Genomic DNA, 230686 nt, shown 5'->3' on the forward strand with positions numbered 1-230686 from the left:
GCCGGGCTTGTCCCGGCCATCCACGTTTTGTCTTCGAGCCGCACAAAAAGACGTGGATGCCCGGGACAAGCCCGGGCATGACGGAGATGAGTCGCGTCAGATCTCCGCGTACACCTCCAGCAGGTTTCCGTCGGGATCCCTGAAGAACAGCGTGCGATGGCCGAAAGGCTGGTTGGTCGGCGGCTCAAGCAGATCGACGCCGTGCCGCACCAGCTCGTCGGCGCAGCGATCGACGTCATCAACCGCGACCTTGAAGGCGAGTTGCAGCGAAGCGCTGCCGGCAGGCGTCGGCGCATCCTTCGCCGTCCGGCCCGGCCGTGCCAAAGCGAGCGTGTTGCCGCCGATCTGATATTCGATCCATCCCGCCGACAGCTCGCGCGTCAGCGGAAAGCGGAGGATCTCTTCGTAGAAGCGGCGCATCGCCGCCATGTCGCGCACGAGGATAATGGTGTAGTCGACGGCGCGGATGGACTGGAAGGGTGAAGTGGAAGGGGGATTCGCGTTGCGCTCCCGCACGATTGCTTCCTTGTTCTCGGTCGTTACGGCTCAAGCCACGGATTGAGCACTGGCACCCGCGCCTTTCGATAATCGCTGACGTCGCGCGAGACAACAGTCAGCCCGTGATCAAGCGCCGTGGCCGCTATGATGAGATCCGGTTGCGAGAATGTGTGGCGCGCCTTACGTCCATGCTCGACCAGAAGACGCCATTTGAACATGACATCTTCCGATATCGCGAGCACGCGCTGCTCAAACAGCGGGCGCACCTTATGGGCAAGCCAGTCACTGAGTTCGGCGCGGCGGCCCGCGTCGGCGACACTTTCGATACCGAATCTGATTTCAGCGAAGGTCACAATGCTGACATACAGGTTTTCGAGTGGCTGAGCTGCGATGAAGGCAAGGACCCTGCGTTCCGGTCTGCGACGCCGCAGTTCGGAGAGGACATTGGTATCGAGCAGCCAGTTCGTCACATTGAGACCTTGCGGACGGGCATTGGCGTCCGTGCCGGCTCGATATCGATATCGATATCGATATCGCGATACGGTGACGCCTGCATCGCGGCAATAAGGGCCTCGCCGGTGAGATCGCCCTTGAGGCGGCGGAATTCCTCGGCTGAGATCACCACGACTTCGTCGCGGCCGTGAACGGTCACCCGCTGCGGTCCCTCGCTGCGGACACGTCGCACCAGTTCACTGAAGCGTGCCTTCGCGTCTTGCAAAAGCCACTTACCTGTCTTGGCCTTTGGGCGGCGAGAGGTCACGGAAGCGGATTCTCGAATTCTGGTCATACTGACTAGAATACCATACTATCCCACGAATTCAAGTATAACCCGAGCAATGCGGGGAACGGAATAACTAGGTCCCGAATGTCGCCCACGTTCATCCGGGCCACGTTTGCTGCAAACCGAACCAAACTAATGCAAGAAAAAATGCACTTGCGAGCGCAACAAATACTTTACGGCTCCGACACCGTTCCGAGAGCGAATGTGAGTACATTGCTAGAGTTGAAAATAGCAGCCGTGCGGGCGCGTCCAGATGAGGCGCACGACCTTTCCGTTCCCGGTGGAAAACCATCTGTTGATAGAAGCCCACCAAAAAGATTGAAACGGCTGCAAAAAATACCGCGTTTGAGAGAACGGAAAGCTTGATCAATTCAATCTCCTTTGCGCTCAAGCCTCACTGTCTCGCCCCAGACCTTCTCCTCTGTCCACCCAAGCTCCTCAAACTCCGTAGCCCGTAACGGCGCTTCACCTGCCGAGAAAAACTCGTCGAGTTGTGGCGGGCTCACCGACGTACCGCTGAGCATGCTGTGGGCTTGGCCGCGATGGTGCACCTGGTGCTGGAACAGATGCAGCAGCAAACGGTCCATTCGTTCACGCTGGATGGAGGTGCCGCGATGCACGGAGACGATGCGCTGCAGGCCGGCGCCGTCGAGCGCTTCGACGACGTTGAGCAAGCGCCGGTCGACTGCGGCTTGGGCTTCCTTCAGCGCGGCAACGGTTGCGCAAGGCTCCTGATCCGTCCAGGCATCAGGCCCGAGCGTGCCGCCTTCCATCGCATCGACGTAAAAATGATCGATGATCAGGATGTGGTTGAGCGTGGCGCGCAGGCTCGGAAAGAAGCCGGTTCGTTTCGCGGTGAATTCTTCCGGCGATAGCCGCGCGCAGGCGGTGAGCAGCCGGTGGTTTGCCCAGGCGTTGTTGTACGCCATGGAGCGGTAGGGAAGCACGTCGCTCATTTGCGTTGCCGGCCAATAGGCCCGCATGAACGCAGCGATATGCGGGGACGACAATGAAGGTCCCGGATATCGCTTCGCTCATCCGGGCTACGCTTGTTGACAAACATCGCTCCGATCCACGATCGAGGTCTCTTCAAGAGATTTGTTCGCGCAACATAGCAGTATTTTAAGCGAGCACAACTAAACGTAGCGTCCCATACTTCAAGGAGCTTGCCGTGGAGTCGCTTCCCCTTCTCGGGTTCATTTTGATGATGGCCATCACTCCATGGGGCATCGCGGTGTTGTTTTTCGCATTTTTGATCTCGTGCCTCAGCCGTGTCTTTTTGCGCAGCGCCCTGCTCAAGAATCTCTACATGATCCTCTCGTTCGGCCCCTTGCTTTACCTCTTAGTCCTCAGCATCGCGTTCAGCAGCCCTGCGATTGCACCAACCGGCGACAGTGGGCTCCTAGTGATGTTTGTTTCAATGTTCCTCGGTGTGCCATTCAGTGTGGGCTGGTTACTTGGCTGGCCGATTGCGGTCCTCGTGCAAGTAGCGGCGCAAGGACCGAACAGTTCGACCCCGGAACAACCCTGAATCAAACTGGCATATGAAGGTACGGGATATCGCTTCGCTCATCCGGGCGACGCATGCTTAGGAATGCCCCGCCTTAGCCGATCTCCATCGTCATTGCGAGGAGCGCTAGCGACGAAGCAATCCTTTCCATGCGGCGACATGGATTGCTTCGCTTCGCTCGCAATGACGATGTGGTGAGATACCCGTCGAACTCCCTACTCCGCGGCCTCTCGCGTCGGCGCTTCCAGCACTTCCAGCACCTTCGGCGGCGACATCGGCAGGGCGTAGAAACGTTTTCCGAGCGCGTTGTAGATGGCGTTGGCGACCGCGGCCATCACTGGCACCAGCGGCACTTCGCCGACGCCCTTGACGCCTTGCGGGTGTTTCGGGTTCGGGATTTCGACCATGATGCAGTCGATCATCGGCAGGTCCGAGCAGACCGGCATGCGATAGTCGAGGAAGCCCGGATTATCGACCTTGCCTTCCCGCGTGTAGATGTATTCCTCGTTCAGCGCCCAGCCGATGCCTTGGGCCACGCCGCCCTGGAGCTGGCCCTCGACATAGCCGGGGTGAATGGCACGGCCGACATCCTGCACGGCGGTGTAGCGGATGACGCGTGCGATGCCGAGATCGGTATCGACCTCGACGTCGCAGACATGCGTGCCGAAGCCGCCGTCGGCGCCCGTGGTGTTGAGCTGCACGCCGGCGCCGATCGGGCCGCCCATCGCGGGCGCCTTCTCGGCGAGTTGTTCCAGCGTCAGCGGCTCGAACTGGCCGGCGTTCGGGCTCACCGGATGCGCGGCGCCGTTCTCCCACTTCACCGCTTCGGGATCGATCTCCCAGATTTTTGCCGCGCGCTCGCGCAGCGTCTGGATGATCTTTTCGGTCGACTGCGTCACCACCATCGAGGAAGCGAACAGCACGCGGCTGCCGCCGGTGAGGTTGGAGAAACCGACCGTCTGCGTGTCGCCGATGATGACGGAGACGCGGCGGTAATCGATGCCAAGCAGTTCGGCGCAGATGTTGGCGATGCCCGCGCGCGATCCGCCAATGTCAGGGTGCCCGGTAGTGACGACGACGTTGCCGTCTTCGGTGATGTTGACCTGGGCTGAGGATTCGCCGCCGGCGTTGAACCAGAAGCCGGAAGCGACGCCCCTGCCCCTGAGCTTGCCGTGTCCGTCGCCGAGCGGCGCGGCATAATGCGGCGAAGCCTTGGCCGCTTCCACCGTCTCGATATAGCCGATGCGCGGAAACACCGGACCATGCGCCGCCTTGGTGCCTTGCTTCGCGGCGTTCTTCAGGCGGAAGTCGAGCGGATCCATCTTCAGCGCTTCTGCGACTTCATCCATCACGCATTCCACCGCATAGGCGCCGATCGGCGCGCCCGGCGCGCGATAGGCCGCGACCTTCGAGCGGTTGGAGCAGACGTCAAAACCCTCCGACAACAGGTTCGGAATGTCGTAGGGCGTGAAGCTGCAGCCCGCGGCGCCGCGGATCGGCGAGCCCGGGAAGGCGCCGGCCTGCAGATAGAAAGTGCCGTGCGCGGCGACGATCTTGCCGTCCCTGGTCGCGCCGATTTTCACCGTGCTCTTCGAGCCTGAGGTGGGGCCGGTGGCGCGCATCACTTCCTCGCGCGTCATCACCATCTTCACCGGGCGGCCGGATTTTTTCGCAAGCAAGGTCGCGAGCGGTTCGAGATAGACGATGGTCTTGCCGCCAAAGCCGCCGCCGATCTCGGCGGGGATGGCGCGGATGTCGCTCTGCGGGATGCCGGTGAGATAGGCCGTCATCGCGCGCACCATGAACTGGCCCTGGCTGGAGCTCCAGATCGTGGTCTTGCCATCAGGCGCCACCGAGATCAGGCAGGCATGCGGCTCGATATAACCCTGATGAACGGGGCGCGTGTTGAAGGTGCGCTCGATGACGATGTCGGCCTTCTTGAAACCTTCCGCGATGTCGCCCTTCTTGTGCTCGAGGCGGCCGGCGATGTTGGAGGGCTTGCCGTCGAACTTGTTGAACTCGTGCAGGATGGGCGCGTCGCTCTTGATCGCGTCGTCGATCTCGATCGACCACGGCAGCACCTCGTAATCGACCTCGATCAGCTTGCAGGCTTCCGCCGCGATCGCTTCCGTGGTCGCAGCCACGGCCGCGATGGGGTGGCCGGGGAACAGCGCCTTGTCGCGCGCCATCACGTTGCGGCACATCCAGCGCATGTCCTGGATGCCCAGCATGACCGCGCCCTTCTCGATCGGGAAATCAACGATGTCGCGCGAGGTGACGACGGCTTTTACGCCCGGCAGTTTTTCGGCCTTCGAGGTGTCTATGCCCCTGATGCGCGCATGCGGATGCGGGCTACGCAAAACCTTGCCCCAGATCATGCCTGGCATGGTGGTGTCGGCGGCGAACTGGGCGCGGCCGGTGACCTTGTCCATGCCGTCGGGACGGATGGTGCGCTGGCCGATCCATTTGTTGTTGGTGACGAGGTTCATTGGGCTGTCTCCCGCAATTATTGCGCGCGCATTTCGGCAGCGGTTTCCATCACCGCGCGGACGATCTTGTCATAGCCGGTGCACCGGCAGAGGTTGCCGGCGAGCCAGAAGCGGACTTCCTCCTCGCTCGGCTCCGGATTCTTCTTGAGCAGCGCGTCGGAGGCGACCAGCATGCCTGATGTGCAGATGCCGCACTGTAGCGCGGCCATCTCCAGGAATTTCTGCTGCAGCGGATGCAGTTTCTCCCCGTTCGCCATGCCCTCGATGGTCCTGACCTCGTGGCCTTCGGATTCAACCGCGAGCATCAGGCAGGAGCAGACCAGCCGATCGTCGAGCGTGATCGAGCAGGCGCCGCAATCGCCAGAGGCGCAACCTTCCTTGGAGCCGGTCAGCGCCAGCGGACCGCGCAGCGCGTCGAGCATGGTGTCTGATGGCTCGCAGAGGAATTCCATCGGCTCGCCGTTGATCGTGGTGGTGACGTGAACTTTGGCCATGAACTACTTTCCGATTCTAATTCTTCTGGGTCGCGCGTTGGGCTGCGATCGCGGCGGTGCGCTTGAGCAACACGCCGGCCACCCTGGTGCGATAGGCGATGGTGCCGCGCTTGTCGTCGATCGGACGGCAGGCGGCGGAACAGGCGGCGGCGGCTTTCGCCAGTGCCGCATCGTCGAGCTTTGAGCCGATCAGCGCTTTCGCGGCGTCTTCGACCAGCAGCACGGTCGGCGCCACCGCACCGAGACCGACGCGAGCTGATGTGACCGTGCCGTCCTTGATCGTGAGACTGACGCCGACGCCGACGACGGCAATGTCCATTTCGGTGCGCGGGATCATGCGCAGATAAGCATCGCTGGAGCCGGGCGGACGCGGCGGCAAGGTAAAACTCACTAGGATCTCGCCGGGTTTTAAGTTGGTGCGGCCGGGACCGGCGGGCACCTCCTCTACCTTCATTTCGCGGCAGCCGTCCGGGCCCTGCACGGTGACGATGGCGCCGGCGGCGACCATCGCGGGCACGCTGTCGCCGGCGGGCGAGCCGTTGCAGAGATTGCCGCCGGCGGAGGCGCGGCCCTGCACCTGCTTGGAACCGATCAGGTTGACGGCCTCCAGCACGCCGGGCCAGACCTTGCCGAAATTCCTGTGTTCCGCGAGCGCCATGCCGGAGACCGCGGCGCCGATGCAAAAGCCGCCATCGGCGGTCTGCTCGATTGCGGTCATTTCGGGGATTTTCTTGATGTCGACGATCACGCCGGGCTTGAGCACGCCGGATCGCATCTGCACCAGCAGATCCGTTCCGCCGGCCAGGATGCGCGCGGCGCTGCCGGCTTTCGCAAATGCGCCGACCGCTTCGTCAAGCGTGCCAGGCGCCAGATATCGGAGTTCCGTCATGGATTCCGCAATCTCCCTTTTTGTCTGCCCGCCCCATATGGGCGACGGCCTTATGCCGGCCCGGCAGTGCGGGCCTGAGCCTACACGGGGATCAACAGTTGGAACAGCCTGCGAGATCAGGTCGATACGGCAGGCTCCTATGCGCGTGGCGGGGCTTGCGGGCCGGATTGCTCCGAGGCCCGGCCGTTGGCTAATCCAGCCCGCCGGTCTAGAACTTGGCCTTCGGATTCACGATTGCCCCCGGTGACATTGATGCCGCATCTCAGATTCCTGCTTGCTGCCGCGGCTTCGCTTCTCCTTTCCTCACCCGCAATCGCCCAATCAGCCCCCGCTCCTATCAGACCAGCGCCGGCCCGGCCGGCCGCGGTCGCACCGGTACCGGGGCAGCAGCCAGCCGCCGTTGCGCGCTCGCCCCGCGCGGCGGCCTGTCACAACGGCATGCCGTTCGACCGTTTTCTCGCGGATTTGAAACAGCAGGCGCTGGCGGAGGGCGTGTCACAGCGCGCGCTCGCCGACGCCGCGCCGTACCTCGTCTACGACCAAAGCATCGTCAACCGCGACCGTGGTCAGCGCGTGTTCGGCCAGGTGTTCACCGAATTCGCGCGGAACAGGGCGTCCGACGGCGCGGCAAAAAATGCGCAGGCGCGAATCCGGATGCATGCGGCGGCGTTCGCGCGCGCCGAGAAGGAATATGGCGTACCATCAGCGGTGATCGCCGCGTTCTGGGGGCTGGAGAGCAGTTTTGGCGCCGAGTTGGGCAAGCTGCATACGCTGCCGTCGCTGGTGTCGCTGGCCTACGACTGCCGCCGCTCGGAGATGTTCAGCAAGGAAACCATCGCCGCCTTGAAGATCATCGACCGCGGCGATCTCACGCCGTCGGAGATGATCGGCTCATGGGCCGGCGAGCTCGGCCAGACGCAATTTTTGCCGACGCATTACTTCAACTATGCGGTGGACTATGACGGCGACGGCCACCGTAATTTGCTGCGCAGCGCGCCCGACGTGATCGGCTCGACCGCGAACTATATCGCCACCGGAATGAAATGGCGGCGCGGCGAGCCGTGGCTGCAGGAAGTCCGCGCGCCGCAAAATTTTCCGTGGGACCAGGCCGACCTCACCATCAAATTGTCGCGTGCAAAGTTCGCGCAGCTCGGCGTCACCTATCCCGACGGGCGACCGCTGCCGAACGACGACATGCCGGCGTCGCTGCTGCTGCCGATGGGCCGCACCGGACCGGCGTTTCTCGCTTACGCGAATTTCGCCGCCTACACCGAGTGGAACAATTCGCTGATCTATTCGACCACCGCTGGCTATCTCGCGAGCCGCATCGCCGGCGCCCCGCCGATGCGGCAGCCATCCGCGCCGGTCGCGCAACTGCCGTTGAATGAGCTGAAGGAATTGCAGCAGCTTTTGGTGCGCGCGGGCTTCAATGTCGGCAAGGTCGACGGCGTGATGGGACAGTTGAGCCGCACGGCGGTGAAGGCGATGCAGATCAAGCACGGCCTGCCGGCGGATTCCTGGCCGACGGCGGAGCTGTTGGCGCGGATGCGCGGGCCCGGCGTCCAGGCGCAGCCAGCCGCCATCGTGATGCCCGCGGCGCGGTAGCCACCGCTCTGTCATTCCCCGCGAAGGCGGGGAATCCAGTACGCCGCAGCCTATCTGCTAAATCGCACCTGCTCTGGAATACTGGATCGCCCGCCTTCGCGGGCGATGACAGCCGGAGAATAATTGACTGTGATCAGCAGACGGCAAGCGTTGTATTTTCCCTGCCGCCTCCCCATCTCGCAAAACACCTCATTCTCCCGAGGCGTTATTCCACATCACGAAAAGAGCATCGCATGTCTTTCCACGACTTAACTGTGCCGGCTTTCCTGCAGATTCTCGGCAGCCTTTCCGGGCTGCTCACCAAGGCGGAGGCGCATTGCAAGGCGAAGAACATCCAGCCCGAAGTGCTGCTCAATGCCAGGCTCTATCCGGACATGTATCCGCTGACGCGGCAGGTACAGACAACTTGCGATTTCGCCGCAAAAACCTGCGCGCGGCTCACCGGCAGCGAGGTGCCACAGACGCCGGACACGGAAAAGAGTTTTGAGGAGCTGCAGCAGCGGATCGCGAAAGCGATCGACTATGTGAAGTCGTTCAAGCCGGCGCAGTTCGACGGCGGCGACACGCGCGAGGTGACCTTCCCGATCGGCCCGAGCAACACCATGACGATGAAGGGCCAGCAATATCTCGTCAACTTCGCCTTCCCGAACTTCTATTTCCACGCCGCCACCGCCCACGGCATTTTACGGCACAACGGCGTCGAGATCGGGAAGCGGGATTTTCTCGGGGTGAGGTAATCGTCGCCGCCGCGGCGGGCGCACCGCTTGCCGCGGCGCGATCAGCGCAACGAAGCCAGTTCGCGCGCAAGGTTTTCGCGAGCCTGCCGGTCATATCTCGCGGCAAAGGCCGCTTCGGGAAAGATGACCGGCCGCGTAGCGAACTGGCTGAGCACTTTGGCGCGGCCGGCGCGATAGTCGCGCTCCGGCACATGGATGAACTCCTGCCGGATCGCCGCGGCGTAGGCGTCGTATCGCGCGGGCTCCGCGCCCAAAATGCTGAGGTCGATCGAGATCAGGATCGCGCCCAGCCGATCATCGGGCTGCACATCATGCGTCTTTGTCAGGCGGATCAGGCGGCCGACCTCCTGGCGAATATCCTCGCGGACGTGCTGTTCGGCCAGCTGCGCGCTGAACTCTTCATTGTCCGCACGAGTCGCATCGTAGACGACATCGTGCCACCAGATCGCCGCGGACAGAATTTCGCGATCGAGCGCCGAAAGATTTTCCACGCGCGCGAGCGCGCCGAGACAGTCTTCGATGTGCGTGAGGTTGTGATAGTGGCGGCCAGGTGTCGTATAGGCGGCGACCAATTGTTCGCGGTTCATCGCCAGGTGTCTACCAAGTTGATCCGGCGCCGTAGGGAGGGCAGAGCGCAAGCCCACCATTCCGCGCGGAGTGCTGGATGGTGGGCACGGCGCTTCGCGCATTTGCCCACCCTACGAAACTCTACCGCATCGTGATCGCCAAACCGCTGAGATCCGCGTTCGCCATCAAGCCGACCTGGTGGCCGGTCAATTCCAGCACCGCGCCCTTCTGGTTGGTCAGCACGATGGCGCGCGCGCCGCGGCCCACCGCAAGCCCCGCGCCGGCCGCGCCGTAGACACCGGCGACATCGGAGGGGCGATAAATGTTGCTGACGCGGCCGCGCAGCACCGTCTTCGAGCCGCCGAACACCAGGCCGTAGTCGAGACCGCCGGTCGACAGCGGATAACGCCGCCCGTGGAAGTTCAGCACGCCGCTGCCGCCGGAGCCACCGATAATCCATCCCGCCTTGTAGATCGTGAGCTGCACAAAGCCCTCGTCGGCATGCGCGGCGGAGGACAGCGTGACGCCGGTCAGGGCCGCAAACGCAAGCACGGTAGCGCGAATGACGGATGGCATTTTCATGGATGGTATCTCCGGAGGTCTTGCAAATCGAAAAGTGTCGGGCAGGCTTTGCGGCGCAGATTGAGTCGCAACTATCGGATTGTAACCGATCGGCGCAAGGGGCAAAGTGTATTCGGCGCCTTATGCGCTGCACGGCGCACGGCATCCCGCGCCGTGCATCCGACATAATTTCATCACGATTGCACGAACAAAAAGAGCCGACCTGTGAACTGCATTACTTCAACGGGGCGCGTCTCGCGCTATTTCGTGTCTGGCGAATTGGACTGACGGGCGGGACCTTCACACCTATCGGCGGGTCGCAAGCGCCGCGCCGCTGCCTTTCCAGCGAGGCAGCGGCGCGTTAGAGCGTTTTCCAGCGAAGTGGAGACCGGTTCGCGTCAAGAAAACGCGTCAAATCAGAAATCTAGAGCCCCGTTCCGATTTCATCGGAACGGAATAGGCTCTAGGCTCAAAGCACCGACCCGTTCATGAAGGTGTCCCATGGCCCCGATCCAGCATTTCGCGCCGCCCGCCGGCATCAAGTCCCCGCCGCTCTCGTTCGCCGCGCGCACCGGCGACCTTCTGTTCATCTCCGGCATTCCGGGCTTTGACGACAAGGGCGCGCTGGCGGATGGTTTCGAGGCGCAGTTCGGCTTCGTCGTCGCCAACATCAAGCGCGTGCTCGACGAGGCCGGCGCGACGTTTCGCGATCTCGTCAAGGTCAACGTGCTGCTGACGCGCGCCTCCGACGTCGCCACGATGAACGTATTGTATGCCTCGGCGTTCGGACCCGCACCCTACCCCGCCCGCACCACCTGCGTGGTGCAGGCGCTGCCGGATCCGAAGATGCTGATCGAGATCGAAGCTGTTGCGTCACTGGCGAAAGCGTAGGCGAAGACGTAGGGCGGATTACCTCACGGCTTGGGCATCGTTTCCCTCAATTGATCGCCGACGAAATTGGCGGCATGGCGATAGGCGGCATCGTTGTCGCCGCGGAATGTCACCGTTCGCCGCATCAACAATTTCTCGGCTTCGAGATCGAGCAGCTGGATCTCGCCCCATTGCACCAGCGTGCTCATCTTGCGGATGCCGCCATAGACCACCAGCCGGGCGCCGGCCCGGCGGGCGGCTGCGATGAAAACATCCTGCGACATGCTGGTGGCGGTGCAGGGATGATCGGGGCATTCGATCGGCACCACGCGATAATCGCCCTGGGCCGCCAGATTATCGCGCAGCAACGCGGCAAATGACGCCACGCGCGCGCGATGCTCCGCGCTCTGGTCCGCGACCTCTCCGGAAGTGTCGAAATAGTCGAAATCCGCCACCGCTACAGCGATCGGCGCGGCCGCCGGCGATCCGCCCGATTGAAACGACAATGCGGCTACCGCGCACAGCAGGGTCAGCACCGCGCTTGCGCGGCTGCGCAGGCTTGACGCGCGCCGTGGGGTTGCTGCTTGCATCATGCTTCGTCTCCTTCAACCACGACGTTGGCATCGCCCGCTGCCGGGCCTGAATCATAGCAGCGCGCGGGGATTTCGCTAAGCCATTCCATCTCGCTTTGCGCCTTTGAACCTTCTCGCCTTGCCCGCTACTCACTCGGGTAACCGGGCTAACGCGCCGCGTTCTACCAATCGATGGGTTTCGCTTCGCTCCCATCCTACGGACCTACCATCTTGTACTAACGGGTACGCTTGCTATCCTCCGCCAAAACCAAAAGCAGAGGAAACGCCGCATGCCCCTTCTCCAAAATCACATCGCCGTCATCACCGGCGCAGGCTCCGGCATCGGCCGCGCGATCGCGATCGGCTACGCCCGCGAGGGCGCGCGCATCGTGCTGCTCGACAGGGACGAGAAGGCGGCGGCGGAAGCCGCGAAGGAAATCCGCGACGCCGGCGGAAGTGCCGAAAGCTTTGCGCTCGACGTTGCCAGACGCGAGGACTGCGTCGCGATGGCGCGGCAGATCGCCGACAAGGTCGGGCAGGTCTCGATTCTCGTCAACAATGCCGGCATCGTCCGCCGCAACGGCATGCTGGGCGCGGCGGAGGCCGTGATCAACGACTGGGAAGACATCATCGCGATCAACCTCACGGGTGTTTTTAACGTGACGCATGCCTTCCTCGCACCGTTGCGCGCCAGCAAGGGACGCATCGTCAATATCGGCTCGATCCAGTCCTTCGTGCATGTGCGCACGCCGAGCTCGCCGGCCTATACCGCCTCCAAGCACGGCGTGCTCGGCTTCACCAAGGCGCTCGCCGCCGAACTCGGCAAGGAAGGTGTGCGCGTCAACGCGATCGGCCCGGGCTTCATCGCAACGCCCTTGAACGCCAACGCCCGCGCCAACAATCCAGACCTGGTGAAGACATTCATGGATCACACCCCGCTGGGGCGCGCCGGCACCGCGGAAGACATCGTCGGCCCCGCGATCTTCCTCGCCTCCGATCTGTCGGCCTACGTTTCCGGATCGATCGTGATGGTCGATGGCGGTTACCGAGCTGTGTGAGCACATCATGTCCAACGCCCCGCATTTCGACATCGACGTCCCCTCCTTCTGGGCCGATCCCTATCCCGCGCTCGCGAAGATGCGGAAGGAGGCGCCGATCGCGTTCGTGCCGCAGCTCGGCTCCACCGTGTTCACCCGCCGCGGCGACATCTTCACCCAGGAGAAGCGCATCGACGTGTTCTCCTCGCACCAGCCGAACGGGCTGATGAATGTGCTGATGGGCCATAACATGATGCGCAAGGACGGCGACGCGCACATGACGGAGCGGCAGGCAATGTTTCCCGCCGTCTCGCCACGCACGGTGCGCGACACCTGGGTCCGGCAGTTTCAGGCCCACGCCGACCGCATCCTCGACGAGCTGGTGCCGCAGGGCGCAGCCGATCTCTGTAAAGCGCTCGCGCTGCCGCTGTCGGCCGAATGCCTGAAGGATGTCACCGGGCTGACCAACATGCGCTACCAGGACATGGACGCGTGGTCGCAGGCGATGATCGACGGCATCGCCAATTACACTGGCAACAAGGAGGTGGAGGCGCGCTGCCACGCGGCGACCGCTGGCATCGACGCCGCGATCGACGACATGATTCCGGTGGTGAAGAAACACCCGAACACCTCGATCCTCAGCGTGCTGCTGGCTTCCGGCCAGAACATGGAAAGCATCCGCGCCAACATCAAGCTTGCGATCTCGGGCGGCCAGAACGAGCCGCGCGATGCAATTGCCGGCGCGATCTGGGCGCTGCTGACGCATCCCGAGCAGCTCGCGCTGATTCAGGACGGCAAGGCAAAGTGGCTCGACGCGTTCGAGGAGTATGCGCGCTGGATCGCGCCGATCCAGATGTCGCCGCGCCGGGTGGCAAAGCCATGGTCATATGGCGGCATCGACTTCGAGCCGGAAGACCGCGTGTTCTTCATGTTCGGCTCGGCCAATCGCGACGAGGCCTGCTTTGCCGAGCCTGATAGCTTCGACATCACCCGCGACACCCAGAAGAGCATCGCCTTCGGCGCCGGTCCGCATTATTGCGCCGGCGCGTTCGCCTCCCGCGCCATGGTGGCCGACGTCGCACTGCCGAGCGCCTTCGCGCGACTGAAGAACCTGCGGCTGGATGAGCGCGAGCCGGTGCGGATCGGCGGCTGGGCGTTTCGCGGGTTGCTCAATCTGCCGGTGAAGTGGGACGCGGGCTGATCGTTGCAGTGAGCTTCTACTGGCGCGGGCATTCCCTGTAGCCGAACGTGTCGATGATCTATGTGGCGGCAAAGGACGCCGACGAGGTCAGGACGAATACGAGAACGGCGAGAGATCGCATGGCCAACCTGCCCGGTTTCATCATGTATGAGGGAAAATAGCCGCAATCGACGAAGGCGTCATCGGCCGATCACATGACCCGGCAACGAAAACAGCTCAACGAGGTGATGACCTGCGAATCCGCGCAGCGACCATGTCTGGGAAGGCCACGTCACGGCGACGAACAGCCCCGAAAGCATCCCGTGCCAGTTATCAGCCGAAAGCAGCGGGTCGACCATACCGCGCAGCCATGCGGCCCGTGAACAGCATCAGCAGCGCCCAGCCGAACACGCGCGTCATCACGGCGTCTCGCTGCCGGCGCCGTGATCGCCGTTCGGCGAAAGCAGGCACATGTGCTGAAACACCCAGCGCATGGCGAGGTACCAGAGAAAGCCTCCGAGGGCTCCGCAAACGCCAAGAAGGATGATGTAGGCGGGATGATACTCGCCGCTCCACCACAGCATCCCGCCGATCCAGAAGATGGTGAAGAAAATCGCGCCGAGCTTCAATCGCCTTGCCTGATCCATGACATCGCTCCGATGGCTGACATCCGATGCCATCATGGAAGCCACTGCCGCGCCGCACCGTGAGGCGCATCACGCCGCGCCGGAACCGGGCAGCTAGGGCGTGAGGTCCGAAAAGTGCCACTTCCGGACATCGTGCCCAGTCGCGTGTGGTCTGAGCTACTTGCGCCCTCGAAAGGTGTCGAGCTCCTCCTTGGACAAGACGTCATCCCGATCTGTATCGACCAGTCGGAAGATGCGCTCAATGGCTCTATCGAACTCTTCGCGCGTAACTGACCCATCACGATCTTCATCCATGGAAAGGATCGTGCTCATAATCGATCCGCCGACGCTGTTAGGTGGGACCGGCGTTTGACGGGCGAATGCCAGCATCTCGTCCCATTCGATCCGGCCGTCGCCATTGCGATCGGCCCGCGCAAGTCGCACGACATCTTGCTCGATGCGCTGCTTTAAAGATTCCTCGGAATCCCCCCCGCTCGGAAAAATATAGGCATGGCGCCGAATACGCCGGCTCACGCCCATAAGGATCTCGTCACGAGTGACTATGCCATCAAAGTCGAGATCATAACGCGCCAACTCCTCAAGCACCGGGCGCCAGACGCCCGTCGGCCACGTCTCGTCCTGAATGCGAGCGTCGGCTTGGCTAACAGTACCGTCCATGTCGATGTCGGAGCCGCGGAACTGCTGGCGCGCGTGATTGATGAATACCTGTAAGTGCGTGCCCGGAGCTACCCCCGAGATGAAATAGGCTGCCGGATCGAGCGGCGCCTGCTGCGCGACTGCGGCAACCAACGGCGCTGCGAGGGACCAGGCAACCACTGCAATGCAGAAACGAGAAAAGGAACGGTTTGTTCTACCCGGTGACATCTGCATTCCTTACCGCTCGGCATGACGCAATGCTAATTCTGGCGAGCCCAAAGGTCGGATGTCCGCTCCGGTCAAAAACGGCTCCAGTCAAATCTCCACAGGGCAGCGAATTACAAAGCCACTTGGTTGTATAGAAGAGATGTGTCAACCGAAATCGGGCCGAATGCTCAATTTTGGATGAAGCGGGTGCAATGTCCGATGTGGGTCATTCGCGTCGCATTGACGGTGTACTGATCACTTCCGGTCTGCCCCGATCAACGGACATCTTCAGAACCGGTCGGCATGTCTCAACGTGCCCCAGCAGCAGTCATGGCGCGCATCCCGAGTAGGAAGCGACGGTCGCAGAGGAGAGCGCCACCGACGTTGTGTGAGCGCGGTGATAACCCCTCAAAATGAAGCTCGAAGTGAACTGAGGCGGGAGGGCCGGTCGCCATAAGTTGACCGGGTCACAAAAGGAAAGGCGTTGATCAATTTCGCCGCCAGCAATCTGCGCCGTCAGCGCGAGAACTGTGGTCCGGCGGGAGGCGGCGGGCGAGGCACCGACGATGACTGTATGGCCGATGATTGCGCCTTGGGTTGCGGAGGTTTGGGCTGCGGGATCGAGGCCGTCTGCTGGGCCGGGGCCGGAGGCATGGATGACATCTTTTGTCTGATGTCCTCCTCAACAGCCTTTAGTGCCGCAATGTTCTGGGCCATCTGTTCTTGCCTGGCAGCGAGTTGTTCCACGCTTCGCCGCACGACATCGAGATTGGACGCCAAGGGCGCAAGCTGCTGCATCGGGTCAGTGGAAGTTGCGGCCACGACTGGCGACTTCGTCGTCGAAACGGATAGCACCCAGGCCAGCATCGGAGCCCGGGCTATCAGCATCTCCTTTGCTGCATCACCGTAGGACTGCCAGCCAAGCGTGGCGCCGACACCGATGAGAACCGCAATAGAGAACCGGGCAAGGGTGCGGAATATTCGCCTGCCAATCGACGGCCGGCCGCTCGCCAGCGGCCCCTCCCCGAAGCGGTAGTGATGGGGATCGATCGACGGCTTCATGCGCCGTCTACCAATGCGATGATCGGATCGGGCGTCCGGATCGCGCGCAAGCCCGCCGGACGAAGGTTCTTCGGCCGTCAGTGGTGGGCTTTGCGAGTATAACATTGGTACCTCCACCGACGGTTCTTCCAAATTCTTGAGGGAAGAGGCGATGCTGGTTTGACGGAAGGGAGGCAGGAGCGCAGCGGCCCCGGGGCGTTTGTGAGATCGTCGCACGATAGAATCGACTTGTTTGAAGGTCGGTCAAGGCCGGCTCATTGCGCAACCCGTGCGTGTCGACTACGGGAAGGTCACGGTAACGTGCTTGATCGGCGTCCGGTCACGCCGCGACAGTGACCTTCAAACTAATCAACGCCCCTAGCCGAACCTCGCCCGCGAGCGCTCCCTCACCTTCTCGGCCTCGACCTCGCGGTCGCGCGGCGCCGCATTGGTCTGCAGCGAAGCCAGCAGGCGGCGTGCGCTGTCTGACACTTCGGAAACCGCGCGGTTGAACGCCTCGGCGTTGGCCTGCGACGGCGAATTGAAGCCGGAGAGTTTTCGCACGAATTGCAGCGCGGAAGCATGGATTTCGGCGTGCGTGGCCGGGGGCTCGAAATTGAACAGGGTCTTGATGTTGCGGCACATGATTTCTCTCCTCTGCACCAGCCGTCGGTCAAGGACGAACGGCCGGTGCAAAATCCGACGGCGTGGCCTATTCTGTCATGGATCACGCGGCGCGTTCACCCCCGTCGGCACCTGCAACCAGCGAGTTCCCGATGACCCATGTGACCTACAAGATCGTCGAGCATGACGGCGGCTGGGCCTACACCGTCAACGGCGTGTTTTCCGAGCCGTTTCCGAACCGCGCCACGGCGCTGGCAGCCGCCCGGCGCGTGGCGGCCGAGCAGCGGGTGCCGGGCCGCACGGAGGTGATCGAATACGAAACCCCGGATGGGCGATGGCACTCGGAGACCGCCGCCGGCAATGACCGGCCAGAAACCGAGGTGGAGGGCTAGGCGGCTCGCATTATCGCCGATCTGGTGACGGAAATAGCCGGTGTGATAAGGTTGCCCGCAAGCGGCGCACAAGACAGCCGCGCCCTTGGGGAGACCATCATGAATTTTCCGTACGCTGCCTTGTCGGCCGCCCTTGCCTTGACCTCCGTCACCGCTTTCGCCGCGGACTATCCGGCGCCCAGACAGGGCGAGTGGATCGCCAGGGATTTCAAATTCCACACCGGCGAGACGATGCCGGAACTGCGGCTGCACTACACCACCATTGGCGAGCCGACCGGACAGCCGGTCCTGGTGCTGCACGGCTCGGGCGGCTCAGCCGCCAGCATGCTGACGCCGGGTTTTGGCGGCGAGCTGTTCGGTCCCGGCCAGCCGCTGGATGCCGCCAAATACTACATCATCATTCCGGATGGCGTCGGCCACGGCAAATCGTCAAAGCCCTCCGACGGCATGAAGACCGCATTTCCCAAATACAATTACGAGGACATGGTCGACGCGCAGTATCGCCTGGTCAAGGAAGGGCTCGGCGTCAAACATCTGCGGCTCGTGATCGGCAATTCGATGGGCGGCATGCACACCTGGATCTGGGGCGGCAAGTATCCGCAATTCATGGACGCGCTGGTGCCGATGGCGTCGCAGCCGACCGAGATGGCGGCGCGCAACTGGATGCTGCGGCGGATGATGCTGGAGACCATCAGGAACGATCCCGACTACAATGGCGGCAATTACACCGCCCAGCCGCGCATGATGAAATACGCCATCAACGCCTATGGCATCGCGACCGGCGGCGGCACGCTGGCCTATCAGGCGCTGGCGCCGACGGCGGCGAAGGCCGACAAGATGGTCGACGACCGGCTGGCAACGGCCATCACCGCCGACGCCAACGACTTCGTCTACCAGTGGGAAGCCTCGCACGATTACAATCCGGCGCCGTCGCTGGAGAAGATCGAAGCCACGCTGCTCTTGATCAATGCCGCCGACGACGAGCGCAATCCGCCGGAAACCGGCGTCACCGATGCGGCGCTGAAACGCGTCAAGAACGGCCGCCTGTTCCTGATATCAGCCTCCACCGAGACGCGCGGCCATCTCACGACGGGAAATGCGAAGTTCTACAAGAAGGAACTGCAGGAATTGCTGCAGACCGCGCCGCAGCGGGCGATGTAAGCTGACCAAATGTTGAAACGAGTGCGCGATGTCGTCGAACCATTTTCGCCGTGTGGCGCTCGCTCTCCCGGGAGCTGTCGAAGGATCGCATCAAGGCCATGCCGATTTCCGCGTCGGAAAACGCATCTTCGCAACGCTCGGCTATCCCGATGATAAATGGGGCGTGGTCAAGCTAACGCCCGAACAGCAATCGGTGCTGGTCGAGGCCGAGCCGGAAATCTTCCGTCCGGTGCCGGGCGGATGGGGCAAGCACGGCAATACCAATGTGCGGCTGGCCAAGGCCGATGCAGCGACGCTGAGGAGCGCACTCGGCATGGCCTGGAACAACGTCGCGCCGAAGGCTTCCACCAAACGGCGCGCGACAAAGCAGCATTGATTTCGCGCCGCATCAACCTGCGATCCTGCAGTTTGCGTTGCTATCCATTTCTCAATCCGATCATCCGTTGTGAAGGGATCATCGAAACTCGGGGCAGCTACCCCATGGGACGTTGCGCGCGCGATTTTTGTCGGGGCTACCTTTCAGGCCAGCATGCAGAACGTTCACTGCCTGCAACTCGTAACGGTCGGTGGCAAGTTCACGCGAAAAGATCACGTCGAGGGTCGTGTACGACCATATCAGGCAAAGAACACACACAGGCGCGAAACGAACCTGAGGCAAGTAGTATGTGAAACGGACGCGCGAACCGGCGCGATCCCGGCGGATGTCCGGCACTTCCAGAGTTTGGACGTATTCAGCGCCCATGCTGCGCATCACGGCATGGGCCGAGGCCAGTTGGCGATCAACGGACGGATCGGATCCGGCCAGCTCTCTGATGTGCGAGAGCAGCCGATCATTTAGATTGCTGTTGAAAGATTCCGTCGGACCGCGAAAGCCCCTGTCCGATGGCCAGAACACCCCATTCGACAGGCCAGGCCACACCGTCCAGCTTTGTGCGCCGGCCCGCGACAATAGGTTCTGGTATTCAGCACCGCTAATCGAACCGATGCTGCATTTCTCCAGCCCGAAGCGTTCGGTAAAGCTGAAGGCCCAGAGCAAGACGGGGAGCGCAAACAGCAGTCCCACGGGTGAAAGCAAGCCTATCGCTATCTTCGTGTTCGTGCCCAACGCGTTTCCAATCGTGATGATGACCGTGGAGCGGCTGTGCTGGCTCGGCCAGCTCGCCACGAATCCTCACGCGAGATCGATAGCACGTTCGTGCTGCCCCTATTAGAGGCAGCCATCAGTTCGGTGCGTGTTGAGCCAGCCGCGGCGCGCATCAAAACCGTGTACCGGACGACCGGCCGGAAGTTCCGATTTCGCAACGCATCAATTCGGGAACGGTCTCATCGCATATTATTTGAGCGCGCATCCCCAACCGGAGTCCGGTTGAATTGCCCTCGATGCGATTCGTGGGTCGCATGCTCGCGAGGACAAGGGCAACACAGCGGAGGATCGGATGCGGAGGCTCGCGCAATTCGTTTTGATCGCCCTTATGCCGGTGCTGGCCAGCGCGGCGCTCGCCGTCGACAGGGGCCAGTTCGATCATGTGCCGCCTGATATCCGCGCCTGGTTCAAGAGCGTTATCGCGCCGAACGGCGTGCCCTGTTGCGATGTTTCAGACGGGCATCGCACCACCTACGACGTTCGCGCCGGCGCCTATTGGGTTCCGATCGAGGGCCAATGGATGCAGGTGCCCGAGCGCGCGATCATTCGCGATCAGGGCAACCCGATCGGCGAAGCCGTGGTTTGGTACGTGCATCATCGCGGCGGCATCATCATCAGCTGCTTTGTGCCGGCGGATGCGGCCTAGATTCTCTCAAGATGACGCCCGTGCCGCGAGATGATAACCTTTGCGCGAAACCTGAGGAGCCGCCCTTGTCCGATCTTGCCGCCGACGACCTCGCCACGATCTATCCCGCGCCCTCGCCGCGCGTCATCGCAAAGGCGCGGCCGGAGATCGACGTCCATGCGAAGAAATTCATCGGCATGTCGCCGTTCTGCGTGCTGGCGACGTCAGGCACGGACGGCAGCGTCGATGCTTCGCCGCGCGGCGGCAATCCCGGCTTCATCCATGTCGCGGGACCGAACGTGCTCTTGATGCCGGATCGCTCGGGCAACAACCGCATCGACAGTTTTCGCAACATCGTCGAAGGAAGTGGCTTCGTGCAGCTGATCTTCTTCGTGCCGGGGATCGACGAGACGCTGCGCGTCGGCGGCAAGGGCAAAGTGTCTGTCGATCCGGAGCTGATGGCGTCGATGGTGGAGTTCGGCAAGCCGCCGCGCGCGGTGCTGCGCATCGACGTCAGGGAAGCCTATTTCCACTGCGGCAAGGCGCTGATGCGCTCGAAATTGTGGGGAGGTGAGCGGGTCGAGCGCTCGGTGATGCCCAGCATCGGCGAAGTGATCCACGACCAGACCGGCCTCGGCGAGCGCGAAAGCCAGGACGTGATCTACGAGCGCTACAAGACGCAGTTGTAGTAACCGCCCAGCAATTCGCGCAGCTCTCTCGCCGTCATGCCCGGGCTTGACCCGGGCATCCACGACTTAACAGTTTCGCGGCGACGAAGACGTGGATGGCCGGGACAAGCCCGGCCATGACGAATTGGATGGAGTTGCGCCCTAAATACTAAATTGAGAGCATGGACTCAGTCCCCGTTCTCCAATCCGCCAACATGCTTCTGCGTGTAGAGCTCGAGGCCGATGCGCTGGATCAAATCAAGCTGGGTTTCGAGGAAATCGATGTGATGTTCCTCGTCCTTCATCAGCTGTTCGAACAGGTCGCGTGAGACGTAGTCCTTGACGCTATGGCAGTGGGTTGCGGCTTCCTGGTAGAGCGTGCGCGCTGATATCTCGGAGGCCAGATCGCATTCGATGATTTCCTTGACGTTCTGGCCGATGCGCAGGGGATCGAGCACCTGCATGTTGGGAAAGCCGTCGAGGAACAGGATCCGGTCGGTGAACTTGTCGGCGTGCTCCATCTCCTCGATGGATTCCTTGCGCCAGACCTTGGCAAATTCCAAAAGGCCCCAATTGTTCAGGAGCCGGTAATGCAGCCAGTACTGGTTGATCGCGGTGAGCTCGCTGCGCAGGCCCTTGTTGAGATAGTCGATGACTTTGGGATCGCCCTGCATGGTCCACTCCAATTTCCTCAGGCCAAACGTGGCCTGACACTACATTTAGAATGCTTCTAAATCAGTTTGGAGCCGAGAGCAACCGCCGCGCAAAAAAAGCGGTGGAAGCGGCGGAAATCAGGGGGATTCGAAGGGGTTTTCAGCAGGCCGCGAGCGCGAACGCCGGAGCAGTATCCTGCGCGGGCTCGTCATTGGCCGCGTGGCGGCTGTGCGGGCAACCGGAGCAGCATTCCTTGGCGCAGGCGCCGAGGGCTTCGTCGATGATGGTCTTGATCGTGCGCGCGCACCGGCCGCATTCGGCGCTGCAGCCGAGGCAACCGTAAATCTGTTTCGGATTTCGCGGCAGGTCCGAGGATGCACTTACGGCATTACGGACATCGTGGTCGCTCAAAACGTTGCAGGAACAGACGATCATGAAATGGAAAGAACCCTAGTGTGATGCGACCCCATCGATATTTAAGAGCGCGCCAGGATGCAAAAGGAAAAGCCGCATTTTCAAGCAATTCCAAACTGATGCCGGAGAAATACTGGAATGAATCTAAAAAGGTGACATTGCGCTAGATCACACTGGCACTGAATTACCGGCAGGTTTTCGGCGTCAATCGCCGCCACCGCCGCCACCGCCGCCATCGCCGCCGCCTCCCCCGCCATCCCCGCTGGAATCGCTGGACGATGTGGAGCTATCCGACGAGGAACTGTCGCTGCCGAACCAGGAAAACAGGTTCCAGCCGTCGCCACTGGAACTGCCGCTGGAGCCGCTGCTGGAAGCGTCGCTGCCTGCGCTCTCGCGCTGCGTCTTGCGGTTTTGCACCCGGTTCATCAGCAGGTAGCAAATCAGCGAGGTCCCGCCGACCGCCACCATGAATGCCGCCATTCCGATCATCGGGGATTCCTTCGTTCAGCGTTCAGGACTTTAGGTATCTTTGCACCGCAACCTGTTGGTCCTTCCTGTTTTGGTCGGCCAGGAGCCGCAGCCGTTCATTGATCATTCAAGTGAAATGTGGAACTTTTTCCCGGACAAAACTTAACGTCCTCTGCTCCCCACGAGAAAGGTGAGGCCATGAAGAAAACATTGATGGCGCTTGGCGCCGCCGCCGCATTGACCGTTTCGGCCGTGGCTATTCCCGCCCCCGCCCATGCGCAGCGCGGTGTTGCAGCAGGCGTCGCCGCCGGATTGATCGGCGGCGCCATCGTCGGCGGCGCGATTGCTTCGCAGAACGGCTATTATTACGGCCCAGGCTATTATGCGCCCGGCTATGGCGGCCCGGCCTACGTGGTCGATCCCGGCTACGGCGAATCCTGCATCTGGCAGCGGCAGCGATTCTGGGATGGTTACGGCTGGCGGGTCCGCAACGTAAGAGTTTGCGACTAGCAGCCCGTTCATCTTCATTAAATTGCAGCCAGCATCCCGGAACTGCGCGGCTTTTCCGGGATGCATGTCGTTTCCGGCCCGAAAAAGACCGCTTTTTCCGGCCACGCTCTGGGAACGTTTACTTTCGATTGACCCATGTGCGCTTTTTTAGCGAAGCGGCAGTTCGAAAACGGCGTGTGAGTCATCCCTAAACCCGGCGCCCGAAGGCGTCACTCCAGGAGAGCCCAGGACATGAAGAAGACATTTGCTGCCTTCGTCGCGATCGCAACGATTGCCGGTTCGCTTACCGCGACGCCCGCAAGCGCACAGCGTGGCGTTGCCGCAGGCGTGGCGGCCGGCCTGATCGGCGGCGCGATCGTCGGTGGCGCAATCGCCTCCAGCCGCCCGGCCTACGGCGGTCCGGTGTATGTGGAAGAAGCGCCCTACCCGGCGTGCCGCATGGTGCGCGAGCGCTTCTGGGACGGCTACGAGTGGCGTTTCCGCCGCGTCGAGGTCTGCAACTGATTTGATCTGTTGGCGCGCGACCCGCGCGTCCTGATCCAGGCCCGGCCGAATTTTCGGCCGGGCTTTTTTCTTGTCTCCACTCGCCGTCAGCGCTTCGCTCGAAAACGCTATTGATCAGCGCGCCCCACTCATAGAGCGCAGCACCGCTTCGCTCGGCCAGCAATCGACCTTGAGGCCGGCGGATTTCTGATACGCGCCCAATGCCGCACGCGTCTGCATGCCCGCTTTGCCGTCGAGCTTGTCCTTGTAGAGGCCGATGCGCGTCAAATGACGCTGCATGGCTTCGACATCCGCGGAACGCAACTGCGTCGAAGCCGACCACGGGGTGGCGAACGGCTGCGGGCTTACCATGCGGTCGGCGAGATGGCCGACGAACAGCACATACAGGTCGGAGAAATTGTATTCCTTGATGACGAAGTAGTTCTTCGTGGTCAGGAACGCCGGGCCGTAGATGCCCTCGACCTGCAGCAGCGAGGCCGGCTGCGCCTGCTCGGCTGCGCTCAATCTCTGCCCGCGCACCGGCACGAAGCCCGCGCGCAGCCACTCGCCGATCGGCTTCGTCACCTCGGGCACGCCCATGGTGCAGTCGGCATTGGCGGGCGCCTTCACCTCGTAGGCCCAGCGCACGCCGCCCTGCCAGCCCTTGTTGACGAGCTGCTGCGCGGCCGAGGCCAGCGCATCCGGGACCGAATGCCAGATGTCGACGCGGCCGTCGCCGTCGAGATCGATGCCGTGCTTGTAATATTCGGACGGCAGGAATTGGGTGTAGCCGGTGGCGCCGGCCCAGGACGAGCGGAAATCGTTGCGCGCCACCGCGCCCTCACCCAGAATCTTCAGCGCCAGAATGAATTCGCCGCGGTACTGGTCCTTGCGCCGGCCGACATAGGCCTGCGTCGCCACCACGCGCAGCGTGTCGTACGGCAGGCGGTAGCGGCCATAGTCCGTCTCGCGGCCCCAGATCGCCAGCACGACGCTTGAAGGAACGCCGAAGCGCTTCTCGATCTCGCTGAGCGCTGCGCGATGCTTCTGCATCAGCTTCTGCCCTTCGGCGGCCAGCCGCGCGATCGAAGCCTCCTTCACGTAATCCGCCGGCACCTGCACGAACTCGGCCTGCGACGGCGCGCCGGTGGGGGGCCGGCCGGGCAGCAAGAGATCGGGCAATTTGTAATCGGGCTCGAGCCCCTTCGTCTCGGCATCGAACGTCGCGCGCGATACGCCGGCCGCCTGCGCCTCCGGCCACAGCGAGGCAATGAACTGGGTGAAGGCGGCGTCGGCGGCGCGAGCCGGGCGCGCCGCGCCCGGCGTCATCGCTGCCAGTATCAGAACCGCGGCTATCAACCTCTGTCGCAAACCGGAATCCTGTCGATCGACACGTCTCGCATCAATGCGAGACGGCGTGTTTGGCATGTTCGGTGGAAACATTCGACAACTTGTCGACATAGGCAATGCCAATCGCCGACAGAATGAAAACCGTGTGGATGATGGTCTGCCACATCACGCCGGTTTCGGTGTAGCCGCTCTTGCCCGAGGTCAATCCTCCGGCCTCGATGAAGGTGCGCAACAGATGGATCGACGAGATGCCGATGATGGCCATCGCGAGCTTGATCTTGAGCACGCTGGCGTTGACGTGGCTGAGCCATTCCGGCTGATCGGGATGTCCTTCCAGATTGAGACGGGAGACGAACGTCTCGTAGCCGCCGACGATCACCATCACCAGCAGGTTGGAAATCATCACCACGTCGATCAGGCCCAACACCGCCAGCATGATCTGCTGCTCGCTGAAATCGAAGGAATGGGCGAACAGGTGCCACAACTCCTTCAGAAACAGCACCACGTAGACGCCCTGCGCGACGATCAGGCCAATATAAAGCGGCAGCTGCAGCCAGCGGGAGCTGAAGATCAGCAGCGGGATCGGACGCAATGCCTTCCTCTGAGCTTTGGGCGGCAAGGGTGTTTCGGGAGTGAGGGACATTCAGGAGGGCTCGCTTGCGGGGGATTCGGATTGCGGAAGGAGGCCTATATCTACGCAATCTGACCGCGCTGTGAAGCGACAACTGGCCGCAGCGCGTATTACCGGATCGTCACGTTAGCCGGAGGTTCAAGGCAAAATAGCGATATTGCACACCCCGCGTGAAAGCTTTTCCCAGGCCTGATCTCGCGATCGAGACGCACGCGCTGCCAGCACGGCGAGAGCAACGATCGGCGTCTACCCGGCCCATCCGTTCCGGGCTACGTTCAGCGCGAAGCAGGCTAAATGCAGGCAGTTTATCAACAGGGTCGTCCCTGCGAACGCAGGGACCCATACCGCGTGATCTATCGAGAAAGCGCGGGTCGCAGACGCTCTGCGCTGACCGACGCGCGCTGTCGCTTGCTGAAGCAAAGCCATCTCCCGCTTGTGCCCATTCCGCCGGCCGCGGCGTATGGGCCCCTGCTTTCGCAAGGGCGACAAGTTGATGGGTTCTTTCCCCGCGTTCGCAGGGACGACACTTGTTACGCCACCGCAGCCCGAGCGCATCGGCCAATGCCTGAACTCACCGCGTCAGCTTCTTGTATTTCACGCGGTGCGGAATGATGCTGTCCTGGCCGAGGCGGCGCATCTTGTCCTTTTCATAGTCCTGGAAGTTGCCTTCGAACCATTCGACATGGCTGTCGCCTTCGAAGGACAGGATGTGGGTGGCGATGCGGTCGAGGAACCAGCGATCATGGCTGATGATGACGGCGCAGCCGGCAAAGTCCTCCAGCGCCTCTTCCAGCGCGCGCAGCGTATCGACGTCGAGGTCGTTGGTCGGTTCGTCGAGCAGCAGCACGTTGGCGCCGGACTTGAGCATCTTGGCCAGATGCACGCGGTTGCGCTCGCCGCCTGACAGCGCGCCGACCTTCTTCTGCTGGTCGGCGCCCTTGAAGTTGAACGAGGAGCAATAGCCGCGCGAGTTCACCTCCCGCTTGCCGAGCAGGATCAGTTCGTTGCCGCCGGAAATCTCTTCCCAAACGGATTTCTTGCCGTCGAGATCGTCGCGCGACTGATCGACGTAACCGAGGTGCACGCTTTCGCCGACGGTGATCGTACCCTGGTCCGGCTTCTCCTGCCCGGTGATCATCCGGAACAGCGTAGTCTTGCCGGCGCCGTTGGGGCCGATCACGCCGACGATGCCGCCCGGCGGCAGCTTGAAGGTGAGATCATCGATCAGCATGCGGTCGCCGAAGGCCTTGTTCAGCCCTTCGAAGTCGACGACGTTCTGGCCGAGGCGCTCGGCGACGGGAATGGTGATCTGCGCGGTCGTGGTCTGCTTCTCGCTGGCCTGTTTCAACAGATCTTCATAGCGCTGGTAGCGCGCCTTGGACTTGGCCTGACGCGCTTTCGGCGAGGACGCAATCCACTCCTGCTCGCGGGCCAACGTCTTCTGATGCGCGACATCCTCGCGGCCTTCCTGCTCGAGGCGCTTCTGCTTCTGCACCAGCCAGGACGAGTAATTGCCCTCGTAGGGAATGCCCTTGCCGCGGTCGAGCTCGAGGATCCAGCCCGTGACGTTGTCGAGGAAGTAGCGGTCGTGGGTCACGATCAGGATCGCGCCGGGATAATTGCGCAGATGGCCTTCCAGCCACGACACCGACTCGGCGTCGAGATGGTTGGTCGGTTCGTCCAGCAGCAAGAGCTCCGGCTGGTCAAGCAAAAGCTTGCAGAGCGCGACGCGGCGGCGCTCGCCGCCCGACAGCTTTGTCACGTCGGCATCGTCGGGCGGGCAGCGCAACGCGTCCATCGCCTGATCGACCTTGCTGTCGAGATCCCAGAGACCGGCGGCCTCGATCTCGTCCTGCAGCCTGGTCATCTCGTCGGCGGTCTCTTCGGAATAGTTCATCGCCAGTTCGTTGTAGCGATCGAGGATCGCCTTCTTCTTGGCGACGCCCTCCATGACGTTCTCGCGAACCGACTTGGAAGGATCGAGGTGCGGCTCCTGCTCGAGGTAGCCGACGCGGGCGCCCTCGGCGACCCAAGCCTCGCCATTATACTCCTTGTCGAGGCCGGCCATGATCCTGAGCAGGGTCGACTTGCCAGAGCCGTTGACGCCGAGCACGCCGATCTTGGCGTCGGGGTAGAACGACAGGTGGACGTTATCGAGCACCTTCCGGGTCGGGTAGCTCTTGGTCAAACCCTGCATGAAATAGACGAACTGACGCGCCATCGAGAGCCCTTAGAATCGTTGGATTTTGCGGAAATTTGCTGCCGCTGATGTAGCGGCGTGGCCCCGAAAGGGCAACCGCGGGAACCCGTTTTCCATCCGTTCACCACGGCTGAATACGGGATGGACACCATGTGGGCCGAGATCCCGACAATTGAAACTATCTTTTAATAAATCAGGCGAAAACTCGTCTTCAGGCGCCGAATAAGGCGTTTTGAAAACAAGGGCCCGCGTCATGGCTACGATCGGTTCGGCATCCCTTTCCGCCCCGGTGCATGCAAGCGCCGGACTGGCAAAACCGCTGGCAGAACTCCGCACCTTCTGGCGCCAGTTCATCGCCAAGGCATTCAACCCCTACCGCCCGGAACTGCATTATATGCGCGGCCCGGGACCAGCCTGGCGCGCCAAACACCTCGGCCGTTCGCGCTGAGCTTCGCGTTTTTTTGAGGCAGCCTCTCGTTTAAGTCCGCTTGCGCCATCCCCGATTGCGCGCAACCATGGCGACATCCCCGACGGCCGTTTCCGGCCGTCATCCTCGCCACCAACGGACCTCCCATGACGCGGCTGCGCTGTGCAATCCTCGACGACTATCTCAACGTGGCGCTCTCGGTCGCCGACTGGTCCAAAGTCTCCGACCGGGTCGACGTCACCGTGTTCAACCAGCCGTTTGCGACCGCGGAAGCCGCCGCCGGCGCGCTCAGGGATTTCGAGATCATCTGCGCGATGCGCGAACGCACCCCGTTCCCACGCGCCATGTTTGCAGGCCTGCCCAACCTGAAACTCCTGATCACATCGGGCATGCGCAATGCCGCCATCGATATGGAAGCCGCCAAGGACCACAAGGTGACGCTGTGCGGCACGCAATGGGGCCGCGACCCGACCGCGCCCTTGACCATGGGCCTGATCCTGGAACTGACCCGCAATATCGGCCGCGAAAACGCGCGCATGCATGCCGGTGAGCCCCTGCAGAAATTCGTCGGCATGGAGATCGAGGGCCGGACGCTCGGGGTGATCGGCCTCGGCAAGCTCGGCACCAAGGTATCGAAGCTGGCGCAGGCCTTCGGCATGAACGTGATCGCGTGGAGCCCGAATTTGACGCCGGAGAAGTGCAAGGAAGTCGGCGTTACCTACGCCAGCAAGGAAGAGCTGTTCTCGACCGCCGACATCGTCACCATCCATGTGGTGCTGAGCCAGCGCTCGCGCGGGCTGGTCGGCGCTGCGGATCTGGCGCGGATGAAGCCGACCGCCTACCTCGTCAACACCGCGCGCGGGCCGATCGTCGACGAAGGCGCGCTATTGGAAGCGCTGACGCAAAAGAAGATCGCGGGCGCCGGCGTCGACGTGTTCTCGGTCGAGCCGCTGCCGGTCGACCATCCCTTCCGCAAGCTCGACAACATGGTGCTGACACCGCATCTCGGCTACGTCACCGGGGACAGCTTTCGCAACCACTATCAGCAGATGGTCGAGGGCATCGACGCCTGGTTCAGGGGCGAGCCAAAGCAGCGGCTGGCCTAGAGCTTCGGCTCTGATGAAATCAGAACCGAAACTCTAGGTTCTTGTTTTGACGCGTTTTCTTCACGCGAACCGGTATCCACTTCGCTCGAAAACGCTATGGCCAAGCTCAGGCCGCATGCTGCGTGGTGGCCCGGCTTGCGACCTCCGCGAAGCCCTGGCGCCATGACGGATGCGCCGGCCGCCAGCCGAGCTCGCGCCTGGCCTTGGCGTTGGAGCCTGCCCGCACCTCGGTCATCATCGAAACCAGGTGCTCGCCGGCGAACAACCGGCCAAGCCAGGCCGGCACGCGAATCGGCGACCTGGCTCCGAGCAAGGTGGCAAGGGCGGGCAGCCATTCGCTGACTTCTGCCGGTTCATCGTCGACGATGTTGTAGATATTGCCGGGCCTGCCGCGCTCGACGGCCGCAACGGTAGCGGCAGCCGCATCAGCGACGTGAATGAACGACCACCGTCCGCCGCCGCCGCCGATCAGCGGCACGCGGCGGCCGCGCACCTGATCGATCATCGCGCGCGAGAGCATTCCAGTGTCCGGGCCGTAGAATGATCCATATCGCAGGACAATCCCTTCAGGGTTTGTGGAGCCGGTGACGGCGCCTTCCAGATACTTGATCGCTTCCAGCGTGGGGCGCAGCTCCTCTGGCGGATCGGGATCGAGTGCATCAGCCTCCGTCTTGATCGATGCGCCGCCGCGGCCGTAATTCCAGCCGCAGTAGCTCTGGGCGATGAAACGTTTCACCCCGGCTTCGCGTGCGGCCGCCGACAGGAAATCGGTTCCTTCCGTGCGCAGGCGGTTGGTGGTGGCGAAGGCACGATCGAAATGCCTGAGATCGGTGACATCAGCGAGATCGGTCATCTGGTCGATGATGATGTCGGGCTTCGCCGCGATCACGGTGTCGCGAATGGCCGGCTCGTCGAGTCCATTGGCGATCGCAGGTTCCGCGCCCATCCGTTTGATGATCGCGGCCTTCGCCGGTGTTCGCGTCGTGCCGACGACAGAATGACCGGCTGCAATCAGCTGCGGAACGAGCTGAAGGCCGACCGCGCCCGTGGCGCCCGCAACAAGAATTCGCATGGCATGATCCTCATATTCGTTGCGACCGAACGGCAGGTAGTCGGAGCGAATGTGAAATCAAGCGTGCGAATGTGGCGGCGGAAACCTGTGTGGCGCGGAACCCAGATCAGTCCGGGGCCGACGGCACCCGATAATCCAACAAACATGCCCCAACAAAAAAGGCGCGCCCTCGGCGCGCCTCAGATGCTTGTCCTACAACATGCCGTTCAGCGGATCGTAACCGGTGCGGGCAGCGGCGGCACCACCGTCGGCTGGGCGCCGGGAACGGGCGCCAGCTGGGCCTGTGAAGCCTGTCCCGGGGCTGCTGCGGCAGCCGGACCAGCAGACGGCGGCGGGGCGGCCGACGCGCTTGCGGTGTTGGCGGGCGGCGCCCCACCGGGCAGGACGACGACGCGGGTGCCGACCTTGGTGCGCTCGAACAGGTCGGAGACATCCTCGTTCAGCATGCCGATGCAGCCCGAGGAGACGAACTTGCCGATCGTCGAAGGCTGGTTGGTGCCGTGGATGCGGTAGACGGTCGAACCGAGATACATCGCCCGCGCGCCGAGCGGGTTGCCGGGGCCGCCGGCCATGAAGCGCGGCAGATAGGGCTGGCGCTCGATCATCTCGGTCGGCGGGTGCCAGTCCGGCCACTCGGCCTTGCGGCTGATCTTCTGCACGCCGTTCCAGGTGAAGCCGTCGCGGCCGACGCGGACGCCGTAGCGGATCGCGCGGCCGCCGCCGAGTATGTAGTACAGGTGGGTATTGGCGGTATCGACGACGATGGTGCCGGCGGGCTCCTTGGTCGCAAAGGACACTTCCTGGCGGCGCAGATGCGCCGGAAGCTGCGCAGGGCCCACTTCCGGCTGCTCTTCCGGCGGCAGTGCGGCGAGTTGCACCGGCTTGCCATCGGCGCCGACGGCGGGTTGCTGCGGCTGCTGGAGCGCACCGGTAGCGGGCGCAGGCGCATCGCCGATCGCCCCCGGCGGGCGCAGGCCAGCGCGGTCGTCGTTCGGATAGACGATGCCGGCGCCCGGAATGCGGCTGTCGCCGCGATCCGAATAGGCGGGCTGTTGCTGACCGGGCGGACGGTCCGCATAGATCACCGGCGGCGGACCGGCCGGGCGGCCGTAACGCGGATCGTCGGGCGAAAGGATCGGGCCCGTGGGCGTCGGGGCGCCGCGGTCCGAATAAACCGGGGCGGCGGCCGGGCGGCCATAGCGGGGATCGCTGGGCGATAGCACCGGGCCGGGCGGCGGCAATGCGGCCGCGTTCTGACCGTTCGGCGCGTCATCGTCGTCCAGTGCGTCGAAATCGGGTTCGCCGGGGCCGCGGCGTTCATCAGTCGCATAGCCACCGGGAACATACGGTCCCGGAGCCGTCGAATAGACCTGACCTTGGGCCGGATAACCCTGCTGCGCATGGGCGAGCGAAGTTCCCGCCATGCCAACGGCAATGGCAGCACAAATCGTCAGAATGCGGTTATTCATCATCGCCTTTGTATAGACCCCAAGCCCCACCGGACGGTTAACGGCAGATGACGGAAGATAGCGGCACATTCAAGACAAGTCCGCGAAATTCGGCCCGCACCGGTCATTTGTGATCGCCGCCCGGCTGCGGCAAAGATGCCTCAGAGCGCCGGAAATCGCATTGGTCTGACTTGAGCGACGTCAGACCGCAGATTTTGTAACAAAAAGCCGCCCGGCGTTGAGATACTCTCAAATCGGCCTGATTCGCGCACGCACGCGCGCCTTACGAATCGCGCCGCACAGTGGTCACCGCGTTCCCATGGCAATCAATAACCCTCCAGCGATCAAGGAGGGTGGAACTCGAGTCCATGCTTCCCGGCTTTCGTTTCCTGTTCACCGCGATCGTCCTGTCGATGTCGGTCCTGGTTTTTGGGCTTGGCGCCGCCGCCCTGTTGCGTGCCGCGCATGAGGAATTTGCCAATCTTCCGTCGCGACGGGCGACGCCCGAGCCGATGTTTGCCCGCCTGAATGACGGCCCGCCGCCGACGCTTGCGCTGCTGCGCGTCGATCCGCCGGTCACGGAGAAGCCGGCGGAGAATGTCCCCGCCGCAGTTCCGGCAGCAGCCCCGGACATCCCGGCGCCGGCCGGGCAGGCTCCGGACGCCCCTCCGGCGGAGCCCGAGAAACTGGCAGCCGTGAGTCCGGCAGAGCCGATGCAGGTTGAGGCGGCAAAGCCGGAAGGCCCGGCGAAGGAGGCCAGCGCGGAGACGACACCGGCCCCTCCAGCGACAGCCGAAGCGCCGGTCAACGCGGAAGCGAAGCTCGCCGCCATACCGGACACCCCGGAGCCGGCCGCCGCCACCCCGCCTCCACTGGCACCGGATATTTATTCATTCGAAGGCAACGCCGCCGCCACCCGGATCGCGACGCTCGGTGGTCCCGCCGTCGTCATCGACGAAAAGACAGTGGCCAAGACCACGGAAGCCACGACGACGGAAGCGAAGCCTGACCAGAGCGCCGTCAAGAAGCGGACTGTGCAGCGGGCTCAGGAACGGCGACGAATTGCTGCGCGGCGGCAGCGCCTGGCGCGAGAGGCGGCGCTGGCTCAACAGCAGCAACTGGCCAATCCGTTCGGGCTGGCCCCGGTGGCGCGCGCGACGAGGTAGTGCCTGGATTGCGTTCAGGCCGGACCGGTCGCGACCGGCGGGCCGTCGGCTGCGCCCCACTCCGTCCATGAGCCGTCATACAGCGCCGGGTTCTCGACGCCGAGGCGATAGAGCGCCAGCGTCAGCACGGCGGCGCTGACGCCGGAGCCGCAGCTCGTCACGATCGGCGCATCGAATTTCACGCCGGCGCCCGAGAACGCCGCCCGCAACTCGTCCAGCGATTTCATGGCGCCGGTCGCGGCATCGAACAGGTTGTTGTAGGGCAGGCTGAGACTGCCCGGGATATGCCCGGAACGAAGGCCCGCCCGCGGCTCGGCCACCTTGCCCTGATAGCGCTCGTTGGCGCGCGCATCGATCACCTGCTCGGCGCGGCTGGCGAGATTGGCGACCAGCTGCTGCATGCTGCGCGTGCGCCGCGCATCGAATGTCGCCTTGAACGTCACAGGCTTCGGCGTCACCTGACCCTTCTCGACCTTGCGGCCCTCGGCGACCCACTTCTTCAGGCCGCCATTGAGTATGCGCACGTCCTTGCCGAACGACAGGAACATCCACCACACCCGGGGTGCGGCGACCCAGCCGCCGGAATCGTAGAGCACGACGGTGTCATCATTGCCGATCCCGAGCCCGCCGACGTCGCGGCCGAATTGTTCGGCTGATGGGAACATGTGCGGCAGCGGGTTGGAATGGTCGGACACCGCGTCGACGTCGAAGAAGACAGCGCCGGGAATATGCGCGGCGAGATAATCGTCCTTCGGCAGCGGCAGCACGCCCGGCATCTTGAACGAAGCGTCGATCACCCTGACGTCGGGATCGTTCAGGTGCGCGGCGAGCCATTCGGTGGAGACGAGCGGATCATTGGTGGCGGTCATGGTGCAGATTCCCGGTTGTCATTCCGGGATGCGCCGTCAGGCGCAGACTCGGAATCTGGAGATTGTTTGCAGGAGATTCCGGGTTCGCGCTTCGCGCGCCCCGGAATGACAGGGGTTTCTACCCCTTCTTCTTCGGCTCCCACTTTTCGACCGGGCCGCCGGCGTCGCGCCAGGCGGCGAAACCGCCGCCCATATGCGCGACCGGCTTCAGGCCCATGTCCTGCGCGGTCTTGGCGGCGAGCGCCGAACGAAGCCCGCCGGCGCAGTGGAAGATGAACTTCTTGTCTTCCTGGAAGATCGGCTTGGCGTAGGGGCTTTGCGGATCGATCCAGAACTCAAGCATGCCGCGGGTGCAGGAGAAGGCGCCGGGGATCTTGCCCTCGCGTTCGATCTCGCGCGGGTCGCGGATATCGACGATCACGACATTGGGGTCCTGCGCGGCCTTGATGGCGTCAGCGGCGCTGACGGTCTCGATCGCGGCGTTGGCTTCGTCGATCAGGGATTTGATGCCGCGGTGGATGGTCTGGGGCATTGTGTTACCTCTTTGTGCAAGCCGTTTCCCTTCGCGTGTCCCGGACGCGGTGCAGCGCGACAGCGCTGCTCCGCAGAGCCGGGACCCACATCGCGGCCCGATGGGCCCCGGCTCAGCAGCGCATCACTCCGTGCTGCGCTGCGTCCGGGGCACGCAATACCGCTACCGCACCAGTTCCTTCATCGCACCTTCGAGGCCTTCGATCGTGATCGGGTACATGCGCTCCGAAAGCAGCCGGCGGATGATGGTGGTGGATTCCGAATAGTCCCAGTGCTTCTGCGCCACCGGATTGAGCCACACCGTATGCGGATAGGTGCGCGTGATGCGCTCGAGCCAGACCGAACCGGCCTCCTCGTTGACGTGTTCGACCGAGCCGCCGGGCACCATGATCTCGTACGGCGACATCGAGGCGTCGCCGACGAACACCACTTTGTAGTCGTGCGGATACTTATGCAGCACGTCCCAGGTCGGCGTACGGTCGGTGAAGCGGCGCTTGTTCTGCTTCCAGACGCCTTCATAGAGGCAGTTGTGGAAGTAGAAATATTCCATGTGCTTGAATTCGGTCTTGGCCGCCGAGAACAGCTCCTCGACCTGCTCGATATGCGAGTCCATCGAGCCGCCGATATCGAAGAACACCAAAACCTTCACCGCGTTGCGGCGCTCGGGGCGCATGTGGACGTCGAGATAGCCGTGGTTGGCGGTCTCCCTGATCGTGGTGTCGAGATCGAGTTCGTCCGGCGCGCCGGTGCGGGCGAACTTGCGCAGGCGGCGCAGCGCGATCTTGATGTTGCGGATGCCGAGCTCGACATTGCCGTCGAGATCCTTGAACTCGCGCTTGTCCCACACCTTCACGGCGCGGTTGTTGCGGTTCTTCTCCTGCCCGATTCTTACGCCCTCGGGATTGTAGCCATGGGCGCCGAACGGCGAGGTGCCGGCGGTGCCGATCCACTTGTTGCCACCCTGGTGGCGGCCCTTCTGTTCTTCGAGCCGCTTGCGAAGCGTTTCCATGAGCTTGTCCCAGCCCATCGCCTCGATCTGCTTCTTCTCTTCCTCGGTGAGGTATTTTTCGGCGAGCTTCTTCAGCCATTCGGCGGGAATGTCCGCCTTCTCCATGGCGTCCAGCAGGCTTTCCAGCCCCTTGAACACGGTGCCGAAGACGCGGTCGAACTTGTCGAGGTTGCGCTCGTCCTTCACCAAAGCGGCGCGGGAGAGATAGTAGAAGTTCTCGACCGTCTGATCGGCGAGGTCGGCGTCGAGCGCCTCCATCAGCGTCAGGTATTCGCGCAGGGTCACCGGGACCTGCGCGTCGCGCAGCGATATGAAGAATTGCAGGAACATGGGATACAGATTGCCCGCCGGACCGCGCTCGTCAAGGGCCAGCGCATGCCAAAGGCCAGCGCATAGCTGTCAGGCCTAGACCGGGAAGCTTTTTCAATTACAATTGAACCGTAAAGGGCTTATTCCGGCAGGGGAAATTCAATGGGCATCATTGCGGCGCTGATCATTGGCGGTATCGCGGGCTGGCTTGCCGGGCTGATCGTGCGCGGTGCAGGGTTCGGGCTGATCGGCAATATCGTGGTCGGCATCATCGGCGCGCTGCTGGCGAGCTGGCTGTTGCCGCAACTCGGCGTCAGCCTCGGCTATGGCTGGATCCGCGATATCATCAACGCCACCATCGGCGGCGTGATCATCCTGGTGATCCTGTCGCTGATCAGACGCTGAGGACAGGCACATCAACTGCAATCGCGACCGCCGGACCGGCGGTCGTTTTACTGTTCAGGCCGAAAGCGGCCCAGGAACGAGCAACAAGGCACGAGCAACAAGGCAAACGGATAGATGAAATTTACCGGCACCAAGGACTATGTCGCCACCGACGACCTCAAGGTCGCCGTCAACGCCTCGATCGTGCTCGAGCGCCCGCTGCTGATCAAGGGCGAGCCCGGCACCGGCAAGACCGTGCTGGCGGAGGAAGTCTCCAAAGCGCTCGGCGCGCCGCTGCTGACCTGGCACATCAAGTCGACCACCAAGGCGCAGCAGGGCCTGTACGAATACGACGCGGTGTCCCGCCTGCGCGATAGCCAGCTCGGCGACCCCCGCGTCTCCGACATCTCCAACTACATCAAGCGCGGCAAATTGTGGGACGCCTTCACCCACGACAAGCGCCCGGTGCTCTTGATCGACGAGATCGACAAGGCCGATATCGAATTTCCCAACGACCTGTTGCTCGAACTCGATCGCATGGAGTTCTTCGTCTACGAGACCGGCGAGAACATCAAGGCGAGCCTGCGCCCGATCGTGATGATCACCTCGAACAACGAGAAAGAACTGCCGGACGCCTTCCTGCGCCGCTGCTTCTTCCACTACATCAAGTTCCCCGATGCCGACACCATGGGCCGGATCGTCGACGTGCACTTCCCGGGCATCAAGAAGCGGCTGGTGGAAGAGGCGCTGCGCATCTTCTTCGAGGTGCGCGACGTGCCCGGCCTGAAGAAGAAGCCCTCGACGTCCGAACTGCTCGACTGGCTCAAGCTGCTCCTGAACGAGGACATCACCCCGGAAATGCTGAGGGAGCGCGACCCGCGCAAGCTGATCCCGCCACTGCATGGCGCCCTGCTCAAGAACGAACAGGACGTGCACCTGTTCGAGCGGCTGGCGTTCCTCAGCCGCCGCGAAGTGTAATTCGCCGACGACTTCGCCAGAACCCAAGGTTCTGGCGTTTTGCTTTTCAGAACGACAAACGAAAAAAGAACAGGGAAGATGAACGTTCAAACCCAGATCGACAGGGCTTCGCCCCGCACATCAGAGCATTTCGACGTCCTGATCGCCGGCGCCGGCATTTCGGGCGTTGGCGCCGCCTATCACCTCACCACGCAATGCCCGGGAACGAGCTTCGTTGCGCTGGAAGCCCAGAAGACGTTTGGCGGCACCTGGACCACCCACCGCTATCCGGGTATTCGCTCCGACAGCGACCTGCACACCTTCGGCTACCGCTTCAAGCCGTGGACGACAGCGCCGATCGCGAGCGCCGCCGAAATCCTGAAATACATGGGCGAGGTGATCGAGGAGAACGATCTCGCGCCTCACATCCGCTATCAGCACACCATCACCTCGGCGAAATGGTCGAGTGAGGAAAACCTCTGGACCATCGAAGCCACCCGCACCGACACCGGCGAAAAACTTCGCTTCACCACAAACTTCTTCTGGATGTGCCAGGGCTACTACCGCCACACCGAGGGCTATACGCCGGAGTGGAAGGACATGGCCAGGTTCAAGGGCCCGATCGTCCATCCGCAGAAATGGCCTGACGATCTCGACTACAAGAACAAGCGCGTCGTCGTGATCGGCTCGGGAGCTACGGCGGCGACGCTGATCCCGGCGATGGCCAACGATTGCGCGCATGTCACCATGCTGCAGCGTTCTCCGACCTATTTCCGTACCGGGCGCAACGCGATCGAGATCGCCGAGGAGCTGCGGAAACTGCAGGTCGACGAGACCTGGATCCACGAAATCACGCGGCGGAAAATCCTGTTCGACCAGGATACCTTTACCCGCAAGACGTTTGAGGAGCCGGAAGCGGCCAAGAAAGATTTGCTGTCGGCGGTCGAAGCCTATCTCGGCAAGGACTACGACATCGCGACGCATTTTACGCCAAGGTACCGGCCGTGGCGGCAGCGCATCGCCTTCATCCCGGACGGCGATCTGTTCCAGGGTATCAAGTCCGGCAAGGCCTCCGTCGTCACCGACGAGATCGACCGCTTCACGGAAAAGGGCATCCTGCTGAAGTCAGGCAAGGAGCTGGAGGCCGACATCATCGTCACCGCGACCGGCTTCAACCTCTGCGCCAATGGCGAGATCGAGTTCGCCATGGACGGCAAGCCGCTCGATTTCGCCGATACCGTGACCTATCGCGGCATGATGTTCACCGGCGTGCCGAACCTTGTCTGGGTGTTTGGCTATTTCCGCGCCAGCTGGACGCTGCGCGTCGACCTCGTCGCCGACTTCGTCTGCCGGCTGCTCACGCACATGAAAGCGACCGGCGCGAAAAAGGTGACGCCGCAGTTGCGGCCCGAAGACCACAACATGCCGCTGTTGCCCTGGATCGATCCGGAAAATTTCAACCCCGGCTACATGATGCGCGGCATGCATCTGCTGCCCAAGCGCGGCGAGAAGCCGGAATGGCAGCACAACCAGGACTATTGGGCCGAGAAGGATGAGTTCCCGGCGATCGACCTCAAGGACAAGGCGTTCGTTTACGGCTGAAGCTTGATGGTGAACGCCGAGTGACCCGGTCACTCGGCAGGCCTCAACGAGGACGCGCCTCGATCACGTTGAAGCGGCCGGCCAAATAAGTCGTGACCAGATCGAAGCCGCTCTGGTTGAGTAATTCACGATACTGCTGCTCGGTGCGCTCGAGCCCTCCGGGCCCGCGAAGCATGTTCAGATCGCTCAACGCCTGCTCCCTGTCCTCATCCGCCATGGTTGGCGTCTCCGGCATCAGCCGTTCCACCAGAAGCAGCTTGCCGCCGCCCGGGAGCGCCTTGCGACAGTTTTGCAGGATCGTGATGCTGCGCGTATCGTCCCAGTCGTGAATAATGCTCTTGAGGATGATCGCATCTGCAATCGCCGGCACGGCCTTGAAGAAATCGCCCGCGACGAATTCCACGCGGTCGCCGACACCGATCTGTCTGAGATGCTTGTTCGCCGTTTCGGCACACCGCGGCAGGTCGAAAACGGTTCCGCGCAGTTTCCGGTTTTGCTGCGCGATGGCGCCGAGCAACTCGCCCGCCCCGCCGCCGACGTCCATCAGGTGAGATATCCCGCTGAAGTCGTAGGATTGAAGCACATTCGGTGTGACAAGACGGGTAAGCTCCGCCATCGCCGCGTTGAACTTGTCCACAAGCTCCGGCGTCCGGCCCATCAGTTCGAAGCTGTCTTCGACGCCTTGCAGTTGCGCGCCGGTCTTGCCGGTCATGATGGATTCAAGCATTCCGCTCCAGGATTTTGAAATCAGTTCGGCCTCCAGGAAAGCCCAGCCCTTGAACGAATGCTCGGCGGCGCCATCGAGGCAGGCGCCCACCTCCGTCAACGCATAGCGATCTTCGCCGCTGCGCGAACAGATGCCGATGGTGGAGAGCGCGGTGAGCAAACGTCCCAGCGCCCGTTCGTCTGCGCCGGTTGCCTTGGCGAGCTTGCCAGGCGTCTGCGGTCCGTCGCGCAGCAACTCGGCGAGCCCGAGTCTGGCGGCGACATAGATCGCCGCCGTCACGCGGTGCGACTGGATCAAATCGAAAAGCCTGAGGGCCGATACTTGCGATGACATCGTGCCTCCTGTTGTTGTGGCTGTTGCGAATTCCGAATGTGATCTCCCTGCGGGCTTGCCGAAGCGCTGCCCGAAACGGGATTGGCGCTGCGGCTTTCGCCGGCCATTTGCCGGTGTGAGGCGGCAGTTATTCGCTCCGATGACGCCTGCAAGCATGTCCATTGGAGTTGCGCGCCTCGACCCGCGATCAAGGGTGACGGCTGACCGGAGTTGGCGAAATGATATAGTTCACAGAACTTCTGTATACTTCAACGGTATTTAGATACTTACAATTCGACTTATTTGCCAACCATCTGCAACATATGTATACATATGGCACTCATAAAGGAGTGCAGCCATGCCGTCCTCGTTCCCGCTCAACGCCTGGTACGCCGCCGCCTGGGATGTCGATCTCAAGCACGCGCTGTTTCCGCGCACGATCTGCGGCAAGCATGTCGTGATGTACCGCCAGTCCGACGGCAAAGTGTGCGCGCTCGAAGATGCCTGCTGGCACCGGCTGGTGCCGCTGTCGAAGGGACGGCTCGACGGTGACACCGTCGTCTGCGGCTATCACGGGCTGAAATTCAACGCGCAGGGCCGCTGCACCTACATGCCCTCGCAGGACACCATCAACCCCTCGGCCTGCGTGCGGTCCTATCCGGTGGTCGAACGCCATCGTTTCATCTGGCTGTGGATGGGCGATCCGGCGCTGGCCGATCCCGCACTGGTGCCCGACATGCACTGGAACAACGATCCGGCCTGGGCCGGCGACGGCAAGACCATTCATGTGAAGTGCGACTACCGCCTGGTGGTCGACAATCTGATGGACCTGACCCACGAGGCTTTCGTGCATGGCTCCAGCATCGGCAACGACCACGTCGCCGAAGCCCCGTTCGACGTTACCCATGGCGACAAGACCGTGACCGTGACGCGCTGGATGAAGGGCATCGACGCGCCGCCGTTCTGGGCGGCGCAACTGCAGAAGCCGGGGCCGGTCGACCGCTGGCAGATCATAAATTTCCAGGCGCCCGGCACCGTCAATATTGACGTCGGCGTGGCGCCCGCCGGCACCGGCGCGCCGGAAGGCGACCGCTCGCAGGGCGTCAACGGCTTTGTGCTCAACACCATGACGCCGGAGACCGACACGACGTGTCACTATTTCTGGGCCTTCGTCCGCAATTACCGGACCACCGAGCAGAAGCTGACCACCGAAATCCGTGACGGCGTTGCCGGCATCTTCCACGAGGATGAAATCATCCTCGAAGCGCAGCAGCGCGCGATGAACGAAAATCCGGACCGCACCTTCTACAACCTCAACATCGACGCGGGCGCGATGTGGGCGCGGCGCGTGATCGACCGCATGGTCGCGCGCGAGACCGCGCCGCAGACAGTTCAGGCCGCGGAGTGAGGCCATGAGCCAAGCGGGGTAAGAACATGAGCGAACGCGACGCCGAGCGCTCCGTCTCGCAAACCGTGCGCGCGCAACTCGCGCTGCGCGACATGATCCTGTCCGGGCGGCTGCGCCCGGGCGAGCGCATCTCCGAGCTGCAGGCGGTCGACATCACGGGCGTCTCGCGGACGCCGGTGCGGCTGGCGCTGGTGCGGCTGGAGGACGAGGGTCTGCTGCAGGCGATCCCCTCAGGCGGCTTCATGGTAAAGGCGTTCACCGAACGCGACATCCTGGATTCGATCGAACTGCGCGGCACGCTGGAAGGCCTCGCCGCCCGCTTTGCGGCCGAGCGCGGCGTCAACGCGCGCAGCCTCGAGCCATTGAAGGAATGTCTCGCCGACCTCGACCAACTGGTCCGCCAGGATCCGATTTCGGTCGAAGCCTTTTCCGCCTATGTGACCATGAACGCGCGCTTCCATGCCTTGCTGAACGAACTTTCCGCCAGCGCGCCGCTGATCCGCGAAATCGATCGCGTTTCCGCGCTGCCGTTCGCTTCGCCAAGCGCTTTCGTGATGGCGCAGTCGGCGTTGCCGGAAGCGCATCAGATCCTGCTGATCGGGCAGGATCATCATCGTATCGTGGTCGACGCCATCGAAAACCGCGAAGGCGCGCGGGCCGAGGCCGTGATGCGCGAGCATTCGCGCCTCGCCGCGCGCAACCTGCGGCTCGCGATCCGCAATCGCACGCATCTCGAGCTGATGCCTGCGCTCGCCTTGCTCAAATCGTCAGCCGAATAGGAAAGCGTCCATGCGTTTTGCCGAGCAATGGAGCTGGTGCACCGTCGAATCCATCTGCGACGTGACGCCCACGATCCGCGAAATTCGCCTGCGCCCCGAGAATGGCCGCGTGGCGCCCTACCCCGCCGGCAGCCATATCGGCGTCACCGTGCTGATCGACGGACAGCCCGCGCGGCGCTCCTATTCGCTGGTGGAGAACGGCGATGCCGGCACGTATCGGATCGCCGTACGGCTGGCGCCGGACAGCCGCGGCGGCTCGCGCGGCATGTGGAGCTTGACGCCGGGCGCGCGGATCGAGACGTCAAATCCGGCGTCGCTGCTCGAAATCGACTGGACGAGGAAGAGCTATTGCCTGATTGCGGGGGGCATCGGCATCACGCCGATCACAGGGATCGCAGCCGCCCTGCGCCGCAGGAATATCGACGCCCCCCTGCACTACGCCGTCAAATCGCGTGGCGATGCCGCCTTCCTCGACGAGCTCTCGGCGCTGCTCGGCGACCGCCTGATTGTGCACGCCTCCGGTGAAGGCACGCGGCTCGACCTCGAAGCCACCTTCCGCGCTTTACCGGACGATGCCATCGCCATCATGTGCGGGCCGATGCGGATGCTGGAATCGGCGCGGCGCGCCTGGAACGGTGCGGGACGCGCGCCGGCTGATCTGCGCTACGAGACCTTCGGCTCCAGCGGCCTGAAGCCGACGGCGGAATTCCGCGTGCGACTGAAGGGTACCGACACCGAACTCGTCGTGCCGCAGAACAGCTCGATGCTGGACGCCCTGAACGGCGCCGGTTTCGAGGTGATATCGGATTGCCAGCGCGGCGAATGCGGCGTCTGCGCCGTCGACGTCGTTGCCGTCGAGGGCGAGATCGATCATCGCGACGTCTTCTTCAGCGATCAGCAGAAGCACGACAACCGCAAGATCTGCCCCTGCGTGTCGCGCGCGATCGGTGTCCTTACGATAGATACGCTGTACCGGCCGGAAGCGGCTTAGCATAAGACGCATTTTCCGAAATGGCCCACCGCCCGTCATGGCCGGGCTTGTCCCGGCCATCCACGTCTTTCTTACTGGGTTGAAGCAAAGACGTGGATGCCCGGCACAAGGGGCCGGGCATGACGAGTTTCTATGAGGGCTTACTTCACACGCCAGCCGGCACCGGAAACCTCACCGCCTCCAGCGCGGTCTTGCCGCGGATCATGTCGGAGGCCTTGTCGGCAATCATCAAAGTCGAGGCGTTGAGATTGGCCGAGATCATCCGCGGCATGATCGAGGCGTCGACCACGCGCAGTCCCTGCAGCCCGTGCACGCGCAACTGATCGTCGACCACGGCCCACTTGGCATCCGCCGGTCCCATGCGGCAGGTGCAGCCGGGATGGAACGTGGTGGTGCCGCGCTCGGTGGCGGCGGCGAGGAACTCATCGTCGCTCTGCACCTTGGGTCCGGGGAAATCCTCATAGGCGTAATACGGCGCGAGCGGCTTGGATGCGAGCAGCCGGCGCGCCAGCTTCATGCCGGCGACGACGACGCGGCGGTCGATCTCCTCGACCAGATAGTTGGTCTGGATGATCGGCGGCGCGAACGGATCGGCCGAGCGGATGCGGACATAGCCGCGGCTCTCGGGGCGCTGTTGCCATGAGGCAACCGTCATGCCCGGCTCGTCCTCGAGCTGGCCCTGCACGCCTTCCTTGTAGCTCGCCGGCGTAAAGGTGAGCTGCAGGTCGGAGCTTTCGGTGGTCTCGCCGGAGTGCCAGAAGCAATAAACCATCGTCGGCGACAGCGAGAGCAGGCCGCGCCGTGTCGTCGCCCATTTCAGCGCCTCGACCCAGAGGCTCAGGCCCCGCCGCAGTTCATTGATGGTCCGGATGTTCTTGACGCGCGCGACCGAACGCGGTGCGTAGTGGTCCTGCAGGCCCTCGCCCACGCCGGGCAACGCGTGACGGACCTCGATGCCGTGCGATTGCAACAATTCCGGCGAACCGACGCCGGACAATTGCAGCACCTGCGGCGAGTTGTAGGTGCCGCCGGAAAGAATGACTTCCTTGTTGGCGCGCACCTCGATCGGTGTGCCGCCCTTGCCGCCCCGGAGATAACGCACGCCGACCGCGCGCTTGCCCTCGAAGATGAGGTTGGTGACATGCGCATGCGTGCGCACATCGACATTCCCCCGCTTGCGCGCCGGATGCAGGAACGCCTTCGCGGCGCTGATGCGCAGGCCCTTCTCGATGGTGCGCTGGCAGTAGGACACGCCTTCCTGGATCGCGCCGTTGTAGTCGGGGTTGCGCGGAATGCCGAGGCTCATGGCGCCCTCCATGAAGGCCTCGCAGAGCGGATCCTGCCAGTCCATGGTCGTTACGGTCAGGCTGCCGTCACGGCCGCGATAGGTTTCGTCGCCTTCCCCGACCCGCCGCTCCAGCCGCTTGAAATAGGGCAGGATGTCCGGGTAGCCCCAGCCGCGGTTGCCGAGTTGCGCCCAGGTGTCGAAATCCTGGCGCTGGCCGCGGTTGTAGATATGGCCGTTGATCGACGACGATCCGCCCAGCGTCTTGCCGCGCGGCGCATAGATGCTGCGGCCGCCGGTCCAAGGGCCCGGCTCTTGGCTGTAGCCCCAGTTGACGCTCTTCATGTGGAACGTCTTGATGAAGCCGGCCGGCAGATGAATGTAGGGGTGCCAGTCCGTCGGCCCCGCTTCCAGCACGCAGATGCGGGCCGTCAAATCTTCACTGAGCCGGTTGGCGAGCACGCTGCCTGCGGAGCCCGCGCCGATAATCACGTAATCGAACGTTTCCATTGTCTCGCTTCTGGCGCGGCTTGGTTACCGCGGCTTGTCGTTGAGTTGATAAGTGAGATGCGCCTTTACCGTCGGCCATTCGCTGGCGATGATGCTGTAAACCACGGTGTCGCGCAACGTGCCGTTCGGTGCGATCTGGTGGCTTCTCAGGATACCGTCCTGCTTGGCGCCCAGACGCTCGATGCCGCGCCGGCTCTGGTGATTGAAGAAATGCGTGCGGAACTCTACCGCAATGCAATTGAGCTGCTCGAAAGCGTGCGTCAGCAGCAGCAATTTGCATTGCGTATTGAGCGCGCTGCGCTGCACGCGCTTGGCGTACCAGGTAGAGCCGATTTCGACGCGGCGGTTGGCGGCATCGACGTTCATATAGGTCGACATGCCCGCGACCTTGCCCTTGGCATCAAACACCGTGAACGGCAGCATCGTGCCGGCCGCGAACAGGCCGAGACGGCGGTCGATTTCCTTTTTCATGTTTTCGGCGGTCGGGATGGCGGTGTACCAGAGCTTCCACAGCTCGCCGTCCTTCACGGCTTCCACGAGTCCGTCGATGTGATCGTACGACAGCGGCTCCAACCGCGCGTACTCGCCGCGAAGGGTAATTGGTTCAAGAAAGGCCATTCAGTCCACTCCTCTTCTCCATCGTCGTTGCGAGGAGCGATAGCGATCTATCCTCTGTCATTCCGGGATGGTGCGCTAGCACCAGACCACAGGTGCGCAATTTGCGCACCGGGGAATCTCGAGATCCTCAGATGCGCAACTGCGCATCATAGTTCGATGCTTCGCATCGCCCCGGAATGACGATTGCGTTCTCGCAATCGTCACTTGTTCAAAAAATTCAGCGCCAGCCCCGGCCGCGCCCAGTCCATCGCGATCAGTTCGCCCTTGCCCGACAGCGTGATGTAGGCGGTTTTCAGTTCAGGCCCGCCGAAGGCGATGTTGGTGGTGACGCGGTCGCCGGTCGGCACCTGCTCCACCAGCGTGCCGTCGGGCGCGATCACGGAGATACAGCCCGACACCAGCGTTGCGACGCAGACATTGCCGTTGGCTTCCACGGCAAGCGAATCGAACATCTGGTAGCCGCCCAGCCCCGCGATCGGCTTGCCGCGCTCGCCGCGATAGATCACGTCGCGCGGCTTGATGGTGCCGGGCTCGGCGATTTCGTAGGCCCACAGCCTCGCCGTCGGCGTCTCCGCGATGTAGACCGTTTTCTCGTCCGGCGACAGGCCGATGCCGTTGGCGGGCAGCACGCCATGCACGGCCTCGACGATCTCCTTCATGCCGGGCTTGAGATAATAGAACGCACCGACATCCATCTCGCGGGCGCGGCGCTTGCCGAGATCGGAGAACCAGAGCCCGCCATGCTTGTCGAATACCAGATCGTTCGGCCCGCGCAGCGCATGCTCGCCGCATTTGTCGACGACGGTCTCGACCTTGCCGCTTTGCATATCCACGCGCTGGATCGAGCCGCCCAGATAATCATCCGGCTGCTGCCCCGGCATGATCATCTTGCCCGTCGGAATCCAGCTGAAGCCGCCATTGTTGCAGATGTACATCTTGCCGTCGGGCCCGAGGGCTGCGCCGTTGGGGCCGCCGGGAATTTGCGCGACCACATCTTTCCGCCCGTCGGGATAAATCCGCGTCAGCCGCTTGCCCCGGATTTCGACCAGCACCACCGAGCCGTCCGGCATGACGACCGGGCCTTCCGGAAACTCCAGATCGGTGGCGAGAACGCGGATATCGGCCATGAATCCTCCCGGCTTGCTTTTGGCTGCAGGCGGATTTTGGCTCGACCCCGCACGCGCAACAATTGGTTACGCCATGTTATGGCAAAGTCGATATCGCTTGCCAAGCAACCGCGGGCAATCCCGCGGCGCAGGGCAGCATTGCGGTGATGCTATTCACTCACCGGAATCCAGATCTCCAGCCCGCCATTGCCGGTGGCCGGATCGAAGTTTTCGTCGTAGCGCTCAAAACTCGGCGCGTCGGCCGCTTTCATGCCTGATACCGGCAGCCAGTGATTCCAGATCGTGTTGATGGTGCGGCGAATGGTCGAGATGTGCTGTCCGCATCCAGCGCAAGGCTGAGAATGTCGGGGGCGCCTGCCGCGAGCGCCTGCGCGGCCTTGCTGAGCCGGCGGGCACGCACATAGCGCATCACCGAAAACCCGGTGGCGGCGGCAAACGCCCGCACCAGATGGAAGCGCGAGACGCCGGCAGCGCCGGCGAAGTCATCGAGCGTCAGCGGTTCGGCGAGATGGCTTTCGATGTACCAGAGCGCATTCTGGGCCGGATTCATGACTGACAGCTTTCCTACGAAGCGATCCGATTATGATCGCTCGCGTCGCGCTTCATTTGACAATCCTTGCTCTCCGTTCCTGCCGCTGACAATGTATCGGAGCGCGATTGGAGGGAACCATGCTGATCACCAACGTCCGGGCGCACCATATCCGCATTCCCTATGACGCCGGGGTGGCGAGCTTCAAGCAAGGCGCATCTGCAATCTCGGCGCTGGAAATCGTGATGATCGAGGTTTCCACCGACGCCGGCATCACCGGCTGGGGCGATGCCTTTGCGTATGTCTGCCCACGAACAACATACACTGCCATCGAGGAAATGATTGCGCCGCAGGCACAGGGCCTCGAGGTTCCCGACGCCGCAGGCATTCCCGCCTTCATGGAACATATCCAGCGCAACCTGCATCTGTTCGGCCGCTATGGCATCACCATGTTCGCGATATCGGCGCTCGATATCGCGCTGTGGGACCTTGCCGCAAAGGCGAAGGACGTGCCGTTGCATCGGCTGATCGGCGAGGTCAGGCGCGCGCGGATTCCCGCCTATGCGAGCCTGCTGCGGATCGGCAAACCCGAGCTGATTGCAAGCGAGTGCGAAACGGTGCTGCGGCGAGGTTACAAGGCGATCAAATTGCATGAGACCACAACGCCCGCGGTATTTGCCGCGCGGCAGGCGATCGGTCCTGGCATTCCGTTGATGGTCGACCTGAACTGCCCACTGGATGGTCCCGCCGCGATTGTATTCGCGCATTCCTGCCGGGACGCTGCGCCGATGTTCCTCGAAGAGCCGGTCTGGCCGCCGGAGGATTTTGCAACGCTCGCCGAAGTGCGGGCCAAGGGCGGGCTCAACGTTGCGGCCGGCGAGAATGCGTGCACGGTTCATCAATTCAGAGAGATGATGAAGGCGGGCGCGGTAAGCCACGCGCAACCCTCCGTCATCAAGGTCGGCGGCATCACCGAATATCTGAAGGTCGCAGCACTGGCCGACGAATTCGGCATCAGGCTTGCGCCGCATTCGCCCTATTTCGGGCCGGGCTTGCTGGCGACGCTGCAGTTGATGTCGCTGCGCGACGACGCAAGTTTCGTCGAGGTGTTTTATATGAAGCGCGCCGCATGCCTGTGGCGTGGCCGCATCGATGTCGATGCCAATGGCGATGTCGAGGTGCCCCAGGGGCCCGGCCTTGGGCTTGAACCGGACAAGGCCGTCATGGAGCAATACCGGATATCGTGACTGCCGCTACTTTGTGCCGTCCTTTGCCGGCGCTGCATCCTTCGCAGCAGGCGCTGCATCCTTCGCCACGGGCGCTGCGGCCTTCTTCGCGTCTTCCGCCGCCTTTTGCGCCGACTGCAATTCAGTGACCACCTTCTGCAGGCCAATGACCGCGCCCTTCAGCGCCTCGATCTGCCGGTTGGAGGCGTCGATCTTCTGCTGATGATCCGTGGTGAGTTTTGTGATGGACTTCTGCAGGAAGTCGACATTGCTCTGCAGGCAAGAGGTGCGGCGCTCCATCGTCTTTTCGACGGTGCAGATCTCGATGCCGGGAACGTCCTGCGCGTGAACGGTCACCGGCAGTGACGCCGTCAGCAGCGCGAAAGCGGCGAAGGTGTTCCTGGCCATCGGAGCAATCATCCAAATCCTCGTTTCAAGTGCATCTGGCACGGGGAACGTCCATCACGGCAATTTGCACGAAGCAGACCCCCGACCCCGGTGATACCATACTGATACCTCATTCAGGCGCTGTGCTTCATCCTGTTAACGATGGATGGATTTTGCCGCGCGCCTCAAACGGCCGCGGCAATGGAGATTGATTGTATGGCAACGCGTGAAAAGCGGCTGGCGCAGTTCGACGGGAACGGGGCTCCGCCGACGGACCAACCGGTGGAAGTTCTTTGCGAGGATCACAGCGGAACCTATCAACTGCCCTTTGCCTGCCGCTGGATCGATGGCCAATGGCGCAATGACAGGACCGGCGGCATGGTCGAGGCCACGGTGGTCGGCTGGCGGCTGCCGCGCTCCAGCGCGATGTGAGCATTCGCGCAACCGAAACAGGCCCCTCGCATTGTGCCAGAATGCGACGGAACCGCGCGTGATCTTTACGTTCGGAACGGCGATGGAACGAATCGCGCCCGAATCACTGATCTAGCGCCGTACTCCGTTGTTCACGGCTAGATGTCGTCCGCAATCCGAAGCGGCGCACCACATCCAGCACCACAACAATCGGCCGCAGCCAGCGGCCGACGACAAAGGTTAATTCCTCAGGCGACGACATGGCGGTCACTTCCAGGGGGTCGGCTGCGGCACCTTGTCGACGGCCGGCGGCACGTCGACGGTCTTGAAATCGGCCGGGCTGACGATCTCAAGGTACTCCATGTCTTCCGAGTAGTCGTAGAGGTAGTGCGTGATGCCGGGCCGTTGGTGGACGACGTCGCCGGCCTGCACCAGGGTCGACTTGTCCTCATACATGAAGCGCGCCCAGCCCTTGGTCATGATCACGATCTGAAATTCGCATTCGTGCTTGTGCCAGCCGGTGCCCTCCTTGGGCGGCAGATCGGGGTTGGCCTTGACCAGATGGCAGATCACCTGCCCTCCGGTGGCATCGGCAATGCCGAGATCGCGATACAGGAAGAAGTCGCGCAGACCCCCGCCCTTGAATTCGGTATCGCCGGGTTTGACGTGAGAGAATTTGCTGACGACAGCCTGCTGGTTCATTGAAGCCTCCACGGTTCTTGTTCGCGAGATCGCGATCAGGCGAAGAGCGTCCAAATTTTCGGCAGCGTCGCATCGTCGCGTTCACGGCTGCATGCTGCTATGCGAAATCCGCGCCAGTCGCGCTGCAATGCAGCGATCGCCGGCGAAGCATTTGGCGGGAGACTGGAATCCGCCATCAGCGCGGTTGGCCATGGCCGCGGGACAAGAGGCGCGCCAACCGAAGCTGGCTGCGGCGTGACCTATCCTGCCCGAAGCTTGAGCCCTTCAATCGGGCAAGGCGGCGCGCGGCCTGCCTAATATTCGACCTCGAGCTCTTCGATATCGGCGGGCTCGGCCCTGGCGGCCTCGATCCATTCCTGCATCTCCGGCATCGCCATGATGGTACTGGCGTAGGCCGCAAGGCCGGGTTCGAGTTTCACGTCATAGGTCATGAAACGGGTGACGACGGGCGCGTACATCGCATCCGCCATAGTGCGTTCGCCGAACAGGAACGGGCCGCCGGACTCGGCGAGGCATTCGCGCCAGATGGTGCAGACCCGGTCGATATCGGCCTGTGCGCGCGACCAGATCTTGAAGCCGGGGAAATGGCCCTTCAAATTGACCGGCAGCGAGGCGCGCAGCGTGGTGAAGCCCGAATGGATTTCGCCGCAGATCGAGCGGCAATGCGCGCGCCGGATACGGTCCGCCGGCAACAGGCCGGCGTCCGGCATGACCTCGTTGAGATATTCCCCGATCGCCAGCGTATCCCAGATGGTCGCGCCCTCATGGCGCAGGCACGGCACCAGGATCGACGACGACAGCAGCAGGATTTCGGCCCGCGCCGACGCATCGTCGGGGGCGGTCACGACCTCCTCGAACTCGAGCCCTGAGAATTTCGCCAGCAGCCAGCCGCGCAGCGACCAGGACGAGTAATTCTTGCTGCTGATGGTCAGTGTGGTCTTCGCCATATGGCCTTCCCTCGAACCCCCAAAACGCCTCCGCGCAGGCATGGGCAGCCAGCCGCGCCGCCGCCCATCGCCTGTGCGTCGGGCATTTGCGGAGCAAGCCACATGCCAGTTTTGGAGGCGGCCAGGCCGCTCTGGCGTCGATATTGCATGGCCCCCGGGACAGGGGCGGACGTGAATGATGTCAATGATGTACCAGGCCTATCAGAACCACATGGACCTGACGTCGCCATGGCGGACCGGGGCCGCAGCGGGGCTGAAATATCTCAACCTGGTGCCGCAAGGCGTCTCCGACAGATTGTTCGGCCGGCTCGCCGCGTCGCTCGAACTGATCTCGCGCTCCTCCCTCACCTATCACCGGCCTGCCTACGGCATCGACAGCGTCCTGGTCGGCAACCGGGAGCTGGAGGTGACCGAGGAGGTTACCTTCGCCACCCCGTTCGGCTCGCTGCTCCACTTCAAGAAGGAAAACGCGCCGGAGCAACCGCGGCTGTTGCTGGTGGCGCCGATGTCCGGCCATTTCGCCACCCTGCTGCGCGGCACCGTGAAGACGCTGCTGCAGGACCACGACGTCTACATCACCGACTGGCACAATCCGCGCGACATTCCGCTTCATGCCGGCCGCTTCGGGCTGGAGGATTACACCGACCACCTCATCACGTTTCTCGACAAGATCGGCCCGCGCGCGCACATGGTGGCGATCTGCCAGCCGTCGGTCTCGGCGCTGGCCGCCGCCGCCGTGATGTCGGAAGACAACCATCCGGCCCGCCCGGCGACACTGACCCTGATGGCCGGGCCGATCGACACGCGGATCCAGCCGACCAAGGTCAACGCGTTCGCCAAGAGCAAGCCGATCAACTGGTTCGAAAAAAACCTGATCAATTACGTGCCGGTGCAGTGCAAAGGCGCGTTCCGCAAGGTCTATCCTGGCTTCGTGCAGCTCACCGCCTTCGTGTCGATGAATCTCGAGCGCCACATCAAGCAGCACATCGACCTCGCCAATCATTTGGCGAAGGGCGAGAAGGAGAAGGCGGAAATCATCAAGAGCTTCTACGACGAATATTTCGCCGTAATGGACCTGCCCGCGGAATTCTACATCGAGACCGTGCGCGACGTGTTTCAGGAGCATCTGTTACCGCAGGGCAAACTGATGCATCGCGGCCGGCCGGTGAACCCGGCCTCGATCAGGCGCATAGGCCTGATGACGGTGGAAGGCGAAAAGGACGACATCTGCTCGATCGGCCAGACGCTGGCGGCGCAGGACCTCTGCACCGGCGTGCGCGCCTATCGCAAGGTGCACCACATGCAGGCCGGCGTCGGCCATTACGGCGTGTTTTCCGGCAAGCGTTGGAACAACGAGATCTATCCGCTGCTGCGGGATTTCGTGCATGTGAATTCGTGAAACTTATCCGTCATTCCGGGATGGTCCGAAGGACCAGACCCGGAATCTCGAGATTCCCCGATGCGCAATTGCGCATCTGAGGTTCACATCTTCGATGCGCCCCGGAATGACGTCAGAACTAGCCGCCTTCCCGTTCACACGCTAACATCCTCCCAAGGCCGACCGTTCAAGAGTCGTCCGGGGAGGAACATCATGCGTCTTTCGATCCATTTCCGCGCCGTCGCGCTCGCCATTCTCGGCGTATTCCTGCTGACCGTCACGGCCTCCGCCGCCGAGGTGCGGGTGATGATCTCGGGCGGGCTGACGGCGGCCTACAAGGCGCTGGTTCCCGAATTCGAGCGCGCGACCGGCCACAAGGTGCTGACCGCCTATGGGCCGTCGATGGGCACGACGACCAACGCCATTCCGGTGCGGCTGGAGCGCGGCGAGCCTGCCGATGTCCTGATCATGGTCGGCTATGCGCTCGACGATCTCGCCAAGAAGGGAAAGGCTGTCGCCGACAGCAAGGTCGATCTCGTCAAATCGCCGATCGCGGTCGCCGTGAAATCGGGCACGCCGAAGCCGGACATCTCTACGCCCGATGCGCTCAAGCGCGCGCTGCTGGCGGTGAAGACCGTCGCCTACTCCGACAGCGCCAGCGGCGTCTATGTCTCGACCGAGATGTTCGCCAAGCTAGGCATCGCCGACGAAATGAAGGACAAGGCGCGGAAGATTCCGGCCACGCCCGTCGGCGAGATCGTTGCGCGCGGCGACGCCGAGATCGGCTTTCAGCAGATGAGCGAATTGAAGCCGGTGGAAGGCATCGACATCGTCGGCCCGCTGCCGGACGAACTGCAGAAGATCACAGTGTTTTCCGCAGGCATCGCCGCCGTCTCCAAGGAGCCGGACGCCGGCAAGGCGCTGATCAAGTTCCTCGCCTCGCCCGCCGCCCGCGGCGAGATCGTCAAGAGCGGCATGGACCCGATTCCGGCGGGCGCGACCAACTAAAGCACCGAAGGGCCTGCACATAAAATCGTGAAAACAACCCCATGCAAAGTAGGCTTGCGCCCCGGCCCGCAGCACTCGTGCCGCCCTGCGCCCCGGCACGAGAAGAAAAAAGCTCGCTCATCGTCCATACTTAGCGTTACACCAGCAACCCAGATCACAGAGCTTTCCGCCCGCGTCTAAAGGCTTTCCAAACCGCCTGACCCGAATGGTATACCAGCTTTCGCCTGCGTCTGATTGAACCATCGAGATATCGTAATCGAGGCCTGCCTTGATATAGCGGTACTTGTTCCTGTCTTTCGGTGCTATGTCGTTCGGCCCATCTCTTGTATAGGCATCCATCATGACCCCGTTCGGATCGGAGCCGACGTAGCGGCAATAGTTGATATCGCGCTCGGCTACACACTGTTTTAACAGGTCCACGGCTTGATCGGCGACAGCGACAAACTGCTCAACGGTCACGCCGGCGGGCAGTTCGCTGCCTAGTTCGCGCCCACGGTCACGGACAACACGGCGTATCCTCGGCCGGACCTCTTCAACAAAATCGGTAGTCCACATGAATCCCTTCGAAGGGCAGACGTTCGCGCCGAAATGCGGCTGCGTCCACCACACAGCCATCAACGCCACCAAGCCAAACAACCACGCAAGCCGGCGTCGCCATCTCCTTCGAGGTTTCGCCGCGACGACTTCTGTACCGATTGTCATGCGATGTATCCCGCAGTCATCGACCTTCAACCTTCAATACAAACGCACGACTGTTGTCGCGGCGATTAGGCGGTGATGCCAGCCAGCGAAACAAATCCTCGGTAGTCGGGCTCTGTGCGTTTTTTGTTCGAAATTCCGCAGCTACCCCGAGATAGACCACGACACCCGGCACGGGTTTCAATTTGGGCAAGTGGTCCAGGCGACCATAAACAACACGGAGCCGTTCGTCCGGGTTGGGCAAATCGGCGGTGATGTGCAACATCGAAACACCAGCGCCAGGCGAGATGGTCGGCGGAGGTCCTTTTTTGCTCGACCACAACGTCATTAATGGAGGGGCGCGATCAAGGTTGAGTGCGTGGACCACGCCCGGGCACTCCACTTGATGAAGTTCGGGAACAAAAACTTCTATCTCGCCCAAAAAATACGGCCGTACCCAACGGGTCGGCATGTAAAGATTTGTCGGGCCGACTTTTACTATTCTCACATCTGCAATCGACCCGTCCGCCAGGACCAGGTTTTTACGCTCGGGCAGATCAGGGCAGTTCGGGGGCTTTGGCGGAGAACTCTCGGCAGATGTCGCGACAGTGTTTACGGCACCTGCCATGAACATTACCCCGAATAGAACTCCCAATGATAAGACTCGTCGATTCACTCGGGCCTCCCTCCGTCCCTTTTTGATCGGGAACTAAACGCCTTGAAAGCTCAGTACCCGCGTAAGGCGAGTTCTCTTTAACCCGTAATCTCGCATGGAGCAGCGGGCTAAAGAGAATCCGCCCTACGCAGATCAATCGCAGGTTAAGTGCACTGGCGCGGTCCGACGTTGACTCGTGATAGAAGGCCTCTCCCTTATGTCCATGCAGGGTCACATGGCGCGCGATTGAGGCGGCAAGCTCACCGCAGAGCCGACCTTCGACATCAACTGTCTCTATCATGTCGCCACCCCCCTTCATGCGGGATGTACGCCCGATTCGTCACCGGAAAATAAAGCTAGACGTCGCACCTACGGGTTGCAAACGAGCATCAGGAGCGAGCCCTAACGTTTCATGAAGGGAGGAGAGTGATCTGCTGCGGTTGGGCTCTCGAGCCATAAAGGCAAACGCCGGATTGTCGCGCTCGCCCGATCTCGCATTCGTCGGGTAAAGTGCCGTTAAGGATTTTTGAAAGAGTATCGGTGTCAGCCTTGGCTGGAAGAAACAAAATGATCGAATGGGGCGGCAGGCAAATCCACTTCAATACCGACATGCATCCGATCGCATCGAGTGCAACGAACTAGCGCGACGTATTCAGTCCCTCCCCGTCATCCTGAGGAGCGCGGTCTTGCGCGCGTCTCGAAGGACGACGGCCATCGGCGGGCAGCACATCCTTCGAGGCTCGCCCAGCGGTGCAAGTGCACCGCAAGGCTCGCACCTCCAGCGACAACGGCGAAGCCGTTGCGCAGGGAACGACGTTCGAGTGCTACCGATGCATCCCGTGCTGGATCGCCAGCAGCACGATCACGGCCAGCGCCAGCACCACGGTGGTGCTTTTCCAGAACAGCAGCGGGTTGCGCTCGATCAGCGGCGTCGATGACGTCGAGAGATAGTTCGCGTTGGGATGACGCAGGTCGAACAGGAATTCCGAAAAACTGTCGTAGCGCTTGTATGGATTGGGGTGCACGGCCTTCTCGAGCGTGCCGTCGATCCATTGCGGCACCTCGCGGTCGCTATGCGACGCCGGACGGTAGACCAGCCTGTTGAACTGCGATCGCGTCCGTGCGTTCGCGATCTGAGAACCGTAAGGCAATTTTCCCGTCAGCATCTGATAGGTGATGACGCCAAGTGAGAACAGGTCGGAGCGCGACGTGGCCGGATCACCGATAAAGTATTCCGGTGCAGTGTATTGCTGCGTACCCAAAATGTCGTTGCGGTTGCCGGAGGGCGCGGCCTCGACGACGCCGGTGATTTTGGTCGAACCGAAATCGATGATCTTCACCGTGCCGGTGGCGTCGATCATGATGTTGTCGGGCCTGATGTCCTGATGCAGCATCTCCTTGCGATGGAAGGCGCGCAGCCCCTTGGCGATCTGCTCGACGATGCCGCGCACGGTTTCCAGGCTCGGCTTCGGATTGTCGATCATCCATTGCGTCAGCGTCTGCCCGTCGATGTATTCGGTCGCGACGTACAGGAAATTGCGCTTGCGCTGCAGCAGGCAGGGTTTTAGCACATGCGGGCTGTCGATCCGCCGCGCCACCCACTCCTCCATCATGAACCGCTTCAAATAGGCGGGATCGTCGCGCAGATCGATCGACGGAATCTTGATGGTGACCACGGCGTCGGTTTCGATGTCGACGGCGAGATAGATGTGGCTGCGGCTGGAGCCGTGCAGCTCCCGGACGATCCGGTAGCCGTCGAACACCGCCCGCGCCACCAGCAGCGGCGGCAGCGGCAGTTCATGCGGCTGCGCGAACACTTCGCTTGCGGCGCCGTCGGGCACCTCATCGACGCGGACGATCTGTACGGTGAGATTGTCCTTGCTGCCCAGCTCATAGGCCATTTCCACGATCGTCTTTGCCGCCTGGTCCAGATCGGACGAACCGTCCTTGATGGCTCTTGCGATATGGCGGTCGCCGACATGCTCGTAGATGCCGTCCGTCACGAGGACGAAGGTATCGCCCTTCTCGACCTTGAACGTCAGGTAATCGATTTCGATCTGCGGGTTTACCCCGAGCGCGCGGCCGAGATAGCTCTGCTCGGATGAAATGACGACGCGATGGTCGTTGGTCAACTGTTCGAGCGAGTTGCCGGACAGCCGATAAATCCTGCTGTCGCCGACGTGAAAGATGTGCCCGGTAGTCGACTTGATGACCAGGGCGCTCAGCGTGCAGACGTATCCGCGGTCCTTGTCATAGGAGTATTGGCTGCGCCGCGTCTGGGAATGCAGCCAGGAATTGGTCGCCTCCAGCACGCGCTGCGCGGAGGTCCGCACCGACCAGGATTCCGACGTGCAGTAATAGTCGGTGAGAAATCCCTTGACCGCCGATTCACTCGCGACCCGGCTGACATTGCTGGTACTGATCCCGTCGGCCAGCACGATGGCGATGCCCTTCAGACTCAAGAGCGGCTCGGCGGGAATCAGAACGCCGTGAAAATCCTGATTGGTCTCCTTGCGACCTTTGTCAGAATGTTGGCCAACCGATATTTTCAGTTCGCGCGGCATGTTCACGACCAATGAGCAGGGCCTCGACTAGAGCCCGGTTCTGATTAAATCAGAACCGGGCCCTAGATTCTTCTTTTGACGCGTTTTCTACCGCAGATAAGTCTACGCAATCTGCGTAACCTTGATTGCTATGCGAACCGGTATCCACTTCGCTCGAAAACGCTATTGAAGATCGAGGCCCTCTCAAGTCAATCGCCGATCAGATGGCGGCGCGCTTCGGCGCGGTCTTGACGTGCGTGGCGTACAGCGTCAGGCCGGTGAAGGCGAGACCGCCGACGAGGTTGCCGACCACGGTCGGGATCTCGTTCCAGATCAGGTAATCCATGATCGTGAACTTGCCGCCCAGCAGCAGACCAGACGGGAACAGGAACATGTTCACGATCGAATGCTCGAAGGTCATGAAGAAGAACAGCATGATCGGCATCCACATCGCGATCACCTTGCCGCTGACGGTGGTCGAAATCATCGCACCGACGACGCCGGCCGAAACCATCCAGTTGCAGAGCATGCCGCGGACGAATAGCGTCAGCATGCCGCCCGCGCCATGCGCCGCGTAACCGACGGTGCGTCCCTCGCCGATCGTGCCGATCACCTGGCCGACCTTGTCGGGCGGTGAGGTGAAACCGAAGGTGAAAACGATCGCCATCATCACGGCGACCGTGAAGGCGCCGGCGAAGTTGCCGATGAACACCAGCGTCCAGTTGCGCAGCACGCCGCCCAGCGTCACGCCGGGGCGCTTGTCGATCAGGGCGAGCGGACACAGCACGAACACACCGGTCAGGAGGTCGAAGCCGAACAGATACAGCATGCAGAAGCCGACCGGAAACAGCGCCGCACCGACGATCGGAACGCCGGTCGACACGTTGATGCTAACGGAGAAGGCGGCGGCGAGCGCGAGGATGGCTCCCGCCATATAGGCGCGGATCACCGTGTCGCGCGTCGACATGAAGATTTTGGATTCTCCGGCATCGACCATCTTGGTCACGAATTCCGAAGGCACGAGATAGGCCATTACAGTTCCCCTTGTTCGCAAAAGCGGTTCAATCCAGCCCCGGCAACCACAGCCGCGCCGATGTAAAGTGAGCCAGGCCGCCCTCACGCGCGTGCCGGATGCCGCCTTCAGCAGAACCAAACAGGTCTGCCCCGGCACGGCCGATGACACGGTCACGCTCGATCAGAAACAGAGATGCACAAGCTTTCGTGGGAAATGGTCCCGATGACTGCTCCAACGCGCCTCGGTGAGGTCGCTTGATCCCTGTGCCTTCGCCAACGCTGGCTTTGGCAGTCCGTAGGACGGCAGTCGTCATTGACTGAGAAACAATTAAGCAATCGATGTGCCAACCCCGATTTTCGGGCATTGGCTCGAAATACCTCGTGATTCTACGGGTTTATTCCACCGTTTGCACGCGTCCGGCACAGGTGGATGCCTTGTATTTGTGCAGTTGCACAGATGTTGGCGCCTACCGCCGTCAAACCGGGGCGCGCGTAGCGCGAGCCCGGAATCCATTTCAGCACCTGCTTCGAAGCTCGATGGATTCCGGGTTCGATGCTTCGCGTCGCCCCGGAATGACGTGAGAATAGATCTCCGTCAGACGACCCTCACCTATTTCGTCTGCGTCCGCACCGGCCGATCCTTCAGGCCGTTATTGTCATAGGCTTTACGCAGCGTGCCGTTGGCGATCGCTTCGTTCAGAAACTTGACCGCAAACGCCAACGAGAGCGGATGGTTGGGCGGCACCGCGACCGCCGTTACCGTCTGCTTGAACGTTTCCTCCAGCACGCGGGTGCCCGGGATCTGTTTTGCCATGGCGTTGAGCTGATCGCGCGACAGCGCGAACGCGTCGATCTTGCCGCCTTTGAGCAGGCCGAAGATTTCGTCGTAGGTCTGGTAGCCGGTGACCTCAGCATTCTTCAGATGCGCGATCGCGCCACGCATCGTGGTTGTGTTGTTGACCGCGGCGACCTTGATCCCAGGCTGATCGAGTGTTGCAAAATTCGTGATCTGAGAACCTGGCTTGACGATGTAGGTCGCGTCCGCAACCTCATAGATCGGCCCGAACGACATCCTGCCCTCACGTTCCGGATCTTTCGGCAGGAAGGTGATGTCCCAGGTGCCCTTCGACGCCGCATCGACGATCTGCCCGGAATTGTTGTGCGCGACATATTCGACGGGGACGCCGAGTTGTGCCGCCATCTCACGGCCGAGATCAACGGGCACGCCGGCATAACCGGTTTCGGTTTTGGTCGACCAGAACGCGCCGCCGGCCGGACTGATCGCAATCGCCACCCGCAGCTTGCCGGTCGGCGCGATCTCGTCCTTCAAGGCATCGGCGGCGGCGGGCGTCATCATCATTGTTAATCCCAGCAAGAGACCGGCCATTTTTGGCGAGGCTTGATCGAACATCGGGTGCTCCTTCCTCAGCCGGCGGCTGGCGTCGCTCTCACCCCGTGCACGGGGCAATCAGCGCTTCTTTTTCTTTGCCGCAGCGGGGCCTTTGGGTGCCGCCGCTGCCGGCGTTGCCGGTTCGGCCGTTTCAAACTTGCCGATCGCAATGATCTGGACGCGCGCATTGGCAGGCGCCGCCGGGCGATTGACGTCCTGCAACTGTTCCTCGCCGAGACCAAGCGCCTGAAGCCGTTTCGGCGACACCTTGAAGGTGTTCACCAGGACGTCCCGGATCGATTCGGCGCGCCGCTGGCTCAGGATCAGATTGTGGTCGCGCCTTCCGGCGGATTCGACATGATCGACGATCAGATAGCGGTAGGGCCGCAATTTCGGATCGGTCAATGCGTCGGCGATGCTGCCGATCGTCTGGTAGGAGGCCGGCCGGATCAGGGAAGAGTCCTGGTCGAACACGACGTCGAAACGGATTTGCGGCAGTTTCGTCAGTTGGGGCGCGAGCGGCGGCCGCTTTTGCGGCTGGGCATCCGCTCTCGCCTTGATGCGGTCGGCAGCCTGCTGTTTCAGGGCGGCCAGATCGATATCCGACTCGGCCTCGACGGCAAGCTTCTCAATGATGTCGCCGCTCGACACGGCCGTTTGCGCCCGCCCCGCCGTGACCGGCAAGGCAAACATGGCCAAGGCGCTCAGCAACGGGGCGATGTCGCGCAGCTGATTCCCCCAGATCATCAGCGATACCCCGCGGCGCTGATCGCCTTGTTGCAGTTCGGGGTCGCCTTCTTGGTCGACTCCAGCAGACATTGCAGGCCTTTGACGGGATCCTGCCGAACCTCGCCGCACAGGTGTTTCAATTCCCAATTGCACAGTTTTACCAGCGAGGTGCGCGCGGTGATGCGCTGCTGGATGGCCCCAAGGGCCTGGGGATAATCGGTCTTGCACTTCGTCGACACCACGTCCTGGTTGCGGCCCAGGCACTCCTTCAGGCGCGTCGCGTCGAAATTGACGCCGCGGCAATTGTCGTCGATGTCCTTGCCGCAGCTCGCGGCCAGCATGGCCGCGGCCTCCTCGAATTTGATGGCCTGCTGCGCCGCCGCCAGCGAGGGTACCAATATCGCAATGATGAACAGGAAAAGCCGGATTCGGGTCATGGCCGCACCTCACACAAGGAGGGTAGCGATGGTCAAGTGTTCTGTTTGAGTCCACGGCCACAGTTGCGCTATTGCGCCGCAGCAAATCGCCGCGGGCAGCCGGGCATCAGGCATCGATATGCAATAACCCCATGCCCCAGCCGCCGGCCCCATGACAGAATGATGACGTCATGAGTTCGACAGCCGGCTGCCAACGATGGACTGACCTCACGGCGCGGTCCGCGCCGCCGGCACCTTGATCTCCTGCGGCAGGATGAGCGCCGCCACGATCACCAGCAGGCACAGCGCGCCGAACGCCTGCAGCATAGTGACGAAGCCGCCTCTTTCATAGAGCCACGCCACCAGGCCGACGGATGCGCCCGCCGCGGTAAAGCCGATGAAGTAACGCACCGAATAGGCGCGCGAACGCCATTCCTCGCTGGTGTATTTGCCGACCATGGCGTCGTTGACGGTCACCTGGCCGAACGCGCCCATCACGATTCCGATGGAGGCGATGATCAGCGGCAGGTTCGACAGCGTCGCCGCGAAATACATGAACGGCGCCAGCAAAAATGATAGCGGCAGCATCACGGTCTTCAGCGAATAATGGTCGATCAACTTGCCGATGGTGTACTGCGTCATCGCGCCGAAGACATAGACGCCGGCCGCGATGACCCCAAGCAACGCCGGGCTGTCGGTCACGTCGGCCAGCCGCTCAGCGAACAGTTTCGGCATCGCCACGGTGATGGCGTTGAACGTGGTGGAAATCGCGATCACCACGATCAGCAAGGCCAGCAACACCCGCCACATGTCCTGCTTGGCCACCCTCGCCTGCGCCGCCGCCTGCCGGCTGCCGCTTCGGTTCTCGTGCACCACCATCAGCGCAAAGGCCACGCCGATCAGCATGGTGACGATGCCCGGGACGATAAAGGCCCAGCGCCAGCCGAGATACTGCCCGATCACGCCGGTGACCAGCGCCGAGGACGCCACGCCGAGGTTGCCCCAGACGCCGTTCAGGCCCATCTCGCGGCCGAGCTTGTCGGCATAGGACACGATCATCGCGGTGCCGACGGGATGATAGATCGAGGCGAACAGCCCGATCGACAGCAGTGCCGCGCCGAGCTGCAGCGGGGTCAAGACGAAGCCGACCGCGATCATCGACGCGCCGATGCCTGAGAAGAAGATCACCATCATGTGGCGGCGGCTCCAGCGGTCGCCAAGCCAGCCGGTGATCAGCGAGCCCGCGCCGAACGCGACGAAGCCCGGGGTCGCGTAAGGTAATAGTTCCGAATAGGCCATGCCGAGCGCCGGCCCCATGATGATGACGGCCGCGGCAAAAATCAGCATCGCATAATGGTCGATGAAATGGGCGGCGTTGACGAAAGTGATCACCCGGCTGGGGCTGTTCATGGTCGATTCCCGAATCCCGCAATTTTCCGAAATAGGTTATACGGGGTTGTCCTGACGGGATGTCGCCAATGAATATCGCCGAAAAGCCAATTGCCGCCATTATCGGGCGCCGCATCTCGACCGGTGACGGCATCCACATGATTGCGAACAGCTACCGGAAGGGCGTTCGGCTCGACACCCACATGCACCGCGAGGCGCAGCTTGTTTATGCGGCCAAGGGCACGATGCAGGTGACGACGCCGAAAGGCCGCTGGCTGGTGCCGCCGGACCGCGCGGTCTGGGTGCCTGCGCTCTCGGAACATGCGATCGATGTGCTCGCCGATATCGAGATGCGGACGCTCTATTTCGAACTCGACTGGCTGCGGCGCGAGGCGCGCAGCCACAGCCTGGACGCGGAATTCGTGGTACGGGTGTCGCCGCTGCTGCACCAGACCATCCTCGCGCTGTTCGACGATCGCGGCGACCGCGAGCGAACCGAAATTCTGCTGCGGCTGGCGATGATGGAGCTGGACCAGGCGGAGGATTCGGCAACCTTCATCCCGCTGCCGCGTGAGCTGCGCTGCCGGCGCGCCGCCGACATCGTGCTCGCGGACCCTACCGGCGACCACGAGATCGAGACGCTGGCGCGCGAGGTCGGCACCTCGGCGCGGACGCTGTCACGGCTGTTCTCAGCCGAGACGCAACTGAGCTTCAAGAGCTGGTGCCAGCGTGCCCGGATTGCGGCGGCCATCGAGAAGCTTTCGACGGACGCCGGTGTCTCGGTCAAGCAGCTTGCCTCGGATTTGGGCTATGCCAGCGTGCCTGCGTTTTCCCATGCCTTCCGGCAGGTTACCGGAAAAACGCCGACTGAATTCGCCGGGAAGGAGTAACGCCTGACTTTAGAGGCATGACATATTTACGTACGATCCATACGCTTGATTGTGATCGGCACCGTCCTAAATTCCGTATAAGATTCCGGCACACTCACTGGATTCGACCCACCGCATGGCCAACGCCTTTTTTTCCGACCTTCTCACGACGATATCAGAACGTGGCCGCACGCTGCTGCGCCGGGGCGAGCCGTCCGTCGCCCGCCAGGACGCCTCCGAACTGCTTGAACTATGCAAGGCGCTGCTGTCGGGCCGCGGCGAAGCGTCCGGCACCGCGATGGCGCGCGACGTGCTCGACCGCTACCACGACCTCGACGCCGCCGGCCGGCTCACCTTCTTCGAAACGCTGGCCCGCGACTTCGGCCCTGACCGCGAGAAGCTGTCGCAGGCGATCGAGAGCTGGCGCAGCCAGCCGAACGACAGCGATGCCAGCGACCTTCACTTTGCTTCCGAGCCGCAGCGGCAGGAGCTGATCCGCCGGCTCAACCGCGCGCCGGGCGGCACCAGCGAGCTGGTGGCGATGCGCGCCGACCTGCTTTCCCTGATGAAGGGCAACAAGGATCTGGCCGCGCTCGACCGCGACGTGGTGCATTTGCTGTCTTCTTGGTTCAACAGGGGATTTCTCGTGCTGCGCAGGATCGACTGGTCGACGCCGGCGAATATTCTGGAACAGATCATCCGTTATGAAGCCGTGCACGAAATCCGCGACTGGAACGATCTGCGACGCCGCATCGACCCGGTTGATCGCCGTTGCTACGCCTTCTTCCATCCCCAGCTCAACGACGAACCGCTGATCTTCGTCGAGGTCGCGCTGACCGAGACGATCCCGACCGCGATCGCGCCGCTGCTCGCCGCCGAGCGTCAGCCGGTGCCGATCGAACGCGCGCGCACCGCCGTGTTCTATTCGATCTCGAATACGCAAAAAGGGCTTGGCGGCATTTCCTTCGGCAGTTTTCTGATCAAGCAGGTGGTCGAGGAGTTGCGGCGCGAATTGCCGAAGCTGGATACGTTCATCACGCTGTCGCCGGTGCCAGGCTTCATGCAATGGCTGAAACAGGCCGACGACGTTCCACTCAGCGACGAGGAGCGGACGCTGCTGGAGGCGCTCGACAGGCCGGACTGGTGCGAGGATGCGGAGCTGACCGCGCAACTGCGCGCCGTGCTGGAACCGCTGGCCGCGCATTATTTCCTCAAGGCCCGCACACCAAAAGGCCGGCTGATCGATTCGGTGGCGCGCTTCCATATCGGCAACGGCGCGCGGCTGGAGAAGATCGACTGGCTCGGCGATCTCTCGCCGAAGGGCTTGCGTGAATCCGCAGGCGTCATGGTCAACTATCTCTACCGGCTGGAAGACATCGAGAAGAACCACGAGGCCTACGCCAACCAAGGCGAGATCGCAGCGTCAAGCGCGGTGAAGAAACTGCTCAGGACCGAGGGCCGGCGGCTACTGGATATGCGGCTGTCGTAGAGCGGCCCACGGATTTCATTCGCCGCGCGATTGGAAATCATATTGCAATGGCTTCCGATGGCGCCGCACCTCCCCGGCCGATAAGCCCCGCCGAGCGGATCGACGCCATCGACGTGCTGCGGGGCCTTGCCCTGCTCGGCGTTCTCGCGATCAACGTCGTGACTATTTTTCGCGTTTCGATCTTCGAGCGGTTTTTTCCGCAGAACGCCCTGGCATCGTCGATCGACGGCGCCGTCGAAACGATCTTGATGCTGGCCGTCGATTTGAAGGCGCTTGCGCTGTTTTCGCTGCTGTTCGGCGCAGGCCTTGCCATCCAGTTCGAGCGGCTTGCGAACAGCGAGCGCCGCACGTCGCTGCTCGTGCGCCGGCTCGCCGTGTTGCTGGCGTTCGGGCTCATCCACCTGTGCCTGATCTGGAACGGCGATATTCTCACCGAATATGCGCTCGCTGGCCTGATCGTCCTGCCGTTCCTGTTCGGTCCACGCTGGCTGCTAGCGGTCGCCGCGCTGGCGTCTCTCGGGTTGTACCTTGCGATGCAGGCCTTTCCGCCGCCGGGATGGTGGCCCAGCACGGCCGCGCTGAGGCAGGATGTCGCTGAGGCGCATCGCATCTATGCGACGGGCGGCTTCCTCGACGTGCTGGCGTTCCGGCTTCGCGAGCTTCCCCTTTTCGTTCCCCTGCACATCTTTATCTTTCCGCGCACGATCGGGTTGTTTCTTCTCGGCGCGTTCGCCTGGCGCACCGGTATTCTGCGAAACCCGTCTCACCATCTGCTCTTCTCGATCGCCGCCGCCTGTATCGGCCTTGGCGCTGCATTGATCCTTTGCCATGCCGGCGGCCTTATCGCGGGCGGCCGAATCGGCGCGCTGGCAGAACCCCTCGGCACCATCCTGCTGGCGCTGGGTTATGGCGCCGGTATCATCGGCATCGCCAATCTCGAGCGCGGAAAGCGGCTGCTCGGCTGGGCCGCGCCGCTGGGACGGATGGCGTTCACCAACTACCTCGCGCAATCGCTGGTCTTCGGCTGGATCTTTTACGGCTATGGTCTCGGCCTGTTCGGACGTCTCGGCGTCACCGAAGCGCTCGCCATCGGCCTCGCCGTCTACGCCGCGCAGGTCGTGTTCAGTGCCTGGTGGCTGCGCCGTTACCGCTACGGCCCCGTCGAATGGCTGTGGCGGACGCTGATGTATGGTGAGCGACAGCCGATGTTGCTCCTGAAAGTTGAGGCCCCGCGATGACGATTACCTGGACCGACGACCGGGCTGGCGTGGACTGGCCAGGAACTTGAAGCCCTCTATCGGGCCGCGCCGCTTGGCAACAAGAACGCGGACGATCTCGAAGTGGTGTTCGGCAACAGCATGTTCTGCTGCTTTGCCCGCGATAACGGCCGGCTCGTCGGCGCCGGCCGCGTTCTGGCCGACGGCCGCGATTGCGCCTACCTCTGCGACGTTGCCGTGTTGCCGAGCCATCAGGGGCTCGGTCTCGGAAAGCAGATCATCGAAAGGCTGGTCGAGCGGTCGCGGAGCCACACCAAGATCATTCTCTATTCGGTCGCCGGCCGCGAGCCGCTGTATGCAAAATTCGGCTTCCTGCGGATGAAGACAGCGATGGCGATTTTCAGGAACCGGCAATCCGCCATCGACAAAGGGCTGGTGTCCGAGAGCTGAGGGCAGACGGCGGCCGGGACTGGCCGCCGCCGTCATCACGAAGAGCCCGCGCGCTTACGTGGACGCGGGCCGCAGCCGCAACAACGCGGCGGGAAGATGGGCGGAGAGCCAGGCCGTGATGGTACGCTCCTTGCGGTGATAGAAAAGACCGGCAGCGATAACCGCAATTCCGATCAGCGACAGCGAGAAGGGAAACAGCAGCGAGTCCTTGAAAACCTTCTCTGCAAGATGTCCGAGATAGAGACACACGCCGAATGCGCCAAACACCGCATAGGCACGCCGCATCAGGATCACGGCCAGCGCGAGCAAGCCGACATTGAAGAGGCAGTAGACGGCCCGCCCTAGTTCGGTTGCGCTGTCCGAGGCGGTAATACCGCCCCAGAAGGCCAGCAGCCCGAACAGATGCAGCCAGAAGGCAAAGTCGCCATTGCCGCTGCGATAGTCCACGGTCCAGGCCACGGCGAGGACAAGAAGTCCGAACCAGATCGACACCCTGCGCCGCATCGCGAAATCGAGGTGATCCACGCCGGCAAACCATGGCGCCAGGTCCATCGACATGAACCAGAGCGCGACCGCGATCAGCGCGACGATGAAGGGAAACCGGTAGTAGCGCAGCGCGACAGCGCCGGCCACGACAGTCGCGATCTCCATGAAGACCCAACTGCCTTTAATCCGGACATAGAAGTCGTGCACCGTCCCTGGCTTGCCGAACTTGCCCCACCAGCCAAGCACGTCCTGGATGCCGTAGACCGCGAGCGGCGCCATCGAGACCGCGACGGCGACCAGCAATCCGCCGGGAGTGCGCAGGTTCTTGCCGTGCCAGAGGTAATGACCCGCAGCGGTAAATCCGATCGCATAGGCAATCGCGCAGGCCGTGAGCGCACCGCCGCCCATCTGCGAGAACGCCACGGTCGAAAACAGGCCCATGGCGCCGATCACGATCAACGCACCGGCGTACCAGAGCAGATGCGCGGCATCGAACTTCGCCGCGGGACTTGCGCCGCTGGCCAGTTCTCGCGCTTCGGCGCCCGAGAGAAAGGCAAGCAGGCGCTCCAGATCAGTTGGGCTGATCACCCCGGCATTTGCCGCACCCCGTAGATCATTCACCGAATATTGCATGTGACTATCATTCCAGCATTACAGGACGGGCGCCCTTCCAAACGGAAGAGCTCAATGGTAATTCCGTATCACAGAACTTGAGCAACGCTCAATAATATTATGAGCAACGCTCACAATATCTCGTGATCGGTCCAACCGGCGGGACCGCCGAACTGCCAGAGGGCAAAAGCGGTCATCGAGATCGCGGATCCGCCGCTGCCGCTTCGTTTCCACGAACCGGTATCCACCTCTGGATCAGGTACGAGGTATGCTTCGGCCGGAAACGCAATAGCCTCCGCAGATTTGATTCTGCCAGGCTTAGATCTTGTATTCGTAGAGCAATCGGGCGCGAATGGTGCCCTCCAGGGACCGGATGTCCGCGAGCACACGCTGGCCGTCGGCTGCTGAGGCATCCGCATCGAGAACCACATAGCCTACCTCGTGGTCGGTCTCGTAATATTGCGCGGCAATGTTGACGGCGTGGCGCGCCAGCACTTCATTCAAACGCCCCAGCATGCCCGGCAGGTTGCGCTGCACCTGAATGAACCGCGTGCCCGATGGCCGCGGCGGTAGCTGGACCTGCGGAAAATTGACAGCCCCCATCGTCGAACCGGAATCGCTGTAATCGACGAGCTTGCGTGCAACTTCGGCACCGATGCGTTCTTGCGCCTCTTCGGTCGAACCGCCGATGTGTGGCGTCAGAATAACATTCTCCAGGCCCTGAAGCGGCGACACGAAGCGATCTGCGTTCGAGCGCGGCTCGACCGGAAAAACGTCGACCGCGGCGCCACGAAGCCTGCCTTCGCGCAGCGCGTCGGCGAGCGCATCGAGGTCAACGACCGTACCGCGGCTGTTGTTGATGAAATACGCGCCGGGCTTGATCGCCCCAATCTCCTCGCGTCCGATCATCCCATGCGTGGCGGGCGTTTCCGGCACATGCAACGTCACGACGTCACTTTGTGCCAGCAGCTCATGCAAGCTCGCGGTCGGCTCGGTGTTGCCGTGACGAAGCCTGTCCGTATGGTCGTAGAAGATGACCCTCATCCCCATCGCTTCGGCGAGATTCGAGAGCTGCGAGCCGATATTGCCGTAACCGATGATGCCAAGCGTCTTGCCCCGCACCTCATAGCTGTCGTTTGCGGACTTGTCCCAGCGCCCCTGATGGGCCGCGTTGGAACGCGCGACGATCCGGCGCAGCAGGATGACGATCTCGCCGATTACCAGTTCCGCCACGCTTCGCGTGTTGGAGAACGGTGCGTTGAACACGGGAATCCCGCTCCGGCGCGCGGCGTCAACATCCACCTGATTGGTGCCGACGCTGAAGCATCCGATCGCGATCAGCCGGTCCGCAGCCTCAAGAACATCGGTGGTGATCTGCGTGCGTGAGCGGATGCCCAGGAGATGCACCCCCTTGATGGCTTCCTTGAGCGCGTCACCCTCAAGCGCCTTCGACAAGCGCGTCATGTTGGAATAGCCCGCCGCCTCTATCATCTGGACGGCGCTGTCGTTGACGCCTTCGAGAAGCAAGACCCGGATCTTGTCCTTCGAGAGCGAGAGTTGAGGAACGGAAAGCTTACTGGTCAAGATCGCGATGTCCTTCAGGGATAATTGATTGGTAAAACGGCGGCCGGGGAGTCCTCCCCTTACGCGGCCAGTGCCTTCATCTCTTTGTAGAGATCGGACTTCCCTTCAAACCCGATGCCCGGTAAATCGGGCATGGTGATGTAGCCGTTCTCGACATGCACCCCGTCTGGGAAGCCGCCATAGGGCTGGAACAGGTCGGGATAGCTCTCATTGCCGCCGAGGCCGAGGCCGGCCGCGATATTAAGCGACATCTGGTGGCCGCCATGCGGGATGCAGCGGCTCGGCGACCAGCCGTGCGTCTTCAAGACCGCCAGCGTGCGCTGGTATTCGCACAGACCGTAGGACAGCGCGCAATCGAATTGCAGCCAGTCGCGATCGGGGCGCATGCCGCCATAGCGGATCAGGTTTTTTGCGTCCTGGTGGCTGAACAGGTTTTCTCCGGTCGCCATCGGCGCTGGATAGAATTCGGCCAATGCCGCCTGCAGCGCGAAGTCGAGGGGATCGCCGGCCTCCTCGTACCAGAACAGCGGATACTCCCGCAGCATTTTTGCATAAGCAATCGCCGTCTCGAGATCGAAGCGGCCATTGGCGTCGACGGCGAGTTGTGTCTGACTGCCGATCTCCTTCAAGACAGCCTCGATGCGCTCGCGATCTTCCGCGATCGGCGCGCCGCCGATCTTCATCTTCACGACGTTGTAGCCGCGGTCGAGATAGCCGCGCATTTCGCCGCGCAGCGCCGACAGGTCCTTGCCGGGATAATAGTAACCGCCGGCGGCATACACGAACACACGCGGATCGGCCTTGAGGCCGTGACGCTCGGCGAGCAGCCGGAACAGCGGCTTGCCGGCGATCTTCGCCACCGCATCCCACACCGCCATGTCGATAGTGCCGACCGCAACCGAGCGCTCACCATGGCCGCCCGGCTTCTCGTTCGACATCAGCGCGGCCCAGACCTTGTCCGGATCGAGATTGCCGCCGCTCGCATCGAGCAATGCTTTGGGATCGGCCTCCTTCAGCCGCGGCGCAAAGCGTTCGCGGATCAGGCCACCCTGCCCGTAGCGGCCGTTGGAATTGAAGCCGTAGCCGACCACGCGCTTGCCGTCGCGCACCGCGTCGGTGACGACGGCAACCAGGCTCGTCGTCATCTTGGTGAAGTCGATATAGGCGTTGCGGATCGGCGAGGCGATCGGCTTTGTGATTTCACAGACGTCGACGATGCGGACGGACATGGCGGATAGCTTTCAGTTCAATGGTCTATCTATCTACGCGTCATGCCCGGGCTTGTCCCGGGCATCCACGTCTCCCTTGCCGCTGCAGCAAAGGCGTGGATGGCCGGGACAAGCCCGGCCATGACGGCAACTAAGAGCGCCCGTCTCCCTGAACTCACGCCTTGTCACGAAAATACGGCTCGACCGGGCCGTGCACCTTGATCGTCAGCGGGTTGCCGTAGCGGTCCTTGGCATTGCCCGCGGTGACGCGCACCCAGCCCTCGCTGATGCAATACTCCTCGACATTGGTTTTCTCGACGCCCTTGAAGCGAATGCCGACGTCGCGCGAGAGGATCTCGGCATTGTAATACGGGCTGTTCGGATCGACCGAGAGACGGTCGGGGAATTGGTCGTTCATCGTTTTGTTGGTCTCGCTCACAGCAGTGCCTCGATTTCTCTTCGTAGCCCCTCGGGGGTCACGGTCGGGGCATAGCGCCCGACCACCCTGCCCGACCGGTCGACCAGGAATTTGGTGAAATTCCATTTGATCGACGAACCGAGCAGCCTCGATTTCTCATGCTTCAGGTGGTTGAACAACGGATGCGCATGGCTGCCGTTGACATCGATTTTGGCGAACATCGGAAACGTCACGTCATACTTGCTCTCGCAGAACGCCTCGATCTGTTTGGCATCGCCCGGCTCCTGGCCGCCGAACTGGTTGCAGGGAAAACCGAGCACCGCAAAGCCGCGCGGCGCGAGTTCGCGTTGCAATTGCTCGAGGCCTTTGTACTGCGGCGTGAATCCGCAGGCGCTCGCGGTGTTGACGATCAGGAGCACCTGACCCTCAAACCGCTTCAGCGAAACCTCCTCGCCGGCAAGCGACTGCGCCGTGAAATCATAAACGCCTGGCATTTTGTTCTCTCGAATCAGCCCGCCGGGTCGATCGCCGCCGATGGCGTTCCGCCGGCTTCGATCGCTTCGCCGGCAGCAAGGCATAAATCCTCGCGGTAACGGCCGGAAACCAGTTGCACGCCAACGGGCACGCGTCCGACCAATCCGGTCGAGACCGTTAGCCCGGGAAGCCCCATGAAGGGAATGGCGATCTGCGGCAATTGCGCATGCCAGACGCGCGCAAACGACGCCTCGTCCTTGCGGTCGAACTGATCGGGGAACGGCAACTCGCCGGATACCGGCACCAGCAGCACGGCATAGTTTTCGAAGAATGCCATCCATTCGCGGGTCAGCGTCGCGCGCCGCGTCAGCGCCTTGGACAGGTCGAACGGATGCACCTTTGCGCGGTTGCCGCGCAGGCAGGCCAGCGCACCGGGATCGCCTTCGCGCTCGGCCATCTCCAGTTGCGCCTCATAGCCATCGCCGAGCCAGAGTTTTGTCTGGAGGTCAGCGGCCTCGCGCAGCGGCGGCGGGTTGGCGATTTCCTCGACGATCCAGCCCGCGCGCGCGAGCCGCTTGCCGGCATCGGCAACGGCAGCCTTCACCTCGGGCACGGGATCGAGGCCATCCGGATTGAGACACATCGCGACGCGCTTGGGCATCGCGGGCCCTTCGAGCGGCGCCGGCACCCACCAGGGATCGCGATAGTCCGCAGCCGACATCGCGGCCAGCGCGAGCCTGATATCGCCGATAGTCCGCGCCAGCGGGCCCGAGACGGCGCTTATCTGTGGCCCGATCGGCCGTTCGGGGAGCGCCGCGTTGAACGCCGCGATGCGGCCCATGGTCGGCCGCAGGCCATGCACGCCGCAGGCGTAAGCCGGATAGCGGATCGATCCCGCGATGTCGGTGCCGTGCGCGATATGCCCGATGCCGGCCGCGACCGCAGCCCCCGCGCCGCCGGACGAGCCGCCCGGCGTGATGCCGGGGTCGCGCGGGTTCTTGGTGTCGCCATGAATGAGGTTGGTGGTGAACCAGCGATAGGAGAACGCCGGGCAATTGGTGCGCCCCAGAATGACGGCGCCGGATTTGCGCAGATTGTCGATCACGGGGCTGTTGCTCTTGGCGATGGCGTCGCGCTGCAGCTTCAGCCCGTTGGTGGTGGCAAAGCCTGCCTGGTCGATATTGACCTTCACCGTAACAGGCACGCCGCCGAGCGGACCGGCATCCTCGCCGCGCCCGATCGCAGCGTCGATGGCGGCAGCCTGCGCCAGCACCTCCTCAGGCCTGTGGTCGACCACGGCATTGATCTTGGGGTTGACCGCGTCCAGCCGCGCCAGCCCCGCAGCCGCCGCCTCCTTGGCCGAGACTTTCTTCGACCTGATCAGCGAAGCCATTTCCGCAGCCGACAGGCGCCATAGATCCCGCATGCAAAACTCCATATCGATTGGAGCCCTTGTAGCGCCGGACGCAGGGCATGGCCAGCGGGCCCGCCGCCCGGATTTTCGTAGCGGCGGCTCGTCTCCCTCTCCCCGTTCTTCACGAGGTCGAGACGAGCGCAGCTCGCTCTTAGAGGGTTGGGGTGAGGGGCTCTATCCGCGAGCACTGCCGCCAATTGATGAGACCTGTACCCCCTCACCCGGATTGCTTCGCAATACGACCTCTCCCCGCAAGCGGGGCGAGGTTGATTAAAGCTAGCGCATATGGGCGACGAAATAGGCGAGATCGGCGATCTGCTCCGGCGTGATCGGCGCCATCACGTCGGCCATGCTGCCATCATAGCCGTGGCGGCTGTTGTCCTTGTACTCGGCAAGGGTCTTGGCGAGATAGTCCTCGCGCTGGTTGGCGATGCGCGGGACGTTCTCCTTGCCCGACAAATCGGGGTTGTGACAGGTGTTGCAGCGGTGCTGCTGCACCAGCGACTGGCCGCGCTGCAGCCGCGCAGGCTCGCCGGCCTCCGTGGGCGGCGGCGCGGGCTTCGGTATCTTGGCGATGAAATCCGAGAAGAGGCGAAGATCGTCGTCGGTCAGCGCCTTCGCCATTTCGTTCATCGGCTCGAAGGTGCGCAGCTTTTCGCGAAACATGAAAAGCTGGATCAGCGTGTAGGGCGCCTGCTGCCCGCCGAGCGAGGGCGTGTTCTCGGTCTCGGATTGACCTTTCTCGCTGTGGCAGGCGAGACACGGCGCGATGCGTTGCTCGATGGTTTCGGCGTTGGCGGAAAAGGCGATGGAGGCGAACGCCAAAGCCAGTATTTGTTTTCGCATCGAGGAATACTCTGGAATAGAACTCGTCATGCCCGGCCTTGTGCCGGGCATCCACGTCTTAACTAAACCGCAGCAAAGACGTGGATGGCCGGGACAAGCCCGGCCATGACGATGTAAATGGACCACTCGCTCGCTACGACTTCCCCGCCACCTTCTGCTTGCCGTAGGTGATGCGATAGACGGCGCCGTTCCAGTCGTCGGAGACCAGGAGCGAGCCATCCTTCATCGGCAGCACGTCGACCGGGCGGCCGATATACTTGTTGTCTTCGAGGAAGCCGGTGATGAGCGGCTCCATCGACTTCATGGTGCCGTCCTTGTTCAACTTGACGACGACGACGTCACCGCCCACTTTCCTGGTGCGGTTCCATGAGCCGTGCCGGGCGATGATGGCCACGTTCTTGTAGGCTTTCGGGAACATGCTGCCGGTGTAGAAGCGCAGGCCGAGCGAGGCCGAATGCGGCCCCAACAGACCCGCGGGGGCAGTGAATTCGCTGCAGGATTTGCCCCAGCCGAATTCGGGATCGACGATGTTGCCCTGCAGGCAGTAGGGCGCGCCGAAATGTTCGCCGACCTTGGTGATGCGGTTCAGCTCGTCCTCGGGCACGTCTTCCGACATCCAGTCGCGGCCGTTGTCGGTGAAGTAGAGCTGCTTGGTCTCCGGATTCCAGTCGAAGCCGACGGTGTTGCGGACACCCCTGGCGATCACTTCGACACCCGAACCGTCGAGATTCATCCGGCGGATCTGGCCGTGATCGTCGTCGTGCAGCACGTTGTTGCCGGGCTGGCCGACCGGAACGTAGAGCTTGTTGTCGGGCCCGATGCCGATGAACTTCCAGCCATGGGCTTCGTCCTTGGGCAGCTTGTCGTAGATCAGGGTCGGCTTCGGCGGGTTGTCCAGGTTATCCTCGACCTTCTCGATCTTGGAGACCTTCGACAGCTCGGCGATGTAGAGCGTGCCGTCCTTGAACGCGAGACCGTTCGGACGGTAGAGGCCGGAGGCCAGCACCTTGACCTCCCGCTTGCCGTCCTTGTTGACGATGGCATAGACCTTGTCGACCAGACGGCTGCCGACAAACACCGTGCCCTTGTCGCCCACGGCGAGCGAGCGCGCATTCGCCATGCCCGCCGCATAGACCTCGATGTTGAAGCCGGCCGGCACTTTGAGCTTCGCCGTCGGCAATTTGTCCGGCGCCGCGGGGATCGGCGGCGGCGCATTCGGCGCGAGCTTGGCGGCGGCCTCGCTACCCGCGGGACGTCCGATCAACGGCGATCCCGGCGGAAGTGCGGGCGCGGCGGCAGGCGGCGCGCCGGCGGCCGGCGGCGTGGCGGGCTGCTGAGCAGCGACGGTCAATGTGAACGCACTGAAGAATGCACCGGCCAGCAACAGGCTGCACGGCGCAGACGAACGGCTTATCATCGGCTTTCTCCCTCGCGGAAGCCCTTCTCTTCGCGCCGGCAACATGAAGCCGGCGGCGGTGGCTTTCCGGAATCCCAGTCTCCGACATTTATCTCCCGATGCGCAATCGGAAACAGCTCCGCGGAAGTTGCAGAGCGGGAATGCCTGGGAGTTCGGTCAGTGCCTCGTGATGGGGCCGCCGGGGCTATCGAGGATCGCTTCGACGAACGGAAACTCCAGCACGATCTCGCCGTCGTCGTCGGTGACTTCGATGGTCGCGCTCAACAGCGCACCATCGGCGCCATCCGTCTTGAGCAGTTCCCGGATCATGGCGCGCGCCATTTCCCAGGCGCGGTCGGGATCCCTGAGCACTTCACCGTCGGGGTCGGAAATCAGCTCATCGCCGATACGGGTGTTGAAATAATATCGCGGCATCGGCGGAAACCTGACTGCGGTTGACGGCCTCGCCACCGGAGGCCGCCTCTATCTCACAAGTTCTTTATCCGGAGCCGGTAGCGCCCCATCATACCCAGAATTGCCATTCGCGGCGGTGCGAACAACCGCGAAAGGCTTGATCCCACGTTGTTTTGACCGAGACCCTCCACACAACCCCGTGAAAACCCTTTGCGGCGCAGCATAAACAAATGGAGTTCCAGGCAAAAGATTTAACTGGCGAACTTTTTGATCCACGCTACCTTAACGCCGAAGGGTGGAGTTCGCCCGGCATCAAAAGGGAGTGGCAAATGGCTTGGAAAGCGCCGAAAATCGTCGAAGTATCGGTCGGCATGGAAATCAACATGTATATGTGCGCCACCCGCAAGTAAGCGGTAGCGCGTTTCATATCTCACGCAGGTGGACCTCCGGGCCTGACACGTTCCGATAGCGGGACTGTGTCCGACGCCCGTGTCCACTTTGCGGCGTTTGTAATTCAGTTTGTATCTTCGAGTTTGAAATCTCCAGGAGACGGATCATGCTTCGCGTCGTCGTCCTGGGCGCCGCGGCCGGCGGCGGCGTTCCGCAGTGGAACTGCGGATGTCCGGTGTGCGCGAAAGCACGAAGCGACCGGCCTGAGCTGCGCAGTACCCAGGCCTCGATCGCGGTCAGTGCCGATGGCGCGCACTGGTATCTCATCAACGCCTCGCCTGACCTGCGTCAGCAATTGATCGCGACGCCGCAGCTTCACCCAAAGACCGGACAGCTCAGGCACAGCCCGATCGCCGGCGTGATCCTGACCAACGGCGAAATCGATGCGGTCGCAGGGCTGTTGTCGATGCGCGAGGGTTCGCCGTTTACGCTGTATGCGCATGAGCGGGTCCTTGCGATTTTGCGATCCAACAGCATCTTTAATGTGCTGGGCGAAAACGTGAAGCGGCGGCCGATCGAGGTCGACAGGGCGTTCGAGCCCGCTCTCCCCGACGGCTCGCCATCAGGCATGGAAATCCTTCCCTTCGCGGTTCCCGGCAAGGGCGCGTGGTATCTCGAAGGCAAGGCGCATCCTGCCGGCGGTGACGACGCGGGCGATACGCTGGGACTTCGGATTCTGGACAAGGGCAGCGGCAAGTACTTCTATTTCCTGGCCGCCTGCGCGAAAGTGACCGGCGATCTCAAATCGCGCCTTTCGGGCTCTGCGCTGGTATTCTTCGACGGCACGGTGTGGCGCGACGATGAATTGATCGTGCAGGGGCTCGGCAGCAAGACGGGACAAGGGATGGGCCATATTTCAATGTCGGGCGAACATGGGGCGATCGCGAGCCTTGCCGGCCTCGATATCGGCCGCAAGATGTTCCTGCATATCAACAACTCCAACCCTGCTCTGCTCTCCGGCTCGGACGAGCGAAAGGAATTGGAACAGGCGGGCTGGCAGATTCCGGCCGACGGAACGGAGATCACGCTGTGAATGTCATGGCCAAGGCGGAAATGACCGCCCTATCGATCGGCAAGGGCATCACGCTCAACAGCGCCGATGAACTCGAAGCGACGCTCCGCCACATCGGCGCGACGCGCTATCACAATCTGCATCCATTCCACCGGCTGCTGCACGGCGGCAAGCTCAACAAGGGGCAGGTGCAGGCGTGGGCGCTGAACCGCTATTTCTACCAGAGCACGATCCCGCTCAAGGATGCGATGGTGATCTCGCGGTTTCGCGACCGCGCCACAAGGGTCGAATGGCGGCACCGGATCGAGGATCACGACGGCGATATCGGCTCCGAAGGCGGCATCGAGCGCTGGCTGAAGCTGACCGAGGGCCTTGGGCTCGACAGCGCCTATGTGGAATCGACCGAAGGCATCCTGCCCGCGACGCGATTTGCGGTGGAGGCCTACGTGCATTTTTGCCGGGACAAGACGCCGCTGGAGGCCATCGCCTCCTCGCTCACGGAACTGTTCGCGCCGAACCTGCATGAGGAACGCATCTCCGGCATGCTGCGGCACTATGATTTCGTCAACCCCGATATCATGAGCTATTTCAGCCGCCGCCTGACCCAGGCGCCGCGCGATGCCAACTTCGCGCTCGAATATGTCAAGACACATGCGAGGACGCCGGCGGAACGCGGGGCGGTTTGCAACGCGCTGATCTTCAAGACCAATGTGCTATGGGTTCAGCTCGACGCGCTGTATCATGCCTATGTCGAGGGCCACATACCGCCCGGGGCGTTCGTGCCCAAAGGGGACTAGCGATCGATGGCTGCGAGCCGCAACATCAGTGTCAGCGAGGCGAGCCGGCCGAAATTGCCGCGGCACGCCCGCTTGAAATTCGATGAGACGCGGCAGGTCTGGGTGATCCTGGCGCCGGAGCGCGTGCTGGCGCCGGACGAAATCGCAGTCGAGGTATTGCAGCTTTGCGACGGCGTGCGCAGCGTTGCCGACATCGTCGACCAGCTCACCGTCAAGTACACGGCCGACCGCGAGGCGATTGCCACCGACGTCATCGGGATGCTGCAGGACCTCGCCGACAAGGGTTTTCTGACCGAAGCACGTGAGAAGACGTCATGAGCGACATTCTCGCCGATGGCAAAACAGCCGGCGCCGCGCCCAGCGACGGGCTCGCGGTCCTGGAATCGCAACGTTCGACTGCAGAGACGTTCGGCATTCCCCTCGCCGTGCTCGCCGAGCTGACGCACCGCTGCCCGCTGCAATGCCCCTATTGCTCCAACCCGATCGAACTCGATCGGGCGGGCAGCGAACTCACCACCGACGAATGGAAGAAGGTGTTGAGCGAGCTCGCCGAAATCGGCGTGCTGCAGATTCATTTCTCCGGCGGCGAGCCGACCGCGCGCAAGGACCTGGTGGAGCTGGTGCAGCATGCGACCGACGTCGGGCTCTACAGCAACCTCATTACATCAGCGGTGCTGCTGACAAAGGAAAAACTGTCGGCTCTCGCCGACGCCGGGCTCTGCCATGTGCAGATCAGTTTCCAGGGCAACGAGCCCATGGTGGCCGATCGCGTCGCCGGATTGAAGAACGCGCATGAGAAGAAGATCGAGGCCGCGAAATGGACGCGCGAACTCGATATGCCGCTGACGGTGAATGCCGTCATGCACCGCCAGAACCTGCACCAGCTTTCCGACATCATTCAGATGGCGGTCGATCTCGACGCCGACCGGCTCGAAGTCGCCAATGTCCAGTATTACGGCTGGGCGCTGAAGAATCGCGCCGCACTGATGCCGACGATCGAGCAGATCGAGGAGACCAGCCGGATCGTCGAGGAAGCCGCCGTGCGGCTGAAGGGCATTCTGGCGATCGACTACGTGGTGCCGGACTATTACGCGCTGCGGCCGAAGAAATGCATGGGCGGCTGGGGCCGGCAATTCTTCAATATTTCGCCGGCCGGCAAGGTGCTGCCCTGCCACGCGGCGGAGAGCATCACCGGGCTCGAATTCGAATCCGTGCGCTCAAATCACTCCATCGCCTGGATCTGGCAGAACTCCGAGGCCTTCAACCGCTATCGCGGCACCGGCTGGATGCCCGAGCCGTGCAAGAGCTGCGAATTCCGCGAGATCGACTTTGGCGGCTGCCGCTGCCAGGCCTTTGCGTTGACGGGCGATGCCGGCAACACCGATCCGGCCTGCACGCTGTCGCCGATGCACGAGAAGATCTTCAAGGACGCCGAGCGCGAGGCGGCCGCGCACCAGGACCGCTTCCTCTATCGCAATTTCGCCGGCGGCACGCTGGAGACGGAAGGCGAGCATGGCGCCTGACGCCGATGCCGGCAAATCCGTCAAACCCGCCGATCCGTTTGCGCCGCTGACGTCGGAGCAGTTCGCGGTCAGCGACGGTCACGATATCTACGTCGAAAGCGTCGGCCGCGTCGGTGGCATTGCGGCGGTCTATCTGCATGGCGGGCCCGGCAGCGGCTGCCAGCCGGACCATCGCCGGCTGTTCGACCCCGAGCGCTTTCACGCCGTGCTGTTCGACCAGCGCGGCGCCGGCCGCAGTCGTCCCAAGGGTTGCCGCAACGCCAATACGCTGCCGCATCTGATCGCGGACTTGGAAGCGATCCGCGAAAAATTCGACTTCGAACGCTGGATGATCGTCGGCGGCTCCTGGGGCGCGACGCTGGCGCTGGCCTATGCAGAGGCCCATCCCGACCGCGTCGCCGGCATCGTGCTGCGCGCGACCTTTCTCGGCACGATCAAGGAAATCGAAAACGGCTTTCTTAACGTGTTGCCGCGCTTCTATCCCGGCCTTTACGACGACTTCATGAGCGTGCTGCCCGAAGGCGAACGCACGCAGCCGCTGCAGGCCTATTTTCGCCGTATCCTCGACCCCAATCCGGACGTGAATATTCCAGCGGCGCGGGCCTGGGGCGAAACCGAGCGCATTCTTTCCGAGCACACGCCGAACCGCACACGCCTCGATCTGCCGGCGCTCAGTTCATCGCGAGGCCTGCCGGCCACGCCGTTCATGGAAGCGCACTACTTCGCCAATGACTGCTTCATGCAGCCGAACCAGTTGCTGCGCGACGCGGGCAGGCTCGCAGGCATCCCCGGCATCATCGTGCAGGGCCGCTACGACCTGCTGTGCCCGCCCGCGACCTCGCACGCGCTTGGCGCGCTGTGGCGCGAGGCCGAGATTCGTTTCGTCGAGGGCGCCGGCCACACGCTGTACGATCCCGGCGTCCGCGACGCGGTGATGAAGGCGATCGCGGATATGGCTTCCAGAACCGGCAAATAGGAATCAAGAAAAATGCCGATGGCGGGTAAAGGCATGCTGCTGACGTCGATGAACATCGACGCCGCGGACGAAGCCGAATTCAATCGCTGGTACGACCGCGAACATCTCGAAGAGCGCGTCGCGATCGACGGCTTCCTCGAAGCCCGCCGCTATGTCGCCCATGACGGCAACCCGAAATATCTCAGCCTCTATTCCACCGAAACGTTTGAAGTGCTCGACAGCCCGGCCTATCGCACCGCGCTGGCGAACCAGACTGAGTGGTCGAAGGCCAACATCGCCCGCTTCCAGAACATGATCCGCTCGGTCGCGCGCATCACGATCAGCCAAGGCACCGGCCGCGGCGCGGCGCTCGGCATTGTCAGGCTGCGTCCCCCGGCTGGCGGCGAGGACAAATTGCGTGCGGCGCTGAGCGAACAGCTCGATCCAGCACAGCTTGACGGGATCATCTCCATGCACTTGATCGAGAGCGACCCGGCGCTGTCGAAGCCGATCACCGACGATCCCTCCGCGCCCAATCCCGGCGCGAGCGACTGGTTCGTGCTGATCGATGCGACCGACGTTGGCGCGGTACCGGCGGCCATGCTGCGCTTCAGCGGCAACATTGCATTGAAGCCGCTGATAATCTCGAGCGGAATCTACCGGCTGATGTGGGATCTGGCCAAGAGCGATATCGGCGGTTAGGCGCCGCCGCTGCTGCCGACGGTCGCGCCCAGCTTGAGCGGCCATCCGAACCTGACGGCACGGCCCGACAAAAAATCCCTGACCCAACGCTGCGCCGGTCGTTCGACATAGCGCCACACGATCCAGGCCAGCCACGTCATCGCCAAAACGATCGCCACGACCCACGGCACGGCGTTGGCAGGCGCCTGACGGGTAAACAGCACATAGCCGAACTGCATATGCAGGAGATAGAGCGGATAGGTCAGGCCGCCGGCCGCAAGCACGAGCGCCGACGGCAGCGGAACGTGACGAATTCGCGTCGCCAGGAAGATGATGCCGACCGATGCGAGACAGATCGCCGCCACGGTCCATGCGTCGAACACGCCGCCGGTGTGCGGCGCCAGCTTCACGGCCTTGTGGATCGATTGAAACACCGCTGTGCCGATCGACAGCGCAAGCATGCCATACAGCGCCGGACCACGGCGGCCGCGATAGAACTGATAGATCAGGAGCCCGACGGCGAAGAAACCGCTATCATCCGTGAGAAACAGCTTCTCCACCAGCGGCGCGTCGAGCGTCAGCTCATTGGCGAAGGTAATGCCGAGCCAGACCAGGATGATGGTATCGACCCGACGCGGGAATATCCCCGCCGCGATCAACACGGCGACCCAGGCATAGAACATCACCTCGATCACCAGCGACCAGTAGGATGTATCCATGTAGGGCTGACCGAACGCCGGCGCCGCGATGAACAGGTTGGCGAGCCACTGCCTGAAGCCGGCGTCGAAGTGCGGCGGTCCCAGAAGCACGATCGCGAGGCAAGTCAGCGTCATGCAGAAGACGAAGGTCGGGTAGATGCGGCTGAAGCGGGCGATGGCGAAGCCGGTGGCGGTGCGGCCCTCGGCGGAATAGGCGATCACGAAACCGCTGATGACAAAAAATGCCGGCACGCCGAGAAAGCCGTATTTGGCGATCGGCGTCAGCCAGGGGAGCGCCACCTGCGGCACCCCGTGTGAGGCCGGGCCCCAGAAGCCGAAATGATAGAGAACGACGCCCAGCACCGCCACGAGACGCAGCAGGTCGAGCGCTTCGACACGCGGTGCTGAACTGGCTGATGGCGGCATGATCAGAACGTTCCGGCACGGGAACTAGTGGCAATGCCGTGACGCTAGCGGAGAGCGGTGAAGGTGTTGTTAACGGGATGTCCCAAGTCGCCGGTCATGCCCTCAACGAAGCACAGGGTATGGAGCCGCCCGAATGGCGAGCGCACGTATATCGGATTTCCAGATGGGGAACCGAGCATGGGGTCAGCCGCTTGACCCGGCATGGACAACTACTCTGCAACGAGTGGTTAAGGATGATGAGGTTGCCATGACCGACCTATCGAAACGCGGATTCATACACACCGCTTCCGGCCTGACCATCGCGGGAGGCCTCATCTCCATCGGGGCGGCCGGCGTGGTTAGGTCTGGCGCCGCCGCAGAGAATAAACGCCGAGGTAAAAGCACGAAGGACGACATGGAAGAAGCGGTCACGCCGCCGGAAGACCTGATGCGTGAGCACGGTGTGCTCGATCGCGTGCTCCTGGTCTATGAAGCGGTGATCCGAAGATTTGGCGCAGGCGAGGATTTTGATCCTGCAGTCCTGACGGATGCAGCCACGATCGTGCGCGACTTCATCGAGAACTATCACGAAAAATCCGAAGAAGATTACGTCTTCCCGCGCTTCAAGAAAGCCCGACAGATGGTTCCGCTGGTAGACACGCTACTCGCCCAGCACCAGGCGGGGCGCCACGTGACCGAGGCGATTCTCAGGCTCGCTCCGACGAGCCGCGCCGACGGTGACGACCGAAGGCGGCTGGTCGGGGCGATGCAAACCTTCATCGCCATGTACCGCCCACATGCCGCCCGTGAGGACACCGATCTCTTTCCGAAACTTCGCAGGCTGGTTTCATCGAATGAATATGACGCCATGGCGGAGGAGTTCGAGAAAAAGGAACACGAACTCTTTGGCGAGGACGGATTCGACAAGATGGCTGATCGCATCGCACAGATGGAGCAACGCATCGGCATCCACGATCTGAACCAGTTCACACCACACTAGCGCGCCGAAAGACCGTTCGTGGCCGGATGGCGTCTCACCATAGGCTCATCGCCTGCCTTCACCTTCGTGCTCACGATGGGAGTAGTGAACCTGTTCGGCGACATGACTTATGAGGGCGGAGCAGCCATGAACGGCCAGTTCATGGCAACACTCGGAGCCGGCGCAGCGATCGTCAGCATCACGGCCGGGGTCGGCGAATTCCTCGGCTACGCGCTGCGCTCCGTCTCCGGATACATCGCCGACAGAACCGGCAGATACTGGCTCATTACCTTTATCGGATACGGCATCAATCTGTTTGCGGTTCCTGCCATGGCCCTGGCTGGAAACTGGCAGATCGCCGCGTTGCTGATCCTTGCCGAGCGGATTGGGCGCGCCTTGCGCAAGCCGACGGTCGAAGCCATGCTTTCCTACACAACCGGCAAGCACGGACGAGGCTGGGTATACGGCGTCAACACCGCGCTCGACGAGACCGGCGCGACTCTCGGCCCCCTCGTCATCGCACTCGTTCTCTTCCTGAATGGTGATTACCGAACCGGATACGCGCTGCTGCTGATTTCCTGCGTGCTGGCGGCCGCCGCGCTCATTGTCGCCCGTATCAACTTTCCAGTCCCGGCACGGCTCGAAGAGGGTGAGACTGCGCCGGCGAGCGAATTCGATCGATCGTATTGGCTGTATATGACGGGCGCGGCTTGCTTCGCAGCGGGGCTGATGAGCTACGAGCTCATCGCCTATCACCTGGTGACGGCCAGGATCGTCAGTGAGAACTGGACACCGGTATTCCTGGCTTTCTCGACGGGATGCGGCGTGATTGCCAGCCTCGTGCTCGGCAAGTTGTATGATCGCGCCCGGCTCCCGACATTGCTTGTCGCCGTCGCTCTGTCCGCGCTTTTTACACCCTTCGCATTCCTCGGCGGTTTCACTGCAGTTCTCATCGGCATGGTATTTTGGGGTATCGGCTACGCCACGCAGGACACCCTGTTGAAGGCGGTGGTCGCCAACGTCTTGCCGGAGGGCAAGCGCAATCTGGCTTTCGGTCTGTTTTACGCAGGATATGGCGTCGGCTGGTTGACCGGCAGCATCGTTGCGGGCTTGCTCTACGAGCAATCGCGTGGCGCGCTGATCGCGTTTGCGGTCATCGCCCAGCTCGCCTCGCTACCGCTGTTCGTGATTGCCAAACGACAGGAGCCGCGGTCACGCTAAGCCTGTGGATCAGGTGATCACCAAGCCGCTGACGACGAAGGTAGCCGGCGAAGCTTCAAAAAATGTTTTGGACACGGAACCGAGGCCGCTCGGGCCGAAATGCTTGGCGACATTGCCGGTTCCCGATATCTTCAGCCGACAAATGGAGTTGAATGCATGGCGGAAAAGTCCGCAGGCACCGTCGCAGAGGTTTTCGCCGCCTTCCTTAGGCTAGGCCTCACGTCGTTCGGCGGGCCGATCGCGCATCTCGGTTACTTCAGGACCGAATTCGTCGAACGGCGAAAATGGCTGAGCGAAAGCAGCTACGCCGATATCGTCGCGCTCTGCCAGTTCTTGCCGGGACCTGCTTCCAGCCAGGTCGGCTTCACCCTCGGCATCCTGCGCGGCAACGGACTGCTCGGCGGATTGGCGGCGTGGTTCGCGTTCACCATACCGTCGGCCCTCGTTCTCTTCGCCTTCGCGCTCGGCGCGACAGTCTTCACGGGCCCGCTCGCCGAAGGCGTTCTTCACGGCCTGAAATTGGTCGCGGTTGCGGTGGTTGCGCAGGCGATCTGGGGCATGGCAAACAGCCTGACGCCGGATCGAGCGCGGGCTGCGATCGCGCTTGCGGCTGTTGCGATCGTGGTTTTCATCGGCGGATCGTTTGGCCAGATCGGCGCCATCGCCCTTGGGGCCATAGCAGGGCTCTGGCTGTGCCGTGGAAATGGATCCGCGCCGGCGGGCCATCTCGGCTTTTCGGTATCGCGTCGACACGGCGCGATCGCGCTCGTGCTGTTCGCACTGCTGTTCCTGGTCACGCCGCTGGTGGCGGCAAGAACCGGCTCTCAAGGGCTCGCCCTGTTCGACGCGTTTTATCGTTCCGGCTCGCTGGTGTTCGGCGGCGGCCATGTCGTGCTGCCGCTGCTGCAGGCGGAAGTCGTGACGCCGGGCTGGGTCAGCAACGCGGACTTCCTTGCCGGCTACGGCATGGCGCAAGCGGTGCCCGGACCGCTGTTCACCTTCGCGGCCTATCTCGGCGCCATCGGACCCGCTCCCAATGGTCTGGCCGGCGCGACGATTGCGCTCGTCGCTTTGTCTCTGCCCGGACTACTCCTGGTCTACGGCATGCTGCCGTTCTGGGATGCGCTACGCCTGCGCCCCACCGCGCAGGCCGCGATGCGCGGCACCAATGCCGCCGTCGTCGGCATCCTTGGGGCGGCGCTCTACAATCCGGTATGGACCAGCGCCGTGCTCACCCCGCGCGACTTCGCCGTGGCGCTCGCGGGCTTCCTGCTGTTGACAGTTTGGAAACTGCCGCCATGGATCGTCGTGGTCCTGCTGGGGATGACCGGCGCCATTCTACAGGTGATCTGAACAAGTCATCCTGCCACGTTACAGCGGCTGGACCGCAAGTACCGGCTCCGCCGCGCGCGCGTCCTCGGTAAAACCTCGCATATCCGCGATCTCCTCGAACGAAGCACGCCCGGTGACGAGGCTGTTGATCGGCTGCGAGAGGTCGGCATAGCCAAGCGAAATGCCGCAGAACACGATGTATTCCCCGGGCAGCGCGAGATGCGCGCGTACCGTCTTGTGCATCGCTGCCCACGCCGCTTGCGGACAGGCCGAAAGGCCGCGCTCATGGGCGAGCAGCAGGATCGACTGCAGGAACATGCCGACATCGGCCCATTGTCCCTGCTCCATGGCGCGGTCGATCGACAGGATCATGCCGACCGGCGCGCCGTAGAAATCGAAATTCCGCGCAAACTGCATCAACCGCGCCATCTTGTTCTCGCGGGGGATGCCGATGGTCCCATAGAGATCCTCGGCGCATTTGATGCGGCGACGATTGTAAGGGTCCTTCAGATTGGCCGCATAGATCTTATACTCCGAGCCCTCGGCGGCGGGATTGGCCGCGAGGCTCTGCCGCACCGCGTCGCGCAGCCGGTCGAGGTCGGGGCCTGCCATCGCACTTAGCCGCCATGGCTGCATGTTGCTGCTCGATGGCGTGCGGCGCGCGACCTCGATGATGTCGCGGACCAGGTCGGCGGAAACCGGTCGGCTCAGATAGGCGCGCGCCGAGCGGCGCTCGGAAATGGCCTGCGTGACGGTGGTCATGCGTGCAGCCTCGTGAAAATGGTCGGCCGCACAGGTTTATTATAGCCATCTTCGGATTAATATGGCACGATCTTGATATCATAAATCCGATATAAGCATGAATAAGGCCAGCTTTTCCGAAGCGGAGGCTTTTCTCGCGGTGGTCGACCGCGGCGGCTTCGGCGCGGCCGCGCGCGAACTGGGTATCACCCAATCCACCGTCAGCCGGCGCGTCGCCGCGCTGGAGACGCGGATCGGCAAGCGCCTCATCGAGCGCACCACCCGCCGCGTCGCCCTGACAGAAGCAGGCCTCGCCTTTGCAAATGACTTGCGCGACGTGCTGGCCCGGCTCGCGGATGCCGAGGGCCGCGTGCAATCCGAAGGATCGGAGCCCGAAGGATTGTTGCGCGTGACCATGCCGACGGCCTATGGCCGCACCTCGGTCCTTCCACGCCTCGCCGCCCTTTCCGGACGGTATCCGCGGTTGCGCTTCGAGCTCGATCTGTCGGATCGTTATGTCGATATTCTCGCGGAAGGATACGACCTCGCGATTCGCATTGCCGAACCGACGCAGTCGGGCCTGGTGTCCGAACGCATCGATCGCTTTACGCTGCACGTCTGCGCCTCACCCGACTATGTGGCGAAGCATGCGCCGGTCGAACGGCCGCAGGATCTCGCCGCTCATGCCTGCATCGTGCAGCGGACCTACGCGCCGCGAAGCAAGTGGCGCTTCGAATGGTCGGGCGACCTGATCGAGATCGAGATCGCGCCGCGCATCGTCGTCAGCGACATGATGGCGGTGCAGTCGTTGGTGCTGGAAGGAACCGGTGTTGCCATCCTGCCGTCGTTTCTCGCACGCGACGATCTCGAGTCTGGCAAGCTCGTCGAGGTGCTCGGCGAAGCGGGCCTTCCCGCGATCAACGTCTTCGCCACCTTTCCGCATCATCGCGCCAGCCTTTCCAAGATCAGGGTTCTGATCGAGGAACTGCGGCGCGGATTGATCAGGTAGCGCGCATCGTAGCCGCACTGCACATGCTGCACTGCCGCATCGTGGATGCGACGCCAGGTCCAGGCTCCCATGCACTGAAAGCTGGTGATCTCGCAAAATTGGCTTGTGTGCCGCGTCTGGAATGGCTCTAATAAGATAAGCCTATGATCCAATTCAAAAACCACAAGAACGCTCGTTAAGCGTTCGCAGGCAAAATAAGGCCGCGTTCTCGTTGCTGGCGCGGACAAGGTAGGAATGAAACCGACTGATATCTCGGCGCCCGACTACTTTCACAAAGTGGTCGATTGCCAATGGGCCTGCCCCGCACACACGCCGGTTCCCGAGTACATCCGACTGATTGCCGAGGGGCGTTATAGCGACGCCTACATGATCAACTGGAAATCGAATGTGTTTCCCGGAATTCTGGGACGCACCTGCGATCGTCCATGCGAACCGGCCTGCCGCCGCGGCCGCGTCGAGGAAACCCCGGTCGCGATCTGCCGCCTGAAGCGCGTTGCCGCCGACTTCAAGGACGACGTCAAGCACCGCATGCCGAAGCCGCTGGCGAAAAACGGCAAGCGCATCGCGCTGGTCGGCGGCGGTCCTGCTTCGCTGACGGTGGCGCGCGACCTCGCGCCGCTCGGCTATCACTGCACCGTGTTCGATGCCGATCCCAAGGCGGGCGGCATGATGCGGAGCCAGATTCCAAAGTTCCGCCTGCCTGACACCGTCATCGATGAGGAGACTGACTACATCCTCAATCTCGGCGTCGAGTTCAAGGGCGGCCATCGCGTCGACAGCCTGAAGAAGCTGCTCAACGAAAATTACGACGCGATCTTCATCGGCTCCGGCGCCCCGCGCGGCCGCGAGCTCGGTATCCCCGGCCGCAAGGAAGCCGCCGCCAATATTCATATCGGCATCGAATGGCTGGCGTCGGTCTCGTTCGGCCATGTCGAGAAGATCGGCAGGCGCGTCATCGTGCTGGGCGGCGGCAACACCGCGATGGATTGCTGCCGCACCGCGCGCCGGCTCGGCGGCGAAGACGTCAAGGTGATCGTGCGCTCCGGCTTCGAGGAAATGAAGGCGAGCCCCTGGGAAAAGGAAGACGCCCTTCACGAGGACATCCCGATCCTCAACTACATGGTGCCGGTGGCATTCAAGCATGTCAGCGGCAAGCTGATCGGCGTCACCTTCCAGAAGGTGAAGGCCGAATACGACGCCAACGGCCGCCGCAACCTGGTGCCCTCGGGCGAACCCGATCAGACCATTCCCTGCGACGACGTGCTGGTCGCGGTCGGCCAGGAGAATGCCTTCCCCTGGATCGAGCGCGACTGCGGCATCGAGTTCGACAAGTGGAACATGCCGCAGGTCGATCCCGGGACCTTCGTCTCGACCAATCCAAAAGTGTTTTTCGGCGGCGACGCGGCGTTCGGCCCGAAGAACATCATCTGGGCGGTCGCGCACGGCCATGACGCTGCGCTGTCGATCCACAAGATGATCTCGGGCGAAGACATCACCGAGCGCCCGCTTCCCGAAGTGGATGTTTCGTCGCAGAAGATGGGCATTCACGAGTGGAGCTACGACAACGATATCTCCGGCGACAAGCGCTACAAGGTGCCGCATCGCGACAAGGTGATCGCACTGAAGGACATCAAGACCGAGGTCGAGCTCGGCTACAACGTCAAGCTGGCGCTCGGCGAGGCGCAGCGCTGCCTGAACTGCGACGTGCAAACCATATTCTCGGCGCCGGCCTGCATCGAATGCGACGCCTGCGTCGACATCTGCCCGATGGACTGCATCACGTTCACGGAGAATGGCGAGGAAGAGGATTTGCGGCAGCGGCTGAAGGCGCCCTCGCCGCATCACGACCAGGCCCTCTATGTCGCCGAAGGGCTCAAGACCGGCCGCGTCATGGTGAAGGACGAGGACGTCTGCCTGCATTGCGGCCTGTGCGCCGAGCGCTGCCCCACCGGCGCCTGGGACATGCAAAAGTACCTCATCGATATGACTCACGCGGGATCAACATGTCAGTCCAAAGCCCGATCAGCAGCGTAAACGACTTCGTCGTCCGCTTCGCCAACGTCAACGGCTCGGGTTCGGCCAGCGCCAACGAGCTGTTCGCGCGCTCGATCCTGCGCCACGGCGTGCCGGTTTCTCCGCGCAACATCTTCCCCTCCAACATCCAGGGCCTTCCAACCTGGTACGAAGTGCGGGTAACGGAAGACGGCCATCTCGGCGCCCGCGGCGGCGTCGACATGATGGTGGCGATGAACCCGCAGACCTGGGACAAGGATGTCGCCTCGATCGAGCCCGGCGGCTACCTGTTCTACGACTCGACCAAGCCGATGCCGACGTCGAAATTCCGCGCCGACATCAACGTGATCGGCGTGCCGCTGACCGCGATCACCAACTCGACCTATACCGATCCACGCCAGCGCCAGCTGTTCAAGAACATCATCTATCTCGGCGCGCTCTGCGCCCTGCTCGACATGGATCCGAAGCTGGTCGAGCAGTTGATCGGCGAACAGTACAAGGGCAAGGAAAAGCTCTTGTCATCCAACGTCCACGCGCTGCATCTCGGCCGCGACTGGGCGCTGCAGAATTTGAAATGCCCGATCGGGCTGCAGGTGAAGAAATCCGACAAGGTCGGCGACCGCATTTTCATCGAAGGCAACAGTGCGGCCGCGCTCGGCGCCGTCTATGGTGGCGCCACCGTCTGCGCCTGGTATCCGATCACGCCGTCGTCGTCGGTGGCGGAGGCCTTCACCAGCCACTGCAAGAAGCTGCGGCACGACCCTGAAACCGGCAAGGCCAAATACGCGATCGTGCAAGGCGAAGATGAGCTCGCATCCATCGGCATCGTGATCGGCGCCTCCTGGAATGGCGCGCGGGCCTTCACCGCAACCTCCGGTCCCGGCATCTCCTTGATGACCGAATTCATCGGCCTGTCCTATTTCGCGGAAATTCCGGCCGTGATCATGAACATCCAGCGCGCCGGCCCCTCGACCGGCATGCCGACGCGCACCCAGCAATGCGATATCATCGCCTGCGCCTATGCTTCGCACGGCGATACCAAGCACGTCCTGCTGTTCCCGGAAGACCCGGCCGAAGCGTTCGAGTTCGCGGCGCAATCATTCGACCTCGCCGATCGGCTGCAGACCATGATCTTCCTGATGCTCGACCTCGACATCGGCATGAACCACCGGCTGTGCCGCCCGCTGAAATGGGATGACGCCAGGCAATATGACCGCGGCAAGGTGATGACCGCGGAAATGCTCGACGAGCCCGGCCGCGACTTCGGCCGCTATCTCGACGTCGACGGCGACGGCATTCCCTACCGCACCTATCCGGGCACGCATCCGACCAAGGGCTCGTTCTTCACCCGCGGCACCTCGCGCGACCGCTACGCGCGCTATTCGGAAGAAGGCGCTGTCTATGCCGACAACATGCAGCGGCTGGTGCGCAAGTTCGAGACGGCGCAGGACATGGTGCCGCGGCCGTTGCAGGCCAACGCGGCCAAGCCGACCAAATACGGCGTGATCTATTTCGGCTCGACCGCGCCGGCCATGGACGAGGCGATCGGGCTTCTGGAATCCCGCGGGCATCAGCTCGACCGCATGCGGATCCGCGCCTTCCCGTTCCACTCCAGCGTGGCGAGCTTCATTGCCGACCATGATTTCGTATACGTGGTCGAGCAGAACCGCGACGCCCAGTTGCGCCAGTTGATCGTCAACGAGAACGGCATCGATCCGGTCCGGCTGGTGCCGATCCTGCACTATGACGGCACGCCGATCACCGCCCGCTTCATCGCCAACGCCATTGGCGACCACCAGGACCATCTCAAGGTGACCCCTCTCCGCAAGGCCGTGTCATGACCTACATTGCAAAGCCCAAATTCCATCATCCCGGCCTGCCCAAGAACGAGCTCGGCTATACCCACCGGGATTACGAAGGGAAAATTTCGACGCTGTGCGCCGGCTGCGGCCACGACTCGATCACCGCTTCGATCATCGAAGCCTGTTACGAGCTCTCGATCGAGCCGCATCGCGTCGCCAAGATTTCCGGCATCGGCTGCTCGTCGAAGACGCCGGATTACTTCCTCGGCAATTCGCATGGCTTCAACTCGGTGCACGGCCGCATGCCGTCGGTCCTGACCGGCGCCAACCTCGCCAACCGCGACCTGATTTATCTCGGTGTCTCCGGCGACGGCGACAGTGCTTCCATCGGCTTCGGCCAGTTCGCGCATTCGATCCGGCGCGCCGTCAACATGACCTACATCGTCGAGAACAACGGCGTCTACGGCCTGACCAAGGGGCAATTCTCCGCCACCGCCGACCGCGGCTCGAAGTCCAAGAAGGGCGTGATGAACACCGACAACGCCATCGACCTGGTGGCGATCGCCCTGCAGTTAGGGGCGAGCTTCGTGGCGCGCAGCTTCTCCGGCGACAAGAGCCAGCTCGTGCCGCTGATCGCCGCCGCGATCCGGCACAAGGGCGCATCCTTCATCGACGTCATCAGCCCCTGCATCGCCTTCAACAACCACGCCGGCTCGACCAAGAGTTTCGATTACGTCCGTGAACATAACGACGCGGTGAACAGGCTGGACGTGCTGACCGGCCGCGACCCGATCACGGTCGACTATGCGCCGGGCACGGTGCAGATGGTCGAGCAGCATGACGGTACGCGGCTGGCGCTGCGCAAGATCGACGCCGACTATGACGCCAACGACCGGCTGGCGGCCATGACCTTCCTGCAGAAGCACGCCGCCAAGGGCCAGGTGGTCACCGGGCTGCTTTACGTCGATCCGGATTCGGAAGACCTGCACACCCATCTCGACACCGTCGAGACGCCGCTCAATACGCTGGAAGCCAGGGATCTGTGCCCCGGCACGGCGGCGCTGGAAAAGATCAACGCCAGCCTGCGGTAGGTAGGTGTGGATCAAGGCCTCTAGTGCCAACTCACCGTCATGCCCGGCCTTGTGCCGGGCATGACGTTCTTGGTGCCACAGCAGGGAAAGACGTGGATGGCCGGGACAAGCCCGGCCATGACGAGTACGGAACGCGTCTCGAAGGATGAAGGGTAGAAGGGCCGCATCGTTCGAGACGCCGCTGACGCGGCTCGTCACCAAGTGGTAAGGTCAACCCGCTACGCTGCCGCGGCGATGTTCCGCGGGTTCGCGACATACTCCTTCAAGACCGTGCCCGACGCGTCGGCCTCGACGAGCGACACGTCGTAGCTCCAGAGGTCGGCAAGGTGCTGCAGCACCCGCTTGGTGTCGGCCTCATCGAGCTGGGCGCCCTTTACCACGGTATGGTGCAACATCAGGCGGCGGTCGCCGGCAAGGTCGACGTCAACGACTTCGATGTTGGCATCGATGAAGCCGACATCGTATTGCCGCGCCAGTTCGCGCCGCAGCCGGCGATAGCCACGCTCGTCGTGGATCGCGTCGACCAGGATACCGGACCGGTCCTCCGGATCGTCATGCAGATGGAACATGCGGAAGTGCCGCATCAGCCGCGGGCTCATGAACTGGCTGATGAAGCTCTCATCGCGATAGTTGGCCCAGATGTCGCGTAGCACGCCCATTGCGTCGCCCTTCCCGGCGATATCCGGGAACCACTCGCGATCCTCGGCCTCGGGATTGGTGACGATGCGCTCGATGTCCTGCATCATCGCAAATCCCAGCGCATAAGGGTTGAAGCCGGAATAGCGCGGGTCATCGAATTCGGGCTGGAACACGACGTTGGTGTGCGACTGCAGGAATTCGAGGAAATTGCCGTCCGTCAGCCGGCCCTGCTGGTGCAGCCGGCTCATGATGCAATAGTGAACGTAGGTCGCCGTGCCCTCGTTCATCACCTTGGTCTGGCTCTGCGGATAGAAGTACTGGGCGATGTGCCGCACGATCCGCAGCAATTCGCGTTGCCAGGGACGCAGGCGCGGCGCCGTCTTCTCGAGAAAATACAGCAGGTTTTCCTGCGGCAGGCCGAGCATCTGGCGGCGGCGCTCGACGTCCAGTATCGCGCCGCTCTTCACTTTGCCGCCCGGAACGGTGCGCCACAAATCGTTGAACGCGCTCTCCTCGTGGGCACGGCGCCTGCCCGCCCGCTTTTCCTCGGCGCGAAGATCGAGACTCTTCTTGCCGGGATAGCGGTCGATGCCGTGCGACATCAGGGCGTGCGCGGCATCCAGCGTGTGCTCGACCGCCAGCCGGCCGTGGCGTTCCTCGCAATGCGCCACATAGCGTTTGGCGAATTCGAGATAATCGAGAATGCCGTCGGCGTCGGTCCATTGCTTGAACAGGTAGTTGTTCTTGAAGAAATGGTTATGGCCGAAGGCGGCATGCGCGATCACGAGCGTCTGCATCGTCGCGCTGTTTTCCTCCATCAGATAGGAAATGCACGGCGACGAGTTGATGACGATCTCGTAGGCCAGCCCCATCAGCCCCTTGCGGTAGGATGCCTCCTGAAAGGCAAAGTGCTTGCCGAATGACCAATGCTTGTAGAACAGCGGCATGCCGACCGACGAATATGCGTCCAGCATCTGCTCGGCGGTAATGACCTCGATCTGGTTGGGGTAGACGTCGAGCTTCAATTCGTCCCGCGCAATCTGCTCGCAGGCGTCGCAGATCCGCTGCAGCGTCCGGAAGTCCCAGTCGGCGCCCTCAAACAGCAATTGATCGGTCGCAGTCATGACGCGCTCCTTTCCGGCTGGCTGCGGCGCTTGAAGAGATCGTGAAACACCGGAAAAATCTCGCTGCGTTCGTTGACCTTGCGCATCGATAGCGGCGCGCCACTCGCGCGCAGACCCTCGTAGAGAGTCCAGAGCGACGAGTTGGGCATTTCGTAAGACAAACCGTTTTCCTGGCCGACTTCCAGATAGGCAAAAAACTGGCTGACCGGCAGGATCTTGTCGGTCAGGAGCCGGCCCGCGACCTCGCCGTCCGCGAACGAATTGTCGCCGTCGGAAGCCTGCGCGGCATAGATGTTCCAGTCCGCCGGCTTGAACCGCGACCGCACGATGTCGTGCATCGCCTGCAACGCGCTCGACACCAGCGTGCCGCCGGAGGCCGGTCCGTAAAAGAACGTCTGCTCGTCGACCTCCTCGGCCCGGTCGGTATGCCGGATGAAGACGATCTCGACGTGGCGATAGCGCCGCTTCAGGAATACGTAGAGCAGCATATAGAAGCGCTTGGCGAGATCCTTCATGTGCTCGGTCATCGAACCGGAGACGTCCATCAGGCAGAACATGACGGCTTGCGCCACGGGCTTCGGTACCGTTTCGAACCGCCGGTAGCGGATGTCGATCGGATCGATGAACGGGATCCGGCGCATCTTTGTCTTCAGAGCTTCGATCTCGGCCATGAGCTCGGCGCGGCGCGCTTCGTCGCGGCAACCCGCCAACTCCGCCTCGAGGGCCGCCAGAACTTCCGGCCTCGGCCGCCGCAGGGCGACGCGCCGCGTCAGGGCGCGACTTACCGTTCGGCTGACGGAAATGTTGGCGGGCGAGCCGGATGTTGTGTAACCCGCCCGGCGAATGCCCTCGGTTTCGACCTCTGCCAATTTTCGTTTGGCGAGGTCGGGCAATTCCAGGTCATCCAGGAACAGGTCGACAAACTCATCGCGGCTGAGAACGAAGCGGAACGTATCTTCGCTGTCGCCCTCGCCCGCACCCCTCCCCTTGCCACCGCTCTGGTTCGGCCGCGGGAGGTAATCGCCTTCGACGAATTTCTTGTTTCCCGGCAGCACCATGTCGCGCGTGCCACCTTCGCGGCGAAAGCGCGGCTCGTCCATGCCATCGATCGGGACGCTGACCTCGCCGCCTTCCAGGACATCCTTGATGTCCCGGTCCTGCGACGATTTCTTCACCGCCCCCTGAACCAGCGCCTTGGCGCGACGCAAAAAGCGCTGGCGATTCTCGAGGCTCTTGCTACCCGGATTCAGGCGCCGGTCGACAATGTGAATGGCCACGTTTCATCCGCCTCAGCCTGCCTGTTTTACCCGCATGTACCACTCGACCAACCGGCGGACTTGCCGCTCGGTGTAGCCGCGTTCGACCATGCGCGCGACGAAGTCGTCATGCTTCTTCTCGGTCTCGCCATCCTTCTTCGAGCCGAAGGAAATCACGGGCAGCAGATCCTCGACCTGGGAGAATATCCGCTTCTCGATCACTTCCCGAATCTTTTCGTAGCTGGTCCATGACGGGTTCTTGCCGCTGTTCTGGGCCCGCGACCGCAGCGAGAACTTGACGACCTCGTTGCGGAAATCCTTCGGGTTGGCGATGCCGGCCGGCTTCTCGATCTTGGTCAGCTCCTGATTGAGCAGTTCGCGATCGAGCAGTTGTCCGGTGTCGGGATCCTTGAAATCCTGATCCTCGATCCAGGCATCGGCATAGTCGACATAGCGGTCGAACAGGTTCTGGCCATAGTCCGAATAGGATTCAAGATAGGCCTTCTGGATTTCATGCCCGATGAATTCGGCATAGCGCGGCGCCAGTTCGGCCTTGATGAACTCGAGGTAACGCTTTTCGACTTCGTCAGGAAGCTGCTCGCGCCGGATCGCCTGCTCCAGCGTGTACATCAGATGGACCGCGTCGGCACCGACCTCATTGGTGTCATGATTGTAGGTCGCCGCGAGAACCTTGAACGCGAAGCGCGTCGAAACGCCGTCCATGCCCTCATCGACGCCCGCGGCATCCCTGTATTCCTGAACGCTGCGCGCCTTCGGATCGGATTCCTTCAGGCTTTCACCGTCGTAGATCCGCATCTTGGCGAACACGGTCGAATTCTCGTGCTTGCGCAACCGCGACATCACCGAGAAGCGCGCCATCGTTTCCAGCGTGGCCGGAGCGCACGGCGCGGTCGCCAGTTCGGAGCCCTGGATCAGCTTTTCGTAGATCTTCTGCTCTTCGGCAACCCGCAGGACGTATGGCACCTTGATGACGCAGATGCGGTCGATGAAGGCCTCATTGTTCTTGTTGGCTTTGAAGCTTGTCCATTCGGCCTCGTTGGAGTGGGCGAGAATGACGCCGGCGAACGGGATCGCGCCGATATTCTCGGTCCCGATATAGTTGCCCTCCTGCGTCGCCGTCAGCAGCGGATGCAGCATCTTGATCGGCGCCTTGAACATTTCGACGAATTCGAGAATGCCCTGGTTGGCGCGATTGAGGCCGCCGGAATAGCTGTAAGCGTCGGGATCGTTCTGGGCGAAAGTCTCCAGCTTGCGGATGTCGACCTTGCCGACCAGTGACGAGATGTCCTGGTTGTTTTCGTCGCCGGGCTCGGTCTTTGCAATCGCGATCTGGCGCAGCCGCGACGGCTGGATCTTGGCGACGCGGAATTGCGAGATGTCGCCACCGAAGGACTCGAGACGCTTGTAGCACCACGGGCTCATCAGTCCGGTGAGGCGGCGGCGCGGAATGCCGTACTTTTCCTCGAGCATCGGCCCGAGCGATTCCGGATCGAACAGGCTGAGCGGGCTTTCGAACACCGGGCTGAGCTCGTCGCCGGCCTTCAGCACGTAGATCGGATGCACTTCCATCAATGACTTGAGCCGCTCGGCAAGCGATGACTTTCCGCCGCCGACAGGTCCGAGCAGATAGAGAATCTGCTTGCGCTCTTCGAGACCTTGAGCCGCATGGCGGAAGAAGCCGACGAGGCGCTCGATCGTCTCTTCCATGCCGTAGAAGCCGGCGAAGGCCGGATAGAGCCGCATCGTGCGATTCAAGAAGATACGGCCAAGGCGGGGGTCCTTGGCCGTGTCAATCATCTGAGGCTCGCCGATCGCTGCTAGCAATCGTTCGGTTGCATTGGCATATCGCATCGGATCGCTTCGACACGACTCCAGATATTCCGCCATCGACATGTCGGCCTGGCTTCTAGCTTCGAAGGACCGGGCGAAAGCATTGAACAGAGAATCGTTGTACATGATCCGTCTCTCCATGGTCACCTGTAAATGCCGGACGCACCATTAGGGTTCCAATGTCGGAGCGTCACAGCTTCCGTTCGCGAATCACCATCAGCACATAGGTTGATTGGACACGCGAGCGACTTCACAATGCAATGCAATAGTCGTGCTAACGGCCTCCTCCTCGTAAAGATACGGTCCCATTTCGCTCGCGTTGTAGCCGTGCTGCAACATTTTTTACCGGGTAAGTACTGAGCACGCTGTAAGGGATTTTTTAAGGAATCTGAGCGGTCGCGCGGCTCGAATCTGCGTCCGCCTGGCAAACCGGAAACAGCCAAACGGAGCAATTCGGGGTTCTGAACGGCTCGAACGCGCGATAACGGCCCCCTTTTGTGGCCTTCGGACGGCCGGTCAGCGGCAAATAAGGCCAAGATTAACGCGCGTTCATCGCGGACTGGGTGTTGGACGCACCCGGCGCCAACTGCAACTAAAGTCACATGCCGCGCGTTTAATCCGACTCTGCCATGAAATAGACCGGCATCGTCGCCGCATTTGCCTCCGTCATCGGAGCCTATGCCTGTCACGCCGAGGAAGGCGTCGACGACGCTGAAGCCACCGCCTTCGATGCCCGAAGGTTCGGCGGCCCGCTCAGCCAGAAGACCTATGCCTGCTTCGTGCGTCGTTATGACGCCAGCCATCTGGCGCAGCATCCGAAGCAGATCATGATCCGGGAGCGCAACAAGCCCGACGACGACGCCAGCAATTATTTGGTTGCCGGCGCCGACGGCAAGATCTTCCGCGTTGATCGCTCCGATCTGCACGAATGCTCCGAGTTGGTGACGGATCGCAAGGAGCTTGCGGCACTCCGGCACAAATGAGCCATACTACATAGGTTGGTACGCCCCACTACTTTGGTCTGTGACCCACACCACTTTGGCCGGAAAGATTTTACTTTGGCCGGAAAGATTTTCATGCATCGACGCAATATCCTCCGGGGCGCGATTTCGGCTTTCGGCGCAGCCTTTGCCGCATCCCACGCCGACATGCGGGTTGTGTCCCCCTGCAACCGCCCGCGGCATGTTTTGCGCATGAACCCTCAAATGCGCGCCGATGCCGGCCGCTCCCGCCGTGGTCGAGCTAAGCGCGATCAGGCCACACAAAAGCACGAGACGGATGGGGGGCGAAAAACGACTGATCATGACGGCCTCCTTCACGACTTCGTGCTTGTGCCCGTTGGTGTCACAATTCCGGAAATCGGTTCGACCGATCCGCCGGGATCGAGGAAGGCAAGAGCAGCCATTTCGGGATCGAACCGGTGCCAATGGCGTTATCGTCCCGGACCGCCCCATTCCATCCGGCAGCATGCCCAACCAAATGTTGACTTTCCGGCCCTGCCCCCGAAAGCTGCCGGAAACCCAAAAAAAACCGACCGAACAGAACAGGCACCATGAATCCCGTCAAAGCACTCGAAAACCATGGCCAGGCGATCTGGCTGGACTTCCTCGCCCGCGGCTTCGTCGCCAAGGGCGACCTCAAGGCGCTGATCGACACCGACGGCGTCAAGGGCGTGACGTCGAACCCTTCGATCTTCGAAAAGGCGATCGGCAGTTCGGACGAATATGACGGCGCGATCGGTCATGCCCTGAAGGACGGCGACCGCCCCGTCGCCGACCTGTTCGAGGCGCTCGCCGTCGAGGACATCCAGAACGCCGCCGACGTGCTGCGCCGGGTTTACGACCACTTGAACGGCAGCGACGGTTTCGTCAGCCTCGAGGTCTCGCCCTATCTGGCGATGGATACCAAAGGGACCATTGCGGAAGCCGAACGGCTCTGGAACGACGTCAAGCGGCAGAACCTGATGGTGAAGGTGCCGGCCACGCCGGAAGGCTTGCCCGCGATCGAACATCTGATCGGCGAAGGCATCAGCATCAACATCACGCTGTTGTTCTCGCAGGACGTGTATCGCGAGGTGGCGGAAGCCTACATCGCCGGCCTCGAAAAATACGTCGCCAAGGGCGGCAATCCCGCGCCCGTCGCCAGCGTCGCCTCCTTCTTCGTCAGCCGCATCGATACCGCCGTCGACAAGCAGCTCGACGACAGGATCGCGAGGGCCAATGATCCCGGCGAGAAGGAGCGGCTGAGCGCGCTGAGGGGCAAGATCGCCGTCGCCAACGCCAAGCTTGCCTATCAGGACTACAAGCGGCTGTTCTCTGGCCCCCGCTGGGAGAAGCTCGCGGCCAAGGGCGCAAAGCCGCAGCGTTTGCTGTGGGCGTCCACCGGCACCAAGAACAAGGACTACAGCGACGTGCTGTATGTCGAGGAATTGATCGGCCCCAACACCGTCAACACCGTGCCGCCGGCAACGCTCGACGCATTCCGCGACCATGGCCAAGTCAGGGACAGCCTCGAGGAGAATGTCGAGGACGCAAGGCGCGTGCTGGAAGAGCTGGAAAAGTCCGGCATCTCGCTCGACGCCATCACGGAAGAGCTGGTCAAGGACGGCGTCAAACTTTTTGCGGATGCCGTCGACAAGCTCTATGGCGCGGTCGCTCAGAAGCGCGCGGCTTCGCTCAGTGGCGGCATCGACCGCCAGCAGCTCGCGCTCGGCGACGGCATCAGGAAGGCCGTGGCTGACAGCACCGAGGATTGGCGCGCATCGGCGACAATCCGCCGCTTGTGGCAGAAGGACAAATCGGTCTGGACCGATGACGACGAGAACAAATGGCTGGGCTGGCTGAACAGCCCTGCGGCCGCCGACGTCGCCGATTACGAGGATTTTGCCCGCCGCGTGAAGGGACAGAATTTCAGCGATGCCGTGGTGCTCGGCATGGGCGGATCGAGCCTGGGGCCGGAAGTGCTGGCGGAAACGTTCGCCAAAAAATCCGGCTTCCCGAAGCTGCATGTGCTTGATTCCACCGATCCCGCGCAGGTGCGCGCGATGGAGGATACGGTCGATCTCGCCCGCACGCTGTTCATTGTCTCCAGCAAATCGGGCGGCACCACCGAACCGAACGTGATGAAGGATTACTTCTTCGATCGTGTCTCCAAAACCATCGGCAAGGACAAGGCCGGGCACCGCTTCATCGCCGTCACCGATCCCGGCTCGTCGCTGGAGAAGGTCGCGATCAAGCAGGGCTTTGCCCGCATCTTCCATGGCGATCCCGCAATCGGCGGACGCTATTCGGTGCTGTCGCCGTTCGGGCTGGTGCCGGCTGCGGCTGGCGGCATCGACGTTCGCAGCCTGGTCACGCACGCGCTCGCGATGGTGCGCTCCTGCGGCGCCGATGTGCCGCCGCATGAAAACCCCGGCGTGCAGCTCGGGCTGGCGATGGGGCTGGCCGGTCTCGAAGGCCGCGACAAGGTGACGATTACTTCGTCGGAGAAGGTCGCCGATTTCGGCGCCTGGGCCGAACAACTGATCGCCGAATCCACCGGCAAGGACGGCAAAGGCCTGATCCCGATCGACAGCGAGCCGCTCGGCGATCCCGCGCTTTACGGCAACGACCGCTTCTTCATTGACATCCGTACCGAAGGTGAGGACGACGCCTCGCATGATGACCGGCTCAAGGCGCTCGAAGCGGCCGGACATCCCGTGGCCCGCATCGTCATGAAATCGATCGACCACATCGGCCAGGAATTTTTCCGGTTTGAGATGGCGACCGCTGTGGCGGGCGCGATCCTCGGCATCAACCCGTTCAACCAGCCCGATGTGGAAGCAGCCAAGATCAAGACCCGCGAGCTGACTGGCGCGTTCGAGAAGACCGGCGCGCTGCCTGCGGAGAAGCCGGTAGTTTCGACCGACGAGGCCGATCTCTACACCGACGCGCACAACGCCGCTGAGCTGCGCAAGGCCGGCGCCGACGGCACGCTCGGCTCCTGGATCAAGGCGCATCTTTCGCGTTCGGAGAGCGGCGACTATGTCGCCCTGCTCGCCTATATCGCGCGAGAGCCCGGCACGATCGGCTCACTGCAGAAGATGCGGCTGGCGGTGCGCGACACGCATCACGTTGCAACCTGCGCCGAATTCGGCCCGCGCTTCCTGCACTCTACCGGCCAGGCCTACAAGGGCGGCCCCGACAGCGGCGTGTTCCTGCAGATCACGGCTGACGATGCCGAGGATTTGCCGGTGCCCGGGCAGAAGGCGAGTTTCGGCACCATCAAGGCGGCGCAGGCGCGCGGCGATTTCGACGTGCTCACCGAACGTGGGCGGCGCGCGTTGCGCATCCATCTCAAGGGCGACCTCGGATCGGGATTGTCCGCACTCGATGCCGCGATCGCGGAAGCGCTCAGTTAGGAAAGTCAGAAGATGCAACTCGGCATGATCGGCCTCGGCCGGATGGGCGGCAACATCGTCCGCCGGCTGATGAACAACGGCCACACCGCCGTGGTGTACGACAAGGATGCGAAGGCGGTGGCTGGCCTCGCCGGCGAAGGTGCAACCGGAGCCGATACGCTGGAAGATTTCGTGGCCAAGCTCGAGAAGCCGCGCACCGCCTGGGTGATGCTGCCGGCAGGCAAGATCACCGAGGCGACCATCGAGGCATTGGCAAAGCTGATGCAGCCCGGCGACGTCGTCATCGATGGCGGCAACACGTTCTGGCAGGACGACGTCCGCCGCGGCGCGGCGCTGAGGGCGAAGGGCCTGCATTATCTCGACGTCGGCACCAGCGGCGGCGTCTGGGGTATCGAGCGCGGCTATTGCATGATGATCGGCGGCGACAAGGCGGTGGTGGACCGGCTCGATCCGATCTTCAAGACGCTGGCGCCAGGTGTCGGCGACATCCCGCGCACAGCCGGGCGCGAGGGCCGCGACCCGCGTATCGAGCAGGGCTACATCCATGCCGGCCCGTCCGGCGCCGGACACTTCGTCAAGATGATCCACAACGGCATCGAATACGGCCTGATGCAGGCCTATGCCGAAGGTTTTGACATTCTGAAGAACGCCAATATCGACGCGTTGCCGCCGGAGCATCGATTCAACCTCGATATTGCTGATATCGCCGAAGTGTGGCGGCGCGGCAGCGTGATCCCGTCCTGGCTGCTCGATCTCACATCCTCCGCGCTCGCGGAAAACCGGACGCTGGAGAATTACTCCGGCTTTGTGGAGGATTCCGGCGAAGGCCGCTGGACCGTCAACGCCGCGATCGACGAAGCCGTGCCGGCGGAAGTGCTGACGGCGGCGCTCTACGCCCGCTTCCGTTCGCGCAAGGATCACACCTTTGCGGAAAAGATCCTGTCGGCGATGCGCGCCGGTTTCGGCGGCCACAAGGAGCCGCCGAAAAAAACTGACACGAAGGCCTGAGCGGTCATGGCGGTCGGTCAGACAGCAAAGAGGAAACCCGATCCCTGCTCCTTCGTCGTTTTCGGCGTGACCGGCGATCTCGCGCACCGGCTGGTCGTTCCCGCGCTCTATAACCTCGCCGCCAGCGATCTCCTGCCGGACAGATTCTGCCTGGTCGGCGTCGCCCGCAAGGGCATGACGAGCGACAGGTTGCGCGACAGCCTGATGAAAGGGCTGCGCCAGTTCGCGACCCAGCAGGTGGACGAGGCGATTTCGCGGCGCCTCCTGGAATGCCTCACCTGTATCGAGGCCGATCCGAAAGATCCGGCTTCCTTCGATGCGATGAGCAAGCAACTCGGCGAACTGGAAGCCGCGCGAAGCACCGGCGGCAACCGGCTGTTCTATCTGGCGACCCCGCCCAACGCGTTCCTGCCGATCAGCCGCGAGCTCGGCCGCACCGGAATGCTGGCCGAGAACGGTGCGTGGCGGCGGCTGGTGGTGGAAAAGCCGTTCGGCACCGATCTGGCTTCCGCGAGGGCGCTGAACAGCGAATTGCTCAAGCTCGTCGATGAACACGAGGTTTACCGGATCGATCACTATCTCGGCAAGGAGACGGTGCAGAACATTCTGGTGCTGCGCTTCGCCAACGGCATGTTCGAGCCGATCTGGAACCGCAACCACATCGATCACGTGCAAATCACCGTCAATGAACAGCTCGGCGTCGGCCACCGCGGCAGCTTCTACGACCAGACCGGCGCGCTGCGCGACATGGTGCCGAACCACCTGTTCCAGTTGCTGTCACTGGTCGCGATGGAGCCGCCGATCCGCTTCGACGCGCATTCCGTGCGCGGAGAAAAGGCGGATGTGCTCGCTGCGATCCAGCCGCAGAGCGAGGCCGAGGCGCTGCGGAATTCGGTGCGCGGCCAGTATCTGGCCGGCCGGATCGGAGACAACGAGATCGCCGACTATCGCAAGATCGAGGACGTCGCAGCCGGCAGCACCACCGAAACCTATGCGGCGCTGAAGCTGGTCATCGACAATTGGCGCTGGGCCGGCGTTCCCTTTTACCTGCGCACCGGCAAGGCGCTCGGCGTCAAGCGCACTGAAGTCGCGATCAAGTTCAAGCAGGCGCCGTTCGCGATGTTCAACTGCACGCCGGTGGAAAGCCTGGCGCAGAACTACCTCGTGATCGGCGTCGCACCGAACGAGGGAATTGCGCTGCAGTTCAACACCAAGGTGCCCGGCCCCTCGATCCTGATCGATGGCGTCGAGATGAAGTTTCGCTACAAGGACTATTTCAAGGCGGAGCCCTCGACCGGCTACGAGACGCTGATCTATGACTGCATGATCGGCGACAACATCCTGTTCCAGCGTGCCGACAGCGTCGAGGCCGGCTGGAAGGCGGTGCAGCCGTTCATCGATGCCTGGAAGAAGGCGGGAGCCGACGGGTTGAAGACCTACAAGGCCGGCAGCGAAGGGCCCGCGGAAGCGAACGAACTGTTGAGGCGCGACGGCCGAAGCTGGCGAAAGCTCGGGTGAATAATGGCTGCGAACGACAATCGCCACGTGATCACGGTCGCCGATCCAGCGGCGATGGCGGCGACTGCCGCCGAACATGTGCTGGCCAGAACGGCCGCCAACAGCGGCCGCGTGGCGATCTGCCTGACCGGCGGATCGAGCCCGAAGCAGCTCTATCAGTTGCTTGCGACCGCCGCCTATCGAAGCCGGATCCCATGGCAGCGTGTGCACTGGTTCATCGGCGACGAGCGCTTCGTGCCGGCTGATGATCCGCTCAACAACATGGGCATGGCGCGAACGGCTTTCCTGGACCGATGCGCGCCGGCGGCAAACATCCATCCAATTCCGACCGCGACCGCCGACCCTGCCGATCCCGACCGGGGCGCCGCGCTGTACGAGCAGGAGTTGAAGTCGTTCTATGGTGCGGATGCGCTCGATCAAGCCAGGCCGCTGTTCGATCTCGTGCTGATGGGCGTGGGTCCCGACGGCCATACCGCATCGCTGTTTCCCGGCGACCCCGCGCTCGACGAAGCGGCGCGCTGGGTTGTCGGTATACCCCGGGCGAATGTCGAGCCGTTCGTCCCGCGGGTTACCCTCACGTTGCCCACCCTCGGCTCCTGCCGCGAAATGCTGTTCGAGGTTGCAGGCGCGGAAAAGCGCGCGATCTTGACGCGCCTGTTCGCAGCCGAGAACCTGCCCGCCAACCGCGCGCGATCCGCCGGCGAGACGGTCTGGCTGGTGGACCGCGCCGCGATTCCGGAGAATTTTGGTGGGCAGTGAGTTCCCTTGCGCGCTGGTGGTGATGGGCGTTTCCGGCTCGGGCAAGAGCACCATCGCCGATCACCTGGCCACACGCCTCGGCTGGCGCTACGAGGATGGCGACAGGTTTCACCCGGCAAGCAACGTCGCGAAGATGAGCGCCGGCCATCCGCTGACCGACGAGGACCGCTGGCCGTGGCTGCAGGCGATCGCCGACGAGATCGACCGCCTCTCGGTCGCCGGCGAGCGCGCCGTCATTGCCTGCTCGGCGCTGAAGCGCTCCTATCGCGACATCCTCGTGCACGGCCGCGACGATGTCCGCATCGTCTTTCTCGACGGAACGCAGGATCTGATCGCGGCCCGCCTTGCCGCCCGCCAGGGCCACTTCATGCCGCCCGGCCTGCTCGCCAGCCAGTTCAGGACGCTGGAGCCGCCGGTCGCCGGCGAGCGGCCGATCACGGTATCGATCGATGCTACCGTCGAGAGAATCGTGGATGACATCGTCAATCAATTGAACCTGGTTCCCCAATGACCCGCATTGCGCTTGTTGTTTCCGACGTCGACGGCACCCTGTTGACGAAGGACAAAGTCCTGACCGATGGCGCAAAGGCAGCGGTGCGCAGGCTGCACGAGGCCGGCATCGGCTTCACCATCGTCTCCAGCCGGCCGACCATCGGCATGGGGTTTCTGATCGAGCCGCTTTCGATCACACTTCCCGTCGGCGCCTTCAACGGCAGCTCGATCGTTGACGACAAGTTCAGGCCGATCGAGCAGCATCTGATTTCGCCGGCAGTAGTGCAGCGCAGCCTCGACGTGCTCAACGCGTTCGGCGTGGATATCTGGCTGTTCACCAGCGACCGCTGGTACACACGCAATCCCGATGGCGAGTACGTCCCGCACGAAAAGCGGGCGATCAAGGCCGATCCGACCATCATCCCGGATTTCACATCGCATCTCGGAGCCGCCTGCAAGATCGTCGGCGCCAGTTCGGATGCGGCGTTGCTGCAGCGTTGCGAAGTGGCGATGAAAGAGGCGGTCGGCGGCGAGGCGACCGCGGTCCGCTCGCAGACCTATTATCTCGACGTCACCCCGCCGGGTCATGACAAGGGCACCTTCGTGGACGCGATGACCAGGCGACTCGGCATTCCGGCCGCGGCGGTGGCGACCATCGGCGACATGGAGAATGATCTTCCGATGTTTGCCAGGAGCGGCGTTTCGTTTGCGATGGGCAATGCGGCCGACGGCATCAAGCAGCACGCGACGCACGTGACCGACAGCAACGAGCGCGACGGATTTGCGGCTGCGATCGAGATGGTGCTGCAGCTCGGATAGGGATTCAATTTTGAGGCGTTTTCTTCACGCGAACCGGCACCCGCTTCGTTCGAAAACGCCATGCTCCGCTGTATCAAGCCGGCGTGAAGGATAAATCGAGGAGTTCTCAAAGTCTTCGCGCGGCGAATCCGCTTCTGTGGTCCGGCACGATCGGCAAGCGCGAGCCGGTGTCGGACCGCCGCCTCCTCCCATGAAAGGCAGGCTCACCCCCAGCCCGGGCCTGCCGCGGTGAAGTCAGGTGCCGGCTCGCGCGACTTTCTGTACGGCCGCGCCCCGACGCCTCCTCACGTCGCTGCAGGCTTGATGGCTGATCGTCTCCGGCGGGATACGCCCGCTCAGACCGCCCTGCGAATACCGCTTTCGGCCCTCGCCCCTACCAACTCGTGGACCTGGGACTCCGCTGCGAATCCCTTGGGCTTGATGCGATCCACGCTCCGAAACACGAAGCGCTGCTCGACGCGCTGCTTGACGGCCTCGCTCACGAGCGCCGTCGTTTGGTATTGCTTGTTCAGGGATTCAAGGCGCGCTGCGAGATTAACGGCCGCCCCCAGTACCGTGTAATTCATCCGGTCGGACGAGCCTATATTCCCGACCACGACATCGCCTACATGCATCCCAAACCGCGTGTGGTAGGCAGGCCATCCCTCGCGCTCGAATTCGGCATTGAGTTCGCGGTTGACCTTGATGCAGGCAAGAACCGCTGCACAGGCATTCGCGACATGATCGTCGTCCTCGATCGGCGCATTCCATATCGCCATCACGGCGTCGCCGATGAACTTGTCGACCGTGCCCTTGTTCGCCATGATGGCCTCCGACAACGCCGCGAAGTAGCGTGAGGTGAACTGCATGACCTGGGCCGGGTCCCGATGTTCGGTGATGCCGGTGAAGTTGGCGACATCGGCAAACAGGATCGTCACCTCGCGCCGCGTACCGCCAAGCGTCATCGCGTTCCCGGTTTCGACGAGTTGCTGGACGAGACGTTTCGGAACGAAATTCGAGAATGTCTGGATCAGCGTGCGCATGGTGGAGACCGAGCGTCCCAGCTCGTCGATTTCGCGAATCGGCGAATGCAGCTGCGCTTCATTCGTAAACCGGAATTTCTGGATATTGTCGGTTTCCCGGGCCAACTCCCTTAGCGAACCCGAAAGCATCGATCCCAATGCGAACGCAATCGGCAGCGCGGCCAGCACGAAGGCGATAGCGACGACGAACAGCTTGCGCCGGTCGGCTTCGATTTGAGCATAGAATTCATCGACGGGCGCAAACAGGCCGAGGTTCAGATTCTCGGCGCCGGCCAGTGCGATCGGATGGAACGCGGCTGCATAGGTCCTGCCGTTGCTGTCGCGGAAGAACTGCTGCGCCACGCCACTCTTCCGCCAGGCACTGATCGCGGCGGATATGCCGATGGTATCGACCGCACTGAGGCGCGGCAGTTCACCTGGCTGGCCGCTGCGGTCCGCCGCTTCCATCAAGTTCCGCATATCCGGATGCACAAGCACGCGGCCCGCATCGTCAAACAGAAAGGCGAGACCGGATTTACCGATCTGCTGCCTGCGCAACATGGCTTCGGCTTCGCTGAGCAATATATCCCCCGCCACCACGCCGCGACGACCGCCTTCGATCGGAACGCGGACCGTGTAGCCGGCCTCTCCGGTAGCAAAGAACACATAGGGCTCGGTGAGCAGGCCGGCGTTGGGCTCGTGGGCATCCTTGAACCACAGCCTGCTGCGCGGGTCGTAATCCGCCGGGCCTGGGAGCTGCGAAATGGATGCGAGCGTGTCGGACAGAAAATGGATGGAAGAAATGAGTTTCCCGCCATCCCCGGCTTTCGCGATGATGACGAGGCGAAATTTGGCGCTATCCGGCGCCCCAAGGCGCGATTTCCCCGCTTCGCCCGCGCGATCGATGAAATCCATCTCCAGGAAGCTGCCGTCGTCGTAACCGACATAGAGGTTATAGAGCTGCTTGTTGTTTCGCAGCATCGATGCCAGCACGACGTTCAGCCGCGGATTATCCCTGATATCTCCTTGCTGAACCGAGGTCAGTCCCCGAAGGATATCGAGACTGTCGCGTGCGGTCTTGAGTTGGGCATCGACGCGATCGGCTGAGAGTTGCGCCACCATGTCGAGAAACGAGCTTGCGGCGGAACGCGTGATCGACGTGACGCGGACGAAGCTGAGATAGACCAGTGCCAGACCGACGAACAGGACAATGCCGACGACCAGCGCGATGATCGATGTTCTGAAGCCGACGTGAAAACGTGGTTCGGACGACATTGGCACCGCCTGCTCGTTCCCGCCGGAGTCGCCGCCTCACATCCACCGCGGTCCAAGCCCCTACGCATCGGCCTCGCCCGGCGTTCTGTCGAGCTTGCCGACCACGGCGGCCACTGCGCCGACGGCACCGCCTTTTGCGCTGGCCGAGCGCGAAGGCGAGAATCAAGACGCGTTCGGTTCCCGGGCGACGCAGCGGAATCCAACGTGACAGGCCGACGTATGCACCGGTTCGGCGTGACGCGCCGCCGGACGGTAGCGGCGACAATGATTGGGCGCGCAGAGATGCGAGCCGCCCTTGAGCACCTTGCGAGGAATTTTGATGTCAGGCAGCCGAGGATCGTAGCTGGCTTCCTCGTTGCCGCCACGCGGATTTTGCGGAATGCAGCACGCCTTCGCCATGTCGGTTTCGGGGTTCGGCGAGTACCAGTCGCAGGTCCATTCCCAGACATTTCCGATCATATCATGCAGCCCGTAACCGTTGGGCGGAAAGGCCGTCACCGGGGAAGTGTGTTCGTAGCCGTCTTCGTCACGGCTGTGCCGTGGAAAGTCGCCCCGCCAGGTGTTGGCCATGCATAAGCCATCGGGCATGAACACGTCGCCCCATGCGAATTCAGCGCCGTCCAGTCCGCCGCGCGCGGCAAACTCCCATTCCGCTTCCGTCGGCAGGTCCTTGCAAGCCCATTTGGCATAGGCGATTGCGTCGGAAAACGAGACGTGTACGACAGGGTAATCATCGAACCCGTGGATGTCGGTCTTGGGACCATAGGGATGGCGCCAGTCTGCGCCCTCCAAAAAGAACCACCACTGGCTCCGGTCGCACAGATCGAACGTCGACCGCGGCCGCATGAACACGAGGGAGCCTGCATAGAGCATATGCGGCAGGGCGCCGGGATATTCCTTCGGGTCGGGCGGAGCTTCAGCTGTCGTCACATGGCCAGTCGCCGCCACGAATTGGCTGAATTGCCGGTTCGTTACGGGTGTCTGGTCGATCCAGAAGCCGCCGACCGCAACCTGCCGGCTTGGCGCCTCCTCGGGATAGTGCCTGTCGGATCCCATGCGAAATGTGCCGCCGGGAATCCAGACCATGGCGCCGGCGCGATCATCGGATGATCGAACGCACTGCTCCTTTTCCACCCGCAGCATCGTCGTCATGGCATTTAAACCGGTTCTTCAATCCAGTTGCCGCGGACAGCGCGCCCCACGAATCCCCGGTCCGTTGGCTTTTTGCATTCACCTTGCGTGATAACCCGATCATATGACCGGAAAATTTCCCTTCCTTGACTTCCCTTTCGGCTGATTCTTTCAACCTAACCGAAGTCAGCGCTGCTGTGATGTACAGTTTGTGCCAATCTTCAAAGGATCGCTTTTCTTCGTCGAAAACGTTGCAGCACAATCCTTGATCATTCGGCCGTTGCGAAGACAGACTTGTCCGACAATTCAAATCAAAGCTTTGCATCGGCAACGGACCGCCACATGCCTCAAGGCCCACCACGGCTCGATGCAGTCAATCACCTGGAAGGAGCCGCAGGCCCCTTCACCGTGCCGATGTCGCTCGCCATCGATGCCCCGTAGGCCGCTGCCACGGGCAAAAGCAAAAAGGTAAATTCCGGGGCGATGTAACGACCTGCACCTCGATTCAGACGCAATCTGTTGAATGCTATCACTTTGAGCAGCGAATCAGCGGGCTTTGCCGATGGACGGCTTGACGGTCCTCACGTCTCGCGTCGATGGTTTCGAAGGCTTTCGCGACGCCGTCCACGGCTCGCATGTCGATGTGATGCAGCTTCAACGGGGCCGGTTCCGCGGCCTGCTGACCCATATCGGCGTCGGAGACTTCTCCCTCAGCGTCGGATCGTTCTCTGTCGGACTGCGGACACAACGGACGTCGTCCGATCCCAAGCTCATCGTCGGCATGCTGCTCGGCGCGGAAAGCCGCGTCACGCACTGGTCGTACGACATGGACCCGGGGGATGTTCTGGTGATTCCGCCTGGGGTCGACCATGACGGACGATTCCATGGCGCCGCATCGTATGCGGCTCTTCGGCTCGACCTGGCCGGCGTGGCCGGCGCTTTCGGCGGCGAGAGTTGGATGAGCGATCCCGCCAACTGGCGCCGCAAACATCGTTATCGCGCGGACCCGCGTATCGGCGCGGATGCCGTGGCAAGACTTCGCGAGATTGTGTCGCGGCTCTCCGATCCGGACGCGCGCGTGTCGCCGGAGGCCGCGAATTTCTGGCGGCGGGCGATCATCGATGTCGTCACCGCCACCGTCATGCATTCGCAACCGCCCGGCACGACAGAGACGATCCCATCGGCGACCCGGCTGATCCGGAATGCCGAGCACTATATCGAAGCCGCCGGTTCCCGGCCCGTGCATATTTCGGAGATTTGCGCCAAGTGCGGCGTGTCCCGCCGCAGCCTTCATCGCGCGTTTACCGAGGTGCTCGGCATCGGTCCGGTCACCTTTCTTCAACGCAAGCGGCTATGCGACATCCATTCGGCACTTCGTGACTGCGATCCAGCCACGACGACGATCGCGGAAATCGCCCTGCAACATGGCTTCCTCAATCTCGGAAGGTTTTCCGGCTACTATCGCGCGCTGTTCGACGAGTATCCATCGGAGACGTTCGGCAAACGCTATCCCGGCCGGGGCCGGCAGCGGCCGGCCGAGCCCGCTGCTACTTCGAGCGCTGCTTCGCCGGCTTCTCGGTCGATTGCTTCGTTGCACTCAAATTATGCGCGGTATTGATCAGCGCGATGTGCGTCAGCGCCTGCGGGAAATTGCCGGTCTGGCGACCGGCGGCCGCATCGTATTCCTCCGCCAGGAGGCCAAGATCGTTGGCGACCGCGACCACGCGGTTAAACAGATCTTGCGCACGAGCGAAGTCGCCCGCCAGCACATAGGAATCGCGCCAGCCACAGCGTACAGGCGAGGAACGCGCCTTCGGCCGGTTGCTTCTCCACTTCGCGGGGATCGTGCCGCAGCACAAAACCGTCGCGCATCAGATGCCGCTCGATCGCCACCAGCGTGCCGCGGACGCGCGGGTCTTCCGGCGGCAGAAATCCCACCGACGGCAGCAGCAGGATGCTGGCGTCGAGCATTTTTGAGCCGTATGATTCGACGAAAGAGTTCAGCTCGGCATCAAAGCCCTTCGCGCAGACATCGGCGTGAATGGCGTCGCGCAGCACCCGCCACTTCACGAGCGGCGCCTTGAGGCCGAACGTTTCCGCGCTCTTGATGCCGCGGTCGAACGCGACCCAGGTCATCACCTTCGACGAGACATAATGCTTGCCCGCCCCGCGGCGCTCCCAGATGCCGTGATCGGGCTTGTCCCATTGCCCGGCGAGGTGCTGCAGCACGGCGCATTCCATCGCCCAGCTGGTTTCGTCCAGTTCGAGTTTTGCCATGCGCCACTGGTGAAAAGCGTCGATCAGTTCGCCGTAGACGTCAAGCTGCAGTTGCGCGTGCGCGGCGTTGCCGACCCGCACCGGCTTTGCACCTTCATAGCCGGGTAGCCATGTGGCCTCCCATTCCAGGAGGCGGTGCTGGCCCATGATGCCGTACATGATCTGCATGTTGGCGGGAGAACCCGCCGCCGCGCGCAGCAGCCAGCGGTGCCAGGCGGAGGCTTCCTCGGTATAGCCGGAATTCATCAGCGCCAGCAGCGTGAAGGTGGCGTCGCGCAGCCAGCAGAAGCGGTAATCCCAGTTGCGTGCGCCGCCGAGCTTTTCCGGCAGCGAGGTCGTGGGCGCGGCGACGATGCCGCCGGTCGGGGCGTAGGTCTGCGCCTTCAGCGTGATCAGCGAGCGCATCACGAGGTCGCGGCTCTCGCCTTCATAGGTGCAACGGCTGCACCATTCGCTCCAGAACGCTTCGGTGTCCCTCAACGCATAGGCAGGGTCGATCGGCTTGGGCACGGGCAGATGCGAGGGGCCGTAGGTGAGCACGAAGGGAATGGTGTCGCCCTCGCCGACCTCGAAATCAGCGACCGTCGTCAGGTCCTCGCCGCGGGTCTCGACCGGCGTCCGCAGCACCGTCATGTCCTGGCCGCAGATCGCGAGCAGCGCCGAGCCGTCCTCGCTCTTCTTGACCCAGGGAACATCGATGCCGAAGCCGAAGCGGATCACCAGTTGCATGTGCATCCTGACCCGGCCGCGAACGCCGCGCACCAGCCGCACCACGTCGGAGGCGTTGCCGCGCGGTGGCATGAAATCGATCAGTTCGACTGCGCCACCGGCGGTCTCGAACCGCGTCTGCAGGATCAGGGTATCGCCCCAATAGTTGCGCGAGGTGCCGGTAACCTCCTCCGCCGGGGCGATCAGCCAACGGCCGTGCTTCTCGCTGCCGAGAAGGGCTGCGAAGCAGGCGTCGGAATCGAAGGCCGGCCAGCACAGCCAGTCGATCGATCCGTCACGGCCGACCAGCGCCGCGGTCTCGCAATCGCCGATCAACCCATAGTCTTCGATCCGGCACGACAAGGTGTTTCACCGCTGGAGCGGGATGGCATTTCTTCGAACTGTCATCCCGTTCCACCTTCATCCTTGAGCATGATCTTTTCGGAAAACCGGCAACCACTTTTCCGGATCATGCTGTATCAGAGCGCGGCGCGCGACCGCTCATGGGTTGCCGCCTTGAGTGCGGCGACGTCGACCATCGATGTCATTTCCTCGATCGGCACCGGAAGCCGCCGCCGCCAGTTCGGATGCTCGTTGACGGTGCCGGGAATATTGGGCTGGTCCACCACCCCGAGCAGGTCCTCCAGCGAGATCGCGAGCAGCCGCGACCTGGTGCGCGCCAGAAAACTCGCCACCGAATAGAGATCGTTGCGGTCGATGGCGTGATGACGCAGCACATCGTCCAGCATCGCCAGCGCATGCCAGCGCGCATCGTCGCTCTCGCCCGGATCGATGCCGAGCGAGCGCTTCAGCTCGAGATCGCCGAAGGAGCGCCAGCCGGCATAGGTCGAGAGATCGTGGGTGTTGAAGGTGACGAGCGCATTGGTCAAGTAGTGGTCGATATGGCGGAACGAGCCGGCATCGTCGCGTTCGAACATCATCACGAGATACGACCAGATGCCCCAATCGGCGATCTGGTCGCGAAACCCTTCCGGCACGGTGCCGAGGTCTTCGCCGATCACGACGCAGCGATTGGCAACGCTTTCCTCCGCGGTCACGGCCAACAGCGCCTCGAACGGCATCTGGACGTAGACGCCGTCGCGGGCGCTGAAGCCTTGCGGCACCAAGTAGAGCCGCTTCAGCCCGAGCACATGGTCGAGACGGATCGCGCCGGCGTGGCGCATCGAGGCGCGCAGCATGTCGCGGTAGGGCGCAAAGGACTCAAGCTCGAGCCCCACGGCATTGAAGCCGGCGAGGCCCCAGGTCTGGCCGGCGGTGTTGAGCGGATCGGGCGGCGCGCCGACGCCGAGATGGCGGGAGATCGCAACCTGCTCGTTCCAGGCGTCGAAGCCGTCGGCCTGCACGCCGACCGCGACGTCGAGATAGAGCCCGACCTTCATGCCGAGTTGCTTCGCCAGATCGGCGGCCGCCCCCAACTGCCGGTCGGCGGTCCATTGCACGAATTCGACGAACTCGATTTCGGAGGCGTCCGCGCCCTGGCGCAGGGCAGCGCATCTGGCATCGTCCGGCTGCCGCCACGCTTCCGGCCATTCCCACCACGGCTTGCCGAATTTGCGCCGGAGCGCCTCGAAGCAGGCAAAGTGCGACAGCAAGGCGCCGCGCTCGGCGCGGAAATTGTCAAAATCCTGTTGGCGGGCCGGCTTGGCGTTGGCCTTGAAGACAGCAAAGGCCCTGCGCAGCGCCCGCCATTTCAGACCGGCGACACCGACGTAATCGACGACATCGCCTGCCCGCAACGGCGCCAGCGCCGCGCTTGTTTCGGGATCGGGCTGAAATTCGGGCAGCTTTTCAACGTCGATATAGAGCGCGTTGAGAAACAACCGGCTGTTCGGCGAATACGGGCTGCAATCGCCCGGACGATCGTCGAACAGGGCATGCAGCGGATTGAGGCCGACGCCGTCGGCGCCGAGATGATCGGCGAGTTCGATCAGGCGGGCGAGGTCGGTAAAGTCGCCCATGCCCCAGTTGCGGGCGGAGCGGACGCCGTAAAGCTGGACCGCGAGCAGCCAGCAACGGTCGAACTCGCCACCAAACGCCCTTTCCGGCGCCGAAATCAGCGGCACGTCTTCGGCGGTCGAGGCGTCGCTCACCTGAAGCCGGTAAACGCCATGTGGCAGGTCCCTGGGCCAGTCGATGGCGTGATCGGAGCTCTCGCCCTCGGCGATAAGCCCTGAGTCCGCAACGATTTTCCACTCCACCGGAAGCCTGGCTGTAGCCGGGAGCTCGGTTCGCGACGGCCGCCCGGACCGGACCACCACGGGGTGGCCGACCAGCGGTCCCGGGGCCTGCGGCGGCAGGGCATCCAGGATGATTTTGAGCGCGGCGGCGTCCGTCACACGGCGGTGACCTTGTCCATCCAGGAATTCGGTCTGAATTCCCTGGGCTTTGGCTTGAGCAAAAAGGTCCATTCGGCACGTACTTTGCACGCAAACATCAAACCGATGTCGCGAAATTGTCCAATTACAGGAAGGAGATAGACGGTGTCTAACGCCCGGCTCCACCAACGGTTCCACTGGAACCAAAGCGAGCCGAGCGGATTCTATCTTAGTCCGGAACGTCTCCCTTTCTGCAAACGAAACGGGGACGTCATTTCCATGGCAGTGGCATCACCGTGAACAAAAAAGCGCAAACCGCCGACAGCTCCGACGCCGGCGTCTCCCTCCCTATCGACGGTACCTATCCGCTGGATCAAGGCGGAGGCCTCTTGCTGGATCGAAAGGAGGCGCCAGCCGCCGACACGGCTGCCGACGAGCTCTGGTACAAGGACGCGATCATCTATCAGCTGCACGTCAAGGCCTTCGCCGACAGCAACAATGACGGCATCGGCGACTTTGCCGGGCTGACCGAAAAACTGGGGTATCTGCAGGATCTCGGCGTCACCACGCTGTGGCTGTTGCCGTTCTATCCCTCCCCCGGCCGCGACGACGGCTATGACATCGCCGATTACGGCGACATCAACCCCGATTTCGGGACGATGAAGGATTTCCGCCGCTTCATCCAGGAGGCGAAAAAGCGCGGCCTGCGGGTCATCACCGAACTCGTCATCAACCACACGTCCGACCAGCACGACTGGTTCAAGCGCGCCCGCCGCTCCGACCCGAATTCCTCTGCCCGCAACTGGTATGTCTGGAGCGATACCGACCAGAAATACCAGGGTACGCGGATCATCTTCACCGACACAGAGAAATCGAACTGGACCTGGGATCCGGAAGCCGGCCAGTTTTACTGGCACCGATTCTTCTCGCACCAGCCGGACCTCAATTTCGACAATCCGCGCGTGGTGAGCGCGCTGGTGCAGGTGATGAAGCGCTGGCTCGACACCGGCGTCGACGGCTTCCGTCTCGACGCGATCCCCTATCTCTGCGAACGCGACGGCACCAACAACGAGAACCTGCCCGAGACGCACACCATCATCAAGCGGCTGCGCAGCGAACTCGACGCCTACGCCAGGGGCAAGGTGCTGCTGGCCGAAGCAAATCAATGGCCGGAGGACGTGCAGGAATATTTCGGCCGCGGCGACGAATGCCACATGGCCTATCACTTCCCGCTGATGCCGCGCATCTACATGGCGATCGCGCAGGAAGACCGCTTTCCGATCACCGACATCCTGCGCCAGACCCCTGATATTCCGGCCAACTGCCAATGGGCGCTGTTTCTGCGCAATCACGACGAACTGACGCTGGAAATGGTCACTGACGTCGAGCGCGACTATCTGTGGTCGACCTACGCCAACGATCCGCGTGCCCGCATCAATGTCGGCATCCGCCGCCGGCTGGCGCCGCTGATGGACAATGACCGGCGCAAGATCGAACTGATGAACTCGCTATTGCTGTCGTTCCCGGGCACGCCGATCATCTATTACGGCGACGAGATCGGCATGGGCGACAACATCTATCTCGGCGACCGCAACGGCGTCCGCACGCCGATGCAATGGACGCCGGACCGCAATGGCGGCTTCTCCCGCGCCGACCCGGCGCGGCTCTACGCGCCGACCATCATGGATCCTGTCTATGGCTACGAGTCCGTCAATGTCGAGGCGCAGTCGCGTAGCCTCTCCTCGCTGCTCTCAGCCACCAAGCGGCTGATCGCGGTTCGTAAATCCACCCTCGCCTTCGGCCGCGGCACCATGACGTTCATCCGCCCGGAAAACCGTTCGGTGCTGTGCTACGTGCGCCAATATCAGGGCGAAGTCATCCTGTGCGTCGCCAATCTGTCGCGATCGGCGCAGGCGACCGAACTCGACCTTTCCGCCTTCAAGGACCGCATCCCGCTGGAAATGCTCGGCCGCACCCGCTTCCCCGCGATCGGCGAACTGCCCTATATGATCACGCTCTCACCTTACGGCTTCTACTGGTTCGAGCTGCAGGAGCGCGACAAATCGGCGCCGGTGGTGCAGCGGGCCGTGCCCGAGTTCGAAACCCTGGTCGTGCCGCTGAACGCGACCTGGGTGTCGCTGGCGCGCGAACGCGGCGTGTTCGAGCGCGACGTGCTTCCGGGACATCTGGCGCGCAGCCGCTGGTATCCGGAACGGTCACCCAAAGCGATTCGTCCGACCCTGACTTCGGCCATTCCGTTCTGCGACATCGGCGACAACCGGCCATGGCTCGCCTTTTTCGAAACGACGCAGCGCGGCGTCACCACGCGCTACGTGCTGCCGATGCAGATCGAATGGGTGCGCTTCGACCGCGAGCGCTACAATCCGCATGCGCTGGCCGCCGTTCGGCAAGGAGCCCGCGAAGGCACCCTGCTCGACGTCGCCACCGACCAGATCTTCATCTCGCTATTGTTGCGCAACCTGCAGCAATCGTTGACGGTCGATGAGAGCGAACAGGGTCTGCGGCTCGAATTCCGGCCGACGGGCCGCTTCGGTGACAAGCCGATCCGGCAGCCCGAGCACATCCGCATCGTCGAGTCCGACCAGCCCCGCAGCACTGCCCTGGTGGATAACGACCATGTCGTCAAGATCTACCGGACGGTTCAGCCCGGCCCGAATCCCGAGATCGAGATCGGGCGCTTCCTCACCGATATAGTGAACTTTGCCAATACCCCGGCGCTGCTCGGCAGCGTCGAACTGGTCGAGGGCAACGAGAAGAGCGCGGTCGGCGTCGTTCACGCCTTCGTCGCCAATCAGGGCGACCTCTGGACCGTGAGTGCGGCCTATCTCGATCGCTTCGTCGAGGAACAGCGCATCTTGGCAGCGAGCATGCACCCAGGCGAGCGCGAGGAAGAGATCCCCTATCTGCGCCACATGTCGCAGGCCGGGCGGCGCGTGGCCGAGTTGCATGTTGCGCTCGCCAGCAACAGCGAGCTTGCCGAATTCGCGCCGGAGCCGACCGCACGCGACGACGTGCAACGCTGGATCGACGATGTGACGCTCTGCGCCGGGCGCGTGTTCGATGCGCTCAGGCATCGCCGGGAAACACTGAAGGAAGCCGACAGGGCGCTGGCCGATCAGGTGCTGGCGTTGCAGCCAACCCTGCCCGATCGGCTCGAAAGGCTGCTGCCGCGCGAGCTCGACGCCGCCAGCATTCGTTGCCATGGCGACCTCGAACTCAGCCAGTTGCTGATCGTCAAGGACGATATCTTCATCGTCGACTTCGAGGGCGCGCCGCGGCGCACCATCGCCGAACGCCGGCGCAAGGCGCCGGCGGCGCGCGACGTCGCCAGCCTGATCCGCTCGATCGATTATTCGGCAACCGCTGCCCTTGAGCGCGCGCTCAAAGTGGCCCACGATGAGCATGGCAAGCTCGGCGCGGCGCTTGGCGAGTGGCGCGACCGGGCGACCGTCGCATTTTTCGCCGCCTACAGCGAAGCCATGGCCGATCAACGGCTGTGGCCGACCGATTCCAGGGCCGCCGAGGGCATATTGACCTTCTTCCTGCTCGAGAAGGCCCTGAACGAAATCGAATATGAATTGTTGTATCGGCCGGACTGGCTACGCATGCCTCTGACCGGAATCATCCGAACCTTGTCGCAACCGCCATTCGAGGCCTCATGACCAAGCTGCCCGCCGAGGCCTATGCAATCATCGAAGGCAAGCATTCCGATCCGTTTCGCTATCTCGGCTTGCACAGCGAGGACGGCCACAGCGTGGTGCGCGCTTTCATCCCCGAAGCCTCCAATGTGGAGGCGGTCGGCGAGCACGGCGAGACGGCGCCGTTGCAACGGATTCACGATGCCGGGCTGTTTGCAGGCGCGCTGCCGAACGGCTCCAAACGCTATCAGCTCCGCGCCCGCTTCGGCGAAAACGTCGTCGATCTCGACGATCCCTACCGCTTCCCGCCCGTGCTCAGCGACTTCGATCTCTATCTGCTGGGCGAAGGCACCCACCGGCGGATCTACGACAAGCTCGGCGCGCATCCGATAACGCTCGATGGCGTCGACGGCGTAGCGTTCGTGGTGCTGGCGCCGAACGCCAAGGCCGTCAGCGTGGTCGGCGATTTCAATTTCTGGAATGCGCTGAGACATCCGATGCGGGTGCGCGGCGTCGGTTATTGGGAACTGTTCGTGCCGCATGCCCGCGCCGGCGACCGCTACAAGTTCGACGTTACCGGACCCGACGGGCGTCATCTGCCGCTGAAATCCGATCCGGTGGCGTTTGCGGCGGAGATCCGGCCCTCAACGGCCTCGATCGTCGTCGACGAAAGCCGAATCCCGCATCCGCGCGCCGCGCCGTCGGGCATCAATGCGCTGGGCGCGCCGATCTCGATCTATGAGGTGCATCTCGGCTCCTGGCGGCGCAAGAACGGCAACGAATGGCTGAGCTATCGCGACCTTGCCGAACAGCTTCCAGCCTATGCGAAGGATATGGGCTTCACCCATATCGAGTTTCTGCCCGTCAGCGAACATCCGTTCGACGGCTCCTGGGGCTATCAGCCGACCGGCCTGTATGCGCCGACCAGCCGGTTCGGCACACCCGAAGACTTTTCCGCTCTCGTCGATGCCTGCCATCGCGAGGGGATCGGCGTTTGGCTCGACTGGGTGCCCGGACACTTCCCCGATGACCCGCACGGGCTCGGCTATTTCGACGGCACCGCGCTCTACGAGCACGCCAATCCGCTGCAGGGCCGCCACCTCGACTGGGGCACGCTGATCTACAATTACGGCCGTACCGAAGTGGTGAACTTCCTGGTCTCCAACGCGCTGTTCTGGCTCGACCGCTACGGCGTCGATGGCCTGCGCGTCGATGCCGTCGCCTCGATGCTCTACCTCGACTACAGCCGGCCCGCCGGCGAGTGGATACCAAACCGGCTTGGCGGCCGGGAAAACCTCGAAGCCATCGAATTCCTGCGCCGCTTCAACATCGAACTGTTCGGGCTCTTTCCGGAAGCCACCACGGCCGCGGAAGAATCCACCGCATGGCCGCAGGTCTCGCAGCCGGTCGAATATGGCGGGCTCGGCTTCGGCTTCAAATGGAACATGGGCTGGATGCACGACACGCTGAAATATATCGGCAAGGATCCGGTGTACCGGAAGCACCATCACGGCGACGTCCTGTTCGGCCTGCATTACGCGTTTTCGGAGAATTTCATCCTGCCGCTGTCGCATGACGAAGTCGTTCACGGCAAACGCTCGATCCTCGGCCGCATGCCGGGCGACGCGTGGCAGCGGTTTGCAAACCTGCGCGCCTATTACAGCTTCATGTTCGGCCATCCCGGCAAGAAGCTGTTGTTCATGGGCTGCGAGTTCGGCCAGGAGCGCGAATGGAATCACGATCAGTCGCTGGACTGGCACCTGCTGGGGCAACAGCGGCACGCCGGCATCCAGAATCTGATCCGCGATCTCAACTGGCTCTATCGCAGCGTACCGGCGCTGCACGAGATGGATTGCAATCAGGCCGGATTTGAATGGGTCATCACCCATGATTCCGCCAACAACATCTTTGCCTGGCTACGCAAGGGATACGACGCGCATGCGCGCTGCCTCGTGGTCGTGAATTTTTCGCCGAACGTCTATCACAACTATCGCGTCCGGGTGCCGTTCGCCGGCAAGTGGAAGGAAGCGCTCAATTCCGACTCCGCGCATTATGGCGGCAGCAATGTCGGCAATGTCGGCGAAGTCCACACCCTGGAAGGCGGCATCCCCGAGCTCTCACTGACCCTTCCACCGCTGGCTGCGATCTTTCTCGTACCGGAAAGCTGACGCATGCGATTGTCCGCGGGAAGCCCCACCCGCTTAGGTGCAAGCTGGGACGGACGGGGCACCAACTTTGCGCTGTTCTCGGCCAATGCGGAGAAGGTCGAGCTTTGCCTGTTCGACGGCCAGGGCCGCCGCGAACTCGAGCGGATCGAACTGCTCGAGCGCAACGAGGACGTCTGGCACGGCTATCTCAACGACGTCTCGCCCGGGCAACTCTACGGCTATCGCGTCCACGGCCCCTATGCGCCCGAGCGCGGCCACCGATTCAACGCCAACAAGTTGCTGCTCGATCCCTATGCCAGGCGGCTCGCCGGCCGGCTGGTGTGGAGCGACGCGCATTTCGGCTATCGAACGGGGAGCGCGCGCGAAGATCTCTCCTTCGACCGCCGCGACAATGCGCGCGGCATGCCGAAGGCAGTCGTGGTCGACGAGGCCTTCAACTGGGGACGTCGCGAGATGCGCCCCAACATTGCCTGGGAAGACACCATCATCTACGAGGCCCACGTCAAGGGCCTGACGCAGAAACGCGAGGGCGTGCCGCCGGGCCTGCGCGGCACCTATGGCGGACTGTGCTCGCCGGCGATGATCGACCATCTCAAACGGCTTGGCGTCACCACCATCGAACTGCTGCCGATCCACGGGCTGATCGACGACCGGGTGCTGGTGGAAAGGAAGCTGTCGAACTACTGGGGTTACAACACGCTGGCGTTCTTTGCGCCGGAGCCGCGTTACGGGCAGGACAACGCGCTCGACGCGTTCCGGACCACGGTGGCGCGGCTGCATGACGCCGGCATCGAGGTGATGCTCGATGTGGTCTACAACCACACCGCCGAAGGCAATCATCTCGGCCCGACGCTGTCGTTCCGCGGCATCGACAACGCCTCCTATTACTGGCTCAACAAGGAAAACCCGCGCTACTACGATGACTTCACCGGCTGCGGCAGCTCGGTCAACCTCACCCATCCGCGCGTACTGCAGATGGTGATGGATTCGCTGCGCTACTGGGTCGAGGTCTGCCACGTCGATGGCTTCCGCTTCGACCTCGCCACCACGCTGGCGCGGATGCCGAACGGCTTCGACCGCAATTCCTCGTTTCTGACCGCGGTGCGGCAGGACCCGGTGCTGGCGACGGTGAAGCTCGTCGCCGAGCCGTGGGATCTCGGCATGGGCGGCTATCAGGTCGGCGCGTATCCGTCGCAATGGTCGGAATGGAACGACCGTTATCGCAGCGCAATGCGGCGCTACTGGAGCGGCGAAGGCAGCCTGATCGGCGAAGTATCGCGCCGCATGACCGCCTCATCCGATCTGTTTCATCACGATAACCGCGCGACCCGCGCCAGCATCAATCACATCACCGTCCATGACGGTTTCACGCTGGCCGATCTCTTCAGCTACAACGAGAAGCACAACGAGGCCAACGGCGAGGACAATCGCGACGGCTCCAACGACAACCACGGCAATAATTGCGGCCATGAGGGCCCGACCAACGACACCGCGATCGTTGCGCTGCGCCGGCAGCTCCGCAAGAACCAGCTCGCCTGCCTGTTCCTCGCGCTGGGGACGCCGCTGATGCTGGCCGGCGACGAGGTCGGCAATTCGCAGAACGGCAACAACAACGCCTATTGCCAGGACAACGAGACCGGCTGGGTCGGCTGGGACAATCTCGGCAAGCAGGGCGACGACCTCACCGATTTCGTCGGCCACATGACCGCCCTGCGCCGGCGCTTCGCCCAGCTCCGCAGTCAGCGCTGGCTTGATGGACGGCGCAAGGACGGCTCCTATGGCGTGCTGTGGCTGACGCCGGCGGCCGAGGAAATGAAGGAAGCCGACTGGAATTTTCCGGAAGGCCGGTTCCTCGCCTATGTGCTCGCGCCGATGGAACAAGGGCAGGCGCCGATCTTTATCGTGCTGAACGCCGCACCCGAAGAGATCGCTTTCACATTGCCCCGGATGGCGGAATACAAGAACTGGCAGCAGGTGCTGAACACCACGGAGGCACAGACGGCCGCGGCCTTCGCATCGGGCTCTGAAACCAAGGCGCCACCGCGGTCGGTGCTTGCCTTTGCGGGCGCAGCATGAATGACCGGCAATTCGGCCCATGTCTGGCAAACTACGGCACGCGGTTTCGGCTTTGGGCGCCGGCGGCGAGACGCGTCGAAATCATGCTGGAGCAACCGCACACGATGAAGCGCGGCGACGACGGCTGGTTCACGGCCGACATCGCCGGCGTGAAGGCCGGCGCGCGCTACAAATTCCGCATCGATGACGAGATCGACGTGCCGGATCCGGCATCGGCGTTTCAGCCCGATGATATTTTCGGCCCGAGCGAGGTGATCGATCATGAAGCCTATCGATGGCGCGCCGCGAACTGGCGCGGACGGCCGTGGCAGGAAGCCGTGATCGTCGAGGCCCATGTCGGCACCTTCACCAGGCAAGGCACCTACCGCACCATGATCGACCGGCTCGATCATCTCGCAGATACCGGCATCACCGCGCTGGAATTGATGCCGCTGGCGGACTTCGCCGGCTCCCGCAACTGGGGCTATGACGGCGTCCTGTGGTACGCGCCCGACAGCGCCTACGGCCGCCCCGAAGATCTCAAGGCGCTGATCGACGCGGCGCATCAGCGCGGGCTGATGGTGATGCTCGACGTGGTCTATAACCATTTCGGTCCCGAAGGAAATTATCTCGGCCGCTATGCGCCTTCCTTCTTTACGGAAGCGCACACGCCCTGGGGCAGTGCGATCGACTATCGCGTGAAAGAAGTCCGTGCGTTTGCGATCGAGAATGCGCTCTCCTGGCTGCGCGACTATCGCTTCGACGGGCTGCGGCTCGATGCCGTCAACTCGATCGTCGAACCGGGCGGGTTGTCGCTGCTGCATGATCTCAGCGCCGCTGCCGGCCGGCTTGCGGCCGAAACCGGCCGCCATATTCACCTGGTGCTCGAGAATGGCGACAACCGCACCAGCGTTCTGGACGCTGGTCAGGATCCGCCGCAGGGAAAATATCGCGCGCAGTGGAACGACGACTATCATCACGCCTGGCGCGTGCTGATGACCGGCGAGAAGCAGGGTTATTATATCGACTACCAGCGCTCGCCGATCTCGGATATCGCGCGTTCGCTGTCATCCGGCTTCGTCTATCAGGGCGAGGTATCTACGTTCCGGCGCGGCAAGCGCGGCGAGCCGAGCGGTCATCTGGCGCCGACCGCCTTCGTCAACTTCCTGCAGAACCATGACCAGATCGGCAATCGCGCGCTCGGCGACCGTCTCGAAAGCTATGCGGATGCGCAAGCGATCGAAGCGGCGCTCGCCGTGCTGCTGCTGGCGCCGTCCATTCCTATGCTGTTCATGGGCGAGGAATGGGGCTCGAAGGCGCCCTTCCCGTTCTTCTGCGATTTCGACGGCGACCTCGCCGATGCCGTTCGCAAGGGCCGCCGCGCCGAATATGCCTGGGCCTATGCGGAATTCGGCGACGAGGTACCGGACGCACTCGATCCTTCAACCCGCGACTCCGCCGTGCTTAACTGGAACGAGCGCGACGCGCTGGCGGCGCGAAAGCGGCTGACACTGGTGCGGGACCTGTTGAAGGTCCGCCGGCGAGAGATTGTCCCGCGGCTCGCGGGCGCCGCTTTCGGCGAGGCGCACGCGGCCAACCGCTTGCTGACGGCTCATTGGCGGATGGGCGATGGCGCAACGCTTCGTCTCCTCGCCAACCTGTCGGACCAGGCCATCAGCCATGCGCCCGGGGTGCCTGTGGGAACCCTGATCTGGGGCAGCGAGTTGGGCGACAGCGTCCCGCCATGGACGGTGCTCTGGCGCATCGGATAGGAAAATGCCCCCGGCGATCCCGATCGCGACCTACCGCCTGCAACTGTCGGCGGATTTCGATTTCGACGCCGCCGCTGCCGTGGTGCCTTACCTGAAGGCGCTCGGCATCACCCATCTCTATGCCTCGCCCTTCATGCGGGCCCGCAAGGGCAGCGCGCATGGCTATGACGTCACCGACCATGCCCAGTTCAATCCGGAGCTCGGCGGCGAGGAAGGCTTCGAGCGGCTGAGCGCCGTGCTGCGGCAGCACGATCTCGGATTGATTCTCGACTTCGTGCCCAACCATGTCGGGGTGCACTACGACGATAATCCGTGGTGGCTCGACGTGCTGGAGTGGGGTCCGGCCTCGCCGCACGCGGCCTCCTTCGACATCGACTGGGAGCAGTTGCCGTATCGCGCCCGCGGCGGCGTGCTGCTGCCGATCATCGGCTCGTCCTACGGCCAGGCGCTGGAAAACGGCGAGATCGAACTGCGCTACGATCCTGCCGAAGGCAGTTTTTCGGCCTGGTATTTCGAGCATCGGCTGCCAATCGCGCCGGAACGTTACGGCGAAATCCTGCGCATGATTATCAAGGAGGCAGGCCCTGAGGAGAGCGCGCCCGGCAAGGAGATGCTTGCGCTGGCCTCCCGCTATCAGGGGCCGCGACGCCCCAACCGCAAGGAAGCGCCTGGCTTCAAAGCTGAGCTGAGAGCGGTCCCCGGAGTCGCCGAAATCATCGCACGTGGGCTATCGGCCTATCGCGCGGGGCCGGATCGCGCAGCCCCAACGCTGGCGCTGCACCATCTGCTAGAGCGCCAGCACTACAAGCTCGGCCACTGGCGGCTCGCTTCCAGCGACATCAACTACCGGCGCTTCTTCGACATCAATACGCTGGCAGGCTTGCGTGTCGAGGATGCCGGCACCTTCGAGGCGATCCATCGCCTGGTCAAACGGCTGATTGCAGAGGGAAAGCTTCACGGGCTCCGGCTCGACCACATCGACGGCCTGCGCGACCCCGTCCAGTATTTTCAGCGCCTGCGCCGGCTGGTCCGCGACGCGCATGGCGGCCGAAGCCAGCCCTTCTACATCGTGATCGAGAAAATTCTCGGCGAACACGAAAAGCTGCCGACGTTTGCCGGCGTTCACGGCACCACCGGCTACGAGTGGATGAACGCGATCACCCACGTTCTGACCGACGGCCGCGGCCTGGAGCCGCTCGACGAAATCTGGCGGCAGATCAGCAACCAGTCGCCAAAACTCGAACCGATCCTGCGGGACGCAAAACGCCGCGTGCTGGAAACGCTGCTGACCAGCGAGTTCACGGTGTTGACGCGCCTCCTGGCGCGGATTGCCAGCGGACATTACTCCACCCGTGACTATTCTGCCGACAGCCTGCGGCAGGCGCTCGAGCTCTACGTGCTGCACTTCCCAGTGTACCGCACCTACCTGACATCCTCAGGCCCATCCGCACATGATCGCGAGTTGATATCCAAGACGATCGAACGGGCGCGCGCCGACTGGTTCGCCGCCGACGACGGCATTTTCGACTTTCTCCGCGACACCCTAACGATGGACCTGATCGAACCCGGGCGCGCGCACCACAGCGCACCCCGCGTGAGACGTTTCGCATTGAAAGTGCAGCAGTTCACCGGCCCCATGATGGCGAAGTCGCTGGAGGACACCACGTTCTACCGCTACCACCGCCTGCTCGCCTTCAATGAGGTCGGCGGCGATCCGGCGGCAAAAGCGCTTTCGGCCGGCGAGTTTCACCGGATGATGCAAGCCCGCGCCGGCCGGTGGCCGCTTGGCATGACGGCGACCGCAACGCATGACACCAAGCGCGGCGAGGACGCGCGGGCGCGCATCATGGCGCTTTCGGAAATTCCGGGCGAATGGACCAGCACGGTGGCCCGATGGAAGCTGCTCAACGCGTCGCATCTTTCGGTCGATGGCGATTTGCGCGCGCCGTCAGCGACATTCGAATACATGTTGTATCAGGCGCTGCTCGGGGCATGGCAGCCGGACGACGCCTCGTTTCCGGAGCGGATGCAGGAATATGCACTGAAGGCCGCGCGCGAGGGCAAGCAGGAAACGAGCTGGCTCAATCCCCACACCGCTTATGAGGCAGGTGTAAAGAGCTTCATCGCGAAAATCCTCGACCCTTCGCTCTCGGGCGAATTCCTGAACTCCCTGCAAACGTTGGCGCAGCGGCTATCGCTATTGGGCGGTTTGAATTCGCTTAGCCAGATCGCGCTGAAGGTGACGATGCCGGGCCTGCCGGATTTCTATCAGGGCACCGAGCTTTGGGATTTTTCACTGGTCGATCCCGACAACCGGCGGCCGGTCGACTTTGCCGAACGCGCAGGGCGGCTCGGCGCGCTGGAGAAACCGGATTGGGACCGGCTGGTCGAGAAGTGGCCGAGCGGTCATCTGAAGCTGGCGTGGACGCGGCATCTGCTCAGGCTGCGGACCGAACTCGCCGATGTATTCACGGTCGGCGATTACGAGCCTTTGGAAGTGAGCGGGCCGCATCGCGACCATTTCATCGCATTCGCCCGGCGGCGCGGCCGCCAGGCCGCGATCACCGTGGTTGCGCGCTGGTTTGCACCGTTGACCGACGGCGGCAGGCATTGGCCTGGTCCGGAGAAATATGACGCCGCGCTGAACGTCGAAGGCTATGCGGTCGAGGCCTTTGCCGATGCCGATGCCAAACAATTGCGCTTGTCCGACCTGCTGACGCATCTGCCGGTCGCCGTGCTGAAAGCACGATTCACCGGCGCGGTAAAGCCGGCACGCAAACGTGCCTACGCCTAGCGATTCATGTTTTAACGCGGTTTCTTGACGCGAACCGGTGTCCACTTCGCTCGAGAACGCTATGGCGCCGTCAGCCTTTCTTGGTCAGCAACAGCTTGCCGCGGTTCTGGATCGCGGCCTGGGCCACCTCGGCAAAGCGCTGCAACAGCCATGGCAGCACGACTTCCACCTGCACATGATCCTCTGCGACGTCGACATGGCCGGCAGCCGCCTGGCCGAGCGCGCGAACGCGAAAAATCATGCGGTTGTCTTCCCATCGCTCCTCATCGACGCTCAGCACCGGCACGCTGGAAGCGGCGCGCGAAAGCCCCGTCTTCAGGCGGCGCATGGCTTCCTCGCGTCCCAGACTGTGCGGAATGGAAACCACCAGCGGTTTGGTCATCGCAAAAATCCCCTCTCTATCCACCTGCATGTAATCGCACGCGCTTCGAAAGAAAGGGCCGCGCGCGATACCGCGATGCAAAACGGAACTTAGATGACTCCCGGTTGTTGTTCCCCGTTAAGGGCAGAACGCGCAGAACGCCCCGTTCGGGCTGAGGAGAGGCTTATGTCTATCGGCACAATCATTCTGATCATTCTCATCATCGCCCTGCTCGGCGGATTCAGCGGCGTCGGCGGCGGTCCGTTCTACGGCACCGGATATTACGGTGGCGGTGGATTGGGCCTGGTGATCGTGATCCTGCTGATCCTGCTGCTGCTGGGGAAGCTATAGGCGAGACGTCATTGCAGTTCGTCATGGCCGGGCTTGTCCCGGCCATCTACGTTGTTCCGGCCGTAGATTGTGGGGTGGGCAAAGGCGCAGCCGTGCCCACCTTTCTTGCGCGATCAAAAATGGTGGGCACGCTTTCGCTTTGCCCACCCTACTTCCCAGCCAGCTTCTTCATCGCCGCCTTGATCGACGCTGCCGCGTCATCGTAGCCGTCCCACGCCTTGGTCTTGGCCAGCAGCGCCGGCACGGTGCGCACCGTGTACTTCTTCGGATCGAGATCGCCGCGCACCTGCGGCCAGGTCAGCGGCATCGAGACGGTGGCGCCCTCGCGCGCGCGGGGCGACAGCACGGCGACCGCGGTCGACATCCGGTCGTTGCGGAGATAGTCGAGGAAGATTTTTCCCTTGCGCAGCTTCTTCGACATGTTGAGCAGATAGCGCTCGGGATCATCGTTCGCCATCCACTGGCAGATGCCTTGCGCGAAGGACTTGGCCTCCTTCCAGCTTACCTTGTCCCTTGCGCCGTAAAGCAGCGGCGTCACCACGTGCAACCCCTTGCCGCCGGTAGTCTTGCAGAAGCTTTCGAGGCCCACGGCGGTCAGCCGCTGGCGCATGTCCTTCGCCGCCTCGATCACTTCCGAGAATTCGACATTGGGCGCGGGATCGAGGTCGAACACCAGCCGGCCCGGTGTGTCATAGGCATCGGGCGCACAATTCCAGGGATGCAGCTCCAGTCCGCCGATTTGCGCCACCGCCGCCAACGCCTCGACCCGGTCGATCTGCAGATAGGGTTTGCGGTCGCCTGCGACCTTGGCCAGTTCGAACAGGTTGGACGCGCCCTGCATGGCGTGGCGCTGAAAGAACTTCTCGCCGTGGATGCCGTCGGGCGCACGGACGATCGAGCATGGTCGGCCCTTGAGGTGGCCGATCATCCATTCGCCGACCGCCTCGAAATACTGTGCGAGGTCGAGTTTTGTAACGCCTTCGCCATCGCCGGCATCGGGCCACAGCTCCTTGTCGGGCTTCGAGATCACCACGCCCATGACCTCCGCTGCCTTGTTCGGGGCAGGCCTTGCCCGTGCCGCCACTGCCTTGCTCTTGCTCTTGCCCGGCGTGGGCTGCGCGACGTCTGCCTTGGATGGCATTTCCGCCTCCACTTCCTTGGCTGGCTTGTCCTGCCGCAGGCCCTTGAACGCGGCCTGACGGACATTGCCATCCGCCGTGAAGCCCGCGAATTCGATCTCGGCGACCAGTTCGGGCTTCAGCCAGTGCACGTCGCGGGTTTTCTTCGGCGCGTTCTTGCCGCCGAACGGGCTCTTGTCGGATGCCGCGGCCTTCAGCGCCGGCATGATGCGCCGCACCTTGTCCTGCCCAAAGCCGGTGCCGACCATGCCGACGAAAGCGAGATGGTCGCCGCGATAGGCGCCGGCCATCAGCGAACGGAATTTGCCGTTGGTGGTCTTCCAGCCGCCCAGCACCACCTCGTGCCCGGCCCGGCATTTCGCCTTGGTCCAGCTCTCCGAACGGCCGGAGCGATAGGGCGCATCGAGTTTCTTGGAGACGATGCCTTCCAGTTCCAGTTTGCATGCCGATTGCAGCACCGCGTCGCCCCCGCTTTCGAAATGTTCGACATAGCGGATCTGCTTTTGTTTGCCCTTGCGCGTATCCAGAAATTTCTTCAACCGCAATTTGCGCTCACCGAGCGGGAGGCTGCGAAAATCCTCATCGCCGGCGAACAGCAGGTCAAACGCATAGAAGATCAGGCTCTCGCTGTCGCCATCCGACAACGCCGCCTGCAGAGTCGAAAAATTGGGCGCACCATTGTGATCTAGCGCGACGATCTCGCCGTCGATCAGCATATCTGGGAGCGATGTCGCTTCGCTGGCGATCGCCTTGAATTTGTCGGTCCAGTCGAGACCTTTTCGGGTATAGAGCACCGCTTCGCCGTCCTCGACGCGCAATTGCACGCGGTAGCCGTCGAACTTGATCTCGTGGCACCAGCCTTCGCCGCCGGGCGGCCGCTCGACCACCGTGCAGAGTTGCGGCGCGACGAAATCCGGCATCGCCGCGACCTTCTTCGGTCTTGCGCTTTGCGCCGGCGCCCGCGTTTTGGTTTCCGGGGTAGCCCGCAATGCGGCCGTCTTCCGTAAGCTCCGCGCCTCGGCGGCATCGCCCCGGTTCGACTGCCAGACCGCATCGGATTTTGTTTTCCTGGCCAGCATGAACGGCTTCGGCGCCTTGCCCTTGCCTTGCGCGATCTGCGTCATCGCGCGTCCCGAGGCGACCGAACGGTCGTTCTCGAGGATGTCATTGGCCTCGCCTTCTCTGGCGTATTCGTCGCGGTGCTTGATCAGGAGCCAGTTGGTGCGCTTGCCGCCGTAGCGGTCGCCCTTCATTCGCACCAAAACCCAGCTGCCGTGCAGCTTGTCGCCGTGCAGGGTGAATTTCAGGTCGCCCTTCTTGAAGCCGCGCTCGGGATCATCGGATTCCCAGGTGCCGCGATCCCACAGCATGACGGTGCCGCCGCCATACTGATCTTCCGGAATGGTGCCTTCGAAATCGCCGTAGTCGAGCGGATGGTCCTCGACCTCGACCGCCAGCCGCTTGTCGTGCGGATCAAGCGACGGCCCCTTGGTGACCGCCCAGGATTTGAAGACGCCGTCGAACTCGAGCCGGAGATCGTAATGCAGCCGGGTTGCGTCATGCTTCTGGATCACGAATCGCCATTGCTTCGCCGGCGCGATCTTGACGTCGCCGGAGGGCTCGGCGGTCTTGCCGAAATCGCGCTTCTTTCGGTATGTGCTGAGTTTCTTCAACGCCACGGGCAAACCTCGACCTTCAAGAGCGCCCCGCTGCAATACCGGAACGAAAACCCATACTAACCGTTGAAGTTCCCAAACCCAACCGCGCCCGGAGATTGAAATGGCCCCCCGCGCCTACTGGAAAGGCTCGCTGAAACTCTCCCTGGTGTCATGCCCGGTGGCGCTCTATCCGGCCTCGACTTCCGCCGAGAAGACCCGCTTCCACATGATCAACCGGGAGACCGGCAACCGGCTGAAGCAGCAGATGGTCGATGCCGAGACCGGCGATGTCGTCGAAGGCGACCAGAAGGGCCGCGGCTATGAGCTGAGCAAGGGCAAATATGTCGAGGTCGAAAAGGAAGAACTCGAAGCCGTCCAGATCGAGAGCAACCACACCATCGACATCGACAGCTTTGTGCCGAGGGATGAGATCGACAAGCGCTATCTCGATAACCCCTATTACATCGCCCCCGACGGCAAGGCCGCGGTCGACGCCTTCGCCGTGATCCGCGACGCCATGAAGGATGAGGACCGGGTTGCGCTTGCGCGCATCGTGCTGACCAACCGCGAGCATGTCATGGCGATCGAGCCGCTCGGCAAGGGCCTTCTCGGCACCACGCTGCGCTATCCTTATGAGTTGCGCGACGAGGACGACTTCTTCGAGGACATCAAGACCCCGAAGATCACCAAGGACATGGTCGAACTCGCGGGCCACATCCTGCAGACCAAAGCCGCGCATTTCGATCCGTCAAAATTCAAGGACGAATACGAGGACGCGCTGAAGGCGCTGGTGCGGCGGAAAGCCTCCGGCAAGCCGATCAAGGTCGCGGAGCGCGAGGAAAAGCCGGATAACGTCATCAACCTGATGGACGCGCTCAAGGCGAGCCTGAAGGGCAAGTCAGCGGCGAAGCGGCGGGCGCATGCCTCGACCGCACGGCGGGCGCCGGCACGCCGGACGGCCAAGAAGGCGCACCGATCCACGGCCCGGCACCGCAAGGCGGGGTGACGCTTTCTCCACCGTCATGGCCGGGCTTGTCCCGGCCATCCACGCCTTTCTTCCTTAGCTTCACAAAGAACGTGGATGCCCGGGACATCTAGCTCGAAGACGCGCTTCTGCCCGGGCATGACGGAGTTCGGTGAGCGAGCACGCCTACTTCGCCTTCCGCTTTGACTTCTTCGCTTTCTTCTTCGTCTTCCGCTTCTTCGCTGCCTTCTTCGGCACCTTCTTGCCCTTGGCCCGCGCCTCCGACAGTCCGATCGCGATCGCCTGCTTGCGGCTCTTGACCTTGCGGCCGGAGCGACCGCTCTTCAGGGTACCGGCCTTGCGCTTTTTCATCGCGCGCCTGACGTCGGTCGACGCCTTCTTTGAGTATCTGCGTGCCATCGCTTTCCTCCGGCTTTCCTTCGGTTGGCAAAAAAGTAATCACCGATGGCATGCAAAGTTCCGCGCACGTCACAGTCCGCTTGCATTGAACGGCGACGGAAGGCATTTTGGCTGCCGGGGGACGATGGAAACGCCGGTAGCAAGAACGGCGCCGTCCCCGGACCGGGGAGGATTCAATGACATTGACGAAGTCGCACGTCGCAGGCCCGGCGACGCCTGCGGTGCGGGAGATGACGTTCGGCGACCTCTTGCGCAACGCGGCCGAGACGGCGCCCGATCGCCTGGCCCTGATTGCCGGCGTCCCCGATCCAACGCTGCGCCGTCAATGGACCTACGCGCAGCTCTACCGCGAAGCCCAGCGCACCGCCCGCGCGCTGCTGTCCCGCTTTCGGCCGGGCGAGCGCATCGCCGTCTGGGCACAAAACATTCCGGAATGGGTGATGCTCGAATTCGGCGCGGGGCTCGCCGGCATGGTGCTTGTTACCGTGAACCCCGCCTTTCGGGCGAAAGAGGTGGAGTATGTGCTGAAGCAGTCGCGTTCGGCCGGGGTGTTCGTGGTCAACGGCTTTCGCGGCAATCCGATGCTGGAGACGGTACAGGCGGTGGCGCCGAACTGCCCGGAGCTTCGCGAGATCATCTGCTTCGACGATTGGGACGCCTTCATCGCCGCCGGCGATGACGAGAGCGTCACACTGCCGGCAGTCAGTCCCGACGATCCCGTCATGATCCAGTACACCTCGGGCACAACCGGCTTTCCGAAAGGCGCCCTGCTCCGGCATCGCGGGCTTCTCAACAACGGCGCCGATACCGCCGACCGGATGGGCGTCGATTTCGGCGACGTCTTTGTCACCACGATGCCGCTGTTTCATACCGGCGGCTGCGTCTGCTGCGTGATCGGCGCCGTGTCGAAAGCAGCGACGCAGGTGCTGATCGAGGCTTTCGACCCGGCAATCGTGCTCGAAATGTTCGGCACCTATCGCGGCAATGCAATGGTCGGCGTCCCCACCATGCTGGTTGCCATGCTGGAGCATCCGTCATTCCCGAATACCGATCTCTCGTCGGTCAAGGCGATCTGCTCCGGCGGCTCCACGGTGCCGGCGCCGCTGGTGAAACGATTCGAGGAAAAGCTCGGCGCGCCCTTCACCATCGTGTTCGGGCAGACCGAATGCTCGCCGGTCGCGGCGCAGACCCGCACCGACGACAGCGTCGAGGACAAGGCCGGTACGATCGGCCTGCCGCTTCCCAACATGGAAACCAAGATCATCGACCCCAACACCGGCGAGACGGTGCCGATCGGAACGGTCGGTGAATTCTGCACCCGCGGCTATCATGTGATGCTCGGTTACTTCGAAATGCCGGAAGCGACCGCCGCCGCGATCGATGCCGACGGCTGGCTCCATACCGGCGACCTCTGCGCGATGGATAAGCGCGGCTATTGCACGGTGGAGGGCCGCCTCAAGGACATGATCATCCGCGGCGGCGAGAACATCTATCCGCGCGAGCTGGAGGAGCTCTTGTTCAAGCATCCGAAGGTCGGCGAAGTCGCCGTGATCGGCGTTCCCCACGAGAAGTGGGGTGAAGAGGTCGCCGCCTTCATCCGCCCGGCGCCCGGCGCGACAATCGAAAAGGAAGAACTGATCGATTACATGCGTGCCTCGCTCGCCCCGCACAAGACGCCGAAGCACTGGTTCGTCCTGGATGCGTTCCCGCTGACCGGATCGGGCAAGATCCAGAAATTCAAGTTACGCGAAGCCTGGACCAAGGGTGAGATAACGGCGATCTAGGTTGCCACTAACCCTTGAATGTGGGCTGCCGCGGATGGATGCAATCCTTGAAATCCGCAAAGCCCTTCCATGCCGGCTCCGGCGCGTCCTGTCCGGCGACCGGTACATAGATCGACGGCTCGATCGAACTCATCGTCGGAATATAGCGCGGACAATTCGGAAAGATCGCGCGTGCGGTCACGCGGACGATGAGCTGTGCGCCGACGGTCCCCGCCAGCAGCGGATCGTTGTCGCTCACGCTGGCGCTGCCGTTGACGCGCAGGCGCCGCGGCTTGTCGTGCATGGCGATGAACAGCAACCCGACATCGGCATTGACGACAATGTTGCCGAGACTCTTGAACATGCCGTTGCCGTCATAGTCGGGGAATGCGATCTCGGAAGGTCCGGTGATGCGCACGAAGCCCGGCGCCCCGCCCTTGAACGAGCAGTCGGGCCGGCCCTCGGCGTCGGCCGTCGCCAGGAAGAAGTATGGCAGGCTTTCGATGAACTGCTTGTCGTCAGCCGAAAATTCCTTGCGCATCAGCTTCTCTTCCAGCCGGTCCGAAATCCGGCGGCTGTCGAACCGATCCTGCAATTGCCGATTGCCTTCGTGGTACATGACGCTCTCAGCCATGGCCTTACGTCCTCCTCCGATTCACCCGGGCGCGCGTGGTCGCCACCGGGAAGTCAGTCCGGCGCGCGCAACCGGTAGCCGATGCCGGTTTCGGTCAGCACGAATTGTGGACGTTCCGGATCGGCCTCGATCTTCTGCCGGAGCTGGCGGACATAGACGCGCAGATATTGCGCATCCGTCAGTTCGTCCCAGAGCTCCTTCAACAGAAAGCGATGGGTCAGCACCTTGCCGGCATGCTGCACCAGCACGCGCAGCAGTTCATATTCCTTCGGCGATAGCTTTACCTCGCGCTCACCGGTCTTGACGATGCGGCGCACCAGATCGACCGAGAGGTCGCCGGCACGAAACACCGGCCGCTCGCCCTGCACCTGCAACTGGTGCCGCAAGGCCGCGCGCATCCGCGCCAGCAGTTCATCCATGCCGAACGGTTTTGTCAGATAATCGTCGGCGCCGAGATCAAGTGCCTGCACCTTGCCGGCCTCGTCGCCGCGGCTCGACAGCACCACGATCGGCACGCTCTCGTTGCGGCCACGGATCATGCGCAGCAGTTCATGGCCCTGGATATCGGGCAGACCCAGATCGAGAATGATCAGCGCCGGGCTCTCGGCCAGCTTCTCCAGCGCGATCTTGCCGTTGGAAGCTTCGAGGATGTCATAGCCCTGCGTGCTCAGCCCCATTCGCAACAGCTTGCGGATCGGCGGCTCGTCGTCGATGACCAGCACCTTGATCGGGGCGGCGTTCATGCGGCGGTATCCAGCGCGCTGTCGGTGGCCGGGACCGGCAGCCGAATGGTTATAACCGCTCCGCTGCGGTCGCTGCGGTTGGCGGCCGAAATGGTGCCATGCATCGCCTCAACAAAACCACGGGAAATCGCCAGCCCAAGACCGGTGCCGGGGCGAACGTGATCGCCCTTTTGCGCGCGATAGAATTTATCGAATACGCTTTCAAGTTCCGCGGGCGGAATGCCGTTACCCTCGTCGAGGATCTGCAGCGAGACCCTTCCCTGATCGCGCGTTCCCCGGATCGAAATCGTCGTATCGGCGGGTGCGTATTTGGCGGCGTTGTCGAGCAGGTTGAACAGCACCTGTTCGAACAACACGGCATCGAGCTCCAGCATCGGCAGATTGGGGCCGACCTCCAGCGACACCTTGTGACGCACGAGGATCTTGCCGGCGCGCCGCAGCGCGCTGCCGACGATCTCGCCGACATCGTGCCGCGCGGTGTTGGGGACGATGGCGCCGGATTCGAGCTTGGTCATGTCGAGCAGGTTGGCGATGAACCTGTTCAACCGTTCGGATTCATCGATCATGGTGGCGAGCAGATCGTTCTTCTGCGCGTCGTCAAGGCTAGCGCCAAGATCGCGCAACATGCTGGCGGCGCCGAGCACGGAAGCCAGCGGCGTCTTCAGATCATGCGAGATCGAGGTCAGGAGCGCGCCGCGCAGCCGGTCGGATTCCACCGTGCGCTTGACCCGATCCATGTCCTCGACCAGCAGCACCCGCTCGATCGCGAGCGCGCCCTGATCGACCAATGCATCGAGCAGGCGGCGCTGATCCGGCGTCAGCAGCGGCCCGGTGCGGTCGTCGTCGATGCCGATGACGCCGATCGCGCCGCGCCCGGTTCGCATCGGCAGGAACAGCCGTTTTGCCCCCGGCAGCGTGTCCGAACCGCGCCCGGCGGGACGATCGTTGCTCCAGGCCCAATTGGCGGCGGCGAGATCGGCCTGGTCGAGTTGGTCTTCCGGCGGATAGCCGCTCTTGACCGTCAACACGCCGTCTTCCGGCAACAGCAACACCACGCGCACTTTCAGCATCAGCGCAGTCTGATAGGCCGTCGCCCACAGCACGTCGTCGAGCGTCGCAGTACCGGCCAGCTTGCGGCTGAAGGCATAGAGCGATTCGGTGGTACGCACCCGTCCGATCGCCGCATCTGCCTGCAAGCGAACCCGCGCCGCGACATTGGAGACCAGAATCGCAATCAACATGAAGAAGAAGAAGGCGGCGATGTTGGTCGGGTCGGCGATAGTGAAAGTATGGTACGGCGGCATGAAGAAGAAATTGTAGCACAGCGAAGCTGCGACGCTTGTCAGCAGCGAAGGCAAGAGCCCGTAACGAACCGCCACGCTGACCACGGCGGTGAGGAAGACCAGATCGACGTTCTCAATGCCGAACACCGGGTGAATGAGTTCGGCGGCGCCTAGACCGATCGCGACGAACAGCAGCGCCATCAGATAAGGCCGCGGGTTGAACGGCTCCTGCCGCGCCGCGGTCTGCACCGCCGGCTTCGCCACGCCCTGTTCGTCGCCGGCGATCACATGCACGCTAATGTTGCCGGAGCGGCGTACCAGATCGTGCACCACGGAACCGCGCATCAGTTCGAACCACCATGAGCGGTTCGATTTACCGATGATGATCTGGGTGATGTTGTTGGCATGCGCGAAATGGATGACGTCGTCAGCGATGCGGCGGCCGGCGCCGGGAATGGTCAGCGCTTCGCCGCCGAGCGCTTCGGCGAGCCGCATGGTGTCGGCCAGCCGGTCGCGCTGCTCGTCGGTCAGTTGCAGGCTGCGTCGCGTCTCGATGCTGACCGCGGTCCACTGCGCATGTAGCCGGTCGGCGAGCCGCTTGGTGTAGCGCACGAGGCCTGCTGCGCGCGGGTCTTCACTGACGCAGACCAGAATGCGCTCGCCGGCGGCCCACGGTCCGTCGATGGCATTGGCCTGCATGTGGGTGAGCAACTGCTCGTCGACACGCTCGGCGGTACGCCGCAGCGCCAGTTCGCGCAGCGCGGTCAGATTGCCCGGCGAGAAATAATGCTCCAGGGCGCGCTCGGCCTGCTTGGGGACATAGACCTTGCCCTCCTTCAGCCGCTGGATCAGATCATCAGGCGTCAGGTCGATCAGCTCGATGGCGTCGGCGCGGTCGAACACCTTGTCCGGCACGGTCTCGCGCACCCGCACATGCGTGATCTGCGCGACCACGTCGTTGAGGCTTTCGATGTGCTGGATATTGACGGCGGTATAGACGTCGATGCCATGGGACAGCAATTCCTCGACGTCGAGATAGCGCTTTGGATGGCGACTGCCGGGCGCGTTGGTGTGGGCGAGCTCATCGACGAGCGCGATCTGCGGCCGCCGCGCAATCAGCGCGTCGAGGTCCATCTCCTCGAGTGTCTGCTCCTTGTAGGCGAGCCGCCGGCGCGGCAGCACTTCGAGGCCGTTCAGAAGGGCTTCCGTTTCCGCCCGGCCATGGGTCTCGACCACGCCCACCACGACATCGGCGCCGGCCTTCTTCCTGGCATGGGCGCTCTGCAGCATTTCGTAGGTCTTGCCGACGCCGGGGGCTGCGCCGACGAAGATCTTGAGCCGGCCCGCGCGGCTGTCCTCGCGCCGGGCCGCTTCCAGGAGGGCTTCCGGCGAGGGACGCTGTTCAGGGTCGCGGCGGGTTTGGACCATGCGGCAATATAATCCTCACGCCCGGGCCGGCCTAGCCGGTGTCATTGTGAGGCCTGGTCCAGAGCCAGATTCAGGGCCAATACGTTAACTCTGTTCTCACCGAGCAATCCAGCCATGCGGCCCTGAATGTGCTCAGTGACCAGCTCGCGGACGGGGGCTTCCGGCAAGCTGCGGGCCTTTGCCACCCGCGGGACCTGGAATAGAGCGGCCTCGGGCGAAATGTCCGGATCAAGCCCGCTGCCCGAGGCGGTGACAAGGTCGACAGGCACGGGCGCAGGGGGGTTCTCGGCTTTCAGTTTCGCGACGTCTTCGTTGATCCGGTCAGCCAGCGCCTTGCTGGTGGGACCGAGGTTGGAGCCGCCGGAATTGGCGGCGTTATAGGGCGCAGGGACCGTCTTGGTGGAATCGGCCGGGTCCGGCGCCGTGGTCGCGGACGGGCGGCCGTGGAAATATCTATCGGTCTTGAACTCCTGCCCGATCAGCGCGGAGCCGATCACCTTGCCGTCCTTCTCGATCAGGCTGCCTTGCGCCTGTTTCGGGAAGATCACGCCGGCGATCGCGGTCATCGCGAGGGGATAGGCGACGCCGGTGATCGCGGTGAGCAGGAGGAGGATGAGAATGGCGGGACGGAATTCTCTGAGCATGTTGTGTCTCCGTAAGTGTCTCCGTCATTGCGAGGAGCGAAGCGACGAAGCAATCCATTTTGTGTTTGCGGCGGTATGGATTGCTTCGCTGCGCTCGCAATGACGGTTGGGTTCAGGCCAGATGCAAGGCCGCAACGGCGAGATCGATGATCTTGATGCCGATGAAGGGAACGATGATGCCGCCGAGGCCGTAGATCAGCAGGTTACGGCGCAGAAGTGCCCCTGCCCCGACCGCGCGATAGGCCACTCCCTTCAGCGCCAGCGGGATCAGCGCGATGATGATAAGCGCGTTGAAAATGATCGCCGACAGGATGGCGCTCTGTGGGCTGGCGAGGTGCATGACGTTCAACACTTCGAGCTGCGGGTAGAACGCCAGGAACATCGCCGGGATGATGGCGAAATATTTCGCGACGTCGTTGGCGATCGAGAACGTCGTCAGCGCGCCACGCGTCATCAATAGCTGCTTGCCGATCTCGACCACCTCGATCAGCTTGGTCGGGTTGGAATCGAGATCGACCATGTTCCCGGCTTCTCGCGCGGCCTGCGTGCCGGTGTTCATGGCGACGCCGACGTCGGCCTGTGCGAGCGCCGGCGCGTCATTGGTGCCGTCGCCGCACATGGCGACCAATTTACCCTTGGCCTGCTCGTCGCGGATTAGCTTCAGCTTGTCCTCCGGCGTTGCCTGGGCGAGGAAGTCGTCGACGCCGGCTTCGGCGGCAATCGCCGCTGCCGTCATCGGGTTGTCGCCCGTGATCATCACGGTGCGGATGCCCATGCGGCGCAATTCGGCAAAGCGCTCGCGGATGCCGCCCTTGACGATGTCCTTCAGGTGCACGACGCCGAGCAATTTGCCGTCGCGCGCGACCGCGAGCGGCGTGCCGCCGGCTTTGGAGATATCGTCGGAAATCGCCTGGATCTCGCGCGCTGCCTCCGAGATGGCACCCGACTGCAGGGCGCGCGCTGCATTCCCAGAAGCGACCACACGCACCGCGCCGCCGCCATCGACGTAATTCAGAATGGCATCCACAGCGCCCTTGCGGACGGAGGATGTTCCGGCATCGATGCCGCTCATGCGCGTCTGCGCGGTGAAAGGAATAAAGGCGGCGTGAAGCTCCTTCATGTCGCGGCCACGGATGCCGTATTTCTCCTTCGCCAGCACGACGATCGAGCGGCCTTCCGGCGTTTCGTCGGCGAGCGAGGCGAGTTGTGCTGCGTCCGCCAGTTCCTGCTCGGTGACGCCACGCACGGGCCGGAATGCCGTCGCCTGCCGGTTACCGAGCGTGATGGTGCCGGTCTTGTCCAGCAAGAGCGTATCGACGTCGCCGGCAGCTTCCACCGCGCGGCCGGACATCGCGAGCACGTTGAAGCGCACCAGGCGGTCCATGCCGGCGATTCCGATCGCCGACAACAGCGCGCCGATCGTGGTCGGGATCAGCGTGACGAACAGCGCCACCAGCACCACGACCGAAATCGAGCCGCCGGCATAGGCCGCGTAGCTCGGGATCGTCACGGTGGCGAACACGAAGATGATGGTTAAGCCCGCCAGCAGGATATTGAGCGCGATCTCGTTCGGCGTCTTCTGCCGCTCGGCGCCCTCCACCAGCTTGATCATGCGGTCGATGAAGGTCGAGCCTTGCGCCGCCGTGATGCGAACGCGGATCCAGTCGGACAGCACCTGCGTGCCGCCGGTCACCGCCGAGCGGTCGCCGCCGGATTCGCGGATCACGGGCGCGGATTCGCCGGTGATGGCCGCCTCATTCACCGAGGCCACGCCTTCGATCACCTCGCCGTCGGAGGGGATGTTGTCACCGGCCTCGACCAGGACGATATCGCCGACCTTGAGGCTGGTGCCGGACACCAGACGATACGATTTATCGGCGCCTTCCAGCAGCTTCGCCTTGCTCTCGGTGCGGGTCTTCTTCAGCGACTCGGCCTGCGCCTTGCCGCGGCCTTCGGCGACGGCTTCGGCGAAATTGGCGAACAGCACCGTGAACCATAGCCACAGGATGATCTGGAAGGTGAAGGCGAGGCTCTCGCCGCCGATCACCAGGTTACGCAGGAAAATCACGGTGGTGAGGGCTGCGACGATCTCGACCACGAACATCACGGGATTTTTGATCATCAGCCGCGGATCTAGTTTCGCAAATGCCGCGCGGACCGCAGGCACCACGATCTTGGGATCGAGCATGGCCGACGCGTTCACTTTTTTCTGCAGTTTCATGGTTTCCATGGACGTAGACTCCAAAGGCGTCGCTCAGAACAGGGTGTTGGCATTCATGGCGAGGTGCTCGACGATCGGCCCGAGCGCCAGCGCTGGGAAGAACGTCAGCCCGCCGATGATCAGGATCACGCCGACGACGAGACCGACGAACAGGCCGCCGGTGGTCGGCAATGTGCCTGCCGACGGCGGCATCGACTTCTTGCCGGCGAGCGAGCCGGCCAGCGCCATCGCCGGCACGATCATGAAGAAGCGGCCGACGAACATCGAACTCGCGAGCGTCAGATTGTAGAAGAAGGTGTTGCCGGTCAGGCCGCCAAACGCCGAGCCGTTATTGCCGGTCGCCGAGGTGAAGGCATAGAGCACCTCCGTGAACCCGTGGGGGCCAGCATTAGCCATCGACGCCACCGCCGACGGCAGCACCACGGCGACCGCGGTCCAGCCGAGATACATCAGTGGCAGCACCAGGATCGCCAGCATCGCCATTTTGACCTCGCGCGCCTCGATCTTCTTGCCGACATATTCCGGCGTGCGGCCGACCATCAGTCCGGCGACGAAGATCGCCAGCACGACGAACAGCAGCATGCCGTAAAGCCCGGCGCCGACGCCGCCGACGATGATTTCGCCAAGCTGGATGTTGAGCAGCGGGATCATGCCGCCAAGCGCGGTGAATGAGTCATGCATGGCGTTGACCGCGCCGCACGAGGCCGCCGTGGTGATGACCGCAAAGAGCGAGGAGGCAACGATGCCGAACCGGACCTCCTTGCCTTCCATGTTGCCGCCGGTTAGCCCGAGCGCGGCGAGCGTCGAGGTGCCGTTGGCTTCGGCCCAATAGGTGACGGCAACGCCCGACAGGAACAGCACGCCCATCACGGCGAGGATCGCCCAGCCCTGTCGCTGGTTGGCGACCATACGGCCGAACACGTTGGTCAGCGCCGCGCCAAGCGCAAAGATCGAGATCATCTGCACGAAGTTCGACAGCGCGGTGGGGTTTTCGAAGGGATGCGCGGCGTTGGCATTGAAGAAGCCGCCGCCATTGGTGCCGAGCATCTTGATGGCGACCTGCGAGGCGACGGGGCCCACCGCGATGGTCTGCTTGGCGCCCTCCAGCGTCGTGGCCTCGACATAGGCGCCGAGCGTCTGCGGCATGCCCTGCCAGACCAGGAACAGCGTGTAGATGATGCAGATCGGCAGCAGCACATAGAGGGTGCAGCGCGTCACATCGACCCAGAAATTGCCGATGGTGCGCATTGAGGAGCGGGAGAAGCCGCGGATCAGGGCGACCGCGAGCGCAATGCCCGTCGCGGCCGAGAGGAAGTTCTGGTGCGTCAGGCCGACCATCTGCGTCAGATAGGACAGCGTGCTCTCGCCGCCGTAGTTCTGCCAGTTGGTGTTGGTGAGGAAGGAGATCGCCGTGTTGAACGAGAGATCAGGGGCGACGGCAGATTGCTCCGCCGGATTGAACGGCAACAGCGCCTGCAGCCGCATCAGGCCGTAGATGATGAGAAAGCCGCCGACATGGAACAGCAGCATGGCGACCGTATAGGTCAGCCAATGCTGCTCGCGCTTCTCGTCGACACCGCCGATCCAGTAAAGCCCGCGTTCGACCGGGCGCAGCACCGGGGACAGAAAGGTGGACTCGCCGTTGAAGACGCGGGTCATGTACCAGCCGAGCGGTTTGACGAGCGCGGCCACGATAGCGCAGTACAGAAGAATTTGAATCCAGCCGATGACGGTCATTGTCGGGAATCCTTCAGGATCTCTTTGCGGGCAGCAGCAGGTGAATGAGCGCAACCAGAAGCGCCGAGGTAACAAATGTCAGGACGACCTCGACCATCGTGATCATGGCGCGCTCAGAAGCGCTCGGGCCGCAGCAGCGCGTAGGTCAGGTAAAACAGCAGGCCGAGCGAGACGAGACCGGCAAGCGAGTAATCGAAGATCATGGCCTTGCTCCTCTAGAGCCGTTCGCAAGCATAGGCATAGCCGATGCCTGCCACGAAGAAGCCGAGCGCGAGCGCCAGCATGACGATGTCCAGCATGGGAATGTTCCTGTGCGACGTGATCCGCGAACCGAATGGACAGCTTTCGCGTCTTGCCGGACTGAGGTGCCACCGGGCGCATAGGTTTTCGAGACGGGAGAAGCGGCGACGTTATAGGAATCTCATAAAGACGCGCCCTCTCTTCCTTCCCATTGTGGGAGAGGTGGCGCGGACGCAGTCTGTGGGGAGAGGGAAAGAACGCCTCCTATGAAATCCCTATATCTCCGCCCCTTGCCTCCTCTCGTTTTCAAACGGCGTCTTCGCCACTTTGGATGCGCGGTTGCACTGACAGCCGCGCCAAAACGAGATGACACCATGCCGCTTCTTTCAGATCTTGAAACTCGCACTGAGCTCAGCGACCGGCTTCGCGACGCCTATGTCGTCACGACCGATTTCCTGTCAGACCTCATCAAGCAGACCTGCCGCCGCTTTCCGTCCAGCGGTCAAAGCAGCAAGACCGCCCGCATCGAACGGCTGATCCAGTCGCAGGCGTGGACCGATGCAGCACTTGCGCTGGTCGATTTCGAACTGCCGCAATGGCAGATCCGCCGTATCGCCTATGACGAAGGCGAATGGTACTGCGCGCTATCGCGCCAGCGCGAGTTGCCGGAATGGCTCGATCGATCGGTGGAAGCCCGCCACGCCGATCTGGCGCTGGCGATCCTGAGTGCGTTCGTCGAAGCCCGGCGTATCAGTGCGCCGTTGAACCGGACCAGCGTACCGACGGTGCCGCAGGACGCGAGGGCGCTGTACGAGCCGGTTTGCGGCGATAATTTCGCCTGACGCGCTTACCCGTCTCGGCTTCTGTCGCGTCGGCTGGTTTTTGGTTAACGAGCCACAGTCTGCTTTTTCCGACGCAAACGGATACCCTCCTTGCTCGAGACGGTATAGAATACAGGCCAGCCAACGATCCGGCAGACGGGACGGGTATCATGACTGCCACATCGGCAAGCCGAACGATCATTTTCTCCATTGCGCTTGTTGCGGTTTCTGGCGTTGCGCTTGCCTTCGCCATTTTGCACGCCCGCCGCGAACCACCGGCTGACGCCAGCGCGGCGGCGATCTCAAGGCCTGCCCCGGGCGCGCGGGAGCAGAGCCCGGCCCCGCTCGCAACGGCGAAAGCGGAAGCCAACGCCATTGCGGACGCGCTGTCCGGATCGCCTCCGCCGCCGGAGAACAGCGATGGCGTGCCGACGTTTGACGTTGCCCGGATCGAGCCGACAGGCGAGGCCGTGATCGCGGGTCGGGCAACGCCAGGCGCGTCGGTGGAGCTGCTGCGTAACGGTGAGGTGCACGATCGCGCGGTCGCGGATCAATCCGGACAGTTCGTCATCGTCCCGCCCCGGCTTCCATCAGGCACCTACGACCTGACGCTGCGCTCCAGGCAGCCGGACGGCAAGCAAATGACGTCCAAACAGAATGTGGCGGTGGCACTTGAGCCGAAAGCGACCGATCGGCCGGTCGTGGCGCTGATCACGCCGAACAAACCCACCGTCATGCTGTCGCAACCAGCGGCGGAAAAGCCGGCGGCCGGCGCAGTGGTTGTGGCGGCGGTCGAGATCGAGCCGGGCGGCAAGTTCCATGTGAGCGGCCAGGCGCGCCCCGGCGCGGCGTTGCGGCTTTATCTCAACGACAGCTTTATCACGTCGGTAACGGCCGCCGCTGATGGCCGTTTCGCGGTCACGATCAATGAAGGGGTCGCACCGGGCAGCTACCGTGTCAGGGTGGACGAGGCGTCGAGTTCCGGCTCGGTGCACGCGCGCGCCGAGGTGCCGTTCAACGTTCCCGACACGATGGTGACCGCATCCGTGCCGGCGCAGGCCACAGCCTCCAGGCGCTCGGAGTCAGCCGCTGCACAGCAGCCGCAGCTGGCGGCCGCAGGGGCAATCGTTCTGCCAGACCGAGGTTCTCCGTCATCCGCCGTGGTGGTGCCGAAAATCACGACCACCACCGTCTCCCGCGGCGATAGCCTCTGGCGTCTCAGCCAAGTCTCGTACGGCGCGGGCACGCGCTACGCCGTTATTTACAAGGCGAACCGGGGGCAGATCCGCAATCCCAACCTGATCTATCCCGGCCAGGTCTTTGTGCTTCCGGCGAAGTGAAGCGCGGCCATTTACGGTCGCGCCGTCACATCGCCGTTGAACGATCGTCGCTCATCTACTCCGCCGCCGACTGCAGCTCGACCTTTTCGGCGCGCACGGCGCAGAACTTGAATTCCGGGATCTTGCCGAACGGATCGAGCGCCGGGTTGGTCAACAGGTTGGCCGCCGCCTCCGCGTAGCAGAACGGCATGAACACCATGTTGTCAGGCACGTCACGGTCGGAGCGCACCTTGACCTCGACGGCGCCACGGCGCGTCTCCAGCCTGATGAAATCGCCGGGCCAGACGCTTAAGCGCCGCATATCCTTTGGCGACATGAACGCCACCGCCTCCGGCTCGATCTGGTCGAGCACACTGGAACGGCGAGTCATCGAACCGGTGTGCCAGTGTTCGAGCACACGGCCCGTGGACAGCACCATCGGGTATTCGGCATCGGGCAACTCGTCCGGTGCAACCACCTTGGCCGGCACGATCTTGCCGCGGCCGCTTTCGGTCGGGAAACCCGTGGTGAAGATGATTTCATTGCCGGGCTTGTCGGGAGCATCGACCGGATAGGTCACCGCGCCCTCGCGGACCAGCCGGTCCCAGGTGATGTTATTCAGCGACGGCATCACCTGCGTCATTTCGGTGAAGACATCGGCCGGGCCATCATAGTTCCACGGCAGGCCCATGCGCTTGCCGATCTCCTGGATGATCCAGAGATCCTGCCGCGCATCGCCGGGCGGCTTGATGACTTCGCGCGCGAGCTGCACGCGGCGGTCGGTGTTGGTGAAGGTGCCGCTCTTCTCGGCAAAGGCCGAGGCCGGCAGGATCACGTCGGCGTGGAACGCGGTTTCGGTGACGAAGAGATCCTGCACGACCAGGTGGTCGAGCATCGCCAAAGCTCCGCGTGCGTGCTGCAGATCGGGATCCGACATCGCGGGGTTTTCGCCCTCGATATACATGCCGGTGATTTCACCGGCATGGATCGCGTTCATGATCTCGACCACGGTCAAGCCGCGCACGGGATCGAGGTCCTGGTGCCAAAGCTTTTCAAAGGGCTCGCGCAGATCGGTGCGGCCGACCGGCTGGTAGTCCGGCAGGAACATCGGGATCAGGCCGGCGTCGGACGCGCCTTGCACGTTGTTTTGGCCGCGCAGCGGATGCAGGCCGGTTCCGGGACGGCCGACCTGGCCCGTCGTCAGCGCCAGCGCGATCAGGCAGCGCGCGTTGTCGGTACCGTGAATGTGCTGGCTGATGCCCATGCCCCAGAAGATGATCGAGGCCTGCGAGCGGGCATAGACCCGTGCGACTTCCTTGAGCGTCTCCGCCGGAATGCCGCAGATTGCTTCCATCTTCTCCGGCGGGAAGTCCTTGATGCGCTCGGCGAGCTCGTCAAAGCCTTCCGTGTAGCCCGCGATGTATTGCTGGTCGGTCAGCCCTTCGGTGATGATGGTGTGCAGCATCGCGTTCAGCATCGCGACGTCGCTGCCGGGCTTGAACGCAAGATGCCGCCAGGCGTGACGCGACAGCGCCTGCCGGCGCGGATCCATCACGATCAGCTTGGCACCGCGCTTGGCCGCGTTCTTGAGATAGGTCGCCGCGACCGGATGGTTCACGGTCGGATTAGCGCCGATCACGATGATGACCTCGGCGTCCATGGCAGCCGCAAACGGCGCCGACACCGCGCCCGAGTTCAACCCTTCCATCAGCGCGGCCACCGACGAGGCGTGGCACAGCCGCGTGCAATGGTCGACATTGTTGGAGCCGAAGCCGGTGCGCACCAACTTCTGGAATAGATATGCCTCCTCGTTCGAGCCTTTGGCGGAGCCGAAACCGGCCAGCGCCTTGACGCCCTTCTCGTCGCGGATTTTGACGAGGCCCTTGGCCGCGATATCCAGCGCCTCTTCCCAGGACGCTTCGCGGAAATGCGTGAAGGGATTGGCCGGGTCGACCTGGTCGTTGGCGTCCTTCTTCGCATTCGGCAGCCGCACCAGCGGCTTTGTCAGGCGATGCGGGTGATGGATGTAGTCGAAGCCGAAACGGCCCTTGACGCAGAGACGGTTGTGGTTGGCCGGGCCGTCGCGGCCCTCGGCGTAGATGACCTTCTCGTCCTTGACCTGATAGGTGACCTGACAGCCGACGCCGCAGAACGGGCAGAGCGAATCCACTTTCTTGTCGGCATAGGTCACGCGGGTCTGGTTCTCGTCCAGCATCACCGAGGGCATCAGGGCGCCGGTCGGGCAGGCCTGCACGCATTCACCGCAGGCGACGCAGGTGGATTCACCCATCGGATCGTCGAAGTCGAACACGATCTTGGCGCCGGCATTGCGATAGGCCATGCCGATGACGTCGTTGACCTGCACTTCGCGGCAGGCGCGCACGCACAGGCCGCACTGGATGCAGGCGTCGAGATTGACGCTCATCGCGGGATGGCTGGTATCGCCCTGCCAGCGCTCGGCGGCCGGGAAACGGCTCTCGGTCACCTCGACCTTCTCGGCCCAGTGCCAGAATTTCGAATCGGGATCGTGCGAGGTCTCGCGCGCCGGCTGGTCGGCGACCAGCAATTCCATCACCATCTTCTGTGCGGCAACCGCGCGCGCGCTCTCGGTCTTCACCTTCATGCCGACGCTCGGCGTGCGCTTGCAGGAGGCGGCCAGCACGCGCTCGCCCTCGATCTCGACCATGCAGGCGCGGCAATTTCCGTCGGGCCGGTAGTCCGGCTCCGGCGAGTAGCAGAGATGCGGGATTTCCTTCTGATGGCGTTTTGCCACCTGCCAGATGGTCTCGCCCGCATTGGCCTCGACCTGTTGGCCGTCAAGTTCGAACTTGATCTTGGTCATTCCGCGGCCTCTTTCGGCACGAATTCTTCCGGAAAATATTTAATCACTGACGTCAGCGGATTCGAGGCGGCTTGTCCAAGCCCGCAGATCGAGGCATCGCGCATCGCCTGGCTCAACTGGTCGAGCAGCTCGCGGTCCCAGACCGGCTTTTCCATCAGGATCGCCGCCTTCTGGGTGCCGACCCGGCACGGCGTGCACTGGCCACAGCTTTCATCTTCGAAGAATTTCATCAGGTTCAGCGCCGCGCCCTTCACGCTGTCCTGCTCGGACAGGATGACGACGGCGGCGGAGCCAATGAAGCAGCCGTATTTTTCCAGCGTGCCGAAATCGAGCGGGATGTTGTCCATCGAGGCCGGCAGGATGCCGCCCGACGCGCCGCCTGGAAGGTAAGCGTGGAAGGTGTGCCCGTCAGCCATGCCGCCGCAGAACTCGTCGATCAGTTCGCGCACGGTGACGCCTGATGGCGCCAGCTTCATGCCGGGATTTTTGACACGGCCCGAGACCGAATAGCTGCGCAGGCCGTGGCGGTCGTTGCGGCCAAAACTCTTCCACCAGTCGGCGCCCTTCTCGACGATGTCGCGCACCCACCACAGCGTCTCGATATTGTTGATCAGGGTGGGCAGGCCGAACAGGCCGACCTGGAACGGATAAGGCGGCTTGTGCCTGGGCAGGCCGCGCTTGCCCTCGATGCTCTCGAGCAGCGAAGATTCCTCGCCGCAGATATAAGCACCGGCGCCGCGGCGCATATGCAACACGGGACCATCAGGCGGCAGTTTTGCAATCTCGCGTTCGAGGATTTCGCGCGAGGCCGGATATTCATCGCGCAGGTAGATGTAGACGTCAGTGGCCTCGACCACATGCGCGCCGATCAGCATGCCCTCGAGGAAGCGATGCGGATCGGTTTCGAGGTAGAAGCGATCCTTGAAGGTGCCAGGCTCGCCCTCGTCGCCGTTGACCGCCATCAGCCGCGGGCCGGGCTCGCCCAGCACCGCGCGCCATTTGCGTCCCGTCGGGAAGCCGGCGCCACCGAGCCCGCGCAGCGAGGCGTCGTCGAGCGACTTCAGCAAATCATCTTTCGTCATGGCGCCGGAGCGCAGGCGGTTCAGCAACGCATAGCCGCCGCCGGCAACGTAGGCGTCGTAATCGACATATTTGGGCAGATGCGCGTGGGTCTCGCCGGCCTTGGCGGCGGCGAGCACATTCGTCACCGTGGCATGATCGACGAAGTGATGGCCGACCTCGGCGGCAGGCGCGGTGTCGCAGCGGCCGACGCAGGGCGCGCGCACCACGCGAATGCCGGGGCCCGCCTTGTCCTGCAATTCATGCAGCAGCTTTTCCGCACCCATCATGGCGCAGGTGAGCGAATCGCAGACCCGAATGGTCAGCGGCGCAATATCCGGCTCGCCTTCCTTCACCACGTCGAAATGCGCGTAGAAGGTCGCGGTCTCGAACACTTCCGCAAATGACAGCTTCATCTCGTCGGCGAGCGCCGCCAGATGCGCTGCCGAGATCTGGTGATATTTGTCCTGGATCAGGTGCAGATGCTCGATCAGGAGGTCGCGGCGCCGCGGCCGGTCGCCGAGCAACAGCTCGATCTCGTGGGCGGCGGTGGGGTCGACCTGGCGGCCCTTGGGGGTCGCCTTGGCCCGTTTCCGTCCCGCGCCCGGATGTTCGAACGAGCGGACTTTTTGTAGGTCGTGTACGTCGTGATCCATCGAAATGGTCTCGTTCCTGGCAGTCTGCCGGCCAACTCTAGTGCGTGGCATGCCAGATGCCAAGAGTTTTATCAGATATTTAAGGCAACACAGGCCGCGAGCTTTCGATCCTGTCAGCGCCCGGAGCAACTGCGTTTGGTGCGCTTTGCCTGATCGCTGGATCAGAACGCGAATTTGGTCCGGAGATCAATAAAGCCGTCTCATGCTGCGATTGCGAATGCAGATCGATTGACGATTTCGATTGACCGATAAGGAATAGGAATGATGGAAAGTCCTCTTTCATCTTCATCCCGTTCGATCCGCTCACTTGACGACCAGCACCGGACAGGCCGCGAGCTGAACGATGCGGTCGGCGCGGCTGCCGACCATGCGCTCGTATAACGCCGAATGCCCGGTCGCACCAATGACGAGCAGATCGGCGCGAATTTCGTCCACGAGGTCCACAATCATGCGAACGGGATGACCGCTGATGACGTGGACCTGCATCTTGACCCTGCTCTGTTCAGCCTGAAGGCGGGCCCGTTCGACGATCGGATGGAAGCGGCGCGCGGCAATTCCCTTGGCTTCCCGTATTTCCTCTATGTACTCCGGCATCGGCGGAATCTCTTCCACGCAAACCAGATGAAGCGTCGCCGCGTTCTGCCGGGCCACCGCGATTGCCAAATCCAGCGCCTTGAACGCGGGCTTCGATCCATCATTGGCGTGCAGGATGATCTTGAACATCGCAAGTCTCCGGCTATTCGGCTTGCTCCGATGCAGCAAGAGCACCGGGGCGCTCCGAAGTTTCCATGGATACCTCCTGCAAACGCGTCGTGGGCAATAGATGCCGCGGCAGATACAGCGCATTGGCGATTACGGTCGGAATAACGGCGCTCGCGATCACCGTCGCAACCAGCGAAGAATATTGGGCTTGGTCGATAATCCCGTGCGAAAGGCCGAACAACGCGGAAATGGTTCCGAACGTCAGTCCGGTGGACATCAGGAGGGTCGTATACATCGCTTCCTTGTTCGGAGCAGAGAACAGCTTGGTTACCGGATACACACCGACGACTTTCGTTCCGATCTTGACCGCCAGAAAGAACAGGAATGCCGCGGGCGCAGCCACCAGCGCCGGTATCGAAACGAACGAGCCGGCGCGAATGAAATAGAACGGCGTCAGTAATCCGAACGTCAGGGTACGCAGGCGTCGGATGAGCGCGTGATCCTTTCCGACCGTTCCCGCAAGCACCATGCCTATGAGATAGGCCGGAAGCACCGCTTCACTGTCGGCCCAGCTTGCAAGCGCTCCCATTCCCAACAGACACAACAGCAGGAATTTGGTTTCGAGTTCAGAGGGGCGGTTTCCATACAACTTGAAAAAGCGCGGCGTCAGCCAGGGCAGAATGAAAAACACGACTGCGCCGACGACAAGAAACACCAGGGTCTTGAAGGTGAACGGCGCAAAGATGAGTCCGAGCGCCACGACAGTCCCGAGGTCGGTGACGAAACATGCGGCGAGAACCGTCTTTCCATACTCGGTTCTGTTGAAGCCGAATTCGAGCATCACCGCGTAAACGACCGCCACCGAGGTCGTCGACATAGCCACGCCCGCGAGCCAGCTCGGCATCGGCTCCCAGCCGAGCACGTAATATGCAGCTGCGGCGCACCCCAGAAACGGAAACAGGAAGCTCGCGAGACCGACGGCCGCGGCCTCCTTCCACTTCAGCTTGAACACGGCGGGATCGAGCTCCGCGCCTGCAAGAAACGTCAGCACGATTGCGCCAATTCCCGACAGGAACTTGATCCACGATTCGTCGGTGCCGAGCACGGCCTGGCCGATGACTGCGCCGATGATGAGTTGTGCGATCGTGCCGACCACGATCTCTGAAAGGGCCGTCGATACCCGAAACCAGATCGACAACAGGCTCGCGATCAACGCGAGGCCAAGCCATAAAGCCGCCAGGGCCCAGACGCTTGTCATGCTACGACCCTCCGGATCGGGAGGGACTTCGTCCGTATTTTCCTGCTGAGCGGGGCCCAGAAAAGGACCGGCAAGCGATGATCGCACATGGCATTCTCCTGCTCACGCAAACGCGTTGCAGGAGTCATCAGCCACAATGGCGGTTTTGGGGGACTCCATCCCCGTGATCGGTGGGCAATCCTACTCCAACGGCAACCGATGACAACCCCAAATGGTTCCAACCGGAACCTGACTGCAAGCGATCAGGTCGCAGCCCTCGCTCCATATTGAAGAACCTGCACCTTTTCCAGAGTTATCAGGCCACTGCCGCTCGCCATCATGTTATCCAGCGTCGGCAAGAAGCCATTGATCTTGTCCTCGCTGTCGACAATCTCGATCACCAGGGGCAGGTCTTCTGAAAGACGCAATATCTTCGTCGTGTGAAGCCGGCTGGATGCGCCGAAACCCATCGGACCGCGCAGAACGGTCGCGCCGGCCAGGTGCAACTCGCGCGCCTTCAGAACGATCGCCTCGTACAGCGGCGATCCGCCGAATTTGTCGTCTTCGCCAATGAAAATACGGAGCAGTAACGCTTGTTTGGGGATTTGCATTGTTAACTCCCTTTCAAACGGTTGAGGCGGCTTGCCAACGCATACCCCAGCCACACGGCCACGAGCCAGGTCACGATTGACACCGAGATATTTGTGAACGCGGGCTGCACCATGCCGGCTTGCAGTAGCTTGAACGTTTCCAGGCTGAAGGTTGAGAACGTCGTATAGCCCCCACAAAACCCGGTCATGACGAACTGTCGCTGCCTGGTGCTTGCAAACAATCGTCCGTCAGGACCGCTCAGCGTGCTGTAAAATCCGATAATGAACGAGCCGGTGACATTGACGAAAAGAGTAGCCCAGGGAAATCCCGGGCCGGACTGAATGATGATCGAGAGAAGATAGCGTGCAACGCCGCCTACTACGCTCCCGGTCGCGATGTATCCGTACAGAATCGCGCTGGTCCAGTTGCTGGTCGCCGTGGCATCGGTCATTGTTTTCTGTTTCCGCTTCATTTCAACAGATCGACCAGGGCAAAGCCCACCGCAACGGCGCCGAGTGAGAGCCCTACGGAAATCGCGACGTAGCCGATGGCGCGGCCGCCCTCTCCGTCTCTCGCCAGCGCCAGCGTCTGCAAGCTGAACGACGACACCGTTGTGTAACAGCCCAGAAATCCGGTCACGGCAAACAGCCACGGATCCGGCGAGGCGAGCAGCGACGCGTTGTCCCGGGCCAAAGCCGCAAACACACCTATCAGGAAAGCCCCGCTGATGTTGACCACGAGCGTGCCCCAAGGGAACGTCTCGCCGACACGTCTGGCCACGACTCCGGATAGGAAGTAGCGTGCCATACCTCCCAGCGCACTGCCCAGGACAACCGAAATCAATGCGCTCACCATCGGCGGGGACATCCAGGCCGCTTCGGCTCGAACTGAACAGGCATGCGTATCACTCCAGATTGATACCTCCCACAATCATATGCGCCCTGGCAATTCCGAGGCCACGCCTTTGGGCCCGCAGAGCACAAACGATTAGCTCGCGCGCGTGGCCGGAAAGACCTCGCAGCGTGTCATAAGAATGCTTCATGCTGCCGCTCTTTCGAGCAACGCAAGTCGCCAAACCAGTTGCTTACGGTGCAGGAGTTCAGACATGCTCCTACCGACGCAAAGCGCCTGGCAGGAGTCATCAGCCTCACGGCAGTTGTCGGGGGACCCCATCCCCATCCAAGGAGAGGTTAGTAAAGGCGGCGCAATGGCGCAACATCTTTTCGTCAAGGACCCGGCCAAGGCTAAACAACGCGAGGACCATCAATGAAATCTGCACTTGTCTCCTGGCAGGTCTGGGCCGCTCTGTCCGCCTGTTTTGCAGCACTTACTGCCATCTTCGCAAAAGTCGGCGTCGAAAACGTGAATTCTGATTTCGCCACGTTCATCAGAACCATTGTGATCCTGTTCGCGCTTGGCGCAATCCTCGCCAGCACCGGCCAATGGCAGTCGCTCAGCACCGTCTCGGTGCGAAGCTACGCGTTTCTGGTTCTCTCCGGTCTCGCAACGGGTGACTCCTGGGTCTGTTATTTTCGTGCGCTGAAATTGGGCGATGCTGCGCGCGTCGCTCCGATAGACAAGATGAGCGTCGTGCTGGTTGCTGTCTTCGGAGTGCTGTTCCTGGGGGAACGCCTGTCGGCACCCAACTGGCTTGGGGTAACGCTGATTGCGGCCGGCGCCGTTCTGGTTGCCTACAAATCATAGCAGGATCGGTTCGTGCGGTATCATCGCAAGCCCGACGGATAAAAAGTGCGTCGCGGGACGGCCTGTCCGACCCGCGACGCGCTGAACGATCAGAGGATCTTGACCGCGCTTTCCAGCGTCTTCCACACGCCCCAGGCCAGCGGAATGCCGACGAAGGCCCAGAACAGCGCGGCCTTGGCGTCGAGCCCGCCGAAGCCGATGCCGTAGGAGCCCGACGGACCAGATGCCCCCGCGCTCGCCGTTGCCGCCTGCGACTCGGCGACCTCGGCATCGCTCATGTGCCATTTTTTGTCGACCGGCTTGATCAGGTAGTTGCAGATCAGGCCCGCGATCAGCATCGCGCACAGGATATACATCGTGGTGTTGTAGAGCTGGTCGCGCGGAACGCCGGCCGCAAGCTGGAACTCGCGGATGTAGTTCACCACCACGGGACCAATGATGCCCGCCGTCGCCCACGCTGTCAGCAGACGGCCATGGATGGCGCCGACGAACTGCGTTCCGAACATATCGGCGAGGTAGGCCGGCACGGTCGCGAAGCCGCCGCCATACATCGACAGGATGATGCCGAAGCCGAGCACGAACAAAAGCTTCGAGCCCATCGCCGCAAATGTCGGCGCCAGCGCATAGAGCGCGATGCCAAGGATGAAGAACGTATAATAGGTGTTCTTGCGGCCCATCTTGTCCGACAGCGACGCCCAGAAGAACCGGCCGCCGATGTTGAACAGCGAGAGCAAACCGGCGAAGCCGGCTGCGATGCCGGCGATGGTCGCCTTCTGCGTCGCGTCAAGCTGGTTGAAGCCGACGTCGGGCAATCCGATCAGCTTGCCGGCGAAGATTTCCTGCAGCATCGGCGAAGCCATGCCGATCACGCCGATGCCCGCGGAAACGTTCAGGCAGAGCACCCACCAGATCAGCCAGAACTGCGGCGTCTTGTGCGCATCCTTCAGATGAACGTGGTTCTGCGAGATCATCGCATCGGCTTTGGCCGGCGGCGTCCAGCCCTCGGGCCGCCAGCCCGCCGGCGGAATGCGATAACGGAAGGCGCCGATCATCATGAACACGAAGTAGATGACGCCCATCGCGATGAAGGTTTCCCAGGCGCCCACCGAAGTCGGCGACTTGAAATAATTCATCAGGAGATTCGCCAGCGGCGCGCCGATCATGGCGCCGCCGCCGAAGCCCATGATGGCCATGCCAGTCGCCATGCCGCGCCGGTCCGGAAACCATTTCAACAGCGTCGACACCGGCGATATGTAACCGAGACCGAGGCCGATGCCGCCGATCACGCCGCTTCCGAGCCACAACAGCCACAATTGGTGGGTGATGATGCCGATCGCACCGAGCACGAGACCGCCGCACCAGCACAGCGCTGACACGAAGCCCGCCTTGCGCGGCCCGACGCGCTCCAGCCAGCCGCCCCAGATCGCGGCGGAAACACCGAGCAGCACGAAAAACAGCGTGTACATCCAGCCCATGCTGGCGACTTTCCAGTCGCAGGTGGTGGTGAACAATTCCTGCACCAGCGTCATGTCGGGGCAGGCCTTCGGCGCGCTCAACCCGAGCGCGCGCGACAGCGGCAGCCAGAACACGCTGAAGCCATAGGCCATGCCTATGCATAAATGGATGCAAAGCGCCGCCGGCGGCACCAGCCAGCGGTTGAAGCCGGCGGTCGCAATCGTCCGCTCTTTGTCAAGGAATCCCGTTCCTGCACCGGGGATGCTCCCGGCGCTACTGATTGTCGTCATCGCTATTTTCCCCTGCAGCCCAAGCTTGAACTGGGCGTCTTGCCGTCTTTGATCCCGTCGTCTTCATGCAGTGGAACAGCCCCATCCGCTGTTCCATGCAGTTCCGGAACGCGCGGGGATCGCCACGCGCATTCGAGAATCCACCCTGATATTTTGATTATGCTCGCAGCCATGCCGACCAATTGAGGTGAGATTTTGCCGGCATGCGAAGCGGCCGACAGCTCAACTCGACTGTGCACCGCTGGTCGTCGCTCCCCTTCCTTTCAACTTGTTGAAAAAGAGTGAGCAATCCATGTGCCAAATCGCACGATGCAAGAAATCAATGACTTGTGAGTGACCGCACTGCAATCCGAGACAAAATGTCCGGAGCGTCCCGGACAAAATGTCCAATCCGTCGGGGATCAGTCGGCTTCCGGAAGCCACACGCGGAATGTGCTTCCACGGCCGACCTCGCTTTCTACCGTAATCTGGCCACGCTGGCGCTTGATCAATGTCTGACTTATGGAAAGACCAAGGCCGGTACCCTCACGGCGCTTCGTCGTGAAGAAGGGATCGAACACTTTCTCCACCATGTCCGCAGGCATGCCAACGCCGCTGTCGGCCACTTCGATGACGATACCAGGATTGCCGTCTCGCTCGGCGTCGAATGACCGCAGCGCAAGCGTACCGCCGTCCGGCATGGCGTGGATCGCGTTGACGATCAGGTTGATCACGACCTGCTGCAGTTCGGTGCGGTTCATCAGGACCAGGCGGCTCGCCCGGTCTTCGCGCGCAACCCTGATTTCCGTCTTGTTCAGGAGATGCTGTACCAACGGCAGGCAGTCCGCCACGACGCTTCCGGGCGCATGACGCTCGACATAGCCGGCATACTCTTCCGGCCGGGCAAACTGCAGCAGCTTGGTCACGATCTGGCTGATGCGATGGATCTGTTCGTCGACCAGGCGGAACTCGACCTTTGCCTTTTCGACCTCAGGGCCGACCACGCTGCGGATGACGTCGAGATTGCCCTGCATCACGGCGATCGGGTTGTTGATCTCGTGGGCGACGCCGGCGGTGATCTCGCCGATTGCGGCGAGCTTTTCGGACACGATGAGCTGCTTGGTGGTCGCTTCCAGCTTCAGATTGGCGTGCTCGAGATCTCGCGTTCGCTCGCGTACGCGGACATTCAATTCCTCGTTCCACTCCCGCAACTGCCGGTCGCGTTCCTGAATCTGGTCGAGCAGGGTATCGAGGTGAACCGCGACGCGGCCGATCTCGTCGGCCGACGCCGGCAGCTTGGTGCGGGCGGAAAGGTTGCCGCTCTCCACTTCGCCGATCGTCGCCGCGACCCGTTCGAGCGGCATGAATATCGACTGCGCCCAGCGCAGGAAGATCGGCACAGTTGCCGCCGTGATCACGATGAATGCCAGCGCGACGATCAGCAGCGTCTCATACTTGGCGTCGCTGAAGGGCTTTTGCAGAAAGCCGACATAGAGCATGCCGACACGCTTGCCATAGGTGTCGACGAGCGGCTCGTAGGCCGAGATGTACCAGTCGTTGACGACGAAGGCGCTGTCCAACCAGGTGCGCCCCTCGCCCATCACCGCAGAGCGGACCGCCGCCGACACCCGCGTACCCAGCGCGCGCCGTCCCTCGAACAGGCGGACATTGGTCGAGATCCGCACATCGTCCAGGAACAGCGTCGCCGTTCCCTGGCTCCCCTCGGGCAGGCTGGCCTCGCGATAGACGAGGTCGTTGATCGTATCGATGAATTCGAGATTCTGGTTCAGCACAATGCCGCCGACCAACGCAGCCGGCGCTCCCCCTGATGTCGTCGCCCGGCTCGCCGCATGCACGACCATGCCATGCGTTTCCGCGCTGCGATCGGTCGGTACGGCGTTCGGCGTCGGCACGAGGTCGAGACGCGCACGTTCGGCAAGAACAGGCGAAATCGCCGCAAGCTCGTCATTGGTGAAGATGTCGATGCCGGCTGACGGGGCCTCCCCCGACAACGCCGAGGTGATGATCGGCCAGTCGCCCTTGGGCCGGCCCGGAAACGCGGGTGACGAGGCGAGGATCTTTCCGCTCGCATCCATCAGGTAGAGAAAGTCGAGACCGACCTCCTTGCGGGAGGTTTCGAGCAGGTCGGCCACGGCGGACAGCGGATCGTGCTCCTCGACATCACGGAAGCGGGCGGAGAGGCTGAGCGCGCGGATCTGAACGCCGGTTTTTTCCAGAATGCGGGCCAGATATTGGTGCGCGATGGTGAGATCGCCATTCACCTTCGAAATCAGGGTGGCGTCGAACCTCGCATTCCAGCGATAGATGGCAACCCCGAGCAAAAGCGGCAAGATGACCAGCATGGGCAGCAGCGCGATCGCCAGAAGCCGGAAACGAACGGAGCGCCCGCGCGCCGGCTCGTTCATGCTGCCTGCCCGCTCAGACATTCCATAGCGCGAATTTGCGGTCGATGGTCTTGCGCGAGATTCCAAGCCTGCGCGCGGCTTCCTCGCGGTTGCCGCCGGTCTCTTTCAGGACGGAAAGAATGTGCCGGCGCTCCAGATAGGCCAGGCTGTCGGCGGCGGCCGGCTGGCCATCGCTTCGCGGCCCGGCGAAATCGTCCGGGAACGCGCCGAGGATCAAGGTGCGTTCGATCAAATTGCGCAGCTCGCGCACATTGCCCGGCCAGTCGTAACTCGCCAACGCGGCGCGGACCGAGCCGTCGATCGGAACCGGCGGCATGCCGAGTTGCGCCGAGAGCTTGCTCATGAAGATGGTGGCGAGCTCCTGCACGTCGTCGCCGCGATCCTTCAACAGCGGCAGATGAATCTGCATGACATTCAGGCGGTAGTAGAGGTCGGCCCGAAAGCGCCCCTTCTCCACTTCCTTTTGCAGGTCGGCATTGGTCGCAAAGATGAAGCGAAGGTCGACCGGCACTTCACGCTCGGAGCCGACGGGACGGACGCGGCGGTCCTCCAGAACGCGCAGCAGCTTGCTCTGCATTGGCAGCGGCAGCTCACCGATTTCATCGAGGAACAGCGTGCCGCCATGCGCGTAGAGGAACAGGCCTTCGCGGCCATTGTCTGCGCCGGTGAAGGCTCCCTTGATGTGGCCGAACAGCTCGGCCTCGATCATCTCGGGCGGAATCGCTGCGCAGTTCACCGGCACGAACGGCTTGTCGGCGCGGTCGGACAGCGAATGAATCGAGCGCGCGGCGACTTCCTTGCCGGTGCCGGATTCGCCGGTCAGCAGGATCGAGGTCGGCAGGCGGGCGACGCGGGCAATGGTTTCCCGCACGCTGCGGGTCGCCGGCGACGCCCCGATCAGATTGTCGCGCAGGAACGTGCGATCGGATGAAGCACGCAGCGCATAGCGCAGAACGTAATTCTCGCGCTGCAGCCGAACGCGGTCGAGACAGCGCGCCACCGCGTTCAATATCTGGTTCGAGCGGAACGGTTTCAGCACGAAATCGACCGCGCCGGCGCGAAGCGCCTGGATCGCGGTGTCGAGGTCGGCGAAAGCCGTAATCAGGATCGCATCGGCAAAGAAGCCGACGGCACGCTGCTCCGCCAGCCAGTCGACGCCGTTCTTTCCCGGCATGATGTTATCGAGGATGACGACGTCGAACCTGCTCTTGTCGAGCTTGCGTGAGGCTTCGTCGGTGTCGGCGGCCTCTTCCACATGCTTGCAGCGCGGCCCCAGCGTGCGCACGAGGAAATTGCGCATTCCGGGCTCGTCGTCGACGATCAGGATCGAGGCCTGTGCCAGCGCGCTGAACTCGGGGCCGCCGGCCGGCTTGCCGAGTTTTGCCGCCGGCTCGTTAACCGTCGCGGGAGATGCCGCTGCGCTCGTCTTCGATGTCGGGAAATTCATGCCGGAATTTGTAGGGCCGATCATCGCACCCGGCAATCATGCGATTTGATGAAGTCGTCTAATTGACGCGCGCGAGTTGCGCCCGCCGAGGCCGCTCAGGCACTTGTGCCTTCCACGGAACCGCTTGTTTTTTCTATCAAAAAAACAATACGGCCCTGGCTGCGCTCGGTGATTTCGACCTTGTCGCCGGTCTCGCGAATGAGGTTCGGAATATCGATCACCGAGAGCGGATCGGTACACAGCACTTCCAGCCTGTCGCCGGGCGGCAACGTCTTCAGCGCCTTGCGCGTCTTCAACGCCGGCAACGGACATTTCAGCCCGGCAAGATCGAGTTTTGTCGTCATCATGCGCCGACCATGGCGAAGGGAGCCCGCATCGTCAACGGACATCAATTGATAAGGCTCGCATAGGACAGGAATCCGACCGCCTGGCCGGGCGCGACCTGCGTGACGTCTTCATCAAGCTCGACCAGGCCGTGGGTGTCCGCCAGCGAGGACAGAAGCCCTGCGCCTTCGCGCGGAAATTTTACCGCTTCGAGCGCGCCATCCGCGGCCTTGCGCAGGGTGACGCGGACATATTCGCGGCGCGAAATCTTCTTCTTGTAACTGAAGGCGGCGCGAACCGGCATCGGCAGCAGCTTCTCCGGCTGCGCACCGGAAAGCGCCAGGATCGTGGGGCGTACCACGTGAACGAAGGTGACAAAACTCGCCACCGGATTGCCCGGCAATCCGATGAACGGGGTGCCGCCGATGATCCCCATCGCGACGGGCCGTCCCGGCTTGATCGCCATCCGCCACAGCACCAGCCGGCCGACGCTTTCGACGCTCGCCTTGACGTGATCCTCTTCGCCGGTCGAAACGCCACCGGTGGTGAGAATGAGGTCGTGCGTTCCGGCGACCTCCTGCAGGGCGCGCGCAAGCGCGGCGCGATCATCCCTGAGGATGCCGAGATCGCTGACCTCGCAGCCGAGCCGGCGCAGCATCGCCATCAGCATGAAGCGGTTGGAATCGAACAATTGCGCTGCGGCGCGCACTTCACCCGGCGAAGCCAGTTCGTTGCCGGTGGAGAACACCGCGACGCGAATCCGCCTGACGACGTCTAGCTGCGTCAGGCCAAACGCCGCGACAAGCGCGACATCCTGCGGCCGCAGCCGCTGGCCCGCCTGCAGCGCAGCAAAGTCCGCAGGGATATCCTCGCCAGCGGGGCGCACGTTGGCGCCGGGCTTCAGGCCCGCGGGAAGAATAACGCTATCGCCCTCAACGCGGACGTCTTCCTGCATGAACACGGTGTCGGCGCCATCGGGCATTGGCGCACCCGTGAAGATGCGCATCGCCCGTCCCGGCCTGAGCGGCTGTGCCGAACTGCCGGCCTGAACGCGACCCGTCACCGCAAATGCCTGCTCCTGCTTTTGCGGCAGGTCGCGGCTCGACACCGCATAACCATCGACCGCGGAATTGGTGAAGGGCGGCAGCGGCAGCGGCGCCAGGATTTCCTTCGCGAGAATGCGGCCGTCGGCGCGGGCGAGCGTGACCGTCTCGACATCGAGCACCGGCGTCACGCGTTCGGCGATGAGCCGCACGGCCTCATCGACCGACATCATCGGCCCGCCGAAGGCAAAGCAATCGTCGGACAATTGCGCCATCTACCTGATCAGCCCTCAGCTTCACATTTCGCCAGCACGTCTTCGATCGGTAACGCCGACCGCAGCATCATGGCCGCCACGGCCTCGATATCGTCGAGATGGGCAGTGGGAAGCGTAGTTTCAACCTTAGTGTCGGTCGCAATGCCGACGATGCCGGGATCGTCGGGGAACAGCAGCGGTTTTTCATTCGCGGCGCGATAGACCTCGATCTTGCGGTGCGGCTCGCGCTTGAAACCCTCGACGACGACGAGATCGACCTGCGACATCTTTGCCAGCAGTTCCGGCAACCGCGGCTCATGCGCTCCGCGCAGCTCGTGCATCAGGGCCCAGCGCCGGCCGGAAGACACCAGCACCTCGGCCGCGCCGGCCTCACGATGTTTCCAGGAATCCTTGCCGGGCACGTCGACATCGAAGGCATGATGGGCGTGCTTGATGACGGAGACGCGCAGGCCCTGTTTTTGCAATTGCGGGATCACCCGCGTCAGCAAGGTCGTCTTGCCGGCGCCGCTCCATCCCGCGAGGCCTATCACTTTCATTATGTTCTCCGGCGGCGGCAGCGTTAGCATCGCCCGGGCTTGTCCCGGGCATCCACGCCTTGAGGCTGTCGCCGAAAGAAAGACGTGGATGGCCGGGGCAAGCCCGGCCATGACGGGTAGACCGTGACTTGTTAACTCCGGTCCTTATATCAGCCCAGAGACAAAGTCATGCTAACCTGCGCCCTATGATGAAGATGGAAAAAGCCCCCGCCCCCCTGATCGTGCCGAATCCGGAGGATCCGCGGCTGACCGAGCGGGTCGCCGGGACCGACCAGACCGGCGCGGCCGTCGAAATCCGGGTGCCGGTGGAACGGCCGCTGACGCTGTATCTGAACGCCCAGGAGATCGTCACCATGATGACGATCGGCGACTATCCGGAATATCTGGCGCTCGGCTATCTCCTGAACCAGAACATGCTGAAATACGACGACGTCGTCACCGAGGTCGAATATCACGACGACCTTCAGGTGGTCGTGGTGCGCACCGAGCACCACACCAATTTTGAGGCCAAACTGAAGAAGCGCACGCAGACTTCCGGCTGCGCGCAGGGCACGGCGTTCGGTGATCTGCTTGAAGCGGTCGAAAGCGTCGCGCTGCCGAAGGCGGAGTTGCGCACGTCGTGGCTCTACGAGATGACGCGTACGATCAACACCATGCCCTCGCTCTATCTGGAAGCCGGGGCGATCCATGGCTGCGTGCTGTGCAAGGAAGGCACGCCGGTGTGCTACACCGAGGATGTCGGCCGCCACAACGCCGTCGACAAGATCGCCGGCTGGATTTATCGCCACGGCGTCGATCCCGGCGACAAGATCCTCTACACCACCGGCCGCCTCACCTCGGAGATGGTGATCAAGACGGTGCGGATGGGAATTCCCATTCTGGTCTCGCGCTCGGGCTTCACCGCATGGGGTGTCGAACTGGCGCGTCAGGTCGGGCTGACGCTGGTCGGGCGCACAAGGGGAAAACGTTTCATCGCGCTATCGGGACAGGAGCGGATCGTGTTCGACCAGGACCTCGACTATGTCGCGGAAGAATCCGCTCGGCACAAGCGCAAGGGTGAAGAACGCGATGACTAAGATTCCGGGCGTGCTGCTCGCCGGCGGCCTCGCGCGCAGAATGGGCGGAGGCGACAAGCCGATGCGCACCATCGCCGGCCGCACCATTCTCGACCGCGTGATCGCGCGCCTTGCGCTGCAATGTGACGGCTTGATCCTTAACGCCAACGGCGATCCTGCGCGCTTTGCCGCGTTCGGGCTGCCCGTCATCCCCGACGGCGTCGCGGATTTTCCAGGCCCGCTCGCTGGTATCCTCGCGGCGCTCGACTGGGCTGCGGCCAATCGGCCAGATGTAAAACTCGTTCTCAGTGCCGCCGCCGACTGTCCGTTCCTGCCGCGCGATCTGGTGTCGCGGCTGTACGGCGCGCTGGAAGCAGAGAAGGCCGAACTGGCCGTTGCCACCTCCGACGGGCAGTCGCATCCGGTGATCGGGCTTTGGAGCGTCGGCTTGCGCGAACAACTGCGCCACGCGCTTGTCGTCGAAGACGTCAGGAAGATCGACCGCTGGACCGCGCGCTTCCGGCTCGCCACTGTGACATGGCCGATCACACCGCTCGATCCGTTCTTCAACGCCAACACCATGGACGACATCGCCGAAGCGGAACGGCTGGCGGCGCTGGATGGCGGGTGATCGTGCCCCGGATGCTGCGCAGCACGAAGTGATGCGCTGCTGATCCGGGGCCCATACTCCGCAGCTAAGAATGGGTCCCGGCTCTGCGGAGCAGCGTGAAGAACGCTGCACCGCGTCCGGGACACGCGAGACCAGACTTCATCAGCGCGCGCATACCGCCCTCTACGCCGCCAGCGGCACAGTCCAGGCGTCGTAGCCATAGACCCAGTCAGCATCGGTTTTCCCGCTGAGCCAGGTATTGGCGCGCGAAGTCTGCTGGATCCGCTCTGTCCGCTCCTTGCGCGTCGCCTCGAAACGGCGAAACGCGTTCGCAACACCGTCACGTTCGACGCCGTCAAGGCAGCGGGACAATACCGCCGCGTCCTCGATCGCCATCGCCGCGCCCTGCGCCATGTAGGGCGTCATCGGGTGGCAGGCATCTCCAAGCAGCGTCACGTTGCGATTCCCCCATCGCTCCAGCGAATTGCGGTCGACGATCGCCCATTTGTGCACGTCGGGGCACGCGGCCAGCACCTGCTCGACCTGACGGTCGAAGCCCGCGAACGCCTTGCGCAATTCCCTGACGTCGCCCTTCGCCGACCATGACTCGATGCGGAAATCCGGCTCCGGCTGGCTGGTGACGAGGTAGATCTCGCTGCGGTCCGGCTTGACGTAATAGATGACGATGTGGCGGTCCTCGCCCCACCATTTGGTGCAGTCGTCGATCTTTTCACCACCGAGCAGCGCGGCGGGATAGGTGGTGCGATAGGCGATCCGCCCGGTGAAATTCACCGGCGAGACGCCGAACAGGATATCTCGCACGACCGAGTGAACGCCGTCGGCGCCGATCACGGCGTCAGCCATTGCAGTCGCGCCGCTGGCAAAGGTGAGCCGGACACCCTCGCCGCTTTCCTCCAGCCCGACCAGTTTGTGATTGAGCCTGACGCATTCATCTGGAACGGCGCTGGCGAGCGCCGCGTGCAGATCACCGCGATGCGCCAGCAGATAGGGCGCGCCGAACTTCTGTTCGGCGCTCTCGCCGAAGATCATGTCGAACTTGATTTCACCGGTGCGCCAGTCGCGGTTGTTCCAGGAGCGCGGGTAGAACGATTGCGCGCGCAGCCTTACCTCCAGCCCCAGCCCGCGCAGCACCTTCATGGCGTTGCAGCCGATCTGGATGCCGGCCCCTAACCGCGCGAATTGCGTGGCCTGCTCGTAGACGGTGACGTCGATGCCCACCCGCCGCAGCGCCGCAGCGGTCGCGAGCCCACCCATGCCGGCGCCGATGATCGCAATCGACAATGGTCTTGCCATTCCCGTCCCTGCCCGAGCCGCTTCTGTTGACGGCTTCTCACACTTTGCCCGCCGCGTCAGGCTGGCCGAAACCCGGCCTGCTCCAGCGCTGCGCGGCCCTCGTCCGACGCCAGCGCATCGAGAAAAGCCTGCACCGCCGGCCGCTGCTTGCGCGCTGTCACCAGCGCGAAGTCATAATGCTCTTCGGCAAAGGGAATGAAACCCAGGTTTGACGCATGCGCGACCGGCGCAATGGTCATGCCCCAGTCGGCGCGGTGCTGTGCGACCGCGGCCGCCACCGCATTGTGCGAACGCGGCTGATTCCAGTAGCCGTCCGGCCGCGCGCCGCCGAGCAGCCGGTCGACCAGGATGCGCGTGCCTGCACCCTGGTTGCGATTGACCATGATGCAGGCGGGGTCGGCGAGCGCCGCGCGCACTGCGTCTTCGGCCGACAGCCCCTCGAAACGCCGGTCGCCCTTGCGGAAGACGATGCCCTGCATGCGACGCCATCCCGGCACCAGTTCGAGCCCGTCGCTCAGATAGGGCGTGTTGTAGGTCTCGGTCTTCTCGTCGAACAAATGAATCGGCGCAAAGTCGCATTCGCCGCGCTTGGCGGCCGAGAGCCCGCCGAGGCTGCCGACGGCGATCGAGCGCACGACGAGCCCGGCATGCGCCAGCGGCGCGGTGACGAGATCGAGCCCGGTGCAGTGGCTGCCGACGATGACGAGATCCGGCACCCGTACATGCGGCGTGAACAGCGTCACCTCGGCCTCACTGCCCGCCGGCATCTGATCGGCGAGCGCATCGATCTTCAGAAAACCGTCGGCCTGCGCGAATGATGTGATGGCGCCGGAGCCCTTGCCGGTGGGGTACGCGATCAGGCCGTCTGATCCTTCCACCAGCGACACCATGACGAATTCGGTGCGGCCGAGCTCGGAGGCGATCCGCACCGGCACCCGTGCATTGACCTTGGCGTCCGAACGCGGCGGCAGGCCGGCCATCCGCCGCAGCACCGGCACGATCATGTCGTGAAAGGTGAACATCGCCGAGGTCGGAAATCCCGGCAGGATGATCACGGGTTTGCCGTTGCATACCGCAAGGCACAGCGGCTTGCCGGGCTTCAGCGCCACGCCATGGGCGATGATGCCGGGTTTGCCGAGCCGGCCGATGATGCGATGGGAGACGTCGCCCGCGCCCTTCGACGTACCGCCCGACAGCACCAGCATGTCGCTGGTCTCCAGCGCCTTGCGCATTACGGCTTCGAGCTGTTCCTCGTCATCGGCAACGGCGCCGAGAAACACCGCTTCGCCGCCATTTTCGTTCACCGCCGCTGCGACGATCGCACCATTGGTGTCATAGATTGCGGCAGGAGGCAGCGGCTGACCGGGCTGCGCCAGTTCGTCGCCGGTAGAGATCACCGCAATGCGCGGCCGGCGCGCGACCGTGACCTGCGCGATGCCGCAGGCCGCCAGCATGCCGATCTCGCGCGAGCCGATGACGGTGCCGGCGCGCAGCAGCGCCTCGCCGCGGGCGATGTCGGAACCGGCATAGGACACGAATTGCCCGGGGGAAGCGGCGCGGCGGATTTCGATCGCGCGATGTCCCGCCGGCTGCGTGTGCTCGACCATGACGACGGCATCCGCTCCGCGCGGCACCGGACCGCCGGTCGCGATTGATGTGGCCGTTCCCGACAATACCGGCCGCGTCGGCGCGGTACCGCAGGCGATCACCTCGTCGTTCAGCATCACGCGGACCGGCGACGCCTCGCCGGCAGTAGCAAGATCGGCGGAGCGGACCGCAAAGCCGTCGACGTTGGAGCGGTCGAAAGGCGGCACGTCGATCGGCGCGGTGACGTCTTCGGCGAGCGCGCAACCGAGTGCGTCGGCGAGCGGGCGCTTCTCGCTTGCGATCGCGCGCGGGAACAAGGCGGCTTCGAAACGCGCCAGCGCATCCTCGCGCGACAGGATCGTCAGGAACTGATCCTGCTCGCTATTGTCGCGATCTCTGGGCGAAGGCGTATTGGTCATTCCCGAACTCATATATCAGTCCCGCAACATATAGGCATCGACCGGGCTGCCCGCCGCAAACCCTTCCGAGCCGCCGGGCACCACCAGCCAGGCTTCGGCACGCGCAATCGCGTCGAGCGACAATTCGCCCACCGCCAGCGTGGTCCACATATCCTGCTTCCGCTCCAGCAACACGATCTCGGCGATGCCGACGCTGGATGCAATCTTGCGCGCCAGCGGCAAATTGACCGTTTTGCGCTGGGTCCGGCCCGAGAGGCGATCGACCGCGGGAAGCGCCAGCGTCCACCATGCCGCAAGGGCCTGATCCGGCGCGCCCGGCAGCACGACAACCGGTGTGTTGCCGACGCGTCCGACAGCCGAGGTGCGGCCGGGCTGCAAGGCAATGCCATGGCCGAGAGTTTTGCCGCGCGCGGCCAATGCGGTCACCGTCGCATCGGTGCGGCCGACGCCGGAGCCGCCGACGATCAGGAGCAGGTCGCACGCGCCGTCATCGAGTGCCGCCGCAATCGATCCGGCATCGCGGCCCGCGGCGGTCGACGACACGGCGTCGGCGCCCGCGGCCCGCGCGCTTTCCGCGATCAGATCCGCCGTCACGCTGCCGCCGGGGACATTGACGATGCGCAGCCTCGGACGGCGGACATTCAACCGCGCCAATCCTGCCGCGCGCGCCATCAGGAGATCGCGCGGCAGCACGCGCCGCCCGGCCGCCGCGACGACGCTGCCGGCTGCGATATCGCCGCCGGCCCGGCGCACGCCCTGCCCCGGGATTGCCTCCGCCAGCACCTGCGGCATCGGGCCGGACAAGTCGACGGAATCGGAATCGAGCACGCAGTCGTACCCCTCCGGCATGGCCCCGCCGGCCTCGACCCAAACCGGCGGCGCCGATAACGGCAACGGCGAATAGGAGGATGCGCCGACGAGATCGCGGGCGCAAAAAGCGTAGCCGTCTGCAGCGGCAATGTTGCGCGGCGGATAGGCGGGAAGCGGCGGCATCCCGGCAGCGACGCAACCCAGCGCTTCCCCAAGCATTAATTCCACCGGCGCGACCGGTTCCACGCCGTTCAGCAGGGCATCGAGCGCCCTGTCGAGCGGTGTCAGCGAGGTCGGCAGGCGCTGCGGCGAGGTCATGGCCCGGCTATGCCCTGAATCGGGGCGGAAATAAACAGAACCGGGTACCGCTCCCTCCATTCGGCTACGTTGACGCCGTTCCAAAATAGTTGCAAATGAGACCAATTGGCGGATCAAACCGCCTGCGAAAACCAACGGCCAACGCGCCGATTCCAGGGAGGAGAAGACAGGATGTTCGCCAGGAATCTATCCAGGCTGGGAATACTCGCGGCCGCGATGCTGGCATCGACCGCCGCGCTCGCGCAAGTTTCAGACGATGTGGTCAAGATCGGCGTCCTCACCGACATGAACGGTCCGGCCGCGACGCCGACCGGCCAGGGCTCGGTCACATCAGCGCAGATGGCGATCGACGATTTCGGCGGCAAGGTGCTGGGCAAACCGATCAGCATCATCGCCGGCGACCACCAGCTCAAGCCCGACATCGGCGGCGCGATTGCGCGGCGCTGGTATGACGTCGATCAGGTCGACCTGATCGTCGACGTTCCGGTCTCCGCGGTCGGCCTTGCGGTGCAGAACATTGCCAATGACAAGAAAAAGCTGTTCATCACGCATTCGACCCTGGCCGCGGATTTTCACGGCAAATTCTGCTCGCCCTACGCGATGCAGTGGGTGATCGACACCCGTTCGCTCGCGGCCGGCACCGCGCAGGCCGTGGTCAAGCGCGGCGGCGACAGTTGGTTCTTCATCACCGACGACTATGCGTTCGGCCACTCGCTGGAACGCGACGCGTCGGCCGTCGTCACCGCCAATGGCGGCAAGGTGCTGGGTTCGGTGCGGCCGCCGCTCGCGACGCCTGATCTGTCGTCCTTCGTGCTGCAGGCGCAGGCCTCCAAGGCCAAGATCATCGGCATCGCCGCTGGTCCGCCCAACAACATGAACGAGATCAAGACCGCCGCCGAGTTCGGCGTGCTGAAGGGCGGCCAGCAGATGGCGGCATTGCTGGCGCTGATCACCGACATCCATTCGCTGGGACTGCCGGCGGCGCAAGGCCTGTTGCTGACGACCTCGTTCTACTGGGACATGGACGACAAGACCCGCGAATGGTCAAAACGCTATTTCGCCAAGATGAACCGGATGCCGACGATGTGGCAGGCCGGCGTCTATTCCTCCGTCATGAGCTACCTCAACGCCATCAAGGAGACCGGCACCGACGAGCCGCTGAAAGTGGCGGCGAAGATGCGCGAAAAGCCGATCGAGGATTTCTTTTCCCGCAACGGCAAGCTGCGCGAGGACAATCTGATGGTGCACGACCTGTGGCTGGTGCAGGTCAAGAAGCCGGAGGAATCGAAATATCCGTGGGACTATTATCAGATCCTCGCCAAGATTCCCGGCGATGAAGCGTTCGGCCCGCCAGACCCGGCATGCGCGATGGCGAAGAAGTGACTGCGCATGAGTCATTCCGGGGCGCGCAAGCGAACTATGGTGCGCAATTGCGCACCTGAGAATCTCGAGATTCCGGGTTCGCGCTACGCGCGCCCCGGAATGACCTCTGCCGATAGAAGCGAGCTTCTATCGGCGCCGGTCACTTCACCACCCCCGCCTCGCGAAAATACTTCATCACGCCGGGATGGATCAGCGCCGCATTCGGCGCGGCCGCGACCGTGTTCGCGGCCGTGGTCTCGCAGGCCTGCGACAGCTTCTTGCAGAGCGCGGCCTCGGCCCCGTGCAGTGTACGCGCCAGCCGGTAGGCGACATCGTCGGGCAGGCTTTCGCGCGCGAGCACAAAACTCCATGAGCCGACGGAATCGATCGCTGCCGGCTGATTCGGATAGCTGTTGGCGGGCACCGTCAGCGGCTTGAGAAAGGTGTGCTTGGCGCGGATGCGCGCGATCTCGCTGGCGTCGGGCGCGATGAAGCGTGCGCCGCCCGGCGCCTGCGCCATGGTGGCAAAACCCGGCCAGCCGATGCCCGCGCCCCACAGCGCGGCGGCACGACCATCCTGCACCATGGCAGGGCCGTCGCCGGCGCGGTCGAGATAGATCGACTTGAAGTCCTCGTCCTGCTTCAGGCCGATACCGTCGAGCATGTAGCGCGACAGGATCGGCAGGCCAGACCCCTTGGCGCCGAAGGCGACCGGCTGGCCGACCAGATCCCTGATCGTCCTGTAGGGACTGTCCGCCCGCACCACGAACATGCCAGGACTGGAATACATCGCGGTGAGGATCTTCAGTTTTGTCGGCGCCCGCCCGATGCCCATAAAGGCTTCGTAGGACGGCTCGCCGGCCACCAGCGCGATGTCGAGCTGGTCGGATTCCAGCAGCGGGATGTTTTCGTTCGAGCCCTTGGTGTTGCGCGGCTCGATCGAGAGCCCCGGATCGGCGGCGTTCATCACTTCCGCAAACGCATTGCCATAGACCGGGAAGCCGCCGCCCGGCGTCGCGGTGCCCAGGCTGATTGTGGTCTTGGTAATGGCCTTGCCTCCCTCCTGCGCGGTGGCGACGCCGGCGAACAGCAGCAGGCCGGCCCAGGCGATCCCAGCGAGTTTCATTTCTAGCCTCAAGCGTTCGGTGACGAATGATGCAACGGAGGTTGTAGGCAAGCGCGGGGCCTGACGAAAGCCTGTTCTTGGCTCCCAGCCCGGCATTGCCGTATCGCTGTCATGCCTGTAAACGATGGCGGCACCGTTGCCGGCCGCCCTCCCCGCGGCCGCTCCGCGGCGGGGCCTGTAGCTCAATGGTTAGAGCCGGCCGCTCATAACGGTCTGGTTGCAGGTTCGAGTCCTGCCGGGCCCACCAGTGAAATCAGCAACTTATCAGGAGCTATTTCGCCGTAGCGAGATCACCGCACCAGAAATGCTCCGACTTGCTCGCCTATCGCTATACTCAGACAGTTCGCAAGCTAGTCCGCGGGGTTCGATCCGACAACTGCCCCTCCTTCTCAATCGTAGATTCGGCGGCTTCATCGCACGAATTGATCAGTCCGCGCTCTGCAGACAGCCCCGTCCACTTCAGAAGCTGAGTTGCCTGATTTAGGCGATAATCGCGCGCAACAAGTATACCCTATTTGCAAGCGGCGAAGGGGGTTCGTGATGCCCTCCAGGATCACTGACAATGTCATCGGAGCGCTGCAGCATTGCCGGCTGAAGGCATATTTTCAACTGCGCGGTGAGCAAGGGACCCTGTCGGGGTACGAGAAGCTCTTGGTTGAGCAGCGAGCCAATCTCGAACCCGCGATAATAGAAAAGATCCGGCGCGAATACGGCCAAGCCGAGATGGCGAACGACCTTAATTTGTCGGCAGCGAGTCTTCGCAAGAGAGCGTCGTTTGTTCTTGGCGCCCTTCTGGAGGATGATCGCTATGCTGTCCACTTCGATGCCCTTCGCAAAATCGATGGCCCCTCGGCACTCGGAGACTACCGATATGAACCGGTGCTGTTTTGTGCGGCGCCGCTGGTTCGCGCTCTCGATCGCCAGCAACTCGCCACACGCGCGGTTCTTTTAGGCCGGCTGCAGGGCGCGCTTCCTAGTGGCGGAACCGTATATCTCGGGCGCAACGGCGCGAGGACGAACATTCGGTTCGGATCAGCACTGACGGCGGCGGAAACTCTTCTCCGAGATGCCGAGCGCCTGCAGCGCGCCGATGCCCCGCCGAAGCTACTATTGAACGACCATTGTCGAATCTGCGCATTCCGCGATCGTTGCCGTGACCAAGCCATTCGGGAGGACAATCTTAGCCTTCTGCGTGGCATCGGTGAAAAGACGATCAGACGATACGCTCGCAAGGGCATTCTCACACTGACCCAGCTCGCGCACACATTTCGGCCTCGGCGACGCGGCAAACGCGCCGATACCCCGCTCACTCGGCGAGACCACGCGCTGCACGCGCTAGCCATTCGCGACAAGACAATCTATGTGTTGGGCTCACCTACAATTCCGATAGCGACAGTGCGCATCTATGTTGACATGGAGGGTGATCCCGAAGATGGCTCCATCTACCTGATTGGACTCGTCGTTTGCGAAGGCGAGCGCGTCGAGCGCCATTCGTTCTGGGCCGACGATGAGAAAAGGGAAGCCGAAATATTCACTCGGTTTCTCGGCATCGTTGGACAGTATGACGCACCGCGCCTTTACTCCTACGGCAACTACGAGCGAACCGTTATCGCGCGCATGCGACGTAAGGCCCGGCGTAAGAAGCCCGTTGATGCTATTTTGACCGCGCTCACGAATGTACTCACAATCATCTACCCGCATTTCTACTTTCCAACTTACTCGAACGGCCTCAAGGAAACAGCAGGCTGCCTCGGCTACCGCTGGACCGAGCCAAACGCCTCCGGCATCGAGAGCGTCGTTTGGCGCAAGAACTGGGAAAAGACCGGCGATGTTTCATGGAAAACCAAGCTGATCCAATACAATCTCGAAGACTGCGAAGCGCTGCACAGACTCTGCGCGTTCTTGGCTGAAGCGCCGAACTGCAACGCGCACGACCAACCGGACGACGCGCTACGCGTGGCCTCCGTGGCGCAGCTCGATAAGCTGGCGCGCACCGTCACTTGGTCAAAATTCGCGCATGCCGACTTCGAATTCGTGAATAAGCGGGCCTATTTCGATTACCAGCAACGCCATGTGTTCGTACGGGCGAAACCGGCCCGGCGCAAGCGAGGCAGCAATAAGGGGAGCCGACGCTGGCAAAATCGGGACTTGCGCGTTACGCACCGGATGGAAATCACGGCAACCCGCTGTCCCGCCTGTAGCAGCAAGCGTATCGTGCCACTCGATTCAAAACAGCGGCCGAAAGGCCTGCAAAGGAGGCGCAAGCGCGCCATCGATCTCGTCATCACGCCGGGAGCGATCCGCCGGAAGGTCGTAGAGATCAGGACTATCGCCTATCGTTGCGAGTCTTGCGAAAACTGCTTCACGCCCGAGCGCTACGACCGCCTAACGCGCTACTTTCATGGTCTAATGAGCTGGTTTGCGTACCAGCACATTACCCATAGACTCGGGGTCAGGTCGCTGGCCGCGCTGTTCTATGAGACCTTCGGCATTCGGGTTAACTTCTGGGAATTTACGGATTTCCGGCATCTGCTTGTCCATAAGTATCGTAAGACCTACAACATGCTGCTCGCGCAATTAATGGCCGGGCCGGTGCTGCACATCGACGAAACCGAGATCAAGTTGAAGGACGGCGCGGGGTACGTCTGGGTGTTCGCCAACGCATCCGCAACGGTCTACATCTTCCGACGGTCGCGTGAGGGAGATTTCCTACGGAAACTGCTCAAGAATTTCAAAGGCGTGCTGGTCTCGGATTTCTATTCCGCATACGACGGACTTCCCTGTTTGCAGCAGCGCTGTCTTGTCCACCTGATGCGCGACATGAACAGGGCGATTCTCGACAATCCGTTCGACCAGGAGCTTCAGTCCATTACGGCGCCGTTCGGGGCCCTTTTGCGGTCAATCGTCGTAGCTATCGATGAGCACGGTCTCAAGCGGCGCTATCTGCAGACCCATACGAACGCAGTTGAAGCATTCTTTAGCGCACTCGCCGAGCGATTCTACGAATCGGGTTCATCCAAAGGCTTACAAGAGCGACTGCTCCGAAACCGCCAACGCCTGTTCACGTTTCTGCAGAACGATGGCGTGTCGTGGAATAACAATTTGGCCGAAAATGCCATCAAGCGCGTTAGCGGCTATAGAGAGGATGTCGGACGAAGCGTCAAAGAAGCTGGCCTTGCTGAACAATTGGTCTTGCTGAGCCTTTATCAAACATGTCGCGTTCGAGACATGAGCTTTCTGAAATTTCTCCTGTCACAGGAACGCGATATGGATGCCTTCGCAGCGGGCAAGCGTCGTCGGCGACGTTTGCAGCGCATCGAGGTCTACCCAAAAGGCTATTTGCCCCCCTCCCTGATCTCACTTCGTCGGGGAAGGACTACGCAGCCAAGCAATGCCGTAGCCGCGGAAGGCGAGTGACTGCCTAGTCCGAACTCGCCGGAACCACGCCGCATTCCTCAAACCAGTTCCAGCCGAAGCGACCGCCCGACCATCCGCGCGGCACGCTGAAGCGTGGTTAACGTGACGTTGCCGTCCTTTGGGTCGAGCAGGCGCCCAATCTGGCTGCGTGAGGTCTTCATGCGCTGCGCCAGATTGTTGCGCGATATGTTCTTCTCCTTCATCGCCTGCTCGATCTGCCACGCAAGAACTTCCTTGACGGCGATGGCCTCGAACTCGTCGCGCTTGCCTTCTTCTCCGAGGAAATTATCGAGCGTGGTGAGTTTGGCGGTAGAATGGGTTGCTTTCTTCTTCCTCGCCACATTCGCCATCTTGATCTCCTTCATTTCTCAAATTCACGGTTTCTACGGCGCGCCAGGGCCAGGTCATCCGCCGGCGTCTTCTGGGTCTTCTTGATGAACCCGTGAAGGACCAGAATGCAGCCCTGCTGCACGCTGAACAGGACGCGAGCGATCCGATTGCTCGGCAGCGACGTGCGCACCTCCCACAAGCCGTCGCCCAGCGCGCGGCAAAGCGGCATGCCCACCGGCCAGCGGTATTGGACGCGCATAAGGTCGAGGCCAACGGCTTGACGATCAGCGTCGTCCAGACTCCGCAGCCAGTCCCGCACCGCCTCCGTCCCGCCCTTCGTGCGGTAAAACACGACGGGTATCTTGTGGGGACTGCTACCTGACATCATGCCCTTTATAATGTTCATGTACCATATAATGTGCAGACCGACAACAGCAATCCGACTGGCGCTACGCTTTCATTTCGCGCCATGGGCGGCTTCCTAGACAGCGTGACGCTTTTCGAGCGATAAGAGCACCGTCTGACCTCCACGAACGAAGCATTCCTACTTTCGTGGCCACCGCACCAGTTTCGCACCAGAAACAACCCGATCGAAACGCATCGAACGCAATCGAAATCAAGCGAAAACCCAGCAACATCAACGAAGCTGATCGATATTCTGCCGCTCATAACGGTCTGGTTGCAGGTTCGAGTCCTGCCGGGCCCACCAATAAATCAAATGGTTGTCTTCCTCTCTCGTAACCATGAGCAGGCGACCAGATATCCGGAGACGCGAATAAGCGATCCCTGCCGCTTCTCGAACCTATGTTTGCTGGACAAGCGAATGTAACGCCCTAACCGCGGCCTCCCGCTTCTCCACAGGGACAAACAGACTGACCGAATGCGGCGACAACACGTACTTGTCGGGGACAATCCCGTGATGTCCGAGAACCTGCAACGCGCGGAACGGCAATTCCGACGAAACGCCGCCGAAGCAGGTGAGACTCACCGAGCTTGAAGCCTCGCCCTGCCTGCGCAGATCCTTGCTTGGCTCCAGCGTGCGCAACAGGGCGTCGAGCCACTCTGAATCACAGGCCACGGTCATGCTGGTTTTTCCCGCGATGAAGCTCGAGGCGAGAAGCTGCGGCCAGGACAGGCTGTTTTGCTTGAGATGCTGCGCGAATTTCTCGAAACCGTGATTGAGATCCTTGGAATCGATTTCCACATGCTCAATGCGAGCCATCGAATTGACGGCCAGAACCTTTCCGTTTTCCATGCCTGCAACCTCTTTCATCACTTGCGTGCTGTGTTTAACGCTACCCCACTGCTTGAGAACCAGAGGCACACCCTGACTTTGCGCCAGCTCTACGCTGCGAAAATGCAGGATCTTTGCACCCCAGAAGCACATTTCGGACAGGGATGCGAAGTCCACTCGCCGCAGGGGCTTTGCATCCGGCACGATGCGCGGATCGGCAGAGCAAATTCCGTCGACCTCTTTGATGATCTCACAGCGCTCGGCCTTCAACGCCGCGGCCATCGCAACGGCGGTGGTGTCGCTGCCACCCCGGCCGAGCGTGGTGACTTCCCTGGTCACCGGGTTCACGCCCTGAAATCCTGCCAGCACCACAACGCGCCCACGATCAAGTTCCTCACGCACGCGAATGGGCCGTACATCCAGGATGCGTGCGGAGGAATGGGAGCCGTCGGTCATCACGCCGGCCTGGCTGCCGGTGAAGCTGATCGCGGGCACGCCGAGATCGGAAAGCGCCATGCTCATCAGGGACATGCTGATGCGCTCACCCGTCGTTATCAGCATGTCGAGTTCACGGCGATTGGGATTAGGGCTTACCTGATAAGCCATCTGGATCAATTGGTCGGTGGTCTTGCCCATGGCGGAGACGATCGCCACGACACGATGACCACGGCCACGCAGGGCGGCGAGACTGCGCGCAACCGCGCGAATTTTCGCCGGTGTTTCAAGACAGACACCGCCATATTTTTGCACGATGATGGGATAGTTGCGCATCTAGCCCCCTTGAGAAGCCTCGCTTGCTTCGTTCATCGAACCGACACCTCCTATCCACGTGCCGACGACTTCAAAGTTCGGATTGAAGGCGACAAGGTCGGCGCGGTAGCCGGGCGCGATCCGTCCAAGCTCGGACTCAAGACCCAGAAATGCCGCTGATGTCCGAGAGGCCATGATGAGGGCATCGACAAGGGAGATTCCAAGCAGCGCAACAGCGTTGCGCACCGCCTCGATCATGGTGAGGTGAGCGCCCGCGAGTGTGCCATCGGGGCCCGTCAGGCGGTTTTCGTGCAACGTGATCGGCCTTCCTTGCAGCATGAATTGCCGGTCGTTCGTGCCCGCCAATGGCATGGCATCGGTCACCAGCATCAATCGATCGCGCCCCTTGCAGCGGAAGGCAACACGCAAACCGGCGCGGTCAACGTGGATGCCGTCGCAGATGATCCCTGCAAACAGCCGGTCATCCCCAAGCGCGGCGCCCACCAGACCCGGCTCCCGGGCGTTCAACTGCGACATGGCATTGAACAGGTGGGTCACCCCCGAGACACCGCGATCGACCGCCTGCCCGATTTCGGCTGCGGTGGCGTCGCTGTGGCCGGCCGCGACACGCAATCCGGCGCCGATCAATTCATCGATCATGGACGCGGGCACGCATTCCGGGGCTAAGGTCACAATGGAGCGGCCGCGGCCGCCAAAACTTTTGATCGCGGCGAGATCGCGCCGATCGGGCACGCGTATCTCGGCTTCCGGATGAATGCCCTTGCGAGACCTGTTGAGGGCCGGTCCTTCCAGATGAAAGCCGAGAACGCCGGGAATCTTCAGACAAGCCTGGGCGACTGCAGCCAATCGCTCAATGACCTCGCTGCGATCGGTGATCAGGGTCGGCAAGCAGCCCGTGGTCCCCTCCTTGCGGTGCGCCTCAACGATGCGTCGAACGCCAGCCTCCGTTGGCTGGTCGTTGAGAAGGACGCCCCCGCCTCCGTTCACCTGGATGTCGATGAATCCGGGTGCAAGGATCGCGTCTGCGGGAAGGCGGATTGAGGGCCGCGCCTCCACCTCGCCGAAGGTGATGCTTTCAATCCGCCCCTGCGAGATCCTGACCGACCCCGGCCCGCGCATGTCGGCACCATCAAAGATGTGCTGCGCGGCAATCGTGAGGGAGGAAGAACCGGCGTGGCTCATCAGTATTTATCCGGGGTAGCAGTCACGGACTCGTGAGGCGAGTCCCGTGCAAGACTTCATATGTACACCAAGGGGCTTGGGAGGACCCGGAGCAAAACCTTCGCGTTAACTTTCCATGGGAACAAAAGGTACCACGTATCTCGGCATTGATGGCGGTGGAACTCGCTGCCGCGCCCGGATCGAAGACGAAGACGGCAGGGTACTCGGAGCAGCGAGCTCCGGGCCTGCCACGACGCGGATTGGCCTCGAGAAGGCCTGGCGGTCCATCATGGAGGCCACTGAAGCGGCAGCCGCACAGGCCGGCCTGACGCGCGAAGATTTCGCGCGGATGCGCGCCGGAATTGGCCTTGCCGGTCTCGGTCGCCGGGGCGCGGAAGCGGCGCTCAACAAGATCGCGCATCCCTTTGCGTCGGTCATCTTCATCAGCGACGGCCTGGCGGCCTGTCTCGGCGCCCATAGCGGCGCGGACGGGGCCATCGTAGTAGCCGGCACAGGCTCGGTGGGTGTCGGCCTGATCGATGGCCGGGAAATCCGTCTCGCCGGTTACGGCTTTCCCGTGTCGGACGAAGGCAGCGGTGCCGACATCGGCCTGCAGGTTGTTCGACTGGCGCTGCGGGCCGCGGATCGCCGCGGCGAGCTGACCCCATTGCTTTCAGAGGTGCTGGGCGCATTCGATCATGATCCTTATCAGGCGGTGGCCTGGTCTGAAGAAGCCAGGGCCGCAGACTACGCTGCGTTCGCGCCGATCGTGATGCGGCACGCCAATCAGGGCGATCCGATCGGCCGTCGCATTGTCGAACGCGCGGCCGATGCCATTGGCGATCTGCTTGATCTGTTCCTGGCGAGAGGAATTGACCGGCTCTCGCTGGTAGGCGGGCTCGCGGATGCCATTACGCCCTGGCTGACGCCTGACCTGCGCGCCCGCCTGAGGTGTCCTGACGCCGACGCGGCCGCCGGCGCGTTACTGCTGGCGCGAGGGCGGCTTGACCCGCCCACGAGAGAAACTGACCATGAACAGGCTTCAAAGTTCCGCGTTTGATGGCGCATGGATCAACCATATGGCCACTGAAGAAGTCGATCCCCGCTTTGCCGATCTTGATGCATGGTCGCTGTCGTCAGCGATGGAAGCGATGTGGGAGGGCCAGCTTGCGGCAGTCGCGGCGATCGGCCATGCCCTTCCCGCGATCACTGCGGCGACCGAAGCGGCCAAGGCGGCGCTGGGCGATCACGGACGCATTGTGTATGTCGGCGCCGGCACCTCGGCCCGCGTGGCGGTCCAGGACGGCGCCGAGCTGACGCCGACCTTCGCCTGGCCGAGCGAACGCGTCCGCTTCATCGTCGCCGGCGGAGACAGCGCGTTCGTCACCAGCATCGAGGGCGCGGAGGATGACGTCGATGATGCGGTCACGCAGATCAATGCCGCGCAGCTCACAGCGCACGACGTGGTGATCGCCGTTGCCGCCAGCGGGACAACGCCATTCACGGTCGCGGCGCTGCAGCAGGCAGGCTCTTTCGGTGCAGTGACGATCGGTGTTGCCAACAATCCCGGCACCGCACTGCTGGCGTCGGCAAAGTTTCCGATCTTGATCGAGACCGGCCGCGAACTGATCGCCGGCTCCACGCGGATGAAGGCGGGCACCGCGCAGAAGGTTGTGCTCAACCTGATCTCCTCGGGTATCATGCTGCGCCTTGGCCGGGTGTACCGCGGCATGATGGTGAACATGCAGCCGACCAACGCCAAGCTGAAGCGGCGCGCCGAGGCCATGGTGGCGCAAATCGCGCATTGTGATCCGTCGCACGCGGCACGCTGGCTTGAGCAGGCCGATGGAGACATCAAGACGGCAGGCCTTCTGGCGTTGGGTGTCGACAGGGTTGATGCCGAGGCCATTCTGAAAAACTGTGACGGCAACCTTCGGCAGGTGTTTGCCGAGCTCACCAAGGACCGTGACCCGCATCCCAAGGAAGCGGCGGCGCGCAAGCAAGGCGGAGCGGTTGAGCCGTGACGACATCCGCGATGGCGAGCGAAATCGGGGAAAGCGCGGATGTAGTCGCCAAAATTGTTCGTAACCGCCCCGCCACGCGCGATATCGCCCAGCGAATTGAGATTGGCTCCGCCCCCCTGTGCGTCGTGTGCGGCCGGGGAAGCTCTGGGCATGCCGGGGTTTTCTTGAGATACCTTGTCGAGACGCGGCTTCGCCTTCCCGTTTCAGCCAGCGCTCCTTCGGTGATCACGGCATTTCGCACGCCGTTGATGCTGCGCCATGCGCTGTTCATCGTGATCTCGCAATCCGGGCGCAGCCCGGATCTTGTCGCGGCGACCAGGTCGGCGCGCGCCGCGGGCGCCCGCACCATCGCCATCGTCAATGCGACGTCGTCGCCGGTGGCTGACGAAGCGGAGTTCGTCATTCCGCTCGAAGCCGGCAGAGAGCACTCCGTAGCGGCGACCAAGACCGTGATCGGCTCGATGGCCGCTGGCGCCGGACTTGTTGCCGAACTGGCGCAAGATCATGCGCTGCGGTCAGCCCTCGACAGGCTGCCCGAGCGCCTGCACCGCGCGCTGGCGCTCGACTGGTCCGAGATTGCCGATGATCTCGCCAGGGCGTCAGCTGTGTTTGTGGCGGCGCGCGGCCTGGGCCTGGGCTCGGCGCGGGAGATCGCGCTCAAGCTTTCGGAAATTCTGCGCCTGCCATCCATTGGTCTGAGCGCCGCCGAGCTGCAGCATGGGCCGCGCGCCGCGTTGTCATCGCGCACGCCGGTTGTCATGATGCGCCTCATGGACGAAACGGCGGGGACGGTGGACGCGCTGGCAGAAGAATTGCGCGAGCAGAAGATTACGCTGCATCTATGCGGCGGACCGCATGGCTCGCTGCCCTGGCTGGCCGAGGATGACCCCGCCACCGACCCGATCACCATGCTCGTTCCGGCCTATCGGATGATCGAGCAGACGGCGCGCGCCTGCGGATTTGACCCGGATCGTCCCCCTCGCCTGAGCAAGATTACCGAGACGTTTTGACGGCTGACTGTTCGCTGGCTGGCGGCCCGAAGACACGACCAAGCGTCGGCAGATTGGCGTGCTCTATCGCAATGGAGCACGATCTCAGCTAGCGCGTTCCATACGCGCGATCCCCGGCGTCGCCCAGGCCAGGCAGAATAAAGGCATTTTCGTCCAGGCCATGATCGATGCCGGCGGTCCATAGCGGCACGTCGGGGTGCAGGCCGCGAAAGCGCTCCACGCCTTCCGGCGCGGCAAGCAGGCAGACCAGCCGAATGTCACGGGCGCCTCGTTCCTTCAGCCTGTCGACGGCGGCCACTGCCGTATTCGCCGTGGCCAGCACCGGCGACACCACGATCGCGAGGCGCTCGTGAAGGTCGGAGGGCGATTTGAAGAAATACTCCACCGCGACGAACGTCTGCGGCTCGCGGTAAAGCCCGATATGCGCCACGCGGGCCGTCGGCACCAGGTCCATCATGCCATCGACAAATGTCACTCCTGCCCGCAACACCGGCACGAAGACCAGTTTCTTTCCCGCTATTTTGGCGGACTTCATATGCGCGAGCGGGGTCTCGACCTCGACTTCCGTCAACGGCAGGTCGCGCGTTACTTCGTAACACAGCAACATCCCGATCTCCTTGAGGAGTTCGCGAAACGACTTGGTTGAAATCGACTTGTCGCGTATCAGCGTAAGCTTGTGCTGGACCAGCGGGTGATCCACGATCGTGACGCCTTGCATGCTTTTGTCCCCTGCGAGTGACCAGACCGCGTTTAGAGCATGATCCGGAAAAGTGGGTACCGGTTTTCCGAAAAGATCATGCTCAAATCAAAGAGATAGAGCGGGATTGACGATTCGAAGAAACGTCATCACGCTCTAGAAAACCGTGCCGTCGCTAACGATCCTGAGCGGCGGCGAACCATCGGGACGGCGCTCAAACGCCAATTCCCGTCCTGCCGCCCAGGTGCCGCCCTGCAGTATCTTCGCGAGGGGAAGCGAGACCGCGTCGAGACCGACGCGCTGCCGCAACAATTCCGCCAACCGGTCCAGCAGCGCAACCGTCAATGCGCGCCACTCGACCACGAGCGACGAGCCGACATCGTGTTCCCGCAGCGCATCGGCGGGATCGCGCAGCACAAGCACCCCCGTGTCCAGGAACAATCCGCCGTTGCGATATTCCGCAAGACCCGTGAGACCGTCAATATCCGTCACGCGCAGCCCCGCTCGCTCGATCGGCTCGATCAACGAATAGGACAGCCATTGTGACAGCTTATGCAGCGGCATCAGCCCGCTGGTCGCCTCTTCGGTTTTGAACACCGGGTAACGCCAGCAATCCCCCAGAGGAATTCCGTCAAGGGTGACCCGCGACGGCCAGATCGTGCCAAGCCGGAGCAGAAGTTCCGACAGGATCGACGGCGCCGCAATCGAACCCCGATCGCCTGCCTTTGCAAGGTGATCGAACAAACCGCCCGGACGCGGCGCGTCGCGCGCAGCAAAAATTTGCGGCGATGCCGACACCCGTTCGCCCAGCCGCCGGAGCAACGCGACCCGCCCTTCAAGCCCGATCAGCGGATTGTCATCCCCGATCTGAAAGCCGCTGCGCAGATCCGCAATCGTCAACCGCTCGAGCGCCGCCGCGTCGGCGCGCAGCGGTTCGCCGGCCTTCGCCGAGAACAGGCCGCGCGCGAACATGTCGAGGCTCGCGAGCGCAAGGCCTTCCGAACGTCCGATCCCGGCGCCGGTAACGGAATCACGATATCGCCACGACGGTCCGGCTCCCGCGTCGAGCAGCACGCTGATGATGGCAAGATCAAATTCAGCCCGGGCCCGCTCCTGGTCGTCGCGCCAGGGCATTGCGTCGGCAAGCGCCGCCCAGCGATCAACGCCATCGATGACGAAATGTCGCCAGCGCGAATGAAAGGGAACATCAAGCGTCGGGTAGGCCTTGCGCGTTATCGCCAGCACGAGATCGACGGTCGCGCCCAGCCGGCCGAGGTCGATGCGGAAGCCGGAAAGCTCGTCATTCAACCCCATTTCCAGCATGCGGTGCGCACGCTCGCGCACGGCTCCCGCATTCAGAAGAGAAAGAGCACCTGCAGCTTCGATGGTCACGATGAATGTCCGGCCGCGTCAGTATTTTTCAAGCGAGCGGCCGACCGACCCTTTCGGATCGCGCGGTTCCGGATCGGGCGAGAAATATCCCGCGGCCTTCTTGGCTGCGATCTCGACATGGGCATCGGCGGGTATCATGTCGTCGGGGATCGCCACCCGCTCGACGATTTCGACGCCCTGTCCCGTCAACGCGTCATACTTCATGTCGCTCATCGAAATGAAACGGTCGATCCGCTTCAATCCCAGCCAGTGGATGACATCCGGCATCAACTGCTGGAAACGCGCATCCTGCACCCCGGCGACACATTCCGTCCGCTCGAAATAGGCGGAAGCCTCGTCGCCGTCCTCGTGACGCTTGCGCGCATTGTAGACGAGGAATTTGGTGACTTCACCGAGCGCGCGACCCTCCTTGCGATTGTAGACGATCACGCCGAGCCCGCCGGTTTGCCCGGCCCGCGCACATTCCTCGATCCCATGGATGAGATAAGGACGACAGGTGCAAATATCCGATCCAAAGACATCGGAGCCGTTGCATTCATCATGCACGCGGCAGGTGATCCTGGTGCGATGGTCGGGAAGCTTGGTGACATCTCCGAACAAATAGACGGTCGTGCCGCCGATCGGCGGCAGAAAAACCCGCAGATCGGGGCGCGTGACGAGTTCGGGAAACATGCCTGCCGTCTGTTCGAACAATGCGCGGCGCAGATTGGTCTCGCTGGTGCCGAAACGCTGCGCGATGCCCGGCAGGTACCAGACCGGATCGACGGCGATCTTGACGACGGAAACGGAGCCGTTGGCATGAACAAACTCGCCGTCGGGCACCAGGCGCCTGGCCGCCAGCGCAGCCTGAATCTCCGGCAGGTCGAGCCGCGCCCGTGTAATAGCAATGCTCGGACGAATGTCGGTGCCTTCGGCTATTTCGCCGCGGAAATTCTCCGCTATCAAATGCCCCCACGGATCAAGCGCGACGATGCGCTCCGGGTCGGTCCATTGCTCGAACGGCCCGATGGTTGCGGCTGGATAGGTATTGGTCAAATCAGGGCGGCGGATCGGGTCGAGTGCGCCGGACGACACCGCAAGCGCACGATAAACAGCATAGGAGCCGCCATGGGAACCGATGACGTTGCGATCCTGCGGTCGAGAGACCGTTCCGATGATCGGACCGCGCTCCCGCGCGGTCGCAGCCCCCCACGCAATCGGAAACTCGTGCTTCGCGCCCGGGACCGGGTGCGAAGTCAACCGGATGTGATCGGTTCGGTTGGAGCTGCTCATCTTTCTGCAATCCCAAAACGGCAACGGCCCGCCTGAACGACGGGCCTGGACCTCAAAACCAACTGAATTGCGTAGGGCCACCGCCCCGCCAAACCATCATATAGGGAACTAGCGTGCATAAACAACAAATCCGGCCGTCAACGATCGTATATTTTTTTGTATTTTTCCAATATTGGTTTGGCGGACGGGCGCCGTCATGATATAAGTGGTTGTTTCTTCTCGAAGGGAGGGAACAACTTGGGTGAGCTTCACCGCTGGCTATTGTCCCAGCATCCGGGTCTCAGGACCTACAAATCATTTCAGCAAAAGGCCCTGGAGCTTGCGTCGTCGGACGACGAGCACCGTGCGCTGTATCGTCTGCTCGCTTCCATGGTCGGCCGCTACATCGATTCCTTTGACGAGGAGCCGCTGCCCGTCGACGTTGCCAGCCTTGCCTATCAACGCCTCGTCAGCGTCGTCGACGATGCCGAACTTTCCATGGCGGCGCCGGCTTCGCAGCAGGTGCAGACCTTGAACAAGGTTGCGGCGGCCGAGCTCTATTGAGCGTCGCGCCGGACTGAAATCGCTGACTGCGGCCCGATCCGCCGTCACTGACAACGAGCGCCGCGGGGCATGACGCTGAGGTGTTTGCCAATGCGGGGATTCCGAGCGCGATGATCTTCATCCGGAACGAGCACGGTTCACACAATCCGCGCGAAGACATGGCTATCGCCGATTTCATGGTGGGCGTTGCCGTGATGCGCGACGTACTCGCGGAGGCAGCATCATGAACCTGGATACGCTTTTCGAAGCTTCGGCGGCCGCGTGCAAGCAGGCGGTCGATGGCATCACCATCCGCCGTCCCGACGACTGGCACGTGCATTTGCGCGATGGCGCGATGCTGCGCGCGGTGTTGCCTTTCACGGCCGGGCAGTTCGCGCGCGGGATCATCATGCCGAACCTGGTGCCGCCGGTGACCACCGTGGCCGCCGCCGCCGCTTACCGGGACCGCATTCTTGCGGCGCGCCCCGCCGGCAGCGATTTCGAGCCGCTGATGACCTGCTACCTGACCGATACGACGTCGCCCGACGAAATCGAAAAGGGCTATTCCGAACGAGTGTGGGTCGCCGCCAAGCTCTATCCCGCCGGCGTCACCACCAACGCGCATCATGGCGTGACCGATATCAAGGGACTGCGGCCGGTGTTCGAGCGGATGGAGCGGATCGGCATGCCCGTGCTGATCCATGGCGAGGCGACCGATCCGGCCGTCGACGTGTTCGATCGCGAAGCCGTGTTCATGGAGCAGAGCCTGTTGCCGCTGTTGCGGGATCACCTTGGCCTGAAGGTCGTCATCGAGCACGTTACGACCCGGGAAACGCTCGAGATCGTCCGCGCGCATGCGCCCCGCGTCGCGGGCACGGTTACGCCGCATCATCTCGTCATCAACAGGACCTCGATCTTTCAGGGCGGGTTGCGGCCGCATCTCTACTGCCTGCCGGTCGCCAAGCGCGAGCACCATCGTCTGGCGCTGCGCGAGGCGGTGACGTCGGGCGACGGCTGCTTCTTCATTGGCACCGACACGGCGCCGCACCTTGCCAGCGCCAAGGAGGCGGCATGCGGCTGTGCCGGCGTCTTTGTCGGCGCCACCGCGCTGCAAACCTACGTGCAGGTATTCGACGAGGAGGGTGCGCTGGACAGGCTGGAAGCCTTCGCTTCCCTCAATGGTGCAAATTTCTATGGCCTGCCGGTCAATAACGGCACGATCGAACTGAAGCGCCACGCCGCGTCGATGCCGTCGGCTGTCAGCGTCGACGACGGCGAAATCGTGATCTTTCGCGGCGGGGAAGCGATACCCTGGTCCGTTGGCGAGGTGCGGCGATGACGCAGGGCGAAATTGGCGCCTTGAGTTTGCGAAAACAAAAAAGCATTGCACCGCCTCAACCGGGATCAGCGGCCGGCGCGGCCTGACTTCGCTCCCGCCGTACCCCCAGCCGCGCCCCGATACAGGAAAGCCTCATCAGCAACTTCAAAATTTGAGCAGGTCTAAATCGCGGGTTCTTTCAGGCACTTGCGAAGAAGTGCCGCGCCCGTGCTCCCCTTCGCTGCCCGTTGCCACATCTGTTCGGCGAGTTGCTTGTAGAGCTGGACCGCCTCCTCCGCGCCGGTGACCGACGCCACGCCGAGCCGGACATTGGGGAGTTCGCCGAGGCGGAAGGGACTGACCGCGACGAGCGCGCTGCCATCGCGCATGCGGCAGATTTCGAAGGTCTGATTGGGCAGCGTGTCGTCGACGATTCCGATCTGGATGCCGACCGGTTCGTTTTCCATCACGCTGGCGATCCGCTCGACTTCCTTGCGCGCAGCCAGGCGGCGCTTCTCGCGTTCGGGTTTCGCAAGATCATATGTTCCGATGAAGCCGGTCCGCAAAAGCCGGCGGACCTGAGTTGCGCCGATGATGCCCGCGAAGCTCGGACCGCCGCCCGAGATCGTGGCCCTGCGTTTCGCCAGCACGTCCATGAGCTGCTCGATTTCCGCCTGGGCCTTCTTGCGGTTCGGAAGCTTCTCGGGGAGGCCCTCAAACAGCATTTCGCGCAGGATCCCGGGATATTCATCCGACGTCAAAAGAAACGTGACCGGCTCATAGTAGACGAGAACCCGCTCCGCGACCTCTTCGATCTGCCGCAACCTTTCAAAATAGGCGATCGCGCTCGAGAAATATTCGGTGCCGACGCCGAGCAAGGACGGCAACGAGGTCTTCAGGAGCTCTGCGATCCGCTCCAGCGTTTCGAGTTTGACCGGTCCCTCGCCGCGTTCGTAGTTGTAAAGCGCGGCGCGGGAAATACCGAGGCTCTCCGCCACTTCCTCGGGTGAAAGACCTAAACCCATACGATGGGCCCGAAGACGCTGCCCGACCTGAATGTAATCGATCGCCATGAATTCCTGTTTCGTTGCGGGTGGTGCGCGGACATGACCCTATTTGAATTGGCATTGCCTGGTCCAGAGGCGCCGGGACGCAAGCGCCTGATATCCATGCGCCAAGTTAGCCGCTGTCATTGACGTTTGGAGATACGCGACTTCGAAAATGGCCGCGCACCACATCAATCGCACCTCCTTGTATGGCGGATCGTTCGCCAATCCCGTGATCGCTGCGGCAGTCGACGGTCGAATGCAGTCAATGGCGCAGGCGGCCGTCCGGATCGCCATTGCCTGACAAGATTTGGGCCGCGCCGCCGATGCCGCGCCGGAAGGCTTCATCGAACGTGACGCCGCGAACCTGCCAACCGTGCATCCGCTCGCCCCAGTTCATCTGCCACTGTGTGGTCCAGCCGAGCTCCCGGTCATCCCAGACCAATCGCCCGACCAAAACCACTTCGCCGCCCTGTTCGGCCGCAACCGGCATCAGCGCCGGGAACGGCGCGGTCCTGAGCTCCGCGCCGGTGATGTTTGATTTCGCCAGCGACGCCGTGCTCGGCAGCACAATGTCCATGCCGCGCTTGTCAGCCGCGGCGAGCAACGCGTCACGTTGCAAGTCTGACTGCGGCCCATCCGCCGTCACGATAAAGTTCCTCGGGCCTTGCTCCATCTCGACAAAGACGGCAAGGCGCGGACGATGGGAAAGCCAGGGCTTGAGACCAAACGTCTTGAGAATGTCGTCGATCTTGCTTTCCTCAAACTCCACCGTGAGATCGTAGGGCCGGTCACGGGTGCCCTGCTCGTCCCGAATGGGCTTGCCCAAAAACTGGTCGCGATAGCTGAAGCCCGTGACGAAGCTTTTTGCTTTCGATTTGTAAGCTGCCAATCGCGGGTCACCGCTGAGCTTCAGTGCGCCTGACACCTTGATGAGGACGTCCTCCAGACACGCGGCAAAGCCAAGGATGCGGTTCGCCTCGCCCTGGCCCGTCACGGTGACTTTGGCGCGATAAAGATCGGCTCCCGCGACGGCCACGGTGCCGGCGCACCAGGTCAGGGTGGTTGCCAGAAATATCCTGATAATCGCGCGGCCCGTACCACGGCCTGTTCTGATAGACCGGCGTCTCGTCCTGTGCAGATCGGTCATGACGAAGCCTTTCGCGGTTCCGCTGCTCTTCTCTTCAAACATTCGTTCGTTTTTGCGGAAAGGCAAACTTTCCAGATGCAGGCCCGCCATTTGACCGCGAAGACGGTGAAGCTCGTGGCGCCGTTCGATTTGAGGCCGTGAGCGGACCCGTCGAGATGGCGGCTCTTGCGAAGGTTCAAGCCGGCACTTGAGCCGCATTACGCTCAAGGGTTCGAGCCCTCGGCACCCGTCAGTGAAATCAGGGACTTATTGCTTTGTCTTGAGGGCCCGCGATGCTGAATCGCCGCTCGCAAATCACTGCAAGTCACGTCGCGGCGCAGCATGCAAAATGAGACTACCGGTCAAGTTGCGACCGGCGAAGTTGCGCGCGCAGCCCAAGCATCGGCTAGCTTTCGTCCGGCGGTTCCGGTCGCGATGCATTCCGGCTGCGCGATATGCAGCCGGAATCGACTGCATGGCGATTCCTGGAACGACCTGACGATACAAGGCCTGACAATACAAAAACCGGCGATACAAGGGAGGGGTTCGATGTTTAGAAGCTGTGCGGGACTGGTCGCGCTGAGCAGCCTGTTGCTTTCCGGCGCCGCCTTGGCTCAAGAGAAGATCAAGGTCGGCGTCACCGCGACGCTCGAAGGCACCTATACGGTGCTCGGCGAGGACGGCATACGCGGCCATCAGACGGCGCTCAACACGCTCGGCAAGAAGATCGGCGACAAGGAACTCGAGTTCATCATCGCGTCGACCGATGCCGCGCCCGACTCCGCCATTCGCGCGGTGCGCAAACTGATCGAGCAGGACAAGGTCCAGATCCTGCTCTCGCCGCTGTCCGGCGACGAAGGCATCGCGGTCAAGAACTTTGCCAAGACGCGCCCCGAGCTGACCTTCGTCAACGCCGCTTCCGGTGCGCAGGAAACCACTTACGTCGATCCGTCACCAAACTTCTTCCGCTTCAACATGGATGGCGCCCAGTGGCAGGTCGGGCTCGGCAAATACGCGTATGAGACCAAGGGTTATCGAAAGATCGCAACCGTCGGCGAAGACTACTCGTTTATCTACACGCAGGTGTTCGGGCTTGTGCTGGAGTTCTGCGGCGCCGGCGGGCAGGTCACGAACCGGCAGTGGGTGCCGCTCGGCACCAAGGACTTTGCTTCGGTCATCGCCGCGCTGCCCGACGATGTCGACGCCATCTATCTCGGCCTTGGCGGCGCGGACGCCGTCAACTTCCTGAACCAGTATCAGCAGGCCGGCGGCAAGGCGCATCTGATGGGCGGTTCGATCATGGTCGACCAGACCATCCTTTCCGCCAAGGGCAATGCCAAGAACGCGCTGCTCGGCACCATCGCCGCCAGCGGCCAGGCCGACACCTGGGAGGATCCGGGCTGGCAGAAGTTCGTGAAGGCCTATCAGGATGCCTTCCCGCCGAACAAACGGTTCCCGAGCCCCTCGCTGCTCGCCACCAATTATTACGGCTCGACGATGGCGCTGATCCTCGCGCTGCGTCAGGTCAACGGCGATCTCAGCAACAATCAGGCGAAACTCAAGGAAGCCCTCGCCAAGATCGAGCTCGACGCGCCCAACGGCAAGATCAAGCTCGACTCCAACCGCCAGGCCATCGGCACCAACTTCGTCACCGAAGTGGTGGACGATGGCAAGGGCGCCTTGTTCAGCAAGGTCGTGAAGGTGATCCCGAACGTGAACCAGACGCTGGGTTACGACCCGGCAGTATTCTCCAAGATCGGCCTGCCGAGCCGGACGGTTCCGGAGTGCAAGAAGTACTGAGTTCTTCGCGTTTGCGAACCGGCCCCGGTCACGCGCCCGGGGCCGGCCCGATACCATCCAAGCTTGCATTCTCTCCGCGGATGTTGAACGTTGGCGGAAAAGACAAGAACATCCCGCGGGAGGGAAGGCATGAGCAAGGCTCTGGCCGTCTTCCACGGCCGGTTCGGTCGCGCGACGGTCTATCAGTTGAACCGCCCCTTCAACATGCATGCGCATCGCGAAGGGCATCTGATTTTTCACGTCGGTGGAACGCCCGCTCGCATCGACGTCTGCGATGAGCGATGGCTCCTCGCAGAAGACTCCATTGTTGCCGTCAACCCCTGGGAACCACACAATTTTGTCCCGACGGATATGGAGAACGGCGCGATCTTCTTCGTCCTTTACGTCAACGCCGAATGGTTCGCCCCAGATGCGGCCCGCGCCCACAGCCTGCGGTTCGGCCGCACCTGCTTCAAGCGCACGGCTACCCTCGACAGGCATATTCGCCGATCCGCGGCGCTGGTTTGCGGCGCACCTTCGTTAAGCAGTCTTGATTGCGAACTGAGGCAGTTGATCGACAGTTGCTATGACGAGAGCTGGCAGATGTCCGAGCCGGTCCAGGAGACGCGCACCACGGCCGCCGTCACCGACTTCCGCGTCCGCAAATCCATCAAACTGATGTCCGAAAGCCCGGGCGCCGAAATCGAACTGGATTCGATCGCACGGGCCTCCGGGCTGTCGCGTCCGCACTTCTACCGGCTGTTCCGCACCCAGACCGGCGTCACCCCGAACCTCTATCTCAATACACTGATCATGGAACAGGCGCTCGACGCGCTGGTCGCGACCGAAGTGCCGATCGCTGATATCGGCTTCGATCTCGGCTTCTCCTCCCAGAGCGGTTTCACCCGCTTCTTCGCCGCCAATGTCGGAATGGCGCCGACCGAATACCGCCGCGCCGCCAAAGTCTTACGCCCCTGAGCGTAACAGGCGCGAAAAGATACTGACAATCAAGTGCAAGGTCCGCGGCGTCGTTAGGATGCCCCAAAACGCGAGCCGAAACGGCCGCGGCGTCTGGGAGGACGGCATGGCGACGGGCGGGCCAAAACCGTGACAAGATTCATCGAACGCCATCCGGCATGGGCGCTGATCCTGCTGATCGCGGTCGCGGTGATGCTGTGGCTGATCCTTGCCGTGTGGCCACCCGGCCTCGAAGAGGCGATCGGCAGGAAGCGGGTCTTTCTCAACGCCGTCTTCAACGGCATCACGCTCGGCAGCCTCTACTTCCTGGTGGCCAGCGGCTTCACCCTGATTTTCGGCCTGATGCGCAACGTCAACCTGGCGCATGGCTCGCTCTATCTGTTCGGCGGCTATGTCGGCTACGCCATCAGCGTCTGGACCGGCTCATGGGTGCTCGGCTTCATCATCGCGTTTATCGGCGTGGCGCTGGTCGGCATCGTCCTGCAGATCGTGGTCTTCCGCCGCATGGAGGGGCAGGATTTGCGCCAGACCATGGTCACGATCGGGCTCTCGATCGTGTTTGCGGACCTGATGCTGTGGGTTTTCGGCGGCGATTTCTATCAGATCCAGACCCCGAGCTGGCTGGTCGGTCCGATCGAATTGCCGCTGGTCACCGCGGTCAAATCGTCGGGGGAAGCGGTCTACCTTCGCTATCCGCTGGTGCGGCTGGTGATCCTCGTCGCGGCGATCGTGATCGGGATCGCGATGTGGCTGGCGCTCAATCGGACCCGCGTCGGCATGATGGTGCGCGCCGGCGTCGATGACCGCGACATGCTCGCCGCAACCGGCGTGCCGATCCAGCTCGTCTTCGTTGTCGTGTTCGCGCTCGGCGCAGGGCTTGCCGGCATCGCGGGCGTCGTCGGCGGAACCTTTCAGTCGATTTCGCCGGGTGAAGATACCCGCTTTCTGCTGGCTTCCCTCGTCGTCGTCATCGTCGGCGGCATGGGATCGATCCCCGGCGCGGCGCTGGGCGCCGTCATCATCGGCCTCGCCGAGCAGCTTGGCTCCGTCTACATCCCGACCTACGCGATCGTGGTGACCTTCCTCATCATGGTGCTGGTGCTGGCGCTGCGGCCGCAGGGCCTTCTGGCGAGGCGCTGACATGTCGTTGGTCCAGGGCGCGCATCAAGAGACCAGCCGGCCGGCAGGGGTGCGCGCGACATTGCTGGCGTGGCCGGAATTCAACAAGCCCGCCGTCTGGCTGGTGGCGGCGATCCTGCTGATCATGCCGTTCATCGCCAACGGCTTCTTCCTGATCGAGATCTTCGCCACGACGCTGATCTTGGGGACCATCGCCCTCAGCCTGATGTTCCTGGCGGGTTATGGCGGCATGGTCAGCCTGATGCAGCTCACCGTCGCCGGCTTTGCCGCCTACATGGTCGCGGTGTTCGGCATGAGCGCCAACACCAATATCAGCCTGGGATGGCCGTGGTGGCTGGCGACGCCGATGGCGCTGGTGCTCGCGACCATCTTCGGCACGCTCGGCGGCACCCTCGCGGTGCGCACCGAAGGCATCTACACCATCATGATCACGCTCGCGATCGGCGCGGCCTTCTACTATTTCACCAACCAGAACTGGCCGATCTTCGGCGGCCACACCGGCATCAACACCATCGCCACGCCGAAATTCTGGGGCGTCGACTGGCGCTCCGATATCCCCTTCTATTACGTCACGCTGGGCGTCGCGGCGTCTTGCTATTTCGCCGTTCAATACGTCTCGCGCGCACCGTTCGGCCTCGCACTGCAGGGCGTGCGGGACAATCCCCGCCGCATGGCGGCGCTCGGTTTCAATGTCAACGCGCACCGCGTGGCAGCCTACGCGTTCGCGGCCTTCATCGCCGCGCTCGGCGGCGTGCTGCAGGTCTGGAACTACCGGCAGATCTCGCCCGGCTCGGTCAGCGTCGGGGCCTGCATCGATATCCTGATCATCGCCGTGGTCGGCGGCATCACCCGCCCCGTCGGTCCCTTCATCGGCGCCTTCATCTTCGTCATCCTGCGTACCTTCGCGCTCGATCTGCTGGTCAAGTTCGGGCTCGACGGCAATCGCTTCCGGTTGCTGATCGGCCTCGGATTCCTCGCCATCGTGTTCTGGTCGTCGGATGGCGTGATCGGACTCTGGGAGCGATGGCGCCGCCGCGCCGCGGCCCCGGACGCTCGCACGGGCGGAGGCCACCGTCATGGATAGCGCCGCGCCACGCTTTTCCGCCGTCGGTGCCGGCGCCGCGCTGGAGCTGCGCGGCGTGACGCGGCTGTTCGGCGCGCTCGCGGCGCTGACCGACGTCACCATCACGGTTCGCCCGGGCGAACGCCGCGCCGTGCTCGGCTCCAACGGCGCCGGCAAGACCACGCTGTTCAATTGCGTGACCGGCGACTTTCCGCCCTCCTCCGGCACCATCCGCTTCTTCGGCGAGGACATCACCCACTTCCCGCCTTACGAACGGATCAGGCGCGGCCTGCGCCGTACCTACCAGATCTCGGCGCTGTTCCCCGGCCTCACGGTGCGGGACAACGTCTACCTCGCCTGCCGCGGCGTTTCCCGCGGACGATTCTCTCCGCTGCGTCCCGGCGCGAACGACGCCCTCATGCATGCGGCCGAGGCGTTGATCCAGGCGGTGCACCTGACGCCAGTCCGGGAACAGCGCGTGGCGGAGCTCGCGCATGGCCAGCAGCGACAGCTCGAGATCGCGCTCGCACTCGCAGGCGCCCCGCGCTTCATCCTGTTCGACGAACCGGCCGCAGGGCTCTCCCCCACCGAGCGGCGCGAACTGATCGAAATCCTGACGTCTCTGCCCGCCCATATCGGCTACATCATCATCGAGCACGACATGGACGTCGCGCTGCGCGTCGTCGAAAGCGTCACGATGATGCACAACGGCCGCATCTTCAAGGAAGGCCTGCCGCACGAGATCGAAGCCGACCCCGAGGTCCAGGAACTCTATCTGGGGGCCGGTCATGAGTGAGGTCCGCCGCTCCGCACCCGCCCTCGAAGTCAGGGGCCTCGATGTCTATTACGGCCATTCGCATGCATTGCAGGGCGTCGACCTGACCTTGGATTCAGGCGTGTTCTCGGTGGTCGGCCGCAACGGTATGGGCAAGACCACGCTATGCAAGACCATCATGGGTCTGTTGCGGGCGAGCGGCGGCTCGGTTCGTGTTCGCGGCGAGGACATCACCCGCCTCAGCCCGGCGCGGATCGCGCAGGCAGGCGTCGGCTATGTTCCGCAAGGCAGACGGCTGTGGCGCTCGCTCAGCGTTGCCGAGCATTTGAGCCTCGCCGCCGGGATGCGGCGCGGCGCCTGGACCATCGATCGCATCTACGAGACGTTTCCCCGCCTTGCCGAACGCAAGGACCATGGCGGCGGCCAGCTCTCGGGCGGCGAACAGCAGATGCTGGCAATCTCGCGCGCGCTTCTGACCAATCCGCAGCTGCTCATCATGGACGAGCCGACCGAAGGCCTTGCGCCTGTCATCGTCGCCCAGGTCGAGGAAATGCTGGTGCGCCTCGGTGAAGACGGCGACATGTCGGTGCTCGTGATCGAGCAGAATATCGGTGTCGCCACGGCAATCTCGAAGAACGTCGCGATCATGGTCAATGGCCGCGTCAATCGCATCATCGACTCCGCGCGCCTGGCGGCCGACCGCGAGTTGCAGCAGCGCTTGCTTGGTGTTGGCGTCGTTGGCGTCCATGCCGGGCCGGAAATGGATATCGAAGCAGCCGATGTAGGCGCTGAGGCCAAAGCGCGTCCCGCGCCGCCGCGCGCGTCGAGTATCGCGCCGGTCCGGATCTATGTCTCCAATCCCACGCTGCCGACGCGCTGGTCGCAGCCCGCGCCCATTGCGCGCATCGAGGCCGCAGCGCGCACGCTCTCGACAGGCGTTACGCGGATCGAAGACGCTGCCCGACAAAAGCGCCAGGCCGGTGCGGCTGTACAAAGTGCGTCCGGGCCGCCCGTCGTGCTCGTTGCCGGCACGCTCGATACCAAGGGCGAGGAGTTGCGTTTCATCCGCGACGTGATCGCCGGACAGGGCTTGCGGACGCGGCTGGTCGACGTCTCTACCAGCGGCAAGCTCTCCACCTGCGATGTCTCCGCCCAGGAAATCGCGCTGAACCACGGCCGCGGCGGATCTGCTGTGTTCGGGTCCGACCGCGGCGCGTCGGTGACGGCGATGGCGGACGCCTTCGCCAACTGGCTGCGCCGCCAGGGCAATGTCGCAGGCATCATTTCGGCGGGCGGTTCCGGCGGCGCCTCGCTGGTCGCGCCCGCCATGCGCGCTCTTCCCGTCGGCGTACCGAAACTCATCATCTCTTCCGTCGCGTCGGGAGATGTCGGCCCCTATGTGGGGCCTGCCGATATCACCATGATGTATTCGGTCACCGACGTACAAGGCCTCAATTCGATCTCGCGCGCGGTGCTCGCCAATGGCGCCAACGCCATCGCCGGAATGGTGAAGGCGCGTCTCGACAATCAAGCCAAAACCGAGCGCAACGCGCCGGCCGATTTGCCGGCGGTCGGCATCACCATGTTCGGCGTGACGACGCCAGCCGTACAGAAGATTACGGCGGACCTGCGCAACGATTTCGAATGCCTCGTCTTCCACGCCACCGGCGTCGGCGGCCGCTCGATGGAAAAGCTGGTCGATTCCGGAATGCTCGCCGCGGTCGTCGACCTCACGACGACGGAAGTCTGCGATCTCCTGATGGGCGGCGTGTTTCCCGCCACCGACGACCGCTTTGGCGCGATCATCCGCAGCCGCCTGCCCTTCATCGGCTCTGCCGGCGCCCTCGACATGGTCAATTTCGGCGCGCCGGACAAGATCCCCGAGCGCTATCGCCAGCGCAAATTCCACGTTCACAATCCGCAGGTGACCTTGATGCGCACCACGCCGGAGGAGAACGAGCGCATCGGGCGCTGGATCGGCGAAAAACTCAACCGGATGGATGGGCCGGTGCGTTTCTTCCTGCCAGAGGGCGGCGTCTCCGCACTCGATGCGCCGGGCCAGCCGTTCTGGGATCCGGAGGCCGATGCGGCGCTGTTTACCGCGCTGGAGCGCAGCGTGCGCCAGACCAGCAATCGCCAGCTTGTCCGCGTCAAGCGCCACATCAACGAACCCGAATTTGCATCCGCCATCGTCAACGCGCTCCGTCCTCTGGTCGGACGCCCGGGGACCCGTCGGAAAGTCGCGAGGTGACCATGGCAAAGTTCGAACGTTCAGCCATTCTGAAGAAGTTTCGCGCCATGGCCGCCAAGGGCGAGCCGATCGTCGGCGGCGGCGCCGGCACTGGTCTATCGGCCAAATGCGAGGAAGCCGGCGGCGTCGACCTGATCGTCATCTACAATTCCGGCCGTTATCGAATGGCCGGCCGCGGCTCGCTTGCCGGCATGATGCCTTATGGCGATGCCAACGCAATCGTCGTTGAGATGGCCGGCGAAGTGCTTCCGGTCGTCACAAGGACGCCGGTGCTCGCCGGCGTCAACGGCACCGACCCGTTCCGCGACATGGACAGTTTTCTCGACCAGTTGAAGGCCCTGGGCTTTGCCGGCGTGCAGAACTTTCCAACCGTCGGGCTGATCGACGGCGTCTTCCGCGCCAATCTCGAAGAGACCGGCATGTCCTACGCGCTGGAGATCGACATGATCGCCAAGGCGCGTGACAAGGACATGCTGACGACGCCCTACGTGTTCAGCGAAAGCGAGGCCGCGGCAATGGCAATCGCCGGCGCTGACATCATCGTCTGCCACCTCGGCCTGACCACCGGCGGCGCGATCGGGGCGCACACCGCACCAAAACTCGAAGACTGCCCGGAACAGATCGACACCTGGGCGGCAGCGGCGCTCAGCGTCAATCCGGACATCCTGGTGCTGGCCCATGGCGGCCCGATCGCCGAGCCTGATGATGCCGACTTCATTATGAAACACACCCGCAAGTGCCACGGCTTCTACGGCGCTTCCTCGATGGAGCGCCTGCCAGTGGAGCGGGCGCTGACGGAACAGGTTCGTAAGTTCAAGGCGATCGGCGCGCGATAACGCCGGGAGCAAAAGGAGGAAAAGATGTCGGGGACTCTGGTTGGCGAATTGATCCTCTGGCTGATCGTTGCGATCGTCGTGATCGCCATCGTCGTCTACATCGTGAACTGGCTCTATCACCGTTCGTCGAAGGAAGTGTCCTTCGTGCGCACCGGTCTGCTCGGCGAGCGCGTGGTGATCAATGGCGGCGCGTTCGTGCTGCCGTTCATTCACGACTACACGCCCGTCAACATGAACGTGCTGCCGATGGGCATCGTGCGGGCCAAGCACGACGCGGTGATCACCCGCGACCGCATGCGCATCGACATCGAGGCCGACTTTTACGTCCGCGTGCAGCCGACCCGCGAGGCGGTCGCCATCGCCGCCGCGACGCTCGGACGGCGCACGCTCGAACCCGAGCAACTGCACGCCCTGCTCTCCGGCAAGTTCGTTTCCGCCATACGTTCGGTCGCGGCCGAAATGACCATGGAGCAGATGCACGAGCAGCGCGGCGAGTACGTCACGCGGCTAAAGGCCGCCGCCGCCGAGGCGCTCGCCCAGAACGGACTCGAACTGGAGTCGGTCGCCATTACCGATCTCGACCAGACCGACCTCGAATATTTCAATCCGTCGAACCGGTTCGACGCCGAGGGCCTGACCCGCCTGATGGAAGACATCGAGGCCAAGCGCAAGCTGCGCAACGACATCGAACAGGATTCGATGATCAAGATCCGCACCCGCAATCTCGATGCCGAGCGTCAGGCGCTGGAGATCGAGCGCGAGAGCGAGACTGCCCGCCTCGAACAGGAACGCGACATCGAGATGCGCCGGGCGCTGCAGCGCACCGAGGTGGCGCGCGAACGCGCATTGCGCGAGACCGAGGCCGAACAGGCGCAGATATCCGCGCGTGAAGCTATCGAGAAGGCCCGCATCGCCAACGAACAGGCGATCGCCGAAGCCCGCATCTCCTCCGAACGCGAGACCCGTCACCGCGAGATCGAGCGCACGCGCGCGGTGGAAGAAAAGGAACTGCTCGCGCGCGAGGAAATCGAAAAAGCCAAAATCGCCAATCAGCGTGCGGTCGATACTGCCCGCATCGCCTCCGAGCGCGAAGTGCGGCAGCGCGACATCGAACGCACGCGATCGGTCGAGGAAGCCGAGATCACGGCCCGCGAAGCGGTCGAGAAAGCACGTATCCAGCAGGATCGCTCGATCACGGATGCGCGGATCGCCAACGAGGAAGAAACCCGAAGGCGCGAGATCGAGCGTACCCGCGCGGTCGAGGAAGCCGAGATCGCGGCGCGCGAGGCGACCGAAAAGGCCCGCATCGCCCAGACCACCATCGTCAACGTCGAGCGCATCGCCTCCGACGAGCGCACCCGGTCGCTGGAGATTGCGCAGGTCCGCACCATTCAGGAAGCGGAGATCGAGGCGCAGAAGGCGGTGGAAGCCGCACGGATCGCCCGCGAGCGGACGCTGGCGGCCGAGCGAATCGGCGCCGAGCACGCCACGCGCAAGCTGGAAATCGAGCGTAACCAGGCGCTCGAAGTCGCAGGCATCGCCGCGCGCGAAACAACCGAAGCCTCACGTATCGCCCAGGAAGAGCGCGTTCGCTCGCTCGAAATCGCGCGCAACCGCGCCGTCGAGGAGGCCGACATCGCCTCGCGCGAAGCGATCGAGGCCGCGCGCATTGCGCAGGAGAAGGTGATCGCCGCCCAGCGCATCCGGGCCGAGAAGGAAACCCGGGGGCTCGAGATCGACCGCACCGAATCGATCGAGGCCGCCGAACTCAAGCGCCGCGACGCCATCGAGCGACGCCGCGTCGAGGTCGAACTGGCGCTCGAAGCCGAGCGCATCGCCTCGTCCAAGACCCGCGAAGTGCTCAACATCGACCAGAAGAAGGCGGTCGAGATCGCCGACGAGGAGCGCGTCATCGCGCTTGCCGCCAAGCGTTCCGAACGCATCGATGCCGATCGCCAGGTCAAGCAGGCCGAGATCATCGCGCGCAAGGAAGTCGAGACGTCAGACGTCTCGCGCGAACAGGCGCTCGAAGCCGCCCGGCTCGCCCGCCGGCGCGCGATCGAGCAGCTTGAGGTCGGGCGCGTCCAGGCGCTGCAGGAAGCCGAGATCGCCTCACGCGAGGAAGTCGAGCGGGCCCGCATCGCCTCCGACCGCGGCCTCGACGAAGCGCGCATCGGCCGCGAGCGCGACCTGCGCAAGCTGGAGGTCAATCGCGAAAAGGAAGTCGAAACGGCGCTGATGGATAAGGCTATCGCTCTCTACCAAAAGTCGCTGGAAGAGTCCGCGGCCAAGGTGGCGGCCGAGGATGCGCGCGCGGGAGCGACGGAAGCGGCCGAGCGCGTCGTCACCGCCCGCGACAGCGAGATCGCTAAGCGCCAGAAGACCATCGAGGTGCTGCTGGCGGAGAAGCGAGCCGAAGAGACGAAAATCGCGGCCGACGCCGAGCGCGTGCGCGCCGCCGTCGAGGCCGAGGCGCAACGGCTGCTCAACGAAGCCGAGAACGTGCTCACCGACCAGGCGCGCTACTCGCTGTTCCGCCGCAAGCTACTCGACCGCATCGAAGGCATCGTGCGCGAGAGCGTCAAGCCGATGGAGAAGATCGAGGGCATCCGCATCCTTCAGGTGGATGGGCTCAATGGCGGTGGCGGCGGCGGCAATGGCGGCCGCAGCGCCACCGACGAGGTGATCGACTCGGCGCTGCGTTACCGGGTGCAGGCGCCGCTGATCGACTCGATCCTCGCCGATATCGGCGTCGAGGGCGGAAGCCTTGCCAGGATGCCGGGCCTCATTCGCGAAGCGCGCGACATGCAGGGCATCAAGGAATCCACGCGCAAGGGCGGTCCAGGCAAGCCCGACACGCCCCCTGCCGCCCCCGGCGAGCCCGCCGCCGAACGCGGACCGCGCAAGAAAGGTTGAGATCACGCCATGGCCCGGGTCTACGTTTCTACCGTCGTCAACGCCCGCAACGACCGCGTCTGGGCGCGTGTGCGCGACTTCAACGGCATGCCCAACTGGCATCCCGCCATTGCGGAGAGCCGCATCGAGGGCGGCGAGCCCGCGGACAAGATCGGATGCGTGCGCGACTTTCGCCTGCGCAACGGCGACCGCATCCGCGAAAAGCTGCTTGGGCTCTCCGACTACGACATGTTCTGCACCTACTCCATCCTGGAGTCTCCCATGGGGGTCGAGAACTACGTCGCGACCCTGCGGCTGACGCCGGTGACCGACGGCGACCAGACCTTTCTCGAATGGACCGCCGAGTTCGACTGTGCGCCCGAGCGCGAGAACGAGCTTGTCAGCAATATCGGAACCGGTGTGTTTCAGGGTGGCTTCGACGCGCTCAAGCGCGCCTTCGGAGGCTAGCGTGCCGCATATCGTCAAAAGCACGATCCTGAACGCGCCGACCGGCGCAGTCTGGAATGTGCTGCGCGATTTCAATGGCCACGACCGCTGGCACCCGGCGGTGGCGACCAGCACCATCGAGCGCGCGCAGGCCTCCGACAAGATCGGCTGTATCAGGCGCTTCAAGCTGCAGGACGGCTCAGAGCTGCGCGAACAATTGCTGGCACTGTCCGACCTCGAACAGACCTTCAGCTATTGCCTGCTCGATACGCCGATCCCGATGTTCAACTATGTCGCCCATGTCCGCCTGCTGCCGGTCACCGACGGTGACCGCACCTTCTGGCATTGGGAATCCAGGTTCACCACGCGGCCCGCGGATGCCGAGCGGCTAACGCAGATGGTCGCGGAACAGATCTATCAAGCCGGCTTCGATTCCATTCGCCGGCACCTGAAGGAGGCCGCATGAACGCGGAGGCAATATCATGCCCGTCACGGTGAAGACATTCGCGAGTTTTGGCGAGGCGGCATCGGCATTGTCGACCGACCGCAGCGCGCGCTATCTCGGCGGCGGCACGCTGGTCATGCGCGCCCTCAACGAAGGCGACATCTCGATCTCGACGGTGGTGCGCGCGACCGATCAAGCGCTGTCTCGCATCGATGTGGCGAGTTCGCGGATCAGGATCGGTGCCGGCGTCACCTTCGCAAGAATTCTGGCCGAACGCGATCTCGCCTTTCTGCACGCGCCCGCGCGATCAATCGGCGGGCCGGCGGTGCGCAACATGGGCACGGTGGGTGGCAATCTGTTCGCGCCCAGCCCCTATGGCGATTTCACCGTGGCGCTGCTCGCGCTCGACGCGACGGTCTCCGTCCAGGGCGGACTGGGCGCTCGCGACATGCCAATCGAGGAATTTTTGCAGTCCCGCGAACGCCAGAGCGGCGCGCTGGTGCTGGCCGTCTCCTGTGCGCGGCCTGCAAGCGCCGACGCCTTCCGCTATCGCAAGATCGCCCGCATCAAGCCAAAGGGCGGCTCGGTGATCACGATTGCCACGCATCTGCCTGCCAGTGGCGGCCGCATATCGGGGGCGCGCATCGCGCTCGGCTCGATGGCCGCGACGCAGATTCGCGCAAGGGCCGCCGAACGCGCGCTGGAGGGCCGCCCGCTCGACGACGCCGCGATCAGCGCCGCAGCCGCGGCTGCAACGGAGGGCGTATCGCCCGCCGACAACGCCCTTGGCAGCGCCTGGTATCGCCGCGAGATCGTCGGCGTCCATCTTCGCCGCCTGCTTTCCGGCCTGGAGTAAGTATTCATGACCAAGACCCCGCTCCAGTTTCGTCATAACGGTCGCGACGTCGCCCTGTTCGTCGACGGCGGCGTCAATCTGCTGGTGGCGCTCCGCGAATTGATCGGCGACATGACGCCGAAATTCGGCTGCGGCCAGGGCGGCTGCGGCGCCTGCAGCGTGCTGATCGACGGCGAGCTCCATCTCTCCTGCCTGACGCTGGCGGAAACCGTGAACGGCCGCTCGATCGAAACGCTCGACGGATTGAAGGATGGCCCTAACTTGCATCCCCTGCAGCGCGCCTTCATGGAGCAATTCGCAGCCCAGTGCGGCTACTGCACGCCGGGCATGCTGATGGCTGCGAAGGCGCTGCTCGATCGCAACCCCTCGCCGAACCGCGCCGAGGTCATCGAGGCGATCTCGGGCAACATCTGCCGCTGCACCGGCTACGAGCCGATCATCAACGCCGTCCTCGCCGCCGCCACGAGCGGACGCGCCCGCGCCTGAAGGGAACGACCATGCTGGAACTGCGCAAGGACATTTTCGCCGACGAGCGCGATGATAACTTAAAGGAGATCGGAAAGGGCACGCAGCGCCAGGACATGCTCGGCCATGTCACGGGCACCTCGACCTATTTCGACGACCACAAGCTGCAGGGCATGCTCCATCTTAAAGTGTTGCGCAGCCCGCACGCCCATGCCCGCCTGCGCCGCATCGAAACGACGGAAGCGGAACGCGCGCCCGGCGTTCGGCGCATCATTCGCGGCGCCGACGTGCCGGTAAATCTCAACACGCTGCTCAGCCTCATCAACTTCGGCAAGGACGACGAGCCGTCGCTCGCGGTCGACAAGGTCCGCTACAAGGGTGAACCGATCGTCGCTATCGTCGCCGACAGCCCGCGTGAAGCCTTTGAGGCGCTCGCGAAAGTGCGGGTCGACTACGAACCATTGCCTGCTGTGTTCGACGTTGAGGAGGCGCTCAAACCTGGCGCCCCCGTCGTCAACGAGGTCTACTCCAAGAACACCTTCATCTATCACGACGTCTACGATCACCAGAAACTGCGCTTCGGCGATGTCGAGCGTGGCTTCGCCGAGGCGGACCATGTCCTCGAACAGCGCTACCAGATGTCGCCGATCGAGCACGCGCCGACCGAGACCAACGGCTCGATCGCAGCCCCCGACACCAACGGCCGCTATGTCGTCTACACCTCGACGCAAGCCCTGTTCTTCTCGCTCGACACCTGCGCAAAGATCCTCGACGTGCCCTCCAACACCTTCCACTTCATCGGCGGGACCGTCGGCGGCGGCTTCGGCGGCAAGGTGGACACGCTCACCGAACCGCTCGCCATCCTCGGCGCGATGCTGACCGGCCGCCCGGTGCGCTATCAGCTCGGCCGCGAAGAGGAGATGCAGTTCGGCTCGCCGCGCGGCGCCGAACGCATCTACATCAAGGACGGCGTGATGCGCGACGGGCGTATCGTCGCGCGCAAGATTCGCGCCTATTTCGACAGCGGCGCCTATACGCGGCTTTCCAGCTACGCCGTCGTCAAATGCGCGGCGCACCTGCCCGGCCCCTACACGATCCCCAACGTCTACGGCGATGTCTACTGCGTGTTCACCAACCGGACTCCGGCAACCGCCATGCGAGGGTTCGGCGTCACGGCGATGGACTTTGCGCTCGAATGCCAGATGGACAAGCTCGCGCATCTGGTCGGCATCGACCCGATGGAATTTCGCATCCTCAACGCCTATCGCGACGGCGACATGAAGGCGCACCGGCGCGAGGCCAAGAACACCGCATTGATCGAATGCGTGCAGGTCGCCGCTGAAAAGGCCAAATGGCCGCTTCGCGAAGAGGTGAAGCGGATGTCGTCGCGCAAGGACGGCGGCGGCAGCCGGGCGGCGATATCGCCGACGCCGCGCGAGCCTGTTCCGCAACGCGGGGCCGTCTCGCAGCAGCGGATCACCTATGATCGCGCACCCGCGGCATCGACCCATGAACCGCCTCCCGCGCCGACACCACCCGCCCCTCCCCCACGGCCACAGGCTCCGTCGCCGTCGCATGGCGCCACCCGTTTCTCCTCCGTCTTCGGCACCAGGAGGCGCTGATCATGACAAAACATCGCGGACGCGGCATCGCCTCGATCAACTATCCCATCGGCATGAACCTTGGCGGCGATCCCAGCCAGGCGCTGGTTCATTCCAACCCCAGCGGCAAGTTCACGGTATCGCTGTCGTCGATCGATCTCGGCCAGGGCATGAAGTCGGTGACGCGGCAGATCTGCGCGGAGACGCTCGGCGTGCCTGTCGAAGACGTCTATGTCGATACCGCCGATTCCGACACCGGGCCGCACTGCATGGGCTCGTTCGCCTCGCGCGGCACGCATCGCGTCGGCAACGCGGTCATGGCGGCGGCAAAGGAAGCGCGCGGCGTCATGATGGAAGCCGCCGCCGAGGAGCTGGAGGTCAACGCCGCCGATCTCGATACCGACGGGCGCGGCAACATCCATGTCAAGGGCGCGCCGCACCGCTCGATCTCCACCAAGGACGTCGCCATCGCCGCGCAGTTCAGGCAAGGCAAAACGATTTCGGGACGCGGCATCTTTCTGGTGCCGTTGTCGGAGGTGAATCCCGAGACCGGCGAGATGTCGCCTGCCACCTGCTACGCGCATGCCTGCCTAGTCGCCGAGGTCGAGGTCGATGACGAGACCGGCGAGGTTGCGATGGTGCGCATCGACAGCGCCTATGAACTGGGCCGCGCGCTCAATCCGCGCCTCGTCGAGCAGCAGCTCGTCGGCGGCGCATGGATGGGAATCAGCCACGCGCTGTTTGAAACGCCCGAGCCTTATTATCCCGACCCGGCGCACGGCCCGCGCGACTTCGTCGAATATCTGATGCCCGGTCCCGGCGACATCTGCCCGCACGATATCGCGGTGCTGGAGCGCCCCGCCGCCGATGGGCCGTTCGGCGCCAAGGGCCCCGGAGAAATGTGCGCCAATCCTGTGCTGCCGGCGGTCGCCAACGCCATCTTCAATGCCGTCGGCGTGCGGATGGATGAACTGCCGATCACGCCGGAAAAAGTCTTGCGGGCGATCAAGGCCCAGGGCGGCGCGCGGCCGCAGGCGCGGCGCTGAGGCAGAACATGACGGTCCGCGGCAACATCGTCGGCATCGACAGCCCCGAGGCGCTCGAACGGGCGTTGCGGACGGCGTATTATTTGGCAGACGACGGCCTCGCGACGGCAGCCTATCTTGGGCTGGCGCTCGGAAAGCCGCTGCTGCTGGAAGGCGCGCCGGGTGTCGGCAAGACCGAAGCGGCAAAAGCCATCGCCGCCGTGCTCGGCCGCCGCCTGATCCGCCTGCAATGCTATGAGGGTATCGACGCATCCGCCGCGCTCTATGAATGGAACTATCCGCGCCAGATGCTCGCGATCCGACAGGCGGGCGAGGAAACGATCGACATCTACGGCGAGACTTTTCTGATCGAGCGGCCGATGCTCGCTTCCTTGCGCGCGCCTGACTCCACCGTGCTGCTGATCGACGAAATCGACCGCGCCGACCAGGAGTTCGAGGCGTTCCTGCTCGAATTCCTTTCCGACTTCCAGATCTCCATTCCCGAGCGCGGCACGGTGCGCGCCGCGGAACGTCCCGTCGTCGTGCTGACCTCGAACCGCACCCGCGATCTGCACGAAGCCTTGCGCCGCCGCTGCGTTTATCACTGGATCGATTATCCGACTGCCGAGCGCGAGGCGCGCATCGTGATGATGCGGGCATCGAGCGTCGCCGAAGCAACCGCACGCGCCGTCGTCGCGGCGGTGGGGAAGCTGAGGCGCGAGCCGCTCAGCAAGGCGCCTGGAATCGCGGAAGCCGTTGACTGGGCCGAAGCGGCCACGCTGCTGCACGCGCGCGGTGCCCGCTGGCCCGATGCCTTCAAACGCTCGATCGGCGTTGCGCTGAAGGACGAGGAAGATCTTACCTTCATCTCCGGCCGGCTCGACGCCCTCATTGCGGAGGCGGCGGCGTGAGCGGCGAACTGCAATTGCCGCACGCGGCCCGCGTGTTCGTGTCCTTTGTCGCGCTGCTGCGCGCCAACGGTTTTGCCGTGGCGCCGGAGCAGACAACGGCGTTCCTGGCTGCCATCGAGTTGCTGGGTCCGCGCAGCCTCGAAGCCATTCGGCAGGCCGGGTTGGCAACGCTCGCCCCGCCGCCGGAGCGGCGCACGACCTACGACCGGCTGTTCGACATCCATTTCATCGGCAGCGAAGCGATTGATCATGCGGGCGCGGAAGATGAGGAAGTGGTTCGCCTGCAGGAGGAAGGCCGCGGCGAAGACGAAACATTGCTGGCTGATGAGGCCAACGAGTCCGGACTTGTCGCGGCCCGCGCCGAGGCGCTGGTCGAACGACGCTTCGCGGCAAGCGCCACTGGCGATGCCCTGCGAAAACTGTCGCGCGAGGCGCCCGCGCGACTGCCGCGGCGGCGCGGCCATCGCCGCATGCGTGCCCGCCGCGGGCCGTGGGCAGATCTGCGCCGCACCCTGCGCGAGAGCGTGCGCAATGACGGCGAGGTGCTGCGGCTCGGGCGCCTGAAACGCCGCGCCCGGCCGCGCAAGATTCTGCTCCTGATCGACGTCTCCGGCTCCATGAAGGGGCGCACCGACGACAACATGAAGCTGGCGCATGCGCTGTCGCACGCAGCTCCCAACGTCGAAGTGTTCACCTTCGGCACCAGGCTCACCCGCGTCACCCGAGCGCTGCGTCTCAAGCGCCGCGAGCAGGCGCTGTCCGCTGCCGCGCATCTGGTCAGCGATTGGGACGGCGGCACCCGCATCGGCGATGCGCTGCAGGCGTTCCTGGCGGTGCCGCGGTTCGGCAGCTATGCGCGTGGCGCCGCCGTCGTCATCCTCTCCGACGGGCTGGAGCGCGGCGATCCCTCGGCCCTGCGCGACGCGGTCGCAAACCTGTCGCGGCGCGCCTGGCGCCTGAGCTGGCTGACGCCGCTGGCGGCAGGCCCCGGCTTTCAGCCGCAGACCGAAGCGCTGATCGCGATAAGGCGCTTCGTGGATGATCTGGTCGACGGCGGATCCACCGTCGCGATCGCTTCGCACGTTCTCTCGCTTGGACAAAGGAAGGCCGCGTGACCGAGATCGTCGATGCCCATCATCATATCTGGCGTCAGGCCGATCTGCCCTGGCTGAGCGGCCCGATGCAGCCGCGCATCTTCGGCCCCTACGAGCCGATCCGGCGCGACTATCCGATCGAGGAATATCTCGGCGATCTCGCGGGCTCCGGCGTGACGCGCTCGGTCTATGTGCAGACCAACTGGGCCAACGACCGCTTTGAGGACGAAACCGCCTGGGTCCAAGGGACCGCGAAGGAGCACGGTTGGCCGCACGCCATCGTTTCCTATGCCGACTTCAACGTCGACGACGTCCGCCCGCAGCTCGATCGTCTGGCGCGCTATCCACTGGTGCGCGGCGTACGCATGCAATTGCACTGGCACGAAAACCCGCTCTATCGTTTTGCGGCCCGGCCGGACCTCTGCGCCGATCCCAAGATCCGACGCAACGTCGCGCGCCTCGCCGACTATGGCTTCAGCTTCGACCTGCAGGTGTTCGCGCCGCAAATGGCGGATGCCGCCGGACTCGCCGAAGCCTGTCCCGATGTAACCTTTGTCCTGCAGCATGCCGGCATGCTGGAGGACCTTTCGTCACAGGGGCGAGCCGCCTGGCGCGCCGGCATGACCCGGCTCGCGGCCTGTCCAAATGTCGTCTCAAAACTTTCCGGCCTCGGCACCTTCATCCACCGCAACGATCCCGCGCATGTATTCGACGTCCTCACCGAGACGGTGACGATCTTTGGCGCCGACCGGTGCCTGTTCGGCTCCAATTTTCCGATCGAAAAACTTTGGACCAGTTATCGCGAACTGGTGGACGCCTATCTCGCCGCGACAGTGCATCTTCGCGCGGATCAGCGCGACGCAGTTCTGAGAGCAACAGCCGTGCGCGTTTATCGACTGGGAACCTGAGCGAATAAGAGGATTCGGGGAGACAGACACATGCCGCTTGAAATCAAGATTTTGGACTATGGAGATATCGAACTGGAATCGAGCTTTCTCGTGCTTGGCCGCGATTGCGGCCGGACCCGCCGTGTCCTGACGCTGGGCTTCCTGATCGTCGGCGGTCCCTATCCGGTCGTGGTCGACACCGGTTATCGCTCCAACCAGATCATGGAAACGCTGGGCATGCGCGGGCTTCAGTTCCATGAGAACATGATCGAGAACCAGCTCGCGCGCCACGGCGTGCGGATGGGCGACGTCCGCTATGTCTGTCACACCCATCTGCATATCGACCACGCCGGCAAGGACGATTTGTTTCCGATGAACACGACGGTCGTGCTCAACCGCAAGGAGCTGGAATATTCCGTTTCCGGATTGATGCATCCGCAATATCCGGCGCCCGATATCAAGCATCTGATCGACCGCCTGCACACCAGGAGCGCGCTGCGCTTCCTCGATCTTGAGGTGACCGGTCCGATCGAACTGATGCCGGGCGTTTATTGCGAGGCCGCCAACGCCCACACCGAAGGCTCGATGAACATCCACGTTCATACCGCCGACGGCATCGCCACCATTTGCGGCGACGTGATCTACGACATTAACGACCAGATCGTCACGCCCTTCAACGAGATTCACGACGCCGAGCCGCGCACCACAGGCAATCACGGCACCAGCAAGCGGGCGGAAAAGGCCGCGATCAAAAAACTCCTCAGCAATTCGCGCTACCTGCTCCCGGTCCACGACCGCCCGGCCAAAGTCGAAGGCGGCATCGTGGTCGGCCGGCTGCACGACCAGGTACCGGGACCGGTGGTTCAGAGCCTGCCTCAGCGCAACTGGTTCCCGGCCTGACGCGAGAAAAGGACCGACCGATGACGCATGTCACGCTGCGCCCGGAATTCGAAACCCTGATCGACCCCTACGCGCCCGTCGGCCAGGTCGGCACCGGTTTTGATTTTACGGAGGGCCCGATCTGGCATCCGGTGCATCACTATCTGCTGTTTTCGGATATGCCCGGCGATGTGCGCCGGCGATGGGATGCCAAGCGCGGCGTCGTCGAGGTCAAGCGTCCTTCGAACAAATGCAACGGCATGACCTATGACGCAGAGCTCAACCTGATCGTCTGCGAACACGCCACCTCGTCATTGATCCGCGAGCGCCCCGATGGAAGGCGCGAGGTGATTGCTTCGCACTACGAAAATCAGGAGCTCAACAGCCCGAACGATGTCTGTGTGCATTCGAGCGGCGCGATCTATTTCAGCGATCCCTGGTATGGCCGCATGCCGGTCTACGGCGTCGAGCGGCCGCGCCAGCTTGGCTTTCAGGGCGTCTACCGCATCCCGCCGGGCGGCGGCCCGCCGAAACTCGTCGTCGACCGCCATCTGTTCGACCAGCCCAACGGCCTCTGCTTCTCGCCAGACGAGCGCCTGCTATATGTCAACGACACCACGCAGGCGCTGATCCGCGTCTTCGACGTCGAAGCCGATGGTTCGCTCGCCAATGCGCGCGTCTTCGCCAGCGGCATTCGCTCCGAGCTCGAGCCCGGCCTGCCGGACGGCATGAAATGCGATCAGCGCGGCAATGTCTGGGTCACGGCGCCCGGCGGCGTCTGGGTCTACTCTCCCGCCGGCGAGTTGCTCGGCAAGGTCCGCGTTCCCGAACTCGTCGCCAATCTCGCCTGGGGCGGCGCTGATTTTCGCACGCTCTATCTGACCGCCACCCATTCGGTCTATGCGATCCCGGTCAAGGCCGGTCCGCGCCACGAACCCTATATGAGCGGCCGGGCTTCGACCGGTCCCGAGACCGGATCGGCCCGGCCTGTCTCTCCCCAACTCGCCGGTGACGACATGCAGCTCGATCCGCGACGCTGCGCGATGATCATTCAGGATTTGCAGAACGACGTGATCATGGAAGGCGGCGCATTCGCCGATTCCGGCTCTCCCGGCCATGCGCGCCAGCAACGGGTGGTTGACAATGTCCGCCGCCTCGCCGAAGCGGCGCGGGCGCGCGGCATCGTCATCATCCATGTCTGGTTCATCGTCGAGCCGGGTGCGCCCGGTGTCACGCTCAATGCGCCGCTGTTCGAGGGACTGGTCGATAGCGGCGCGATGGTGCGCGGAAGCTGGGGCGCGGCCCCGGTTCCGGGGCTCGAGCCGCGCGCCGGCGATTTCATCGTCGAGAAAATGCGCATGAGCGCCTGGGAGGGCACAAGGCTGGAGACCATCCTCAAGGCGACTGGCCGCGACATGCTCATCAACACCGGCGCCTGGACCAACATGTCGGTCGAACACACCGCCCGCACCGGCGCCGACAAGGGCTACTTCATGATCGTCCCGGAAGACTGCTGCTCGACCATGAACGCCGACTGGCACAACGCCTCCATCAACTTTGCGATGCAGAACGTTGCCGTCGTCACCAGCGCGGATGCGGTGCTCAGGGGACTGGGATGAACAGAGCCCGGCCATGCCAAAACTCTTTCACCTGAGCTGTTCGCCGCGCACGGACTCGGAATCCTCCGCCGGCGCGCGGGTCTTCATTGACCGCTTCCGCCAGGCGCGGCCGGACTGGGACATCGACGTGATGAACCTGTGGCGGGATCACCTGCCGGAATTCGAGGGTTATGTCCTGGAGGCCAAATATGCCCGCATCGGCGGGCGGGCGTTCACGGATTCGCAGCGCGATGCGTTTGCGGTCACTGAGCGCATCGCGCTCCGGTTCGCGCTCGCTGACCGCGTGCTGATTTCGACGCCGATGTGGAATTTTGGCATTCCCTACAAGCTGAAGCAATGGATCGACGTCATCACGCAGCCCGGGCTGGCGTTCCGCTACGATTCGGCGCAAGGGTATCTGCCGCTGTTCCAGGACCGGCCGACGGTCGTCATCCTGGCGAGCGGCAGCGATTTCATCACCGGCATGAATCGCGGCCGCATCGATATGGCGACCCCCTATCTGCGCGAGGCGCTTCGCTTCATCGGCGTCAGCGACGTGCGTTTCGTGCCGATCGGACCGACCACCGGACCGCTCGATCCGATCCGCACCGCACGCGAAGGCGCGCATCGGCGGCTGGCCGAGATGGCCGCGCGATTCTGATCGATAGGCTTGGCCAAACCTAAACATTTGCGGCAATATCGCGCTTACCCGGCTGGGCCGAAGGAGAACCCCGTTGAAGTGCTACGAGCTGCAGGGACCGAACGGAATCGATGGACTTGCCCTCGTCGACAAGCCTGTGCCGGAGCCCGGTGTGGGCGAGGTGCTCGTTCGGCTCAGGGCGGCAACGCTGAACTATCGCGATCTTCTCACCGTCAAGGGCGGTTACGGTTCGCGTCAGAAATTTCCGCTTGTGCCGGTTTCGGACGGTGCGGGCGTGATCGAGCGGGTCGGTCCGGGCGTGCGGGAATTCGCAGCCGGCGATCGCGTCATCGGCAGTTTCTTCGAAAGCTGGATCGGCGGCGAACCGAGCGAAGCGAAGATGCGTTCGGCCCTCGGCGGCTCAGTGGACGGCGTGCTCTCGGAGTATCGGATCTTTCCAAAGCACGCGCTGGTCAGAACGCCGGAGCACCTCAGCGACATCGAAGCCGCCGCGCTTCCCTGCGCCGGGGTCACGGCCTGGAGCGCGGTCGTCAAGCTCGGTGGCATTAAACCTGGCCAGACCGTTCTGACACAAGGCACCGGCGGGGTATCCCTCTTTGCACTTCAGTTTGCAAAAATGTGCGGCGCGCGCGTCATCGCAACCTCGTCCAGCGACGCCAAGATCGAACGTCTCAAGAAGCTCGGCGCCGACCATACATTGAACTACAAGGCGACACCCGACTGGGGAAAGAAGGCCCGCGAGTGGAGCGGCCATGGCGTCGACCTTGTCGTCGAGGTGGGCGGGGTCGGGACGCTGAACGAATCGATCAGGGCGACCAGGATCGGCGGCACCATCGCCTTTATCGGCGTGCTCGCCGGCCCGCCCCCGTCCAACTCGCGGCTGCCATTGATGGTCATGCAGCAGCAGCGGCTGCAGGGTGTCACCGTCGGATCGGTCGAGGATCTCAAGGCGATGGTGGATGGCATCGCGGCCAATCGGATGAAGCCGGTGATCGACAGAACGTTCCGTTTCGATCAAGCCAGGGACGCGTTTGCACACATGGAGAGCGGCGCGCATTTCGGGAAGGTGGCGATCGAGATCGACTGAAGTGCGATCAGCGTCCAATCCGAAGGGCCCGTGAAGACGGCGCGTTGCCCAAGTGGGACATCAGTAGACGGCACGAACGTGTACCTTGCAGAATTTCCCGGGAGGTGACGAATCAATCCTGCGACTATGCGCCGTTCGTTTTCACGTTTTGTTCATGCTTCCCCAGTAGGAAAGGATCGGCGAAGCCGTCACACCAATTTTTCTTGGTATCAGGAAAGACTGAAATGATGAGCGAGGAGCAGCACGATTTTTACAAAGTCAATTCTCTAACCAATCTGGATACGGCGTCGCCTGTCGAGGGCACGGTTGTTTGGGATGCGCCGCGCTCTTTGTGGAATGGCGCAATGCTGCTTGGGGCCATCGTCCTCGGTCCACTTACATTTTCGTGGAGCGCCTTGGCTGTCTTTCTGATCACAGCCGGTATCACGCTTTGCGCCGGCCACTCCGTCGGCTTCCACCGGCGCCTCATTCACCGCAGCTTCGAGTGTCCCAAATGGCTGGAGCGGACGCTGGTCTGGCTCGGTACGGCGGTAGGCATGGGTGGGCCGTTGTGGACCATTCGCGTGCACGACAGCCGTGATTGGGCACAGCGCCAGGCCGATTGTCATCCATTCCTCGCGCACCGGGCAGGCTTCTGGCTGGATGGCCTGCTCTATCTCCATGGCCGCCTGGTTCTGAAGCGCCCTCCAGGTTTCGATCCCGGCCCAGGAATTGGCGACGATCCCTTCTATCGGTTCCTCGATCGCACCTGGATGTTGCAGCAGATTCCGATCGCTCTCGTTTTGTATTGGCTGGGCGGGTGGCCGTTTGTGGTGTGGGGCGTCTTTGTACGCGTCGCAGCCTGCACGACGATGCATTGGGGAATATCCCATTTCGCGCACACGCAGGGAGAGCAAGACTGGACCGTCGACGGCGCGGTGGTGCAAGCCCATAACGTGTCGTTGATGGCCATTCCGACGATGGGAGAGAGCTGGCACAATAACCACCACGCCTTTCCGGGCTCTGCGCGGCACGGTCTCTATCCCGGCCAGATCGATCTCGGCTGGGAGTTCGTGAGGCTGCTGCGCGCCCTTGGCTTGGCGTGGAATGTTCAGGTGCCCGCTGAGCTGCCGCCGCGCCCTGGAATAAGCCCGGTACACGCCCGCTCGCTTTCAATCTGCGCGCCCGGCCAGGCAGAAATTTCTGGAATCCGATCGTGACCACGGCCGCCGAGGCCCTCGCCGCTTATTATGCGGCGAATGGCATGGAGGCTGACCCGGCACGCGCTGCGACATGGATTTGCAGGATAGGCCCGGCGTCGATTGAATTTCCAAACTGGAAATGGCGGCGAGACGCCGTCACACGGCACGACCTTCACCACATTCTCACCGGCTATCCCTGCACGATGACGGGAGAGATGCAGATGGCGGCCTGGGAGTTTGCCGCCGGACGCTACCGCCATTGGGCTGCGACGCTGTTCTGCCTGCCCCTGGCGCTGATGGGTTTCATGTGGGCCCCACGGCGAACCGCGCTGGCGTTCAGGTCGGGTCTCACCTCGACGAGTCTCTATGGCTCCGAACTCGACCTCGACAAGCCGCTCGCAGCGTTGCGGGCGAAAGTCGTCACGCCTCCTGCAGAAACCCTGTGATCGAACCCGCACCATCCTGACCAGCGACTCGTGCACGCGTGACGACAGCCACTGCGAATTCGGTCAGCACTGTGCGCGGCCGCCTGGATCGCCGTTGCCTGACAGAGCGGCGCGCATTTCGGCAAAGTGGCGATCGCGATCGGATGAACCACGGCATACCAAAAATGGCGGCATCTGGTCACATGCAACTCTTGCTGGTTCCAGCAATGTCCGTAGCGGGTGAAGTTGTCGTATTTTTGTAGCTCGTGATCTGTCGCCTTCGTTGTTGAGTTTCGGAGGAGCCGGAAGGCGTGGACGGTTTCCTCCGGGTTGGTCATGCCACGGATATTGCTGCCGGGTTAGCCCTCCTGGTCGGTTTCTTTGTTCGACTTGAAGCCCGTTTCTCCGCCCCGACCCGCGCTATCTCGACGGCGGCGCGCGCAGGGGCGGTCAAGGACGCGCGCTTGCGCGCCCGCAAGGGCTTGTCCTTGACGGCTCCGAGCACGCTGCCAGGCTGAGGCGCGTCGGGGCTGATCTGGTGTCCGTCGGCGGCAAACGTCGCCAATCGGTGCGGGCCAAGGAACACGCTCGCGGTGCCATCGGGATACTCATGGACCCGCACCAGGGCTTTGACGAAGTGGGGCCTGAGCCGGCTCTCCGGCAGCTGCAGCCGCCGACCGTTCCATGCGATCGTATTGTCGTTGGCGACGGTTCGGTCTTCGATCACGCACAGCGCTTCGCGCCAAGCCTCGTGGCGATCGGCGACGAACGCCGTGCCCGGCTGTTCGGCCTTGATCGCAAACGCCGCGTTATGCTCGGCCATGTAATGCGCCCTCAGCCACGCATTGGCGGCTTCGACCGTCCTGATCCCGGCGAGCCGCAGGTCCTTCGGCAGCCGGCCCTGCAGCGTGCCGAACATCCGCTCGGAGCGCCCGCGCGCCTCCGGCGAATAGGCTGCGATATGCTCGATCCCAAGATGCGATAAAGCCCGTCCCACCTGGGTTTGTTGCGTCTTCGAGACCTTCTCGCCAGCCTTCGGGGTGTAGAAATAATGGCTGCCGCGATCGGTGTAGAGCGCGCAGAACAGGCCGCGCCCGCCAATCACTTCGCCCAAGGCCTGGAACGTCGACGCCGTGCCTTCTTCCTCGACCAGAAACATCGAGTAGATCTCGCTCGTCGCATCGTCCAGCGTGACGATCAGGTCCATCGCCGGCAGACCTTCGATCCAGGCGTGGCGCGACCCGTCCTGATGCAGCAGCATGCCCGGAAGCGGCCGGCGCGGACGCTTCTTGCGGTGCGCCGAACGCTTCGGCGCCTTCCGCACCAAGCCCGCCGCGTGCAAGGCCAGCTTCGTCACCGTGTAGCCAAGCACATAGCCATGCCGCTTTTGCAGCTGCTCGTGGAAGTGCTTCACCGTGAAGTCCGCGTACCTGTCCCGGAACAGCCCCAGCATCCGCTCAAGCTCTTCCTCCGGCGCGCGCCGCGGCGATCGCCGCCCCATACGGAGGTCGACAAGCCCGTCATCGCCCTCCGCCTCATAGCGTTCCGCCCAACGTTGAAACGTCCGCACGTTGATCCCGAGAAGCTCAGCCGCGGCCACCTGCGTCAGTTCCTTCGCCTCCGTCCGATCCAGCAAATCCGAAAACCGCATCCGTCGTACACCCTCGTGAATGGATGCCGTGCCCATCGTGCCCCCTTTGTTCCAGGGCACCAAAAACACGACACTTCACGAGCTACAAACACACGACAGATCACGCGCTACTGACACTTGCTGGTTCCAGCAATTGCTTCTGCCGCCATTAAGCTTTAAATTCCCGCTATTCGCCTCGTCGAAAAACGGGCGCCGCCTGGCGCTCGCGAGAGCTGAACGGGATTTGCAACCGAGCTGGGTCGCCGCCTCGCCGGAAGCTGAGGGTCCGCCCCTTCCTTGGCGAGAGATGTAGACCGGCTGTGAGCGAGACAACCAGCGCGAGAACAAGGCCGCCGGCGCGGGAACCGCAGCGAGCAGCCGGATGGAAATGAATAATGACTGAAGACAAGAGCAAATTGCTGAGATCGCTGACGATCGATCGCAGCGCCAGCAAGGCGGAGCGGTCGGGTAGCCGCTGGCTGCCGATTTCGGTCGCCATTGTCGCCTGCGTGGTCGGATTCGCCGCCTTTGCCGCCTTCGAGTTCCGAAGGCAGGACCCGCCCAAGGAGACCGCACCGCAGACCGTAGCGCAGACCTCCTCACAACCGCAGACGCCGCAGCCTCAGCAGCCTGCAGCGAATGGCAAGGCGGCCGGCAGTCTGGCGGCCTCCGGCTATGTGGTGGCGCGCCGCAAGGCAACCGTTGCGGCCGAGATCACTGGAAAAGTGGTCGAGGTCTTCATCGACGAAGGCATGACGGTGACCGAGGGTCAGGTCGTCGCGCGGCTCGATAGCGTGCTTGCCGAAAGGGATTATGAACTGGCCCGCTCGCGCGTCGAGACGGCCGATGCCGCGATCGCCGCGATCACCGCCGATCTGGAGGACGCGACCCGGATCATGACGCGGGTGCAAACGCTCTCGCAGAAGAATTTCGCGACCGAGGCCGATCTGACCAAGGCGCAGGCCCGGGTCGGCGTGCTCAGCGCGCAATTGCGCCAGGCGCAGTCGCAATTCGAGACCGCCAAGATCGACGCCAAGCGCAGCGCCTCGATGCTCGACAAGCATCAAATCCGGGCGCCGTTTGCCGGCGTCGTCATCGACCGTAGCGCGCAGCCGGGCGAGATGATTTCACCGATGTCGGTCGGCGGCTACACCCGCACCGGCATCTGCACCATCGTCGACATGGATTCGATCGAAATCGAGGTCGACGTCAACGAAGCCTTCATCGGCCGCGTCGCTCCCGGCGGCGCCGTGAACGCGATGCTGGATGCCTATCCGGACTGGACCATTCCGGCCTCGGTGATTGCCATCGTGCCGACTGCGAACCGCGAGAAGGCCACCGTGAAGGTGCGCATCCGCTTCGACAAGAAGGACCCGCGCATCCTGCCCGACATGGCGGTGAAGGTGAACTTCCTGGCCGACGCCAAGGCAAAGGGCGCCACTGAAACCACCGCCGCGAACTAGCATCCAGCCGAAATCCCTGGAGGAGACAAGCGTGACAGCCGAGCATCCGATGGTTCGCCTTACGGGCGTAGCTAAGCGTTTCACCAAGGGCAAGGAAACGATCTCGATTTTCGATCACCTCGACCTGGCGATCCCCCGTGGCGATTTCATTGCGGTCATGGGTCCGTCCGGTTCGGGCAAGACGACGCTGCTCAACCTGCTCGGGGGCATCGATCGCGCCGACGCCGGCGAGATCGCAGTTGCGGATCACCGCATCGACGGCCTCTCCGAGGGCGAACTCGCCGCCTGGCGCGCTGCCAATATCGGCTTCATCTTCCAGTTCTACAACCTGATGCCGATGCTGACCGCGGCGCAGAACGTCGAACTGCCGCTGTTGCTCACCAAATTGAACCGCAAGGAGCGCGCCGATCGCGTTCACACCGCGCTTTCCGTGGTCGGGCTCGCCGACCGCATCAAGCATCGTCCGCGTGAAATGTCGGGCGGCCAGCAGCAGCGCGTTGCGATTGCGCGCGCGATCGTCTCGGATCCGAACCTGTTATTGTGCGACGAACCGACCGGCGATCTCGACCGGCAATCCGCCGACGAAATTCTTTCGATCCTGCAACTGCTCAATGGCGATCTCGGCAAGACCATCGTGATGGTTACCCATGACCCTGCCGCGGCGAACTATGCCAAGCGTGTCCTGCATCTCGACAAGGGTCGCTTCGTCGAACGGGAGCTTGCCGCGTGAACGATTTCGACCTGGTCCGGAAAAACCTGTTCCGCCGCAAATTGCGCGCCAGCCTGATGATCGTGTCGATCCTGATCGCCTTCATGATCTTCGGCGTGCTCGCCGGATTTTACCGCGCCTTCACCGCCGGCGAGGATGCCGCCGCCGCGGACCGGATGATCACCGTCAACAAGATCAACTTCACCCAGCCGATGCCGATCGCCTATTTCAACCGTGTGCGGGCGGTGGAGGGGGTGCGGCAGGTGACTTTCGCAAACTGGTTCGGCGGCTATTATCAGGACCCGAAGAACTTCATCATGGCGCTCGCGATCGAGCCGAGCACCTATTTCGACGTCTATCGCAGCGAATTCGAGGTTCCGCCCGACCAGCTTCAGGCGTTCGCGCGTGACCGCGGCAGCGCCGTGGTCGGCGAAAAGCTGGCGCAAAAGTGGGGCTGGAAAATCGGCGACCGCATTCCCATTCAGAGCAACATCTTCAGCCAGAAGAGCGGCGGCCACACCTGGGACCTCACCATTGCCGGCATCGTCAAGGGCAAGGCTGAGCACATCGACACCAACTTCCTGCTGTTCCAGTACCCCTATTTCGACGAGACCCGCAGTTTCGGCAAGGACACCATCGGCTGGATGATCCTTCAGACGACCTCGCCCGAAAACAACGATCGGGTGGCAAAGGCGATCGACGCGATGTTCGCCAATTCCACCGCCGAGACCTCGACCGACACCGAAAAGGCGTTCGGCAAGGCGTTTGCCGCGCAGTTCGGCAACATCGCGCTGATCGTATTGCTGGTCGTCGGCGCGGCTTTCGTCACCATCCTGATGATCGTCGGCAATACCATGGCGCTGTCGATCCGGGAGCGCACCCGCGAGATCGGCGTGCTGAAGACGCTCGGCTTTTCGGGTCCGCGGATCCTGGGCATGGTGCTCGGCGAATCCGTGCTGCTGGCGCTGCTCGGCGGAATTCCTGGCCTGGCGATTGCAGCGCTGATCGCAATGGCGCTTCGCAACAGCCTCGCCAGCGTCGCGCCCGCCTTTTCGGTATCGCCGACGATCATCCTGCAAGGATTGGCGCTGATGATCGCACTTGGGCTTATTACGGGGATCATTCCGGCGCTCAACGCCATGCGGCTCAGAATTGCAACCGCGCTCGGACGGGGATAGGCATGCGTTCGCTTTGGCTTCAAGTCGCGGCGGTCACCGCCATCAATCTCAAGAGCATTGCGCAGCGGCGCTGGCTCTCGCTCTCGACGGTGATCGCGATCGCGCTGGTGGTGATCGTGCTGCTCGCCTTCCTGGCGATGGCCAATGGCTTCCAGCGCACCATTGCGGGATCCGGCGCCGATGACATCGCGATCGTGCTGCGGGCCGGCTCGCAGGCCGAAATCAACAGCACGGTGAGTCGCGACCAGGTGCGGCTGATCGAGGATGGTCCCGGCGTCGCCCGCGGCAGCGACGGCAAACCCCTGATCTCGCCGGAACTCTATCTCGTGGTCGACGGCATCAAGCGTTCGACCAAGACCAAGGCCAACCTGCCGCTGCGCGGGATCGGCGAACAGGGCAGCGCGCTACGCAAGGACATCGTCATCACCGCAGGCCGCATGTTCAACCGCGGCAGCAACGAGGTGGTGGTCGGTAAAGCGCTGCTGCGGGAGTTCGAAGGATTCGACATCGGCTCTACCGTGGCGTTCGGCGCCACGCGCTGGACCGTCGTCGGCGTGTTCGAGGCGGGAGGCAGCGTGTTCGAATCCGAAATCTGGGCCGATCTCAACGTGGTGCAGAGCCTGTTCAACCGCAACAACATCGTGCAGACCGTGCGCGCGCGCCTCACCGGGCCGGCCGCACTGAACGAGCTCAAGAGCTACAGCGACAACGATCCGCGGCTGAAGCTCGATGTCAAATCCGAAGCCGCCTACTTCGCCGAACAGGCCTCGCAGACCTCCGACCTGATTCAGAAGCTCGGCTGGCCCTTGGCGATCGCGATGGCGCTGGGCGCGGTCGCCGGCGCGCTCAACACGATGTATTCGTCGGTCGCAGCCCGCGCGACGGAAATCGCGACGCTGCGCGCCATCGGCTTCGGCGGCTTCCCCGCGTTTGTCGGAACGCTCGCCGAATCGCTGCTGCTCGCCGTCATCGGCGGGTTCTTAGGCGCCGCCGCCACCTACCTGATTTTCGACGGCGTCACGGCCTCGACCCTTGGCGGAAACTTCACGCAGGTGGTGTTCGACTTCAAGCTCAGTCCCTGGCTGATCGCCGAGGGTGTTGTGCTTGCGCTGATCGTCGGCCTGATCGGCGGATTGTTTCCGGCCCTGCGGGCCGCGCGGCTGCCGATCGTCGAGGGCCTGTACGCGAACTGAGATTCACGCTCTCATCGAACAAACGCGCCAGTGGTTATCGCTGTTTGAATTTCGAAACGAGCGCGCGGCACATTCTTGGTCGTCCCTGCGAACGCAGGGACCCATACCGCGTGATCGATCGAGGAAGCGCGGTCGCAGACGCCCTGCGTCGACTATTGTTGTGAGTTGAAGCAAAGCCGTCTCCCCTCCTGCCCATTTCGACGGCCGCGGCGTATGGGCCCCTGCGTTCGCAGGGGCGACAAGTTGATAGGTTCTCGCCTTTTCCCACGGTCGTCCCTGCGTTCGCAGCGACAACGTCGAGAGAGCGCAGAGCGTCGCAGGTAAGTCGCTGCTTCACACCAAGAAATTCACGAAATCGCGGATCGTTAGCCTGGCTGGGCGCGTCCGCAATGAACATCCAGTGATTGAATTGTCCTGATTGAATTGCCCTGATGACAAACTGAATCCGCGGCAGTAGCCTGTCCCAAAATATAAAACGCACGGGAGGAATAGCATGCCAGACGCAGCGGTCGCAGCTCGTTCTTCTGAATCAACCGACAGCGGCACGACGCAGCAGGTCGATGTCGCCGTGGTCGGCGCCGGGTTTGCCGGCCTCTATCTCCTGCATCGCCTGCGCAAGGCCGGCTTCACGGCGGTGGTGATCGAGGAGGCCGGCGACGTCGGTGGTACCTGGTACTGGAACCGCTATCCCGGCGCACGCTGCGACATCCAGACCATCGACTACAGCTACACGTTCGATCCCGAACTGGAGAGCGCGTGGCAATGGTCGGAGAAATACGCAACGCAACCGGAAATCCTGCGCTATCTCGGCTTCGTCGCCGACCGCTACGAACTGCGCCGCGACATCCGCTTTCGCACAAAAGTCACGGCGGCGAATTGGGACCAGACGGCGGAGCGCTGGCGGCTCACGACAGACAATGGCGCTGGGGTTTCCTGCCGCCACTACATCATGGCGACCGGCTGCCTCTCTGCGCCAAAGCCCCCGGAGATCGATGGCGTCAAGGATTTCAAGGGCGAGATCTATTTCACCGGCCGCTGGCCGCATGACGAGGTCAAGCTCGCCGGCAAGCGCATCGCCGTCATCGGCACGGGATCATCGGGCATCCAGTCGATCCCGCTGCTCGCGGAGCAGGCGGCGCATCTCACCGTCTTCCAGCGCACGCCGAACTTCGCTTTGCCCGCCCACAATGGTCCGGCGCCGGCGGACCGCCGCGCCATGCTGGAAGGCGATCGCGCTACTTACCGCGAGCAGGCGCGCCGGTCGCTCGCGGGCGTCCCCTATCCGCAACAGATGGCGGTGAGCTGGCAATTGAGCGATGCCGAACGGCGCGAACGCTTCGAGCAGGCGTGGGCCACCGGCGATCTCGTCTACATCCTGACCCAGCTCTGGGCCGATCAGGGCGTCGACGTCGACGGCAACACGCTGCTCGCCGATCTGATCCGAGAGAAGATCCGCGACATCGTCAAGGACCCTGAGATAGCCGAAGCCCTGACCCCGCACGACCATCCGTTCGGCGCCAAGCGTCCCTGCCTCGATACCAACTATTACGCCACCTACAACCGCCCCAACGTCACGCTGGTTAACCTGCGGCAGGAGCCGATCACAGCGATCACGGCCTCCGGCATCAAAACCGACAAGCGCAATTTCGACGTCGACGTCATCGTGTTCGCCACCGGTTTTGACGCCATGACCGGCGCGATCAAGGCGGTGCATCCGATCACGGGCCGCGACGGCAAATCGCTGTCGGATGTCTGGGCCAACGGCCCGCAGACCTATCTCGGGCTCACCGTCGCAGGCTTCCCCAATCTGTTCCTGATCACGGGCCCGGGCAGTCCGTCGGTGCTGTCGAACATGGCGGTGTCGATCGAGCAGCATGTCGACTGGGTGGTCGACCGGCTGGCTGCGATGCGCGAGGCCGGCTTCACGACCATCGACGCGACCGAGACGGCGCAGGCCGGCTGGGCGCAGCACATGGCCGATTGCTCGATGATGACGCTGCATCGGCTGGCCAATACCTGGTACACGGGCGCCAACGTTCCCGGCAAGGCGCAGGGCGTGATGCCCTATACCGGTGGCGTCGGCCCCTACCGCAGCATCTGCAACGAGGTTGTCGGCCGCGGCATGCTGGGTTTCAAGCTATCAGGCCCTGATGTTGCCGAGCAATGCAACGACGGCGAGGTGGTTCGCCTGCAGCCGGACGTGCGGCTGGTGCTGGGCATGCTGGCGGAGATGAACCTGCCGCAAATCGAACAGCTTGGCGCCCAAGGCGCGCGCGACTTCCTCACCGAATTCAACAAGGGTCGTCCTGCAGGAAGGCCGGTTGGCGAGGTCGGCGACGGCGTCCTGCACGGCGCCGATGGTCTGCTGTCCTACTGTCTCTATCGGCCGGCAACGCCGGGGCCGCATCCGATCGTGGTCTATTTCCACGGCGGCGGCTGGGTGCTCGGCGACGAGCAGTCCGACGATCCGTTCTGCCGCGACATCTGCCGCCGCAGCGGCATGATCGTGGTCAGCGTCGGGTACCGCCATGCGCCCGAGCATCGCTTCCCGGCGGCGGCCGAGGATGGCTATGCGGCGACGCGCTGGATCGCGGAACATGCGGCCGAACTCGGCGGCAAACCGGGACCGGTGCTGGTCGCGGGCTGGAGCGCGGGCGCCAACATCGCCGCCGTGACCTGCCAGCTCGCGCGCGACCGCGGCGGCCCGCAGATCGCGGGCCAGCTCCTGATATGCCCGGTCACCGATTGCAGGTTCGACCGCCCGTCCTACGCCGACAATGCGATCGGCTATTTCCTGACGCGATCGCTGATGTTCTGGTTCTGGGACATCTATTGTTCGCCCCGCCGACCGCACCGATCCGCGCGTATCGCCACTGCGCGGCAATCTGGCCGGCCTGCCCCCGGCATTCGTGGCCACCTGCGAGTTCGATCCGCTGCGTGACGACGGCATCGAATATGCCGAGGCGATGGCTGCCGCCGGTGTCCCGGTCGAGCAATTGCAGGCGCGTGGCCACATCCATACATCCCTGATGATGGTGGACGTTGTGGTCACCGGCGTCAGCGGACGCGCAAAGATGGCGGAAGCGCTGCGCGGTTTTGCGGGACTGCCCCGGAAGTTGGAAGCGAGTGGCGAGGAAGCCTCGCCGATCGCGGTCAACGCTGCTGCGGGGTAAGCGCGCAAGGCAAGGATGGCCGCGCGATTATCTGCGCGGCCTGACGGTCTGACGGCTTACGACGGGCGCTTGCGTTGCCCACCGCAGGCGTTTTGCAGGGAACCGGCAGACTGTCATGCAATAGATTTTCTACGTCAACCGCTCACTGAATTTCGCTTATTATCGCCGTGACTTCAGCAAAATTCTGGCTCCCTGCCAGATCGCTCCAGACTCCCATCAATCTAAACAATCGGAAGTTCAGATCTCATGACCGGCACAGACGATACAAAAGCCATCGAAAGCGTGATCCAATCCTACCTCGACGGTCTCCACGAGGGCGACGCTGGCAAGATTGCCAGCGCGTTTCATCCGACCAGCGCGCTGACCAGCATCTCGGAGGCGGGCGAACTGGCGATCACGCCCCGCGACGTCTGGCTGAACAACGTCCGGAACAGACCATCGCCGAAGCAACGGGGCCTGCCGCGCCACGACCAGGTGCTGTCGATCGATCTCGTCGGTCCGACGATGGCCTACGTCAAGCTCAAATGCGCGATTCCGCCGCGCTTCTTCACCGACCAGCTCTCGCTGTTGAAGATCGATGGCCGCTGGCAGATCGCGCAAAAGGTCTTCATGACCGACCTGCGGGGGTGATTGTCCGCAGGCTCTCTCCACTCCCTCTCCCCGCCCCTTGCGGGGTCGAGACGAGCGAAGCTCGCTCTTAGAGGGTTGGGGTGAGGGGCGCCCTCCGCGAGCTCTGAACGACGTGAGACCTGTACCCCCTCACCCGGATTGCTCCGCAATCCGACCTCTCAGCGCAAGCGGGGCGAGGTTGAAGAGGACCGTGCGTCACAACATGGAAAGAGGACCGCGATGAACGTACTCGACGATTACATGGTCGATCCGCGCCTGTCGCTCTTGGACAAGACGCGGATCCAGGCCCAGGTGCTGGTGCCGGTGCTCCGGGCCTTGCGCGCTGAACTGGGCAAGGAAAGGGCTGACGCAATCGTAAAGGACGCGCTCCGCAACTGGTCGAAGCAACTGTTCGCCGCCGTGGGTGAGAGCGTAGATGGTAGCCCGCGGCGCAAATGGGCGACGCTGCACACGGCGCTTGCCGAAGTTACCGAACGGGAAGTGACGGTGGATATGCGCCGTCACGACAGGCACGCGCTGGAATTCGACGTGACGCATTGCCGCTTCGCGGAATTCTTTCGCGCGCTCGGCGAGCCGGAACTCGGCGCGCTGCTGGTCTGCGCCACCGATTTCGATATCGTTGCGGCCGGCGGCAGCGCGGTCGGCCTCACGCGCGACCAGACCCTGATGCAGGGCGCGCCGAGCTGCACGTTCCGCTACAGGTTCGCGCCGCGGGCGTAATTGCCTCGTGAAAAACGCTCTCAATCGCGTATGATGGCGCAAGAGGCCTGGCTTGACCGGGCTCGCAAGGGAGAGCGCCGATGGCAGCGACAGCGGAGCAAGCATCACCCTGGCTCAAGGGGCGATCATTCGTCTCGTTGAAGGAAGAGTTCGACCGCAGCGGTTACCTGATCTTCGAACGCGTTCTTCTGCCCGATCGCGTGGCCGAAATCCGCGCGGCGCTGGCGCCGCATCTGGCGCGCGATCTGCTCGGCCGCAACGATTTTGAAGGCACCAAAACCAACCGGGTGTACGCCCTGTTGGCGAAATCGCCGGTCTTTGCCGAGCTCGCGATCCATCCGCTCGCCATGGCCTTTGTCGAAGCTGAACTCGGCGAGAGCTGCCTGCTGTCCGCCATGCTCGCGATCAATCTCCATCCCGGCGAGACCGTGCAGCCCTGGCATTTTGACGACAGCGGCGCCAAGATTCCGCGGCCCCGCCCTGCCCTTGGCATCTCTACGTTCTGGGCGATCGACGACACCACCGAGCAGAACGGCGCCACCGAAATCATTCCGGGAAGCCATCTGTGGGACGGGGAGTATATCGAGGGCGCGGTGCAGCCCGCCCACTTCACCAACGAAGCCGCTCACGATGAAGGCAACAGGCCGGACGCCGTCAAGCTGACCATGCCGTCGGGATCGCTGGCGATCACCAAGGGAACGCTGTGGCACCGCGGCGGCGCCAACCGGTCAGACCGGCCGCGCCTGATCGTCACGCCGCAATATTGCGTGGGCTGGGTACGGCAACTCGAGAACATGGCGCTCGCCGTCCCCGCCAACGTGGCGAGCCAATTGCCGGAGCGCGCACGCGAACTGATCGGCTACTCGATCCATCCGCCATTCATGGGTTATGTCGACGGCGTTCATCCCAGGCGCCTGCTGCGCACGCACTGACTGGTGCAAGAGCGCCGCAGGTTCTACGCACGCCTTACTCTGCGGCGGTCGCAGACCTCACCGAAACCCGCGCCTCCGCATCGAACACGATGCCGTCATAGCCCCTCTCGGCAACGTCGGTGATGGCCGCGACATATTTCGGCGTGCCGCCATTATAAACGAGATATCGCGTCTTGCCGTGTTCGTGGCCGGGGATGTTGGAATTGTAGCCGGTGAACCATGACTTGGCTTTGCGCATCAGCATGATGGCGTACATCTTCGTCACATGCGCGGTCCAGCGCGCCTGCGCTTCGGCCGTCGGCTCGGCACGCGTGTAGCCGCGGCGCCAGATGTGCTCGAGCAGGCCCATGCACCAGCCGACGCCGTTCTCGATACCGCGCGGAAAATTCGTCGAGGCCGAACCGCTTTGCGGCCCGGTCGGCATCAACAGGTTCGGAAAACCATGCGCCATCATGCCGAGAAAGGTCGAAGGGCCGTCGCGCCATTGGTCGGCCAGTTTGACCCCGCCCACGCCGGTGATGTCGATCGCATCGAATGAGCCGGTGATGGCATCGAAGCCGGTGGAATAGACCAGTATATCGAGCTCGTAGTCGCGCGCATTGGTGCGCAGGCCGGTAGCGGTCACCCGCTCGATCGGGGTCTCACTGATGTCGACGAGATGCACATTGTCGCGGTTATAGGCCTCGAAATAATTGGTCTCCAGCGGCACCCGCTGCACGCCAAAACCGTGATCCCTGGGAATCAACTTCTCCGCCGTCACCGGGTCCTTGACGCGGCGGCGGATGCGGTCGGCGATATAGGCGGAAAACTCGGCGTTGACCGTCTCATCGGTAAAAATCTCGCGGAAATTGCTCAGCCAGATGCCGAAGCCGGGCTCGTCATAGAGCTTGTCCCACAGCGCCAGCCGTTCCTCGCGCGTGGCCTCATAGAAGCCGCGCCGGTCCGGCTCGTGCTCGAAGCCGCCGGGCGTGCGCTTGCAGGCCGCGAAAATCTCGTCATAGCGCGCGCGAATGTCGGCCATGTCAGCGTCGGAGATCGGGCTGTTGTTGAGCGGCGCGCTCCAGTTCGGACGCCGCTGAAACACGGTCAACTCGCCGACCTTGTCCGCGATCTCGCCGATCACCTGGATTGCGGTCGCACCGGTGCCGATGATGCCGACCCGCTTGCCGGCCAGTTCGACCGGCTCATGCGGCCAGTGAAACGTATGGAACGCACGCCCCTTGAACGTCTCCATGCCGTCCAGCCGCGGCAGCGTCGGTATCGCCAGCAACCCGACCGCAAGAATGACGAACCGGCAGGTCAGTTCGCTTCCGTCGTCGAGCCTGAGCCGCCACAGATGATTGGCCTCGTCGAAGACCGCCGCCGCCACCTTGCGATTGAAGCGCATGTATTTGCGCAGATCGAATTTGTCGGCGACGTAGTTGAGGTAGCGGAGGTTCTCCGGCTGCGCCGAAAACCGCTCCTTCCAGTGCCACTCGTTGAGCAGCTCCTTGGAGAAAGAATAGCCATAGGTGTAGCTCTCGGAATCAAAACGCGCGCCCGGGTAGCGGTTCCAGTACCAGGTTCCACCGAGATCGGGGGCGGCATCCAGCACCAGTGCATCCACCCCGAGATCGGCCAGCCGCTTGATCTGGTAAATGCCTGACACGCCCGCGCCAACGACGACGACCTCGTAATGCGGCTTGATGTCCCCGGTCATGCGCGGCTTCCCCGTTGTTGTTTCTTGGACGATCCTGGCGCAGTCAGGGTGGACTATACTCAATAATTCGCGTCGTGCACTTGCGTCAGGATGCCGGGTTGCTTTGCGAAAACGGCCCGCTCAAACATTGTTTGAAAAGCGGAGCGCGGTGTCGCCTCCCGGCCGGCTGCGTCACATTCCCGGCGTGGCGCCGATCTCGGCGTGGAGCTGCGCGACATAGGGGTCCTCGATTCCCAGCGCGTCGAGTTGCGTCGCCAGTTGCACGAGGTATTCCCTGTTGGTGCCGAGAATGCCCTTCCCGCTCGCGATCATCGCTGCGGTCTCCGCAAACGGCAGTTCGCCGACATAGCTCGGGTGCGAAGGGTTCGAGACAAAGGCAAGCGCCTCGATCGGCCCCTGCGGCGTCGTCATCGGTACCACCGCGGGCGCATAGCCGCCGCGCAGCATCTCGCGACGCCACAGGATCGCGGTCTCTGTATGGACGGAGGCGGCCGCGACGCGGAACGCCAGCCCGCGGCAACACCCCTCTCCCGATTCCAGCGAAAGCATCAGCGCCGGAAAATCGCGCGAGCCCCGGCCGAGATTGATCTTCAGCGTGAAGCGGCGCTGATAGCCCTCGACGTCGGCGAGCCGGACTTCGGCGAAATGAAATCCGGGGTCCCACATCAGCGAGCCGTAGCAATAGATCCAGAGGTCGCAGCCCGCCTTGTGATCGCCAAGCACCGCAAGCCGCGACGCCTCGATCACCTCGTCCGACAGCCGCCAGTCCGCGGGCCATCCCGCTTCCCGCACACGCTGCTCCCACATCGCAAACATCTCCGGCGTCAGCCGCAGGCGCGATTTTTCCGGGTGCGTTACCCGGCTTCGAAGCTCGGGCAGGTGAATGAATGCGTCCGCAGTCAAGCCGCATGCTCCTTTTGCAGAGGGCGATGCTCCGGAATGTGCCATTGTTGGCGGCCCGGCCGCCAGCCCCGAATCCAACCGATGCGGACTGGCTGCACGTTAATCTGTCATGGCTGGCCCAAGATTTTTGGGGTGTAATGAAATTTAGCTAACGAAAACGCCCGCCGGACCACCGCTCACCGCAACGTCACAAGGTACAGAACCCCGATGCGCGACCAGTTCTCCAACACGCAAGCGATCCGCAAACCCGCAATCACCTCCAAAGGCGGCATCGTCGCGGCACAATCCAGCAAGGCTGCGCAAGTCGGCGCCGAGGTCCTGGCCGCGGGCGGCGACTGCGTCGACGCCGTGATCGCGACCACGTTTGCGCTGGGCGTGCTGGAGCCCTGGATGAGCGGGCTCGGCGGCGGCGGCGCGATGGTGCTCTACCGGGCGCGCGAAGATCGCTACGAAGTGATCGACTACGGCATGCGCGCCCCCGTCAGCCTCCGGCTGGAGGATTATCCGCTGACCGACGGCGGCGCGGCGTCGGATATTTTCCCCTGGCCGCGCGTCAAGGACGATCGCAACCTTCACGGCCCCGGCTCGATTGCCGTGCCCGGCGTGGTAGCCGGCATGGAGGAAGCGCATCGCCGCCACGCAAAACTGCCGTGGAAGGAATTGCTGGCGCCGAGCGTCAAGCTCGCAGGTAAAGGCCTCGCGGTCGACTGGTGGACCACGCTGATGATTTCGAGTGCGGCTGCGGACCTGCGGCGTTATCCCGCGAGCGCCGCCGCCTATCTGCAGGATGGCCTGCCGCCGAATCCGCAATGGGGCATCAAGGCGGATGTCCGCATGCCGCAGGACCGGCTCAAGGCCACGATGGCGCAACTCGCCATCGCCGGCCCGCGCGATTTCTACGAAGGCGATCTGGCGAACAGCCTCGCCGCCGACATCCAGGCCGCCGGCGGCGCGCTGTCGGTCGAAGACCTCAAGCCGTTCCGCGCCCATCTGCGTGAGCCGCTGGCGATTCCCTATCGCGGCGGCAAGGTGTTCGCGACATCAGAACTCACCGCCGGTCCAACGCTTTCGCGCACGCTCGGTCTGTTGCAGAAGGATCTCAAGCCCGCGCGCGGCGGACCGGATGCGGCAGCCTACGTCGCTTACGCATCGGCGCTGCAGGCGGCCTATCGCGAGCGGTTGAAGGACATGGGCGATGAAGACGGCAGGCGTTCGCTCGGCGCGGAAGCGCTGGCGCCGGCCTGCACCACGCATTTCTCGGCGGTCGATCGCGACGGCAACATGGCCGCAGTGACGCAAACGCTGCTGTCGACCTTCGGCTCCAAATTCGTATCCAGCCAGACCGGCATCACCATGAACAACGGTATCATGTGGTTCGACCCGAGCCCGGGCGCGCCGAACTCGCTGGCGCCGGGCAAGCGCTGCCTCACCAATTACACGCCGGTGCTGGCGCAGGCGGGCGATGGCCGCCGCGCTGCGATCGGCGCGTCCGGCGGCCGACGCATCCTGCCGGCGGTGAGTCAGCTTCTGTCGTTCGTGATGGATTACGGCATGGACCTCGATGCAGTGATCCACCAGCCCCGCATCGACGCCAGCGAAGGCGCCGTCGTGATCGGCGATGTTCGCCTGCCGCAAGCCGCGCGCGACGCCCTGCGCACGCGCTTCGACTACGAAGAAGCCCGCATCCAGACCCTGCCGATGAAATTCGCCTGCCCCAGCATCGTGCTGCGCGGCGGCGACACCAACAGCGGCGCGACCGAGCCGTTCCAGCCGTGGAGCGAAGCGGTGGCGGAATGAGACAAGAGCTCTCTGGAAACCCGTCATGCCCGCCTTGTGCCGGGCATCCACGTCTTTACTTCAACAACGCAAGAAAAGGCGTGGATGGCCGGGACATAGGCGAGCGGAAGCGACGCCGTCCTTCGGACGGCTATGCCCGGCCATGACGAAAGAAGCGGCTTGAGGCGATTGCCTATCGAGCCGGCGGTTCGATCGTCACCATGCAATCGGCGCCGCTCTGGCCGGACACCACGATCTGCCCGTCCGGCGCACCCATCGAGATCGGCGCAGTCGTCGCTCCGCCGGGGACACGGACCGTGACGCTGATGGCTTCCTGCTGCGCCGCCGCACCGACCGTCTGCGGCGTGAGTTCGGTGACATTGCCCGCGGTGTCGCGCCGCATGATGCGGCATGGCGAGGCGCCACCGGCGGCGGCGACCGAGCTGGCATAACCGCCAGAGCTGCTTGTGGTGCCACTCTCGCCGCCGGCGGCGCGAATGCGGGAGGCATCACGCGGGACTTGGCTCACGATCCGCTTGGTGCGGGGCTCGACGATGACGATGTCGTCATCGGTCGTGAAGTACTCGTAATCGCGATACTCAGGTTCGATCGAGACGATTTCCGGCGGCAGCCGATGGAACCGCACACTCTGCGGGACCGTTTCGCCGATCCGGATTGAGATGTTGAGATTGCGCTCGGGCGGCGCCAGACGTTCGCGCGTCAGGGTCTGGGAAATCCGCACCTGCTTGTCCGTCGAGATGTTGGACTGCTGGCCGGTCTGGCTCTGCGTCGTCTGGCTTTGGGTGGTCGCGCCGCCCGGAGCGGTCTGCGCATTGGTGGAAGGCGGCGTGCGCGTGGTGTCCGTCGCGGTAGACGGCCGGCTCGCATCCTTGCCCTGCTCGGCGGCACCCTTCGAGCTATCGCGCTGATCGCGGCCCGGCTCTTTCTGCGTCGTGGTCGTTCCCTCGCGCTCCTTCTGAGCCGCCGTGGTTCCAGCCTTCGATTTTTCCTGCTCGGCGCTGGATTTGCCGCGGGCCGCATTATCGCGATCCATGTCGGCGCGACCCTTGGTGCTGTCCTTTGCGTCTTTGCCTTCCCGAGCGGTTTGCGCATCACGGCCGCCCTGGCGGGAATCCTGCGCACGTTCCCTGGATTTTGCATCGTCGCCGCGCCCGCGCTTGCTTTCATCGCTCGCGGTCGCCGGACGCTCGCCCGATGGCGCCGCCTTGCTCCTCTCCTCGGTTTGACGGGAACCGGATCCCCTTTCCTCACGGCCCGCCGCGCCCTGCGCCTTTTGTTCCGCGCCTCGCGCGCGTTCCTGCGTCCGCTCGGCGCCGCGTTCTTGCGATGCAGCACCCTTGCCGGCCTCGCTTGGCCGCATCTGTTTCTGCTCTTCGCCTCTTGCTCCAGGCGCCTGGCCGAAGGAAACAGCCGGTGCCAGCATCAGGCAAACGATTCCAGTCGATAACAGCAGTTGCTTGCGCATGTTGACCTCCTCCACAAAGGCGTTACGCAAGCGAACGTGCACCGGTGATGGATGTTCCCCACGCGGATAGACCGTGTTGTGCCTATTTCGACAACGAAACTGTCAGATCCCGAGCCGGTCCCTTACTCGCCCCGCCACGACAGCGGCGGTGACGCCGATCGGCCAGAACGCGTGCAGCGGCATCGGCTTGATAACCGTAACGGGCATGTCGATCGCGGCATTCTTGCCGCCGATCAGGCGGCGCGCGAGCTGCCCGCCCATCGCGGTCGAGAGCGCGACACCGCGGCCGTTGCAGCCCAGCGAGATCAGAAGATTCTCCGCGGGCTCATGCACATGCGGATAGTGATCAGGCGTGATCGCGAGCCGGCTGTTCCAGCCGTGCGTCCAGGTCGCGCCCTTGATACTCGGCCATAGCCGCTCCGCATAGCGGATGAGATAGGCGACGTCGGTGGGCTTGCTGATCCAGCGCATCGGCCCGCGGCCGCCCATTAGCAGGCGGTTATGCGCATCGATGCGGTAATAGACGGTGATGTGGCCGCTCTCGTACAAAACGGAGCGCGTCGGCATGATCGTGCGTGCCACTTCTTCGGACAAGGGCGCGGTGGCCGCGATCGAGGAGAACACCGGCACTATGGTGCGGCGCAGGCCCGGCCACAAATCATCGGTGAAGCCGTTGGTCGCCAGCAGCACCTTTTCGGCGCGCACGATTCCGCGCGGCGTCTCGATGCGCCAGCCGGCGCCGTCACGAGATAGCGAGAGCGCCGGCGTCTCGCCATGGACGGCAGCTCCTGCCGCGATCGCGGCGCGCGCCAGGCCGCGCGCATAGCTCAGCGGCTGCAGGTCGCCGCCGCGATTGTCCAGCATGGCGCAGAGATAGCGATCGGTGCCGGTCATCTCCCGCATCTGTTCGCGGTTCAGGAGCCTCACGGGCATGCCGCGGCGGATGCACTGCCTGGCGGTGTTCTCGATTCCCGCCGCGCTCGCTTCATTGTAGGCCGCACGCAGCGTGCCGTTCTGCCGCGCCTCGCAGGGGATCTGGTAGCGGCGGATCAGGTCGAACGTGTAATTGGTGGTGCCGTATGAAAACGCGATCATGCGCCCGCCGAGGTCGGCGCCGAAATCGGCTTCGATCTGATCCGGATCATGCTTGAGGCCCGGATTGACCTGACCGCCATTGTTGCCCGATGCGCCCCATCCCGGCTGTTGCGCTTCCAGCACGATTGCGCTCACGCCCTGCTCGGCGAGATGCAGCGCAGTGGATAGTCCCGTAAAGCCGCCACCGATGATCGCGACCGAAACATTTTTGTCCGCATCGAGCGGCGGCGCCGGTGTCGGCGCGACCGCCGTATCGGCGTAGAGGCTTGGCGGCAGCGGCAGATGGGCAGGCG

205 protein-coding genes, 1 tRNA gene, 3 pseudogenes and 2 riboswitches (1 of these 211 only partly in view) are annotated in these 230686 nt (G+C 63.1%); of the genes and pseudogenes, 106 read left to right on the plus strand and 103 right to left on the minus strand.

The features are described 5' to 3' along the window. Positions 1 to 96 precede the first annotated feature (96 nt). The 5 genes from V1293_RS15440 to V1293_RS15460 form a co-directional block, all read right to left on the minus strand. On the minus strand, positions 97 to 516 hold the full coding sequence (locus tag V1293_RS15440) for a VOC family protein (RefSeq protein WP_334510757.1): 420 nt from the start codon (positions 514 to 516) through the stop codon (positions 97 to 99). 23 nt (positions 517 to 539) lie between these two features. Continuing rightward, a complete protein-coding gene (locus V1293_RS15445; protein WP_334510758.1) occupies positions 540 to 968 on the minus strand; it encodes a type II toxin-antitoxin system VapC family toxin in 429 nt (142 codons plus the stop codon). Beyond that, a complete protein-coding gene (locus V1293_RS15450) occupies positions 965 to 1285 on the minus strand; it encodes a type II toxin-antitoxin system Phd/YefM family antitoxin (RefSeq protein WP_334510759.1) in 321 nt (106 codons plus the stop codon). The genes V1293_RS15445 and V1293_RS15450 overlap by 4 nt, the downstream gene beginning before the upstream one ends. A gap of 91 nt (positions 1286 to 1376) precedes the next feature. Further along, positions 1377 to 1649, minus strand: coding sequence for a hypothetical protein (locus V1293_RS15455; protein ID WP_334510760.1), 273 nt, complete (start codon positions 1647 to 1649; stop codon positions 1377 to 1379). Between the two features lies 1 nt (position 1650). Beyond that, positions 1651 to 2235, minus strand: a complete 585-nt coding sequence (locus tag V1293_RS15460) for a DinB family protein (protein WP_334510761.1) — start codon at positions 2233 to 2235, stop codon at positions 1651 to 1653. 215 nt (positions 2236 to 2450) lie between these two features. Here V1293_RS15460 and V1293_RS15465 point away from each other — a divergent pair, with 215 nt between their 5' ends. Beyond that, the gene (locus tag V1293_RS15465) at positions 2451 to 2810 is read left to right on the plus strand and encodes a hypothetical protein (RefSeq protein ID WP_334510762.1); all 360 of its coding nucleotides are present in this window, start codon (positions 2451 to 2453) and stop codon (positions 2808 to 2810) included. A gap of 194 nt (positions 2811 to 3004) precedes the next feature. Here V1293_RS15465 and V1293_RS15470 read toward each other — a convergent pair whose 3' ends face one another. The 3 genes from V1293_RS15470 to V1293_RS15480 are packed head-to-tail and all read right to left on the minus strand — an operon-like array spanning position 3005 to position 6661. Continuing rightward, entirely contained in the window at positions 3005 to 5278 is a 2274-nt protein-coding gene (locus V1293_RS15470) for a xanthine dehydrogenase family protein molybdopterin-binding subunit (protein ID WP_334510763.1), read from the minus strand. Between the two features lie 17 nt (positions 5279 to 5295). Beyond that, positions 5296 to 5772: a (2Fe-2S)-binding protein gene (locus tag V1293_RS15475; RefSeq protein ID WP_334510764.1), complete on the minus strand. Its 477-nt coding sequence runs from the start codon at positions 5770 to 5772 to the stop codon at positions 5296 to 5298. A 16-nt stretch (positions 5773 to 5788) separates the two neighbouring features. Continuing rightward, positions 5789 to 6661 carry an FAD binding domain-containing protein gene (locus V1293_RS15480; protein ID WP_334510765.1) on the minus strand — a complete coding sequence of 291 codons (873 nt, stop codon included), beginning with the start codon at positions 6659 to 6661 and terminating at the stop codon, positions 5789 to 5791. Positions 6662 to 6913: 252 nt separating this feature from the next. Here V1293_RS15480 and V1293_RS15485 point away from each other — a divergent pair, with 252 nt between their 5' ends. Together V1293_RS15485 and V1293_RS15490 are read left to right on the plus strand one after the other, a co-directional pair. Then, positions 6914 to 8266 (plus strand): lytic murein transglycosylase, encoded by a 1353-nt coding sequence (locus tag V1293_RS15485; protein ID WP_334510767.1) that lies wholly within the window; start codon positions 6914 to 6916, stop codon positions 8264 to 8266. Between the two features lie 233 nt (positions 8267 to 8499). Continuing rightward, positions 8500 to 9003, plus strand: a complete 504-nt coding sequence (locus tag V1293_RS15490) for a DUF1993 domain-containing protein (protein ID WP_334510768.1) — start codon at positions 8500 to 8502, stop codon at positions 9001 to 9003. A 41-nt stretch (positions 9004 to 9044) separates the two neighbouring features. Here V1293_RS15490 and V1293_RS15495 read toward each other — a convergent pair whose 3' ends face one another. Both V1293_RS15495 and V1293_RS15500 read right to left on the minus strand, forming a co-directional pair. Beyond that, complete coding sequence (locus tag V1293_RS15495; RefSeq protein ID WP_442894354.1) at positions 9045 to 9590, minus strand: HD domain-containing protein; 546 nt, start codon at positions 9588 to 9590, stop codon at positions 9045 to 9047. Positions 9591 to 9711: 121 nt separating this feature from the next. Beyond that, on the minus strand, positions 9712 to 10152 hold the full coding sequence (locus tag V1293_RS15500; protein ID WP_334510772.1) for a hypothetical protein: 441 nt from the start codon (positions 10150 to 10152) through the stop codon (positions 9712 to 9714). Between the two features lie 480 nt (positions 10153 to 10632). Between V1293_RS15500 and V1293_RS15505 the strand changes: the two genes are divergently transcribed. Continuing rightward, positions 10633 to 11022: a RidA family protein gene (locus tag V1293_RS15505; protein WP_334510773.1), complete on the plus strand. Its 390-nt coding sequence runs from the start codon at positions 10633 to 10635 to the stop codon at positions 11020 to 11022. A gap of 23 nt (positions 11023 to 11045) precedes the next feature. Here V1293_RS15505 and V1293_RS15510 read toward each other — a convergent pair whose 3' ends face one another. Then, the gene (locus V1293_RS15510) at positions 11046 to 11594 is read right to left on the minus strand and encodes a DUF2380 domain-containing protein (protein WP_334510774.1); all 549 of its coding nucleotides are present in this window, start codon (positions 11592 to 11594) and stop codon (positions 11046 to 11048) included. A gap of 269 nt (positions 11595 to 11863) precedes the next feature. Between V1293_RS15510 and V1293_RS15515 the strand changes: the two genes are divergently transcribed. Together V1293_RS15515 and V1293_RS15520 are read left to right on the plus strand one after the other, a co-directional pair. Next, positions 11864 to 12631 carry an SDR family NAD(P)-dependent oxidoreductase gene (locus tag V1293_RS15515; protein WP_334510775.1) on the plus strand — a complete coding sequence of 256 codons (768 nt, stop codon included), beginning with the start codon at positions 11864 to 11866 and terminating at the stop codon, positions 12629 to 12631. Positions 12632 to 12638: 7 nt separating this feature from the next. Then, on the plus strand, positions 12639 to 13811 hold the full coding sequence (locus V1293_RS15520; protein ID WP_334510777.1) for a cytochrome P450: 1173 nt from the start codon (positions 12639 to 12641) through the stop codon (positions 13809 to 13811). 398 nt (positions 13812 to 14209) lie between these two features. On the opposite strand, the gene V1293_RS15525 is transcribed toward V1293_RS15520, so the two are convergent. The 4 genes from V1293_RS15525 to V1293_RS15540 all read right to left on the minus strand — a co-directional run bounded on the left by V1293_RS15525 (position 14210) and on the right by V1293_RS15540 (position 16966). After that, positions 14210 to 14473 (minus strand): hypothetical protein, encoded by a 264-nt coding sequence (locus tag V1293_RS15525; protein ID WP_334510778.1) that lies wholly within the window; start codon positions 14471 to 14473, stop codon positions 14210 to 14212. Positions 14474 to 14593: 120 nt separating this feature from the next. Beyond that, positions 14594 to 15307, minus strand: coding sequence for an EF-hand domain-containing protein (locus V1293_RS15530; protein ID WP_334510779.1), 714 nt, complete (start codon positions 15305 to 15307; stop codon positions 14594 to 14596). Between the two features lie 489 nt (positions 15308 to 15796). Continuing rightward, positions 15797 to 16447, minus strand: a complete 651-nt coding sequence (locus V1293_RS15535; protein ID WP_334510780.1) for a hypothetical protein — start codon at positions 16445 to 16447, stop codon at positions 15797 to 15799. A 252-nt stretch (positions 16448 to 16699) separates the two neighbouring features. Continuing rightward, positions 16700 to 16966 (minus strand): DUF2277 domain-containing protein, encoded by a 267-nt coding sequence (locus tag V1293_RS15540; protein WP_334510781.1) that lies wholly within the window; start codon positions 16964 to 16966, stop codon positions 16700 to 16702. A 131-nt stretch (positions 16967 to 17097) separates the two neighbouring features. Between V1293_RS15540 and V1293_RS15545 the strand changes: the two genes are divergently transcribed. The 3 genes from V1293_RS15545 (at position 17098) to V1293_RS15555 (ending at position 18874) form a co-directional block, all read left to right on the plus strand. Next, positions 17098 to 17337: a DUF2188 domain-containing protein gene (locus V1293_RS15545; protein ID WP_334510782.1), complete on the plus strand. Its 240-nt coding sequence runs from the start codon at positions 17098 to 17100 to the stop codon at positions 17335 to 17337. 99 nt (positions 17338 to 17436) lie between these two features. Further along, complete coding sequence (locus tag V1293_RS15550) at positions 17437 to 18498, plus strand: alpha/beta fold hydrolase (protein ID WP_334510784.1); 1062 nt, start codon at positions 17437 to 17439, stop codon at positions 18496 to 18498. A gap of 28 nt (positions 18499 to 18526) precedes the next feature. Next, a complete protein-coding gene (locus V1293_RS15555; protein ID WP_334510785.1) occupies positions 18527 to 18874 on the plus strand; it encodes an MmcQ/YjbR family DNA-binding protein in 348 nt (115 codons plus the stop codon). Positions 18875 to 18952: 78 nt separating this feature from the next. Here V1293_RS15555 and V1293_RS15560 read toward each other — a convergent pair whose 3' ends face one another. Further along, complete coding sequence (locus V1293_RS15560) at positions 18953 to 19663, minus strand: hypothetical protein (protein WP_334510786.1); 711 nt, start codon at positions 19661 to 19663, stop codon at positions 18953 to 18955. 271 nt (positions 19664 to 19934) lie between these two features. Between V1293_RS15560 and V1293_RS15565 the strand changes: the two genes are divergently transcribed. Next, positions 19935 to 20288 carry a hypothetical protein gene (locus tag V1293_RS15565; RefSeq protein WP_334510787.1) on the plus strand — a complete coding sequence of 118 codons (354 nt, stop codon included), beginning with the start codon at positions 19935 to 19937 and terminating at the stop codon, positions 20286 to 20288. Between the two features lie 65 nt (positions 20289 to 20353). Beyond that, positions 20354 to 20956 (plus strand): MSMEG_1061 family FMN-dependent PPOX-type flavoprotein, encoded by a 603-nt coding sequence (locus V1293_RS15570; RefSeq protein WP_334510788.1) that lies wholly within the window; start codon positions 20354 to 20356, stop codon positions 20954 to 20956. A gap of 167 nt (positions 20957 to 21123) precedes the next feature. On the opposite strand, the gene bfr is transcribed toward V1293_RS15570, so the two are convergent. The 3 genes from bfr to V1293_RS15585 form a co-directional block, all read right to left on the minus strand. Further along, complete coding sequence (gene bfr, locus V1293_RS15575) at positions 21124 to 21609, minus strand: bacterioferritin (RefSeq protein WP_334510789.1); 486 nt, start codon at positions 21607 to 21609, stop codon at positions 21124 to 21126. 139 nt (positions 21610 to 21748) lie between these two features. Next, positions 21749 to 22024, minus strand: a complete 276-nt coding sequence (locus tag V1293_RS15580) for a (2Fe-2S)-binding protein (RefSeq protein ID WP_334510790.1) — start codon at positions 22022 to 22024, stop codon at positions 21749 to 21751. A 183-nt stretch (positions 22025 to 22207) separates the two neighbouring features. After that, positions 22208 to 22492: a hypothetical protein gene (locus V1293_RS15585; RefSeq protein WP_334510792.1), complete on the minus strand. Its 285-nt coding sequence runs from the start codon at positions 22490 to 22492 to the stop codon at positions 22208 to 22210. A 177-nt stretch (positions 22493 to 22669) separates the two neighbouring features. Between V1293_RS15585 and V1293_RS15590 the strand changes: the two genes are divergently transcribed. Next, positions 22670 to 22981 (plus strand): hypothetical protein, encoded by a 312-nt coding sequence (locus V1293_RS15590; protein ID WP_334510794.1) that lies wholly within the window; start codon positions 22670 to 22672, stop codon positions 22979 to 22981. Positions 22982 to 23212: 231 nt separating this feature from the next. Continuing rightward, complete coding sequence (locus tag V1293_RS15595; RefSeq protein ID WP_334510795.1) at positions 23213 to 23485, plus strand: hypothetical protein; 273 nt, start codon at positions 23213 to 23215, stop codon at positions 23483 to 23485. 114 nt (positions 23486 to 23599) lie between these two features. Here the strand turns inward: V1293_RS15595 and V1293_RS15600 are convergent, their stop codons facing one another. From V1293_RS15600 to ettA, 3 genes are all read right to left on the minus strand, one after another. Next, positions 23600 to 24793 carry a lytic murein transglycosylase gene (locus V1293_RS15600; protein WP_334516728.1) on the minus strand — a complete coding sequence of 398 codons (1194 nt, stop codon included), beginning with the start codon at positions 24791 to 24793 and terminating at the stop codon, positions 23600 to 23602. Between the two features lie 73 nt (positions 24794 to 24866). After that, a complete protein-coding gene (locus V1293_RS15605) occupies positions 24867 to 25457 on the minus strand; it encodes a TIGR00645 family protein (protein ID WP_334510796.1) in 591 nt (196 codons plus the stop codon). A gap of 559 nt (positions 25458 to 26016) precedes the next feature. Continuing rightward, positions 26017 to 27666 (minus strand): energy-dependent translational throttle protein EttA, encoded by a 1650-nt coding sequence (gene ettA / locus V1293_RS15610; RefSeq protein ID WP_334510798.1) that lies wholly within the window; start codon positions 27664 to 27666, stop codon positions 26017 to 26019. A 232-nt stretch (positions 27667 to 27898) separates the two neighbouring features. Between ettA and V1293_RS15615 the strand changes: the two genes are divergently transcribed. Continuing rightward, on the plus strand, positions 27899 to 28093 hold the full coding sequence (locus V1293_RS15615; protein ID WP_334510799.1) for a hypothetical protein: 195 nt from the start codon (positions 27899 to 27901) through the stop codon (positions 28091 to 28093). 125 nt (positions 28094 to 28218) lie between these two features. Further along, positions 28219 to 29178: a D-2-hydroxyacid dehydrogenase family protein gene (locus tag V1293_RS15620; RefSeq protein ID WP_334510800.1), complete on the plus strand. Its 960-nt coding sequence runs from the start codon at positions 28219 to 28221 to the stop codon at positions 29176 to 29178. 106 nt (positions 29179 to 29284) lie between these two features. On the opposite strand, the gene V1293_RS15625 is transcribed toward V1293_RS15620, so the two are convergent. Together V1293_RS15625 and V1293_RS15630 are read right to left on the minus strand one after the other, a co-directional pair. Then, the gene (locus V1293_RS15625) at positions 29285 to 30250 is read right to left on the minus strand and encodes an NAD-dependent epimerase/dehydratase family protein (protein WP_334510801.1); all 966 of its coding nucleotides are present in this window, start codon (positions 30248 to 30250) and stop codon (positions 29285 to 29287) included. A 206-nt stretch (positions 30251 to 30456) separates the two neighbouring features. Beyond that, entirely contained in the window at positions 30457 to 31722 is a 1266-nt protein-coding gene (locus V1293_RS15630) for a L,D-transpeptidase family protein (RefSeq protein ID WP_334516729.1), read from the minus strand. 329 nt (positions 31723 to 32051) lie between these two features. Here V1293_RS15630 and V1293_RS15635 point away from each other — a divergent pair, with 329 nt between their 5' ends. Beyond that, entirely contained in the window at positions 32052 to 32864 is an 813-nt protein-coding gene (locus V1293_RS15635) for a hypothetical protein (RefSeq protein ID WP_334510802.1), read from the plus strand. Between the two features lie 14 nt (positions 32865 to 32878). Here V1293_RS15635 and sseA read toward each other — a convergent pair whose 3' ends face one another. The 3 genes from sseA to V1293_RS15650 all read right to left on the minus strand — a co-directional run bounded on the left by sseA (position 32879) and on the right by V1293_RS15650 (position 35603). Beyond that, positions 32879 to 33733: a 3-mercaptopyruvate sulfurtransferase gene (gene sseA / locus V1293_RS15640; protein WP_334510803.1), complete on the minus strand. Its 855-nt coding sequence runs from the start codon at positions 33731 to 33733 to the stop codon at positions 32879 to 32881. A gap of 118 nt (positions 33734 to 33851) precedes the next feature. Then, positions 33852 to 34265, minus strand: a complete 414-nt coding sequence (locus tag V1293_RS15645; protein ID WP_057836457.1) for a rhodanese-like domain-containing protein — start codon at positions 34263 to 34265, stop codon at positions 33852 to 33854. A gap of 162 nt (positions 34266 to 34427) precedes the next feature. Then, positions 34428 to 35603, minus strand: coding sequence for a vWA domain-containing protein (locus tag V1293_RS15650; protein ID WP_334510804.1), 1176 nt, complete (start codon positions 35601 to 35603; stop codon positions 34428 to 34430). 141 nt (positions 35604 to 35744) lie between these two features. On the opposite strand from V1293_RS15650, the gene V1293_RS15655 reads away from it, so the two are divergent. From V1293_RS15655 to V1293_RS15665, 3 genes are all read left to right on the plus strand, one after another. Continuing rightward, the gene (locus tag V1293_RS15655; protein ID WP_334510805.1) at positions 35745 to 35987 is read left to right on the plus strand and encodes a GlsB/YeaQ/YmgE family stress response membrane protein; all 243 of its coding nucleotides are present in this window, start codon (positions 35745 to 35747) and stop codon (positions 35985 to 35987) included. Positions 35988 to 36101: 114 nt separating this feature from the next. Beyond that, positions 36102 to 36944, plus strand: coding sequence for an AAA family ATPase (locus V1293_RS15660; protein ID WP_334510806.1), 843 nt, complete (start codon positions 36102 to 36104; stop codon positions 36942 to 36944). A gap of 78 nt (positions 36945 to 37022) precedes the next feature. Continuing rightward, entirely contained in the window at positions 37023 to 38525 is a 1503-nt protein-coding gene (locus V1293_RS15665) for a flavin-containing monooxygenase (protein WP_334510807.1), read from the plus strand. 43 nt (positions 38526 to 38568) lie between these two features. Here the strand turns inward: V1293_RS15665 and V1293_RS15670 are convergent, their stop codons facing one another. Further along, the gene (locus V1293_RS15670; protein WP_442894244.1) at positions 38569 to 39747 is read right to left on the minus strand and encodes a methyltransferase; all 1179 of its coding nucleotides are present in this window, start codon (positions 39745 to 39747) and stop codon (positions 38569 to 38571) included. Between the two features lie 175 nt (positions 39748 to 39922). On the opposite strand from V1293_RS15670, the gene V1293_RS15675 reads away from it, so the two are divergent. The 3 genes from V1293_RS15675 to V1293_RS15685 are packed head-to-tail and all read left to right on the plus strand — an operon-like array spanning position 39923 to position 42742. Continuing rightward, the gene (locus tag V1293_RS15675; protein WP_334510809.1) at positions 39923 to 40972 is read left to right on the plus strand and encodes an aromatic ring-hydroxylating dioxygenase subunit alpha; all 1050 of its coding nucleotides are present in this window, start codon (positions 39923 to 39925) and stop codon (positions 40970 to 40972) included. Between the two features lie 26 nt (positions 40973 to 40998). After that, a complete protein-coding gene (locus tag V1293_RS15680) occupies positions 40999 to 41751 on the plus strand; it encodes a GntR family transcriptional regulator (RefSeq protein ID WP_334510810.1) in 753 nt (250 codons plus the stop codon). A gap of 10 nt (positions 41752 to 41761) precedes the next feature. Continuing rightward, positions 41762 to 42742: a PDR/VanB family oxidoreductase gene (locus V1293_RS15685; RefSeq protein WP_334510811.1), complete on the plus strand. Its 981-nt coding sequence runs from the start codon at positions 41762 to 41764 to the stop codon at positions 42740 to 42742. 145 nt (positions 42743 to 42887) lie between these two features. On the opposite strand, the gene V1293_RS15690 is transcribed toward V1293_RS15685, so the two are convergent. From V1293_RS15690 to V1293_RS15705, 4 genes and pseudogenes are all read right to left on the minus strand, one after another. Beyond that, positions 42888 to 44537 (minus strand): GMC family oxidoreductase, encoded by a 1650-nt coding sequence (locus V1293_RS15690; RefSeq protein WP_334510812.1) that lies wholly within the window; start codon positions 44535 to 44537, stop codon positions 42888 to 42890. 24 nt (positions 44538 to 44561) lie between these two features. After that, a complete protein-coding gene (locus V1293_RS15695; protein WP_334510813.1) occupies positions 44562 to 45155 on the minus strand; it encodes a GNAT family N-acetyltransferase in 594 nt (197 codons plus the stop codon). A gap of 200 nt (positions 45156 to 45355) precedes the next feature. Further along, positions 45356 to 46282, minus strand: coding sequence for an SMP-30/gluconolactonase/LRE family protein (locus tag V1293_RS15700; RefSeq protein WP_334510814.1), 927 nt, complete (start codon positions 46280 to 46282; stop codon positions 45356 to 45358). Between the two features lie 149 nt (positions 46283 to 46431). Beyond that, positions 46432 to 46832 (minus strand): annotated as a pseudogene (locus tag V1293_RS15705) (GyrI-like domain-containing protein). Between the two features lie 119 nt (positions 46833 to 46951). Between V1293_RS15705 and V1293_RS15710 the strand changes: the two are divergent. Then, positions 46952 to 48058 carry a mandelate racemase/muconate lactonizing enzyme family protein gene (locus V1293_RS15710; protein ID WP_334510815.1) on the plus strand — a complete coding sequence of 369 codons (1107 nt, stop codon included), beginning with the start codon at positions 46952 to 46954 and terminating at the stop codon, positions 48056 to 48058. 6 nt (positions 48059 to 48064) lie between these two features. On the opposite strand, the gene V1293_RS15715 is transcribed toward V1293_RS15710, so the two are convergent. Further along, the gene (locus V1293_RS15715) at positions 48065 to 48457 is read right to left on the minus strand and encodes a hypothetical protein (RefSeq protein WP_442894245.1); all 393 of its coding nucleotides are present in this window, start codon (positions 48455 to 48457) and stop codon (positions 48065 to 48067) included. A 183-nt stretch (positions 48458 to 48640) separates the two neighbouring features. Here V1293_RS15715 and V1293_RS15720 point away from each other — a divergent pair, with 183 nt between their 5' ends. Continuing rightward, positions 48641 to 48856, plus strand: coding sequence for a hypothetical protein (locus V1293_RS15720; RefSeq protein WP_334510816.1), 216 nt, complete (start codon positions 48641 to 48643; stop codon positions 48854 to 48856). A gap of 246 nt (positions 48857 to 49102) precedes the next feature. On the opposite strand, the gene V1293_RS15725 is transcribed toward V1293_RS15720, so the two are convergent. Both V1293_RS15725 and V1293_RS15730 read right to left on the minus strand, forming a co-directional pair. Continuing rightward, entirely contained in the window at positions 49103 to 49537 is a 435-nt protein-coding gene (locus V1293_RS15725) for a cupin domain-containing protein (RefSeq protein ID WP_334510817.1), read from the minus strand. Between the two features lie 293 nt (positions 49538 to 49830). After that, complete coding sequence (locus V1293_RS15730; RefSeq protein WP_334510818.1) at positions 49831 to 50484, minus strand: glutathione S-transferase family protein; 654 nt, start codon at positions 50482 to 50484, stop codon at positions 49831 to 49833. A gap of 175 nt (positions 50485 to 50659) precedes the next feature. On the opposite strand from V1293_RS15730, the gene V1293_RS15735 reads away from it, so the two are divergent. Beyond that, positions 50660 to 51883 carry a polyhydroxyalkanoate depolymerase gene (locus V1293_RS15735; protein ID WP_334510819.1) on the plus strand — a complete coding sequence of 408 codons (1224 nt, stop codon included), beginning with the start codon at positions 50660 to 50662 and terminating at the stop codon, positions 51881 to 51883. 192 nt (positions 51884 to 52075) lie between these two features. After that, on the plus strand, positions 52076 to 52870 hold the full coding sequence (locus V1293_RS15740; RefSeq protein WP_334510820.1) for a substrate-binding domain-containing protein: 795 nt from the start codon (positions 52076 to 52078) through the stop codon (positions 52868 to 52870). Positions 52871 to 52987: 117 nt separating this feature from the next. Here V1293_RS15740 and V1293_RS15745 read toward each other — a convergent pair whose 3' ends face one another. The 8 genes from V1293_RS15745 to V1293_RS15780 form a co-directional block, all read right to left on the minus strand. Beyond that, positions 52988 to 53572: a hypothetical protein gene (locus V1293_RS15745; protein ID WP_334510821.1), complete on the minus strand. Its 585-nt coding sequence runs from the start codon at positions 53570 to 53572 to the stop codon at positions 52988 to 52990. Between the two features lie 16 nt (positions 53573 to 53588). Further along, a complete protein-coding gene (locus V1293_RS15750; RefSeq protein WP_334510822.1) occupies positions 53589 to 54182 on the minus strand; it encodes a hypothetical protein in 594 nt (197 codons plus the stop codon). Positions 54183 to 55027: 845 nt separating this feature from the next. Beyond that, on the minus strand, positions 55028 to 56767 hold the full coding sequence (locus V1293_RS15755; RefSeq protein ID WP_334510823.1) for a protein kinase domain-containing protein: 1740 nt from the start codon (positions 56765 to 56767) through the stop codon (positions 55028 to 55030). 199 nt (positions 56768 to 56966) lie between these two features. After that, positions 56967 to 57779, minus strand: a complete 813-nt coding sequence (locus V1293_RS15760) for a formate/nitrite transporter family protein (RefSeq protein WP_334510824.1) — start codon at positions 57777 to 57779, stop codon at positions 56967 to 56969. Positions 57780 to 58370: 591 nt separating this feature from the next. Then, positions 58371 to 59117: a transporter substrate-binding domain-containing protein gene (locus V1293_RS15765; RefSeq protein WP_334516732.1), complete on the minus strand. Its 747-nt coding sequence runs from the start codon at positions 59115 to 59117 to the stop codon at positions 58371 to 58373. Between the two features lie 111 nt (positions 59118 to 59228). Beyond that, positions 59229 to 59897, minus strand: coding sequence for an OmpA family protein (locus tag V1293_RS15770; RefSeq protein WP_334510825.1), 669 nt, complete (start codon positions 59895 to 59897; stop codon positions 59229 to 59231). Beyond that, positions 59897 to 60316 carry a hypothetical protein gene (locus V1293_RS15775; protein WP_334510826.1) on the minus strand — a complete coding sequence of 140 codons (420 nt, stop codon included), beginning with the start codon at positions 60314 to 60316 and terminating at the stop codon, positions 59897 to 59899. The genes V1293_RS15770 and V1293_RS15775 overlap by 1 nt, the downstream gene beginning before the upstream one ends. A 207-nt stretch (positions 60317 to 60523) precedes the next feature. Further along, entirely contained in the window at positions 60524 to 61705 is a 1182-nt protein-coding gene (locus V1293_RS15780; protein ID WP_334510827.1) for an MFS transporter, read from the minus strand. A gap of 68 nt (positions 61706 to 61773) precedes the next feature. On the opposite strand from V1293_RS15780, the gene V1293_RS15785 reads away from it, so the two are divergent. From V1293_RS15785 to V1293_RS15800, 4 genes are all read left to right on the plus strand, one after another. Then, positions 61774 to 62574: an AraC family transcriptional regulator gene (locus tag V1293_RS15785; RefSeq protein ID WP_334510828.1), complete on the plus strand. Its 801-nt coding sequence runs from the start codon at positions 61774 to 61776 to the stop codon at positions 62572 to 62574. Positions 62575 to 62689: 115 nt separating this feature from the next. Further along, a complete protein-coding gene (locus V1293_RS15790) occupies positions 62690 to 64042 on the plus strand; it encodes a malonyl-CoA decarboxylase (RefSeq protein ID WP_334510829.1) in 1353 nt (450 codons plus the stop codon). A 47-nt stretch (positions 64043 to 64089) separates the two neighbouring features. Beyond that, entirely contained in the window at positions 64090 to 65280 is a 1191-nt protein-coding gene (locus V1293_RS15795) for a DUF418 domain-containing protein (RefSeq protein ID WP_334510830.1), read from the plus strand. A 102-nt stretch (positions 65281 to 65382) separates the two neighbouring features. After that, positions 65383 to 65709, plus strand: a complete 327-nt coding sequence (locus V1293_RS15800) for a GNAT family N-acetyltransferase (RefSeq protein ID WP_334510831.1) — start codon at positions 65383 to 65385, stop codon at positions 65707 to 65709. 54 nt (positions 65710 to 65763) lie between these two features. Here V1293_RS15800 and V1293_RS15805 read toward each other — a convergent pair whose 3' ends face one another. From V1293_RS15805 to V1293_RS15845, 9 genes are all read right to left on the minus strand, one after another. Then, positions 65764 to 66828, minus strand: coding sequence for a hypothetical protein (locus tag V1293_RS15805; RefSeq protein ID WP_334510832.1), 1065 nt, complete (start codon positions 66826 to 66828; stop codon positions 65764 to 65766). 297 nt (positions 66829 to 67125) lie between these two features. Next, complete coding sequence (gene serA, locus V1293_RS15810) at positions 67126 to 68391, minus strand: phosphoglycerate dehydrogenase (RefSeq protein ID WP_334510833.1); 1266 nt, start codon at positions 68389 to 68391, stop codon at positions 67126 to 67128. Positions 68392 to 68450: 59 nt separating this feature from the next. Continuing rightward, positions 68451 to 69620, minus strand: coding sequence for a mandelate racemase/muconate lactonizing enzyme family protein (locus V1293_RS15815; RefSeq protein WP_334510834.1), 1170 nt, complete (start codon positions 69618 to 69620; stop codon positions 68451 to 68453). A 154-nt stretch (positions 69621 to 69774) separates the two neighbouring features. Then, positions 69775 to 70038 carry a DUF3297 family protein gene (locus tag V1293_RS15820; protein ID WP_442894246.1) on the minus strand — a complete coding sequence of 88 codons (264 nt, stop codon included), beginning with the start codon at positions 70036 to 70038 and terminating at the stop codon, positions 69775 to 69777. Beyond that, the gene (locus V1293_RS15825) at positions 70035 to 70511 is read right to left on the minus strand and encodes a glutathione peroxidase (RefSeq protein WP_334510836.1); all 477 of its coding nucleotides are present in this window, start codon (positions 70509 to 70511) and stop codon (positions 70035 to 70037) included. Before V1293_RS15825 ends, V1293_RS15820 begins: the two co-directional genes overlap by 4 nt. Before the next feature lie 14 nt (positions 70512 to 70525). After that, positions 70526 to 71917 (minus strand): amidase family protein, encoded by a 1392-nt coding sequence (locus V1293_RS15830; protein ID WP_334510837.1) that lies wholly within the window; start codon positions 71915 to 71917, stop codon positions 70526 to 70528. A 264-nt stretch (positions 71918 to 72181) separates the two neighbouring features. Next, a complete protein-coding gene (locus V1293_RS15835) occupies positions 72182 to 72751 on the minus strand; it encodes a c-type cytochrome (protein WP_334510838.1) in 570 nt (189 codons plus the stop codon). 133 nt (positions 72752 to 72884) lie between these two features. Continuing rightward, positions 72885 to 74168, minus strand: coding sequence for a PQQ-dependent sugar dehydrogenase (locus tag V1293_RS15840; protein WP_334510839.1), 1284 nt, complete (start codon positions 74166 to 74168; stop codon positions 72885 to 72887). Between the two features lie 156 nt (positions 74169 to 74324). Next, positions 74325 to 74582, minus strand: coding sequence for a DUF6894 family protein (locus tag V1293_RS15845; protein WP_334510840.1), 258 nt, complete (start codon positions 74580 to 74582; stop codon positions 74325 to 74327). Between the two features lie 308 nt (positions 74583 to 74890). Here V1293_RS15845 and pqqA point away from each other — a divergent pair, with 308 nt between their 5' ends. The 7 genes from pqqA to V1293_RS15880 all read left to right on the plus strand — a co-directional run bounded on the left by pqqA (position 74891) and on the right by V1293_RS15880 (position 80000). Continuing rightward, a complete protein-coding gene (gene pqqA, locus V1293_RS15850; protein ID WP_035635412.1) occupies positions 74891 to 74971 on the plus strand; it encodes a pyrroloquinoline quinone precursor peptide PqqA in 81 nt (26 codons plus the stop codon). A gap of 146 nt (positions 74972 to 75117) precedes the next feature. After that, positions 75118 to 76044: a pyrroloquinoline quinone biosynthesis protein PqqB gene (gene pqqB, locus V1293_RS15855; protein WP_334510841.1), complete on the plus strand. Its 927-nt coding sequence runs from the start codon at positions 75118 to 75120 to the stop codon at positions 76042 to 76044. A gap of 20 nt (positions 76045 to 76064) precedes the next feature. Then, positions 76065 to 76820: a pyrroloquinoline-quinone synthase PqqC gene (gene pqqC / locus V1293_RS15860; RefSeq protein WP_334516734.1), complete on the plus strand. Its 756-nt coding sequence runs from the start codon at positions 76065 to 76067 to the stop codon at positions 76818 to 76820. Between the two features lie 6 nt (positions 76821 to 76826). After that, a complete protein-coding gene (gene pqqD, locus V1293_RS15865; RefSeq protein WP_334510842.1) occupies positions 76827 to 77138 on the plus strand; it encodes a pyrroloquinoline quinone biosynthesis peptide chaperone PqqD in 312 nt (103 codons plus the stop codon). Next, positions 77135 to 78343, plus strand: coding sequence for a pyrroloquinoline quinone biosynthesis protein PqqE (gene pqqE / locus V1293_RS15870; RefSeq protein ID WP_334510843.1), 1209 nt, complete (start codon positions 77135 to 77137; stop codon positions 78341 to 78343). The genes pqqD and pqqE overlap by 4 nt, the downstream gene beginning before the upstream one ends. Continuing rightward, the gene (gene pip, locus V1293_RS15875) at positions 78333 to 79319 is read left to right on the plus strand and encodes a prolyl aminopeptidase (protein ID WP_334510844.1); all 987 of its coding nucleotides are present in this window, start codon (positions 78333 to 78335) and stop codon (positions 79317 to 79319) included. The genes pqqE and pip overlap by 11 nt, the downstream gene beginning before the upstream one ends. A gap of 12 nt (positions 79320 to 79331) precedes the next feature. Continuing rightward, a complete protein-coding gene (locus tag V1293_RS15880; protein ID WP_334510845.1) occupies positions 79332 to 80000 on the plus strand; it encodes a hypothetical protein in 669 nt (222 codons plus the stop codon). On the opposite strand, the gene V1293_RS15885 is transcribed toward V1293_RS15880, so the two are convergent. Continuing rightward, complete coding sequence (locus V1293_RS15885; RefSeq protein ID WP_334510846.1) at positions 79997 to 81103, minus strand: acyltransferase family protein; 1107 nt, start codon at positions 81101 to 81103, stop codon at positions 79997 to 79999. The genes V1293_RS15880 and V1293_RS15885 overlap by 4 nt on opposite strands. A 247-nt stretch (positions 81104 to 81350) precedes the next feature. On the opposite strand from V1293_RS15885, the gene V1293_RS15890 reads away from it, so the two are divergent. From V1293_RS15890 to chrA, 3 genes are all read left to right on the plus strand, one after another. Next, positions 81351 to 82082, plus strand: a complete 732-nt coding sequence (locus tag V1293_RS15890) for a hemerythrin domain-containing protein (protein WP_334510847.1) — start codon at positions 81351 to 81353, stop codon at positions 82080 to 82082. Between the two features lie 18 nt (positions 82083 to 82100). After that, positions 82101 to 83282: an MFS transporter gene (locus tag V1293_RS15895; protein ID WP_334510848.1), complete on the plus strand. Its 1182-nt coding sequence runs from the start codon at positions 82101 to 82103 to the stop codon at positions 83280 to 83282. Positions 83283 to 83438: 156 nt separating this feature from the next. Further along, positions 83439 to 84635 (plus strand): chromate efflux transporter, encoded by a 1197-nt coding sequence (gene chrA / locus V1293_RS15900; RefSeq protein ID WP_334510849.1) that lies wholly within the window; start codon positions 83439 to 83441, stop codon positions 84633 to 84635. 18 nt (positions 84636 to 84653) lie between these two features. Here the strand turns inward: chrA and V1293_RS15905 are convergent, their stop codons facing one another. Beyond that, the gene (locus V1293_RS15905; protein WP_334510850.1) at positions 84654 to 85376 is read right to left on the minus strand and encodes a nitroreductase; all 723 of its coding nucleotides are present in this window, start codon (positions 85374 to 85376) and stop codon (positions 84654 to 84656) included. 97 nt (positions 85377 to 85473) lie between these two features. Between V1293_RS15905 and V1293_RS15910 the strand changes: the two genes are divergently transcribed. From V1293_RS15910 to V1293_RS15925, 4 genes are all read left to right on the plus strand, one after another. After that, on the plus strand, positions 85474 to 86364 hold the full coding sequence (locus V1293_RS15910; RefSeq protein WP_334510851.1) for a LysR family transcriptional regulator: 891 nt from the start codon (positions 85474 to 85476) through the stop codon (positions 86362 to 86364). 234 nt (positions 86365 to 86598) lie between these two features. Then, entirely contained in the window at positions 86599 to 88398 is a 1800-nt protein-coding gene (locus V1293_RS15915) for an FAD-dependent oxidoreductase (RefSeq protein WP_334510852.1), read from the plus strand. Next, on the plus strand, positions 88368 to 90218 hold the full coding sequence (locus V1293_RS15920; RefSeq protein WP_334510853.1) for a 2-oxoacid:acceptor oxidoreductase subunit alpha: 1851 nt from the start codon (positions 88368 to 88370) through the stop codon (positions 90216 to 90218). The genes V1293_RS15915 and V1293_RS15920 overlap by 31 nt, the downstream gene beginning before the upstream one ends. Then, positions 90215 to 91270 (plus strand): 2-oxoacid:ferredoxin oxidoreductase subunit beta, encoded by a 1056-nt coding sequence (locus tag V1293_RS15925; RefSeq protein WP_334510854.1) that lies wholly within the window; start codon positions 90215 to 90217, stop codon positions 91268 to 91270. The genes V1293_RS15920 and V1293_RS15925 overlap by 4 nt, the downstream gene beginning before the upstream one ends. A 218-nt stretch (positions 91271 to 91488) precedes the next feature. Here V1293_RS15925 and V1293_RS15930 read toward each other — a convergent pair whose 3' ends face one another. From V1293_RS15930 to V1293_RS15940, 3 genes are read right to left on the minus strand one after another with little or no spacing between them, the layout of a single operon-like run. Then, the gene (locus tag V1293_RS15930) at positions 91489 to 93033 is read right to left on the minus strand and encodes a SpoVR family protein (RefSeq protein WP_334510855.1); all 1545 of its coding nucleotides are present in this window, start codon (positions 93031 to 93033) and stop codon (positions 91489 to 91491) included. Further along, a complete protein-coding gene (locus tag V1293_RS15935; RefSeq protein WP_334510856.1) occupies positions 93030 to 94310 on the minus strand; it encodes a YeaH/YhbH family protein in 1281 nt (426 codons plus the stop codon). Before V1293_RS15935 ends, V1293_RS15930 begins: the two co-directional genes overlap by 4 nt. 12 nt (positions 94311 to 94322) lie before the next feature. Further along, entirely contained in the window at positions 94323 to 96266 is a 1944-nt protein-coding gene (locus tag V1293_RS15940) for a PrkA family serine protein kinase (RefSeq protein WP_334510857.1), read from the minus strand. Between the two features lie 653 nt (positions 96267 to 96919). On the opposite strand from V1293_RS15940, the gene V1293_RS15945 reads away from it, so the two are divergent. Continuing rightward, positions 96920 to 97123 (plus strand): hypothetical protein, encoded by a 204-nt coding sequence (locus V1293_RS15945; protein WP_442894247.1) that lies wholly within the window; start codon positions 96920 to 96922, stop codon positions 97121 to 97123. A gap of 6 nt (positions 97124 to 97129) precedes the next feature. On the opposite strand, the gene V1293_RS15950 is transcribed toward V1293_RS15945, so the two are convergent. Beyond that, on the minus strand, positions 97130 to 97444 hold the full coding sequence (locus V1293_RS15950) for a hypothetical protein (RefSeq protein ID WP_334510858.1): 315 nt from the start codon (positions 97442 to 97444) through the stop codon (positions 97130 to 97132). 248 nt (positions 97445 to 97692) lie between these two features. Between V1293_RS15950 and V1293_RS15955 the strand changes: the two genes are divergently transcribed. Genes V1293_RS15955 through V1293_RS15980 form a run of 6 tightly spaced genes read left to right on the plus strand, consistent with a single transcriptional unit; the run spans position 97693 to position 105135 of the window. Continuing rightward, positions 97693 to 100539 (plus strand): bifunctional transaldolase/phosoglucose isomerase, encoded by a 2847-nt coding sequence (locus V1293_RS15955; RefSeq protein ID WP_334510859.1) that lies wholly within the window; start codon positions 97693 to 97695, stop codon positions 100537 to 100539. 12 nt (positions 100540 to 100551) lie between these two features. Beyond that, a complete protein-coding gene (gnd, locus tag V1293_RS15960) occupies positions 100552 to 101547 on the plus strand; it encodes a phosphogluconate dehydrogenase (NAD(+)-dependent, decarboxylating) (RefSeq protein ID WP_334510860.1) in 996 nt (331 codons plus the stop codon). Positions 101548 to 101553: 6 nt separating this feature from the next. Continuing rightward, positions 101554 to 103065 (plus strand): glucose-6-phosphate dehydrogenase, encoded by a 1512-nt coding sequence (zwf, locus tag V1293_RS15965; protein ID WP_334510861.1) that lies wholly within the window; start codon positions 101554 to 101556, stop codon positions 103063 to 103065. A 3-nt stretch (positions 103066 to 103068) separates the two neighbouring features. Next, positions 103069 to 103824 (plus strand): 6-phosphogluconolactonase, encoded by a 756-nt coding sequence (gene pgl / locus V1293_RS15970; RefSeq protein WP_334510862.1) that lies wholly within the window; start codon positions 103069 to 103071, stop codon positions 103822 to 103824. Then, positions 103811 to 104335, plus strand: coding sequence for a gluconokinase (locus tag V1293_RS15975; protein WP_334510863.1), 525 nt, complete (start codon positions 103811 to 103813; stop codon positions 104333 to 104335). Before pgl ends, V1293_RS15975 begins: the two co-directional genes overlap by 14 nt. Beyond that, positions 104332 to 105135: a Cof-type HAD-IIB family hydrolase gene (locus V1293_RS15980; protein ID WP_334510864.1), complete on the plus strand. Its 804-nt coding sequence runs from the start codon at positions 104332 to 104334 to the stop codon at positions 105133 to 105135. Before V1293_RS15975 ends, V1293_RS15980 begins: the two co-directional genes overlap by 4 nt. 335 nt (positions 105136 to 105470) lie before the next feature. Here V1293_RS15980 and V1293_RS15985 read toward each other — a convergent pair whose 3' ends face one another. Beyond that, positions 105471 to 107411, minus strand: coding sequence for an adenylate/guanylate cyclase domain-containing protein (locus V1293_RS15985; protein ID WP_334510865.1), 1941 nt, complete (start codon positions 107409 to 107411; stop codon positions 105471 to 105473). A 162-nt stretch (positions 107412 to 107573) separates the two neighbouring features. Then, a complete protein-coding gene (locus tag V1293_RS15990; RefSeq protein ID WP_334516736.1) occupies positions 107574 to 108554 on the minus strand; it encodes a formylglycine-generating enzyme family protein in 981 nt (326 codons plus the stop codon). 550 nt (positions 108555 to 109104) lie between these two features. Between V1293_RS15990 and V1293_RS15995 the strand changes: the two genes are divergently transcribed. After that, positions 109105 to 110160: a helix-turn-helix domain-containing protein gene (locus V1293_RS15995; RefSeq protein ID WP_334510866.1), complete on the plus strand. Its 1056-nt coding sequence runs from the start codon at positions 109105 to 109107 to the stop codon at positions 110158 to 110160. On the opposite strand, the pseudogene V1293_RS16000 reads toward V1293_RS15995, so the two are convergent. Both V1293_RS16000 and malQ read right to left on the minus strand, forming a co-directional pair. Further along, a pseudogene (locus V1293_RS16000) lies at positions 110090 to 111890 on the minus strand (glycoside hydrolase family 15 protein). The gene V1293_RS15995 and the pseudogene V1293_RS16000 overlap by 71 nt on opposite strands. Positions 111891 to 112006: 116 nt before the next feature. After that, positions 112007 to 113956 carry a 4-alpha-glucanotransferase gene (gene malQ, locus V1293_RS16005; RefSeq protein ID WP_334510867.1) on the minus strand — a complete coding sequence of 650 codons (1950 nt, stop codon included), beginning with the start codon at positions 113954 to 113956 and terminating at the stop codon, positions 112007 to 112009. Positions 113957 to 114252: 296 nt separating this feature from the next. On the opposite strand from malQ, the gene treS reads away from it, so the two are divergent. From treS to treY, 5 genes are read left to right on the plus strand one after another with little or no spacing between them, the layout of a single operon-like run. Continuing rightward, entirely contained in the window at positions 114253 to 117546 is a 3294-nt protein-coding gene (gene treS / locus V1293_RS16010; protein WP_334510868.1) for a maltose alpha-D-glucosyltransferase, read from the plus strand. After that, entirely contained in the window at positions 117543 to 119690 is a 2148-nt protein-coding gene (glgB, locus tag V1293_RS16015; RefSeq protein WP_334510869.1) for a 1,4-alpha-glucan branching protein GlgB, read from the plus strand. Before treS ends, glgB begins: the two co-directional genes overlap by 4 nt. Positions 119691 to 119693: 3 nt before the next feature. Beyond that, positions 119694 to 121766, plus strand: coding sequence for a glycogen debranching protein GlgX (gene glgX, locus V1293_RS16020; protein ID WP_334510870.1), 2073 nt, complete (start codon positions 119694 to 119696; stop codon positions 121764 to 121766). Next, entirely contained in the window at positions 121763 to 123517 is a 1755-nt protein-coding gene (treZ, locus tag V1293_RS16025; RefSeq protein WP_334510871.1) for a malto-oligosyltrehalose trehalohydrolase, read from the plus strand. The genes glgX and treZ overlap by 4 nt, the downstream gene beginning before the upstream one ends. A 4-nt stretch (positions 123518 to 123521) precedes the next feature. Further along, the gene (gene treY, locus V1293_RS16030; protein ID WP_334510872.1) at positions 123522 to 126311 is read left to right on the plus strand and encodes a malto-oligosyltrehalose synthase; all 2790 of its coding nucleotides are present in this window, start codon (positions 123522 to 123524) and stop codon (positions 126309 to 126311) included. A 70-nt stretch (positions 126312 to 126381) separates the two neighbouring features. Here treY and V1293_RS16035 read toward each other — a convergent pair whose 3' ends face one another. Then, complete coding sequence (locus tag V1293_RS16035; protein ID WP_334510873.1) at positions 126382 to 126693, minus strand: polyhydroxyalkanoic acid system family protein; 312 nt, start codon at positions 126691 to 126693, stop codon at positions 126382 to 126384. A 165-nt stretch (positions 126694 to 126858) separates the two neighbouring features. Here V1293_RS16035 and V1293_RS16040 point away from each other — a divergent pair, with 165 nt between their 5' ends. Then, positions 126859 to 127023 carry a DUF3309 family protein gene (locus V1293_RS16040; protein ID WP_082649702.1) on the plus strand — a complete coding sequence of 55 codons (165 nt, stop codon included), beginning with the start codon at positions 126859 to 126861 and terminating at the stop codon, positions 127021 to 127023. A gap of 148 nt (positions 127024 to 127171) precedes the next feature. Here V1293_RS16040 and ligD read toward each other — a convergent pair whose 3' ends face one another. Further along, positions 127172 to 129841: a DNA ligase D gene (gene ligD, locus V1293_RS16045; RefSeq protein ID WP_334510874.1), complete on the minus strand. Its 2670-nt coding sequence runs from the start codon at positions 129839 to 129841 to the stop codon at positions 127172 to 127174. A gap of 100 nt (positions 129842 to 129941) precedes the next feature. Here ligD and ku point away from each other — a divergent pair, with 100 nt between their 5' ends. Then, a complete protein-coding gene (ku, locus tag V1293_RS16050) occupies positions 129942 to 130826 on the plus strand; it encodes a non-homologous end joining protein Ku (RefSeq protein ID WP_334510875.1) in 885 nt (294 codons plus the stop codon). Positions 130827 to 130970: 144 nt separating this feature from the next. Here the strand turns inward: ku and V1293_RS16055 are convergent, their stop codons facing one another. After that, the gene (locus tag V1293_RS16055; RefSeq protein WP_334510876.1) at positions 130971 to 131204 is read right to left on the minus strand and encodes a DUF6496 domain-containing protein; all 234 of its coding nucleotides are present in this window, start codon (positions 131202 to 131204) and stop codon (positions 130971 to 130973) included. 176 nt (positions 131205 to 131380) lie between these two features. Between V1293_RS16055 and V1293_RS16060 the strand changes: the two genes are divergently transcribed. Continuing rightward, positions 131381 to 132988 (plus strand): AMP-binding protein, encoded by a 1608-nt coding sequence (locus V1293_RS16060; RefSeq protein WP_334510877.1) that lies wholly within the window; start codon positions 131381 to 131383, stop codon positions 132986 to 132988. 7 nt (positions 132989 to 132995) lie between these two features. Here V1293_RS16060 and V1293_RS16065 read toward each other — a convergent pair whose 3' ends face one another. The 7 genes from V1293_RS16065 to V1293_RS16095 all read right to left on the minus strand — a co-directional run bounded on the left by V1293_RS16065 (position 132996) and on the right by V1293_RS16095 (position 141860). Next, positions 132996 to 133601 carry a pyridoxamine 5'-phosphate oxidase family protein gene (locus V1293_RS16065; protein WP_334510878.1) on the minus strand — a complete coding sequence of 202 codons (606 nt, stop codon included), beginning with the start codon at positions 133599 to 133601 and terminating at the stop codon, positions 132996 to 132998. 53 nt (positions 133602 to 133654) lie between these two features. Beyond that, complete coding sequence (locus tag V1293_RS16070; RefSeq protein ID WP_334510879.1) at positions 133655 to 134344, minus strand: response regulator transcription factor; 690 nt, start codon at positions 134342 to 134344, stop codon at positions 133655 to 133657. Continuing rightward, on the minus strand, positions 134341 to 137055 hold the full coding sequence (locus tag V1293_RS16075) for a sensor histidine kinase KdpD (RefSeq protein ID WP_334510880.1): 2715 nt from the start codon (positions 137053 to 137055) through the stop codon (positions 134341 to 134343). The genes V1293_RS16070 and V1293_RS16075 overlap by 4 nt, the downstream gene beginning before the upstream one ends. A 41-nt stretch (positions 137056 to 137096) precedes the next feature. Next, entirely contained in the window at positions 137097 to 137699 is a 603-nt protein-coding gene (locus V1293_RS16080; protein WP_334510881.1) for a K(+)-transporting ATPase subunit C, read from the minus strand. Positions 137700 to 137811: 112 nt separating this feature from the next. Continuing rightward, positions 137812 to 139929 carry a potassium-transporting ATPase subunit KdpB gene (gene kdpB / locus V1293_RS16085; RefSeq protein WP_334510882.1) on the minus strand — a complete coding sequence of 706 codons (2118 nt, stop codon included), beginning with the start codon at positions 139927 to 139929 and terminating at the stop codon, positions 137812 to 137814. Positions 139930 to 139953: 24 nt separating this feature from the next. Next, the gene (kdpA, locus tag V1293_RS16090) at positions 139954 to 141657 is read right to left on the minus strand and encodes a potassium-transporting ATPase subunit KdpA (protein ID WP_334510883.1); all 1704 of its coding nucleotides are present in this window, start codon (positions 141655 to 141657) and stop codon (positions 139954 to 139956) included. Between the two features lie 113 nt (positions 141658 to 141770). Then, positions 141771 to 141860 (minus strand): K(+)-transporting ATPase subunit F, encoded by a 90-nt coding sequence (locus V1293_RS16095; protein ID WP_016846764.1) that lies wholly within the window; start codon positions 141858 to 141860, stop codon positions 141771 to 141773. A gap of 411 nt (positions 141861 to 142271) precedes the next feature. Between V1293_RS16095 and V1293_RS16100 the strand changes: the two genes are divergently transcribed. Then, a complete protein-coding gene (locus V1293_RS16100) occupies positions 142272 to 142739 on the plus strand; it encodes a hypothetical protein (protein ID WP_334510884.1) in 468 nt (155 codons plus the stop codon). A 149-nt stretch (positions 142740 to 142888) separates the two neighbouring features. Next, the gene (locus V1293_RS16105; protein WP_334510885.1) at positions 142889 to 144058 is read left to right on the plus strand and encodes a LysM peptidoglycan-binding domain-containing protein; all 1170 of its coding nucleotides are present in this window, start codon (positions 142889 to 142891) and stop codon (positions 144056 to 144058) included. Between the two features lie 55 nt (positions 144059 to 144113). Here the strand turns inward: V1293_RS16105 and fdhF are convergent, their stop codons facing one another. The 7 genes from fdhF to crcB (V1293_RS16140) all read right to left on the minus strand — a co-directional run bounded on the left by fdhF (position 144114) and on the right by crcB (V1293_RS16140) (position 151991). After that, complete coding sequence (fdhF, locus tag V1293_RS16110) at positions 144114 to 146879, minus strand: formate dehydrogenase subunit alpha (protein ID WP_334510886.1); 2766 nt, start codon at positions 146877 to 146879, stop codon at positions 144114 to 144116. Continuing rightward, complete coding sequence (locus V1293_RS16115; protein ID WP_334510887.1) at positions 146876 to 148594, minus strand: NADH-ubiquinone oxidoreductase-F iron-sulfur binding region domain-containing protein; 1719 nt, start codon at positions 148592 to 148594, stop codon at positions 146876 to 146878. The genes fdhF and V1293_RS16115 overlap by 4 nt, the downstream gene beginning before the upstream one ends. 303 nt (positions 148595 to 148897) lie before the next feature. Further along, a complete protein-coding gene (locus tag V1293_RS16120) occupies positions 148898 to 149317 on the minus strand; it encodes a universal stress protein (protein WP_334510888.1) in 420 nt (139 codons plus the stop codon). 13 nt (positions 149318 to 149330) lie between these two features. Beyond that, entirely contained in the window at positions 149331 to 150554 is a 1224-nt protein-coding gene (locus tag V1293_RS16125; RefSeq protein WP_334510889.1) for a cation:proton antiporter, read from the minus strand. Between the two features lie 111 nt (positions 150555 to 150665). Next, a riboswitch (Fluoride riboswitch) is annotated at positions 150666 to 150726 on the minus strand. A gap of 70 nt (positions 150727 to 150796) precedes the next feature. Continuing rightward, positions 150797 to 151144, minus strand: coding sequence for a DUF190 domain-containing protein (locus V1293_RS16130; protein ID WP_334510890.1), 348 nt, complete (start codon positions 151142 to 151144; stop codon positions 150797 to 150799). Positions 151145 to 151146: 2 nt separating this feature from the next. Then, positions 151147 to 151575: a fluoride efflux transporter CrcB gene (gene crcB / locus V1293_RS16135; protein WP_334510891.1), complete on the minus strand. Its 429-nt coding sequence runs from the start codon at positions 151573 to 151575 to the stop codon at positions 151147 to 151149. Between the two features lie 17 nt (positions 151576 to 151592). Next, on the minus strand, positions 151593 to 151991 hold the full coding sequence (gene crcB / locus V1293_RS16140; RefSeq protein ID WP_334510892.1) for a fluoride efflux transporter CrcB: 399 nt from the start codon (positions 151989 to 151991) through the stop codon (positions 151593 to 151595). 258 nt (positions 151992 to 152249) lie between these two features. Then, a riboswitch (Fluoride riboswitch) is annotated at positions 152250 to 152310 on the minus strand. A gap of 80 nt (positions 152311 to 152390) precedes the next feature. Here crcB (V1293_RS16140) and V1293_RS16145 point away from each other — a divergent pair. Then, positions 152391 to 152828, plus strand: a complete 438-nt coding sequence (locus V1293_RS16145; RefSeq protein ID WP_334510893.1) for an EamA family transporter — start codon at positions 152391 to 152393, stop codon at positions 152826 to 152828. Positions 152829 to 152917: 89 nt separating this feature from the next. Here the strand turns inward: V1293_RS16145 and V1293_RS16150 are convergent, their stop codons facing one another. From V1293_RS16150 to mobB, 6 genes are all read right to left on the minus strand, one after another. Continuing rightward, on the minus strand, positions 152918 to 154573 hold the full coding sequence (locus V1293_RS16150) for an OFA family MFS transporter (RefSeq protein ID WP_334510894.1): 1656 nt from the start codon (positions 154571 to 154573) through the stop codon (positions 152918 to 152920). Positions 154574 to 154974: 401 nt separating this feature from the next. Further along, on the minus strand, positions 154975 to 156978 hold the full coding sequence (locus tag V1293_RS16155; RefSeq protein ID WP_334510895.1) for a sensor histidine kinase: 2004 nt from the start codon (positions 156976 to 156978) through the stop codon (positions 154975 to 154977). 13 nt (positions 156979 to 156991) lie between these two features. Then, on the minus strand, positions 156992 to 158425 hold the full coding sequence (locus tag V1293_RS16160) for a sigma-54-dependent transcriptional regulator (RefSeq protein ID WP_334516738.1): 1434 nt from the start codon (positions 158423 to 158425) through the stop codon (positions 156992 to 156994). A 95-nt stretch (positions 158426 to 158520) separates the two neighbouring features. Further along, the gene (locus V1293_RS16165) at positions 158521 to 158772 is read right to left on the minus strand and encodes a sulfurtransferase TusA family protein (RefSeq protein WP_334516740.1); all 252 of its coding nucleotides are present in this window, start codon (positions 158770 to 158772) and stop codon (positions 158521 to 158523) included. Positions 158773 to 158813: 41 nt separating this feature from the next. After that, positions 158814 to 160067, minus strand: coding sequence for a molybdopterin molybdotransferase MoeA (locus V1293_RS16170; RefSeq protein WP_334510896.1), 1254 nt, complete (start codon positions 160065 to 160067; stop codon positions 158814 to 158816). Positions 160068 to 160075: 8 nt separating this feature from the next. Continuing rightward, positions 160076 to 160603, minus strand: coding sequence for a molybdopterin-guanine dinucleotide biosynthesis protein B (mobB, locus tag V1293_RS16175; protein WP_334510897.1), 528 nt, complete (start codon positions 160601 to 160603; stop codon positions 160076 to 160078). 185 nt (positions 160604 to 160788) lie between these two features. Here mobB and V1293_RS16180 point away from each other — a divergent pair, with 185 nt between their 5' ends. Both V1293_RS16180 and mobA read left to right on the plus strand, forming a co-directional pair. Beyond that, positions 160789 to 161679, plus strand: a complete 891-nt coding sequence (locus V1293_RS16180; RefSeq protein WP_334510898.1) for a formate dehydrogenase accessory sulfurtransferase FdhD — start codon at positions 160789 to 160791, stop codon at positions 161677 to 161679. Then, positions 161672 to 162289: a molybdenum cofactor guanylyltransferase MobA gene (gene mobA / locus V1293_RS16185; protein ID WP_334510899.1), complete on the plus strand. Its 618-nt coding sequence runs from the start codon at positions 161672 to 161674 to the stop codon at positions 162287 to 162289. The genes V1293_RS16180 and mobA overlap by 8 nt, the downstream gene beginning before the upstream one ends. A gap of 162 nt (positions 162290 to 162451) precedes the next feature. On the opposite strand, the gene V1293_RS16190 is transcribed toward mobA, so the two are convergent. The 3 genes from V1293_RS16190 to V1293_RS16200 are packed head-to-tail and all read right to left on the minus strand — an operon-like array spanning position 162452 to position 166716. Next, entirely contained in the window at positions 162452 to 163582 is a 1131-nt protein-coding gene (locus V1293_RS16190; RefSeq protein WP_334510900.1) for an FAD-dependent monooxygenase, read from the minus strand. A gap of 56 nt (positions 163583 to 163638) precedes the next feature. Next, a complete protein-coding gene (locus V1293_RS16195; RefSeq protein ID WP_442894248.1) occupies positions 163639 to 165600 on the minus strand; it encodes a molybdopterin biosynthesis protein in 1962 nt (653 codons plus the stop codon). Between the two features lie 3 nt (positions 165601 to 165603). Next, positions 165604 to 166716, minus strand: a complete 1113-nt coding sequence (locus tag V1293_RS16200; RefSeq protein WP_334510902.1) for a molybdopterin-binding protein — start codon at positions 166714 to 166716, stop codon at positions 165604 to 165606. 171 nt (positions 166717 to 166887) lie between these two features. Between V1293_RS16200 and V1293_RS16205 the strand changes: the two genes are divergently transcribed. Next, positions 166888 to 168099 (plus strand): ABC transporter substrate-binding protein, encoded by a 1212-nt coding sequence (locus V1293_RS16205; RefSeq protein WP_334510903.1) that lies wholly within the window; start codon positions 166888 to 166890, stop codon positions 168097 to 168099. Positions 168100 to 168238: 139 nt separating this feature from the next. Here the strand turns inward: V1293_RS16205 and V1293_RS16210 are convergent, their stop codons facing one another. Further along, positions 168239 to 169204, minus strand: coding sequence for a TAXI family TRAP transporter solute-binding subunit (locus V1293_RS16210; protein WP_334510904.1), 966 nt, complete (start codon positions 169202 to 169204; stop codon positions 168239 to 168241). A gap of 171 nt (positions 169205 to 169375) precedes the next feature. Here V1293_RS16210 and V1293_RS16215 point away from each other — a divergent pair. Further along, positions 169376 to 169451 (plus strand) — tRNA-Ile (locus V1293_RS16215). 293 nt (positions 169452 to 169744) lie between these two features. Then, positions 169745 to 172621 (plus strand): TM0106 family RecB-like putative nuclease, encoded by a 2877-nt coding sequence (locus V1293_RS16220; protein ID WP_334510905.1) that lies wholly within the window; start codon positions 169745 to 169747, stop codon positions 172619 to 172621. A 38-nt stretch (positions 172622 to 172659) separates the two neighbouring features. Here V1293_RS16220 and V1293_RS16225 read toward each other — a convergent pair whose 3' ends face one another. The 4 genes from V1293_RS16225 to nagA form a co-directional block, all read right to left on the minus strand. Beyond that, on the minus strand, positions 172660 to 172971 hold the full coding sequence (locus V1293_RS16225; protein ID WP_334510906.1) for a helix-turn-helix domain-containing protein: 312 nt from the start codon (positions 172969 to 172971) through the stop codon (positions 172660 to 172662). Between the two features lie 11 nt (positions 172972 to 172982). Next, complete coding sequence (locus tag V1293_RS16230; RefSeq protein WP_334510907.1) at positions 172983 to 173303, minus strand: type II toxin-antitoxin system RelE/ParE family toxin; 321 nt, start codon at positions 173301 to 173303, stop codon at positions 172983 to 172985. A gap of 450 nt (positions 173304 to 173753) precedes the next feature. Then, a complete protein-coding gene (locus V1293_RS16235) occupies positions 173754 to 174956 on the minus strand; it encodes an aspartate kinase (RefSeq protein ID WP_334510908.1) in 1203 nt (400 codons plus the stop codon). Next, complete coding sequence (gene nagA / locus V1293_RS16240; RefSeq protein ID WP_334510909.1) at positions 174957 to 176138, minus strand: N-acetylglucosamine-6-phosphate deacetylase; 1182 nt, start codon at positions 176136 to 176138, stop codon at positions 174957 to 174959. A 115-nt stretch (positions 176139 to 176253) separates the two neighbouring features. Here nagA and V1293_RS16245 point away from each other — a divergent pair, with 115 nt between their 5' ends. The 3 genes from V1293_RS16245 to V1293_RS16255 are packed head-to-tail and all read left to right on the plus strand — an operon-like array spanning position 176254 to position 179151. Then, a complete protein-coding gene (locus V1293_RS16245; RefSeq protein ID WP_334510910.1) occupies positions 176254 to 177177 on the plus strand; it encodes a BadF/BadG/BcrA/BcrD ATPase family protein in 924 nt (307 codons plus the stop codon). A gap of 19 nt (positions 177178 to 177196) precedes the next feature. Continuing rightward, positions 177197 to 178141 carry an N-acetylmuramic acid 6-phosphate etherase gene (locus V1293_RS16250; RefSeq protein WP_334510911.1) on the plus strand — a complete coding sequence of 315 codons (945 nt, stop codon included), beginning with the start codon at positions 177197 to 177199 and terminating at the stop codon, positions 178139 to 178141. A gap of 11 nt (positions 178142 to 178152) precedes the next feature. After that, positions 178153 to 179151 carry an SIS domain-containing protein gene (locus V1293_RS16255; protein WP_334516742.1) on the plus strand — a complete coding sequence of 333 codons (999 nt, stop codon included), beginning with the start codon at positions 178153 to 178155 and terminating at the stop codon, positions 179149 to 179151. An 88-nt stretch (positions 179152 to 179239) separates the two neighbouring features. On the opposite strand, the gene upp is transcribed toward V1293_RS16255, so the two are convergent. The 3 genes from upp to V1293_RS16270 form a co-directional block, all read right to left on the minus strand. Continuing rightward, positions 179240 to 179869 (minus strand): uracil phosphoribosyltransferase, encoded by a 630-nt coding sequence (gene upp / locus V1293_RS16260; protein ID WP_334510912.1) that lies wholly within the window; start codon positions 179867 to 179869, stop codon positions 179240 to 179242. 135 nt (positions 179870 to 180004) lie between these two features. Then, complete coding sequence (locus V1293_RS16265; RefSeq protein WP_334510913.1) at positions 180005 to 181240, minus strand: URC4/urg3 family protein; 1236 nt, start codon at positions 181238 to 181240, stop codon at positions 180005 to 180007. An 18-nt stretch (positions 181241 to 181258) separates the two neighbouring features. Then, positions 181259 to 182512, minus strand: a complete 1254-nt coding sequence (locus V1293_RS16270) for a GTP cyclohydrolase II (RefSeq protein ID WP_334510914.1) — start codon at positions 182510 to 182512, stop codon at positions 181259 to 181261. A 237-nt stretch (positions 182513 to 182749) separates the two neighbouring features. Between V1293_RS16270 and V1293_RS16275 the strand changes: the two genes are divergently transcribed. From V1293_RS16275 to pyrC, 3 genes are read left to right on the plus strand one after another with little or no spacing between them, the layout of a single operon-like run. Next, complete coding sequence (locus tag V1293_RS16275) at positions 182750 to 183055, plus strand: hypothetical protein (RefSeq protein ID WP_334510915.1); 306 nt, start codon at positions 182750 to 182752, stop codon at positions 183053 to 183055. 47 nt (positions 183056 to 183102) lie between these two features. Then, positions 183103 to 183282 carry a M20/M25/M40 family metallo-hydrolase gene (locus tag V1293_RS16280; RefSeq protein WP_334516744.1) on the plus strand — a complete coding sequence of 60 codons (180 nt, stop codon included), beginning with the start codon at positions 183103 to 183105 and terminating at the stop codon, positions 183280 to 183282. Further along, complete coding sequence (gene pyrC, locus V1293_RS16285) at positions 183279 to 184373, plus strand: dihydroorotase (RefSeq protein ID WP_334510916.1); 1095 nt, start codon at positions 183279 to 183281, stop codon at positions 184371 to 184373. Before V1293_RS16280 ends, pyrC begins: the two co-directional genes overlap by 4 nt. Positions 184374 to 184534: 161 nt before the next feature. On the opposite strand, the gene V1293_RS16290 is transcribed toward pyrC, so the two are convergent. Beyond that, the gene (locus V1293_RS16290; protein WP_334510917.1) at positions 184535 to 185425 is read right to left on the minus strand and encodes a helix-turn-helix domain-containing protein; all 891 of its coding nucleotides are present in this window, start codon (positions 185423 to 185425) and stop codon (positions 184535 to 184537) included. Between the two features lie 238 nt (positions 185426 to 185663). Next, positions 185664 to 186638, minus strand: a complete 975-nt coding sequence (locus tag V1293_RS16295) for a DUF2066 domain-containing protein (protein WP_334510918.1) — start codon at positions 186636 to 186638, stop codon at positions 185664 to 185666. Between the two features lie 438 nt (positions 186639 to 187076). Here V1293_RS16295 and V1293_RS16300 point away from each other — a divergent pair, with 438 nt between their 5' ends. The 23 genes from V1293_RS16300 (at position 187077) to V1293_RS16410 (ending at position 211827) form a co-directional block, all read left to right on the plus strand. Continuing rightward, complete coding sequence (locus tag V1293_RS16300; protein WP_334510919.1) at positions 187077 to 188327, plus strand: ABC transporter substrate-binding protein; 1251 nt, start codon at positions 187077 to 187079, stop codon at positions 188325 to 188327. 129 nt (positions 188328 to 188456) lie between these two features. Continuing rightward, entirely contained in the window at positions 188457 to 189284 is an 828-nt protein-coding gene (locus tag V1293_RS16305; RefSeq protein ID WP_334510920.1) for an AraC family transcriptional regulator, read from the plus strand. Positions 189285 to 189413: 129 nt separating this feature from the next. Further along, positions 189414 to 190424 carry a branched-chain amino acid ABC transporter permease gene (locus V1293_RS16310; protein ID WP_334510921.1) on the plus strand — a complete coding sequence of 337 codons (1011 nt, stop codon included), beginning with the start codon at positions 189414 to 189416 and terminating at the stop codon, positions 190422 to 190424. A 1-nt stretch (position 190425) separates the two neighbouring features. Further along, positions 190426 to 191508: a branched-chain amino acid ABC transporter permease gene (locus V1293_RS16315; protein ID WP_334510922.1), complete on the plus strand. Its 1083-nt coding sequence runs from the start codon at positions 190426 to 190428 to the stop codon at positions 191506 to 191508. Beyond that, entirely contained in the window at positions 191501 to 192283 is a 783-nt protein-coding gene (locus V1293_RS16320) for an ABC transporter ATP-binding protein (protein WP_334510923.1), read from the plus strand. The genes V1293_RS16315 and V1293_RS16320 overlap by 8 nt, the downstream gene beginning before the upstream one ends. Further along, positions 192276 to 194513 carry an ABC transporter permease gene (locus V1293_RS16325; RefSeq protein WP_334510924.1) on the plus strand — a complete coding sequence of 746 codons (2238 nt, stop codon included), beginning with the start codon at positions 192276 to 192278 and terminating at the stop codon, positions 194511 to 194513. Before V1293_RS16320 ends, V1293_RS16325 begins: the two co-directional genes overlap by 8 nt. Positions 194514 to 194515: 2 nt before the next feature. Continuing rightward, positions 194516 to 195349 carry a phosphoenolpyruvate hydrolase family protein gene (locus V1293_RS16330; protein ID WP_334510925.1) on the plus strand — a complete coding sequence of 278 codons (834 nt, stop codon included), beginning with the start codon at positions 194516 to 194518 and terminating at the stop codon, positions 195347 to 195349. Positions 195350 to 195373: 24 nt separating this feature from the next. Further along, complete coding sequence (locus V1293_RS16335) at positions 195374 to 198265, plus strand: flotillin family protein (RefSeq protein WP_334510926.1); 2892 nt, start codon at positions 195374 to 195376, stop codon at positions 198263 to 198265. Between the two features lie 9 nt (positions 198266 to 198274). After that, a complete protein-coding gene (locus tag V1293_RS16340) occupies positions 198275 to 198712 on the plus strand; it encodes an SRPBCC family protein (RefSeq protein ID WP_108517242.1) in 438 nt (145 codons plus the stop codon). Between the two features lies 1 nt (position 198713). Then, positions 198714 to 199157, plus strand: a complete 444-nt coding sequence (locus tag V1293_RS16345) for an SRPBCC family protein (RefSeq protein ID WP_334510927.1) — start codon at positions 198714 to 198716, stop codon at positions 199155 to 199157. Positions 199158 to 199173: 16 nt separating this feature from the next. After that, the gene (locus V1293_RS16350; protein ID WP_334510928.1) at positions 199174 to 199992 is read left to right on the plus strand and encodes an FAD binding domain-containing protein; all 819 of its coding nucleotides are present in this window, start codon (positions 199174 to 199176) and stop codon (positions 199990 to 199992) included. A 6-nt stretch (positions 199993 to 199998) separates the two neighbouring features. After that, positions 199999 to 200478 (plus strand): (2Fe-2S)-binding protein, encoded by a 480-nt coding sequence (locus tag V1293_RS16355; RefSeq protein WP_334510929.1) that lies wholly within the window; start codon positions 199999 to 200001, stop codon positions 200476 to 200478. 11 nt (positions 200479 to 200489) lie between these two features. Continuing rightward, positions 200490 to 202079 carry a xanthine dehydrogenase family protein molybdopterin-binding subunit gene (locus tag V1293_RS16360; protein ID WP_334510930.1) on the plus strand — a complete coding sequence of 530 codons (1590 nt, stop codon included), beginning with the start codon at positions 200490 to 200492 and terminating at the stop codon, positions 202077 to 202079. A 2-nt stretch (positions 202080 to 202081) separates the two neighbouring features. Beyond that, complete coding sequence (locus V1293_RS16365) at positions 202082 to 203104, plus strand: xanthine dehydrogenase family protein molybdopterin-binding subunit (RefSeq protein ID WP_334510931.1); 1023 nt, start codon at positions 202082 to 202084, stop codon at positions 203102 to 203104. Between the two features lie 8 nt (positions 203105 to 203112). After that, positions 203113 to 203994, plus strand: coding sequence for an AAA family ATPase (locus V1293_RS16370; protein ID WP_334510932.1), 882 nt, complete (start codon positions 203113 to 203115; stop codon positions 203992 to 203994). After that, a complete protein-coding gene (locus tag V1293_RS16375; RefSeq protein ID WP_334510933.1) occupies positions 203991 to 205109 on the plus strand; it encodes a vWA domain-containing protein in 1119 nt (372 codons plus the stop codon). The genes V1293_RS16370 and V1293_RS16375 overlap by 4 nt, the downstream gene beginning before the upstream one ends. After that, positions 205106 to 205996, plus strand: coding sequence for an amidohydrolase family protein (locus V1293_RS16380; protein WP_334510934.1), 891 nt, complete (start codon positions 205106 to 205108; stop codon positions 205994 to 205996). The genes V1293_RS16375 and V1293_RS16380 overlap by 4 nt, the downstream gene beginning before the upstream one ends. Before the next feature lie 30 nt (positions 205997 to 206026). Further along, positions 206027 to 206875 carry an MBL fold metallo-hydrolase gene (locus V1293_RS16385; RefSeq protein WP_334510935.1) on the plus strand — a complete coding sequence of 283 codons (849 nt, stop codon included), beginning with the start codon at positions 206027 to 206029 and terminating at the stop codon, positions 206873 to 206875. Positions 206876 to 206895: 20 nt separating this feature from the next. Continuing rightward, positions 206896 to 208473, plus strand: a complete 1578-nt coding sequence (locus V1293_RS16390; RefSeq protein WP_334510936.1) for an isochorismatase family protein — start codon at positions 206896 to 206898, stop codon at positions 208471 to 208473. A gap of 13 nt (positions 208474 to 208486) precedes the next feature. Then, complete coding sequence (locus V1293_RS16395; protein ID WP_334510937.1) at positions 208487 to 209113, plus strand: FMN-dependent NADH-azoreductase; 627 nt, start codon at positions 208487 to 208489, stop codon at positions 209111 to 209113. Positions 209114 to 209186: 73 nt separating this feature from the next. Continuing rightward, positions 209187 to 210200 (plus strand): zinc-dependent alcohol dehydrogenase family protein, encoded by a 1014-nt coding sequence (locus V1293_RS16400; RefSeq protein ID WP_334510938.1) that lies wholly within the window; start codon positions 209187 to 209189, stop codon positions 210198 to 210200. A 224-nt stretch (positions 210201 to 210424) separates the two neighbouring features. Beyond that, a complete protein-coding gene (locus V1293_RS16405; protein ID WP_334510939.1) occupies positions 210425 to 211399 on the plus strand; it encodes an acyl-CoA desaturase in 975 nt (324 codons plus the stop codon). Further along, positions 211396 to 211827 carry a hypothetical protein gene (locus V1293_RS16410; RefSeq protein WP_334510940.1) on the plus strand — a complete coding sequence of 144 codons (432 nt, stop codon included), beginning with the start codon at positions 211396 to 211398 and terminating at the stop codon, positions 211825 to 211827. Before V1293_RS16405 ends, V1293_RS16410 begins: the two co-directional genes overlap by 4 nt. Positions 211828 to 212140: 313 nt before the next feature. Here the strand turns inward: V1293_RS16410 and V1293_RS16415 are convergent, their stop codons facing one another. Continuing rightward, positions 212141 to 213457, minus strand: coding sequence for an ISNCY family transposase (locus V1293_RS16415; protein ID WP_334506553.1), 1317 nt, complete (start codon positions 213455 to 213457; stop codon positions 212141 to 212143). Positions 213458 to 213831: 374 nt separating this feature from the next. Between V1293_RS16415 and V1293_RS16420 the strand changes: the two genes are divergently transcribed. From V1293_RS16420 to V1293_RS16455, 8 genes and pseudogenes are all read left to right on the plus strand, one after another. Further along, positions 213832 to 214899, plus strand: a complete 1068-nt coding sequence (locus tag V1293_RS16420; protein WP_334510941.1) for an efflux RND transporter periplasmic adaptor subunit — start codon at positions 213832 to 213834, stop codon at positions 214897 to 214899. Between the two features lie 49 nt (positions 214900 to 214948). Further along, positions 214949 to 215629: an ABC transporter ATP-binding protein gene (locus tag V1293_RS16425; RefSeq protein WP_334516746.1), complete on the plus strand. Its 681-nt coding sequence runs from the start codon at positions 214949 to 214951 to the stop codon at positions 215627 to 215629. Beyond that, entirely contained in the window at positions 215626 to 216786 is a 1161-nt protein-coding gene (locus tag V1293_RS16430; RefSeq protein ID WP_334510942.1) for an ABC transporter permease, read from the plus strand. Before V1293_RS16425 ends, V1293_RS16430 begins: the two co-directional genes overlap by 4 nt. 2 nt (positions 216787 to 216788) lie before the next feature. Next, positions 216789 to 217979, plus strand: coding sequence for an ABC transporter permease (locus V1293_RS16435; RefSeq protein WP_334510943.1), 1191 nt, complete (start codon positions 216789 to 216791; stop codon positions 217977 to 217979). Between the two features lie 493 nt (positions 217980 to 218472). After that, positions 218473 to 221152, plus strand: a pseudogene (locus tag V1293_RS16440) (flavin-containing monooxygenase). A gap of 246 nt (positions 221153 to 221398) precedes the next feature. Continuing rightward, positions 221399 to 221782 (plus strand): nuclear transport factor 2 family protein, encoded by a 384-nt coding sequence (locus tag V1293_RS16445; RefSeq protein WP_334510944.1) that lies wholly within the window; start codon positions 221399 to 221401, stop codon positions 221780 to 221782. Positions 221783 to 222001: 219 nt separating this feature from the next. Beyond that, positions 222002 to 222502, plus strand: coding sequence for an L-2-amino-thiazoline-4-carboxylic acid hydrolase (locus V1293_RS16450; RefSeq protein ID WP_334510945.1), 501 nt, complete (start codon positions 222002 to 222004; stop codon positions 222500 to 222502). A gap of 80 nt (positions 222503 to 222582) precedes the next feature. Continuing rightward, the gene (locus tag V1293_RS16455; protein WP_334510946.1) at positions 222583 to 223434 is read left to right on the plus strand and encodes a phytanoyl-CoA dioxygenase family protein; all 852 of its coding nucleotides are present in this window, start codon (positions 222583 to 222585) and stop codon (positions 223432 to 223434) included. Between the two features lie 34 nt (positions 223435 to 223468). Here the strand turns inward: V1293_RS16455 and V1293_RS16460 are convergent, their stop codons facing one another. Together V1293_RS16460 and V1293_RS16465 are read right to left on the minus strand one after the other, a co-directional pair. After that, a complete protein-coding gene (locus V1293_RS16460; RefSeq protein WP_334510947.1) occupies positions 223469 to 225133 on the minus strand; it encodes a flavin-containing monooxygenase in 1665 nt (554 codons plus the stop codon). Positions 225134 to 225304: 171 nt separating this feature from the next. After that, positions 225305 to 226036, minus strand: a complete 732-nt coding sequence (locus V1293_RS16465; RefSeq protein WP_334510948.1) for a gamma-glutamylcyclotransferase — start codon at positions 226034 to 226036, stop codon at positions 225305 to 225307. Positions 226037 to 226243: 207 nt separating this feature from the next. Between V1293_RS16465 and V1293_RS16470 the strand changes: the two genes are divergently transcribed. Continuing rightward, entirely contained in the window at positions 226244 to 227833 is a 1590-nt protein-coding gene (locus V1293_RS16470; RefSeq protein WP_334510949.1) for a gamma-glutamyltransferase, read from the plus strand. A gap of 172 nt (positions 227834 to 228005) precedes the next feature. Here V1293_RS16470 and V1293_RS16475 read toward each other — a convergent pair whose 3' ends face one another. Continuing rightward, the gene (locus tag V1293_RS16475; RefSeq protein WP_334510950.1) at positions 228006 to 229298 is read right to left on the minus strand and encodes a DUF1236 domain-containing protein; all 1293 of its coding nucleotides are present in this window, start codon (positions 229296 to 229298) and stop codon (positions 228006 to 228008) included. Positions 229299 to 229400: 102 nt separating this feature from the next. Continuing rightward, positions 229401 to 230686, minus strand: the 3' portion of a protein-coding gene (locus tag V1293_RS16480) for an NAD(P)/FAD-dependent oxidoreductase (RefSeq protein WP_334510951.1). 7 nt of this gene lie beyond the right edge of the window; only the last 1286 of its 1293 coding nucleotides appear in the window; its start codon lies off the right edge, out of view — the gene reads right to left on this strand; it ends in the stop codon at positions 229401 to 229403.

The sequence above is a fragment of the Bradyrhizobium sp. AZCC 1693 genome (assembly GCF_036924745.1).
Taxonomy (GTDB): domain Bacteria; phylum Pseudomonadota; class Alphaproteobacteria; order Rhizobiales; family Xanthobacteraceae; genus Bradyrhizobium.

Coding starts and splice junctions, on each gene's coding strand:
- V1293_RS15450 (WP_334510759.1), bottom strand. CDS start 1,285: ATGACCAGAATTCGAGAATCCGCTTCCGTGACCTCTCGCCGCCCAAAG.
- V1293_RS15460 (WP_334510761.1), bottom strand. CDS start 2,235: ATGAGCGACGTGCTTCCCTACCGCTCCATGGCGTACAACAACGCCTGG.
- V1293_RS15470 (WP_334510763.1), bottom strand. CDS start 5,278: ATGAACCTCGTCACCAACAACAAATGGATCGGCCAGCGCACCATCCGT.
- V1293_RS15475 (WP_334510764.1), bottom strand. CDS start 5,772: ATGGCCAAAGTTCACGTCACCACCACGATCAACGGCGAGCCGATGGAA.
- V1293_RS15480 (WP_334510765.1), bottom strand. CDS start 6,661: ATGACGGAACTCCGATATCTGGCGCCTGGCACGCTTGACGAAGCGGTC.
- V1293_RS15485 (WP_334510767.1), top strand. CDS start 6,914: ATGCCGCATCTCAGATTCCTGCTTGCTGCCGCGGCTTCGCTTCTCCTT.
- V1293_RS15490 (WP_334510768.1), top strand. CDS start 8,500: ATGTCTTTCCACGACTTAACTGTGCCGGCTTTCCTGCAGATTCTCGGC.
- V1293_RS15495 (WP_442894354.1), bottom strand. CDS start 9,590: ATGAACCGCGAACAATTGGTCGCCGCCTATACGACACCTGGCCGCCAC.
- V1293_RS15500 (WP_334510772.1), bottom strand. CDS start 10,152: ATGAAAATGCCATCCGTCATTCGCGCTACCGTGCTTGCGTTTGCGGCC.
- V1293_RS15505 (WP_334510773.1), top strand. CDS start 10,633: ATGGCCCCGATCCAGCATTTCGCGCCGCCCGCCGGCATCAAGTCCCCG.
- V1293_RS15510 (WP_334510774.1), bottom strand. CDS start 11,594: ATGATGCAAGCAGCAACCCCACGGCGCGCGTCAAGCCTGCGCAGCCGC.
- V1293_RS15515 (WP_334510775.1), top strand. CDS start 11,864: ATGCCCCTTCTCCAAAATCACATCGCCGTCATCACCGGCGCAGGCTCC.
- V1293_RS15520 (WP_334510777.1), top strand. CDS start 12,639: ATGTCCAACGCCCCGCATTTCGACATCGACGTCCCCTCCTTCTGGGCC.
- V1293_RS15525 (WP_334510778.1), bottom strand. CDS start 14,473: ATGATGGCATCGGATGTCAGCCATCGGAGCGATGTCATGGATCAGGCA.
- V1293_RS15530 (WP_334510779.1), bottom strand. CDS start 15,307: ATGCAGATGTCACCGGGTAGAACAAACCGTTCCTTTTCTCGTTTCTGC.
- V1293_RS15535 (WP_334510780.1), bottom strand. CDS start 16,447: ATGTTATACTCGCAAAGCCCACCACTGACGGCCGAAGAACCTTCGTCC.
- V1293_RS15540 (WP_334510781.1), bottom strand. CDS start 16,966: ATGTGCCGCAACATCAAGACCCTGTTCAATTTCGAGCCCCCGGCCACG.
- V1293_RS15545 (WP_334510782.1), top strand. CDS start 17,098: ATGACCCATGTGACCTACAAGATCGTCGAGCATGACGGCGGCTGGGCC.
- V1293_RS15550 (WP_334510784.1), top strand. CDS start 17,437: ATGAATTTTCCGTACGCTGCCTTGTCGGCCGCCCTTGCCTTGACCTCC.
- V1293_RS15555 (WP_334510785.1), top strand. CDS start 18,527: ATGTCGTCGAACCATTTTCGCCGTGTGGCGCTCGCTCTCCCGGGAGCT.
- V1293_RS15565 (WP_334510787.1), top strand. CDS start 19,935: ATGCGGAGGCTCGCGCAATTCGTTTTGATCGCCCTTATGCCGGTGCTG.
- bfr (WP_334510789.1), bottom strand. CDS start 21,609: ATGCAGGGCGATCCCAAAGTCATCGACTATCTCAACAAGGGCCTGCGC.
- V1293_RS15580 (WP_334510790.1), bottom strand. CDS start 22,024: ATGATCGTCTGTTCCTGCAACGTTTTGAGCGACCACGATGTCCGTAAT.
- V1293_RS15585 (WP_334510792.1), bottom strand. CDS start 22,492: ATGATCGGAATGGCGGCATTCATGGTGGCGGTCGGCGGGACCTCGCTG.
- V1293_RS15590 (WP_334510794.1), top strand. CDS start 22,670: ATGAAGAAAACATTGATGGCGCTTGGCGCCGCCGCCGCATTGACCGTT.
- V1293_RS15595 (WP_334510795.1), top strand. CDS start 23,213: ATGAAGAAGACATTTGCTGCCTTCGTCGCGATCGCAACGATTGCCGGT.
- V1293_RS15600 (WP_334516728.1), bottom strand. CDS start 24,793: ATGACGCCGGGCGCGGCGCGCCCGGCTCGCGCCGCCGACGCCGCCTTC.
- V1293_RS15605 (WP_334510796.1), bottom strand. CDS start 25,457: ATGTCCCTCACTCCCGAAACACCCTTGCCGCCCAAAGCTCAGAGGAAG.
- ettA (WP_334510798.1), bottom strand. CDS start 27,666: ATGGCGCGTCAGTTCGTCTATTTCATGCAGGGTTTGACCAAGAGCTAC.
- V1293_RS15615 (WP_334510799.1), top strand. CDS start 27,899: ATGGCTACGATCGGTTCGGCATCCCTTTCCGCCCCGGTGCATGCAAGC.
- V1293_RS15620 (WP_334510800.1), top strand. CDS start 28,219: ATGACGCGGCTGCGCTGTGCAATCCTCGACGACTATCTCAACGTGGCG.
- V1293_RS15625 (WP_334510801.1), bottom strand. CDS start 30,250: ATGCGAATTCTTGTTGCGGGCGCCACGGGCGCGGTCGGCCTTCAGCTC.
- V1293_RS15630 (WP_334516729.1), bottom strand. CDS start 31,722: ATGATGAATAACCGCATTCTGACGATTTGTGCTGCCATTGCCGTTGGC.
- sseA (WP_334510803.1), bottom strand. CDS start 33,733: ATGACCGCCACCAATGATCCGCTCGTCTCCACCGAATGGCTCGCCGCG.
- V1293_RS15645 (WP_057836457.1), bottom strand. CDS start 34,265: ATGCCCCAGACCATCCACCGCGGCATCAAATCCCTGATCGACGAAGCC.
- V1293_RS15650 (WP_334510804.1), bottom strand. CDS start 35,603: ATGTTCCTGCAATTCTTCATATCGCTGCGCGACGCGCAGGTCCCGGTG.
- V1293_RS15655 (WP_334510805.1), top strand. CDS start 35,745: ATGGGCATCATTGCGGCGCTGATCATTGGCGGTATCGCGGGCTGGCTT.
- V1293_RS15660 (WP_334510806.1), top strand. CDS start 36,102: ATGAAATTTACCGGCACCAAGGACTATGTCGCCACCGACGACCTCAAG.
- V1293_RS15665 (WP_334510807.1), top strand. CDS start 37,023: ATGAACGTTCAAACCCAGATCGACAGGGCTTCGCCCCGCACATCAGAG.
- V1293_RS15670 (WP_442894244.1), bottom strand. CDS start 39,747: ATGGACATGCTTGCAGGCGTCATCGGAGCGAATAACTGCCGCCTCACA.
- V1293_RS15675 (WP_334510809.1), top strand. CDS start 39,923: ATGCCGTCCTCGTTCCCGCTCAACGCCTGGTACGCCGCCGCCTGGGAT.
- V1293_RS15680 (WP_334510810.1), top strand. CDS start 40,999: ATGAGCGAACGCGACGCCGAGCGCTCCGTCTCGCAAACCGTGCGCGCG.
- V1293_RS15685 (WP_334510811.1), top strand. CDS start 41,762: ATGCGTTTTGCCGAGCAATGGAGCTGGTGCACCGTCGAATCCATCTGC.
- V1293_RS15690 (WP_334510812.1), bottom strand. CDS start 44,537: ATGGAAACGTTCGATTACGTGATTATCGGCGCGGGCTCCGCAGGCAGC.
- V1293_RS15695 (WP_334510813.1), bottom strand. CDS start 45,155: ATGGCCTTTCTTGAACCAATTACCCTTCGCGGCGAGTACGCGCGGTTG.
- V1293_RS15700 (WP_334510814.1), bottom strand. CDS start 46,282: ATGGCCGATATCCGCGTTCTCGCCACCGATCTGGAGTTTCCGGAAGGC.
- V1293_RS15710 (WP_334510815.1), top strand. CDS start 46,952: ATGCTGATCACCAACGTCCGGGCGCACCATATCCGCATTCCCTATGAC.
- V1293_RS15715 (WP_442894245.1), bottom strand. CDS start 48,457: ATGATTGCTCCGATGGCCAGGAACACCTTCGCCGCTTTCGCGCTGCTG.
- V1293_RS15720 (WP_334510816.1), top strand. CDS start 48,641: ATGGCAACGCGTGAAAAGCGGCTGGCGCAGTTCGACGGGAACGGGGCT.
- V1293_RS15725 (WP_334510817.1), bottom strand. CDS start 49,537: ATGAACCAGCAGGCTGTCGTCAGCAAATTCTCTCACGTCAAACCCGGC.
- V1293_RS15730 (WP_334510818.1), bottom strand. CDS start 50,484: ATGGCGAAGACCACACTGACCATCAGCAGCAAGAATTACTCGTCCTGG.
- V1293_RS15735 (WP_334510819.1), top strand. CDS start 50,660: ATGATGTCAATGATGTACCAGGCCTATCAGAACCACATGGACCTGACG.
- V1293_RS15740 (WP_334510820.1), top strand. CDS start 52,076: ATGCGTCTTTCGATCCATTTCCGCGCCGTCGCGCTCGCCATTCTCGGC.
- V1293_RS15745 (WP_334510821.1), bottom strand. CDS start 53,572: ATGACAATCGGTACAGAAGTCGTCGCGGCGAAACCTCGAAGGAGATGG.
- V1293_RS15750 (WP_334510822.1), bottom strand. CDS start 54,182: ATGTTCATGGCAGGTGCCGTAAACACTGTCGCGACATCTGCCGAGAGT.
- V1293_RS15755 (WP_334510823.1), bottom strand. CDS start 56,767: ATGCCGCGCGAACTGAAAATATCGGTTGGCCAACATTCTGACAAAGGT.
- V1293_RS15760 (WP_334510824.1), bottom strand. CDS start 57,779: ATGGCCTATCTCGTGCCTTCGGAATTCGTGACCAAGATGGTCGATGCC.
- V1293_RS15765 (WP_334516732.1), bottom strand. CDS start 59,117: ATGATGACGCCCGCCGCCGCCGATGCCTTGAAGGACGAGATCGCGCCG.
- V1293_RS15770 (WP_334510825.1), bottom strand. CDS start 59,897: ATGATCTGGGGGAATCAGCTGCGCGACATCGCCCCGTTGCTGAGCGCC.
- V1293_RS15775 (WP_334510826.1), bottom strand. CDS start 60,316: ATGACCCGAATCCGGCTTTTCCTGTTCATCATTGCGATATTGGTACCC.
- V1293_RS15780 (WP_334510827.1), bottom strand. CDS start 61,705: ATGAACAGCCCCAGCCGGGTGATCACTTTCGTCAACGCCGCCCATTTC.
- V1293_RS15785 (WP_334510828.1), top strand. CDS start 61,774: ATGAATATCGCCGAAAAGCCAATTGCCGCCATTATCGGGCGCCGCATC.
- V1293_RS15790 (WP_334510829.1), top strand. CDS start 62,690: ATGGCCAACGCCTTTTTTTCCGACCTTCTCACGACGATATCAGAACGT.
- V1293_RS15795 (WP_334510830.1), top strand. CDS start 64,090: ATGGCTTCCGATGGCGCCGCACCTCCCCGGCCGATAAGCCCCGCCGAG.
- V1293_RS15805 (WP_334510832.1), bottom strand. CDS start 66,828: ATGCAATATTCGGTGAATGATCTACGGGGTGCGGCAAATGCCGGGGTG.
- V1293_RS15815 (WP_334510834.1), bottom strand. CDS start 69,620: ATGTCCGTCCGCATCGTCGACGTCTGTGAAATCACAAAGCCGATCGCC.
- V1293_RS15825 (WP_334510836.1), bottom strand. CDS start 70,511: ATGCCAGGCGTTTATGATTTCACGGCGCAGTCGCTTGCCGGCGAGGAG.
- V1293_RS15830 (WP_334510837.1), bottom strand. CDS start 71,917: ATGCGGGATCTATGGCGCCTGTCGGCTGCGGAAATGGCTTCGCTGATC.
- V1293_RS15835 (WP_334510838.1), bottom strand. CDS start 72,751: ATGCGAAAACAAATACTGGCTTTGGCGTTCGCCTCCATCGCCTTTTCC.
- V1293_RS15840 (WP_334510839.1), bottom strand. CDS start 74,168: ATGATAAGCCGTTCGTCTGCGCCGTGCAGCCTGTTGCTGGCCGGTGCA.
- V1293_RS15845 (WP_334510840.1), bottom strand. CDS start 74,582: ATGCCGCGATATTATTTCAACACCCGTATCGGCGATGAGCTGATTTCC.
- pqqA (WP_035635412.1), top strand. CDS start 74,891: ATGGCTTGGAAAGCGCCGAAAATCGTCGAAGTATCGGTCGGCATGGAA.
- pqqB (WP_334510841.1), top strand. CDS start 75,118: ATGCTTCGCGTCGTCGTCCTGGGCGCCGCGGCCGGCGGCGGCGTTCCG.
- pqqC (WP_334516734.1), top strand. CDS start 76,065: ATGACCGCCCTATCGATCGGCAAGGGCATCACGCTCAACAGCGCCGAT.
- pqqD (WP_334510842.1), top strand. CDS start 76,827: ATGGCTGCGAGCCGCAACATCAGTGTCAGCGAGGCGAGCCGGCCGAAA.
- pqqE (WP_334510843.1), top strand. CDS start 77,135: ATGAGCGACATTCTCGCCGATGGCAAAACAGCCGGCGCCGCGCCCAGC.
- pip (WP_334510844.1), top strand. CDS start 78,333: ATGGCGCCTGACGCCGATGCCGGCAAATCCGTCAAACCCGCCGATCCG.
- V1293_RS15880 (WP_334510845.1), top strand. CDS start 79,332: ATGCCGATGGCGGGTAAAGGCATGCTGCTGACGTCGATGAACATCGAC.
- V1293_RS15885 (WP_334510846.1), bottom strand. CDS start 81,103: ATGCCGCCATCAGCCAGTTCAGCACCGCGTGTCGAAGCGCTCGACCTG.
- V1293_RS15890 (WP_334510847.1), top strand. CDS start 81,351: ATGACCGACCTATCGAAACGCGGATTCATACACACCGCTTCCGGCCTG.
- chrA (WP_334510849.1), top strand. CDS start 83,439: ATGGCGGAAAAGTCCGCAGGCACCGTCGCAGAGGTTTTCGCCGCCTTC.
- V1293_RS15905 (WP_334510850.1), bottom strand. CDS start 85,376: ATGACCACCGTCACGCAGGCCATTTCCGAGCGCCGCTCGGCGCGCGCC.
- V1293_RS15910 (WP_334510851.1), top strand. CDS start 85,474: ATGAATAAGGCCAGCTTTTCCGAAGCGGAGGCTTTTCTCGCGGTGGTC.
- V1293_RS15915 (WP_334510852.1), top strand. CDS start 86,599: ATGAAACCGACTGATATCTCGGCGCCCGACTACTTTCACAAAGTGGTC.
- V1293_RS15920 (WP_334510853.1), top strand. CDS start 88,368: ATGTCAGTCCAAAGCCCGATCAGCAGCGTAAACGACTTCGTCGTCCGC.
- V1293_RS15925 (WP_334510854.1), top strand. CDS start 90,215: ATGACCTACATTGCAAAGCCCAAATTCCATCATCCCGGCCTGCCCAAG.
- V1293_RS15930 (WP_334510855.1), bottom strand. CDS start 93,033: ATGACTGCGACCGATCAATTGCTGTTTGAGGGCGCCGACTGGGACTTC.
- V1293_RS15940 (WP_334510857.1), bottom strand. CDS start 96,266: ATGTACAACGATTCTCTGTTCAATGCTTTCGCCCGGTCCTTCGAAGCT.
- V1293_RS15950 (WP_334510858.1), bottom strand. CDS start 97,444: ATGATCAGTCGTTTTTCGCCCCCCATCCGTCTCGTGCTTTTGTGTGGC.
- V1293_RS15955 (WP_334510859.1), top strand. CDS start 97,693: ATGAATCCCGTCAAAGCACTCGAAAACCATGGCCAGGCGATCTGGCTG.
- gnd (WP_334510860.1), top strand. CDS start 100,552: ATGCAACTCGGCATGATCGGCCTCGGCCGGATGGGCGGCAACATCGTC.
- zwf (WP_334510861.1), top strand. CDS start 101,554: ATGGCGGTCGGTCAGACAGCAAAGAGGAAACCCGATCCCTGCTCCTTC.
- pgl (WP_334510862.1), top strand. CDS start 103,069: ATGGCTGCGAACGACAATCGCCACGTGATCACGGTCGCCGATCCAGCG.
- V1293_RS15980 (WP_334510864.1), top strand. CDS start 104,332: ATGACCCGCATTGCGCTTGTTGTTTCCGACGTCGACGGCACCCTGTTG.
- V1293_RS15985 (WP_334510865.1), bottom strand. CDS start 107,411: ATGTCGTCCGAACCACGTTTTCACGTCGGCTTCAGAACATCGATCATC.
- V1293_RS15990 (WP_334516736.1), bottom strand. CDS start 108,554: ATGCTGCGGGTGGAAAAGGAGCAGTGCGTTCGATCATCCGATGATCGC.
- V1293_RS15995 (WP_334510866.1), top strand. CDS start 109,105: ATGGACGGCTTGACGGTCCTCACGTCTCGCGTCGATGGTTTCGAAGGC.
- malQ (WP_334510867.1), bottom strand. CDS start 113,956: ATGGACCTTTTTGCTCAAGCCAAAGCCCAGGGAATTCAGACCGAATTC.
- glgB (WP_334510869.1), top strand. CDS start 117,543: ATGACCAAGCTGCCCGCCGAGGCCTATGCAATCATCGAAGGCAAGCAT.
- glgX (WP_334510870.1), top strand. CDS start 119,694: ATGCGATTGTCCGCGGGAAGCCCCACCCGCTTAGGTGCAAGCTGGGAC.
- treZ (WP_334510871.1), top strand. CDS start 121,763: ATGAATGACCGGCAATTCGGCCCATGTCTGGCAAACTACGGCACGCGG.
- treY (WP_334510872.1), top strand. CDS start 123,522: ATGCCCCCGGCGATCCCGATCGCGACCTACCGCCTGCAACTGTCGGCG.
- V1293_RS16035 (WP_334510873.1), bottom strand. CDS start 126,693: ATGACCAAACCGCTGGTGGTTTCCATTCCGCACAGTCTGGGACGCGAG.
- V1293_RS16040 (WP_082649702.1), top strand. CDS start 126,859: ATGTCTATCGGCACAATCATTCTGATCATTCTCATCATCGCCCTGCTC.
- ku (WP_334510875.1), top strand. CDS start 129,942: ATGGCCCCCCGCGCCTACTGGAAAGGCTCGCTGAAACTCTCCCTGGTG.
- V1293_RS16055 (WP_334510876.1), bottom strand. CDS start 131,204: ATGGCACGCAGATACTCAAAGAAGGCGTCGACCGACGTCAGGCGCGCG.
- V1293_RS16060 (WP_334510877.1), top strand. CDS start 131,381: ATGACATTGACGAAGTCGCACGTCGCAGGCCCGGCGACGCCTGCGGTG.
- V1293_RS16065 (WP_334510878.1), bottom strand. CDS start 133,601: ATGGCTGAGAGCGTCATGTACCACGAAGGCAATCGGCAATTGCAGGAT.
- V1293_RS16070 (WP_334510879.1), bottom strand. CDS start 134,344: ATGAACGCCGCCCCGATCAAGGTGCTGGTCATCGACGACGAGCCGCCG.
- V1293_RS16075 (WP_334510880.1), bottom strand. CDS start 137,055: ATGGTCCAAACCCGCCGCGACCCTGAACAGCGTCCCTCGCCGGAAGCC.
- V1293_RS16080 (WP_334510881.1), bottom strand. CDS start 137,699: ATGCTCAGAGAATTCCGTCCCGCCATTCTCATCCTCCTCCTGCTCACC.
- kdpB (WP_334510882.1), bottom strand. CDS start 139,929: ATGGAAACCATGAAACTGCAGAAAAAAGTGAACGCGTCGGCCATGCTC.
- kdpA (WP_334510883.1), bottom strand. CDS start 141,657: ATGACCGTCATCGGCTGGATTCAAATTCTTCTGTACTGCGCTATCGTG.
- V1293_RS16095 (WP_016846764.1), bottom strand. CDS start 141,860: ATGATCTTCGATTACTCGCTTGCCGGTCTCGTCTCGCTCGGCCTGCTG.
- V1293_RS16100 (WP_334510884.1), top strand. CDS start 142,272: ATGCCGCTTCTTTCAGATCTTGAAACTCGCACTGAGCTCAGCGACCGG.
- V1293_RS16105 (WP_334510885.1), top strand. CDS start 142,889: ATGACTGCCACATCGGCAAGCCGAACGATCATTTTCTCCATTGCGCTT.
- fdhF (WP_334510886.1), bottom strand. CDS start 146,879: ATGACCAAGATCAAGTTCGAACTTGACGGCCAACAGGTCGAGGCCAAT.
- V1293_RS16115 (WP_334510887.1), bottom strand. CDS start 148,594: ATGGATCACGACGTACACGACCTACAAAAAGTCCGCTCGTTCGAACAT.
- V1293_RS16120 (WP_334510888.1), bottom strand. CDS start 149,317: ATGTTCAAGATCATCCTGCACGCCAATGATGGATCGAAGCCCGCGTTC.
- V1293_RS16125 (WP_334510889.1), bottom strand. CDS start 150,554: ATGACAAGCGTCTGGGCCCTGGCGGCTTTATGGCTTGGCCTCGCGTTG.
- V1293_RS16130 (WP_334510890.1), bottom strand. CDS start 151,144: ATGCAAATCCCCAAACAAGCGTTACTGCTCCGTATTTTCATTGGCGAA.
- crcB (WP_334510891.1), bottom strand. CDS start 151,575: ATGACCGATGCCACGGCGACCAGCAACTGGACCAGCGCGATTCTGTAC.
- crcB (WP_334510892.1), bottom strand. CDS start 151,991: ATGTCCCCGCCGATGGTGAGCGCATTGATTTCGGTTGTCCTGGGCAGT.
- V1293_RS16145 (WP_334510893.1), top strand. CDS start 152,391: ATGAAATCTGCACTTGTCTCCTGGCAGGTCTGGGCCGCTCTGTCCGCC.
- V1293_RS16150 (WP_334510894.1), bottom strand. CDS start 154,573: ATGACGACAATCAGTAGCGCCGGGAGCATCCCCGGTGCAGGAACGGGA.
- V1293_RS16155 (WP_334510895.1), bottom strand. CDS start 156,978: ATGAACGAGCCGGCGCGCGGGCGCTCCGTTCGTTTCCGGCTTCTGGCG.
- V1293_RS16160 (WP_334516738.1), bottom strand. CDS start 158,425: ATGAATTTCCCGACATCGAAGACGAGCGCAGCGGCATCTCCCGCGACG.
- V1293_RS16165 (WP_334516740.1), bottom strand. CDS start 158,772: ATGATGACGACAAAACTCGATCTTGCCGGGCTGAAATGTCCGTTGCCG.
- V1293_RS16170 (WP_334510896.1), bottom strand. CDS start 160,067: ATGGCGCAATTGTCCGACGATTGCTTTGCCTTCGGCGGGCCGATGATG.
- mobB (WP_334510897.1), bottom strand. CDS start 160,603: ATGAAAGTGATAGGCCTCGCGGGATGGAGCGGCGCCGGCAAGACGACC.
- V1293_RS16180 (WP_334510898.1), top strand. CDS start 160,789: ATGATGAAGATGGAAAAAGCCCCCGCCCCCCTGATCGTGCCGAATCCG.
- mobA (WP_334510899.1), top strand. CDS start 161,672: ATGACTAAGATTCCGGGCGTGCTGCTCGCCGGCGGCCTCGCGCGCAGA.
- V1293_RS16190 (WP_334510900.1), bottom strand. CDS start 163,582: ATGGCAAGACCATTGTCGATTGCGATCATCGGCGCCGGCATGGGTGGG.
- V1293_RS16195 (WP_442894248.1), bottom strand. CDS start 165,600: ATGAGTTCGGGAATGACCAATACGCCTTCGCCCAGAGATCGCGACAAT.
- V1293_RS16200 (WP_334510902.1), bottom strand. CDS start 166,716: ATGACCTCGCCGCAGCGCCTGCCGACCTCGCTGACACCGCTCGACAGG.
- V1293_RS16205 (WP_334510903.1), top strand. CDS start 166,888: ATGTTCGCCAGGAATCTATCCAGGCTGGGAATACTCGCGGCCGCGATG.
- V1293_RS16210 (WP_334510904.1), bottom strand. CDS start 169,204: ATGAAACTCGCTGGGATCGCCTGGGCCGGCCTGCTGCTGTTCGCCGGC.
- V1293_RS16220 (WP_334510905.1), top strand. CDS start 169,745: ATGCCCTCCAGGATCACTGACAATGTCATCGGAGCGCTGCAGCATTGC.
- V1293_RS16225 (WP_334510906.1), bottom strand. CDS start 172,971: ATGGCGAATGTGGCGAGGAAGAAGAAAGCAACCCATTCTACCGCCAAA.
- V1293_RS16235 (WP_334510908.1), bottom strand. CDS start 174,956: ATGCGCAACTATCCCATCATCGTGCAAAAATATGGCGGTGTCTGTCTT.
- nagA (WP_334510909.1), bottom strand. CDS start 176,138: ATGAGCCACGCCGGTTCTTCCTCCCTCACGATTGCCGCGCAGCACATC.
- V1293_RS16245 (WP_334510910.1), top strand. CDS start 176,254: ATGGGAACAAAAGGTACCACGTATCTCGGCATTGATGGCGGTGGAACT.
- V1293_RS16250 (WP_334510911.1), top strand. CDS start 177,197: ATGGCCACTGAAGAAGTCGATCCCCGCTTTGCCGATCTTGATGCATGG.
- V1293_RS16255 (WP_334516742.1), top strand. CDS start 178,153: ATGGCGAGCGAAATCGGGGAAAGCGCGGATGTAGTCGCCAAAATTGTT.
- upp (WP_334510912.1), bottom strand. CDS start 179,869: ATGCAAGGCGTCACGATCGTGGATCACCCGCTGGTCCAGCACAAGCTT.
- V1293_RS16270 (WP_334510914.1), bottom strand. CDS start 182,512: ATGAGCAGCTCCAACCGAACCGATCACATCCGGTTGACTTCGCACCCG.
- pyrC (WP_334510916.1), top strand. CDS start 183,279: ATGAACCTGGATACGCTTTTCGAAGCTTCGGCGGCCGCGTGCAAGCAG.
- V1293_RS16290 (WP_334510917.1), bottom strand. CDS start 185,425: ATGGCGATCGATTACATTCAGGTCGGGCAGCGTCTTCGGGCCCATCGT.
- V1293_RS16295 (WP_334510918.1), bottom strand. CDS start 186,638: ATGGCGGGCCTGCATCTGGAAAGTTTGCCTTTCCGCAAAAACGAACGA.
- V1293_RS16300 (WP_334510919.1), top strand. CDS start 187,077: ATGTTTAGAAGCTGTGCGGGACTGGTCGCGCTGAGCAGCCTGTTGCTT.
- V1293_RS16305 (WP_334510920.1), top strand. CDS start 188,457: ATGAGCAAGGCTCTGGCCGTCTTCCACGGCCGGTTCGGTCGCGCGACG.
- V1293_RS16315 (WP_334510922.1), top strand. CDS start 190,426: ATGTCGTTGGTCCAGGGCGCGCATCAAGAGACCAGCCGGCCGGCAGGG.
- V1293_RS16320 (WP_334510923.1), top strand. CDS start 191,501: ATGGATAGCGCCGCGCCACGCTTTTCCGCCGTCGGTGCCGGCGCCGCG.
- V1293_RS16325 (WP_334510924.1), top strand. CDS start 192,276: ATGAGTGAGGTCCGCCGCTCCGCACCCGCCCTCGAAGTCAGGGGCCTC.
- V1293_RS16330 (WP_334510925.1), top strand. CDS start 194,516: ATGGCAAAGTTCGAACGTTCAGCCATTCTGAAGAAGTTTCGCGCCATG.
- V1293_RS16335 (WP_334510926.1), top strand. CDS start 195,374: ATGTCGGGGACTCTGGTTGGCGAATTGATCCTCTGGCTGATCGTTGCG.
- V1293_RS16340 (WP_108517242.1), top strand. CDS start 198,275: ATGGCCCGGGTCTACGTTTCTACCGTCGTCAACGCCCGCAACGACCGC.
- V1293_RS16350 (WP_334510928.1), top strand. CDS start 199,174: ATGCCCGTCACGGTGAAGACATTCGCGAGTTTTGGCGAGGCGGCATCG.
- V1293_RS16355 (WP_334510929.1), top strand. CDS start 199,999: ATGACCAAGACCCCGCTCCAGTTTCGTCATAACGGTCGCGACGTCGCC.
- V1293_RS16360 (WP_334510930.1), top strand. CDS start 200,490: ATGCTGGAACTGCGCAAGGACATTTTCGCCGACGAGCGCGATGATAAC.
- V1293_RS16365 (WP_334510931.1), top strand. CDS start 202,082: ATGACAAAACATCGCGGACGCGGCATCGCCTCGATCAACTATCCCATC.
- V1293_RS16370 (WP_334510932.1), top strand. CDS start 203,113: ATGACGGTCCGCGGCAACATCGTCGGCATCGACAGCCCCGAGGCGCTC.
- V1293_RS16385 (WP_334510935.1), top strand. CDS start 206,027: ATGCCGCTTGAAATCAAGATTTTGGACTATGGAGATATCGAACTGGAA.
- V1293_RS16390 (WP_334510936.1), top strand. CDS start 206,896: ATGACGCATGTCACGCTGCGCCCGGAATTCGAAACCCTGATCGACCCC.
- V1293_RS16395 (WP_334510937.1), top strand. CDS start 208,487: ATGCCAAAACTCTTTCACCTGAGCTGTTCGCCGCGCACGGACTCGGAA.
- V1293_RS16405 (WP_334510939.1), top strand. CDS start 210,425: ATGATGAGCGAGGAGCAGCACGATTTTTACAAAGTCAATTCTCTAACC.
- V1293_RS16415 (WP_334506553.1), bottom strand. CDS start 213,457: ATGCGGTTTTCGGATTTGCTGGATCGGACGGAGGCGAAGGAACTGACG.
- V1293_RS16420 (WP_334510941.1), top strand. CDS start 213,832: ATGACTGAAGACAAGAGCAAATTGCTGAGATCGCTGACGATCGATCGC.
- V1293_RS16425 (WP_334516746.1), top strand. CDS start 214,949: ATGGTTCGCCTTACGGGCGTAGCTAAGCGTTTCACCAAGGGCAAGGAA.
- V1293_RS16435 (WP_334510943.1), top strand. CDS start 216,789: ATGCGTTCGCTTTGGCTTCAAGTCGCGGCGGTCACCGCCATCAATCTC.
- V1293_RS16445 (WP_334510944.1), top strand. CDS start 221,399: ATGACCGGCACAGACGATACAAAAGCCATCGAAAGCGTGATCCAATCC.
- V1293_RS16450 (WP_334510945.1), top strand. CDS start 222,002: ATGAACGTACTCGACGATTACATGGTCGATCCGCGCCTGTCGCTCTTG.
- V1293_RS16455 (WP_334510946.1), top strand. CDS start 222,583: ATGGCAGCGACAGCGGAGCAAGCATCACCCTGGCTCAAGGGGCGATCA.
- V1293_RS16460 (WP_334510947.1), bottom strand. CDS start 225,133: ATGACCGGGGACATCAAGCCGCATTACGAGGTCGTCGTCGTTGGCGCG.
- V1293_RS16470 (WP_334510949.1), top strand. CDS start 226,244: ATGCGCGACCAGTTCTCCAACACGCAAGCGATCCGCAAACCCGCAATC.
- V1293_RS16475 (WP_334510950.1), bottom strand. CDS start 229,298: ATGCGCAAGCAACTGCTGTTATCGACTGGAATCGTTTGCCTGATGCTG.